The organism is Gracilibacillus suaedae (assembly GCF_017599345.1).
GTDB lineage: Bacteria > Bacillota > Bacilli > Bacillales > Amphibacillaceae > Gracilibacillus > Gracilibacillus suaedae.
In genome coordinates, this window is the sequence record NZ_JAGFVL010000032.1 from 115,343 (window position 1) to 279,641 (window position 164,299).

A 164,299-nucleotide genomic window follows, 5' to 3' on the forward strand; every position below is an offset into this window, starting at 1 on the left:
ATGTCGGTGCTGTATCAGGATTATGAATGGTTTGATAAATATCTAAATAACTATTGGGATGTTTGTCATCATAACGAATATCATTGATGTAGATACTCCCATCGTCTAATACAGTTTCTGTTGATTCTTCAGCGTTATATGAGTTTGCTATACCCTTACTTGCTTGTAAGATTGATACAAGTGGACGTGGGCTTATTTGATTAATGACCAGAACCACCATTAATACTGTTGCTAAAGTAGTAATTAGTGTAACTAGAATCATCTTCCATTTGCTAAGTGTAGGTCGGAATTTATAAGGTTTTTGATGGAATGAAGATTTCAAACTAAAAGTATATATAAATATAAATGTTATTACGTGTATTAAATTACTAAGGATAGCAAAGCTATAAACTTGATCTCTCATCCAAATTAATTCGCTAATAATGGCAAAAATAGCAAGTATCAACAAAAACTTCGTATAAGGATTCACTTTAAAACGGTGCTTTTTATAATGAACTCCAAGACTGACAAGCACTGACAGATAGAATAGGATTAAAGTAATTCCTATATATATTTGGGAGTTTATTAAAAATAAATTCAATATGGTTAATATACAAAGAACAAAAGCCCCGGTGTATGATAACCAGATCTGACTTTTCAACAATAGTTAACCTCCTGACTCCAGAAATCCAGCTTTTAAGTGTCCATTAGATTTTTACGTAATGTTTTCCCCATACCGTAATCATTTTTCCCTTCCTATTTAAATTCATAACTTAAATATATTCTGAATAAAGATGTATCTTACAAAGAAAATATCAATATACTTCTTATACTTGAGAAGACAGGGGCTGTAGAGATAAGTAAGACGCCATTCTCTAATAAAAATATTATAAAAAGAATAGATGGAAATATGATATAAGTGCTTCATTATCTAAGAAAAACTGAGAAAAAAGTATAAAATCAGCGCAATGACCGTGTTAAACGAAGTAGTTATTTTGAAATGTTTGATGTAGCTCCCGACTAATTACTTCGCTTTCCGCGGGCACGGCCTCCACTAACTTTGCAAAGTGGATTTTCGGCTCGCGCTATTCCCGCAGGAGTCTACGTAATTAGTCTCGGCTATGAGCAGGTCCAACAATTCTTGTCACAAGTGATATGTAATGGACCGCTATCCGTGAGTATAAAAGCAGACGTGTTACTTCATGCTAGTGTTGTAGAGCAGACCATAGCGAAGGCCGCCCACTTCCACTCCTGTGGGAATTGTTTGACCTGAAGATCCACTTTTTCGAGCGGTTTTGGCTCGAAAAAGTTAGCTAAAGGGCAAACCCCACGGAAAGGGAAGTGGGCAGCCGGAGCGGTGGTCAAGTTGTTCAAGTATTTCATAATGGATGCTAGAGAAATGGTAAATCTTTAGCTTTTAGTCATAAGGACTGAGCGTTTTATACTTCTTTCCATAATAGAAAAGCGTAGTATCCTGATTGGACACTACGCCTTTCGATAGTTACTAAATGATCAACATGAGTCAAATGCAACATCATTTATCACTTGGAAACCATCTGTATCAGAATAATCTATCGTTGGAGGATTTCCTTCCAGATAGCTTTTAGTAAAATGATCGACGCGAATGGAAACACCATGAGAATGATAGATAGTATCGTTTTTTCTAGCTTGATCAAAAATAAATAGATAATTAATCGTGAGTCCACAACCACCAGTGACATTAGCATCAAGCCGAGGTAATTCTCCATCTTGCCATTCGATGGAGGATAATTTCTGTTGTGCTTCTTTGGTAATATGGATCATCCTTACATTGTCCTCCTTCAACAACTTCATTAAAGTGATTTTGTATAGCGTAAGACAGGTTTCCTTGCTGCTTTTGTCTCATCTAATCTGCCAACCACAGTTGTATGGGGAGCATCTAATACGATATCGGGATCTTCTTCCACCTCATGAGCAATTTGAATCATTGAATCTGCAAAAGCATCTAATGTTTCTTTTGTTTCCGTTTCGGTCGGTTCGATCATTATACATTCCTCCACATTAAGTGGAAAATAGATAGTAGGTGGATGGTAGCCAAAATCAAGCAACCGCTTGGCAATATTCATTGTTCTGATGCCAAGCTTTTTCTGTTTTGCGCCTGATAAAACAAACTCATGCTTGCAAAATTGGGCATATGGTGACTCGTAGTGTGTCTCTAATCGTTTTTTTAGATAATTAGCATGAAGAACAGCAGATTCTGATACTTGCCGCAGTCCTTCAGGTCCCATTGTCCGAATATACGTGTATGCACGAGCAAGAATTCCGAAGTTACCATAATACCCTTTTACTCTTCCAATGGATAATGGTTCATCAACATTCCATATATAGTTGTCTCCATCTCTTTCGATACGAGGAACAGGTAAAAAAGGGATCAGTTCTTTTGTTACGCCGACTGGACCTGCTCCTGGGCCACCGCCTCCATGTGGGGTAGTAAAGGTTTTATGCAGATTTAGATGGACGATATCAAAGCCCATCTTCCCTGGTGTCGTCTTACCTAAAATCGCATTGGCGTTTGCTCCATCATAGTAGAGGAGGCCACCTGCTTCATGAACGACTTCGGCGATTTCTACTATATCTTTTTCAAAAAGACCTAGTGTATTAGGGTTGGTTAACATTAATGCTGCTGTGTCCTGATCGACGCGTTTCTTTAATGCTTCCAAATCGACTAATCCATTTTTATTAGAAGGGATCGTTACCGTATCAAAGCCTGCGACTGCAGCGCTTGCTGGGTTGGTACCGTGAGCAGAGTCTGGTACAAGTACTTTGGATCTGTTTTCACCATTTTGTTGATGATAATTTTTTGCTATCATTAAGCCGGTCCATTCTCCTTGGGCACCAGCAGAGGGTTGTAAGGTGACAGCATCCATTCCCGAAATAGTGGCTAAATCTTCTTGTAACTCATACAATAACTGAAGTGCTCCTTGTACAGTTTCTGCTGGTTGATAAGGGTGAATACGGCTAAATCCTTCCAATCGTGCGACATCTTCATTGATTTTTGGATTGTATTTCATCGTACAGGAGCCGAGCGGATAGAAACCGTTATCGACACCATAATTTTTGTGAGAAAGTGCTGTATAGTGACGGACAAGCTGAAGCTCGGATACTTCTGGAAGTTCTGCTGGTGTATCCCGAAGTAAATGCTTCGGAAACTTTTCATCTAACTCGATTGGATCCACATCACTTTCGGGAAGATCAGCTCCTGTTCGACCAGATTGACTAATCTCAAAGATCAATTGATGATATTCCACCATTTATAATCCCTCCAATATCGCTACGAATTGATCAATTTCTTCCTTTGATCGTTGCTCTGTCACAGCGATAAGCATCTGATTATTCATCCGGTAGTCCTTGTTTAAATCGAACCCTCCAATGATGCCAGCATCAAATAACTTGTGATTGGCTTCGCTAACAGAAACAGGTAATGTCACAACGAATTCATTAAAGAAAGGAGACCGATTGTTTACGCTGAATCCTTTTTCAGTAAGTTGCCTTGCCATATAATCTGCTTTTTCTATATTTAATGTTGCCATCTGGCGAATGCCTTGTTTACCAAGGGCAGACATAAAGACAGCCGAAGCTAGTGCATTTAATGCTTGATTGGAACAAATGTTAGAGGATGCTTTTTCCCGGCGAATGTGTTGCTCACGTGTTTGTAAAGTTAAGGTGAAGCCACGGTTCCCCTGAGCATCTGTCGTTTGCCCAACGATACGGCCAGGAATTTTACGCATCAATTTTTTCGTTACAGCAAAATAGCCACAATGGGGGCCACCGAATGAGATCGGAATACCGAATGGTTGCATATCACCAACGACAATATCGGCACCAAGCTTGCCAGGAGATTGCAATAGCGCTAAAGCTAAAGGGTTTGCACTAACGATCAGCAGTGCACCGTGTTCTTGGGCGATTTTCTTTATTTCGCGTAGATCCTCAACAGAACCAAAAAAGTTTGGATACTGAACAATAATCGCAGCGGTTTGATCATCTGTTTTCTCCTGCATGTCTCGGATATTGGTGATGTCAGTGGTTAAATGGATTTCTTCAACTTGATATCCTGGTCCAGTAGCAGCCGTTTTTAGAATAGCTCGAGATTCTGGATGAACTGCTTGAGAGACAATCACTTTGGAACGTTTGGTTGTAGATACAGCAAGCGCAGCTGCTTCGGCAACAGAAGTAAAGCCATCGTACATAGAGGAATTGGCGATATCCATTCCAGTTAGTTCACAAACCATGGTTTGAAATTCAAAGATGGCTTGAAGTTCGCCTTGACTAATTTCAGGTTGATAGGGGGTATAGGCGGTATAAAATTCTGACCTGCTAATGATATGGCTGACTACGCTCGGAATAAAGTGATCATAGGTGCCTGCTCCAAGAAACAAAGGGTATTGATTGGCATGGATGTTTTGGGAGGATAGTTGTTGCATTTTCTTGATTAGATCAGGTTCAGGCATTGCTTTTGGAATAGCTAACGCTTCAGTTAACTTAATGCTGGAAGGGAGATCGGCAAATAAGTCATCGATCGACTGGATGTTTAAAAAATCTAACATATCCTGTTGATCTTGCTTTGTATCAGGAAGATATCGAAAGCTGGATGTCATGTTAATCCTCTCCTTCGTTGATAAAATGGCGTATGGACTACAACGGCATCGATCAGTTTGTTACGAACCTTCACTTTCAACTTTGTACCTATTTCGGCATATGGTTGTTGAACTAATGCAAGGCCAAGAGCTTTCTTTAAAGTAGGAGAATGAGTACCTGATGTAATAAATCCGATTTCTTTGTCTGTTGGTGTAAACACTTGATAGCCATGACGTGGGATTCCTTTCCCGATTATTTCCAACCCTACAAGCTTCCTTATAGGACCATTTTCTTTCTCTTTCGTAAGTGGTACTTTTCCGATAAAGTCACTATATTTTTGTGTCTTCACCGTAAAATCAATACCAGCTTCAATTGGAGTGATAGAGGAAGTTAGTTCTTGACCATATAAGGCTAATGCTGCTTCAAAACGAAGCGTATCCCTTGACCCAAGACCACATGGCTGTGGAGCTTCTTCGAGAGATAACAGTTCCCGCCACAGTTTTGTTGCCTCGTTACTAGCTAGATAGATTTCGAAACCATCTTCACCGGTATAGCCAGTACGTGAGACTAAACAATTGGTTACGCCGGCAACCTTCACATTTTGGATAAACCGGAATGTGCCTATTTTGTTTAAATCTATATCCGTTAGTTGTTGCAGAATCTGCAAAGCGTCAGGACCTTGGATGGCAAGTTGTACGATTTGATCAGAAATATTGGTAACCAAAACATCCTCTGTTGCATACTTGTTGATCCACTCAAAGTCTTTATCCGTGTTAGCTGCATTGACAACGAGGAAGAATTTCTGATGATCTAACTTATAAACTAGCAAATCATCGACAGTACCTCCGTCTTCATAACACATTGCCGTATATTTAGCTTGATTTATTGCCATGTTCGTAATGTCATTTGTCATCAGGTAGTTAACAAAACTTTCCGCATTTTTTCCTTCAATCAGTATTTCTCCCATATGCGAAACATCAAAGAGTCCTGCCTTAGTTCGTACAGCATGATGTTCATCAATTATACTGGAGAAGTGTACGGGTAAAGCCCAGCCTCCAAAATCAATCACTTTAGCACCATAGCTCTTGTATAACGCAAAGAGCGGAGTGCGTTTTAAAGCAGTTGGATCACTCATACGCTACCACCTCCGATAGTATTTGGGTGTCAAAGTATTCCTTTCTTCAAGTGGACATAAAAAAACAGAGAAGGGCAGTATGAACTGTTAACCCTTCTCTGTCCGGTTACCTGAGAGTTTTGCCTTCTTAGAAAGCTTCCCCTTTGGTGGCGTATGGATACGCGCTCTCCAGAGATTCGTCCTATTATGGTACTTTAACCTGAGAGATTGGTTCATAAGGATTTTTTATGAACTTGCTCCTTCGGTGGTAATAAATACGCTCTCCCATAATATTCATCCGATTCATATTTAGTTATATCATTATGTTATGGTGTTTTGCTTTTTTAGTCAATAGGCATGTAAAATTTTATTACAAAGGTGCTTCTTCTGTTACATGGTTATGCAGGAAAAAATTAATCTATACATCATTCTATCTCCAATACTATTATATTTAGTCCAACTACATCTGCTTTATTTGTTTTTAAAAAAGTACATCGTTAAAGGGCCAAATATCACAATTAATGCAATCGATATATAGATGACGATCATGACATCTCCATTTGCCTCAGTACCATGGATAAGTGTACGAACCGCATCAACTACAAACGTTATTGGGTTAATATCTACAAACCTCTGTAACCAGTTTGGCATTGTCGAAGGGTCTACAAATACACTACTTAAAAAGGTGAGTGGAAATAAAAACATCATACTAATTCCCATTAATGCTTTTTCAGAACGAACGATAATCCCGAGCATTGTCCAGATCCATGATAAACTAAAGGAGAACAAGAGAAGAATAGCAACTCCCATGATGACACCACTAAAACCAGCTTCTGGCCTAAATCCTAGTATATATCCTAGTGTTACCATGATAGTCGAGGCAATTAAGTATCTTAGTGTGTCAACAAGTAAAGCACCAACTAATACAGAGGGTTGCCATATAGGTAGAGAACGGAAACGATCAAATACGCCTTTTTCGATATCCTTATTCAAATCTAGGCCAGTATACATCGTGATCATAGAAACCGTCATTACTAAAATACCTGGCAAAACGAAATTTAAATATTCCCCTGTAGAACCGGAAATCGCTCCGCCAAACAAATAAGTAAACATTAATAAAAAGATAATTGGAAAGATCGTCACGTCAAAAAGCTGTTCAGGAACATAACGAATCCGTAATAAGGCTCGCCATGCGAAAGTAGCAGACGCTTGGATCGCTGTTGGACTTTTTGGCCGGGTTCGATTTGTTAATACTTCTTCAATTGTAGATGGTTTATTCATTTGAGGAGTCACCTCCTTCATGATCTGGCACATTACCGGTTAAAGTTAGAAACACTTCATCAAGACTTGGCTGACTCATCGAAAAGTCTTTGATTTGTACATTAGTATTCGCTAATTCACCAATTGCTTTTGCGGCTTTTGCATGCTCCTTGATCATAATGGTTAAGGATATATCTTGTTCGTTAATGTCAGGTTGCTGTTCAAATCGCGAAACAAAAATGTTCTGTGCTTTTTTCAATTCATCGAGATCATCAAAGTGAACGGTGAGGCTACCGGCACCAATGGAGGCTTTTAATTCTTTACTTGTACCCTCTGCAATCAGCTTTCCACGATCGATTACTCCGATTAAATCAGCTAATTGATCCGCTTCTTCTAAATACTGTGTGGTTAAAAACACGGTGGTTCCATTTTTAACGAGTGCTCTGACGATATCCCATACTTGATTTCTGCTTCGTGGGTCTAGTCCTGTGGTAGGTTCATCAAGGAAAAGTAGTTCTGGGGAGGTAACTATACTTGCAGCAATGTCGATACGTCTGCGCATTCCGCCTGAGTATTTTTTTACTTGGCGCTTTGCTGCATCTTCTAACTGAAAGGCTTGCAATAATTCATCTGCTCTTTGTTTTGCTTGTTTTCTGCTATAACCTACTAATCTACCGATAAAGATAAGATTTTCTCTACCTGACAGTTCCTCATCAACCGAAGCAAATTGTCCGGTTAGACTGATAGAATGTCTGACTTTATCCGCTTCTTGTGTAAGATCATATCCCATCACTTTGGCATGCCCTTCATTTGGTTTCAACAAGGTTGCCAGCATTCGAATGGTAGTTGTCTTTCCAGCGCCATTCGGGCCAAGAAATCCATAGACAATACCTTTTGGCACTTGAAGACTAATGCCATCGACAGCACGCTCCTTACCAAAAATTTTCACTAAATCGGTTGCTTCTACCGCATATGTACTCATTCACCACATCACACCTTTCTTTTATTATTATATTTATAAAAGTATAGCACATTAGTGTTTGTTTATTGTAAAGAAAACAAGTGTAAGAGGAAAGTTTTTTAGCAGGACTTCATTGATCTTTATTGAATTTTATGGAAAAATAGATAATAATACAAAAGCTTAATTAAATTTTGTACGGAATTATAATATAAAGGAATTATCGTGTTTGATATGAAACCTCCTAATGCTTGTTAAGAGGTTTCTTTTTACTTGTGAGGAAAACATATAACGATTGATATCACAACGTTTATAAGCAAATATGATAGGAAAAGGTGATTCAAAACATATATTTTAAAAAGCAAGGGTAGCTATACAGATGGAGTTGCCATTTCAAAATAAAATAGAATACTTCGAGAGAAATAATAAACTGTCTAGTGAGAGTGCGTGTTACTTTTACTAGACAATTTTATTTTTGGATTATTTCTCTATGAAAACTGCAGATTAAAGTCGAAAAAAGTAATTAATACAAAAAATATGTATTAATACATAATATCATTTTCTATCAAAGATACCCTAAGATCCTAAGTGAATCAGGCTGTATATGCTTCGAGAATAGTGAGATTAGTCGTTTCTTGCAATTAACATAACAAATTAATTCGGTTAAACCAATTCTATTATCTAAATGACTAAAAGAAAAATATAAAAAAGTTAACCAATTGAACAGAAATAGTATTGACTTTTATAAAATGTAAGCGTATTCTATATTTAAAGTTACAAAAAAATTGTAATTAAACATTTTATTTGTATCTAAAAGGAGGAGTCAATATGAAGAAGGGGTTTAGTGCATTTATTGGTGTTGTTTTTGTTGCTTTGATATTGGCCGCATGTTCCGATGATTCTGGGTCAGCTGGAAATGGCGTAGAAATTCCGAAAGGCGCTACTGAAGTGGTTATGTGGAACTTGTTTGGTGGTGGTGATGCAGAGTACATGGATGAAATCGTTACGGAATTTAATGAAAGTCAGGAAGCATATTTTGTTAATAATGTGCAGCAAGAGTATGACGAATACTATACAAAATTACTGACAAGTGTTGGATCGGGAAAAGGACCGGATCTAGGTATCGCTCACAGTCATGTATTACCTGAATTAGTTAGCCAAGGACTTGTAACCAATATTGATGATTATGCTGCAGATGTAGGACTTAACTGGGATGAGTTTAACCAAAATGTATTAGATGTCACTATCTATGACGGAAATAATTATGCGGTTCCAATTGATACTCATCCAGAAATTATGTTTATTAACAATGATCTTGTTGATGATGCTGGTCTTCTCAATGATGACGGTACACCAAACTTCGAAGAAACACCAGAAGGATTTGTTGAGTTCTTAACTTCTCTTAAAGAAACATTACCAGAAGATAAAATGGCCTTTGCGTTTTCATCAACTGGTGAAGATCCATACCGAATCTGGTGGGCGTTATATAACCAGATGGGAGGAGAACACTTAGTTTCTGGTGATTTGGATAACCCAACGTATGCGTTAGATCACGAGAAAGCAATTGCAGCAGCGGAGTATCTCTATGACTTATACCATACACATGAAGTGACACCTCTAGATTTAGCTGATTTCTACAGTGATTTCCAATCCGGGAATGCTGCTGTAATGTCTACTGGCGTTTGGGCAACAGGGATTTGGGAAACAACCGATGACCTTAACTTTACACCAATGCCTTTCCCGAATATGTTTGGCCAAGAGGCGGCTTGGGCAAGTTCTCATACATTCGTATTACCATATTATGATGATGCAGATGAAGAAGCGCAAAAAGGTGCCGTTGAATTCATGAAATTTGCTACGGATAATGGCGCTGATTGGGCTAGAGCTGGGCATATTCCGTCTAAAGATACCGTTCTAGAATCAGATGAATTTAAGGAAATGCCGTATCGCAGCGAGTACGCTGAAGTTGCCGATTATGTAAAATATGTGGACCGTACTGTTCATGCACGTGGAATTCAGGATATTGTTGTACGTAATTTAGACACGTACTGGGCAGGAGATGCTACTGCAGAAGAAGTATTCGCTATGATAGAGCAGGAAGTAACAGACCTAATAGCAGAATAATTATTAAAGTTAACAGATAGCTTAGCGGCCTGGTCCTAGAAATTTATAATCGAATGACTAGGATCAGACTCTATTCTTTTTCCATCCTTATCACAGGAGGTCTAATTATGATAAAGAAACAATGGCTCCAAGATTTAAAAGCGATTCCTTTTTTATTACCATTCTTTGTTGCTTATATGATCTTTACGATATTTCCAATTTTTAAAGGTTTAGAGATGAGCCTGTATGATTGGACTTTAGTTCGAAAAATAGAGTTTGTCGGGTTAGAAAATTATGTAAACATGTTTACAGATCAACATTTTTGGCGAACGTTATGGAACACCACTTTCTTTGTAATATTGACAACACCGACGATGGTTTTATTGGCTTTAGGTCTAGCACTATTATCTAACCTAAACACGAAATTGAAAATATTTTTCCGTGGTTCCTTTTTTATACCAAGTATTTTATCTGTTTCTGTTATTTCTTTTCTGATGATTTTTATGCTTCAGCCCTATAATGGATTGGTAAACAATGTCATTCAAATGATTGGCATTGATGCAGAGCCAAAGTGGATGGCAGATCAAGGACTAGCATGGGTGACCATTGTTGTCGTTACCTTATGGTGGACGGTTGGTTTCAATATGATTTTATTCCTTGCCGCATTACAGGATATACCTGAGTCATTATATGAAGCTAGTGAAATAGATGGTGCTTCTCGCTGGGATATGTTTAGGTATATTACATTACCACAGCTAATTCCAATTGGGCGCGTAGTTCTTCTGTTACAAATACTGGCGTCATATAAGGTGTTTGCGCAGATTCTATTAATTACTGGTGGTGGACCTGGCGGGGCAACAAGACCATTAATTCAATATATTTATGAAGTCGGGTTTAATCAAAATAACCTAGGTTATGCTGCAACGATGTCTTATGCTTTATTCTTTATTTTATTAATTCTCTCTATTATTCAATTAAAGAATCAAAGATCGGGGGAGAACTAAATGAGTGATCCACAATTTAGTAATGAGGCTGCTGTCCGAGTGAAGAAAAATAAAAGTACGGTATTACAACGAAATCGTGATCCTAAATTAGGACTAAAGGTAACGTTAGGATTTATCGTAGCGTTAATCTTTATTTCCCCTATCATTTGGATGTTGTTTGTTTCGATTAAGCCGAATGGTTTTTCAACAACACAACCATTAGAATGGTTTTTGCCACCGTATACACTCTATAACTATGTAGATATTATGTTTGGTAGTTTAATCTTTCGTTGGTTATTTAATAGTTTAATTGTAGCAGTAATTACGACCGTTTTAACATTGATTATAACATCACTAGCAGCATTTGCTATTTCACAAATGAAGTTTCGCTTCAAAAATTTTATCTTTATTTTCTTTCTATTGGGGTTAATGATTCCTGGAGAGGCAACCATTATCCCGCTTTATGAGGTTGCAAAAAGTTTTGGATTAATAGATACGTATGCGGGTTTAATCTTACCGATGATAGCATCACCACTAGGTGTAATTATATTGAAAAGTTTTTTTGACAATGTACCAAAAGAAGTAATAGAGAGTGCCATTATCGATGGATGTTCCTATTTTAAACTATTTTACAAGATAGTTTTACCATTAGCGAAACCAGCCTTATCGGCGATAGGTATCTTTACTTTTATCGGTTCATGGAATAACTTTTTATGGCCCTATTTATCGATACTGTCTGAGACCTTATACACTTTACCAGTAGGTTTACCAGTATTTAATTCTACCTATTCACAAGCATATGTACAACCAATGACAGCAAATGCAATTGCATCTATACCAGTAATAATTGCATTCTTACTTTTTGAAAAACAAATTGTAAAAGGAATAAGTTTTACAGGAATTAAAGGATAACAAAGGAGAATTCACATGACAGAAAATATAATGACTTATCAAAGAACAGAATACCCACGCCCACAATTTCAACGTGATAGTTGGCTCAACCTAAATGGAACATGGAAGTTCACATTTGATGACCAAAATACAGGGGAAAAGGATCAATGGCATCAGAATTTGATTGAAACAACTGATATACAAGTTCCATTTACGTATGAAACAAAAGCAAGTGGTATAGGAGAAGAAAAATTTCACCCTTATGTATGGTACCAAAGGTCATTTGAGGTACCAGTTGATCAAATTGGTAAAAATGTGATGCTACGATTCCAAGCATCAGATTATCTAACAAAAGTATGGGTAAATGGGGAATATATTGGCAGTCATACAGGTGGAAATGCTGGATTTTCATTCGATATTACTAATGCTGTAACAGCAAACGCAAAGAATGTACTCATTGTGAAAGTGGAGGATAGCAACAGCTGTTATCAACCGAGAGGGAAACAAAGATGGAGAGAGGATAATTTCGGTTGTTGGTATGTACAGACAACAGGGATTTGGCAAACGGTTTGGTTGGAATTTCTTGAAAATAGAAATATCGAACATGTAAAGATTACACCGAATATCGATACGAATTCAGTAGCCTTTGATTACTCGATAGCAGGAAGTGTTGATGAACAGCTTAGTGTGGAAACAACGATTCGTTTTGAAGGGAATAAAGTGAAACAATTTTCGTTCACACCAAACCGTTCTACGATGCACTTTGAAGTAGATCTATTAGCTGAAATACATGAATGGAAGATTATGCACTGGGCACCTGAACATCCCCATTTATATGACGTGACCTATTGTTTATATGAAAATGATCGGTTACTAGATGAGGTTAACTCTTATTTTGGTATGCGAAAAGTATCGATAAAAGATGGTAAAGTACTGCTAAACAACCGTCCAATCTATCAGAAGCTTTTATTAGACCAAGGGTATTGGCTAGACACGATGCTAACACCACCTTCTGATGAAGCGATGATTGAAGACATCGAGAAAACACTGGAAATGGGTTTTAACGGTGTGCGGAAACACCAAAAATTAGAAGATGAACGTTTTTTGTATTGGTGTGATCGTAAAGGGTTATTGGTTTGGTCTGAGATGGCTGCAACGTATGAGTATTCAGATCAAGCTGTGGAGAACTTTACCCAAGAATGGTTAGACATTATGCAACAACATTATAATCATCCATCGATCATCACATGGGTGCCGTTTAATGAATCCTGGGGAGTACCAAATATCGCAACTAATAAAAAAGAACAAGCTTTCACAGAGTCGATATACTATTTAACAAAATCAATTGATCCTGAACGACCTGTTATTGTCAATGATGGTTGGGAACATACGATATCAGATATTATTACTCTGCATGATTATGAGGAGTTTGGCGAAAGATTTTTAAATCGCTATCAAGATAAAGAAGCCATAGTAAATAATGAAATACCTCATAATAATCATAAGTATGCTTTTGCTAATGGTTATGAGTACAAAGGGCAACCAATTATCATTTCCGAATACGGTGGCATTGCTTTTAATGAAGGAAGCGGCTGGGGATATGGTAATCAAGTGGAAACAGAGGAACAATTTCTAAATCGCTACCGGAGTATTACGGATGCTATCAAAGAAATTCCATATATATCGGGTTACTGTTATACACAAATAACAGATGTTCAACAAGAAATTAATGGTTTATTAAAAGAAGACCGAACACCCAAAATTGCACTGGGAAAAATCAAAGAAATTAATGATTAAGACTTCTGAGGGATTGTTCTTAGCAACAGAGCAATCCCTGTTTATCACGGTGTTAAACGTCTGTAAGCCCCCACTGATTATAGTCTCAATTTATCAATTGGTTTTAAATCTAACATAAGCCTGTCTCAAAAGTAACAAGTGTTTAAATAACAATATAAAGCCGAGAATTTTTACGCCTCAATAAAAGGTGATGATGAATTTTTTAAATTACAATATGAAAATAACTAAATTACTTAACACAACGAAAAGGAGTGGCTTTATTGAAAAAAATCGTAGTCTTACTGTTTCTTGCTGTGTTAGTACTATCTTTTCATGTTTTAAGTAAAGATTCTAGTGTTCAAGCTTCATCAGTTCCTATCCAAATAGCTGGGAATGACAGACTTGGAAATGAGCAATTACCAGAGGAATTAAAGCAATTCAAGTTAGAATTAAATGAGGGCTCATATGAAAGTGAGCTATTTCATGATGGAAGCATTAAGATCAACTTTCATGACAGTAAAACATTTGATTGGCAGTCTGATATTGGCATCAAGTATGTATTTGTTAAGGGTGGTAACGCAGGTAATCTATATAGCTATAATCGGGAGGATACTATGGATAATGAATTAAATGCTCCGAAAAATAAAGGTGGGCAACAACCAGACATAGGTCATATCACCTTTTATTATGAAGAAGAACCTGCACAGCTATTTGAAAATCCAGTGATAGGTGATGGGGCAGACCCTTGGATTGTTAGACATACAGATGGCTATTATTATTATACAAATACAACCGGGAACAACGTAACCATTTGGAAATCTAAGACTATTACAGGCTTACAGGATGCAGAAAGTCAAGTTGTTTGGACACCAGAACAAGATGCTCCTAATAGCGCACACATTTGGGCTCCTGAAATTCATTTTATTGATGGAAAATGGTACATCTACTTTGCCGCATCTGGTGGTGACATGGAAAAACAACGCATGTATGTATTGGAGTCAGAAACGTCTGATCCATTTAGTGACTATTCATATCCAGACGGGACTACTTACGGTAAGATAACAACACCTTCTGACAAATGGGCAATTGATGGAACAATTCTAGAATTAGATGAAAAGTATTACTTTGCTTGGTCTGGTTGGGAAGGTGATATTAATGTACGTCAGAATATTTATATGGCGCCAATGGAAAATCCATGGACGATAAGCGGAGAGAGAGTAGAGTTATCCAGACCAGAATATGATTGGGAAAAGATAGGCGAACCGCACGTGAATGAAGGCCCGCAATTTTTACGAAATGATAATGACCAGCTGTTTCTTATTTATTCTGCCAGTGGAAGCTGGACAGACGATTATAAATTAGGAATGTTAACCTTTACTGGATCCGATCCACTTGATCCTGATGCATGGGAAAAGAGTCCGAAACCAGTATTTGAAAAGAACCCTGACGTTGGAGTGTATGGTCCTGGACATAATGGTTTCTTTAAGTCACCAGATGGAACAGAGGACTGGATCATTTACCATGCAGCCAAATTCCAGGGATCAGGTTGGAATCGAAATGTTAGAATGCAAAAGTTCACCTGGAATGAAGACGGTACACCGAACTTTGGTAAGCCTGTAGCAACTGGAACATTATTAGAAGTTCCTTCAGGTGAACAGGCTGGAACGCTAACCCCTAAACTTCCAGTAGGTCATCAATTCGAAGCAGAGGATGCCTTGGTGAATCGTGCACAAATAGTATCCAACACATCTGCTTCCCATGGAGCAAAGGTTGGCTACATTGATTTTGAAGATAGTTTTGTAGAATTTGATGTGGATCTTCCAGCGGGAGATTATACATTGAAGATCAGGTATGCGAATGGCATGGGCGAACCATCCTCCCATCATATTTCCGTTAATGCTAATTCAGTTGGTGAAGTTACTTATAATAATTATGGCTGGGACAGCTGGTATTTTGCTGAAAAAGAAATCAGCTTAGGCAGTCCGGAAAATAAAATTAGACTGACAAAAGGAACCTTATTTGCAGAACTTGATTTCATTGAATTAGTTCCAAGTCAGCCAGAATTTAGATATGAAGCTGAACATGCAAATTTAAGTAACGAAACGCTTATCAGCACGTATTCTGCATCCAATAAACAGAAAGTTAATGTTACTAGCGATGAAAGTCTGGAGTATCGGATAAACGTGAAAGAATCAGAAAGCTATAACTTAAATCTAATCTATAGCAACGAGACAAATGAGATTGGCAGACAGGAATTAATAATAAACAATCATAGAATTGGTGAACTAGAATTTCCTCCAACAGGTAATAAGCAGGACACTGTTTCTATTCCGGTAGAGTTAGAAGCGGGAGTGCAGACGATTCAATTAGCACATAACTCGGGAGAATTAGCTTTAGATTATATGCAATTAAATCAATAAATTATTAGCCATCTAAGCTATTACTTTTGTTAAGGTAATGGGTTAGATGGTATTTGAATAAAGAACTTAGAAGGCATAAACTCTCTGAATATATCTCCTTATCTTCATCTCTTCTTACTTTATTGCATCCTTATTTGAAAAGTAAAACAATAAATCAGTAATTAGAGCTAAAGAAAAAATAATATTAGGATGATTTAGCATTTAATCCAAAAAAATTGTAATATTATAAGGTTTTCATTTATAATATAAGAATGAAAGTAAGGAGGTAGCTGATTTTGCTCGAGTTATCACTTGAAGATCAGAAGAAATTAAGGAAGGTTGCGCGTGCGCTATCTTCAGAAGTCAGGTTACAAATCATCAGTCTTTTAAGTAAACAAAATATGAATATAAATCAATTGGCAGATAGTATTGGTATTCCGATGTCAACTGCAGCCTCCCACATTAAAGTTTTAGAAGAAGCAGGACTAATATTGACAGAACTTCGACCAGCCAGCAGGGGAGCAATGAAGGTTTGCACGAGAAATTTTGATGATGTACATATAAAATTAAATACTTCTAAAAATTATGCAGGTGAATATGAAAACTACGAAATAGAAATGCCAATTGGACAATATACGGACTTTAGTGTTTCGCCCACATGCGGTATGGCTAATCACGATGGGCTGATTATACAAGAGGATGACCCCGTTAATTTTTATAATCCTGTCAGATCAAAAGCACAACTTATTTGGACGAGAAAAGGTTATTTAGAGTATAAATTTCCACTTGCCATTCCGCCGAGTGCAAAAGTGAAAGAGCTTCAAATATCATTTGAGGTCTGTTCAGAGGCGCCAAACCACGATCATCACTGGCCTTCAGATATCACCGTGTGGCTAAATAATGTAGATGTTGGTACCTGGACAAGTCCAGGGGATTTTGGTGACAGACCAGGTAAGTTAAATCCTAAATATTGGGCAGAAAGTACAAGTACTCAATATGGAACATTGAAAACCTGGAAGGTTACCGAAGATAAATCGATGATCGATGATATACCATTTAGCAATGTTACGGTCGATGATTTAAATTTATATGAAAACAACTTTTTGACCTTTCGGGTAGGTATTAAAGAAAATGCCTTGCACAAAGGTGGATTTAACATATTTGGTAAGGAGTTTGGAGATTATCCGCAAGATATTAAGTTGAAAGTGGTTTTTCAATAAGATTTAAACTTTTTTATGCGACGAATTGTAATATTAAGTGCAACACCTAAAAAAGTGGCTAAAATAAGACAGCCCATAACGACTTCGTGTAAAATGTAAGTAACCACACAAACACATACACGGAGGTCTGTTATGAGCTACAATCATCTTACCACATTTGAAAGAGCACGTATAGAAACACTATATGGACAAGGAAAACCTATTCGTGCCATCGCTGAAAAACTTCAGCGTTCACCGTCTACCATTTCAAGAGAGTTAAAGCGTAATTCACAAAAAGAATCCTATCAATCTGAATATGCTCAAGAGAAATATAACGAACGTCGGTTGAATTGTGGCCGTGTCGGTAAATGGTCCTCAGAACTAGCGGGAATCATTCAGGAAAAGTTGCATTTTACCTGGTCTCCTGAACAAATTGTAGGACGATTATTTCAAGGTTCCATTAGTTTCAAAACGATCTATCGTTGGATTTATCAAGGGCTTTTAGTAAATCAAGATTTACATGTTCTCCGTCACAAAGGAAAGCGTCAGAAACCTCAAGAAACAAGGGGACGTTTCAATGTGGGGACACCTATTAGAAAAAGACCCAAAGAAATTAGAAAACGGAACACCTTTGGCCATTGGGAACTAGATAGTGTTGTCTCTAGCCGCGGAAAGAGTAAGGGATGTTTCGCCACATTTGTAGAACGAAAAACTAGATGGTACTTAGCGATAAAGACGCCAAACCGATCCGCTGCCTCTATGGAACAAGCTATTAAAACGCTAAATGAACGATTATCCTCTGGTGCCTTTCAAACAGCCACAGTAGACAGGGGCAAAGAGTTCGCTTGTTATCGTACTATTGAACAAGATACCGACATCAAAGTGTATTTTGCAGATCCTTATTCTTCTTGGCAACGTGGCAGCAACGAGAATGCAAATGGACTTTTAAGAGAGTTCTTCCCTAAGAAAACGGATTTAGCCAACGTTTCCAATGACGGGTTAGAAGAAGCTCTATCTTTCATTAACAATAGACCAAGAAAATGCTTGAATTGGAAAACTACACACGAAGCGTTTCAGGAAGAATTGTTGCACTTAATTTGACAAAAGGTCATGCGAAAAAGATTCAGGATGATAATCCTACAGAAAAGCTTTTTATTTTCAAACTGCACCCCAATCGGTAGAGAATAGTCTTACCATTGTTGTGCAGTTATAATTTTTATTGCCTCATGTTATATTAAACGCTTGAAGATTACTTATCGGAATTTTTATCTTCTGGTGGTTGTTCTCCTAACTCATCCGATATCTCAGTTTGGTATTGTAACGGTCTGCCCATTGCCTCTTTGTCATTATCGGGTAAAATTTGATTAGCTAAATAGCGATGGAAGAATATTTCAAATACACCAACAGCTAATGCTGCAATCGTAGTAGCTGTAAAAATGTTATCAGTTACTGCCATACCATCGACAAACATAAAGATAATCAACCATGCAATGAAAAAGTCTGCTACAGTTGCTAGTGTATTATTTGTTCTAGGCAATATCAATATGTCCCCGATTACATATGCAGCTACTCCTAACACGGCAGTTAAAAGAAAAACCTCACCGAAAGTCATTCCATACATTAATCCAAGGATAAGATATAGTAGGACTAGAGAAGCTATAAACTTAATCAACAAAGCACTTATATGTTTCATGGTAATTCCTCCTTTCGTTTATATTGTTTATTTCTTCAAAAAAAATATTCATTACATTATCACGGTCCTCCATAATTGATGTCATGAACAACAAATGATATGCTTTGGATAAATTTTGCATATGTTTGTCAAGGAGGACTAATAATGCCAGAAAAGTTTCAAGCATTAGTTGTAAATAAACAAGACGAAGAATTTTCGGTTAATATGAAAGAGCTAACCTTTCAGGATTTGCCGGAAGGAGAAGTGCTAATCCGTGTTCATTATTCCGGAATAAACTATAAAGACAGCCTCGCTACGATTTCTAACGGCAATGTTGTCAGCGATTATCCGATGGTACCTGGTATTGATTTAGCAGGAGTTGTTGTTTCATCAGATGATCCACAGTTTAACGAGGGAGACGAGGTAATCGCGACTAGCTATGAGATCGGTGTTTCCCATTATGGAGGATACAGTGAGTATGCACGTATCCCATCCAAGTGGATTGTGCCACTTCCAGAAGGTCTTTCTTTGAAAGATGCCATGGTTATCGGGACAGCAGGTTTTACTGCGGCATTATCTGTTGAACGTTTGGAAGAAAATAAGCTATCACCAGAAAAAGGAAAGGTGCTTGTTACAGGTGCAACTGGTGGTGTTGGCAGTTTTGCGATAGCCATTCTTTCTTTACTCGGTTATCAAGTAGAAGCTAGCACCGGAAAGGAATCTGAGCGTGATTATTTGCGTCAACTTGGAGCGGATATAATCGTTTCTCGTAAAGAAGTATATGACGGTAAAATAAGAGCTTTAGGAAAACAAAAATGGGCTGCAGCAGTTGATCCGGTAGGTGGTGAGCCATTAGCATCTCTTTTAAGTCAGGTTCAATATGGTGGTTCGGTTGCTGTTAGTGGGTTAACCGCTGGGACAAAGCTGCCAGCTACTGTTTTTCCATTTATCTTAAGAGGTGTCAATTTGCTTGGGATTGATTCTGTTTATTGTCCGATGGAAACACGGGTAAAAATATGGGAACGTTTAGCGAGTGATGTAAAACCAGCTAATCTGGATGAGTTTGTGTCGCAAGAAGTTAGCTTAAAAGAACTTCCAGACGCTCTGCCGACTTTATTGAAGGGACAGGTGAGAGGGAGAATGCTTGTGAAATTAATATAATGTCGATAGAAGGTTACCAGATAAGTGGACCGGTACCCTTCTTTTTACAAGTAATCGAGCCGCCTAAAAGTAAGAAAATATAGGATGTGATAAAGTCTATATAATTGAAATGGCGGTTAACTAAAGAAATATTGTGAGCAAACACCATTTCCAAATTGTGCTTGATAAAAGCATTTTCCTATATCGGTACCGTCTAATATCCTTCTATTAGTATAATTATCATTGAGAATTGAAAATAATCATTAAGTAACAAAAAGCCGAACTAGTGATCATTAGTTCATCAAATTAGTTTTCAAACGTTGTCATACAATATTTTAAAGTTGTGGAATAATGATTATATACAATGATCGCAATTATTCTTAATATAAAGTTATATAAAGCAATAGCTAGCGATTATTTTGGAGGGTGCCGATATCTGATATCAGTTTGGTATTGCAAGAAGGAAAAGCATTTTTATTTAGCTAGTTAGAAATCTCCTAAAATGAAAGCGTTATCTTGAGGGGTTGTTACATTATTAGAATTTATCAAGAGATTAGTAAAGCAGGAGGGATTACTTTTGATGAAATCAAGTAAATTTTTATTTGTTTTAGTTGCTCTTTTCATGTTTGTATTATTAGTAGGATGTACTGAAAATGACTCAACAAGTGGTGAAGGAAACAATGACGTAAATAATAACGACAGTAATACAGGAAACGAAAATATCAAACAAAATGATGAAGTGGAAGAAGAGAAGCGTTATACAATTGAAGCAATGTTTAATCTTCACACTCCTGAAACTCCTAGTGAATATTTATTAGAACTAATTCAAGATGCAACCAACACAAACTTAAATATCCAGTGGGTTCCAGACTCAAGCTACGAAGAAAGATTAAATGCGGCTTTTGCGACTAACACATTACCTCAAGTTTTGCCGATGGGTTTTAATATGTTTAATCAATATAAGGAGGCCATTCGAGAAGGGCAATTCTGGGAAATTGGACCTTATCTCGAGGAATATGAGAACTTGAGCAAATTAAATCCAGATATACTTAATAATACAAAAGTCGATGGAAAGATATATTCACTATATCAGGGTAGACCATTATCTCGACAGGGACTTATTTATCGTAAAGATTGGGCAGACAACTTAGGCCTTGAAGCACCAACAACTACCGATGAGTTTTTTGAAATGGCAAGAGCGTTTACAGAGGATGATCCAAACGGAAGTGGAGAAAATGATACATTTGGGTTAACGGACCGTAATGACTTAATTTATGGAGCATTTAAAACAATATCCTCATGGTTTGGAACTCCTAACAATTGGGGAGAAAAAGATGGCCAATTGCTACCAGAATTCATGTTTGATGAATATATTAAAACTATGGATTTTATTAAAGAACTGCACTCAAATGGTTATATGAACCAAGATTTTGCCGTAACAAGTAAGACGGATCAATCAGCCTTATTTAAAAATGGCACTGCAGGTATGTACGTAGGTTCTATGGGAGATGTAATGGGAACGTATAATGATGCAAAAGATATTATTCCGGATATAGAGTACGATGTCCATAATCATATTGAAGGGCCACATGGTGAATTTGGTGTATGGGCAATTCCAGGGTACGGAAGTGTTATATTATTTCCTAAAGCTGCAGTTGAAACGGAAGAGGATTTAAGAAACATTCTATCATTCTATGATAAGTTAATGACACCAGAAGTGGCTAACCTTCTTATATGGGGAGTAGAAGGAGAGCATTATGAAGTGGTTGATGGTGGCGCTCTTCCTATAGAAGAAAACCGTCACAAAATCGATTCAGAAGTACATCCTTACCTTTCTTTAGAAATCGGGGAACCTGAAACAAATGGACGTCACGAATTGGTTGCAAATTATGAACCGAAAGTCAAGGCAGATCGTTTAATTCGTGAGAATAATGATTATTTAATCCATGATCCAACAATTGTTCTAGATTCTGAGACTTTTGTTAAAGATGGGGATAGATTGCAACAAATAATTGATGATGCAACCTACCAATATATGCAAGGTCAAATTGATTTAAACGGTTTTAATGATGCAGTGGAACGATGGAAGAACGAAGGTGGGAATGATATTATTGCAGAATTCAATGAATCAAGGGATGTAATTAACGGAAGAACGCCAAAGTGAAGCTTGGAAACTGGTGAATAATCTTTATAACTAAGCAAATGGGACCTATAGATATTAGTAATTGAAAAAACTCTTAGCCTGTTAATGGGCTAGTAGAAGTTTAGAATCGATAGTGACATGAATGGTATCCAAAATGTGTTAATACCTTCACTAGTCCGCTTAGGTCAATGTATAAAGGTATTTTGAAAAAGGGGATATATGCCTATGAGTAAAATTTTCAATAATCATTATTATAAACTGATTGCTCTTCTCATTATTTTAAGCACAGTACCAGTTATTATTACTGGTACTCTTTCTTATTGGCAATCATCTAAAGCTATTATCAATTATTCTAATGATGAAAAAAAGCAAAATATTTATCAGGTGAAAACAAATATTGAACAAGCCCTACAGTATATTGATTTATCTACCAGTTATTTTGTGCGTCCATCCCAAACATCAAGTATTCTAAGGACTAATATGGATGCAACATCTTATAATGATTTACGTAATTTAAAGCGTGACTTAAGCCATATCCAAACATTAGAAAAAAGTATTGAAGATGTTGTGTTTATTAATTTTAACAAAAAATGGTTAATCAATAATAGCGGGTTAACCCATTTAAATGACAGTACCTATGGAAATATAAGAACAAGTTACATGCAAATTCCTGGAAAAACAAATTGGATACTAGAGGAAGCAGATGAAATAAAGATTCCAAATGCCTCCCAAAAAAGTTGCTCTCATTATATTAACCTTGTAAAGAAATTACCTATATTAACAAGTAAACCTTCTGGAATTATAGGAGTACTTATTCCTACTTGTGAGTTAACAAAAATAATTGATCAGCGAAGTGAAACTGATTCATACTTAATACTAGATGAAAATAATCAAATTATCGCTCAGAATACTTCGAATACGCAAATTAACGAGAGTGAACGTATTCCAAATTCTTTACTGGATGAGATCAATCATAATGATTCTGATGGACAATTTGAGTACCAATTAAATGGAGTTACTTACCAAATAAATTATGAAAAATCTAATTATAATGGTTGGACATATTTATCTTTTGTCAAATTAAGTGAAATACACAAAAAATCTAGTTCTATTGCTATTATTACGATACTTGTTTTGTCGATATTACTTAGTATTTCGATCTTCTTTGCTATTTTAGGAAGTAAACATCTATACAAACCGGTGAAAAAGTTGAAAAGAATAGTTCACTCTAATCAAGGAGAACAATCACTAGAAGAAATAGACGACGAATTTGATCTTATTGAAACGCATTTGGAGCAATTATTAAATAAAAATAATCAATTGGAACAACGCGTACAAAATTTTGTGCCCCAATTAAAGCAATTGTTTATGATAAGGTTAATACAAGGAAAGGTAAAAGAGGATGAAATCCCTGCAAAACTACGATCATTGCAATATAAAAAAGAGTGGACATGGTTAATGATATTTTCATTGAAAATTGATTTTGCAGAAATGGGAGATAAAAAATTTAATAAAATGGACCAAGAGTTAATTTTATTTGCTATAAATAATTTGATGGAAGATATTATTTCGCCGCATGAAAGATTTACTCCTATTGTCATGAATGATACGCAATCAACCATCCTTTTAACAGATCATTTAAATGATGCAGAATATACAAGGTTTATCAATCAAAAAGCAGAGTTAATACAAAAAAAGGTGAACGAGCTCTTTCAATTAACTATTAGCATAGGTATTAGCAGGCGCTACAAGTATCTTCATGAAACGAAAAAAGCCTATAGAGAAAGTGATGAAGCACTAAAATATCGATTAAAAATGGGGCCAGGTTCCATTATATTCTATGATAATTTGAATCGAGAACCTATTAATCTAGTGCCATTCCCTGCTGCTATCAATCATCAAATTCTTGATGCTATAAAAATGACTGATAAAGAAAAGACCATCAAATTGGTTATAGATTTCTTTGGATATATAGATCAAAATGATGTTTACGATTTCCAATTTGATGTGATTCTTTCTAGATTTTTGTATGATTTGTTTGAATTAAAAGAACTCCTTGGAGTTCAGATAGAACACTTTGATTCCACAAGGGAAATTACACATTATCAACATTTAAGCTCCTTAAGGGAAATAAGGGATTGGGTGCTATATGATATCACGCTTCCTTTAATTGAAGAGTTGAAACATAAAAATGATAGTAAAGATAGAAAAATTTCAGATACAATTATGAGAATGATACGTGAAAATTACAATAAAGAGATCTATCTTGATGCTGTTGCTGCAGAATTACATTATAATGCAAAATATTTAAGTAGCATTTTTCAAAAAGAATCCGGATATACCTTTAGTGAATACCTATTACATTATCGTTTGGAAAAAGCAAAAGAGTGGCTGATAACAACATGTAAGCCTGTCAAGCATATTGCGGAAGAACTAAAGTATAATAATCCCCAGAACTTTATCCGTTCTTTCAAAAAGATGGAAGGTGTAACACCTGGGAGGTATAGAGCCATATATAGAAAAGAAACGAAGAAAAATAATACGGCCAATACTTAGCTAGTAAAACTAATTCTGTGTTTTTTTATCACGGTGCTAAACGTCTGTAAGAGCCCCACTGATCATAGTCTCACTTGATAATAAAGTCAATACTTCTATTTGTAACTATCATCAGATATAAAATATAATCATTTTGTTATATAGTGCTGACTCATGATCATTCCCCTCCATAACTATTGTGTAAACGCTTTATTAAACGTGTTTTAAAGTCGTAGACAAATGATTATATACATTGATATCAATCATTCTTAACATGAAAGTTGTACAAAGCAATATTATAAAATAATTTTTGGAGGGTGATAGACTTGAAAGGATGGAAGAGATATTTAGGAGGAGTATTTTTGATACCTCTCCTGTTAATTATTTCAGCATGTAGTGATAACACTTCTGACAGCAGCGGAGATGACGAAGCATTTTCATTTTCTATAATTGCGGGGCTTCACACCCCGGAAGTACCAAAGGAAAAGGTGTTAAAGGAGATTGAAGCAAAAACGAATGTGGAAATAGATGTTCAATGGATTCCAGCTTCTAACTATTATGATCGTTTGAATTCATCTTTTGCAACTAATTCATTGCCAGATGTCATTAACGTTGGTTCTCAAGAACTTACCCAATATCGTGATGCCATTGAAGATGGTCAGTTTTGGGAAATTGGTCCATACCTTGATGAATATGAAAACTTACAGAAATTAAAAGATGATATTATAGAAAACACAAAAATTAATGGGAAAGTGTATGGTCTGTACAATGGAATTTCTTTATCTAGACAAGGATTAATTTATCGTAAAGATTGGGCAGATAACCTTGGGTTAGATAAACCAACAACTACCGATGAAATAATGGAAATGGCTCGAGCCTTTACAGAGGAGGACCCAGATGGAAATGGAAAAGATGACACGTTTGGTTTAGCTGACAGAGGAGACTTAATATATGGTGCATTTAAAACGGTCTCTTCTTGGTTTGGTACACCAAACTACTGGGGAGAAAAAGACGGGGAGTTATTACCAGAATTTATGTTTGATGAATATATGCAAACAATGGACTTTTTTAAAGAACTTCGTGTAAACGGATATATCAATCAAGACTTTCCGGTAACTAGTAAAACTGATCAGAGAGAATTCATAACAAATGGATCAGCAGGTATGTATATAGGTGCAATGGGTGATGTAGGAAATCTATACAATGATGCGGTCGCTAATGATCCTAATGTGGAATTTGATGTGCATAACTATGTAGAAGGGCCGGATGGAGAGTATGGTGTGTGGTCTTTACCTGGATATGGAAGCTTAATGCTTTTTCCTAAGAGCTCAGTAGAAACAGAAGATGAGTTGAAAAAAATTCTTTCCTTTTTTGATAAGGTGATGACACCTGAAGTATCCAATTTGGCTAATTGGGGAATAGAGGGGGAACATTATGAAGTTGTAGACGGTTTAGCAAAAACGATAGTAGATTCGGGTGTGTTTGATCGAGAAGTCAAACCATATGCAGCATTGTTAATCGGTGAGCCAGAAACCAGAGGTAGTCATGAAGCCTTAATCGACTATGATGTGAAAGCAAAGTCAGAAGAATTGATAAAGGAAAATGAAGATTATTTAATTAATAATCCTACCGAGCCATTGTATTCTGAAACATTTGTACAGGATAATTCTATGCTACAGGAGATTATAACAGATGCAACCTATCAATATATGTTAGACCAAATAGATAAAGATGACTTTGATAGTGTCGTAGAGGATTGGAGATCTCAAGGTGGTGATGACATTATTGAAGAATTTAATGGATCAGAGTAAGTAACTAAGCTCTCCACTTAGCTTTAACCATTCAAGAATCATTAGGGTTCTTAAGACAATGATTTTAAGAACCCTAATTCTATTTAAAAATATTTCAATAGAAATTAAACGAGGTGTTAAGTATGACTGATCAGAATAAATTATTGTGGTATAAAGAACCGGCAAAGAACTGGAATGAGGCGTTACCTATTGGTAATGGCAGGCTTGGTGGCATGGTTTTCGGGCAAGTTACAAAAGAGAAGGTACAGTTAAACGAAGATACGGTTTGGTATGGAGGACCGCGTGATCGAATTAATCCAGATGCGCTTCCTAATCTATCTAAAGTAAGAGAATTGCTTTCTCAAGGGAAATTAACGGAAGCAGAAGAATTAGCAAAGCTTTGTTTTTCCGGAATTCCAAAATCTCAACGTCATTATGAACCATTAGGTGAGCTAATCATCCAATTTAATAATGCAGATACCACTGATTATTATAGAGAATTAGATTTGAATAATGGAATAGTAAAAACAAAGTACCGATCAGAAGGCATAGAGTTTCAAAGGGAAGTGTTTACGAGTTATCCAGATCAAGTAATGATCATGAGGATTACTGCTTCGGAGGAAAATGCCATTTCATTACAAGCAAATATAGATAGGGGAAATACAAGGAACTTAGATTCTACCAAACCTCTTTTCTCTAATAGTATAGTAATGAATGGAGAAACAGGTGGAAGGGATGGCATTGCTTTTTCAGCCGCTATGAGGGTGAGTGCTGATGATGGAATTGTTCAAACGCTTGGTAATCGTATTTGTGTGAATAATGCTAGTGCAGTGACTATTTTGTTATCGGCTGCGACGACTTATCGATTCCCTGATCCAGAAAAGCGGTGCCTAAATATAATTGCATCAGCTGAGAATAAAAGCTATCAAGACTTAAAGTCAGCTCATATAAGGGATTATCAAAGCCTGTTTCATCGAGTGGAGTTGGAATTAGAGGATCAACTGCGGATAACATCATTGCCAATAAATGAGCGATTAGAACGGATGAAACAAGGAGAAACAGATATCGATTTGATCAATATATATTTTCATTTTGGGCGCTACTTAATGATTGCATCAAGTCGTCCAAATTCACTGCCTGCGACATTACAAGGAATCTGGAATGATAACATGCTTCCGCCTTGGGATAGTAAGTATACGATAAATATAAATGCCCAAATGAATTATTGGCCGGCAGAAGTTTGCAATTTGTCAGAATGTCATGAGCCGTTATTTCACCAAATTGAAAAAATGCGGGAGTCCGGGAGATTAACAGCTCAGAAGATGTATGACTGTCGTGGATTTACCGCTCATCATAATACCGATATTTGGGGAGATACTGCACCGCAAGATATCTACCCGCCAGCAAGTTATTGGCCAATGGGAGCCGCATGGCTTTGCCTTCATTTATGGGAGCATTATGAATATAACGTTGACAAAGAATTTTTAGCTAAAGCTTATGAAGCGATGAAAGAAGCAGCTATATTTTTCGTCGATTTCCTAGTTGAAAATCAAGACGGATACATGATCACAACCCCTTCGGTATCACCAGAAAATTCATATAAGTTACCAAGTGGAGAAATAGGGAAAATGTGTGAAGCACCGGCAATGGACAGTCAAATTCTCCATGCACTTTTTTCTAATTGTATCGCAGCAAGTGAGGTTTTAGAAACTGACAAAGAATTTCGTGATCAGCTACTGTATCTAAGGTCAAAGCTTCCTGAAATTCAAATCGGAAAGTATGGCCAAATTCAAGAGTGGTTGGAAGATTATGAGGAAGCGGAACCAGGTCACCGACATATTTCTCACTTATTTGCTGTACATCCCAGTAATCAAATATCGCCAATTACGACACCGAAATTGGCGAAGGCAGCAGAAGTAACATTAAATCGTAGATTAGAGCATGGCGGTGGGCATACCGGTTGGAGTCGAGCGTGGATTATCAACATGTGGGCACGTTTATTTAAAGGAGAGGATGCCTACGAAAATATTAAGGAGTTGTTAAAAACATCTACTCTACCGAATTTATTTGACAACCACCCTCCGTTTCAAATTGATGGGAACTTTGGCGGTACAGCAGCAATCGTGGAGATGATCGTCCAAAGTCATCAAAACGAAATTCATCTATTACCAGCTTTGCCTAAAGATTGGAGAACTGGTTATGTGAAAGGGCTAAAAGTCAGAGGTGGATTTACGCTAGAGATCAAATGGCAGGATCATCAATTAATGTATGTCCATATAAAAGCGTCACAATCAAGGATCTGCCGTCTTAGGATGAGTCATCCATTTAAGGTCAGCATTGATAAAGGAGAAATCTCTCAACTGGAAACAGGTTTGTTAGAGTTTGATGTAAAAAAGGATCATTTGTATCAATTAACTTTCAACACTAAATAAGATAGGTAGAAAAAGAATGAATAATAAAATAAAAACTATAAAACAGCGTTATTGTCTGCAAATCGACTATATCATAGATCAACATTATTCAGGGAAAGAAGAGGAAAAGTATCAGGAAAAAAAGTATATTCCTCTATACAAAAGGCTTAGACAGTGTTAAAGAAGATTCTGCAACCATATTTATTTCCGAGGGGGGTTTATGGAAAAATAGAAATAGAAAAGCCTTCGATTACATTAATAGGTGAGGGTAGAGACAAAACCGTTGTAACGTATGATGTGGCAAGTGGTACAGAAAAAATGATGGTACGACATATGGCACATTTGGCAGTGCTAGTGTCACCGTTAGAGAACCGAATTTTACTGCGATTAATATGAACTTTGAGAATAGTTTTGATTACATAAATGAATATCGAAAGAGAGATGATGATCCAACAAAAGTTTTCTCATATCCAAGCGGTTGCCTTTCGTACCACAGATGAAAGTGATAATGTGATGTTTGAACATTGCCGCTTTCGAGGTTACCAAGATACGTTGCTTGTAGATGCCGGTACACATTACTTTACTAATTGTGTAATTGAAGGTGCGGTTGATTTTATTTTTGGTAGTTGCCAGACTGTATTTGAAGCGTGTGATATTGTGTCATTAGATCGAGGTGAAACGGAAAATAATGGTTTTATTACCGCTGCGAGTACCTCCATTGATGTTCCGTATGGTTACTTATTTGAATCATGTAAGCTATTAAAAGATTCAACGGATATGGCAGATGACACAGTATATCTAGGAAGACCATGGCATCCTGGTGGAGATCCAGATGCACAGGCTAGTGTATTGTTTTATCACTGTGACGTGGATGCTCATATCAAAGCTCAGGGATGGACAGAGATGGGGGGATTTTCTCCAATGGAAGAGCGGCTGTATGAATATAGTAGTCAAGGTGCCGGAGCCATTTTGAATGATAAGAGGAGACTCTTAACTAAACAAGAAGCAGAGCGGTTTCGTGACTATTTGCGATATTGCTGTGTAGGGAACAGAAAAATTCGTTATTCTCCGCTATGAGAAGGTGCAACAATTCTTGTTAGAAGTAATAGGTTGACTTTTAACAATGGACCGGCGGTGTTTGCCGGTTTTTCTTATTTTCCTATTCTATAGAGCTTATTTTAACCTTGATGTAGCCAAATGATACTCATAAATTCTGGTTAAATACAAAACATAATATTAAAGAGTGGATTACAATATGATAATGAGTACATGAATACAATGAAGAATAGTGAAAAGTAGCGAATAAATGTAAGAAATGCAGGATTCTGATGATAGAAAATACGATTGATGGAAAAATAAAAATGATAAACTAACAAGTCATGCTGGTGAAACTATTCCAAGGAAAGGATATGAATAAAATGGCGAAAAGGAATAAAATACTTGTTCCAGAAGCTCGAGAAGGATTGGACCAATTAAAAGCAAAAATAGCTAATACAAATGATCCACAAAAAGCAAAGTATGAAGTGGCAGCAGAACAACATGTATCACTTGAGCAAGGCTATAATGGGAATATTAAGGCTAAAGATGCTGGAAAAATAGGTGGACACATAGGTGGTAATATGGTCCAAGAATTAGTCAAGATGGGGCAACAACAGCTTCAACAAAATCAGGAAGATTCCAAGTAAGAGGGTCAGTTTTGGCATTCATGGAAGATGTTTAATCAAAGGAAGCTAAAGCGGTTGATCCTACATTTAATAGTAGATGGATGAACCGCTTATTGAAAAAAGTTCCCATAAAGGGAATAATTGAGAATATATTATCTGGTTCACTTTAAAAGTATTCTATTTTTCATTTATACTTTGGTATTGTGATTTAATTTTATAAATTTCTTCGTCATGCTTAAAAACCATCTCTTTAAGATAATTAAAATCATCTTTAGTGGCTTTACTGTTTAACTTTTGCATCGTTTCCATATGATACTCACTTATTTTGGCTGTTTGTTCTTGAATGGCATTTGTTTTATTTTCTAATCGATCAAAACGTTCATTGAATTGACGGTCCATTTCATCAAGCCGTTGATTCACTTTTGTTTGTTCGTCTTTGATGCCACCGATTGTACCATTAATACCAGAAATAGTACCGTTAACGCCGTTAATCTCAGCTTTCATCCCTTTTATCTCATCTAAAATCTCCAATAAAAGTTTTTCTGCCATATAACAGCACTCCTTCATATTATATGTTTGATTATAGCGTACTTGACGGATGTTTTGACATAGGATTCAAGGAAAGTAAATCGTATTTGCAGTTCTGGAATCTAAAGTGTGTCGGGGTTAACTTAGGGTGGACTAATTTATACTTATGGATTTTGGCATCACCTGCTTTAAGGGGAGTGTGATGACTTTTCACGAATGTATGTTTTATATGCAATCAAGGAATATGGACGCTTCCTTGATCTACAGAAGTTAAACTGTGTAACTGAGGAGATATATGTTCTCAAATTACACAATTTCTTTTTTGAAGTTATCTGTCCCTCTTAATAAAGCGTAATGATTCCTATTTACAAGAAAGATGGAAGAGAGTTATAATAACTGTAAAACGTAATCATTACGAACTAACTATACAACAGTAGGATGTACAGGTAGTAAAAGCAAGAAGGGGATGGAAAACGGATGTATAAATGGATTATTATTGGTGGGGGGATTCATGGATGCACAATTGCGATTCATTTATTAAAGAGTGGGAAGGTAGAACCCAACGAACTATTAATTGTTGATCGTTATGAAAAACCTCTACACAAGTGGTCAATGATCACAAGTAAAATAGGTATGGATTTTCTTCGCTCGCCATCTGTGCACCACATTGACCAAGATCCATTCAGTTTGCAGAATTATGCAAAAGATATGAGTGAGGTTAACGCTTTTCTTGGACGATATAAAAGACCAAGATTAGATTTATTTAATGAGCATTGTTTTGAATTATTAGATTCATTAGCAATTGATAAAATGTGGTATCAAGCGGAAGTAGAAGATATTCGTTCCTTAAAGGGGAAATGGCGTATATATACACGTCAAGCAGATTTCTTGGAAACGCATAATGTTGTATTGGCATTAGGTGTAAATGAGCAGCCTGCATTTCCTGAGTGGGCACTTCCACTACGAGAAAAAGTTCCAGACAAGGTAAAACATATTTTCGAGGAAGAAGCAGACGTCAAGGAAGAAGTAGGCAATGTCTGTCTTATCGGTGGCGGAATATCAGCAGCACACTTGGCAGTAAAGTTATGTGAATGGACAAAGGGAAAAGTGACAATCGTAAAGCGACACCCATTTAGAGTACATGATTTTGACAGTGATCCAGGTTGGTTAGGTCCCAAACGTTTAACTAAGTACAACAAAGTAACAGATTTTAGTAAACGTCGTTTAATAATTAATAAAGCACGAAACAGAGGTTCTGTTCCACGAAATATGTTTTTAAAATTAAAAAAATGCCAAACGGATCATCGCTTAGAAGTTATCGATGATGAAGTGAAAACAGCTTCATATGTTGACGGTAGAATTCGATTGTCCTTTAACCAAAATAATGCAAGGGAGTTCTCATCTATTTGGTTAGCCACTGGTTCACAAGCTAGAATACCCGAAAATCAATTAATGGATAAAATCATTTTAAATGAAAATTTACCTTGCGCCTCATGTGGATTTCCAATAGTAAATAAGCGATTAGAATGGAAGCAAGGTTTGTACGTTTCTGGGGCATTAGCAGAATTAGAGATTGGTCCAGTTGCCCGTAATATCTCTGGAGCTAGGAAAGTGGCTGTTAAATTAGCGGATTTAGCTTAGTGAATATAAAAAAACAACCAGTACTATTCCATGCTGGTTGTTTTTTACTGTAAAATTTTATAGGTTTGCAAGTAAAAAAATTTTCACTTTTTTATCGATAGGAGATAAGCCATTCAATTGAAATAAATCAGTCAAGTCAATAAATTGAAGTGCATTTATATGATATTGCACACGGTTCTCAAGATAGATTTCTATTCGTTTAATCGATTCATAAACTATTTTTGGTGCTATGTTAAATGCATCTGCTGCTTCTAGAATGGGGGATTTTTCCTGAAAAAGAGCTAATAAGTGTTGTTCGGTTATAGCTTGTTCTATAAGCGTGTCTTCTCTTGACTCAATATATTGATAGAGTTTTTGATCCTCTAATGGTAATTCTTTAAGAGCCTTATCACGTGCATATTTATATAGTTGTCCGTTCATATAATAATCCCCCAACTGTTATCAAAACGAAACCATTACGATTTGTGAGTATATTAAATCATACTATTGAGTAATATGTAAAGGAGAACAGTTGAAAAATTGAATTAATTTATGTAAAGATTCTTTAAAATAACAGTTATTAAAAAAATTATAATAACATCATTTATTGTAACCAAGCTAAAAGCCCTTGGACTATATACTCGTCATCCGTAATAATATTTGACATCTGCAGTACTTATTCCGGTATTTGTACTTACTTGATATAATAGCCAATAGAGAATTATAGATAACTCAATGAGGAGAATTAGATGAAGGAAAAAATTTCTTATGGAAGAAGCACAAGAGAAAAGGAAGCAATTGAAAATGAAAAGAAATGACTCGGTTATACGCACGGCTATCTTATGAATGGTGGGCGTTGGGTTACGGACGGGGAATGGATCTATTATTCGATATTTAGTGACAGATTTTTTCGAATGCATCTGCTCAACATGTAATTGCAACGAAAGAGTGGTTATATTTCATTGAATTGGATGAGTATTATCATTACCCGGTATGGCGAGAAAAACATGATGATTCTTATGGTTGTAAATGAAGCAGTGATAACTTGATATTCTATGTCAGTGACAATGATGATTTCAGCCTATACCGATATGACCTTTCATCTCAAGAAGAAAAAAAGCTAGTAGATGAAGAAGTACATTATATTCATATTATAGAGGATGAACTATTTTTTGCCCACATGCTGGGACCTAATGCAATAGCTTGGAACCGAATGTTATTTGACGGACAACTACAAGAAAAAATACAATAAAAAGATATATGAACTAGAAAAAAAGAGGTGTTAATCATGCAATATGATTCGATTATAGTTGGAGCAGGCTCGATGGGAATGGCAGCAGGTTATTATCTAGCCAAACAAGGAAAGAACATTTTATTAATAGATGCAGGAGATCCACCACATACAGAAGGTTCCCATCACGGAGAAACGAGAATAATCCGGCATGCATACGGTGAAGGGGAAAGTTACGTCGAAATGGCTTTGCGTGCCCAATCGTTATGGGAGCAATTACAGGAAGAAACCGATCGGAATATTTTTGTGCCAACAGGTGTGCTCAATATAGGTAAGGAAGATTCTGATTTTATTCAAAATGTACGAAACAGTGCCTTGAATTATCAATTAGATGTTGAAACACTAACAGCAGCAGATATTAATTCAAAATGGCCAGGATTTGCTATTCCAGCAGGATTAATGGGCTGTTATGAAGTAAACACTGGTGTGTTAATGAGTGAAAATATCATCAAGACTTACAGAGAGCTAGCAATTAAGCATGGCGCTGTGCTAAAAGTAAATGAACCAGTAACAGATATTTTGATGGAGGAAAATAAGGTAACCATATCGACAGAAAATCAAAACTACACTGGAGCAACATTAATTTTAACACCTGGAGCATATGCAAAGGAGACCCTTGCTAATATTGGTTTAGATTTACCGCTAGAAACAGTGCGTAAGACTTTTTCATGGTTTGCAGCAAATGAAGAATGGTATGCAGACGACCATTTTCCTGCTTTTAGTTTTGCTTTAGATCATGCGACCTATTATGGTTTTCCGAGTGTAGAAGGAGCCGGTGTTAAAATCGGCAGGCATGATGGTGGTATGAAACGGGATATCCATCAACCAATTGAGCCGTTTGGAACATATACCGAAGACAAACAGGATGTCTCGATGGTGGCAGATCATTATTTCTCCAATATTGGTGATCACCAGGTGGGAAAAGTTTGTACCTATACGAATACACCAGATGGTGATTTTATCATTGATCGTCATCCTGATTATCAGCATATCGTATTTGCTTGTGGCTTCTCCGGGCATGGGTACAAATTTAGTAGTGTCATCGGAGAGACTTTAGCCAAACTAATAGCTGAGGAACAACCGTTAGTGGATATTTCGCCATTTGCAAGTGAACGATTTTTTACTGAGTGACAGATGCTAATCTATCGTTATATGGAAATAGGAAACAAGAGGTGGATTGGATGGAATTCATAATAACTGTAATTGGTTTGCTCATTTTGTTGTTCGTGGTTGAAAAAATAACAAATAAGATACTTTCGGTCGAACAGAGAAAAATTTCGGAAACATCTGGTAAAAGTATAGATCGTTGGGGTCAAACTATTTTATTTATAGTTTTTTTAATCATGCTATGGTTTGCGATAGATAGTTCAGACTTTCTTCTGCTTTTTTATGTTATGATCTATTTGGCATTATATTTTGGATTTCAGGCAATTATCGAATTTATCTATATAAAGGAATCGAGGCAGTATATCAGCACCATTGTAGTATTAATACTAATTCTTGGTGTTATGTACAATTTAGATCATGATCCTTTTTGGTAAGTGGTTAGCATACCTATAAAACAGTGATTGTTGGTGAGCTCCTTTGATGTAGTGTTAGTCATATATTTTACAAGGTGTTAAAAAATACCGATAGCGGGTGAGGGCTATCGGTACTATATTTACTTCAATATTACGTTTGGTGGTTATTAAGTTAAATGTAATGCATAATGATAAAATTGTGAGTCCTGTACATAGCCATTCTTTTCATATAGTCTTTGAGCAGAGTAATTATCTGGTGCGGTACTTAAGGTAATACTATTAGCACCTGTTTCAATAGCGTAATCTTTCGCTTTATGTAAAAGCATTTCTCCTATCCCTAATTTTCTACTTTCTGTTTCGACGTATAAATCATTTAATATCCATTGTTTTTTCATAGATATTGATGAAAATGTAGGATATAGTTGAGTAAACCCTACATACTTTTCTTTGTCTTTAGCAATAAATATTATAGAATCTTTGTTTTGTAAACGTTTTTTTATGTATGATTTAGCACTTTCTATATCTGATGTTTGCTGGTAAAACACGCGGTACAAATTAAATAAATACGACACACCCTCTAAATCTTTCATCTTAGCTTGATATATTTCCACTAATTTTTCTCCTTCCTATATTTTAGTTTGTAAAAGAACATTAGTATAGACTAATAATCAATCCATTGGCTACAGTAGTTTTTCAATAATATTTTTTGGCCTTCATTTTATTTTAACATATTTTTGCCAGACACCATCTAGATGAACCTCCAACAATATCCTCCCATTTACTAAGTATATAAGAATGTATCGTTTATCACGGTGCTAGCCGTCTGTAATAATCTCACTTTATGCTACTTCAACGAATAATATATACAAACCACTTTTTCCAATTGCATATCTTAAGAGCTAGCGAAGCTAATAGCTTGAAAGATTAAGTAAAATTCAATAAAGTGACACCGCTATTAATTTATGTTTTCATATCATTATAAGATTATAAATTGCACGCAATATAATGAAGTACTTTCCATAATTTCTTGATAAAGGATGATATAAGATGGGACATGTATGCGGAAAAACATATAATTGCGAAAAAGAATTAACACTTGCAGTTATCGGTGGTAAATGGAAAATATTGATCTTGTGGCATTTAGGTAAAGAAGGAACCAAACGTTTTAGCGAACTTAAATCGCTAATGCCGGGTATCACACAAAGAATGTTAGTCAATCAATTAAGGGAGTTAGAAGAAGATCGGATTATTCACAGGGAAGTTTACCCAGTAGTCCCACCTAAAGTGGAATATTCTTTAACCAACCACGGCCAAACTTTGATGCCTATACTTGATTCATTATACGAGTGGGGTAAAAATTATATGGAGGTTGCCTTACAGGATCGAGACGATATAAAGATACTAGAAAATTCCTGATGAAAACATCTGTCATGATTATGGTGACAGGTGTTTTTTTATAAGGGCAGAATGTATATAACCCTTGGTATTACAACTTGAAAGATAGCTACTGCAAGTCAACCACTAAGGCTGACCGTTTCGTTCTCTGACACTTTTGGGGATGGATATAGCTTAAATTTAAGTACCAAAAAGAACCTTCCTAAACACTAAATTGGTACTAAATCATAAAACTCTCATCCATGTGTATCTGTAAGAAGTTTCAGTATTTGTTCTAGCGGTGCTAACTGTCTGTAATAACCCCCACCTCAAGCTTCAAGTAACACAAAGATAAGTTTAGATATAACAGAGACGATTACACTCTGATAAGTTTCGTTAATGATCAGTGGGAGTCAAAACCTCGAGTATCATAGCCTCACTTTATAGATACTAAGTGAATTTTTTGTAACTATATGAGATTAAAGTGCGTACTTCCGCTTTTTTATATGCCATTTTACAATAGAGGTGTAACAGAAATTATAAATAGTAGGAGTGAAGAAAATGGAACTTCAATTAGCATTAGATCTAGTTAACATTCCAGAAGGTAAAGAAGTTGTAAATGAGGTACAAGACCATATTGATATTGTAGAAATTGGTACACCTGTTGTGATAAACGAAGGATTAAAAGCTGTGAAGGAAATGAAAGATGCATTCCCTCATTTAAAAGTATTAGCTGATTTAAAAATCATGGATGCTGGTGCCTATGAAGTTATGAAAGCTTCTGAGGCAGGAGCTGATATTGTAACGGTACTTGGTGCAACAGATGATGCAACCATTAAGGGTGCGGTTGAAGAAGCGAGAAAGCATGGCTCCAAAATTCTTGTCGATATGATTAATGTAAAAGATTTAGAGCAACGTGCTAAAGAAGTAGATAATCTAGGTGTGGATTATATTTGTGTCCATACAGGATATGACTTACAAGCTGAGGGAGAAAATCCCTTTAAACAGCTCGAAGCGATTAAGGCTATAGTGAGAAATGCGAAAACTGCCGTTGCAGGAGGCATTAAATTAGCAACGATTCCAGAAGTTGTTCAATCACAGCCTGATCTTGTCATTGTAGGTGGTGGCATCACAGGTCAAGATAATAAAAAAGCTGTAGCATCTGAGATAAAAGAAGTAATGGATAAAGAGAAAATCAGTTAAAAGGACGGAGTCTATGATGCAGACTACTCAATTTATGTTAACAGTTCTTGAGGAATTGAAGCGTACAGCAAATCTTACAAAAGATGAAGAAGCGGAACGACTATTGGATGCAATAATGCAATCTCAAAAAATATTTGTTGCTGGTACAGGAAGATCGGGGTTTATGGGAAAATCATTTGCCATGAGATTAATGCACATGGATCTAGAGGTGTATGTTGTTGGTGAGACGGTAACACCTAGTATTGGCATGAACGATTTATTAATTATTGGCTCGGGATCAGGAGAAACGAAGAGTTTACTAGCAATGGCTGAAAAAGCGAAAAGCATTGGTGCAACTGTAGCAGTTGTTACAACATCTACTGAATCTAGTATTGGTAACTTGGCGAATATTTCTGTGAAAATTCCTGCTAAAGCAAAGGCGGATAATGAGAGTGAGCACGATACGATTCAACCAATGGGTTCGTTATTTGAACAATCTTTATTACTATTCTATGATTCATTGATATTAAAATTGATGAAGAACAAAGAATTACAGGGTAGTTCGATGTATACGCAACACGCTAACTTAGAGTAAGCTATTTGATAGGGCGAGCCAAATGATGAGTCTACCTCACTTTGGCCGTCCTTTTTGGATTCAGGATTAAACATTTTGTTCAAGTTGCGAAAATATGATAAGTATTTAAATTTTGATAGATTCTTTATATTACCTTCATCTCATCTTTATTTCCTTCTATTAATCTTACAATGAATAAACAATTAGGAGGAGAATAGATGAGGAACATTGTAAAATATTCCTTCTGGCTTTTCGTTATTATTGTAATATTTTTATCTTTCAAAGAATTAATAAATAATAAGGAAGATTTGGGAGCGAAAGGTAGTGAGGAGAGTTCTCCTCAAATGGTGGAGAAGCAAAACGATGAAACTATTAAGGTAGTGGTTGATCCTGGGCATGGTGGAGTTGACCCAGGAGCTATAGGTGCAAGTGGTTCTTATGAAAAGGATTTTACACTTGACCTCTCGAAAAAGTTAGTAGCTTTACTAGAGAATGACCCAAATTTAGAAGTCCTTATGACAAGAGAAGGGGATCAATTTCTTTCGTCAGAGGCTAGAGAAAGGCCGAACTTTGCCAATGATTTAGACGCTGATTTATTTCTCTCCATTCACGCCAACACATACTCAGATCCTAGTGTGTCAGGAACGGAGACGTTCTATTATGATCAAAATTCCAAGCCGCTGGCAGATACGATTCATAAGCATCTTGTGAACGCGACAGGTTATAATGACAGAGGTGTAAAACAGGAAAACTTTTTTGTACTAAAAGACACTAATATGCCAGCCGTATTGTTAGAAATAGGTTATTTAACAAATCCACAGGATGAGCAGAAAATGATGACGGATGTTTTTCAGCAATCTGTTGCGGAAGCTATTACAGATGGAATAAATGAGTATTTAGATGGGTGAAAAGTAATGCCAAGCTCGACCATGCGGAGTAAAAGAATCCTAAAGGTTGAAACACTCTTTTGGGATTCTTTAATTTTGGTCTTACTATCATATTGCTTTCAAATAATTCCACACCGCATTTGTAAATAGTTGTACCTGAGACACCATCGTTGTCCCCTCAAATAATTGAAGAAACGGATTCAACAGTTTCTTGACAACAATCTTACGGATACGATCACGTTCTAATTCGCTTAAGATCACATCAAAAAGATCCTGCTGTTCTTCATTAAAATAATATTGAGTTTGTAATTGCTCTGCCATTTCCATTACTTCAGCTTTCGTTACCATCTTTTTATGGACATTTCTATGAAGTAAGTCAATCGCGTCATTATGTAAAAAGCCACGATCGTTCTTTTGCATCTCTGGTATAAGCACTTCTACATAAGACAAAATGGTTTCGATTAATTCATGTAAAGTATATTGGCTGTTTGTTAAATTAAGCGTAAACAACATATATTGCAACATGCCAAAATACAATATCGTTGCCTCTGTCGCATACTCCCGAATATCTTCTCCTATAACATCAATGAGCCGATTCGCTAACCATTCCATTTCAATTACGCGATGCTGTACCACTAGTTTTTTTAACTCTGCTTGATCAGAAGACAGTATATTTTCAAATAGCGTTCGTAAATTTTTTTCCTCATTCAGCTTCATGATAATCGTAATTTGTTCGATTAAGACCTCTCGATCCTGTGGGTCCTTTCCAATTTGGATAGCAACTCGTTGCTGAGTGGCATCATAACGGATGTTTTCTAATATTTCAGCAATACAATCATTTTTGGAAGAAAAATAATTGTAAAAGGTCCCTTTAGAGATGTTCGCTTTGTCGATAATCTCTTGAATTGATGTTTGCTGAAAACCTTTTTCGATAAATAACTTCAAAGCAATATCTGTTACTTTCCTTTTGCGCTCATTCATCACTTCTCCATCCCCTTCTATATGAAGTAGTATACGTTTCTTTGGTTGGAAAAACAACATTTTTATACTATTAGTATAAAAATGTTGAAAAAATTAAACTATAGGTATAAAATAATCAAGTCAAAACAATTTAGTAAAGATAAGAGGGAAAAATTATGCATACACAATTGAATAAGACACCATATTTGATGATCAGTATTTTGTTTGTCGGTGCTTTCGTCTCATTTTTGAATAATTCACTGTTAAATGTTGCTCTGCCATCGATTATGGTGGATTTAGAGCTTAAAGACTATTCTACCGTACAATGGCTTGCGACAGGATACATGCTTGTCAGCGGAATTCTAATTCCTGCATCAGCATTTTTGATTACACGTTTTTCAAACCGTAATTTATTTATTACGGCAATGACAATCTTTGCATTAGGAACAGCACTAGCTGCTTTTGCACCTAACTTTGGAATATTGTTAATTGGACGTATGGTTCAAGCTGCTGGCTCTTCGGTAATGGGACCTTTATTAATGAACATTATGTTAGTCAGTTTCCCGCGTGAAAAGCGAGGTGCTGCTATGGGAGTTTTCGGTATGGTGATGATTGCTGCACCAGCAATTGGACCTACATTATCAGGTTATATCGTGGAATACCATAACTGGAGATTACTTTTTGAAATGATTTTACCATTAGCTATTATCAGTTTAGGACTGGCGATTTGGAAGTTCCAAAATGTGATGGAGCAAAATAAAGAAGCCACACTTGATTATTTATCTCTTGTTTTATCCAGTCTTGGTTTTGGTGGGATACTTTATGGAGTAAGTAATGCAAGCTCACAAGGTTGGGATGATACGATCGTGTTAACAACATTGATCGTTGGAGGTATTGCGTTAATTTTATTTGTGATTCGTCAATTAAACATGAAGGAACCATTGTTAGATTTACGTCCATATAAATATCCAATGTTCGCACTCGCATCAATCATTATGATTGTTAATGCAGTTGCGATGTTCTCAGGTATGATTTTAACACCTGCGTATGTACAGGATGTTCGCGGTATCTCACCACTTCACTCCGGTTTAATGTTACTTCCAGGTGCGCTTATTATGGGAATTATGTCTCCCATTACAGGAAGACTGTTTGATAAATTTGGCCCGCGTATCTTAGGAATTGTCGGACTAACTGTTACAGGGGTGTCAACTTATTTGTTAGCACATGTACAAATTGATTCAACTTATACGTATATTGTTCTAGTTTATTCTTTGCGAATGTTTGGGATGGCGATGGTAATGATGCCAATCATGACAAATGGTTTGAATCAGCTACCAACATCGTTGAATCCACATGGAACAGCAATCAATAATACAGCACAGCAAGTATCAGGATCGATCGGTACAGCTGTTATGGTAACCATTATGAACTCTGTAGCAACATCAGAAGGTGAAAAATTAATGAGTGGAGTTGATCCAACCACCTTAACAGAAGCTTCAACAGCTTCCATGACACAGCAAGCATTACTTAGTGGAATCCAGTATTCATTTTATGTGGCGCTAGGAATTAATATCGTCGCGCTCGTACTTTCCTTATTTATGAAACGAGTGGATACGAGTGACAAAGCGGTACGAGAAATTGAGAAGCAAGAAACAAACACGTTAGAACCAGCAGTAGAATAATAATAACGGAAAGGCGTAGTACCTACATTTTCCTGTGTAGGCACTGCGCCTTTTTAGATAATGGGAATTGTTAAGTTGCCAGAAAAGTAGCGGAAGTTGCCAGTAAAATCAAAAAGTTGCCAGAAAAGTAGGGGAAGTTGTCAGTAAAATCAAAAAAGTTGCCAGAAAAGTAGCGGAAGTTGCCAGTAAAATCAAAAAAGTTGCCAGAAAAGTAGCGGAAGTTGCCAGTAAAACCTAGTAAATAGCCAAGCAACTTCCCGCATTTTCAAAAGGTACTACTTCATAACAAATATAAAACCGCCAGTCATGTTGCGCCAATTCTTGGTAGCTCACTATTCCTTTAACTCGAGCGAATGCAATTTTTAGATTTTAACATATACAGGGAGGAAGAATAATGGAAAATGTAATTGAATTACGGAATGTCAATAAATCTTTTAAAGGTTTTCAATTAAAGGATTTTTCTATGACGGTTAAGAAAGGATTTGTAACCGGTTTTATCGGTGGAAATGGCGTTGGGAAATCAACAACCATTAATCTGATTATGAATTTGCTACAGCCTGATAGTGGAACGATTTCTATATTTGGATTGAACTATAAGCAACATGAGAAAGAGATTAAACAGCGAATTGGTTTTGTTTTCGATGATAATATCTTTTATGAGCATTTAACACTGACAGAAATGAGACGAATTATAAAACGTGCCTATTCCAATTGGGATGACAATCTATTTCGGTATTATGTCGAACAATTTGAACTACCATTAAATAAAAAGATTAAAACATTTTCAAAAGGAATGATGATGAAAGCTTCGTTAACAATAGCTTTATCCCATCATGCAGAGTTAATTGTTATGGATGAACCTACATCTGGCCTGGACCCAGTTTTTCGCAGAGAGTTTTTAGATGTATTGCATCGTTTAATGGAAAATGAGGATAAGACGATCTTTTTCTCCACTCATATAACAACAGACTTAGACAGTATTGCAGACTACATTATATTTATTGATAAAGGTCAACATATATTTACGAAAGAATCGACGCAAATTGAAGAAGAGTATGCGATCGTTAAAGGGGAAACGGAACTGTTAGATGCTGACACGAAAAAGGAATTTATCTCCATTCGCAAGTCAAATCACGGTTTTGAGGCGTTAACAGCAAATAAAAGTCGTATAGAAGAAATGTTTGGTCAAATGGTTTTGATTGAAAAACCATCCATTGAAGATATTATGTTCTATACGAAAAAAGGAGCGGAATGGCATGTGTAATTTGATCTGGAAGGATATAGTACTACAAAAGAAAGGCTCATTGATATTGTTACCTGCTTTATTTGGGTATATAGTATATAATCCATCATACATTTGGATAGGGTTCGTATTTAGTGTCGTTATTATTCTGGATGTTTTCGCAAAGGATGAGGATTCGGCCGTCAACAAGTTGCTTAATTCTCTTCCATATACACGGAGAGAAGTTGTCAGTTCTAAATATATAGGAGCTATTATTTTTACCTTGTTAGTAGTTTTTGCCATGTTTATAGGAGGTTTGCTGTTTCATAGAGAAGTGCCTGCTTGGAAAGAAACTATGTTAATGGTTAGTCTATCTATGATAGCTATCTCATTCATCCTTCCATTTTTATATAAATTCAAAACGCAATATATCTTTAGAGCTTTTCTATTTTTATTTGTTGTTTATATGATAGTAATTAATACTTTTATTAAAAATTTGAATGATATTTTAAGAGAATTTGTACAAACAATCTTAACTTTGCAAGATCCTTCTGTGTTTTTGATGATGATATTGTCAATTATTGTGCTATATAGCTTTTCATGGCTGCTTTCGATTCGAATTTATAGAAATAAAGTATTTTAAAATTGGAGGTATGGTAGATGAGGTGGGGCGTTCTATTATTAGCTGGATGGGCAACGATAACTGGTGGGCTGTTTCTAGGTTCTCTGACAGGAACTGTTGTTGCTGAACAGTTTGGTTTTACTAGAAATTATCGGTTATTGACGCAAGGTCTTGTCATGACCGGGGTTGTTGTCCCAATTATTTTATGTTTGTATCAATACTTCTACCGAATAACAGGTGTTAAGCCGAAGAAAGTAATTTATAATTGGAAGAAAGCTTATCACTTTTTTACTGGGATGTTGCTAGCTATTGGCTTAGCTTTTTTGGGTATTTTCCTTGCGACCTCACTTGGTTGGATCTCGATAGAAAAATGGCATACCCCCGATCAATGGCTGATTGCATTACTCGTTAATATGGGTATTGCCTTTTTATATGAGGCATTACCAGAAGAACTCGCTTTGCGTGGATTTGTGTTTGATATTTTACGTTATCGTTTTGCCACTTGGGCTGCCGTTCTATTACAAACACTGTTATTTCTTTCCGTTCCATTAACCACAACACTGTTACAAGTGCTGATTGGGCTTTCACCTGGGAATAGTATTAATGTTGGATATATTATGCTGATCCTTTTGTTCGGTATTTGTTTGCAGTTACTGCGTCTCTGGACTGGAAGTTTGTGGACAGCAATCGGTTTTCATTTAGCATACTTAGAGATCACAAGATTTGTCGTTAATAATAATTATGGTCCGTCGATTTTAAGTTATCATGAATCATTTCCTGGACTAGGTGTTTTATTTATATCGCTCGGAATGATAGTAGTTGGTGGTATTGTAGTCTCTCTTTTTATTTTAGGTATGAAGCGTTTGTTGCAAAAAAATTAGACCTATGTGTATTATCATTACAATAAAAAGGGGCCGATCATCGTTATTTTATGATCGGCCTCTTATTGGTTAGATCATATTTATAATTCTATCCGTTTTGAGCTTGTTCAAGTTGATAAGCTCACCTCATCGCTTTAATTGTCTTTCCTTTAAATGTTGCCTGATCAACAATCTCCCGCTTATCTTTTTTAGTAATTTGCTAATAAAGGTGTAGTTATTTTCGTATCGATGACCATTGTACTTAGAGTTATTGTAAGTTGAGAAAAGAGGAATAAGCGGTGAATAAAAGATTATTTGCATTATTAATTGTTATAACAACTAGTTTAATGGGATCATCATTTGCAATTGGGAAGATCGGATTGCAATATGTATCTCCTTTACTGTTAGTAGGACTTCGCTTTACATTGGCAGGTATTCTGATGGGGATAACGGTTAGCATTTTCAAGCGGAGGCACCCGGTTACTTTTCGTGAATGGTTAAGAATTATACTTATCGGGTTATTTCAGACTACAGGAGTTATGGGGCTTATTTTTATAAGTATGAGGACGATAACAGCTGGAGAAACATCCATTTTAACGTTCACAAATCCTTTACTTGTCATTATATTAGGGACATTGTTTTTAGGGACGAAATATCGTTGGAGTCAATGGCTAGGTGTTATCGTGGGTTTTTTAGGTGTTTTTATTACGTTAGGTGCTGATTTGGAGATTCAACAAATTGGTACTGTTCTAGGTTTCTTAAGTGCAGTTTGTTGGGCGATTGCGACTTTGCTGATGAATAGATGGGGAAAAAGTCTTGATGTGTGGGTAGTAACAGCCTATCAAATGTTAGCAGGTGGAGTGTTGCTTTTATTTGCAAGTGCCTTCTTTGAAAAAGTGGAACTTGTGATTACAGCAAACTCGGTTTTCATCGTACTATGGCTAGCCATTATGGCATCGATAGTGCAATTTGCTGTATGGTTTTTCTTATTGCAGAATGAGAATCCGGGAAAAGTAAGTTCATTTTTATTCCTTGCTCCATTATTTGGCGTTTTATTTGGTTGGATTTTAGTAGGTGAAAAATTACATATCTCTACATTAATTGGGGGAGCTGTTATATTAGTTGGTATTTATCTTGTGAACAGACCACAACGTATTAAGCTTTTGTATAGTAATTAAATGATAGATATCCCTGAAAAGTTTCTTCGCATTTCAAAGAACGTGATTACATTCAGTTAATAATCACTTGTTAGATAGCTATGAACACAGCTATATTAGCATTATGAAATATGTTACAATACTTTGGTGGTATATGGTAGCATCATCGTATGGACACTAAAGTTTGCAGTTAACTTTCTGGCATCACGGAACAGTATATCAACCTCTGTTTCTCTAACATTAATAACAGATACAAAAACATATTAATGGGTACGGTTGAGCTGTTTCATTTTAGCACTTATAAAAAATATAAAGGAGCGAGTACAAATGGCGAAGAAGGTTTATTTAAATCATGATGGCGGTGTGGATGATTTAGTCTCTCTTTATCTATTATTACAGATGGAGGATGTCGATTTGCTCGGGGTTAGTGTTATTCCGGCAGATTGCTTTTTAGAACCAGCTGTTTATGCAAGTCGTAAAATTATAGACCGCTTTAGTAACAAAGAAATTGAAGTAGCAGCTTCAACATCGCGAGGTAAAAATCCATTCCCGAAAGATTGGCGCATGCATGCGTTTTTTGTTGACGCCTTACCAATTTTAAATGAATTTGGAGCGCCCAAAACAAAAGTAGCAGCCCTTCCTGCCCACAGGCATATGATTGAAACTGTACGTAACAGTACAGAGCCAGTTACCCTTCTGTTTATTGGTCCTCTTACTGATTTAGCACGTGCACTTGAAGAAGCACCGGATATTGAAGATAAAATTGAAAAGCTCGTATGGATGGGCGGTACGTTTTTAGAAAATGGAAACGTCGAAGAACCAGAACATGATGGTACCGCCGAATGGAATGCTTTTTGGGATCCAGAAGCTGCGAAAACAGTGTGGGATAGTGGTATTACCATAGATTTAGTCGCACTGGAAAGTACCAACATGGTGCCATTAACGGTAGATGTACGAGATAAGTGGGCAGCAGAGCGCAAAGACATTGGTATTGACTTCCTTGGGCAATGTTATGCAATGGTACCACCACTTGTACATTTCCAAACAAATTCTACATATTTCTTATGGGATGTATTGTCCACAGCGTCGGTTGGTAAGCCTGATTTGGTGAAAAAGAAAGAAGTAAAAAGTATCGTTCATTCAGATGGGGCAAGCCAAGGAAAAACAGAATTATCTGATGCAGGACGAAGTGTCCACCTTGTTTATGAAGTGGATCGCGATGCTTTTTTTGATTATATAACAGACTTAGCTAGACAGGAGAAATGAGGTGAATAGGATGAGACGAGTCATTATTGATACAGACACAGCAGGTGATGACACGATTGCTTTGCTAACAGCATTACACCATTTTAAAGTAGAAGGTGTTACGATCACAGGAGGTAATGTTGATTTCGATCAAGAGGTAGAAAATGCTCTGTACACGATAGAAGTAGCCAAGCCTGCGTATGATGTCCCTGTTTATAAAGGCTATGAAGGACCTATCCTTGCCATAGGTAATGAAAGTCACAGAACGGTTGAGGATGTTCATGGTGAGGATGGAATGGGCGGCTCATTTTTCCCAAAAGCAAAACAACGACCAGAATATGGACATGCAGTCGATTTTATTATTGACAAAGTAAAGGAATACCCTGGGGAAGTTTCATTTCTGGCGATTGCCCCGTTAACCAATATTGCCATGGCAATCAAAAAGGATCCGTCAATCGTCCGGGATATTCCTCATATTTACATTATGGGTGGAACCAATAATACATTAGGGAACATTACACCAGCAGCTGAGTATAATTTTTATGTCGATCCTGAAGCAGCAAGACTTGTGCTTCATTCAGGTATTCCGATTACGATGGTTGGTTGGGATATGTGTACACAATATTCGATTATGGATAATGCAGATCATGAAGAGATAAAGTCACTTAACACAGCTGGTTCTCAATTCTTTATTGATATTAACCAAGTTGTAATGAAATTTAATAAAAAAGTACATCGACTTAATGGGACTACACACCCTGACACATTACTTGTAGCTGTTGCAGCTGATGAATCTATCATGACCAAGTCACATGAGTACTATGTTGATATTGAAACAAAGGGTGAATTAACTAGAGGATATAGCCTTGTTGATGTGAATAACAGACTGGAGCAGAAGCCAAATGTCCTTGTTTGTGAAGCAATAGATCGTGACAAATTTAAAGCAGATTTGTTGCAAGTATTAACAGCCATTAAATAAAGTGAGTCTATGATCAGTGCGGTACTTCCAAACCGTAAAGTTATTTTAACCGGTTTTTGCTTCTTTGTTAACATGTATAAATGATGTTAGAACAATGCTTGACTTTTCTGTTTTATTATATATTACAATACTAATGGTTAGGCTCAGGAAGCGATGATATGAAAGTTAGGTCATAATAATTAGATGATAGAGAATGTTTGAAGGATCGACTACGCAACAAAACAGTAACCTAGACGATGAATAAAGGTAAACAAAAAATAGGTAAAGTATTTATGTAAAGCAGAATTTCCTTATTAATCGTAAGGAAATTCTGCTTTTTTCTATGTAGGACAGTTTATATTCATTTATTGGTTACCCATAGCGTGCTAAAAGACTTGGCCATATGGTCATAATCATTTCTTCATTTCATAATCAACAGTTCTTATATTTAGCGAATACTATATCTTTTTTCTCATTTCTAACATATTGATTATATTTTTTTGGAACTTACATTTCTATAATGGAACTTAACCAATTAATCTAATATAAGGAATGATTAATTGAACCATAAAATGAAAAGGCTTTCAATAAAGAAAGGATATTATTTTGATAAAAATAGTTTCCAAGTAAAGATGATAGTTATTTAGTTGATTAAGACTTACTTGTTTTTGATAAGTTTAAGTGATTCCTTACTAAAGGAGGTGATAAAGGCAAAAAATAAAACTGTATTAAAAGTTCCAATTTACATCAAGAAATACATAATAAAAAAATCTTTGGAAGCATGTTACAAGGAGGAAAGACATGAAAAACGTATTTAAGGTATTATTAAGTTTCATTTTATTGCTCTCATTTATACAGCATGATGTTCTTTCAACAGTAACAGCAACAGAAACTAAAGAAAGCCCACCCTCTCAACCAATCGCATTAACGGCTGAGCCGCATGACAGTCAGCAGGTTGAGTTAAATTGGATTCCAGGAGTAGGAAAAGATATATTGTTTGTTGGTACAGGTAATCTAGCAGATGAAATGACAATGGACCATTTTGAATCACTTGGATTCTCAATCACTTTTATAGAGGATAAAGAAGTAAGTGGAGAAGATGCGGCATCCTATGATTTAGTATTTGTTGGTGAATCATCGAACTCATCTAATATAGGTAATAAATTTATCGATTCTTCTGTTCCTATTGTTTATGCAGAGCCATTTGCACTTGATGATGTTTACTTGTCTGAAACCACTTCTGGATCATTTGGAAGCTATGAAGATCAAGACTCACTAGAAATCCAAGCTAGTGATCATCCTTTAGCTGCTGGATTAAGTGGCTCCATCAAAGTGTATGATCAAGCAGGAAAAATTAATTACGGTACCCCTGGTGAAGAAGCGATCACTATTGCTACAGCTTCAGATGATGATAGCAAAGCAACCATCTTTGCCTATGAAGAAGGTGCAGAAAATGTAAATGGAGATCCTGTCCCTGCTCGCCAAGTAGCCACGTTTTTATTCGCTGGTCAAGAAGAATATATGACGGAAGAAGGCTGGCAATTACTTGATCAATCCGTTATGTGGGCGTTAGGTATGGATGATAAGGATTATAATGAAACCTATACGATAAAGCGAAGTACTGAAGACGGAGGACCATATGAAGTTGTTGCAACAGATGTAACAGAAACCAGTTATATCGACAGCGGTTTAACGAATCATACGACGTATTATTATGTGATTTCTGCTGTAAATGCTGAAGGTGAAAGTGAAAATTCAGAACAAATCAGTGTTACACCAATTGAAATTCCAGATCCACCACCAGCACCGACAGATTTGACGGCTATTGAAAGGAATAGTCAGGTTGATTTAAGTTGGAATGCCGGCGACCGCAAACGGATCTTATTTGTTGGGACAGGTATTCCAGCTGATGAGAAAACAATCCATCACTTAGAGTCACTAGGTTTTGACGTATCATTTATCAAAGATAATGAAGTTACTGGTGAAGATGCACTTTCCTATGACTTAGTGTTTGTTGGTGAATCCTCAGGGTCTGCCTATATCGGCAAAAAATTCATAGATTCACCAGTTCCTGTTGTATATGCTGAGCCTTATGCATTAGATGATGTTTATTTAAGTGAAGTAGATTCAGGGTTATTTGGAAGCTATGAGAATCAGGATTCTATTTCTATTGATGATAGTGATCATCCATTATCTGCAGGATTAAGTGATACAATTAAAGTTTATAATGAGGCAGGAAAAATTAATTATGGTACTCCTAGTGAAGAGGCAATTACCATTGCTACCACTGCAGATGATGATAGTAAAGCAACCATTTTTGCTTATGAAAAAGGAGCCAAAAACGTAATTGGAGATCCAGTCCCTGCTCGTCAAGTAGCGACATTTTTATTCGCAGGACAAGAAGATGTGATGACGGAAGAAGGTTGGAAGTTGATTGATGCCTCTGTAAAATGGGCACTCAGCATCGAGGATGAGTACAGTTACAAAGAAACCTATCATGTAAAACGTAGTACAACAAAAGAAGGTCCTTATGAAACAATCGCTAAAAACATGGAAAAAACGACATTCCGTGATACAGGCCTAGAAAACGGCACACGCTATTATTATGTTATCTCAGCGGAAAACATTGGTGGAGAAGGTAATCCTTCAGATGAAGTAAGTGCTTTACCTGTAGCACCATTACAAGTTCCAACTGGTTTGTCCGTTAGTAATGGAAATGAAGAGGTAACAATTAGTTGGGAACCAGTCAATGAGGCCACCACTTACCAGGTTCTACGTAGTAAAGAAAAGGGAATAGGCTATGAAGTGGTTGAAAGTGATGTGACAGAAACGGAATACACAGATACTGGCTTAACAAATGGTGATAGGTATTATTATGTTGTATCTGCTAAGAACGAAGCATCTCAAAGTGCTAACTCCGATCCTATAAGCGCAGTTGCTGTTCCAGAGAATGGAGCTCCCGCTATTCCAATAGGATTAGAAGCAACTGCTGGTAATGGACAGGTAGTCTTAACTTGGCCATCTGTTAGCGGAGCCGATACCTATAACATAAAGCGTGGTTCATTTGATAGTGGTGAATATGAAGTCATTGCTACGGATGTGCCGCTGACAAGTTATCAAGATGCAGAGGTAACGAATGGTGAGACCTATGATTATGTTGTTTCCGCTGTCAATGAGAATGGCGAAAGTTTCGATTCTGAACCGTTAGCTGTTACTCCTGCAAAAGTGGCAGTTGTAGCAAAAGAGGGGGGAGACTATAAAACGGTGCAAGAAGCGATTGATGCCGCACCAGATAATAGTTCTAAACGTCATGTTATCTACATTAAAGATGGCGAGTATCGCGAGAAACTGACGATACCTGAGAGTAAAACAAACCTTAGTTTTGTAGGGGAAAGTAAAGAAGGCACTGTCCTTGTGTATGATGATAATGCCAACACAATTGGACCTGATGGTAATCCATTAGGCACATCAAAGAGTTCAAGCATTTTCATTTATGCTGATGATTTTATTGCAAAAAATTTAACCATCCAAAATGATTCAGGTCAAGGTACAGGACAAGCGGTAGCTGCTTATGTTGCAGGCGATCGGGCATACTTTGAGAACGTCATGTTTTTAGGTTACCAAGATACTTTGTATACCCATTCTGGAAACCAGTATTATAAAGATTGTTATATTGAAGGTGATGTGGATTTCATCTTTGGTGGTGCGACAGCGGTTTTTGATAACTGCCAAATTCACAGTAAGCGTGATGGGAGTATGTTAACAGCTGCAAGTACACCGCAAGAGAATCCGTTTGGCTATGTCTTTTTAAATTCTAAAATTACCTCAGATGAAGGAATAGAAGACGTGCGCTTTGGTAGACCTTGGCGTCCATACGCAGCAGTTTCCTTTATCAATACAGAAATGGATGACTCGATTGCTCCTGATGGTTGGGATAACTGGGGCGACCAGGCGAACGAGGAAACAGCAAGATATTCCGAATACAATAGTACAGGTCCAGGGGCAAATCCACAAATGCGTGATTCTTGGACAAAGCAATTAACACCGGAAGAAGTAAATCAATATACGGTTCAAAATGTGTTGAAAAATTCAGATGGCTGGAATCCAACTAGAGTTGGAATTATCCCATTTTCAGCTTTATCAGCACCAGTTATATCACTTGATCAGCAAGAAGCAATTGTAAATAAGTCCAGTTTTACTATTTCGGGTAAAGTAGACAAAGAAGCTACTGTTTATGTAAATGAAAAGGAAATTGAGATAGAAGAAGACTTAAGTTTCAGTGTAACAGTTGAACTAGAGCCAGGACTCAATACCTTTACTTTGGAGGCGGTTGATTCAGATGGTAATCAGGCGGTACCTACTATCTTAAAAATTGAATACGATCACGAGAAGCCTGTTATAACAGTTGATGATATTGAAGGAGAGGAAAAAGGGAATCACTATAACGTGATCTATAATCCTTTTCCGATTTCAGTTAAGCTTAATGAAGCAGGAAGTGTAAAGATTAATGGTGAGGAAGTAACACTATCGGATGATTTTACATTTAGCTCAGAGATAGAACTTGAACCTGGATTAAATAAAGTCAATATTTCGGCTGTCGATCTTGCTGGAAATGAATCCGATCCTGTAACGCTCAAGCTTGTTCCAAAAGGGAGTTCCGTTCCGAGCGGCCCCATAAAAATCTTGCAAAGTGAAGTTATAAGCTCCAATACGGTGGAAATTACATTTAATAGTAAGCTTAAAGAATTTGATGCTAATGATATTGAATTGCAGTCAGCAACAAACGATTGGGCCGATCTTAACCCTGGTCTTCAACCAAACATAACTGTAGAAAATATATCAACAAGAGTTAATAAACAAAAACAAACAGTAGCAGTGTTTGAAACGAAGGAGTCATTTAATGAAGATGGAACGATAAATAAACCAATAAATGAAGATCCACATAACATTCCATATTTAAATGCCTCTTATTACAGCGGTGATAGAGCTAATGATATAGAGCAAGCTGATGCATTATTATCTTGGCAAATGAACCATGGTGGATGGTATAAAAACATGGAAGATAAATATAATCGTCCGTGGGATGGTAAAGAGCCTAAATCAGATATGTATCATCCTGAACATGGGGAATTAGGTGTTATCGATAATAATGCAACGACAAACGAAATTCTTTTTTTAGCTCTTATGTATAACGAAACTGGTGATGCCCGCTACAAAGAGTCTGTTTTAAAAGGAATTAACTATTTACTTGAAGCTCAATATGATACCGGTGGCTGGCCACAAGTATATCCTGCAAGGGGCAACTATTCTGATTATGCAACGTTTAATGATAATGCGATGATTCGTGTTATGAATGTGTTAACCATGGTGTCACAAAAGAAGTATCCTTTTAATACAGATATCGTTACGAAAGAACTTGCAGCACAGATAGACGTGTCTCTAAATCTTGGCGTAGATTACATTTTAAAATCTCAAATTTCAGTAGACGGTGAATTAACGGCATGGTGTGCACAACATGATCCATTAACGTATGAACCGAAAGGAGCTCGTTCCTATGAACATCCATCTATTTCAGGTTCTGAGTCAGTAGGAATTGTGCAGTACCTTATGTCTTTACCTAACCCTTCAGAAGAAGTGCAGGCCGCAATTGATGGAGCTTTATCCTGGTTTGAAGAGGCTAAAATTGAAGGAATGAAATACGTATCAGCTGATCCTGAAGGTCAATATTTCTACTCTGATCCAACAACCAATACTTGGTACCGCTTCTATGAAATTGGCACGAATCGCCCAATTTTCTCTGGAAGAGATGGTATTATCAAGCATACAATTCAAGAAATTGAACAGGAACGAAGAGATGGTTACCGTTGGGCAGGAGATTGGCCACAAAAATTACTGGACATAGCGAATTCAACAGGTTATTACGAAAACCGATCCTATGTAAAAGTAGTTGGTGAAAATTCACAAAATGCTGCAGGAGAAACATTCAAAAAAGGGAGTTTGCACAGAGTCGAAGCTACTAAGCAATAACCATAATATTACCCAGTTATTTATCTAACGCTTTATATAGCCTTAGCCCAAAACGGGCTAAGGCTATATTAAATTGTGGATGCATTCTAGACTTTAAGTCCCGAGCGATGAATAACAGTCACTTGATAGTCCAGACCTCTTATTAAAAACGAGGAGCTTTCAACAGTGTTCTTGGTTTTACTAAATATCTTTATTGTTCATAAAGAAAAGCGTCGTTAGTTTCTTCATCAGCTATTGTTTGTACAGGATTTTGTACTGTGTTTGCTGGCTGCGTATTATTTTGGTTTTGATTTGTTAGTATATTTTGTACTGGTTGCGTAAACTGCTGTACTTGTGGATTGTTTAGTGCGTTGTTAATGGTTTCAGGTAATCGCTGAAAAGTTCCGTTTTGTACACCTCTCGTTATACCATAAATGGCTGCACCAGCGGCCCCCACTGCTAATACTCTGTTCATTAAACCCATATCATCATTCCTTTAATAAGATTTGGAACAGTTTTATTTTTATTTAAATTTTAATTTTTATGCGGTAATTTAATTTCCAATTGTTAATCTTAAAGTTGCGTTATAAGTACAGATAAATAAGTTTTAGAAGATGTAATAATATTGAAGAAATAGGGGAATATAATACATAGTATATCTCTATTATTGTAAAAAGTCTTACTATCGGCCATGTTATGTGCTTTCAATTTACTTTAAATCAGTTTCATCGTACATACCTCGCTAATTATCCCCCACAGCTTTTTAGGGCGCATTTAATATTAATCAATGACCTTTTTGCGAAAATATAGTTATTCGTGAAACCTTCATGTAATAATATCCGTACATAAGATTACAAGAAAAGAATATTAAACTGTAACAAAGTGAGAAATTCACATATGAAAAAAAGGAGGAAATACATATGAACCAAAAACGCTGGATTGCTTTGGTTGTTGCTGTGGGGCTATTTTTGGCTTCGATAGGCTTTCAGTTCTTCTCAAGCATGGCAACTGCTGATTTTGAAAACATGCTTAATTTTCAAGATCCGGACGATAACTTTGGTGAAAAGGTAATTGAGAGAGGCTCAGGCAACAATAAAATAGCAGTTCTCCATTTAGATGGGGTAATTCAAGACACGACACCAAGCACGTTGATTAATACGAATTCCTATAACCATCAACGCTTTTTAGAGATGCTAGACAAAGCTGGTGAAGATAATCGTGTGAACGGGATTATCTTACGAGTGAATACACCTGGTGGTGGTGTCGTGGAAAGTGCAGAAATTCATGATAAGATCTTGGAAATTCAAGAGCAATATGAAAAACCAGTCTATGTATCAATGGGCAATACCGCTGCATCAGGTGGCTATTATATTTCAGCGCCAGCTGATAAAATTATTGCACATAATGCGACACTTACTGGTTCGATCGGTGTGATTATGGAAAGCTTTAATTTTGCTGAATTTGCTGATGAACAAGGTATTGATTTTAATACGATCAAAAGTGGTGAATATAAGGATATCATGTCAATGTCTCGTGAAATGACAGATGATGAACGCGAGCTATTACAAACGATGATCGATGATATGTATGCTGAGTTTGTTCAAGTGATCGTGGATGGCAGAGGTATGTCAGAGGACCGTGTTCGTGAATTAGGAGATGGTCGTGTATACACAGGAGCACAAGCACAAGAAGTTGAGCTAGTTGATGAACTTGGTTCGTTAGATGATACGATCGAAATCATGAAAGAAGATCATGATCTGGCAAATGCTCAAGTGATTGAATACGAACCTAGTCTTAATTTTAATCAATGGTTTGGTGGAACTGTTCAAAGCATGTTCGGATCGGAATCTGATTTAATTGGTATTAAAGATTTACTGCGAGAAAATAATGCGCCACGTGCCATGTATCTCTATTCACAATAAGGAGGTGTCGGAATGACTGAAGAACATATGAATTATCCTTCTACGCAATCAACGAAAATTCGATATGCAGGATTTTGGATGCGATTCTGGGCATACCTAGTTGATTTACTTATTGTTTTCAGTATTAACGGCATCTTACTTGTGCCATTTAAATTTATCAACGATGGTTTTACGATGGATATCGGATTTTGGACCGTTACAGGGATTATCAGCTCGATTGTTTTCTATCTCTATTTTTTGTTGATGACCAAGTTCTACAACCAGACATTAGGTAAAATGATTTTTGGTATAAGAGTCATTCGTGAGGATAGCCAATCGCTCAGGTGGAGTGATCTAATCTTTCGCGAAATAATCGGAAGATTCATTCACCGTGTGTTTTTTATCTGCGTCTTTTTGTACCTGTTTGTCGCATTCGGTACACAGAAGCAAGGAATTCATGACATGATTGGGAATACACGGGTTGTGTTTGAGGAATAATCCAGATATTAAAAGTGCCTGTTTACTTATAGCGATTTAGTCGTAATAAGTAACAGGCACTTTCTGTTAAATGATATTTAAGCTTCTTTTCTTATGAAACTTAAAATCAATCCTAGTATTCCACCGACAATTGCAGGAACAATCCATCCTAGTCCTACCGTATATAAAGGAAGTACAGCTGTAAGGAGTTCGTTCACTGTTTGTATCTTTATACCAGCTGCATTCAAGCCATCAAACAAAGCTACAATAAATGTGAAGAAAATACTAACTTGATATACTTCTCTTTTTCCTTTGAAAAGCGGGTTTAAGAATGTTAAAACCATTAAGCACATCGCCAATGGATAAAGCATGGATAATACAGGTATAGAAAATTCTATAATAGTAGTTAAACCGAAATTGGAAACAACTGCACTAAACAATGTGAAAATAATTGCCCATACTTTATAGGATATATTTGGCACAATTTCATTAAAGTAGGATGCGCAGGACGTAATTAGTCCAATACTTGTCGTTAAACATGCAGCCACAACAATAATTCCAAGAATGATCTTCCCGTATGATCCGAAATAGAATGCAGATGATCCCGCTAAAATCGCTCCACCATTATCCATATAGCCAATCTCTGTGGTACTAATTGCCCCAAGATAAGCAAGGGAAGAGTATACAATAGCTAAAAGTGCCGCAGCAATTAGCGCAGCTTTCATCGTAGAAACTAAGAGTTCCTTTTTAGATAGGGCGCCTTGGTCTTTCATGGCATTAATAATGATAATCCCAAATACGAATGCTGCTAGTACATCCATGGTTAAATAACCTTCTTGAAAGCCTTTGAAGAAACTGTTTGTCATGTAAGCATCGGTGGGTTCCTGAATCGTACCAATCGGATTAAGTAAGGCAGCTAAGATTAATACTGCGATAACAATCAACAAGAGCGGTGTTAGTACTTTACCAATAATATCTACAAGCTTTTTTGCCTGAAATGAAAAGTATAATGATAAACCAAAGAAAATAATGGTAAAGCTAGGCAACGCCCAATTATTTGATTGATTCTCTAGAAACGGCATAATCCCGATTTCATAAGCAACAGTATTAGTTCTTGGCAATGCGAACAATGGTCCAATTGTTAAATACAATGCAACGGTAAAAATAAGACCGTACAAAGGATGAATCTGACTTGCGAGTGATTGTAAATTACTTTTACCCGAAATGCCTAATGCTAATACAGCAAGTACAGGCAACCCAACTCCAGTTATGATGAATCCTATGTTGGCAGAAAGTAAATTATCACCAGCAGCTTGACCTAATTGTGCTGGAAAGATTAAATTTCCCGCGCCGAAAAATAGGGCAAACAACATAAACCCTACTGTAACGACACTTAATGAACTTCGTGATGACATATTAAACCTCCGTTATTTAAATCAATAGCTGATAAATGCTAAATATCAGATTATTTCGGCGACATGGTTCGTCAAAATATTTACAGAATATCATGGAATTATCTGAAAAGCAATTTATTTTTAATAGCTGTTCTTCAGTATAGAATAACCGTTCTCGAAATCGGCATTAGATAAGCTATACTAAGAAACAGATTTTATTTTCCAACTTCGATCTCACCCTGTGAACAACATCGATACTAGACTCCCGATTCGCTAGCTGTTGCTCGTATTTCCTTTAAAGAAATTCTAAGGAAAGTGAAGGTGAATTTTGGAATATTATGTTAAGATGATAGTGTCAATGTAAACTGTTAATGGAGGCTAAGTATGATCACGATGGTGAGTATTGTTTTATATCTGATAATTCTTTTTTGTATATCTACACTATTATTCTTTTCTTTGACTTTTGTATTAGGAACGCAAGACCCTATGATTGCATACCTTTTATCAATAATTGCGACTCATTTGGTATTAAATACTTTAGGTGGATTGAGGAAAAGTGAATTTTAGATTTTGATAGTGAGTTGCAAGTAGTTCTTATTGTAGAGGGCTCTTTTATCTATCATTCTACAAACAAGGGAGTGAAGGAAAAAATGAAATATTTAAGAAATTTATATATGGTCATGATGGCCATCGTGCTTGTTAATTTAACAAATGTATATTTGTTAAATGGGGATTATTCAGGCATTGCGAGTTGGATTATAGTCATGCTCTTTCTTTTTGGAACAATCTATTACTGTGTTGCAAGGTTTTATCTAGCTGAGAAATAAAGGTTCGATTAGTTGTATAATCCTACCCCATTTTCCTACATTGGTGATGGTTTTTTTGTTCTGCCATTGTTATTAGTACACGGACAATTTACTATCAACTCCCACCAACATTAAGTTATGAAAGTAGATATAATGATTCAGTAAATACCATATTTATGATTCCTTTTTATCAGTGTTGATAAGTGGAATTGTGCCAAAAGTAATGATAGTATAGTCATAAAAATTTAATCGATATTAAGTTGGTATCTACAGGGGGATAATTATGCAAAAGCGGTGGTTAGAAAGGTTGAGGTTTAAAAATATCAAAATTGAAAGAAAATACGGACTTATTTTAAGTATTTAGCAAAGTTAGCGGAACAATTAAATAGTCTAGTACGACAATTTAAATTATGAATTACGTATGGGAAACCCTTGATTTTCATAAAAAGTTTGATGAGTCCATGTCTAATCGTGTTTGCATATCCAATTATTTGTTAGTATACTAAAAATGGAAACTAAATAATTTAATCATTCGACTAGGGGAGCATGTAGATGCTGAGAGAGAAATTCGACCCTTTGAACCTGATCTAGTTAACACTAGCGTAGGGAAGTGGAATTGGTAGTTATATAGATTGTTTGATTAGTCCGTATATTACTAACCCATCTTCCTTCATTGGTGATGGGTTTTTATTATGCAATCACAAATTTTTCTGGCAACTTTCACGAGTTATCTGGCAACTCTGATGGATTTACTGGCAACTTTCACGAGTTATCTGGCAACTCTGGCTGATTTACTGGCAACTTTCATGACTTCTCTGGCAACTTCTATTCATTAAAAAAGGAGAGTGTAAAAATGACTACATTGTTTACCGATCGTCTATGGAAAAGAGTGGAACCGATTTGGAATTCATATCTAGAACATCCTTTTGTAAAGGGATTAGGTGAGGGCACACTGGAACAGGAAAAGTTTAAGCATTGGCTAAAGCAAGATTATGTTTATCTAATCGATTATGCAAGATTGTTTGCGATTGGGAGTTCAAAAGCAGAAGACTTGGAGAAAATGGCGACTTTTGCCAAGCTATTACATGGTGTTTTAGATGTGGAAATGGATTTACACCGTAACTATGCAGCTGACTTCGGTATTTCAAAAGAGGAGCTTGAAGCATCAGAACCGTCTGCGGTTACTACCGCATATACAAGTTATATGTTGAATTTGTCTCAGCGTGGTGGGGTGGAAAATGTTGTTGCATCGGTACTAGCGTGTGAGTGGAGTTATAATTTTATCGGGAAATCACTGGCAAAATGGCCAGGTGCATTAGACGATAATTTTTACAGCAGCTGGGTAGAAATGTATAGTTCTACTGAATTTACCGAATTAGCGGAAGAAACAAAACAGTTGATGAATCAAATTACAGAAGGAAAACCAGAGCAAGAACTAGCGCGACTCGAAGAAATTGTCGTAAAGACTAGTCAGTTTGAATATATGTTTTGGGATATGGTTGAAAAGAAAGAAGATTGGCCGGTGAAGGCTGAATGAATAGAACATTAATCGATTTAGTAGATGATAGAAAAGATGAATTAAAGCATATTTTAGCTGATCTTATACGTTTTCCTACCGTTAGCCCGCCTGCTAGAAATACATCTGATATTCAAAAGTATATCGCGGATTATCTAGAAAAATTAGGTTTTCACACTGAACGATGGGATGTCTTTCCGAATGATCCTAATCTTGTAGGTATCAAAAAAGGAACAGAGTCTGATACATATAATAGCCTGATTATTAACGGGCATATTGATGTAGCGGAGGTGGGGGATGAATCTAGTTGGACAGTGCCTCCATTCTCTCTTACTGAAAAAGGTAAATATCTGTATGGCCGTGGGGTTTCTGATATGAAGGGGGCTATCGCATGTGCCTTGTTTACGACTAAGCTATTACATGACGAAGGAATTGACTTAAAAGGCGATTTGCAGTTGCAGACGGTAATTGGTGAGGAAGTCGGTGAAGCGGGAACACTTTCTTGTATTGAAAAAGGATATGATGCTGACTTTGCGTTAGTTATTGATGGAAGTAATCGTGAAATCCATGGTCAAGGTGGGGTGATCACAGGTTGGATTACCGTTAAAAGTAAATGTGTTTATCATGATGCAATGCGTGCGGAATTAAATGAAACAGGCGAGGGTGCCAGTACGATTGAGAAAATGACAAAAGTCATCGAAAGCCTTCGTAATTTAGAAAAGAAATGGGCGGAGACAAAGGAGTACCCTGGCTTTAAAAAAGGTACAACTACTATTAATCCGGCTGTTATAGAAGGTGGACGTCATGCAGCTTTTGTTGCGGATGAATGTCGCCTTTGGATTACGGTTCATTTTTATCCTAATGAAGATTATCGCATTGTTTCGCAAGAAGTAGAGGAATATCTCCATCAAACACTTAAAGACGATTTATGGTTTGAGGAAAATCCTCTTCATTTTGAATGGGGTGGAAAGTCCATGATAGAAGATCGCGGTGAGATTTTTCCTTCTGCAGAGATTGATCCAGAGCATCCAGCAATTAAACTTCTCGAAGAGTCACATCAGGATATCGAACAGGAAAAGCCTTTTATTGGTATGTCGAAGACTGTGACAGATGCTGGGTGGTTTAGTGATGCAGGTATACCAACCGCGATTTATGGTCCTGGTACATTACATGAAGCACATTCTGTTGATGAAAAAATAGAACTAGAAGAGCTGATTCAATTCACGAAGACATTGTTAACGTTTATTCCGGTTTGGTGTAATACCAAGAAACATTTGGAATACTAAAAAAGTAGATGTCAACTTATAATGGAATATATATAAAATCCCTGCTTAACATGGAAGTTTACGAATGATAAGCAGGGATTTCTTATTCCAATTTAGTATTCTGTCAACTGGATAAATGTTTCATCATCATAGATAGGGGCAAATAAAGGATCAGAGTATGCGATATCTTTATAATCTTCATCTATTCGTATAGACTGGTCTAATTCCTCTAAACCTTGTTCAATTTCTCCTTGCTGTACAAGAGCTACACTTTTTCCGTAATATCCAATTCCGTCATTTGGGAATTGCTCGATAATACTGTTATAGAGTTCTTCCGCTTCTGTAAAATTACCCGAATATGTAAGCATCAATCCTTTATAATCTAAAGCGGCTAATGATTGCTCAGATTCTACCTGAATAATCTTGTCTAAATAAGGTAGCGTAGCATTATAATCTTCTAGTAAATCGTAAGAGTAAACAAGATACCATAACCCGTCAGTATCATCTGGATATGTTTCTATGTATTTTTCTAGATAAGGAATGGCTTCTTCATATTCGGTCAGATAGTATAATGAAACACCTTTCCCATATAAAGCATAGGGGGCACTATCATCTATTTCTAAAGCTTTATCGTAATATTCTAGAGCTCTTTGATCTCTTTCTAGTAAGGAATGAGCATTTCCCATATTGATAAACTGCTCAGGTTCTTGATCACTAAGGTCAATCGCTTTTTGTGCAGCAACAATCGCTTGTTCATACTCCCCCAATTCGTTTAGTGCTACTGATTTGTTATTGTAAGCACTATCCAATGTATCATCGTTTCCTTGTTCAATCGCTATGTTTAATGTGTTTAATGCGTCTTCAGATCGTTCCATTAAATTTAGAACATGCCCTTTTTCATTAAGTAAATATGGATCTTCGGGATATTTCTCTAATCGTTCATTAATATCAGCTAATGCTGCTTCATATTGTTCATTTTCATACCAATCATCATATTTTTGCCTAGAAAATTCAGGATCTGTACCACTTAGAAGACTGCAGCCTGAAAGAATAACAAGTAAAAACATAAATAAAGGCAAAATTATTTTATTCATTCTATCACTTCCTTGTATATTAATTTTTATTCAATTATCTAGAAATTGAAAATGCATCCTCTATATTGTAAGGGAAATTCTTTCATCGAAAAAGTAGCTGATTTTTATCGAGAGTAACCAAATAAGGGATTAAATGTCCGCCTACATCGAAAAACGGGTGTGATTCCCCCGAATAACGCACTATATGTCCGACAAATTCCAAATTGCTACATTTCTAAGTGTCCGCTCTGCGCTTTGCTCCCTAATCATAAAAATTCATATATGTTTTTTCTTGTTTGTAGTAAGCCAATCTGTCCTGTAAAGTACCTGTATGAAACTCAAACTTATGTCCGTCAGGGTCAGTGAAGTAAATAGATTTCTTATCCCGTTTATCTCTTGGACGACCTGGCAATATATTAACACTCAAATCTTGTAGTTTCTTGTACATTTTATCAAAATCTTCTTCTGCAATTGAAAAGGCAATATGTGTGTATGACTCATGTATTTCCTTGCGTGGTATATCTTTTTCTACATTTAAAGCAAGCCACATACCATTCGAATCAAAATAAGCAGTGTTTCTTCCTCGGACTAATAATTTCGCGTTAAATACTTTTTGATAGAAATCAATTGAATTCTCTAAGTCTGAAACAGAAAACAAAAAATGATTTAGTCCTTTTATCGACACGTTTATCACCTCAACTAGATTATAATAATTTTTTGTTGATATCTCCACCGTGTTTTAATATGATGTTCCCGACATACGCATAAATCTTCTCCCGTCTCATATAAATGAACTAATCATAAAAGACGGGAGGAATGTTGATGTCAAAGGCAACTGAGGTTGAAGAGTATTCTAAACTATCGGAAGAAATGTTAAAGAAATACTATGATTTAAACTTTCAGAAAAAAGAGTTAGAGAAAGAAATGAATCAGATTAAAAAACAAATCCACCACTGCTTAGATGAACAGTTTGGAAAACAACAAAAAGCTGAAGTACAACTAGGAAAATATAAGGCACAGCGCATCATTCGCTCTTCTGTTCATTACGATCAAGAAAAGACAGTACAAAAGTTGGAAGAATTAAATTTAGAAGACTTTATCTTACAAGTAAAACAACCAGATACAGACAAACTAGAAGCAGCAATGAAGATAGATTTAGTCAATGAAGAAGAATTCCGAGATTGTAAAAGGAATAAGTTGTCTCAAGCTATTACAGTGAACGAATTGAGCATATAGCTATGATAAAGTTTGGATTTCAATAATCCAAACTTTTTTATAGCTAACAATATTCACTTTTTAAGTAAATGCATGATTTTACATTGCAAGTCAGCTGGTAAAGGTTGCTTTAATCCTTCCTCGAAAACGCTCGGGTGCTTAATACCTGTCGCTTTTAAATAATTCTCTATTAAAACTGCTTTTTCCTTCTTTCCTGGTATCAACCAGTACAACATGTACCAATCTTCTAGTGCGCATAACGGAATATCGACACCATTTAATTGTTTGTATTCGACAATGGATTGTTTTGTGAAGGATAATTGATAATTCCCTTCCTGATGTTGAATGGCAAATCCAGCCATTATATCTAAGTCAATGTTATTAACATGAAATTTATTAAAATATTTTGTTCGAAATGGTTCAGTCTGAATAACTTCTTTTTCAGTACCAATTAATGATAGTATTCGATTAATTTGTGTTGTATTATCTAGGTCAACCAAAATATCTATGTCATTAGGTTTATCGATTAATTGATGGAAACGAAGCAGAAGTGATCCACCAACTCCCCAAGTAATATTCTGATTATTAAATCTGTTACCTATAAAGGATAAAGTTTCTAACATCTTCCTTCTCCTATTTTACATTTTTAATTCAACATTATCATAATATTCCAAAGGATAGTAGACATGTTTACTAATAAAGATGATCATTAGCGGGAAATTTTCTATTGTTATCTAAAGAAAAATGTGACATATTATTGACTTGACTTTATATTCCATATAAGTTATTATTACGTTATACGATATATCGCATTACGTAATAAGGAGGGTGAGTAATGAAATGAAAAAAAATAGGTTTTCAGAACCTTCGTTGCTTATTTTGATAAGCCTTGCTGAACAAAATCGCCACGGTTATGCCATTATGGAGGATATTGAACAGAATTATGCTATTAAATTAGGACCAGGTACGTTGTATGGTGCAATCTCACGTTTAGAGAAAGCTGGATATATACGTGTTCTTGAATCAGAAAACCGAAAAAAGCCTTATACAATGACGGAAGCAGGGCGGATATATTTAAGTGAACAAATTAAAGAAATGCAAAAAATAACTACACTTGGGTTAAAAAGGCTTGGTTTAGTATGAAGTGGTTCATCTATTTGTACCCAAAAAAGTGGAGAAAGCGATATGGAGATGAGTTATTTGAACTGTTAAATCAAACCGATTGCTCCATCAAAGTAGTCATTGACTTACTCTTAGGCATAATAGATGCTTGGAAAATAGAATTGCATGAAAAAGAGATCTTAGGTTTTCGACTGAGTCAGATTTTACTTCTAGTTAGTTCAATCAATGTCTATATCATTTATAGATGGATATCATTAAGGGAGGTTATTTTCTTGGAACAAGCTGCGTTAATCATTGCTATGTTAGCTTTTCTCTTATCAGTTTCGGTTTTTATCGTGAGTATTTTTCAGGAAGGAATCAAAAAAGCTTTTTCAGCTAATTCAAAATTAGCTAAAATATCAGTAGGTCTATTTGGAGTTTATGCGCTTAGTTTCACCGCATTTTTAGTGCTAGCCAATTAACCAAATGGTATAGGGGCATCCTTTTTGCTAAAATGGATGTTCCTTATGTTTTTTGTGATATCTTTTGAAAAAGTGAAGCAAAGGACTCCTATTGTATAGGTGTAATACTGCTTACAGCATTAATTACTATTAACATTAAACTTTTGCATAGCGGCAGCAAGAGATAAATAATTTTATGGACAAGCGTATCAATCAAGTAAGCATTTGTTATCCAAATAAGAAAGGAGTGATACGATGAAAGAGATAATTAATTTAATTGAGAAATTTGAACAGTTTAACAGTTCGGTGAATGCATTAGAAAAAGTAGATGAGGATCTTTTCTTTACACCAATTAATGAAGGAAAATGGACACCGGCAGAAATTATTAGTCATATTACGTACTGGGATCGTTACATATTAGAGGAATTAATGCCTCAAATGAGGAAAGGCGCTAAGCTTGAAAGTGTAGCTTTTGATGTGATTAATCAACCGGCTTCCGAGTATGCTTTATCTGGCGTTACGAAAACACAATTGATCCAAGAACAGATCGAAGCTAGAAATCATTTGGTAGAAGCGCTTAAAGAAAAATCAGAGCAAGAATTTTTTGACACATTTGTTTTAAATGGGGAAGAAATTGACCGATATTCTGGCTATCCACACTCACTTTTTAACTACATTAGTGCCTTTGTCTGGCATGATAACCATCATAAAGAACAAATAGAGACATTTTTAAATAAGAATCAGAACTCATAATAAGCTGCCTGTCACTTTAGCGACATAAATCGTTTCAAGTGACAGGCATATTCTTATTTGCTAAAAATATAAGTATTTATAAAGTCGTTACGGAATTTACCTTTTGGATCATAGTGCTCTAGCAATTGCTGAAAGTCCGGCAGTTTTTCATAGAGCGGTTGTACTTGTTCTTTCGTCATGGTAAATAATTTACCCCAATGCGGACGAGCATGATATGGTGTAAGCTTTTCTTCAATTTGTGGTAACACCTTTTGTACAGATTCCCAGTCATCTTTCCATGTTAAATGAATGCCGATCGAATCTTGTTGATAGCATGGGCTCATCCATAATTCATCTTTGGCAATGCTTCGTATTTCACAAACATGTAATAATGGTGCGATTTGTTTGCGTATTTTATTTATTTCCGTTAGTGCTTTATATGCATACTGTCTTGGAATGATATACTCTGATTGCAATTCATCTCCACTGCTAGGTGTGAAATCGATACGGAAATGTGGCAGTCTATCGTACCACGGCCCTGGAATCCCCATTTGTTCGGTACAATTAATAGCCTCGATTCCCGCGATAGGATGGCAATGGTCTGTTGCTGGCTTCGCACCATATAAATCAGTATATGATTGTGGTTCATTCACTTCGGTATGTAGCTGTTTTAACCAAACTTGATTGATCGTATCACTTTGCCAATTAGTAAATAAACTAACACTGTATGCGCTTGAGAAAATGTCATCAAAATGGTGTTCTAATTGTGCTAAAGGTAACTGTTCGAAGACATATTGGCTGATTTGAAAGGCAGGAATGATATCTAACGTCATCTTTGTTACAATCCCTATTCCCCCAAGACCAACTACAGCCCCTTTTAATTGTTCTTCATTGTCCTCTCGAGAAAATTGGGCTAATTCACCGTCAGCAGTAACAACTTCCATGGCATGAACGGAGTCAGATAAACAGCTGTTTTGGTCACCTGAACCGTGTGTAGCTGTTGCACATGCACCGACAACAGAAATGTGCGGTAAAGACGCCATATTCTCTAATGCAAAGCCATTGTCTTGAAGGAAACGGCTTAGGTCACTATAGATAATTCCACCTTCAACCGTAACCGTTTGGTTAGCTTGGTCTAAAGCTATTATTTTATTCATTTTTTGTAAGGACACCATATTTTCACTAGAATCTGCAATTCCATTAAATGAGTGGCGAGAACCAACTACTCGTAATTTATCACATTGTCTGACAAGTTGTTGAAGTTGGTTAACGCTTTCAGGTTCATGCCAATTTGCCGCGCTATATGTATAATTACCAGCCCAGTTCTTTTGTTCATTCATATGATTAACGCTCCTTTACATGGTCATTTTTTTATTTATTTTATCATACAATTCAACTTATAAGGACGAATTCGCTCATTTTGTTTGATTTCTTGTCCGTACCCTAAACCAAAAATTTTAAAATGATATTTAAAATATTCAGAAAATATTATATAATTTCTAAATATGCATCTAAGAGGGGGAGTAACATGAAAGGTTTAGAGAAAATTAGTAGTTTTGTAGGGAATACATTTGCGATTTGGGTTGTACTATTTGCGGTCTTATCATTTCTTATACCTTCAGGATTCACGTGGTTGGCAGCCTATATCACACCATTATTAGGTATTATTATGTTTGGAATGGGACTTACACTAACTGCTAATGATTTTAAAGAAGCGTTCAAACGTCCGAAAGAGGTGGCAATCGGAGTAGCTGGTCAGTTCTTGATCATGCCATTACTTGCTTTTGCGCTCGTCACTATTTTACCTGTTTCTAAAGAGGTGGCAGTCGGTGTTATCTTAGTAGGCTGTTGTCCTGGTGGTACCTCTTCAAATGTTATGACGTACTTATCAAAAGGCGATACAGCATTATCGGTCTCGATTACTGCAGTTTCTACGATTCTGGCACCATTTCTAACACCAGCACTAATTTATCTATTTGCTAGTCAGTGGTTAGAAGTATCTGCAGGGTCTTTATTCGTATCTATTGTGCAAATTGTTTTAGTGCCGATCTTGTTAGGTTTATTAGTTAAGGCGTTGCTGAAAGATAACGTGGAAGCAGGAGTAAAGGCGATTCCATTAGTATCAGTAATTGGTATTGTAGCAATTGTTACAGCAGTAGTAAGTGTTAACCAGGAACAAATTGCAGCGACTGGGTTATTCATTTTCTTAATAGTGGTGCTTCATAACGGACTAGGCTATCTGGTTGGCTACGGGCTAGGAAAAGTAATGAAGATGGAACCTAAGCAACAAAAAGCTGTTTCCATTGAAGTGGGCATGCAAAATTCAGGATTGGGTGCCACACTTGCAGCTGCACACTTTAATCCATTATCAGCTGTGCCAAGTGCGATATTTAGTGTATGGCATAATATTTCTGGACCTATTGTTGCAACTATTTATCGGAAACTACAGGAGAAAGAGGATCAAAAGAATATAGATGCTTAAAGTAGAAGGAAAGGTTAGATGCTTAGGTGGACGTTAGTTCATAAGGTCTGGCCTTTTTTCATATCATCAGATAGCGTAAATTGTTAGATACAATCTCATTATTCGTACTCAATTACATCATAGATAGAGAAAGGATGAACAGATATGGCAAAAATAGAAAACATGGCAAGTAATGGTGGTTATATAATAGATGTAAAGACCACTACTAAAACGATTTATATGAAGATAGTAGGTACTTTTACATCAGACCAAGCGGAACAATTTCATCTAGACTATCGTAAACAAATAAGCATCATTTCAACCATTGATTATATTTTAGAAGTAGATTGTAGAGATATGAAGGTTATCAATCAGGATATGATACCAAAATTAATCCGATCTTATGAACTATATAAAGAATCAAACTATAAAAAAATCGTATTCTTAGTTAATGATAATAAAGCCATCCAAGTGCAGCTAAACCAAGTTGCTCAATCTATCGATCTACCTAACTATCAAATAATTAGAGCATAATTAGCCAAATGAAAAGAGCCAAAACATAAATTTTGGCCCTTTCGCTATTGAATTTGATTAAAGTTTATCCAAAAAGGGGATTGAAAAATATTAGTTTTTCAAATTCACTCTTAGAGCATTCGCCATAATTTTAGGTAAGTCTGTATTATCATAGAACCCGACAAACTTTTCAGATTGTGGACCATATGCATAAACAGGGATATCTGCTCCAGTATGATTAGTACTTGTCCAACCAATACCTGCATGATCACTTACTACTCTATTAATAGCAAGTACTGCATCACTAGCATCTTGAATCGATTGCACTTCATCTTCTGTAATAGTTAAATTTGTATATTCTTCAACTATTTCTTTTGTGTTGGAGCGATCTTCATTTAATTGGGTAGCAATGAAGTCTCCGGTCGCTGTTACCTGATTCAAAATGTCAGCATTCAATCCTGCGTACGCACCAGATCCTGTTGTCATACCACCAGTATCATGGTCTCCAGCAACAATCACTAGTGTCTTACCATCTTGTTCAGCAAAATCAATGGCAGCTTCAACCGCGTCTTCAAATGCCGCTACATCAGACATAGCCCAGGCAGCATCGTTGGCATGTCCAGCCCAGTCAATTTGGCTTCCTTCTACCATAAGGAAAAATCCGTCCTTATCTTGCTCTAAAACTTCGATGGATACTTCTGTCATTTCTGCTAAACTTGGCTCTACTGTTTGATCACGGTGTAATTCAGGGGAAAGCGCTTCTTCAGCAAAAAGTCCAAGCAATTTTTCTCCTTCTTCAACATCGATGTCTGTACTATCTAGTAATTCATCTCTTGTTTCTGTATACGTAAAACCACTTTCTTGAGCTTCTTCAATTAAATTTAATTCCTCTTGATTGCCACCTTCAGTTTCTGGTAGGAACATATTTTGACCGCCACCTAGAAGAACATCAACTTCACCAGAGATATACTGTCTGGCAATCTCTGTTTGATTATTTCGACTTTCTACATTTGTAGCAAAAGATGCAGGTGTGGCATGTGTGATCGTGGATGTAGCTACTAATCCAGATGATTTACCAGCTTCTTCAGATGCATCTAAGATGGTTGTCAGTTCATTTCCCTCTGGATCAAGACCGATTACACCATTGTTTGTTTTTACGCCACTAGCCATTGCTGTACCAGCTGCCGCTGAATCCGTGACATCAGCGTTTGCCGAATTCGTTGTAAACATTCCTTTTAGATGTTCGTCCCAAACAGCATCTTCACCTTTGTAGACACGGTAATTGGAAGCATAATCTCCACTAAATCCGTCTGGAATCATGTAAATGATATTATCGATTTTCTTTCCACCATATCCATTACCTTTTCCTTTTCCTGGTGATTCAGGCTTGTCCGCAAAAACCGGAACACTCACAGCAGACAAAACTAGACCTGTACTAAGAGCTACAGCACCAATCTTTTTAAACATTCTCTACCAACTCCTTCATAATTTTGCTTACAGTTACAAGATACTAGATGAATATTGATAGACTATTAATGAATGGTAAACGTTAGGTGAAAAAAATACAGGCTTAACATCCATGATTATTTACCTTGATCCATAATAATTTGATGACTCTCCTTCTTCTTTACTAGTCAACTATTATGATTTCCCGTTATTCATCTGGTATGGAGAGAATGAATATCAGAAAATTCCATTATTATATGATATTCATGATGAAAGGGTTAACTATCAAGGTTATATAGAACATTTATACTAAGTAAAAAGTTGTGCATATGTTTTGCGATTAAACTTTTTATACTGTAAAATGTCTTATTGTGAGTAGAATGATGATACCTGTCAGAATAAAAAAAGGATAAGTGACGTAGGTAATAATTCCTCTTGCTATTTGAAGTGAACAAAATTTATCAATGTGAGATTCGCTTAGATTCTCCAGCTAAACATCCAAAAAGAAGGGAAGAGGCATACATGGCAACAATAGAAAACATGACAGATAATGGTGGTTATGTTATTGATGTTAAGACCACAAGTAAAACCGTTTATATGAATGTAGTGGGGACTTTTACACCAGATCAAGCGGACAAATTCCATCAAGATTATGAAAAGCAGATAGGCTCTATATCTACTATTGACTATGTGTTACAAGTAGATTGCAAGGATATGAAGGTAATCAATCAAGAAATGACACCAAAATTAACCCAATCTTTTAAATTATATAAGAAATCTGGTTTTAAAAAAGTTGAATTCTTAATCACTAATAATGTAGTGATTAAAATGCAGTTGAACCGTATTGCTAAAACGGTTGATTTACCAAACTATGAAATAATTGATGCATAAAATAAAGCGAAAAGCCTTTTAAATGGGTTTTTCGCGTTATTTTTATCATCATAAAAAAAGACTGAAAGGATAGATCATATGCATAATATATCAATAAAGGAAGTTGCTATTTATCATCCTGAGAATGTCGTTACTAATCAGCCATACATCGAACATTTCAAACGAAAAGGAAGAGATATTACTTCTTTTTTGGGGAAAATGGGAAAAGAAAATCGATATATCCTTGATAATAAAGAAGAAAACACATTAACAATGGCTATCGAAGCCGCAAAAAGTGCGCTTGAAAAATCCGATCTGAAAGGCGAAGATATCGATTATATTGTTTTTTCTTCTCAAGTTCCTGAATATACTTTTCCGAGCAATGCAATGTTTCTACATAAAGCGATTGAAGCAAATAGACATACGATTAGTCTGGACACCAATGCAAACTGTGCAGGAATGGTAGTATCTGTTGAACAGACCTGTCGTTATATGATGGCAAACCCAAACATTCATCGCGCGTTAGTTGTAGGTTCTGATCATTTATCATTGCTTGCGAATCCTGAAGAGGAAATTACTTATGCTACATATGGAGATGCTGCTAGTGCGGTGATTTTAGAAAAAACTGAGGAACAAACAGGATTTATCGATGCAATCTATACGATTGATACGCGTAATATAGATAAAATTATTTTTCCTGAAAAAGGATTGAAACACTTCCATCAACAAGGTCCAAAACAAAAATATATTCATTTTGAGCCGTTTGATGCAAGTTATGGACCGGAAATTATGATTGAACAAATGGAGCATATTTTAAAAAAGAATCAACTGGATATTTCTGATATCTCTTCCGTTTGTATATCGCAATTTGCCTTCAGTGATAAGTTTAAACTGCAAGAACACTTTAATATGGATGATGAACAAGTAATATTAGTAGGTAATAACTACGGTTATACCGGAACAAGCAGTCCATTCATTGCATTTTATGAAGGTTTAAAACAGGGGAATATAAAAAGAGGAGATTATCTGCTTTTTTGGACTGTTGGAGCAGGACATCAGTTTATAACGATGTTGTTCCAATATTGAGAAGTACATGGTCGCCTCGTAAACTACCAAGGACATAACCCTTATCGACGGAAATTGACTTTATGTAGAAGTATAATTATTAACCTTTTTTTACAAAATAAAAAAGGTTTAGTTATGGTACATAAAGTATTTATATGTGAAGGGAAGTGTTCAATATGGTTCCATCGATCAAGCCTGTAATTGGAATTACGAGTTCTATTGTCAGTCACAATAACATTCCCAGTTATAATCTGCATGAGAAGCATATTCAGTCCGTAATTCAAGCAGGCGGTGTTCCTATTATTATTCCAACTGGTCCAGAAGTGATTGCAGAAGTATGGGTCAGCATTTGCAATGGCATTATACTTAGCAGTGGAGAAGATATCGATCCCAATTCGTTTAGAGCACATCCATCTCCCAAAATCCAAAACACCAATAAAAAACGGGACCTTACCGAAATAGAATTAGTGAAATACGCACAAAAACAAAGTAAACCGATTTTAGGACTTTGCAGGGGTTTAACCATGTTAAATGTTGCATTAGGAGGCACAGTCATGCAAGATATCGAAACTAGTAATCCTAATGCAATCAACCATAACCAGCAAGCGGCAAGACCGGAGCCTACCCATTATGTTCAAATCGATAAGACGAGTAGGTTATATCAAATTCTTGGTAGTTCAAGTATCCAAGTAAACAGCATCCATCACCAGGCGATTGATCAGCTTGCAACAAATCTGAAAAAAGTAGCGATTGCTCCAGATGGTATCATTGAAGCGGTTGAAGGAGTCGATAAAACTTCCCCAATGATAATGGGCATCCAGTGGCATCCCGAGGAGATGACGAGTGAAGACGCAACAATGCAAGGGATATTTGATGCTTTTGTAAAAGCATGCAAAAATTAAGCATAATGTGAGGGGGAATCTATATTGTCTTCGTCAAAAGAAGGGTCTTATGTCTGGTATGCAAGCTATGGATCTAATTTAAGCAGGGATAGGTTTTTATGTTATATCAGAGGTGGACACCCTAAAGGTTCAGAAAAAAGAGAGGTAGGGTGTAGAGATACATCCCTTCCAATCGCTGAAGGAACACATATCATGCCATATCCGCTTTACTTTGCAAAAGAATCAAGACGCTGGCAAAAACAAGGGGTAGCTTTTATCGGATTGAGTAAAGATGAACAGTTTCATACATACAGTAGAAAATATTTAATAACAGAAGAGCAATTTATGGATGTAGTTAAACAGGAAAATAACGGAGCGGAGTTACATATCGATTTAGATGAGGTGATAGAGAGTGGATACAAGACATTACGAGATTCATGGTATGGAACGATCTTGTTTTTAGGTGAAGAAGATGGTTATCCCATCGTCACTTTCACTGCGGATTGGAATTTAGATGTCCCTTTTCATACACCATCTAAAGAATATTTAAGCATGATCATTCACGGTTTAAAAACAACATTATCGCTAGAGAATAAAGAAATTTTAGATTATTTGATTACGAAACCAGGGATAGATGGTCATTATACGACAGCAAGTCTTGAAAAGATAATGGAAGAAGTGTAAAAAATGCGATTGTCCGGGATTCCCGGACTTTTATATTGTCTTTGTCAGCCTAAAAGTTGATAGTATTTTAAAAAAGTTGAAGTAAATCCTCCAAAGTTGATAATTATTCTTAGAAGTAAATAACGCATTTACGAGAATTTTTGTTTTTTACGGAAAATTATATACATAAATGTTCCCTAAGAGGAAAATATATACTTGAATTTAAAATACAGGAGGTTACTATAGTGCAAAATCAAAACCAAAATCAGATGCAAAACAATGCGCAAATGCCACAAAATATGGCGAACCAAGGGACTAGTCATAATCATGGTGCACATGAAATGATGGATTCCCATGAATTAATTGGTGGCTTAATCGGGATGATGGAGCAGTATCAATTGTATGATCAACATATTCAAGATCAGGAATTAAAAGGTATCCTGCAGCGCCAAACTTCGTTTCTTACGCAAATGTATAACACAATCGTAGAAAGCTTCCAAACTGGTCAAGATCCACAAGTACCAACACAACAGTATAAGATGCAACAAAACAACGAGGTTACTTACGGCACTCAGGCTGGGCAACCAAAAAAACCAAAGCAGTCTGTTAATGAGTTTACGGATGAATGTTTCTCCTCTTTTATGTTAGGTCATACTAAATCAATGGCTTCTGGGCTGACCATGGCAGCAGTAGAGATGAACAATCCGGTATTGCGTCGCATTATTGCAGATAGTGTGCCGAACATGATCGAAATGAGCTATGAACTGTTCCTATATCAAAACAAACATGGTTATTATCAACTACCGAAACTAGACGCTCAAGATATGAATAATATGCTGCAAGCTTATACAAAAGCTCCTCAACAAGGTATGCACTAAGTAAAAGCTAAGCAAACCTCAAAAATGTTACGCTTTTGAGGTTTGCTTTAAATATTCTAGTCTGTTTTTAATTTGGAATACATCTGTAAGTCAATAAACTTATCCTTAGCTTTCTCACACTGTCTTAATGTCCCCTCATAAGTAAAACCTAACTTATCTAGAACTTTCACCGAGTTCACATTTTCCGGTTCCACCTTCGCTTCGATTCGATGGAAATCCAATCTATTATAGGCATAATCAATAAGAGTTGAGATGGCCTCTGGTGCAAAGCCTTTACCCCAGTGTTTTTTTGCTATTTCATAGCCTATTTCTGCCTTTTTATTTTCGAAATCAAGGGAATTATACCCGCAGGATCCGATAATGTCGTTAGAGTTTCTTTCTATGATGGTAAAACGGATTGCTTTATGATCTTGTGCCAACCGATCGAGAAAAGAGATCATTTCCTCGGCCTGCTCTCTCGTTGTAAAGTTACTAATATTCATAAACGCTGTTACATCAGAGTCAGACCAAATGGTAAACAGACTAGCTGCATCTTCAGAAGTCATTTTCCTTAAGTGTAGTCTTTTCGTATATAAGTGTTGAATCAATACTTTTACCTCCCATTTTTAAGTTTAATTGATGGATAAAAAATATTGATATCTGTGCATCGTTCAGTCCCTTCTAGCTATTATCTTGTGATGCTTAAATATAAGCATAATCTTCCAGATTCAAAACAGTTTCCTTGTCCGTTAGATAGGCTGCAACTTCTCTTCCAATTACCGGACCTGCTGTTAATCCGGAAGAACCTAACCCATTCACGGAGAGGATATGATCTGCGGTCCATCCGATATACGGCAATGAATCCCTTGTAAATGGGCGTAATCCTACAGCCATAAATTGGTCTTGGATTGTAGTTTTCGGAAAATAGCGCATTGCCTCCTGATGTAGGTATTGCTGATTTTCTTCTGATGGGGCAATGGAAAAATCTTCAGTATCCTCATGTGTTGTCCCGATCGCAAATTGATTATGATCAGTTCCGACAATATACATTGGTCCAAGTCCCATCACAACAGGAGCTTCTCTACTCTGGTATTCATCATCCAGTTTAAGGTGCAATAATTCTGCCCGTTGATGACGGACTAAAGGTGTTTGATAATACTCACCAGCCCATGCACCAGCAGCATAGATAACAGTACCTTCTGCCTTTTCAGGCTTGATAGCTTGTTGTATCCATTCACCACCATGAAGGCGTATCCCTTCTTTTAAAGCTGAAAGCAGACTTTCTCCACGGATTTGCCCCCCACCTTCTACAAATACGGCTGGATAACAATCAGTCAGATGTGGATGCATTTCTTTTACCTCTGCTTTTGTCAATTTACGAACATTTCCCATTTCTGGTGAGCCATCCTGTTTGGCAGAAATGCGTTCATATGCAAGTTGCTGAATCCGCTCATCTTTAAAAAGACATATCGCTCCATTTCGTTTGTATCCGGTAAACTGCCCGGTTGTTTCCTCGAGCTCTTTAATGAAATCCGGGTAATAACGAGCACCTTCCTGAACAATTCTGTACCATTTTTTATTTCTGCGCTGACTGACCCATGGGCAGATGATCCCTGCTGAAGCAGTAGTTGCTTGTCCTTTGTCAGAGCGATCAAAGACAGTAACAGAATTCCCGGTTTTGGCAAAATGATAGGCTATGGAAGCACCGGCAATTCCACCGCCAATGACAGTATATGTCGACATGTAACCCCTCCTGAATGATATTATAGCGCAAATCGACGTTGAAACGAAATAGCTAAGGAGTGATGCCGATATTTCCCGAGAAATAATTTTTAATACAACGTTTTCGATAAAGTGTAGCATTAAAAGAATAAAAACTAGAAATATGTTGTGTTAATTGTTACAATAATGCTATATAAAATCGAGCTCCCAACAATGGAGGTTTACGGACGATTAGCGCCGTGATAAATAACGGAGAGGGGATATTTACACATTGAATACGAAGTACTTGGACTTACTTGCCGAAAAATACGACAGTGAAGAAAAAGTGGTAACCGAAATAATTAATTTGGAAGCGATTCTTAACTTACCAAAAGGTACGGAGCACTTTGTCAGTGATTTGCACGGGGAATATCATGCATTTCAACATGTGCTGAGAAATGGATCAGGTAAAGTGAAAGAGAAAATAACAGATATCTTCAAAGATAAATTGTCACAGAATGAAATTAATGAATTCGCTACTTTAGTCTATTACCCTGAAGAAAAATTAACATTAATTAAAAATAATTTTAATCATAAACAGGAATTGAATAACTGGTACGAGAAAATCATTTGCGATATGATTCAACTGATTCCATACGCATCTTCTAAGTATACCCGCTCGAAGCTGCGTAAGGCATTACCAGAACAGTTTGTTTATGTTATCGAAGAATTGCTTTATAAATCTGATAAATATTCTAACAAAAAACCGTATTATGAAAAAATTGTCCAGCAGATCATTACGTTAGGTCAGGCGGATAAATTGATCACAGGACTTGCTTATACAATTCAACAGCTGGTAGTAGATCATCTTCATGTAGTAGGAGATATTTATGATCGTGGACCTGACCCAGATAAAATTATGGATACGCTCATCAACTATCATTCTCTTGATATCCAATGGGGGAACCATGATGTACTATGGATTGGCGCTTTTGCCGGATCAAAGGTTTGTCTTGCCAATATCATTCGTATATGTGCCCGTTATGACAACCTCGATATTATTGAAGATGTTTATGGAATTAATCTTAGACCATTATTGAATTTGGCTGAAAAGTACTATGATGACAACCCTGCTTTCAGACCGAAGGAGCATCCTGATAAACCACTATCAACGGATGAGGCATTACAAATTACTAAAATTCATCAGGCAATAGCAATGATTCAATTTAAATTAGAAAGCCCTATTATCAAGCGGCGACCGTTCTTTAATATGTCTGAAAGACTCTTACTGGAAAAAGTAGATTATGAGAATAATCAAGTAACAGTTTACGGTAGAACGTACCCACTTGAAAATACTTGCTTTGCTACAGTAGATCCAGAAAATCCGGCGAAACTGTTACCGGAAGAGCAGGAGGTAATCGATAAACTCTTACTTTCGGTACAATATTCGGAGAAATTATCGAGACATATGAAGTTTCTCATGAAAAAAGGGAATCTATATTTAAGATATAACGGCAATTTATTAATACATGGCTGTATTCCTGTTGATGAAGATGGGAACATGGAACAGATGGTGATTGAAGGTAACACCTATAAAGGTCGTGAGTTACTAGATAAGTTTGAAGAATACTTACGATATGCTTTTGCGAATTTGGAAGAGACAGATGATCTGGCAACAGACATGGTCTGGTATCTCTGGACAGGAGAATATTCATCACTGTTTGGAAAACGTGCCATGACAACTTTTGAGCGCTATTTCATTACAGATAAACAAGCACATAAAGAACAAAAAAATCCTTATTTTTATTTGAGAGAAGATGAGGAAGTATGTCGTAAAATGTTAGAAGAATTTGATCTTCATCCTGATCAAGGCCATATTATTAATGGTCATACCCCTGTTAAAGAAGTAGAAGGAGAGAATCCTATCAAAGCAAACGGTAAAATGATTGTCATTGATGGTGGGTTTTCCAAAGCGTACCAGTCAACTACTGGTATTGCAGGATATACGTTGTTATATAATTCATTTGGCATGCAGTTAGTAGCTCACCAGCATTTTAATTCTAAAGAGGATGTGCTGCTAAATGGTGCAGATGTTTTATCTGTTAGAAGAGTAGTAGACAAAGAACTCGAACGAAAAAAAGTGAGAGAAACCAATGTTGGAAAGGAATTATTAGAGGAAATTGAAATGTTGAAGCAATTGATGGAATATCGTTATATGCATTAATTCAAGAGAATCCTACTATAAAAATCCCCCTTTCCTTTTGTTTACTAAGATGAGGGGGGTTTTCATGAAAAAGATATTATCATTAGACTGCATATATCAAGTTGTTCTGGTCGACGTACGACTGCTGTCACTTCATGGTCTTCGGATAGAAATTGTTTCACTAATTGCCGCCCTGTGTTCTTTAGCTATTACCTTAGTATCATTTACGTAACGAGTCTAAGACATTATAATTGGTATAGATTTACATATATTTTACGATATTTTAATTCTAAGTTAATAGTAGATTTCTAGAATGAAAGTAGGTAGATGTTGAATAATGCTATTACTTGTTCTGTCATAACTTACGTCTAATGTTATATCATAATAGATTTAGTAGAAAACAAATAATTATTTAGGAGGTAATCATTATATGACAAGTAATAAGAGATTCGGCTTTTCGTTTAGAATGGTTGCTATTAGTGTCTTAGTATTAACGATAGTCTTACCTACGAGTACATTGGCTGTTGAGGATGACAGTGATTTTTCGTTAACGATCATGCATATGAATGATACACATGCACATGTAGAACCATTACCTCAAATGTTAACAGCTATAAAAGAAGTGCGAGCGGAAAATCCTGATGCATTGTTACTTCATGCTGGAGATGTTTTTTCTGGTACTTTGTATTTTAACCAGTTTCATGGACAAGCTGATTTGGCCTTATTAAACATGATGGATTTCGATGCAATGGTTTTTGGGAATCATGAGTTTGACCTAGGTTCAGGTGAAGACGGACATGAGTCTTTATCGAAATTTGTAGAGGAAGCACAGTTTCCATTCCTTGGAACTAATATTGATTTCTCCGGCGACCCATTTATGGCTTCTTACATAAATGAGAATATATTTACTGATTCGCCAGATAATGGATCTGTCTATGATGGTATTATTAAAGAAGTTAATGGAGAACAGGTTGGTATTTTTGGGCTGACGACAGAAGATACAGCGAATATTTCGAGCCCGGTAAATGTGCAATTTTTAAATTATATAGAAGAGGCCGAACGAGCTGTTGCGGCTTTTGAAGAACAAGGTGTGGACAAGATTATTGCACTAAACCACATCGGCTATGATAGCACACCAGATATAGGAAATGACTTGCAGCTTGCAGCAAGTGTCGACGGGATTGATGTAATAGTTGGTGGACACTCTCATACGAAATTGGATGAACCAACTATCGTGTCAACAGATAAAAATGGAACAGAAAAAGATCCAACTGTTATCGTTCAGGCACACCAATACGCACAGTTGCTTGGTAAATTAGATGTTAATTTTGATGAAAATGGTGTAGTTGTAGGCTATGATGGTCAATTAATCGATATTAACGAAAAAGAAGCCGACCCAGAAGCTGAGGAAGTACTGTCTTCCTACAAAGAAGAGGTAGATGAGCTAACCAATCAAGAAACAGGCGCAGTGGCGATGAAAGACATTCCAAATCCGCGCTTAGGTGATAGTGAAGTTAGTGTTCGGGCAAATGAAACAGAATTAGGAAACCTTATCACAGATGCAATGCTAGCAAAAGCTCGAGAAAAAAATCCAGAAGTTGTGATTGCCATGCAAAATGGTGGAGGAATTCGTGCGGCCATTGATGAAGGTCCAATTACTGTTGGAGAAGTGATTGCCGTATTACCGTTTGGAAATGATCCAGTTGTTGCAGAATTATCAGGAGCAGAAATTAAAGAAATTTTGGAGCATAGTGTCCGACAAGCGCCTGCAGAAAGCGGTGGATTTTTACAAGTAGCTGGTATGAAATTTAACTATGATAGCACGAAGGAACCTGGGTCCCGAATTGTTACAATGGAAGTAGAAATGGATGGTGAATATGAGGATATTGATTTAGACCAATCTTATTTAGTAACGACCAACAATTTTACAGGTAAAGGTGGAGACGGTTTTGAAGTCTTTGCTCAAGCATATGATGAAGGACGAGTAAGAGATATCGGGGAAATCGATTGGGAACAATTACGTGATTATATGGTAGAAGATTTAGGTGGTGAGGTTGATCCTGTTATCGAAGGTCGCATTAATGATTTATTAGGGGAAGAACCAGAAGCCCCTGAGAAACCTGAAGATGACAATGATGGTAGTTCTGATGAAGAAGGTCAAGATGATGGTGGCGACTCTGGTGAAGGAATTGACGACAACGGATCTAATGTTGGATCAGATGACGGTAAAAACACAGAAGAAGATACTGACAAAGTAGGTTCTGAAGAAAAAAATGATCAAGAAACTTCAGAGGATAGCAACAAGGAAGCAAGTTCAGCTGAAGGAAGTAATCAAGAGGAAGGAGAACGTCTTCCGGATACGGCTACTAATATATATACGTTCCTCTTATTAGGAGCAATCATCCTGATCATTGGGGTAGGTGTGCTAGTATATAAAAAAGTAAAACTTTCATAAACAAATCGAGCATTTAAACAGCAACTCATTATAGGTCTGTGCTTTGCTATATTTTAGTATACACAGACCGTATTTTTTGATAGTAACGAGCACCAGAACACTTGATGGAAGAGAATATCAAGTTCCTGTTGAATAGAATACGTTTTAATCTATAATGATTTCTCAAAATTTCCAAGTAACATATTAAAATGGATAAATATGTTATACAATAGTTCTAAGATGTTTGTAAGAAAGAGGTGTAGATAATGCTTCGTAATGAAATAACAGAACTTTTGCATATTCAATATCCGATTATACAAGCACCAATGGCAGGAGGAATAACAACGTCAAAGTTGGTAGCAGAGGTTTCAAACAATCGCGGTCTGGGCATGATTGGAGCAGGTTATATGTATCCTATTCAAATCCGCGATCAGATCAGAGAAATAAAGGGTTTAACCTCCAATTATTTTGGCATCAATCTATTTGTCCCAAGAGAATTTGATGTGACGGAGAATGAAATGAACACAGCTAATCGATTATTGCAGCCGATTCGTGAGCAATTGCATGTAGAAACTGATATGGAAATATCGACGTTTAATAGAGTAACAGAAACATTCCATCAACAAATAAAGGTTATTATAGAAGAAAGGGTTCCTGTGTGCTCTTTTACCTTTGGTATTCCTTCCAAAGAAGTAATTGAAAGGTTAAAACAACAAAACATTATTTTGATGGGAACCGCTACAACAGTTAATGAGGCAATGGAAGTGGAACAGAGTGGGATGGATATTGTTGTTGTGCAAGGCAGTGAGGCTGGTGGCCATCGAGGAACGTTCTTGGAAGGGGAGCAAGAAAGCTTGGTAGGATTAATGTCCCTAATCCCGCAGGTTGTTGACCATGTGAGCATTCCTGTTGTTTCAGCAGGGGGAATCATGGATGGAAGAGGCTTAAAGGCTTCTATTTGTTTAGGAGCTCAAGGTGTTCAAATGGGAACCGCTTTTTTAACTTGTTTGGAAAGTGGCGCTAATGCATTACATATAGAAGAAATTCTTCATGCCACGGAAGACCAGACAGTTTTAACGCGAGCCTTTTCGGGAAAATGGGCTAGAGGAGTTAACAATAAATTCATTTCCAACATGAAACAACATGAAACATATTTACCAGATTTTCCTGTTCAAAACAGTTTAACAAAAGGAATTAGAAAAAAATCTTCTTCACAAAAAAATCGTGATTATATGTCGCTTTGGTCTGGGCAAAGTCCACGATTAGCTAAAAGACAAACAGTTAAATCGTTAATTAGAAATATTATCGGAGAGGTAAATAAAAGTCATTAATAATACTTGTTCAAAGTATCCACTATTATTTATTCCAATAAAAAAGCAGGGAAATGATCCTGCTTTTTCTCTTTACTTTAATTTTCCGTGTCGAATAAAAACGTTACCCCAAATTTGTCAGTTAAGCTACCGTATCCAGGACTGAATGATTGTTCTTGAAAAGGCATTCTTACCTGACCTTCATCCTTTAAAGCTTCAAAAAAACGTCTTGATTGTTTAACGTCATTGGATGTAATACAGATGGTAACCTGATTACCTTGTAGAACAGGTAAAGTACTAGGACTATCAGAAATCCAAATAGCTGAACCTCCTATCTCTAGCTTTGCATGGGCTATAAGACCTTTCAAATCCTCTTTAGGTAGTTCAGGCATATCATCGTATGTGATAAGCATAGGTACTTCAGCACCTAATGTTTGCTGATAATATTGAATTGCTTCTTTTGCATTTCCATCCATCATTAAATAAGGTGTAATGTTAATCGTCATCATATTTTCCTCCTTAAGCTTTGGCTGAGTTAATCATATCATGTTGTTTTACTCTTTGATTTCTTATCTTTTGCTCTTTCAAGGCATTCAAGTAATAGTATGATAGAATATTACTAATAATCCGCTTGCAAAAATATGGAGGAAATATTGAAAATGCTAAATGATCTTAAATCAGATTGTAAAAACTGCTTTGCCTTATGTTGTGTAGCTTTACCATTTGGTAAGTCTCATGATTTTCCCTTTAGTAAGGAAGGAGGAATACCGTGCCGACACTTATGCTCCAATAATATGTGTGCTATTCATGACCAATTGAAAGGCAAAGGCTTTAATGGTTGTGTCACATATGAATGCTTTGGTGCAGGTCAGCATGTTTCACAAACTATTTATAGTGGGAAAGACTGGCGTAAGGATAGTCAACATGCAGAAGAAATGTTTGCTGTGTTTCCTATCGTTCAGCAACTACATGAAATGCTTTGGTACCTCAAACAAGCATTGACATTAAAGGAAACACAACCACTACATGACCATCTTCAGCAAACTTATCATGATACTGTCAAACTAACTAAGAAGCATCCAAAGGAGATTCTAGAATTGGATATTATGGGACATAGAAGTATTGTCAACGGGCTGTTAACAAAGACAAGTCAATGGTATCGGAAAGACTTCATGAATAAAAATAAAAGAATAATGGAGACAAATGATTTAATAGAGGAAAGTTTAGTAGGATCAGATCTTAAAGGAGAGGACTTTCGCGGGAAGCTATTAATAGCAGCAGATTTAAGCAATAGTGATTTAAGAAAAGCAGATTTTATTGGGGCGGACCTTCGAGATGCTAAGTTATATGGTGCTGATTTGACAGGTGCTCTTTTTCTGACCCAATCTCAAATTAATTCGGCAAAAGGAGATAGCCGTACCAAGATTCCAAGTTATATTGAAAAGCCTGGTCATTGGAGGTAATAGACAGATTAACAAATTGTATCTAGGACCTCTTTTGACTAGGTATAATAATTACCTACCCAGTTAACGAATGAAAGGAGATCAACATGAAAATCAACAATATTCTATTTGTTAGTCCTTTGAATCAAGAAATACAAAATCTGATAGAAAAATATAAACTGGACAAGCAATTCCATTACTTGACTGAAGACGAATTAAGGGATGAAGATTTAGACTGGGCTGATGCGTTTGTATCCTTCAAAACTAGAGCAAGTTATGACTATAGTAAAGTGAAATGGGTTCATTCTTTAGGTGCAGGTGTAGATAGTTTCTTATTCAAAAAGAAATGGAATGACCATGTTATCTTAACCAGAACGATATGTTCGTTTGGAGAAAGAATTAGCGAGTATTGCCTTAGCTACATACTAAAAGACTTACAGTATCATGATCAATTCTTTCATCAGAAAGCGGAGAAGGATTGGAGACCTATCACACCTAAGATGTTAAATGAATCAAAAGTAATGATTTATGGTACAGGAGAGATAGGTCAAAAAATAGCACAGGTTCTTTCTTTTTTTGGTGTAGAGGTTTACGGAGTATCTTGGAGCGGTAAACAAAAAGAGTTTCTTAAAAAGGTGTATACAGTTGATACGCATTTTGCATTATTGAATGAAATGAATTATCTGATTAATACCTTGCCGTTAACGGAAAAAACAGAGCATTTATTTAATAAAGGTATTTTTTCAGATTTATGGAGTGTTGGTTTTATCAATGTTGGCAGGGGTGAATCTGTTAATGAGTTAGATCTCTTGCAAGCATTGGATACCGGTCATGTAAGATTTGCTGTACTTGATGTATTTCAAGCGGAACCACTGCCACAAGTCAATCCATTGTGGGAACACCCAAACACGATGATGACACCACATATTTCCGCTGTGACAACTGCTAAAGAAGCAGTAGAATGTTTTGTTGATACACTTGAAAATATAGAAAAGAATAGACCTTTACCTAATAAAGTAGATGTCAGAAAAGGATTTTAATAGCGTACAAAAATAATCCCTCAACAGCTAGCTAATGAAATATACTATTCATAGAGGATAGCTAGTTTAATGTAAGAAGAAAAGGACCAGTTTGTGGAGTAATTGAAGGTATTTCACGAAAGAACTTGAATATAGTATAAAATCGTATTTTAGGAGGTTTTTGATTTGACTGTTCTTGACGAAAATCAAGTTTATAAATTATGGGTAAAAGCCTGGAACGAGGACGTTTCCATACTTGATAAGGTAACAGCTCCTGATTGCATGGTTCATCAGGCAAGAACTGACGGAACATCTTCGGGTGATAAAAAGGGAGCAGAAGCCTTAAAGGGAATCATTAGGGATGCTTGTACCTTTTTTGATGATGTTGATATGACGGTAGTAGTAGGCCCTATCTTAGATAGTCCGTATGTCTCGGCACGCTGGCAATTTACAGGGGCATACAAAGGAGGTATGCCAGGTGCTAAGGCAGAAGTGGGAAAAATCATTAGCTTTAACGGTGTGGATATTATGCAAGTCGAAGATGGGAGAATAAAAGGTTATTGGGTATCTTCTGATGGCGTGTACTTAATGGAGCAGGTAGGGGTATTTTGATTTGATTTTCACTGTCGGGTATTCTAGAAAAGGGTGCAATTGTTGAACAATATAGGTAGAAAATGGCCCCTGTTCTAAACAATTAACTCAACTTAAGAAAGATTTAGTCTGGTTAAAAATATGCTTCCTTTTAATTATGGTGAAAATTTTCTTTCGTCTGTATCAGCAGAATGTAGGATATTAAACAGACTGACTAGAGGAACATACACGTTAATCTGAGAGTATTTCGTTAATATTTCCCCTGTTTGCCGAATACAATATACCATCATTGCATAAAAAAGGGGATGTCAGGTTTGAAATCCAATTATTTAAAAAGTGCTGTGTTTGAACATCAATTTTGGCTGCAGGTGCTCGGAGATCACGCTCGGTTTATTCATGATTCCCTTTACCCATCACAAACCGAGGATATTGAAAAAGCCAAAATGTTTCGCTCACAGTATGATCAATTGCTTTCCCAATCAAGCGCTATTGATACCTCCAATGCCATTTCATTCTCGATTATGGTGGAGGATCTCACTAAGCAATTTAGAGAATTCAAGCTTTCCATTATTGAACGGCACTTGACGGGTCAAATGGGGATTCATTTGACACCCACATTTTTGAATCACATGGTCAATGAATTGGAAGAATATTTGTTGATATTAGGCTATTTGAAGCAAGGCGAGGTGCCACCTATTTTCCATGAATTACACCATCACCTGGTCTGGTTACTGGATGCATCCGGTCATGCGGGCGCGATTAATGATGAGATGGATGGTGTCGAGAAACGTTTAAAAGAGAAAAGTCATGCTTTCACAGAGCATTTTAATCAATTTTATTTGAAAGCAGTAGAACTGACCGGTTATTTACGTTCCAATGTTAATGCATTTCCCGCATTAAAAAAGTTCAATAATGACGTGGAGGTTGAAATAGGTTTATTTAAAACTTTTTTGCATGAATTAGAAGAAATGGAGCTTAGTGCAGAGGTATTAAGTACATTCACTGCCTCAATGGCTGATCACATGGCCCGTGAGGAACAATATTATTTAATGAAAGTGGCACAGTCCAAGCAGGTTACAGGAAATTGAGCTAGCAAAACATTCATATTGAACAAAAAACGAAACAATTTTAACAGAACACCTCAGTTCTATGAATACCATATGAGAGAGGTGTTTTTATTTTTTTATTAGAAGCTGAGAACTGGGGGATCATAGGCTAAGGTCTAACTAGTTAGTGTACTCTTTCTACTTTAATTATAGCATATAAAAAAAGCGAATTATAGACTATTTATTCTCATTTACTACTGCTAAAATCAATTGTACTTTAATGGTTAGGAGTGATGTAGAATGAGTTCTTCAGTTCTGGATTTTCAAGAGATAGAAAAAACTCAGCATATGCTCGTTGGTGGAAAAGGTTTGAATTTAGGGAAATTATCAAAAATTCAAGAAATACACGTACCAGAAGGGTTTTGTATAACAACAGAGGGATTTCAAAAAGCCGTCGATCAAAATGAAACGTATCGTGCTTTGTTGGACCGACTAACAAGGTTAAAGGTAGAAGACCGAGAACAAATTGCTGCAATCAGCAGGAAGATACGACAAATTATTATGGAAGTAGAAATTCCTTCTGATGTTGTGAACAGTGTTACTCACTATCTCTCCAAGTTTGGCGAGCAACATGCTTATGCAGTGCGTTCGAGTGCGACTGCTGAAGATTTATTACACGCCTCTTTTGCTGGTCAACAAGATACTTATTTAAATATCATCGGCAAAGAAGCTATCTTACAGCATATCAGCAAATGTTGGGCTTCGCTATTTACGGATAGCGCAGTAATATACCGTATGCAAACTGGATTTAATCATAGTCAAGTGTCTATATCCGTTATCGTGCAAAGGATGGTTTTTCCACTGGCTTCAGGGATATTATTTACCGCTGATCCAATTACCTCTAATCGAAAGATACTATCAATTGATGCCAGTTTTGGGCTTGGAGAAGCACTGGTCTCTGGCTTGGTATCGGCGGATTGTTATAAAGTACAGGAAGAGGAAATCATCGATAAGATGATAGCTACCAAAAAAATGGCTATCTATCCACTAAAAGAGGGCGGAACAGAGAAACGGCAGATTGATCCTGAAATCCAAAAGACTCAAACACTTACTGAACAACAAATATTACAGCTGGCGCGCATCGGAAGAAAGATTGAAGCTTATTTTGGTTGCCCACAAGATATCGAATGGTGTTTAGTGAATGGTACATTTTATATTCTCCAGAGTCGTCCAATTACAACTTTATATCCCATCCCAGAAGTGAATGATCAAAAGAATCACGTCTATGTATCAGTTGGCCATCAACAAATGATGACTGATCCGATGAAACCATTAGGATTGTCTTTTTATCTGTTAACAACTCCTGCCCCTATGCGTAAAGCTGGTGGTAGATTGTTTGTTGATATCACAGATAATCTGGCTTCACCTGTCAGTAGAAAAACGGTAATAGATACCTTGGGGAAATCCGATCCACTCATCAAAGACGCACTCCTGACCATTGTAAAGCGTGAAGGATTTATAAAATCATCATCGGGTGGTAAAAATGAACTGAATCCTAGTAAAAACAATAAAGCTGTATCGTCTTGGGGACCTGAACAAATCGAATCTGATCCGACAATCGTTTCTGATTTGATTAAGAATAGTCAGGTTTCGATTGAAGAGTTAAAACAAAATATTCGAACTAAATCAGGAGCAAATTTAATTGATTTTATTCTAGAAGATATCCAGCAATTAAAAAAGATTTTATTTGACCCACAGAGTTCAGCTGTAGTTATGAGTGCTATGAATGCTTCATTATGGATCAATGAAAACATGATGAAGTGGCTAGGTGAAAAAAACGCAGCTGATACATTATCTCAATCTGTACCAAACAATATTACATCGGAAATGGGTCTGGAGTTATTGGATGTCGCAGATGTAATACGACCTTATCCGGAAGTAATTGACTTTTTACATCATGTAAAAGCTGATAACTTTTTGGACGAACTGGTAAAGTTTGAAGGTGGACAAAAAACTCGAGACGCCATAATAGCTTATCTCAATAAATATGGAATGAGATGTGTTGGAGAAATCGATATTACTAGAAATCGTTGGAGTGAAAAACCAATTACACTTGTTCCTTTGATTCTTAATCATATCAAAAACTTTGAGCCAAATGCTAGCAGTCGAATATTTGAGCGAGGAAGACAGGAAGCTGTGAAAAAAGAACACGAGTTATTAGAACGACTGAAGCAACTGCCGGGTGGTGAACAAAAGGCCAAAGAGACAAAACGAATGATCGATCTAATCCGGAATTTAAGCGGGTTTAGAGAGTATCCAAAATACAGCATGATAAATCGCTACTTCGTTTATAAGCAGGCTCTATTGAAAGAAGCCGAACAACTCGTACAGGCTAACGTTATTCAGGAAAAAGAAGATATATATTATCTCTCTTTGGAAGAACTTGGTGAAGTTATACGGACAAACAAACTGGATTACCAGGTCATTAACATGCGAAAAGAAGAGTACAAATTATATGAAAAATTAACTCCCCCACGTGTTATCACGTCTGATGGAGAAATTTTTATTGGTGAGTACAAACGAGAAAATCTCCCAGCTGAAGCCATTGCAGGTTTACCAGTTTCTTCTGGAGTTATAGAGGGGCGAGCACGTGTCATCTTAAACATGGAAGAAGCTGATTTAGAAGATGGAGATATATTAGTCACTTCTTTCACAGATCCAAGCTGGACGCAGTTGTTTGTATCGGTAAAAGGTATAGTCACTGAAGTTGGTGGACTAATGACCCATGGAGCAGTTGTCGCACGTGAATATGGATTGCCAGCAGTTGTTGGAGTAGAGAATGCTACCAAGCTCATAAAAGATGGACAACGGATTAGAGTGCATGGTACAGAAGGGTATATCAAAATCTTATAATTAATCAGTAGCACCGCTCCAGTGGTTACTAGAGCGGTGTCTTACAAATTTTTCAGGGATCAACAAGTTGCTTTTTTCAGTATTGTGCAGCAAATTCCTCTCTCAAAATCGAATAGATCTTTACATCCCAATGCTTGCCTTTGTTATATACTGTTTTTCTTAATACTCCTTCAAACATCATACCTGCTTTCTCCATCACTCTTGCTGAACCAATGTTTTCTACTATACATTTTGCCTGAATCCGTTCTAAGTCCATACAGTTAAAGCCAAAGTCAATAACTTCTTTAACAGCTTCCGTGACAATCCCTTTTCCCCAATATTCTTGAGCAATTACATAGCCGATTTCTGCAATATGTTGGTGTGTATCCCATGAGACAAAATCAATCGTCCCTACCATTTGTTGCATTTCTTTCATTTCGATTGCCCACGGAGCAAGATAATTACTTTCATACCTACTAATAATATATTCGACAAATTCTAGAGTTTCTTTTAAAGATTGGTGGGTGTCCCATGTTACATATTTTGATACTTCCTCATTGGAACCATAGGCATAGATATCATGAATATCACCTAATGATACCTTTCTTAATAGTAGTCGCTCCGTTTCCAAGATTGGAAAATCACTAAATATATCTTCTACTTCCATCGCTTTATCGCTCGCATACCATCATATGGTTACCATCAAGATCTTTAAAATTAAAAAAATGGCCAAATTGAATATCAGAGAGTAATTCTACCCCTTTGCCTTCCATATACTGATAGGCCACTTCAATATTATCTGTATCAAAATGGAAGGCAGGTGTTTTCAGGATGGTATCTTCCCGGTAAATTTTACTGTCCAATACGAGATTTAATCTGTCTAATTCGATAACATAAAGGTGTCCTCCTGGGAAGTCATTATGAGGTTCTTTGTCCAGTAAATCACAGTACCAGTCGCGAGCTTTTTCAATATTTTTCACAGGAATAAATACAGCAGTAATTTTGTTATTTAATGGATTCATACCAACAGCTCCTCTTTTTTGTAAGATTTAGTAATATAACCATATTATGATGTAGGAAACTAGTCAATGCTAAATAATGCTTTCGTAATACTGTTGTCAGTTTTTGTGTTAAAATAGCATGCAAAAGGAGGTTGTTCCCATGAATTACGGTACACTTAGCCAGCATAATGAACGATATTCACTAACATTTGAATGTAAATTCCCATTTTCCCGAAAAAAAGTATTTGCTACCTTAATTGACCCGACTTCCTTTAGACAATGGTATCCATTCGCAACAACAGAAATGGATGTAGAAGTCGGTGGTAAGCTGAAGTTTGACGATGGGGAAGGTTCTGTTTACGAAGGAGAAGTATTGGAGTTAGAGGCACCGCACACATTTGTTTTCAAAGAAGTAGACGATTTACTTGATATGCGAATAACGGAAAAAGAAGATGGTTGTCTTTTTACATTTAAGCATTCTTTCGATGACGCATCTATGGCGATGTATATGGCTGCGGGGTGGCACCGTTGTCTTGAAGTATTTCAACAACTTGTTTACGGTGAACCAGTGGAGTGGAAAGATAATGCTGAAGAGTTGCGTCAATACTATAAAGACTCCTTTGAAGTAGGAGAGTAGTGAATCTTACTTGATAATCAAAATAAAAAAAGAGGCTAACTATTGACTTTATATAGTTAGCCTCATTTCCTATAGCAACCTATCTTTCCTAGATTTTAAATCGACTTACTTTATCCTGTAATTCTTGTGCCATTTCTGCTAACACTTTAGTAGCGGCTGATACTTCTTGAATAGAGGCTGTTTGTTCCTCTGTCGCACTAGCAACTTCCTGGGAGTGATGAGCAGTTTTTTCAGTAATGGTTGAAACGTGATTCATTGATGTAACTAGTGTTTCGTTATTGTTTTTCATTTGATCAAGAGAAGTCGTCACTTCCTCCATTCTTTCCTGAACATCTGTGACAACCTTTGTAATATTTCCGAATGCATCACTTGCTTCAGATACAAGGGAGGAACCTTGTTTAACTGCTTCATTTCCTGCTTCCATTGACTCTACTGCTTTACCAGTTGTTTGTTGCATCACCGCAATTAAGTCATTAATTTGACGAGCGGATTGACCGGATTCTTCCGCTAATTTTCTCACCTCATCAGCTACAACCGCAAAACCTTTTCCGTGTTCGCCGGCACGTGCTGCTTCGATTGCTGCATTCAGTGCAAGTAAATTGGTTTGCTCAGCGATATCGGTTATCATATCGACGATTTTATTAATTTCCTGGGAATGATTATTTAATCCTTCGATTACCTGGCCAGTGTCTTCGGTGTTTTGATTGATAATCGCCATTTGTTCGCTAACACGATTCACTGTATCCATCCCTTGCTCAGATTGTTCTGAAGCATGATTGGAAGATTCTGTTGCACGTGAAATGCGAGTTGTGATAGCTTCGATATCTTGTGAGATCTGTTCGACATTTCGATTAGATTGATCTACATTATCAAGTTGTTGTTCAGATCCATCTGATACCTCTTGAATGGAATTGGCAATTTGCTCAGTAGCTGTTGACGTTTCATCTGCATTAGCACTTAATTGTTCTGCAGAAGCAGCGACACTTTGCGCTGTTTCTAATACATTAGCAATTAACTCTTTTAAATCTTGATTCATGCGGGCAAAACTATTATGTAATTGTCCAACTTCATCTTTCCGTGTTGTTTCTACTATTGACCTGGTAAGATCACCGTTGGAGATAGCGTCAGCATGATCGGTAAGTGTATAAATTGGTTTTACGATCCGATTTGTCGTGATAAAAGAAAAGCTTCCTGTGCCTAGTAGTAACACTATACCTGAGACAATCGTGAACAAGATGACCGAATCAATCTTTGTTTCTAGTTGTTGTTGTGCTTTTTGGTAGTTTTCCTCTACGATTAATTGTAATAAATGAATATCGTTTTGAATGCCACGAGTTCGAATCGACTGTTTTTTAGCCTCTGCAGCATCTTTTTCATCTAAAGCTACAGTGATCTCATCATTTAAAGTTGCTAATTTTTCTTCAACCTTGTGTATTTGATCTTCCGCTCTTTTGGTATTTGCTAATTCCTTTAAAATATCCGAACTTTTCTGTAAGCTTATTTGAACAGACTCTGCATCTGCATCTGTTTTGTTTAGAGAAAAGCTGCTTAAGCCTTGCTCAACGGAGATTATCGCACTATTTAGTTTTTCGACATCGACAAGTTGCTCGACATTGTCATTATTGGAAGAGTGAATTTGTGTCATTTGAAATGCGATAAATCCGATAATAATACAGGCGATAGTCAAAGGTAATAGAGAGTTTAATCTTAATTTTTGTTTTAAATTCATATGTTTCACCCTTTCTCCTTATTCGTTCACCGTAATCTCATTAGACTTGATATCATCTGTCAGCTCATTCAGCTGATTCTCTTCTTCTGATGTGAGAGAAAGAACACGAATAGGAGCTAATCCAACCCCGTCATCATTTAAACCTAATTCTAATTGTTCACTTGTTAGTTCACCATTTTCCACTAGTTCGGTAGCTAAGGTGTACATCGCTACATCGATATTTTTCATCATAGATGTTACAACGGTATCTTCACCTAAATAATATTGATCAGAATCGACTCCAAATGAATAAATGCCTTTTTCTTGTGCTTGTTTGATTACGCCAACACCTGTGAAGCCAGCAGATGGATAAATATAATCTGCTCCTTCTTCGATTAGTTCGGCAGCAATTTCTTCACCAAGTTGATCATCTCCAAAGTCTCCAGCAAATTGGTCTAACACCGTTGCATCAGGATTTGTCGCAGCAACACCTTGTTTATAGCCGTTCAAAAATTTGCGGATGAGTGGAGTATCTTCACCACCAACAAATCCGACGATATCGGATTCAGTCTTCATACCGGCAATAGCACCGATCAGAAAACTTCCTTCATGTTCCTTAAAAGTTACACTTGTCACATTTGGCAAATCTATCACACTATCAACAATAACGAACTGTTGATCTGGATATTCTTCTGCAGCTTTCTTTAAATCTTCTTCAATCATATATCCGAGACCGATAATTAAGTCATTGCCTTCCTCAATTAATTGGTTTAAGCCAGTTTGATAGTCTCCGACATCTGCCAATTCACGATAATCAAAAAGTATACCTAATTCATCACGTGCATGTTCTAATCCGTAAAAAGCAGAGTCACTAAATGACTGGTCACCTAGTCCGACGTCCGACAACATAACACCTATTTTTACTTTGTCATCTATTGTAGATGAGTCAGTTTCCTCAGAGCACCCTGCCATCACGATAATAAGTGACAAAAATAAAACTAAAGTCCATTTTCTCATTTGTTAACCTCCGGGATGTTAGAATTATATAGCTTGTTTCAAAAAGGTATTTATACCTAAAACAACTATTCTAAAGTAACATACTTTTTGCTCATGATTCTATTGTTTTGAATAAAATGTAATAGAAAATTTACATGTAAACGCTTATTTGCATAAAAAAGGAAAGTGACATCACTTTCCTGAGAAGCTTATCTATATCTTATCTGGGAAAAATCTCGAACTTTCTTAAATCTCGTACAACACGAGAAATAGGTAGACCGACAACATTATAATAGTCACCAAAAATTCCTTTTACCAACATCGCACCAACACTTTGGATTCCGTAGCCACCAGCTTTATCGTATGGTTCATCTGTTTCAATATAAGATATGATCTCTTCTTCTGTTAATGGCCAAAATTCCACTTTAGTGTTTTCAACAAATACAACTTCTTGCTCCGCAGAACGCAGCATCACGCCAGTATATACTTCATGTGTTTTACCGCTCATCGCTTCGATCATTTTGTAGGCTGCTTGCTTATCTGCCGGTTTTTCAAAAATTTTTTGTTGAAAGGAAACAACCGTATCTGAAGATAGAATAACTTCGTCTTTGTCTTGAATCAGGACTTCTCTTCCTTTTAACATAGCAAGCTGTTTAACCTTTTCTGCTGGATCGGTTTCGGTAATTTGTGATTCATCAACATTAGGCTTCCGTATGGTAAAAGGGATATGTACTTGCTGTAATAATTCCTGTCTTCTAGGTGAGGAAGAAGCTAAGATTAGTTTCATGAATATACTCCTTTTTGGTTAATGATTTGTTCTTAGCACGGTGCTAAACGGCTGTAAGCGCCACTTCAAGTGATGGATAACAGACGCTAACACTCTGATCATAGTCTCACTTTATCATAATTCCTTAAAAACTGAATCGCAACTTTACATCGATATGTTACAATATTTGTTAAAAGAGTTTTGGTAGGGGAGGGAAAAGAGTGGAGAAAGAGCGATCCATCAAAGGTTTTCGGTTATTTATTCTGATAGCACTAATCATAAGCTTGGTTATAAATGTCATGGTGATTTCCAAAATAAAAAATATGAATGAAGATATTCGTTTTCTGACCGATAATCAATCAATGCTAAGTAATAATGTGAACAGTCAATCTGGTGTTATTCGGCAAGAATTAGAGCATTTTATCGAGGAGCAGAGCTGGATCAGTCCAATCACAATGGAAACAAATGAGAAACAATTAGCAAATGGTAGTACGGATGTAACTTTTTCCTGGCAGCTCAAAGAATTTTATCAAGATGCAAAAGTAATGTTTCATTATAAATATGGTGAGGCAAATGAGTTCACGGAGATACCAGCAAATGAAGAGGAAACGGGAATGTTTCAGGTACAGATTCCGGTTGAGATGGAACAAAAACCAGAATGGAAGGTGAGCATAAGTGAATCAAGTGTCAGTTCTCACTCATCTAGTCAGGTAGAGGTTAGCGGACAAACAACCGAATCTGTAAAGAAAGAACCGAAAAATCAAATAAGCTATTTTGTATCTGTTTCTCATGAAGGACTCATCAAACAAAGTGAACAACAATCGGAACATGTAGATTACATAGGAACGAATAATTATGGTTCATTGCTTACTGAAGTACATTTTAATGAAGATCAAGTGAGACTACATGTTTACTATCACGATGTAGCCAACCAGGGAAATGTCGTTGAAGAAGTAAATCTATTAAAATATCAAAATGATACACTGATGGAAGAAGAACAATTGACACTTCAAGACGAAGGGATGAGAGATAGACCATTTGATCTTGAACCATTTGAACAATATGACAATATGCGGTTAGTGATTGAAGTTGAGTACACGGATGGTACAGTATTTGACAAACAAGTTTATCCAAATGAGGTGGAATAGATGAAAGAATTACAGAGATATATGAAAAGATATCATGAGGTAATGAATTGGGAAATTAGTGGTGGCGATTATCAAACAGCAAAATCATCTTTATTACATAATTATATGCTTTTCTCTACAGAGGTAGCGGAAGTAGCGGAAGAATTAAGAAAGGCATTTAATCAAACGAATAAATGGATCAATCAAGGAAAAGGTGAAGCAGAAGCCTTCGAAATAGCGAAAGCAAACATAAAAGAAGACATCGGCAAAGAATTGGCGGATTGTCTAGCGTATATGATGAAGTTTGCTAATTATTTTGACATCGATATGGAGGAGGCTTTTTATAGGAAGATGGAAGAAGTGAAACAACGGCAAAATAAAGATGTTGGTATTTCAAGGTGAATAAGGTGGTAATCAAGCTAACTCATATACTTTGATTTTATAAAGTAAGTGTATGTTGTTAGCTTTTTAAAAAAAGCAAGAAAGCATTCTGGATCAGAAATAAGAAACTTATATCTATTTTTTTTCGTCTATAAAGATAAGAGGGGGAGGAAGATGAAGAGACTAATTAATATCATTGGATTATTTGTGCTCATTATTATGTGTTTAACCTATAGCGATACATCTACAGCATACGCCGATGAACAGGACAGATTGGAAATAAAAGTTGAGGCAGGGATAGATGGAAAAGCGAAAGAGGGTAAAGGATATCCAGTTACATTAACGATTACGAACAATAAGGAAGATTTTAACGGGGATTTGGTTATCACACTTCCGGTTGTTAACAAAGTACTACCTGTAGACATTGCATCCGGGACAACTAAAACTATTTCGTTCTCTATACAGGGTATGCAAGAAATGATGCATTATCAACCAAATGCTAACCAAAATGAACAGCTATTCCACTTATATGAAGGGGATTGGAAAGACGGGAATGAAGTAACTCTTGATTCTAATTTGGACTTAAATCCTACATACATACAACCGGATAAGTTAGTAATTGGTGTACTTTCTGATCGCCCTGACAGCTTGAATTATTTAAAGTTAACTTCTTTTTTTGGTAGTGATCCAGAGGTTATAAATTTAGACGAAAGTTTGATAACTGATGACTCGTTAGGATTGGATATATTGGATTTACTTGTTGTCAATGATTATTCAATTGCACAATTGCCCAAAGAAAAGCAAGAGTCGATTAAAGAATGGGTGCAAAATGATGGAACACTTATTACAGGCAGTAAGCCAGGGCTCAAACAACAGTTTGGATCACTTGCAGATATATTGCCATTAACCATTACAGGTCAAGAAGAGGTTGAACAGATACTAGGATTTGAGGCTATATCTCAAGAACCAATTGAAGCGGATAGTATAGAGCTATTTACGGGAGAAGTCGATGAGGAAGCTGCTGTCTTGTATCAAGAGGGGGATATCCCGTTAGTCATGGAAAAGAGGATTGGAAAGGGAACGGTTACACAAGTTGCTTTCGATTTAGGACTTTCTCAACTAGCTGATTGGCAAGGGCATGATCCATTATGGCAGTCTATTGGAACTGATAACGGTAATGTCGATGCTTATATGAATAATATAGGTATGCGCACTGTTGATCGCTTAAGGGAAATCTCTAGAACTTTTCCAACCTTAGCCAACCTTAATTTTTCGACACTGGCTATTTTATTTACAGTATATCTGTTAGCGATAATTCCAGTCCTTTATTTTGTATTAAAACGAATGGATAAGCGGGAATGGGCATGGATTATTATTCCTGTTTTTGCCATTGTGTCAAGCGTTGGATTATATACTATCGGGGCAAAAGACCGTGGTGGTGCTATCAAAACGAATGTAATGTCTGTGATTTCTTTAGATAAACAGGGAATGGGTAGCAGTGAGGGAGTTATATCAATGCTATCGAAAGGATCTGGCTCTTACACGTTATCCATGGATCCTACATTTCATCCAATACCATCTGAGGATATATATGGTCCGCAGAAAACGTATGCTGATCTACCTTTTCTCGAAACAGAAGAAAATAAGGAAAACGTACACTTTCAGCAAGTTGAGTTTTGGTCACCTCGAAGTGTAGCATTTAATCAGCCTATAAAAGAATATGGTCAAATCTCATCTAGTTTTTCGTTTGCGAATGATACTATTTCTGGTCAACTTACCAGTAATTTTGAATTTGATTTGCATGATGTTTATTTAATTAGTGGTCAGAACTATCAGGAAATTGGCAAATTAGCTGCTGGTGAGACAAAAGAAGTAAATTTTAATGTGGAAAATCAAGACTATTTCCAACAGCCAACAGAACAAGTCACATATAACTTATTTGGTCATCCTGGTCAAACAGGGCAACAAAGTGACGAACAAATAAAGTCTGAACTTCTATCTGTTGCAATTCGCAATGAAATCGATCGTAATGTGAATACTCCTATGTTAATCGGCTTTGCAGATGACTCACTTGTTCCGGTAACAATCAATGGAGATGAAACGAATCAAAACAATCATCACCTGATCATGCAACCAACTGCGATTGATTTTTCAGATGATGAAACGAGTGCTTTATCCATGGATTTGCAAGTACCAACCGTTTCCATTGAACAAGGACAAATCTATCATAATGGTATCGAACAGGGAGAGCCGTTCATTGAAGTAAGTACTGGCTCTTACTTATTAGCGTATGAGCTTCCGACAGTATTACGTGAGCGTTCTTTTCAAATGGATGAATTAGCTATCCGTTTGCCAAACAATCGTAATGGACTAACATTCTCCTTATATAACGAACAAAGTGATTCCTATGACAGTATCGATCAAAATTACGCTACTTATAATCAAAGTACTGCGGAAGATTATTTAAATCAAAGTCAAATACTCATTCAAGTAAGTGCGGCTTCAGATGGTCCAATTGATGTACCAACTGTAACGTTGGAAGGAGTGATAAACCCATGATTGAAATCCAAAATTTAACGAAACGATATGGTTCATTTACAGCACTTGATAACCTTAATCTGAGCATAGATAAAGGTACGGTATTTGGGTTTGTCGGTCCGAACGGTGCTGGTAAGTCAACAACTTTCTCTATTTTAGCTACTCTGCTAAGACCGAGTGAAGGAACAGCATATATCAATGGCTATGATGTTACCAAAGACCCGAAACAAGTTCGTAAATCGATTGGGTATGTGCCTGACTTCTTTGGAGTTTATGATCAATTTAAAGTACATGAATATTTAGATTTTTATGGTTCCAGCTACGGTATTCCAAGTGCTGAAAGAAAAGCGATCATTCCACAATTATTAGAACTAGTAAATCTAGAAGAAAAAATAGATGCCTATGTTGACTTGTTATCAAGGGGAATGAAGCAGCGCTTATGCTTAGCAAGGGCATTAATTCATGACCCAGATATTTTAATACTGGATGAACCAGCTTCTGGTCTCGATCCGCGTGCTAGAGTTGAAATGAGAGGGATATTAAGAGAACTGAAAAAAATGGATAAAACAATCATCATTTCATCACATATTCTCCCGGAATTATCAGAATTATGTGATGAATTAGGAGTTATTGAACACGGTCAATTAATTGCCCATGGTAATGTAAATCAAATTGAAAATCAATTGCAAGCACAAAAAGTGTTGCATGTTACAGTGAAAGGAAATGTAGAACAAGCAATATCTTTTTTTGAAAATGATACAAATGTACTTGAGGTTGAGCACGATGAAGAAGATAATCAACTGTTGCAGTTATCTTATCAAGGAACAGAAGATGAGCAAGTGATCTTGTTGCAACAAGCGATTGAACATGGGTTACCGATCTTAACTCTTTCACAAAAACAAACCAATTTAGAAGATATCTTTATGGAAATAACTAAGGGAGGTGAGTAAATGAGTCGATTACAATCCGTGTTAATTAACCCAGTCTTAAACAAAGAAATAAAATTAAGGTTTCGTTCGTTTAAAAATTTCCTAGGTATCTTGCTATTTCTAGCTATTTGTGGAGCGGTGTGTTTAGCTTTCATTTATATCGAAACTCAGTTTTCGCACGATGGCTTTACTGCTTCAGATAGTAGAAATTTGTTCATTCTGCTTTCGATGGGACAGCTTGGATTAATTGTCTTTATTACTCCCGGTCTGACAGCAGGTGCTATTAGTGGAGAAAGGGAAAAGCAGACGCTTAATATTATGTTAACGACACAACAATCATCGACATCAATTATCTTAAGTAAGCTGTTTTCCTCGATATTATTTTTAATTCTCATGCTAGTGGCATCTTTACCATTGTACAGTATCGTTTTTCTTTATGGTGGTGTATCCCCCAAAACGGTATTTGTCATGTTTGGTTTCTTATTGTTAACGATGCTGACTATTGGAAGCATCGGTATTATGTTTTCGACGATATTGAAAAGAACCATTATCTCTACGATTACCACTTATGGGGTTATGCTTTTTCTACTGGTAGGTACGTTGATTATTTTTTTTATTGTGCTGCGCTTAATTTTAGGGTTTCAAGGAACAACTGGCCCTGGACAAAACAATATACTTCCATATTTTGTGTTAATACTGAATCCGGCTGTTTCGATGTTTTCGTCGTTACAATCGAATATGTTTGTGTATGAATTTCAACAATTAGGGATTAATTGGCCATTATGGTTCGGTTACACAATTGCTTATATGGTGATTACATTGCTTTCTTTACTAATTGCAATTAAAAAACTAAGACCTAATATGAAAGCCAAGTCAAAAAACACGAAGAAGGGATAATATATGGACCAACACGATCAATTTTTTCGGTTGCTAAAAGAAGTGAAAAGAAAACTATGGATCCAAGCATTGATTCATAGTTTATATCTTGCACTAACAACTTGTGCGGGTATTACTTTGTTATGGATTTTGGCTAGTCGATTTTTTGTTATTCCTTTTTTAGAGAACAAAATCGTTATTACTATAGGTATTGTGATTGTCGCTTTATTCCTATATCTTGTATGGAAAAGACCGACCAATTTGGATGCAGTTAGGAAGTTGGATCAACAGGACTTGGATGACCGGGTAATGACTACTTATCACTTTATGGATGAAACATCGGCTATTGCCAAGTTGCAACGGAAAGACACGCTAAACAAAATGAAGGAAGTCTTACCAGCTATTAAGCAAAAGAAGATCGATTGGTTCCAATGGAAGAAGCTAGCCGTTACAGGCTGTCTGCTATTACTCTCATACCTTGGTATGACATATCCTAATGAGGTAATGGAAACTGCAAAAGACAAAGAAAAAGAAATCGAAATCGTGGAAGAAAACAAAGAAAATATTGAACAGTTTACAGAAACGCATAGAGAAGCAGTTGGTAAAGAAGCAGAAAAAGAGCTAGATGAACTCCTTGAAGAAGTGGATCAGGCTAAACAAGCAGAGGAAATCAATAAAGAGCTGTTAAAAGCAGAGGAACAACTGAACGAACTGAAAGAAGAAGCTGAAACGAGTCAAAATCAATTAAATCAGTTATCCGAACAATTGCGGCAAGAGGGGCTAAATAATCTTGCACAAGCTACCAGTAATCGTAATGTGGATCAAATGGAAAAGCAGATGGCTGAACTACAGGAGCAATTGGATGATTTTAGTGAGGAAGAATTACAAGCATTACAGGAAAAGTTACAGTCCATAGCGGACGCAATGGGAAAAGATAGTGAAGCATTAGCGGAAGGAACGTTATCCAAGGAACAACTAGAAGAGTTCATCTCAAACTTGGAAGGTGATCTAAAGGAATTAGTAGATTCTGCTGGAAATGAAGCCATGCTTGCAGAAGCACAACAAAATCTACAGCAGCTTGCAAGTAATATGAATAAGCAAATGACAACGGCTGGTATAACTACACCTGGTTCGCTCTCTTTTTCAAGTGGAAGTTCGTCATCGGGTAATAGTTCTGAAGCAAGTGGACAATCAGCTGAGAATGATCAACAAGAAGGTTCTCGTTCACAATCTGGAAGTGAAAGTGGATCTAATTCAGGTAGTGGCAGTGGTTCCAGATCCGGGAATGGATCAGGCTCCGGAACCGGTTCAGGGAGTGGATCAGGAGCTGGTAACGGTGCTGGTTTAGGCGATGGTAATCGTCAACTATCGGTACCTCAAAACTTAGATGGTGAACAAAATCAAGAAATAGATAATGGAGAGCTTAGTTCTGGACCTAGTGAACAACAAATTGCTCCCAGTGCACCAATACTGCCTGGTGAAGTTCGTTCATACGAAGAAGTGTATCAGCACTATGAAAATACGTACCGTCAAGCGTTAGATCGAAACGATTATCCTGACCATTTACAAGAGATCATTAAGGAATACTTTTCTGATATTAAGCCAGCGGAGGAGAACTGAACATGGAAGAAATAAATGAACAAGAATTGATAGAAGTAAAGGAAAAGATAGAATTAGTCAAAAAGGAGATTCGTCGCTTTATCGTAGGGCAAGATGATGTGATCGAACAGCTCTTATGGGGGATCTTTGCTGAAGGGCATGTGTTATTAGAAGGGCTACCTGGTCTTGGGAAAACAATGCTCGTTCATAAATTATCAGAAGTAATGGACTTAAGATTTTCGCGGGTACAATTTACTCCTGATTTAATGCCATCAGATATTACGGGAACTAACATGATTCAACCTAACGAGAATGGTGGGCAGTTTTTTGTATTTCATCAGGGACCAATTTTTTCGAATATTGTATTAGCGGATGAAATTAACCGTGCTACACCGAAAACACAGAGTGCATTGCTTGAAGCGATGGGGGAGAAAACGGTGACCGTGATGGGAGAAATGCACCGATTACCAAAACCATTTTTTGTCCTTGCTACGCAAAACCCGATTGAGTTGGAAGGAACCTACCCATTACCAGAAGCACAGATGGATCGTTTTGTAATGAAAATTAATGTTCCTTATCCAACTCGTGAAGAATTAAAAGAAATTGCCAATCGGACAACTGGTTCATCCGTTCCCCCATTAGAAAAAATAGTCGATGACTCTTATGTTGTCCATGTTCAGCAACTAGCGAAATACATATTGGTAGCAGATAATGTATTAGATTATACAGTAAATCTAACCATGGCAACACATCCTGATCATGAACTTGCAACAGATAATGTAAGTAAATATGTGGATTACGGTTCAGGACCAAGAGGAATGCAAAGTTTAATCGGTATTGCAAAGGTTCGGGCTTTATTTGATGGACGTTACAATGTATCAATTAGTGATATCAAACAGGTAGCATACTCGGTATTAAGACATCGCCTCTTTTTGAATTTTGAAGGGGAAGCTGCACAAGTTGATAAAGATGATCTGATCAAAGAATTGCTTAAATCTGTTGAAGGGGATGCACGAAAAAAATGATATGCTTACCCCAAAAAGAAAGGTTGTGATCCGATGAGCGCACTTCTATCACCAGTTTTAACGAAGCGGCTTGCTAACTTTAAACTCACCTCCAAGCGAATAGTTCGGGGAGGTCATAAAGGTGAACGTCGGTCACAAAGGCTTGGCTCATCATTAGAGTTTTCCGATTATCGTTTGTACAGTCCAGGAGATGACTTAAGACAGATCGATTGGAATACATTCGCAAGAACACGGAAGTTTTATATTAAACGTTTTTTGGATGAGCAAGAGCTTTCCGTTTCGATTTATTTAGATTGTACGAAATCGATGGCAATAGTAAATGAAAAATGGCTTAGAGCCAAACAACTTGCAGCAACATGCAGTTTTTTAACCTTAGCGAATTCAGATCGTTTACGTGTTATCCCGATTGCTTCTGCTGCCAAATCCTATCCAGATACGAAAGGAAAAGCCATGATCAACGATGTTATTGATTTTGTCGATCAAGTATCGATTGCATCTGGTGATGAACGATTTGGACAGCAACTAATCAAAAAATCTAACACATGGAAAAAAAGGAGTCTCACTATTTTGATTAGTGATTTTTTGGATGATCCAGATGATTTGTTCTTGGTACTCAAACAAATGCAGGCGCGTCGGCAGCAAGTTTTACTTTTGCAAGTTGTGTTACCACAAGAAATGAATCCTGATTATGTAGGTGATTTACAACTGATTGATATTGAGACGACGAAACAACGAGAAATATCCATGTCCCGAAAGGTAATTGATCAATACAAGCAATTATTTGACAATCACACCAACGAAATCAAGTCGTTTTGTCAAAGGCGAGGGATGGAATTGGTTGTTTGCCCTACATCCCATAGTTTAGAAGAAACGATTTTTTCGACATTGATGCATAAAGGATGGCTCAGGAGGTGATGAGATGGGTTTTTTAGCACCAATTTCTTTCTGGTTTTTTAGTGCTATTCCGATATTACTTTTATTTTATTTTTTTAAGAAGCAATTTGATCAACAAACCATCTCATCTATTTATCTTTGGGAACGAACCTTTCAAGAGTGGGAATCAGATCATTGGTGGCACAAGTTACAGAAGAACATCCTCTTGTTGTTGCAACTTCTTATTCTATTATTTCTTATTTTTGCGCTCACGCGTCCTTATCTGGAAAGTGAAAGGGTAAGTGGTGACCATTTGGTGATTGTCTTTGATACATCTGCGACAATGATGATGGAAAAAAACGGAATGACAAGGTTAGCGGAAGCGAAAGAGCAAGCAGAGAAATTAATTGATCAGTTAGGGATTGGGCATCAGGTGAGTGTGATACATGCTCAGAAAGATCCGGTCATACTTACAGCTAATCAGACAGATCATCATGTTGTTCGTGATTACATCAGAGAGTTAGAGGTATCCTATCAGACTGAAAATCTTCAAGATAGTTTGCAACTAGCACAATCTTTGATTCAACAGGGAACAGGTGAGATACATATTTATACGGATAGCTTAGATAAAGAAAGTATAGCTGATCAACATCTGACTCAACCTGTTACCGTTCATAATAGTGATGAAGTCGCTAAAAATATCTCTCTGCAAACGTTTGGGGTAAAGCAAAGAGATGATTACGTATCTGCGATTATAAACGTTGCAAATCAATCAACACAATCTTCCGAGGTTATGCTAACAATAAGTCATGAAGACAATGTGTTAAAACAAGTAACCGAGGATATCTCAGCAAATGGACAACAAACGATTCGAGTCGATCAGTTACCTGAACATGATTATTACCAAGTGGAAATAGAAGAAGATGCTTATCCGCTTGATAATCTTATGTATGCTTTATTACCTAAACAAGAGTCCCCATCTATTTATGTAGCAGGGGAGGCCAATCCGTTTATCGAACAAGCAATACTATCAGCTGGACACAATGTTACGACGATAACAAAGGCTGAAAATGGAGAGTATGCATTTCCAGAACATCAAGCAGAGAATATTTACCTTTTAGCTGGTGTTGAAGCAGATCAATGGCCTGTTGGTCCTAAGCTAGTTATTTCTCCTGTAACTGGAGGACCTTTTGCAGTAAAAGATAAACAGGAATTAGACTTTGGCTTAAAGCAAGCTGGTGATACACCGTTGTTATCTTTTACCGATATGCGTAACGTATATTTAGGACAGGCTTTTCCCGTTGAGAATTGGCACGATTTACAACCACTTGTACAAAGTGGGGACCAGACTATCATCGCGCAAGGATTCTATGAAGACGATCCGATGATTTTTTTTGCCTTTGATTTTCAAGATTCGGACTGGCCTTTGCAACCAGATTTTCCTATTTTGATAGCTAATAGTATTACCGAATTAATAGGAAGTGGATCAACTTTAGGATATTATACACCACAAGAGACGATCGAGATCAATCTTTCCCCAACGACAAATGAAGCGACAATTGAACAGTTGGACGGTGAAATAGTGCAACAATTAGAGCTTGGTGAACGGGAAATAACAATACCTAGTAAACCAGGAATCTATCGGCTTCATGAAAACACAGATGCTGGTTCTATTCAACGTGACTTTGTTGTGCAGTTGGATCAGGAAGAAAGAACAAGCGCAACAGCTGAATCCTTTTCTATTAGTGGAGAAGGGGACGAAGAAATGACAGCGGAGCTATCCAAACAAGAAATGTGGAAAATATTTGCTGTAGTAGCTTTATTGATATTGTTTATAGAGTGGGAGGTGTATCGACGTGGCATTACAGGTCGATAATCCCATATGGCTTCTGGGATTGATTCCAATGATTGCCGTTCTTTATTTATATGGCCGCTCAAATGCATTACTTTCTGGTGGAAGGAAAATTGTCTTGCTAGTTTTGCGCACTTTAGTTTTCACCTTAATTATTTTAGCGTTAGCAGGTATGCAAATCTTATCGCCGATTCAACAAATAGCAACTGTTTTTGTTGTGGACTCCTCACATAGTATGGTTGAAAAAGAGGAAACGGTGTTAGATCAGGTCAATGTTGCGATTCAAGCTAAAGCACCAGAGGATCAAACAGGTATAGTGTCTACTGGTAGAGAAGCAGTTGTGGAAACACCTTTATCTAGTCAAGTAAATCGTATTGAGTCATTTCAAACAGCTGTCAATCGTTCTTATACGAACTTGGCCTCAGGTCTACAGCTTGCAGGAAGTCTGTTTTCACAAGATGTTAGAGGTCGAGTGGTGTTACTGACAGATGGAAATGAAAATATCAATGATGCTATCAGACAAGCAAGCTATTTGCATAGACAGGATTATATTGTCGATGTTCTACCATTTTCACCTGCTTACAAGGAGGACGTTGCAATTTCTTCCTTTGATGTACCAGAAAATATTTACTTAGGTGAACAAGCGACACTTTCGATGAAAATCGATAGCAACATCAATACGACAACTCAAGTAAGAATCATGATGGATGGGCAAACTATTATTGATCAAAACGTTGATTTGAACGAAGGAAGCAATCAATTGTCATTTAATCATCTGATTTCAACAGATGGATTTCATACATTTCGTGCGGAAATTGTCAGTGAAGAGGATCAAGTGATCGAAAACAATCAGTTGTCAGCCTTTGCTGAAACCAAAGGTGTTCCAAATGTTTTGATTGTAGAGGGAAATAGTGGCGCAGCAGCTAACATGGAAAATGCACTAGATGCTTCAGCTATACAAGTAGAAATCATTTCACCAGAGTTATTGCCTGGGCAATTAAGTAATTATTTAAAGTATGACTCTATTATATTCAGTAATGTATCTGCTCATACGATTACTGGCCAGCAAATGGAGCTAATCGAACGTGCGGTAAAAGATTTTGGAGTTGGTTTCGTGATGACAGGTGGTGATCAATCCTTTGGTGTTGGAGGCTATTTTAAAACACCAATTGAACAAATATTGCCAGTTGATATGGAGTTAAAAGGGGAAAAGGAACTTCCTTCATTAGGTCTATCTATTGTGCTTGATAAGTCAGGCAGTATGTCGGGAAATAAAATGGCGTTAGCTCGTGAAGCTGCAGCACGATCGGTAGAGTTGTTGAGAGAGGAAGATACGCTCGGTGTCACTGCTTTTGATGGAGCACCGTGGGAAGTAGTAGAACTGGGACCAATTAATGATAAGGAAGAAGTATTAAATGAAATTCGATCGATAACAGCAAGTGGCGGAACAGATATATTTACACCGTTATCACAATCTTATGATCAAATGAAGCCATTAGATGTAAAGCGGAAGCATGTGATTTTATTAACGGATGGTCAATCGGCCACAACGATCAATTATCAAAAAATGATTGAAGAAGCTTTTGGATCAGGTATTACATTATCTACAGTAGCGATAGGAACAGAAGCAGATGGACCGTTGTTACAAGAAATGGCAGAGTTAGGTGGCGGTCGTTTTTATGAAGTACAAAATAACTCTAGTATTCCAACGATTTTATCGAGGGAAACATCCTTAGTAACCCAAACATATATTGAAGACGATCCTTTTTATCCATCTTTAGTTAATGGGTATGAATGGGGAGCCCATTTTGAAGAGGCGGTCCCACAAATGAATGCCTATATTGCCACAACTCCAAAAAGCCGAGCCCAACAAGTTTTAGCAAGTGAGAAAAATGATCCAGTCCTTGCTAGGTGGCAGTATGGATTAGGTAAGACGATTGCTTGGACATCAGACTTGTCTGGTGAATGGGCAGGTAGTTGGCCGAATTGGGAGAATTGGTCTGCCCTTTGGAATGATATGGTCACTTGGACTTTTCCACAATATCAAAAAGAGTCCTATCAAGTATCAAAAGAGATCGAAGGAAATCAAGTAACGTTAAACGTAACAGCTGCTGCCAACGATGCTGCCAACCTTAATGCCAACCTAGTTAGTGAAACAGGGGAAGAAGTGGAATTCAACTTACTACCGAAAGCTCCTGGGGAGTATCAGGGTAGTTTTGAAGCAAATGAATCTGGTGTTTATTTTCTGCAAATTACAGAACAAGAAAATGGAGAAATTGTCAGTTCATTTAAAACTGGAGTAGTTGTTCCCTACTCAGAGGAATATACTTTTACCCCCACTAACGAACATGTAATCGAAGAAATAGCATCTGCAGGCGGTGGTAAAGTTGTCGAAGATTTAGACAATGTTTTTTCTTCGGAAGGTTTACCTCCTCGTTATGATGAACGGGATCTATTTTATTACTTGTTGGCAATGGCATTATTGTTATTTATGTTAGATGTAGCAGTTAGACGGTTCCGATTCAATTTTGCTTTTGTAACGAAAATAAGTTCACGTTTTCAAGACGGGCGAAATAAGGTGAATGAAGTCACGCAAAAAAGGTCGAGACAACTAAGTCAATTAAAACAAGCATCATCGAAAAAAACGACTTCTCCAACTAAACAGGTGCGACCTAAGAGAAATGAAGTACCATTAGTAAAAACTAAGCAAACACGCTCAAGCGATACATCTAATAAAGAAAGCGAAAGCAGAGAGGAAAAAATGGCTCGATTATTAAATGCTAAAAAACAAAAGTCAAAATAGGTTAGCAACACTTGAGGACATACACTTTGATAAGTTTGGCTAATGATCAGTGTGGGTAAAAACCCCGCTGATCATAGCCTCACGATATATTATGGAATAAATGTCCTATTGATATTAGTTCTTAAGAAGTATTTTTGGCACCAATAATTAACATATACTGCAAATAGTGTTATAATTCATTTTAAATAAGTGTGCGGTTAACATCGTCAAAAATGTAAGCGTATACTTAATAATAAAGTTAAGGAGTGGAGTATATGAGTTTGAAAAGTTATTGGAAAGTGTTGTTGTTTAGTGTTGTGTTTTTCGGAGTTTCAAGCGTATCCGTTTCAGCAGCGTTTTGGGAAATGGATGAACATCCGATGATTCATGATCCGTCTCTCATCAAAGAGGGAGATACATGGTGGACGTTTGGGACTGGAGAAGAAGATGGCAATGGAATAAGAGTTATATATTCTCAAGACGGATTGAATTGGAACGAAGCACCAGTGGTATTTCCTGAACCGTTAAGCTGGTGGAGCGACTATGTGCCAAATCATACAAGTGCACAATGGGCACCTGATATTCAATATTATAACGGACGTTATTGGCTATATTACTCCGTATCTTCCTTTGGTTCTAATCAATCGTTAATCGGTCTGCTTTCAACAGAAAGTATAGCTTCAGGTAACTGGCGAGATGATGGGATAGTTGTGCATTCAACAACGTCAGATAATTTTAATGCAATTGATGGTGATTTGGTAATTGATGAATATGGCAACCCTTGGCTATCCTTTGGTTCCTATTGGAGTGGTATTAAACTTACGAGATTAGATGCTAATACGATGAAACCGACAGGACAGCTATATTCGATTGCAGCAAGACCTGATCATCCAGAAGGTGCAATTGAGGCACCAAGTATTACTTATAAAGACGGTTATTATTATTTATTTGTTTCATTTGATAAATGTTGTAGTGGTTTGGACAGTACGTATAAAGTTGCCGTAGGTCGTTCTTCCAACATAACAGGTCCATATGTAGATAAATTAGGTCAGGATATGTTATATGGTGGAGGCACTATTTTTGATAGTGGTAACGACAAGTGGATTGGACCCGGACATCAAGATGTATACAATAATAATATTTTTGTACGTCATGCATATGATGCAGACAGTAACGGTTTACCACGATTATTAATAAACGATTTATATTGGGATAATCAAGGTTGGCCGACATATTAGATAACAGGTATGGTCTTTTCCATTATGTCTGTTTTAAAAATGAATATTAGGGAAAAATGTTTGTAGTAAATCAGATCCTGGAGGGCTAAAAATGTCAGATCATCAACAACTACCACAAGAAAAAGGATTAGACCATACTTTAGATCTGTTAAAAGAAGGCTATTATTTCATTATGAATCGTTCCAATAAATTTGATTCGCGAATTTTCGAAACAAGGCTGCTCGGTGAAAAGGCGATCTGTTTAGTTGGCGAACAGGAAGCAAAATTGTTTTACGATAATGAAAAATTTCAGCGTAAGAATGCAGCACCTGGTCGAATCCAGAAAACACTCTTTGGTAAAGGTGGAGTACAGGGGCTGGATGATCTAGACCATCGTTACCGCAAAGCAATGTTTATGTCGCTCATGACGGACGATACATTAGAAGAAATTCGCCAATTAACACGAGAAGAATGGAAAAATCAATTATTTGATACACAGCATGAGGTGAATGTATATGAAGCGGCTAAGCGTGTATTGACACGAATTGCTTTACGATGGACGGGAGTCCCTCTTCAAAAGGAAGAAGCAGATCAATGGGTCGATGAGTTTAGTGATTTGTTCGAACATGCAGCAGATGTGGGACCAAAGCATTGGAAGGCAAGAAGATCAAGACAAAAGGCAGAGGAATGGCTGGAAGATCTCGTTCAACAGGTTCGCAAAGCAACGATAAAAGTGGATCAAGACCGTGCCCTATATCAATTTTCTTTGCATAAAGATCCTAACGGAGAATTATTAAAACCTGCAATCGTTGCGGTGGAGTTATTGAATTTACTAAGACCAATCGTTGCCATAGCTGTTTATATAGATTTTGCGCTATTAGCGATGCATGATTATCCAGCTGAAGCCGAACGTATTCGTGAAGGGAATGGCCGCGAATTCATTCAGGAGGTACGTCGTTTTTATCCTTTCTTCCCTTTTACAGCTGCAAGGGTAAAACAAGACTTTACTTGGAATAATTACGAATTTAAAAAAGGGACGCTTACATTGCTCGATTTATATGGTACCAATCATGACCCTGTTATCTGGGAAGAGCCAAATCGGTTTAAGTCAGAGCGTTTTCAGAACTGGCAAAGCAATCCATTTTCGTTCATTCCACAAGGGGGTGGTGAATTTGATATCGGTCACCGCTGTGCAGGCGAGTGGATTACGATCGACATCTTACATGAAACGGTAAACTTTTTCAGTAAGGAGATTTCATTCGATTTTCCTGAACAGGATTTCGATTACAGTATGAATGATATCCCGGCTCTGCCACAAAGCAATATCATTATTACCAACATCCAGATCATACAATAAAAAAAGGAAGGTGCTAATGATGGGGGAGGAACGTAAAAATAAACAAGTAGAGCATAAAGAAAGGGTCGATAACAAACGAAAAAGTGTTAACGATGAGAAGCGTCCAGAACTGTATATGTTTAAGGAACAACAACTAGTCGATGATATCCCGCTAAGAGATTTGGAAATTGAAGAGAAGAACCTCAAAGATAAGAAAAATAGCCAAAACACTTCACAATCAGAGGAAAAGTATAAAGGAAAATAGTGCCGAATGAAAGAGGGTGCCCCTAAGTTTAGGTGACACCCTCTTTGTATGAACTAGTAGTATTTGATTGGTTTAAAATTCTTCATATTCCGCCGGATTCTGATCGTTAATTCTGCCATCCGGTTTGGTTAGCTTTCCGATCATTTCCATATCTTCATAGTCTAATGCAAAGTCAAAGATAGAAATATTTTCAACCTGTCTGGTCGGTGAAGTAGATTTCGGAATCGTCACAGCACCGAGCTGATAATGCCAACGCAAAATGACTTGTGCGACAGACTTGTTATATTTATGTGCAACGTATTGAAGTGTTTCATTCTCCACCGTATGTTTGGCACGATAGAGAGGACTCCACGATTCTGTGACAATACCATGCTCCTCATGCCATTTTCGTTGCTCTTCTTGGTTAAAGAATGGATGTAACTCAATTTGATTGATGCTCGGGAGGACGCCTGTTTCTTTTTCTAATCTTTCAAGATGCTTTGGTAAGAAGTTACTTACACCAATGGAGCGGATCAATCCCCATTTCTTAGCATCAATCAATGCTTGCCATGCTTCCACATAGTGATCCTGTTTCGGATTTGGCCAGTGAATTAAATATAAATCAAAGTAATCTAAATTGGCACGGAATAATGATTCTTGAATCGCTTCTACAGCCTCGTCATATTGGTGATAACGTCCTGGCAGTTTAGAGGCAACTTGTAGTTGTTCTCTTGAGATACCAGATCTGCGGATACCTTCGCCAACCGCACCTTCGTTTTCATAATTATAAGCGGTATCTATTAACCTGTAACCATTTGAAATCGCACTAGCAATAGCAGTCGATCCTTGATTTCCTTTCATGTTAGCTGTACCGAAGCCAACAACGGGGATTTCTAGACCATCATGCAATTTAACGGAAGGAACTACATTACTCATTTAACCACTCCTCATTTAAATAATTCATCCTACATAAGTATTACCACCAAAAACCAAAATCAACACATTAGAGAGACTTGATTTTTTGTATATTTTTGGTATGTTAATTATGGAGGTATTGGTATGAAAAGTAAATTAATAGGTATTATTGGCTGGATTGTTGCTATTGGATTTGCTATTGGTGTTCTTGGTTTTGCAATATTTATTCTTTTTGCTTTACTATCTGAGGATGATGTGGCAAATGACGAGAAGCCACAAGCAGAAACGACAGCAGAAGTGGATATGGAAGTTAGTGAAGAAGATATCGAGGAAGAAGTACAGGAAGTGAACGCTGACAGTATTCAAAGTGAAGCTAATTTTATGGATACTTTACATCATATGACACATCAAAAAGTGCATGCTGAAGATAAATGGGGGGCTGTAGAAATCACGGATGAACGAATAGACTTAATGCTAGAAACAGCAAAAAACTCTGATTTTACCCATCGTGATTTTTATATGGAGGCTTTAACAGCCTGGCAGAACGGTGATTTCAGTAATGCGGTAGAAGTGCATAATTATATTTGGGAACTAAAGAATGGGACTGTTGGCAGAGCATTACGATTATATACCGAAGAGGAAGAACAACAGTATATAGAAAAATATTTTCGGTAATTCGCCTAGTGCGGATTATTTTTTTGGCCTAGAATCCTCGTTTCATTTCTAGATCACAAGCAGTGGAACGGATAAACTGGATTATCCATCCTTTGTTTATTATAATCTAACAAAAGGGTAGGTTCAGCAAATGACGATTTTTTGAAATTTATTGTTGTCCAATCTAGTCATCATACCAGCGGTCGGCTTTTTAATCATCGAGATTTTGTTAGGTGACCTTTTTTTCGTGATGGGAAATCTAGAGCCTGAAGAGGTGAGAATATGTATTTAAAACGAATTACACTGCAGAAAGATAAAAATATTGATGATCGTTACCCATTTACTATCCCAGTAATAAAAAGGTTAGAGCAATTGGATATTACCAGTAATGTAACTTTTTTTGTCGGGGAGAACGGGTCAGGTAAATCAACATTACTAGAGGCTATTGCTGATAAATGTGGATTTAATACAGCTGGTGGGGGACGTAATAATTATTTTGAGGTACATGAAGCTCAGTCAGCATTAGGGGATTATATTACATTGTCATGGATGCCTAAAGTAACAAACGGTTTCTTTTTGCGAGCAGAAACGTTTCATCATTTTGCTACCCATATTGATTCTCTTGATGGAGGTGACTTGTCTTATGGCGGCAAGTCGCTGCATCATCAGTCACACGGTGAGTCCTTTCTATCATTGTTTCAACATCGCTTTCATCAACAAGCGATTTATTTATTGGATGAGCCGGAAGCTGCATTGTCCCCCCAGCGACAACTTGCTTTCTTAAGGATATTGCATGATTTATCAGCAAATGGCGATAGTCAATTTATTATTGCAACCCATTCGCCGATGCTGTTAGGGTATCCGGAGGCGACCATTTTTAGTTTTGATGATGATCGTATTCAGGAAGTTGCTTATGAGGATACGGACCATTATCAAATCACGCGTTATTTTTTAGAACATCGGGAACGGTTTTTGTATGAGATTTTGAAGGATGACTAGTATAGAAGGAGCACACTCAACAAGTAGAATAAAAGTCGAATTTTTAAATTCCTTTTTTTAGATGCAATAATGAGCAAAAGTATGCCTTTTTTAGGGATTGTTTTCTTGAGCGATTAGGTAGAAAATCGGAACAAAGGGATGGACCTTTTGTTCCGATTTAATTATGGTTTAAGCTTTTTTCTTGTAATCAAGAATGAAGATGCTCCGACTAGTAGCAATATCATACCTAATACTAACCAATTGAATGTATAAAAAGGCACTGGAAGGTTTAACTGCGCGAGAGTCAGATATTGCTGAATTAGTTGCTCAAGGTCTGTCAAACAAAGAAATAGCTCAACAACTTTTTCTAAGTGTTGGAACTGTTCGAAATATGCTCTCTATAATTTTAGATAAATTAGAAATTCGTGATCGAACACAACTGGCGATTTATTATTGGCAAAGAAAGCAGGAATAAAAGTAAGTGGAGAGCATGTAACAAGAAAAAACCGGACAAAGACCGGTTTTTTCACGCATGTGCTCGTTTAAAACTAATGGTTGCAATCGCGACAAAGATAACAGCAAATGCTAAAATAAATAAGATTTCTTCAAACACAGATACAGTTCTGCCAAAGACGGTAATATGTAAGCCCATTGTTTCCTGTACTGTTTGAGGTAGACTATCTACGTCAATCATAATTTTCTTCATCACGTCGACACCGTATGTAACAGGATTCAATTTGACAATGACATCGAGCCAACCTGGCATATTACTGACAGGAAATAGGGCACCAGATAAGAATATCATCGGCATGACGATAATTTGCACAATCAGTTGAAATCCTTGTGTCGATTTAATCATACTAGCAAATAACAAGCCCACACCTGATAATGCCGCACCAAGTAAGAACATAAATGGAATGACTTGAATCAGTGAAATAATGCTGTAGGATAACCCTAAAAAAGGGATAAGCAAAAACAAAATAACACCTTGAATGGTTGAAACAGTTGCTGCTCCTAACATTTTCCCAACAGCAATACTTACACGTGAAATCGGTGAAACCAAAATTTCTTTCATATATCCATAGTTTTTATCCTCGATCACAGACATGGCGGAAAATATCGCTGTCATCAATAAAGTCATAGCGACAATGCCAGGGAATACAAATTCGACATAATTAAATCCACTAGATTCTTCTCCAAAACCGCCAGACATCATGGTTTCCATTGTTCCACTTAAGCCACCACCGAATATAAGCAGAAATAATATCGGCATCGAGAATGACCCGAAAAGTCGTGCTCGATCACGAAAAAATTTCGTTAAGTCACGCTGCCAAATTGCTAAGATACCTTCCATCAGATTTACCCCCTTATTCCTTAATTTTTCTTCCTGTAAAAGCTAAAAACACATCGTTTAATGTTGGTTTGCGAATATTTAATTTTGTAATCGGAATTTCTAAGGTTTTGATGAAAGAAGAAATAAAGGCGTCACTACTTTCGACCTTGAGATGAATCGTATCATCTTCCACTTTCACTTCGACCGTTTCCATTTTGTCCTCAATTTCTCTTAAAGCAGCCTCATTATCTTCCGTGGACAATTCAATAATGTCACCACCAAGCTGGTCCTTAAGCGAAGCCGGGGAGTCGATCGCAATAATTTCACCCTGGTCCATAATCGCCACTCGATCACTAATCTCAGCTTCATCTAAATAGTGTGTGGTGAGAAACATTGTAATACCTTCTTTTTCTTTGAGCTTTAAAATATATTCCCATAGGTGTGCTCTTGTGTTGGGATCTAGTCCAACAGTCGGTTCATCTAAAAAAAGCACTTTCGGATAATGCAGAAGCCCACGTGCGATCTCAAGGCGACGTTTCATCCCACCCGAATATTCCTCTACACGCTGGTTTTGCTCATCGACCAAATCGACAATTTCTAGTACTTCTTGAATGCGTTTCTCTCGTTTATTTTTAGGTACATTATAAAAACGACAATGTAATTTCAAGTTTTCGTTAGCTGTTAATTTTCCATCTAGTGTATTTTCTTGAAAAATAATACCGATGCTTGCTCGAACTTCATCTTTTTGTTTTTTGGCATCGTAGTTATTGATGATAATCTCTCCGGAAGTTGGCTTCAGCATCGTACAAATCATATTGATTGTCGTACTTTTGCCTGCACCATTAGGCCCGAGAAAGCCAAAAATCTCGCCCTCTTTAACATCAAAATTAATTCCTTTAACCGCATCTACTTTTTTATAGGTCTTTGTTAAACCTTTCACGGTAATGATAGAATTCAATATGTAACCTCCTTATCAACTAATATAGTTATGATATAATAACTATTATCCACTGTATATCTGATGAAGTCAATCTATATGAAGGAGCGAACTAGATGAAAGAACAAGATACATTAACAAATGAATTGGTAGAACAGGCATTAACTGTATTACCAATATTGACGAAAAAGATGTTTGGTACATCTCCGATAACGAAAAAAGAAGGACTTCACCCATCCCACTTCCATGTGTTACACCTTGTGGAACACATGGGGCCAATTCAAATGGCGGAGATTGCTAAAAAATTGGATATTAACAAGTCAAACTTAACTCCATTGATTCGAAAACTAATGGAGAAGGAGTTTATTATTAAAACGAAGGATGAAACAGATCGCCGGATAACATATATTCAAATGACGGAAAAAGGAAAACAGTTTTTAGCTGAGAAAAAACAGATTCTTTACCAAGTAGTGCGAGAACGTTTTGCAACATTAGCGAATCAAGATAAAGGAGCCTTAAAAGAAGCATTTATAACCATTAATGAAGTCCTGTCATCATTAGAAGAGTAAATAATTTGTCGAAATTTTCCGGTTGTTCCAATAAAAAATCCCCTTTTTGAAGCAAATGCTTGTTATAATATGTATAAAGATGTCGAAAGGGGATTTTTTGTGAAGATTGGTAAAGGTTTAAAAATAATGATAGCGCTTATCGCCATTTTATTATGCATAGATTTATTTGCTGGAAACTATTTTTATAACCTCGCCATCAAACGTGAACAAAAGACTTTTTTACAAGGAAATGAAGACTTGGAAGTATCTGCATCAGCGATGAACGTCTTTACCAAAGGCGGATGGCGAGACTGGGTGGCTAGTCAGAGTTTTGAAGGTTGGCAGCTGCAAACTTTTGATGATTTAACTTTAAAAGGATACTATTTACCGGCCACAACAGATACAAACAAAACGGTTATTTTTGGTCATGGCTATTTAGGAAAAGCCACAGACATGGGGTTATACGCGCAATATTATTATGAAGAGCTAGGCTATAATATCTTTCTTTTTGATATGAGAGGGCACGGAAAAAGTGAAGGAGATTATTTTGGTTTTGGCTGGCATGATCGTCTAGATGTTTTAGATTGGACAGATCGAGTAATTGAGCGTGTTGGAACAAATGCAGAAATTGTCTTACATGGCTTATCGATGGGGGCAGGTACGATGTTGATGGCTAGTGGAGAAGAACTTCCTCCACAAGTACAAGCTGTAGTTGCGGATAGTGGCTATACAAGTGTATATGACCTTTTTCAATATCAGATGAATCGGATGTACAACATACCAGCATTTCCGGTATTACCTACAACGAGTATGGTCTCCGATATACGTGCCAATTATTCCTTATATGAAGCTTCTGCTATTGATCAGGTAAAGAAGGCAGAGGTACCAATTCTCTATTTTCATGGAAAAGAAGATACCTTTGTTCCTTCTAGAATGGCAAATAAACTATACGAAGAGACTAATAGTCATGCAGAAATCTTTTTATATGATGATGCCGGGCATGGTGAAGCATATGCTCTTCATAAAGAAAAATATCAAACTATGTTGTCTGATTTTTTAACAAGATTTATAGATAAGTAGCAGATAGGTGATGAACTCACCTATCTTTTTCATTAGGTCATTGACTAACATTGGTCCATGTATTATCTGGAAAACCTCTCGTTCTATAGATTTCCCTGTAATTGCATTTTTATCGGGAAAAACTATCCTTTCACAGACGCATTTCCCGGTTAATCCACTTTGACGAGGAAATCTTACAGTTTCATTTAGCAGTTTTTCTGATTCGTTACATTAACCGTCAAAGAGTAAAATGAAGTTGCTGAAATTCTCAAGAAATATTAGTGATAAAGCCTTATAGGAGGATGATAAATAGTTTGTTATTATCTATAATAGGGTATATTATTACTAAGTAGTACTTTGATATTAGATGAAAAATGGGGGGGAATTAATATGAAAAAGAAATTATTGTTTGTCATCCTAACATTGTTGTTATCGCTAGTAGTAGTGGCATGTACGCAAGATGACACAAATAAAAATGAAACAGAAGATCCAGAGAATGAAGTAGAAGAATCAGCAGAAGACTCAGAACAAGATGAACCTTCTGAGGAAGAAACACCTACACTCGATCAAGAACAAGCAAAAGAAGTTTTAAATGAGTACCAAGATAAATTCATGTCTGTCATTGAAAATACAGAAGATGATGGTGCTTTGACAGATTATGATTCAAAAGAGTCACTGAAAGAGGAATTCACGACCATTATGTCAGAAGAATTAGCTGATTCATTTGTGGCTCATTATTTTGAAGAGGATAATGATAAGGTATATGTTGTTTCAACAGAGGCTCCTGTGTGGTTTGAAGAAGATAGTGACTTTAGTTTTGAACAAGTGAATGATGTTGAATATGAGATAACACAAGAACGATCAAATGAATTAATAGGAAATGTAAGAATGACTTATGTGATTACATCAACAGATGATTCCTGGATTGTTAATGAAGTAAGGTCTGAAGATTTAAACGGAGAAAACTATGAGAATGGAGAAGATGAAGAACAAGCATCAGATGAAAGCAATACTGATGATAACCCGGAAACGGATACGAGTGAAATTACGGACACTACAGCTGAAGATTTAGTAAGGAACCACCTTAATATTTCACAAAATAGTGATATCCATGTCGTAATGGATCACAAAAATGACGATGGCAATTTTGTTGTTCAAGTTTATGAACTAGTTTCCAACGGTGAAACAAGTCATACAGCAACTATTGGTTGGTATATTGTTGATCAAGATGATGGAACAGTTGAAGAAATGATGTAATCGAATGGGACAAGCTAGCTTGTCCCACTTTTTGTAAATAGGTATGACATCTTTCGTGTGAATAACTATGTATTTCCCAAGAGAATTCGTTTCCTTTTTAATTCGCAATCGAAGTATGCGATGCTAAAGCATTAGGTCCGAGTTACCTTTAGCTTGTCTCTATTTTAAGCTTTAAGAGAACCATATTTTGCAGGGGAGTAATTCGATATAGTGATAATTTACATGTACATAAAGACCTTCGTCAGTACTTGATGATAAGCTAGTTTTTTCCACTTTTAAAGAAAATCATTCTTCTTTATATCCGAAAAAACTGTTTCAAGCGAACGGTGAAAAGAGATTGCTTCCTGAATTTTATGCTCAAACAGTTCTCTTTGTTCTGCAGGATAGTGATCCAAGTCCTCTTGAATATCCTCTAAGTTGTTAATTTGCAGGTTAAGTGATTGGAGCCACCGGTTAACATAGGTTTTCATAAATTTCTTATATAGATCCTCACGAGCTTCATATAAGTCTTTTCGTACACCTTTTTGAAAAACGCGTTCGACTAAATTAAATTCTTGCAATCTACGAACGGCATAACTCATTGCCGTTTTACTTTTACCCAAAGCATCTTTCATTTGGTCTAAAGTCATGGGAGCTCCATTTAAATAAAGCGTAACAAATAATTGTGCTTCTGTTTTATTTAAAGAAAACATTTCAAGTGTTTTGGAAAACTCAGAAATGATTTGATTGTTTACTCTTTCTAAATTAGCATCAGTTTCCTGTGTCATAAAAGTATGATAACCCCTTTCAACTCTCTTACTAATATCATTACACTACATAATTAAAAAATCAATGTAAATACTAAGTATAGGGTAAAAGTAAGGATTTCCATTTGTAAAGTTTAAACTTTACAAACGTAACAAACGGAAAAATAAGTGTATAACGCTTGAAATTCATAAGTAAAACCTTTAGCATAGTATAAGTGATGCATAAAATGACGGGAAAAGTCGAATATAAATTGAGGTGATATAGATTCATGTCTGTCATTAGTGTTAAGAATTTGTCGAAAATTTTCGGCAAAAAAACCAAAGAAGCTCTCTCATTGTTAGATGAGGGATATAAAAAGGAAGAAATTTTAGAAAAAACAGGATGTACAGTCGGTGTAAACCGTGCAACGTTTGAAGTCGAAGAAGGCGAAGTATTCGTTATTATGGGGCTTTCTGGAAGTGGAAAGTCAACCCTTGTACGTTTATTGAATCGCTTGATTGACCCTACAGAAGGTGATGTTGAAGTGAGTGGTGAAAATCTTGCGAGGGTTGGTAAAGAAACTTTACGTAAAGTCCGTCGTGAAAAAATGAGTATGGTCTTTCAAAAATTTGGATTATTTCCTTTCCGTACCGTGTTAGAAAATACGGAGTTTGGACTGGAAATTCAAGGAATCAATAAGGAAGAGCGTGCTGAAAAAGCTAAAGAAGCTTTAGAATTAGTAGGATTAGGAAGTTTTATTCACCAGTATCCAGATCAGTTATCAGGCGGTATGCAACAACGTGTTGGTTTAGCTAGAGCCTTGGCAAATGATCCGGAAGTTCTGCTTATGGATGAAGCTTTTTCTGCGTTGGATCCATTAATTAGAAAAGACATGCAAGATGAGTTATTGGACCTTCAGCAAAAAATGAAGAAAACCATTATCTTTATTACGCATGATTTGGACGAAGCATTACGGATCGGTGACCGCATTGCACTGATGAAGGATGGTTCCATTGTTCAAATCGGTACGCCGGAAGAAATTTTAGTAAATCCGGCCAATGACTATGTGGAACGATTCGTTGAAGACGTTGATCGCTCCAAAGTGTTAACAGCAAGTCATATTATGAAGCGACCTGAAACGGTTGATATTGAAAAACATGGTCCAAGAGTTGCGCTAGAAAGAATTCGTGAGCAAGGCTTATCAAGCATTTATGTGGTTGATCGCTCCAGACAATTAAAGGGCTATGTCACAGCAGACGATGTTAAACAAGCTCGGGATAATGGAGAAAAGGGTTTACACAGTATTTTACGTACAGATATGCCTACAGTAGGATTAGAAGCACCAATTCATGAAATCTTTGAAATTATTCATGATGCGCCTGTACCTGTAGCTGTTGTGGAAGATGGCAAGATGAAAGGGATCATTGTACGAGGTGCAGTAATCGCAGCATTAGCAAATGGAAATGGGGTGACAGAAGATGCTTAATTTTATCCCCGAAATTCCAGTAGCAGATTGGATTAATACAGCAGTTGAAAAGATGAAAAATACATTTGAATTTATTTTTGATCCAATCAAAGACGATTTTGGTGAATTTGTTGAAACGACTGCAGAATGGTTAAGTCAAGTTCCAGCACTGATTGTAATATTAATCGTTGCTCTTATTGCTTTCTTTGTTTCCGGTAAGAAATTTGGTTTGGTTACTTTTTCTATTATTGGCCTATGGTTTGTCTATAATCAAGGTCTATGGGAAGAGTTAATGTACACATTTACACTAGTACTTTTTGCCAGTATAATATCTATCATTATTGGTATTCCTGCTGGTATATGGATGTCGAAGAGTAAATGGGCACAAGCAATTATTACGCCAATATTGGACTTTATGCAGACGATGCCTGCTTTCGTTTATTTAATTCCTGCCGTTGTATTCTTCGGAATTGGGATGGTACCAGGTATTTTTGCATCTGTTGTATTCGCAACACCACCTGTTGTCCGATTTACCAATTTAGGTATTCGTCAAGTGTCCAATGAGTTAGTAGAAGCGGCTGATGCATTCGGTACAACAGGATCACAAAAGCTGTTTAAAGTAGAATTACCAATGGCCAGAAAAACGATTATGGCAGGTGTAAACCAAACGGTAATGCTTGCGTTGTCTATGGTTGTAATTGCATCAATGATCGGTGCACCAGGGCTTGGTGATAAAGTATTAACAGCACTGCAACGTTCACAAGAAGGACCAGGTTTTGTAGCAGGCTTCGGTATTGTTATTTTAGCAATTATTATTGACAGGGTTTCTCAAAACTTAAATAAAGGCTAAGTTTAATAAATTTTGCCAGATTAAGTGGTCGCAAATCTGGTTAGAAAAAATATGTTAAGACACTGTGAAGTTTTTTAGGTTAAGGTGATAAACATATCCAGGTTAGCCTGGATATGTTTAAATATAAATTTTAAAAAAGGGGAGGTCTATTCATGTTAAAAACATGGAAGTCTTTTGGATTAATGGCAGTATTAGCTTTAGTATTTGTACTTGCAGCTTGTGGTGCCAACGATGAAGGTGACGACGCTACAGGTGATGAAGGCAATGATGAAACAGCTGCTGTAGGTGAAGGTAAGGAAATAGAATTAGTGTACGTAAATTGGGACACTGAAATTGCCTCTACACATGTGGTTGGAAAAGTCTTAGAAGATTTAGGGTATGATGTAACGCGTACATCTATTGAAAATGCAGCAATGTGGGAAGCAGTTGCAAATGGAGAAGCAGATGGTATGGTTGCAGCATGGTTACCAGCTACACATGAATCACAATATGCAGAATTTGGGGATCAAGTAGTAGAATTGGGACCAAACCTTGAAGGAGCTAAAATTGGTCTTGTAGTACCATCTTACATGGATGTTGATTCTATTGCAGATCTTACAGATGAAGCAGGTCAAACGATTACTGGTATTGAGCCAGGTGCCGGTGTGGTAAGTGCTGCTGAAAAGGCTCTCGAAGATTATGAGAACTTAAGTGATTGGCAAGTGCAAACATCTTCAAGTGGTGCAATGACCACACAACTTGGGGAAGCAATTGAAAATGAAGAACCTATCATTGTTACTGGTTGGTCTCCACACTGGAAATTCTCTGAATATGATTTGAAATATTTAGAAGATCCAGAAGGCTCATTTGGTGAAGCAGAAACAATTGAAACAATGGTTCGTGAAGGACTAGAAGAAGATTTACCAAACGCATATAAAGTGTTAGATCAATTCGAATGGACAGAAGAAGACAGTAACTCTGTTATGCTTGAAATTAACAATGGTACAGATCCGGAAGACGCTGCAGCAGAGTGGGTAGAAGCTAACCCAGAAAAAGTTGCTGAGTGGACTGAAGGTGTAGAATAATTCATAGTTGAATTTGAAATCCTCCTCGCAGAAAGAAGCGAGGGGGATTTTTGTTTATATAACTATAAGGAAGGGCCCAGTACCACATTAGACAAATATGTTAAGATATACCTTAATACATATGAGAGGGAGTTGACTTCGTGAAGACAGTACTTGTGACAGGGGCAGGTAGTGGTTTTGGCTTCATAACGACACTGAAATTCTTGAAAAAAGGTTACAGAGTGATAGCGACAATGAGAACATTGCAGTCACGTGATGAATTAATCGAGACAGCCGAGAATAACCAGTTAGCATCCCAATTAGATATTATGGAAATGGATGTAACCGATGAGCATCAGATTCAACATGTCAAAGAATACATACAAGCAAATTATCAAAAACTCGACGTGTTAGTTAATAATGCTGGCTTTTGCCAAGCAGGATTTATTGCAGATTTAACCACAGACGCCTTTCAAAAACAGCTAGATGTAAATTTGAACGGAGTTTTTCGTGTCACCAAAGTAATGTTGCCATTATTAGAACAGGCCAATAAGGCAAATATCATTAATATAGGCAGTGTTAGCGGATATGCAGGTTTTCCAGGAATGTCTGCTTATTGTGCATCAAAGTTTGCTTTAGCAGGGTTCAGCGAAAGTTTACGAATCGAATTACTCCCGAAACAGATATTTGTCTCCGTAGTGGACCCAGCATCCTACCAAACGGGTATTTGGGATAAGAGCTTGTCCAATATTGACCGAATGGAGTTGAAAAAAGATCCGATGAAAAGCTCTGTTCTGTCTTTCGCACAACAATCGTCACAATCCAGTGCAGACCCGAGCGAAGTAGCTTCTTTGATAGCCGCGATATGTAGCAAGAAACAACCAAAACTTCGCTATCCAATTGGCAAAGGAGCGAGAATGTTAGCTTTTGCTAAACGTATTTTGCCTTGGTTCTGGTTGGAGAAGATTATTTTAAAAAAATTAAAACAGTAAAAGGAAAAATATGTTAGCATAGTGATGGAGGTGAATAAATTTGTCAGAAGATATTATTCTATCATTAAGAAATGTAGCAAAATCCTATGGAAGTACACGCGTTTTAGAATCTATTAATCTTGATATCTATCAAGGTCAGATTATTGGTTATATCGGGCCGAATGGGGCTGGTAAAAGTACAACCGTCAAGATGATGTTAGGTCTAATAACAGAGTTTGAAGGTGACATTGAAATATTCGGTAAGAATATTAAAACAAGTGGTGTGGCATATAAGAAACGTATCGGTTATGTACCGGAAAACGGAGATATTTATGATAGCCTAACGCCTATGGAATATCTATCCTTTGTCGGTGGCTTATATAGGATGGAAGATCAGATGATTATCCGTAAAGCAACAGAATTGATGCGTTTATTTGAATTAGAACATGTATTACATACAAGGATTTCATCTTTTTCCAAAGGGATGAGACAGAAAGTTCTTTTTATCGCTAGTGTTATACATAATCCGGATTTACTCTTTTTAGATGAACCATTGAGTGGTCTGGATGCCAACAGTATGATGATTGTCAAAGAGATCTTAGATCAGTTAGCAAATCAAGGGAAAACGATTTTTTACTCTTCACATATTATGGACGTCGTTGAAAAAATCAGTAATCGTATCGTGTTGCTTGCGGATGGTCAAATTGTTGCTGATGGAACGTTTGAACAGTTACAGCAGCAAAATAAAGAGGGTTCTCTTGAAGAGATTTTCAATCAACTGACAGGATTTCATCAGCATCAAGAAATAGCCAGTTCTTTTGTTTCTATAGTGGAAAATGGTGATAAAGATGGATGATTTCAGATCGCTGAGAATACTAGATAAGTTTCAGTCGCTTTTTCAAAAAGCTAAGGTAGATTACCCGATGATGCGAGAGATTCTGCAATTGAAATTAACGATGGACACGAGAAGAGTACCGACGATCTTTCATGAATCAAAGTCAGATTCCGGTAATCAGTTTCTGAAATCTCTTGGTATCTATGCTTTGATGGGATTAATACTGATTGCTTTCTTATTTGGTGATCAGTATATCTTTCAAGTCAGCATCATGTATGCTATTGTCATGTTTATTATTATGACATCGACCATTTCTGATTTTTCTAGTGTATTACTAGATGTTCGCGATAAAATGATTATAGGCACTAAACCTGTAGACTCGAGAACGATTAATGCGACTAAGGTTGTCCATATTACCATCTACTTATGTCAACTAACGATGGCGTTTACTGCTATTCCAATGATCATTGGTTTGTTTAACCAAGGGATTGTATTCTTTTTATTAAGTTTGATTGTCCTGTTATTTGTTAATTTATTGATTCTGATTATGACGGCATTGGTGTATATCATTATCCTTCGTTTTTTTGATGGAGAAAAATTAAAGGATATTATTAATTATATTCAAATTCTTCTAAGTATTTCCATGATTATCGGCTATCAATTAGTAGCTCGGTCCTTTGAGTTTGTAGATTTGAATGTTAACTTCAGTTTTGAATGGTGGCATGTATTGATGCCGCCGGTCTGGTATGGAGCGATATATGAAATCGTTTTAAATGGTGTAACAGATCTGTCGTATATCATACTCGCGATATTGGGTGTAATTTTACCACTTGTAGCTATTTTTCTTTATATCAAACTGATTCCATCTTTTGAGCGCAACTTGGAAAAGCTTTTATCCAACAGCGGTAAACATAAACAAGCAAAAGAATGGTGGAGTCGTTTTTGGTCCAAGGTATTGGTTAGGAACAAGGAAGAACAAGTTTTCTTTGATTTCGCAACTAGAATGTTAAAAAATGAGCGAGATTATAAGCTAAAGGTCTATCCGACAATTGGAATGGCTTTAGTATTCCCTTGTATTTTTCTCCTTACGGATTATACAAGTCGCTCGATCGACGAACTACGTGATGGTAGCATGTATTTCTCAATGTATTTTAGCTTGGTTGTGATTCCGGCTGGTGTACAAATGCTTCAATTTTCAACCAATCCAAAAGCAGCCTGGATATATCGCGCAGTACCGCTGAAAAATGAAAATGTGTGTCACCGCGCAGTATTAAAAGCTTTTCTCGTTCGCTTATTTATTCCGGTTTATCTGATATTAAGTGTGCTTTTTTTAGTAATTTTCACAGAAAGAATTTGGTCTTTTTTAATCATACTTGTTTTAGTTGCTGCTATCTATAGCAGGATTTGTTATCAAGTATTTCTTAAAAATGTGCTGCCTTTTTCTGAATCATATCAAATCGGTCAAAGTAAACAAAGCGGGCAAGCACTAGCTCTATTAGCCTTAACTGTCGCTTTTGCTCTATTTCACTATGTAATGACGCTTGCTTCATTTGGGTCCTATATTTTAATTAGTGTATTAGTGTTTATCAATGCTTTTCTGTGGAGGAAATAGTTATCAAATACAAAAAATCATCCCCAGCTATGGGGATGATTTTTATATTAACTCTTCAATTTCAGCATTTTCTCGAAGTTCATCGATTTTGGCTTGAATTTCTTCTTGTTTTTCTTGTTGTTTTTGTGACGTAAGTGTTTGTTTAATTTGATCTTCAACATCTTCCAATGGTGGAAGGTCTTCTTCATTTTCCTCTGCTGCTGACTGATAATATTCTTTAATTTCTTCATCTGTTACTTTGATACCAAGAACAGACTCCATATATTTTTCAGAAAGTAAATCATTCTCGATTTGTTCCTTTAATGTTTCTTCGGTATATCCACTCGATTCTAGAGCACTAGCGTACTCTTCTCCAAATTGTTCTTCATAAGCAGCTAGTTCATTGTCAATTTCTTCTTGTTCAACGGTCAGTCCTTCAGCTTTAGCATCTTGACGAATCAATTCTTGAGTAATTAATTCATTTAAGGTTTGCTGTTTTATAGCTTCTGTATCTTCTACATCTTGTCCGGCTTGTTCTAATGTGCTTTTTACAAGTGGATAAATTTGATTGTAGGAAGAACCAATGATTTCTTCACCATTTATAGTCGCTACAGCTTGGTCTTCTTCTACCAATTCCTCATCACTTACTCCTTGTTGTCCTGTCGCTGCAGCTGAATCAGCTTCCTCCTCTTGTGCTTCCTGTTCACCCTCGGCTTCACCTTCACTCTCTGGTGTTTCTTCTGCTGCAGGTTCTTCTGTATTGTTTTCATCAGCTGGCTCCTCGTCATCATTACTACATGCAACAGTGATAACAGCCAAACTAATCATCATTAATAGCATTAATAGCTTCTTCATTAATAAACAACCTCCATATAACTCATTGTCTGTCCATTCAAACATACATGATAGAATAATTGCAACCCATATCATCTCAAGTTTAGCAACATTATTCCTATCATACCAGTAATCTGATTGTTTTATTACATTTAAACAACAAAAAAAGGACTCATTTCACACTTTTTCCATAGTGTTGTTTCTCTTAATTGGGAATAATAATAAAAGGAGTGAAAATAGATGAAAGATATGCCGAAGATAGCTATATTTACTTTAATAGTTGGATTTATCTTCATTGCTGTAACGGTTTCTCTTTTTATCGAATTAGCAGGTGATGTACTAGAAGAAGAAAAGTTTTTCGTAGATCGTGTTTTTCAGGAGTTTATTGTTTTTGCAAAGGAGGATTGGCTTTATCAGATGATGGGGCTGGTTACAGAAGCGGGATCAATTCTTTTTTTAACTATAACTTCTGTTATACTAGCTGTCTATCTTTTCTTTGCGAAAAAAAGTAAATGGTATAGTTTGTTCTTCAGTATCAATATGATTGGGATCAGTCTGTTAACTCAAGTGTTAAAACTTGTGTTTGAGCGGGAACGACCGGAGTTAATTGCACAATATGGGGGAACAGGTTTTAGCTTTCCTAGTGGACATTCGACTGGCTCGGTTGCATTTTATGGTTTTGTTATCTACTTACTGTGGAAAAAGGTCTCAACAAGATGGCTAAGAGTTTCTTATGTTCTGTTCTTTTCGTTTCTTGCAGTGACGATTGCCTTTAGCCGTGTCGTATTAGGGGTACACTTTTTTACTGATATTGTAGCAGGGATGTCACTGGGGTTGGCGTGGCTGATCACTTGTATGATTGCTTTAGAATTATTGCTTTGGAGAGGAAGAAAAAAGCGTAATTCTTGAGAATTAATTACGCTTTTTTTATCTAACATAAAGAAGGTGGGATATGGAAGTTAGTATTAAATGTATAATGTGGTGCCGGCTTCAGGGATGGAATGCCACCATATGCAGGGGGATTGTGTACGTAACGGAAATGGGAGCAACCATCCATTGAACGACCATGGGCCCATCTTCCCTCTGCACTTTCATCCCCTTGTGAGAAGTTATAAAAATCATAGGCAACTTGCTGTTTTTCTAGATTCCTTGGGAATGTTGATGGTACAACAACACCTTCTTTCTCTTCTAATTCTTCGATGGCTGCTAACCACATGTTTTGGTGCATCGTATCACGAGCAATTAAGAAGGAAAGCATATCCTTTACTCCTCGATCTGATGTCATTTCGTACAGTCTGGATACTTGCAAACGTCCTTGAGATTCTGCGTTTAAATTAGCACGAAAGTCTGCTAGTAGATTTCCGCTGGCGATAATATAATCAGCAGTCCAGCGATTACCAACACTGTCACCAGGCATTGCACCTAATCCGGATACAATGGCATGCTGCGGATTCATCCCGCCAATAATCGCACCCAGAACAGGATCTTTAGCCGCTTCCTCTAAGTCACCCACAGGCGCATTATCCAAAAGACGCGCAATCATTGTCGCTAACATCTCTACATGTGCTATTTCTTCTGTACCAACATCCATTAACAAATCCTTATATTTACCATCCATTCGAACATTCCAGCCTTGAAATAAGTATTGCATGGTTACGGAGATTTCTCCGAATTGTCCACCTAACACTTCTTGTAGCTGTTTCGCAAAAAGCGGATCAGGTCGATCAGGTTTAGCTGGATATTGCAGTTCTTTTACATGATAAAACATTTACTCACATCCTAAAAAGTAGGTTTCTGTCCATAATCTATGCAAGGGCATTTATCTTTGTTACAAAATTCATGTTTTGTTTTCTCAAGTTCAATCGTGTGACCTTGTTATCAATTCTTGCTATACTTTATTAGGTAACAAAAAGTAAGTAAGGAGGAACTTAAAAGTGGATCAATTATTCAGTTCTTTTCAAATAAAAAATCTAGAATTAAAAAATCGTGTGGTAATGCCACCAATGTGTCAATATTCGGTAACGAAAGAAGACGGTACACCTAACGATTGGCACTATACACACTATGTAAGCCGTGCAGTTGGAGGTACCGGACTTGTGATTGTTGAGATGACAAATGTCGAGCCAGATGGCAGAATCTCTAATAACTGTTTAGGTTTATGGTCCGATGAGCAAATTCCAGCATACAAGAAAATTGTAGATGCTGTACATGCGCAAGGTTCTAAAATCGCAATCCAAATCGCACATGCTGGACGCAAAGCGGAAGATGCAAAAACACCGGTGGCTCCATCTGCGATAAGATTTAATGAACAATATAAAGAACCACGCGCACTTTCAACAGACGAAGTAAAAGAAATGGTGGAAAAATTCCGTCAATCTGTTCGACGTGCTGTAGAAGCAGGGTTTGACGCGATTGAATTGCATGGTGCTCATGGATACTTAATTCATCAATTCCATTCCAGCTATACCAATAAACGTGATGATGAGTATGGTGAATTGACACGCTTTGGTACAGAAGTAGTAAAAGCTGTCAAAAGAGAAATGCCGGATGGTATGCCATTAATTATGAGAATATCTGCAACTGAATTTGTCGAAGAAGGTTATCAGCTACAAGATGGTATTGCATTAGCAAAAGCCTATAAAGAGGCTGGTGTAGATATGTTCCATATTAGTGCTGGCGGAGAAGGTGCTATTGCCCCATCTCGAAATCCAGGCGGGCATGCAGGGTACATGGTTCCTTTCGCAAGAGCGATGCGTGAAGCTCTAGAGGTGCCAGTCATTGCAGTAGGTCGTTTAGAAGATGCCCATCTAGCAGATTCAATTGTTGGTAATCAGGATGCAGATCTCATTGCGATCGGAAGAGGTATGCTACGTGATCCGTATTGGACAATTCATGCTGCTCACGAGTTAGGACAGGAAACCGAAGTACCTGTTCAATATGAACGCGGGTTTGTTTAAAAACGAGAGGGACGTCACACATTAGTGGCGTCTTTTCTTTTTAGTAGGAATGTTCTAGAATAGGTGTAACTGCATTTTACAGAAGGATGTGAATATTTTGCAATTCAGACCATGTATCGATTTGCATCAAGGAAAAGTAAAGCAAATTGTTGGTGCGACGCTTAATAGTGAAAACAAAAATGTAATTGAAAATTATGTTTCTACATATGACAGCAGCTATTATGCAGAAATGTTTCAGAGAGATAACTTAATTGGTGGTCATGTGATTATGCTAGGAGATGGTAATAAAGAAGCAGCAATACAAGCATTAAAAACGTACCCAGGTGGATTACAAATCGGTGGTGGAATTAATGCCGATAATGCGGAAGAATTCCTTGAAGCAGGAGCTTCTCATGTGATTGTGACATCTTATATTTTTCATGATGGCGAGTTAAAAATGGATCGACTAGAGAAATTAATTGAGAAAATTGGCAAGGAAAGACTTGTGATTGACTTAAGCTGTAAACAAAAAGATGGCAAATGGTTTGTAGTCACAGACAAATGGACGAAATTCAGTAATATTGAAATAACACCATCAACGATTAAAGATTTGGAACATTATTGTGATGAGTTTTTAATCCATGCCGCTGATGTGGAAGGAAAACGAGCTGGTATTGCAGAAAACTTAGTAGCCAAGCTCGCTGACTATGTATCGATTCCAACGACTTATGCTGGTGGCGTCCGGTCGATGGAGGATCTCCAGCTTTTTGAGCAATTAGCAAAAGGGAAACTACACGTGACTATAGGCAGTGCACTTGATATTTTTGGTGGAGATTTGTCTTATCAAAAAGTTGTAGAGTATTGTAAATCTAATAAATAACAAAACGTAGCGTGTTCTTAAAAGATTTGTTGGATAAATCGAGATAAACAACAAAAGGCAGTGTGCTCCCGAAAGATTTGTTGGATAAATCAAGATAAACAACAAAACGTAGCGTGCTCCCGAAAGATTTGTTGGATAAATCAAGATAAACAACAAAACCCAGCGTGCCCTCAAAAGATTTGTTGAATAAATCGGAAGAAGCATCAAAAATCCTAGGAATGACACTCCTAGGATTTTTAATTTCATTTAATATGGATCTGATGGATGCCCCATTGCTCCTGCTTCTTGTACAGCGTCTTCCATCATTTCTTTATTACTTTTCATGGCCATTTTTAAGCCATCCTCTACTCGTTTTCCATAATCATTGTCACATTGATAGAAATGTTGGATCATTTGATCTTGAATCTCTTTTCGACAACCTGATAAAGCAGAAACAAGATTTTTGATCAGATCGTCTTTTTCCCAATCGCTTAAGCGACGGTATGTTTCACCGGCTTGACCATAATTGTTTTCCCGGGAAATAGCTTTACGCTGTAAATTCCCTTCTACATATGGCTCGTGCTCAACACCAGGGTTTTTATCTTCTTTTAATCCACCGATGATCGATGGTTCATAATCGACATGCGGGTTTTTGAAATCACCATAATCTTGCCTGAAGTCCATTTGCCCACCAGTTTGATTGGTTGCTACTCTATGGTGAGGACGGTTAATTGGTAACTGTAAATAGTTAGCTCCCACACGGTAGCGCTGCGTATCAGAATAGGAGTAGGTTCTACCTTGTAATAGCTTATCGTCAGAGAAATCTAAGCCATCAACTAATACACCAGTTCCAAAAGCAGACTGTTCTACCTCGGCATGGAAGTTCTCTGGATTTCGATTTAATACCATTTTCCCAACTTTGTGCCAAGGATAATCTTCCTTATACCAAAGCTTCGTTGCATCTAATGGATCGTAATCCAGTTCAGGATGCTCACCATCTTCCATGATTTGAACATATAGCTCCCATTCCGGATAGTCTCCTTTTTCAATGGCTTCATAAAGATCTTGAGTTGCATGGTTAAAGTTTTTACCTTGAATTTCCGTTGCTTCATCCTGTGTTAAGTTCTTAATCCCTTGGACTGGCTCCCAATGATATTTTACTAAGACTGCTTTTCCTTCTTCATTGACCCACTTATAGGTGTGAACCCCTGATCCTTGCATGTGGCGATATGTTGCCGGAATTCCCCAGGGGGAAAAGACAAATGTAACCATGTGCAATGCTTCCGGTGATTGACTGACAAAGTCAAACATGCGCTCAAGGTTTTGATAATTGGTTACTGGGTCAGGGCGAAATGCGTGAATCATATCAGGGAATTTCAGCGGATCACGAATAAAGAATATTTTTAAGTTGTTACCAACCAGATCCCAGTTCCCGTCTTCTGTATAAAATTTTATAGCGAATCCGCGTGGATCTCTTAATGTTTCAGGAGAATGTTTACCATGAACTACCGTAGAAAATCGGACAAAAACAGGAGTTTGCACTTCTGTATTGGTAAACACTTTTGCTCTAGTATACTTAGAAATTGGTTCACCATTTACGGTTCCATATGACTGGAAATAGCCATGTGCCCCTGTTCCGCGAGCGTGAACAATTCGTTCCGGAATTTTTTCTCGGTCAAAGTGGCTTATTTTTTCCAAGAAGTCATAATTCTCTAATGTTGTCGGACCACGATCTCCGACAGTACGAACGTTCTGATTGTCGGTAACCGCATGACCTTGCTGATTGGTCATCTTTTCTTCACCGTGATTCGGGTTCTGTTTGTTCTCCATTCTCTTAACCTCCTTGAGATTTGTCATCTCCAGTATTCCCCAGTTTTTGGAGGTTATGCGAGACTGAGTAAGTGTTTCTCTAGAAAAACGATTGGCTAGGCATAACTTAAGTGATTTGGTGTAGTTTTTGATATAATGTTAATACATTAAAATTTCTATATATTGACTATTGTTCGCTGAATGGAGAGATTATTTTGAAAATAATAGTAGATGATTTAACCCATCCGAAAGTTAGAGGATTGATAACGGAACATCTTGAACAGATGTCTAAAATTTCTCCCCCGGAAAGTATCCATGCTTTCAATCTTGACGGTTTGAAACAACCAGATGTTACTTTCTGGAGTGCATGGGAAAACGATACATTACTCGGTTGTGGGGCGCTTAAAGAGTTAGACGATCAACATGGAGAGATAAAATCAATGCGAACTGCTACCTCGCATATAAGAAAAGGTGTTGCAAAGCGAATCCTTCAACACATATTGGAAGAAGCTAAAAGGCGTGACTATCAGAGACTAAGTTTGGAAACAGGTTCAATGAAGGCTTTTGAACCAGCCAAACGATTATATACCAGCTTTGGATTTCAATATTGTAAGCCGTTTTCAGATTACATAGAAGACCCGAACAGTGTATATATGACAAAAGAATTATAGTTTCAATTGATCAAGCAATACTCCATTTTCTTGTAAATACCAAAACATCATGTAACTAAAAACAGAATGAAATAAGGTCATATAAGAAAATGTAGGAGGACACAGAACATTGATGAAAGTAACCATTATCATAATAGTGATTGTTGTGGTTATGCTAGGAGCTTATTTTTGGGTAGGGAACTATTTTTACAATTTCGCATTGAATGCACAGAAAGAAAAAATATTTATTAAAGATAATCCTCATTTAGCAAGAAGTGAAGCGGTACTGCCCGAGGTTGCTGAAAAAGAAAAACTCACCGATAATACATTTAAAGAACGTGTTCCATCATCAAGTATCTCGATGATTTCCAAGGATAAACTGCGGCTTAAGTTACATGCGGACCTTTATGAACAAGCCGAGCAAAATCATAAATGGGCGATTGTTGTCCATGGCTATGGAGCAAAAGCTGCTGTGATGGTGAGATGGATTCGTGGCTTCTATGATAAAGGATTTAATGTGCTTGCACCTGATCTTCGCGGACATGGTGAAAGTGAAGGAAACTATATCGGTATGGGCTGGCATGATCGCTTGGATATCTTATCATGGGTTGATCACATATTAGCTATTAATCCTGACGCTGAGATTGTTTTATATGGGGTTTCAATGGGTGGAGCCACAGTTATGATGGCATCAGGAGAGTGTTTACCGGCAAATGTGAGGGTCATCGTAGAAGATTGTGGCTATACAGCTGTTGACGATATTTTTGCTTATCAACTAGCTGATTTATTTAAACTACCGAAGTTTCCATTTATTAATGCCGCCAATACCGTCAGCAAACTGCGAGCGGGATTTGATCTATATGAAGCTTCAGCGGTGAACAAGGTTCGTGCAAGTAAGATACCGATGTTATTTATTCATGGGGAAAGGGATAGTTTTGTGCCATTTGAAATGATCGATAAAGTGTTTGAGGTAGCGAATGACGATAAAGAGAAACTAGTCATTCCAAAGGCAGGACATGGTGAAGCGGTACAGGTTGATTCAGAATTATACTGGACAACGATTTTTAATTTTGTTCATAAATATATAAGGTGACTTTTTATCAGGGGGAATGTTACATGTTTGACTTTTTTGCTATCGATTATTCATTGTTACCGGCATTTATGCTAGCCGCCTTTATTATTTGTATTGCACCAGGACCAGATATGGCTTTTGTCATCAGCAGAAGTATTTCTCAGGGAAGAAGATATGGAATCGCAACAGCATTTGGTATTCAAATGGGCGTACTTGTTCATATTGTACTAGCAGTATTAGGATTATCCGCTATTCTTATGACTTCTACATGGGCTTTTCTCATCTTGAAATATGTGGGAGCAGCGTATCTAGTTTATTTGGGGATACAAACCTTACGTGATCGAAAAAATGTACAAATTTTTACCGATAAGAAAAAAGTGAGTGTTCGTAAAGCTTTTATGGAAGGTGCGTTAACAGATATTTTTAATCCGAAAGTTGCGTTATTCTTCTTAACATTTATTCCGCAATTTATTAATCCGAGTTTATCCAGTACAGCTAGTCAGTTTATTATTTTAGGTTTAATTTTAGGTATTATCGGTTTATTGGTAGATATTTCGACTGCTTTTATTGCTAGCTTGTTTGGTAATTTCTTAGCGAAAAATAAAACAGCGCTATGGTGGCAACAGACCGTAAGTGGGATTACTTTGCTTGGGCTTGGTGCATGGTTGGCACTGGATGGGAAGTTGAAAAGCTGAAACTAGCGGAAGAGCGAACGGTCCGTTGTAACAACGGACTGATACGCTTACTACAATTTAAAATGTATTATTAGTCAATCTCTATTTTCAGGGAATTAATTGTATCAATTCTGGGTGAGAGGAGAGGTGTTTTTTTATGAAAACAATTGGGCTAATAGGCGGGATGAGCTGGGAATCCTCTGTTGAGTATTATCGTATAATCAATGAAGAGGTGAAATATAGATTAGGCGGTTTACATTCAGCTAAATGTTTATTGTATAGCGTTGATTTTGACAAAATTGAACGTTATCAATCTGAGGGGAACTGGGAGAAATCTGGTAACTATTTAGCTGAAGTGGCAGCATCGTTGGAAAAAGCAGGTGCTGAGCTTATTGTGCTCTGTACGAATACGATGCATAAAGTAATAGGTTATATTGAAGAAAAGATAGATATTCCGATTTTACATATTGGTGATGCAACGGCAACGAAGATAAAAGAATCCATGATTAAGAGAGTAGGTCTACTTGGTACGAAATATACAATGGAACAGGATTTTTATAAGTCAAAGATAGAAGCAAACGGACTGGATGTCATTGTTCCAAAAGAAACAGAAAGGGATCAAGTGAACAAAGTCATTTTTGAAGAATTGTGTCTAGGAATAATTAACAACACTTCTAGAGAATATTATTTAGAGGTTATTAGAAATTTAATTGATGATGGGGCAGAGGGCATTATTTTGGGTTGTACAGAGATTGGTTTATTGATCAAGCCTGAAGATGCAGAGGTTCCGTTATTTGATACTGCTATTATTCATGCAAAAGAAGCGGTAAATCAAGCTTTTACAAAAGATGGGAAACACCTGTAACTGGATTCAAATGATATGGATATGATGGACTCGTAAATGTTAGAAACCAAACTATCACAAACTAGTCTGATCAATCAAGCTTCACTAAACTCTATATAATGGTGAAAGTAAGCACAGACTAGCCCTTCAACATCAAATGCAAAGAAAAAGCTCCTAAGTTAACGTGTATAACTTAGGAGCTTTTTTTGGAGTAATAAAAACAAACATTTTCTTGTTTGCAGGAAGTGATGAAATTGCTAGTGCAAATGAAAAAGTTGTTTGTAAACGACTAGTCGATTATGAGGGAAGAAAGCTTGTCATGCAAGCTCCGAGAAATTAGGTGACTTTACGAATTGCTCAATCATCGTTTTACTGCGGTCACTTTATGATAACGAAAACTTTTTATTCTACTTATTAGATTTCCTTGTAATCTTTTTTTACCGGGAAAACCTCTAATTTTAATAGGTTCATTTCCCGGTTAATGCAACTTTACCGGGAATTCTTACAGTTACATACATTGACGCATCCAGGTTAGTCCAGCTCCGTCGTCAAAGCTGACCGTATCATCCCAGAAGTTTTGCAGTGCTTCTAATGTTTGTTGGGTCAGGATATCAGCAGTTAATGGCGTACCAGCTTCGGCTAGATCATAGACACGGCATTGGTATTCACCCTCTAACAGGTGAGTAACAAAATTTTTTTGGCACCATATAACGAATGAGAGCCGTCAAACTTGACAGCTCCCTTTTAATGATGATCTGAATGGTCATGTCCATCATGATCGGTATGATCGCTTTCCTGTTCTAATAGTTCTTGTTCTTCTTTACTTAAATCACCAACGATTAAACGTTTGGTTGGCATAATTTTTGACTCGCTTGTTTCTGCCCTTATCTGTAAGTAATAAATTCCATCTTCTCGAAAAGTATGCTTCATTAGATAAGTTTCATTTTCCATTTTCGTTATATCTAGATTAACAGAGTCATTTTCTTCTCCTTGTTTCCAGAGTGATGCACTAATTTCTGCTACAGCTTGATGAACATCTATTTCTATGTGTGTTTCTTCTTTAGAGGTCAATTCATCAGGTAAATCCAAGCTGATTTGCGCAGGATCTTCCGTTTTATAGAGACTTGCAGCATCTCCGTTCACTTGATTAGGAGAGCATGCAACTAACAGGATCAATAGCGTGGTGATCAGTAGTATCTTTTTCATTGTTTCAACTCTCCTCGATCTGAAAGATTTGCTTTAATGTTGGTATACGTCGAATGATCAACCATTCTAGTAAAAATACAACGATGATCGAAATACCTACGAGTGGGAATAGTAAACCAAACACGATTAATAGAATGATAAGTCGTCTAGAAGTCCTTACACTAGGAGCAACCGGTGCGCCGAGATGCTTGTCTGGTTTTCGTTTCCACCACATGATAATGCCGCTGAAAACGATGGTGATAATACCAATACAGACTATTAAGCCACCAATTTGGTTTGCAAGCCCATACTCCAGTCCTTTATGGACAGTGATTCCCCAGGCCATTAATTTGCCAAGCGGTTGATAGTGATCATAGCGGTAATCAGCTAAAATCGCCCCTGTATATTGATCAATATGCATCGTAGCTTCATCCTGGGCTTTCGGTGGGAACACAGAAAGCGTATAAACACCTTCAGGACTACTTGGATAAATTACTTCATATGTTGGATAAATATTCTCTTCATCAGCAATACGTACAACCTCATTCATACTGAGTGGGATAAAACCTTGCTGCTGATCAGATTCGGGAACAGGCATGGTTTGAGCAGACCAAGGTACATCAGCAATATCTTTCGTTTGCACCGTTGATTCTGGTGTGTCACCTACCCAAATGGATGGAGGATAACCGATTCCGAGATTGGTTGCCAATGTTTGTACCTTTGTTCCCCAAAAGCCGGACCATAATAAGCCTGTCAGCACTAGAAAGATAATTGCAAGGGATAGCCAGAAGCCTGTGACTGCATGCATATCACGAAAGAAAATGCGTTTTTTCTTGTTAAGACGTGGAAGTATTGTGCCAAAGAGTTTCCTTTTTCCACGTGGAAACCAAATAAACAACCCTGTAATGACGAGGATAAGTGTCCAACAGGCAGCTAATTCGACGATACGGTCACCAAACGTACCAAGCATCAATTCACCATGAAATTCTTCGACCCGATCGATGAATCGGTTTTTATCATTTAACTGACCGATCATATCATTTGTGTAAGGATCGACAAAAATCGTATATGACTCTCCGTCAAGATTGACTCTTACTTCTGCTGATCTGTCATCCGTTTCTCCTGGCCGGTAGCGTGTGACTGTTGCATCAGGGTATTCATCCTGAACAGCATTGATTTGTTGCTCAGGTGCTGTTTTCTCATCTCGTACTTCCACCTCGTAATAATTCTGATAGAGGAATGCCTCGATTTGTGGCTTAAAGAGGTAAATACCTCCTGAAATAGCTAAAATGATAAGGAATGGGGCAATCAGAATTCCAGCGTAAAAGTGCCAACGCCAGATGGTTTTATATAAAGATTTCTTTTTCATTTGTCATACTCCATATTTCTAATAGTCTAGTTACTATTATTGTAATAGACAGAGGGATAAAGCACCAATGACAATTATGTGAATTACTGAACTACAAATTAGGTGAAGAATGTATTTATTGACACTGGAAGGAGAATGTTAAGATGTGTACCTTTACCTTATGGACAAAAGAAGAGGAAATGGCAAAAAAGTGTCTATAAGAAAGGATCTTAAGGATACTAAATAGTTTTTCGCTGGAAAATTGTCCATAAGAACCAATCCTACAGACAAAAAAATCGATATGCAAGAAGAATGCCCGTAAGATTGGCTCTAGCAGACAACCTATTTTTTATATGTTCTGTTATTCTAATCTAATATCATCGCTGCAAATCTGAATGACAAACTTCACTCCAGCTTTGTGGATTATCTATTTTGCATTGCATTGTGTCTACATCAGTATATCCAAATTTTTGATAAAGCGTATGGGCATCTTTCGTATATAACCCTAAGGTCTTGACTTGATTGTCTGGATGTTCCATTACACATTGGAATAACCATTTCCCTAACCCTTTACCACGATAATCACTGTGAATAATGACATCACAAACCCATGAAAACACGAAATTGTCCGTAATTACTCGTGCAAACCCGACTTGCTTTTCACCATCAAATACACCAAAACAAATAGAATTTTTCATACTTTGGATAATTACTTCTTTTGGTCGATTTGCAGCCCAATAGCTAGATTGCAACATCTCATAGATGGCATCTGTATCCATTCTATTTGTATTGTCGCTTACTGTATAACTATCTTTGTTCCACTCCATTAGTTAACCTCCTAATCATGATATAATAGGATTATAGAACCTTTTCGTATTCTATCAAATCCTTTTTTAGACATTCTGTATGGGTACAGAAATGCAGGAGGCGTTGCAATGAGTACAAAATACAATAAGATTGTGAATGATATCAAGAAGCAAATCATCGAGGGTACATTAAAGTCTGGAGCCAAACTACCTTCGATCAGAATTTTATCGGAACAGTATTCTTGTAGTAGAAACACAATCATTAAAGCTTATCATGAACTAGAAAAACAACACATTATTTATTCCATTCCGAAGAGTGGCTATTATGTGGTAAATAATGTTGACCCATTAAAGAAGGAGTCTAATACACCTAAAATTGATTTTCTTTCAGCAGGACCAGATAACACAGCAATGCCTTATAAAGATTTTCAACATTGTATTAACCAGGCAATAGATTTTTATAAAGAGGAATTATTTTCATATTCTCACCAACAAGGATTGCTGGGTTTAAGACGGGAATTAATCAAGCATCTACAAGATCGGCAGGTGTTTACTACTGCTGAAAGAATGTTTGTTTTATCTGGATCACAGCAGGCAATTAACTTGCTTACACCTATGCCTTTTCCGAATGGTAAATCAAATATTCTTATCGAACAGCCAACCTATTTCGGGGCGGTCGAAGCAGTACAGCTTCATCATGTCAAAACATTCGGGATAGAGCTTACAATGGAAGGAATTGACCTAGAACGGTTAGAAAATATGTTTCGTTATAACGATATTAAATTCTTTTATATTATTCCGAGGTTTCACAATCCACTTGGTCATAGCTACTCTAACGAAGAAAAAAAGAAAATCGTGGAACTTGCTAATAAGTATGATGTTTATATTGTGGAGGATGATATATTTGGCGATCTTGACATGAACGCAAAGTCAGATCCGATGTTTAGCTATGATCCACGAGGAAAGGTGATATATATCAAGAGTTTTTCCAAAATCATGCTCCCTGGCTTACGAATTGCTGTAGCTGTATTACCTGAATTATTAATCAACACATTTGCTCGTTATAAATTTAGTAATGATTTGTTCAGTACGACAATCTCCCAGGGTGCATTAGAAATTTACTTGAAAAGTGGTATGTTTATTAGCCATTTAGAAAATATTAGAGAAGTATACAAAACAAAAATGGAGATCGTTAAGTCTGCGTGTGAACACTATTTATCACCATATTATAACTTCACAAAGCCTGAAACAGGATTCTATTTGTCTATTTATTTACCAAGAACATTGTCGGCGAAACGAGTAGTCGATGCGTTACAACAAACAAATATTTTTGTTGATGATGCAGAGCGAATGTACTTACCAGCATTTCCAAAAGATAACCTAATTAGATTGTGTATAGCTCAAGTAGATAAAAAACAAATAGCTCAAGGAATAGAGACAATTGCGAAATATTTAGATACTTTGAAGCATCAACAAGTCAGTTTTATTGAAGGAATAAACCAGCGACTTTAGTTTTGGCTATTCAAATCTCTGGCTAACCATCAGTGAGGTAAGAACCTCCCACTGATGGAATCATACTTCAAATTTCTTCATTATTAGCTTTCGTCTTTAGAACTAATTGATAAAGGCGATAAATGCTACTAATTGCAATGACGCTACCAATTATGACATAAGCTACTTGAAATTGGTTCATTGCATAAGAAAAAATAATGCCTGAAGCAATCAGTAATATCAATATATGAAATGCAAATTGAAATTTCGTATATCTGTCTAGTTTGTTCATGATATGCACTCCTTACTTAGTTTTCTCACTAGTTATTTTAGCCGAAAATAACTAGTAAAGGAGCTAGATAACGTAGTCGATCATTATGTAGCTAAATTTTTTCATCGTCTAGCTTCAGCAAACCACTTTCGCAATTGGTTAATATGTGCTTGATGATAGCGGTTGTGGTCTGCAATATGCCAAATTCCCCATTGAATGGTTGCTTGCTTTCCATTACCATAGTTAACTATTTGCTTGAGGTGTTTGTCTGATAGCTGCAAGCATTCAGACTTTAACATACTCATGATGTCATCATAGTCTTTGACCAGCACATCCAAACTAATTCCCTTAATTTTTGGTATTTGACCATTATCGTCCCACATCGGACCATGTTTCTCCAAGAGTTCCACAGGAATTGTTTCGTCTTTTATTCTGAATATCCAGTTTAAATCGACGAATGCCAAGTGTCTTAAGAGCTGGGCTGTACTATTATATTTCTGTCCAGGACCTTTAAAATCTACTTCTTCTTGTGACATATCAGTAACTATCATTTTTAGACGTTGATAATTTTCGTCTACCATTGCATAAAGGATACCTACTAAAGAATCCATATTCTGATCCACTTCAAAATCTGAAAACACCATTAAATCACTCCTTTTACATTATTTTACCATAATCCAATATTAAAGGGCTATTTTTTCTGAGTACTATCAAGTTATTGGAAGCTAAACATAGCATAAATTTCGCTTCTCTCAGTGATATGCTTTACAATAAAATTAAAGCAAAAAAGTAGAGGTGTTTGACATGAAATATGCCATTTATCAAATGGATGTAGTCGTTGCAGATCCGGAAGCGAACCGAGAGAAAATTACAAATTGGATAGAAAAACAAGTTAACGATCATAAACCAGATACTGTTGTTGTACCAGAAATGTGGAATGCGGGTTACGCATTGGACAGACTAGATGGTTTAGCAGACGACAATGGAGAAAAGACGATTCCGTTTTTTAGTGAATTAGCCAAAAAACATCAAATTAATATTATTGGTGGTTCGATAGCTAACAAAAAGGAAAACGGGATTTATAATACGAGTTATGTATTTGATCGCAACGGGGAACTTGTTCATCAATATGACAAAATGCATCTTGTTCCGATGTTAGATGAACCAAAATATTTAAGTGGTGGAGAAGCGAAAGGTGTAGTATTCAAATTAGATGGAGTGAAAATGGGTGTTGTGATTTGCTATGATCTTCGTTTTCCTGAGTTAATGAGATCAATAGCATTGCAGGGAGCAGAAGTGATCCATGTTGTAGCGCAGTGGCCGACTTCCCGAAAAGATCATTGGAAATTCCTCCAACATGCACGGGCGATCGAAAATCAATGTTATATTATTTCAGCTAATAGTGGTGGTACATGTAATGGTACCGATTTTGCTGGAGAATCATTGGTGATTAATCCGTCTGGTGAGCTTGTCGCTTCAGGACTTCCTGAAGCGGAAACCACTATTCGTGCAAGTATCGACCTAACCAAAGTAGCAGAAATACGCAAAAATATTCCCGTATTTGAAAGTCGTGTACCACATTTATATGGTGAGTGATCAATATGTCGTATTTTGAATATCTGATTGACTAAAGTGAGGGTGCGACACAACTAAATAGGTGGAACGAGAATCCGAACAATCTGAACTAAGCGTAGACTAAATACGCAGACTCCTGTGGGACCTCAGCTAACTGTGTGAAGTGTTTTTCTTCACGCAGTTAGCTAAAGATCGCCCACGGAAAGCGAAGTATTTTGCCGAAACGGTATGTGTACTCAGACTTTATTGTTCGGATTTTTCATATCTAAATACTCTTTTGTCACAGTCTTGTTATTTTTTCCTCATGTCTTAACATCTTTTCTAAATCTCATCAAAAACGTGGCACTTTTGAAAGTTCTTCACACAACTTCGCTATCAAACTGCTAAAATCTTACAACATTCTAATTATTAATATGTCAGAATATTTCAAAAACAATGTAAGGAAATCTAACACATTGTTAGATTAGATTTTTTTAATTTGCTAGCCTTATCTTTGTAAATCAATTAAAAATCGGATGGGGGTAGACAAATGAGAAAGCGGAACTTTTTTTATTTATTAATTTTAGGATTACTTGCAATCTTCATGGTGGCGTGCTCGGCGGCGGATAATGCAGCAAATGCGACAGATCCAGAAGAAGCAGCTGCAACAGAGGAAAGCGACAGCAATGAAGAAAGTGAGGAAGATACGATTAAAGTAGGAATCTTACATTCATTAAGTGGAACAATGGCAATTAGTGAAACATCTGTACAACAGGCAGAGCTTCTTGCTATTGAAGAAATTAATGAAGATGGCGGTGTACTCGGTAAACAGTTAGAGCCTGTAATCGAAGATGGCGCATCAGATTGGCCTACATTCGCGGAAAAGGCGAATAAATTACTACAACAAGATGAAGTTGCCACTATTTTTGGCGGCTGGACATCTGCGAGTCGTAAAGCGATGTTACCGGTTGTAGAAGAACATAATGGCTTATTATTCTATCCCGTTCAATATGAAGGAATGGAAGCTTCACCGAATATCTTCTATACAGGGGCAGCACCAAATCAGCAAATCGTACCAGCAGTCGACTGGTTGTTAGAAAATCGAGGAGATTCTTTCTTCTTGTTGGGATCTGATTATGTATTCCCAAGAACGGCAAATGCAGCTATTAGAGCACAATTAGATAATGAAGGTGCAGAGTTAGTCGGTGAAGAGTATACACCATTAGGTCATACAGATTACAATACCGTGATTGCTAAAATTAAAAATGAAAATCCGGATGTTATTTTCAATACATTAAATGGTGACAGCAATGTTGCTTTCTTTAAACAGTTAAAAGATGCAGGTATTACATCAGATGATATTACGGTGTTATCTGTAAGTGTTGCAGAAGAAGAAATTAAAGGTATTGGTGCAGATGTTATTGAGGGACATTTAACAAGCTGGAACTACTATCAAACAACAGATACACCTGAAAACGAAGAATTTGTTGCTAACTATCAGGAGGAATATGGGGAAGATGCTGTAACAGCAGATCCGATCGAAGCAGGTTATTTCGGTGTTTATCTTTGGGCACAAGCAGTGGAAGAAGCAGGAACAACGGATGTTGATGAAGTAAGGGAAGCAGCAAAAGGAATATCGTATGAAGCACCAAATGGAACGGTAACCATTGACGGAGACAATCAGCACGTTTATAAAACCGTAAGAATTGGTGAAGTGCAGAGTGATGGCATGATCTCAGAGCTATGGCAGACAGAAGAACCTGTTAAGCCGGATCCTTATTTAGATGAATATGATTGGGCATCAGATTTAAGTGAATCATTAGCAGAATAGAGAAATGAAAAAATAAAAAAAGCTATTTTTTTTACGGTGAAGTTTACATCTAATGTCACAAAAAAATACATGAATTGGCAATTGAACACTTATAAAAGAAGGATGATGGGCTAAGTCCTGCATCCTTCTTCAAAAAGAAAGGATTGTTTGGATTGAATGAAATCATTTTAACCTTATTTAATGGTGTAAGCCTGGGTTCGATCCTGCTTTTAATTGCATTAGGACTTGCGATTACTTTTGGCTTGATGAATGTTATTAATATGGCGCACGGTGAATTAATCATGATCGGTGCTTATATCACTTACGTAATACAAAATATTTTTATCAACTATGCTCCACCAGAATATTTTGATCTATATTTTATTATTTCGATTCCAGTTGCACTTGTTGTGGCAGCAGGGATAGGGATGTTGCTAGAAGTCTCTTTAATTCGTCATCTTTATAAACGACCATTAGATAGTTTATTAGCAACATGGGGGGTTGGACTAATTTTACAACAAACAGCAAGATCGATTTTCGGTGCACCTAACGTAGGGGTGACAAGTCCGTCTTTTTTATCAGGTGGACTGGAAGTTGGTTCGTTAATCCTGCCATATTCCAGGTTGTTTATTTTAGGATTATCAATCGTTTGTCTTTTCAGCATTTTTTATTATTTTTACCGAACCGCAAGTGGCAGAAGAGTACGAGCGGTTATGCAAAATCGGCAAATGGCTGAATGTTTAGGAGTTTCTACTAGAAAAGTAGATATGCTGACATTTGCCATTGGCTCTGGCTTTGCTGGTGTTGCTGGCTGCGCATTGACGTTATTAGGTGCAATAGGTCCAACAATAGGAACAAGCTATATTATTGATGCTTTCATGGTCGTTGTTGTAGGTGGAGTTGGTGCACTATTCGGAGCAGTTTCAGGAGCTTTCGGTATTGGTATTTTAAATACGGTGTTTGAATATGTGACAAATGCAACATTAGGTAAAGTACTAATCTTCATTGTGATTATCGCCTTCTTACAATGGCGTCCATCAGGTCTTGTCATGTCACGTTCAAGATCACTAGATTAATTAATTAGGAGCGTTGAATCATGCAAAATACGATTTATCAAAAAATATGGAGTCAGAGAGTCATTTTAAATTTGATTTTTCTGTTGTTATTAGCAGCTCCCCTTTTTCTATCAGACTTTCGCTTGAATTTGCTTGGTAAGTTTTTAGCATTTGCTATTTTGGCAATTGGTTTAGATTTATTGTGGGGTTACACAGGTGTTTTAAGCTTGGGCCACGGGATTTTCTTTGGTTTAGGTGCCTACTGTATGGCGATGTATTTAAAGCTGGAAGCAACAGGAGGAGGATTACCGGATTTTATGGCTTGGAGCGGTATGAGTGAATTGCCACTGATATGGATTCCGTTTCAATATCCGATCGTCGCTATTATACTCGGTATTTTATTACCAGCCATCATTGCCTTTATGCTCGGTTACTTAACATTCCGAAATCGGATTAGTGGTGTTTATTTTACGATATTATCTCAAGCGCTTGTCTTAGTGGTAGTTACGTTATTCGTCGGGAGTCAAAATTTGACTGGTGGTTCTAGCGGATTGACCAATTTCAATACGTTTTTTGGTTTCTCTGTTAATTCAGCTACTACTCAGACAGCTTTTTATATAATTACTGTAATCGTATTAGGTCTTGTCTTTTTTCTTTCACGTAAGCTTGTGAAAGGACGATTTGGGAAAATACTAGTCGGAATCCGTGATGGTGAGAACCGGATGAGATTTCTAGGTTATAGTCCATCTGCATATAAAACGTTTATTTACACTTTGTCAGCAGCAATAGCAGGTCTTGCCGGTATGTTATTCGTACTACAAGTTGGGATTATTTCACCGACGATGATCGGTATTATCCCATCTATTGAGATGGTGCTTTGGGTTGCCTTAGGTGGACGTGGGACATTAATAGGTCCAGTGATTGGTGCAGTACTTGTCAATGCAGCCAAAACAGGCTTCAGTGAATCTTACCCAGATATTTGGACATATTTTCTAGGTTTATTATTCGTACTTGTTGTTGTGTTCTTACCGAAAGGCATAACCGGTTTATTTGAAAAATGGAACGATCGGAGGAAAAAACAAGATGTCTCAAGCAGTGTTGAAGTTGAAAAAAGTTATAGTTGACTTTAGTGGGTTTAAAGCTATTAATCAATTAGATTTTACTGTAAAACCTAATTCGGTTCATTTTGTAATTGGACCGAATGGTGCTGGAAAAACAACGTTGCTTGATGTGGTTTGTGGTAAAACAAAAGCAACGAATGGTGAAATAAAATTACAAGGTACAACGGAAATATCCAAGTTATCGGAGGATCAGATTGTTCATCAGGGGATCTCAAGAAAATTCCAAGCTCCTTCGATTTTTCAAAATTTATCCGTGATAGATAACTTGGAAATTGCGATGAAGCAGAAAAAAAAATTATTTTCGATGATCACGGCAAAATGGACAAATGAACAAAAAAAGAAGGTCAGTGAAATGCTTGAGTTAGTCGGTTTAAAAGAAGTGCAGGATCAGTCAGCTGGCTCTCTTGCACATGGGCAGAAGCAATGGCTGGAAATTGCCATGGTCTTAATGCAGGAACCTGATATTGTTTTATTAGATGAACCAATTGCAGGCATGTCGAAGAAAGAGCGTAACAAAACAGGTGAATTAATAACTAAAATAGCGAAAGATCGAGCGGTACTAATTGTCGAACATGATATGGACTTTGTGAAGGAATATGCAGATATTGTCTCCGTGATGCATGAAGGTCAATTACTTTTTGAAGGAAGTATGGAGGAAGTACAAAATGACCCGACAGTAAGAGAAGTATATTTAGGTAGAAAGGTTGAGGAGCATGTTGTCAGTTAAGGAACTGGAAGCTGGTTATGAGGAAAGTATGGTCATTCGTGAGATTGATATGGAAGTGAAGGAAAACCAGGTGATCTGTGTGATGGGCAGAAATGGAGTAGGGAAATCCACACTATTGAAGACGATCATTGGTATATTACATCCGAAGAAAGGATCGATCCATTATCAATTTGAAGACATTACTAAAGCTCGTTCTTCCTCACGGGCCCAGAAAGGAATTAGCTATGTCCCGCAAGGAAGAGAAATTTTCCCGAAGCTGACAGTCTATGAAAATCTGCAAATCGGACTGGAAGCAGGTAAGCAAAAAACAATAGATGAGAAAATCTATGATTATTTTCCGATTCTAAAAGATTTTGCTAAGCGAAATGGTGGTGATTTAAGTGGTGGTCAGCAGCAGCAATTGGCTATCGCACGTGCATTAGTATCGCATCCATCGTTTTTGTTACTGGATGAGCCGACAGAAGGGATTCAACCGAATATTGTTCAGGAGATTCAAGATGTAATTGTCGATATAAAAAATACATCTGCTACATCAATGATTTTGGTAGAGCAAAATTTAGATTTTGTTAAAAGTGTTGCCGATTATTTATATGTGATTGATCACGGTTCGGTAGTCTATGAGAATCCAATAGATCAAGTAGAAGATGACGAGGTATATCGTTATTTAAGTGTTTAAATGGAGGGGTTGGCATGAAGTTATCACCTGTTGAGCAGGAGAAATTGCTACTTTTTTTAGCTGGTCAACTGGCAGAAAAAAGAAGGAAGAAAGGCTTGAAATTAAATTATCCAGAAGCAACTGCATTGATCAGCAGTTACTTATTAGAAGGTGCTCGTGAAGGGAAAACCGTTGCCCAGCTGATGCAGGAAGGTAAGAAAATACTTACTGCAGATGATGTGATGGAAGGTGTGCCGGAAATGATTGAAAGTGTGCAAATCGAAGCGACTTTTCCAGATGGAACGAAGCTTGTTACGGTCCATCAGCCGATTACGTAAGGAGGATTCCCGATGATTCCTGGTGAGATCAAACTAGCTAAACAAGAGATTGAAATTAATAAAGGTAGAAAGACGAAAACGATAAAAGTTGCCAATAAAGGTGACAGGCCCATTCAAGTTGGATCACACTACCATTTTCCCGAAGTAAACCGTGAGCTTGATTTCGATCGTTCCACTGCCATTGGGATGCGCTTGAATGTTCCAGCAGGTACGGCAGTCCGCTTTGAACCAGGCGAAGAAAAAGAAGTCGAGCTAGTGGAAATAGCAGGTAATAAACATGTTTACGGTCTTAATAACCTGACAAACGGTAGTGTATCAGCAATGGAAGAAATCATCGAAACAATGAAGCAAAAAGGGTTTTAGAAAGGAGAATATTGATGAAACTTTCACGACAGCAATACGCTGCTCTATACGGACCGACAACAGGTGATCAAATTCGTTTGGCTGATACCGATTTATGGATTGAAATCGAGAAAGATTACACGACATATGGAGATGAGAGTGTATTTGGTGGCGGCAAGGTACTGCGTGATGGCATGGGACAAAGCAGTACTAGAACACGTGCTGACAATGTCCTTGACTTAATTTTAACCAATGCATTGATTCTTGATTATACCGGTATTGTGAAAGCAGATATTGGAATTAAGGACGGAAGAATTGTGGCGATTGGCAAAGGTGGAAATCCAGATGTAATGGAGGGGGTTACCGAAAATATGATTGTCGGTGCCTCAACAGAAGTGATTGCCTGTGAAGGAAAAATCGTGACTGCTGGTGCAATTGATGCACATATCCATTTTATAAGTCCACAGCAGATTGAAGTGGCTTTAGCAGCAGGTTTCACAACGATGCTAGGTGGTGGGACCGGACCTGCAACAGGTACTAATGCAACAACTTGTACACCAGGTGAGTGGAATATCCACCGCATGTTGGAGGCTGCAGAAGAGTATCCAATTAACTTAGGCTTTTTAGGAAAAGGAAATGCTTCTTCACCAGACCCACAACGAGAGCAAATAATAGCTGGTGCCATCGGTCTGAAATTACATGAGGACTGGGGAACAACACCGGCAGTGATCAGTCAATGTCTCAGTGTGGCAGATGAATTGGATGTGCAAGTTGCTATCCACACAGATACGTTGAATGAAGCAGGTTTTCTAGAAGATACTGTTAAAGCAATTGGTGACCGTGTGATTCATACTTATCACACAGAAGGTGCTGGTGGTGGACATGCACCAGATATTATGAAGATAGCTTCGTTACCGAATGTACTGCCGTCATCGACCAATCCGACGAGACCGTATACGGTTAATACCATAGATGAGCATCTCGATATGCTAATGGTTTGTCATCATTTAGATCATAACGTACCAGAAGATGTTGCATTTGCTGATTCACGAATACGACCAGAAACGATTGCAGCGGAAGATATTTTACACGATCTAGGTGTGATTAGTATGATTTCTTCTGATTCGCAGGCGATGGGACGTGTCGGTGAAAGTATTACTCGGACATGGCAGACAGCAGATAAAATGAAAAAGCAGCAAGGCTTTTTACAGGAAGATCTACAAGCAGAAAATGATAACACGCGTGCTAAACGTTATGTGGCCAAGTATACGATTAATCCGGCGATCACCCATGGAATGAGTGATGAGATAGGTTCAATTGAAGTTGGCAAGCTCGCAGATATCTCGATTTGGGATCCGAAATTTTTCGGGACCAAACCGGAAACTGTTGTAAAAGGTGGTATGATCGCGTATGCACAAATGGGTGATCCGAATGCATCAATTCCAACACCACAACCGGTAATGATGCGCCCGATGTTCGGGGCACTAGGAAAAGCAAAATATCAAACCGCTATTACTTTTGTTTCTCAAGGAGCATTTGAGGCAAAGGTTCATGAAAAACTAGGTTTACAGAAACTTGTTCGTGCTGTGAAAAACTGCCGAAATATTGGGAAAAAGGATCTGCCATTGAATGAGGCAACGCCAGAAATTGATGTAGATCCAGAAACATATGAAGTAAAACTTGATGGTGAAATAATTACATGTGAACCTTTTGAAGAGGTAGCAATGGCCCAACGTTATTATTTATTCTAGGAGGATGGAAGATGTTAACGAAAGAAGTAATCACGAATATTGAGGAAAAGCCAAAAGAGCATCCAAATCGTGAGTGGATTGAATTGGATTGGGATGAATTAAATAAACGAATTATTAGAAAAACGACAGATAAAGGTACAGATGTTGCTATCGCTTTAGAAGAGAAAGAACCACTAAAAGTAGGAGATGTCGTATATGAAGATGAGCAAAAACAGATTGTGATCCGTACCAAGAAAGAAAATGTCTATGTTGTTTACCCCAAAAATATCGTGCAAATGGGGAAAGCTGCATTTGAACTAGGGAACCGTCATACACCTTGTCTTATTTCAGAATCAGAAATTGTTGTACGCTATGATGAGACGCTGGAACGTTTATTTGATGAAGTAGGTGTGAAGTATGAAAAGACAGAAAGAAGATTCACAGAACCATTTAAGTACAGAGGGCATCAACACTAAATTCCTCTATCTAATGCATATTCATGATTCTGCATTTCCGATTGGTACCTATACACATTCTTTTGGTATGGAAACCTTTATTCAAGAAGAGTTAATCAGAACCAAAGATGATTTATTTCACTTTTTACAAGTCTATCTTCGTGAAAATGTTGCTTATACGGATGGTATTTTTGTCAAGGAATCTTATCAAGAAGAGGATCTGGCAGCATTAATTCGATTAGAGAAAATATGTGATGCAAGCAAAAATGCAGAAGAGACTCGAGAAGCAAGTAGTATGATTGGTAAACAATTTGTTAAAGCAGTATTACCTGTTAGTGACACACCTTCATTGGAGAAGTGGAACAAGCTGGTACAGGATAAAAAGGTGATCGCTCACTTTCCAATTGTATACAGTCTTTACGCGAAAGATTTAGTATTTGATCTATATACAACAGTGCTTACCTTTTTATATTCGTCAACGGTCGGACTTGTCCATAATGCAGTCCGCGCGATTCCGCTCGGTCAAAAGGCAGGGATCGAAGTGATTCACCGCTTAATTCCTGAGATGGAAAAAGCAACGTTGAACGTGTTGGATCGTGACTTGTCTGATCTGTCCAATCATGCTGTCGGCTTGGAACTGGCATCGATGCAGCATAAATATTTAAGATCGCGATTGTTTATTTCATAAGAAAGGAGAATGTTCGATGAAACCAGTAATAGTAGGGGTAGGAGGCCCGGTTGGTTCAGGGAAAACATCACTCGTAGAAAAATTAACGAAAGAAATGGTCAATCAATATAGTGTCGCAGTTATTACCAATGACATCTATACGAAAGAAGATGCTCAGTTTTTGATCAAACAAGGGATTTTATCTGAAGATCGCATAATTGGTGTTGAAACGGGAGGGTGCCCACATACCGCCATTCGTGAGGATGCATCAATGAATTTTGAAGCAATCGATGAATTAAAACATCGCTTTGCTGATCTAGATATTATCTTACTAGAAAGTGGCGGCGATAATTTATCTGCAACATTCAGCCCTGAACTAGTAGACGGCTATATTTACGTAATCGATGTGGCAGAAGGTGGCGATATTCCGAGAAAAGGTGGCCCAGGTGTAACTAGATCAGATCTTTTACTTGTTAATAAAATTGATCTAGCGCCATATGTGGAAGTAGATCTCGAAAAAATGAAAGTTGATGCAAAGGAAGCACGTAAAGAGCGTCCGTTTGTTTTTACTAATGTCAAAAAAGGTGAAGGTATTCCTGAGGTAATTCAATGGATTCAACATGCTATGTTATTAGAAGGAAGCGAAGTATCATAAATGGATGGGAAACTCGATCTTCATTTTGCGTTACGCAACCAAAAAACGATCATGAAGGACGTATATTATCAACCGCCACTAAAAGCAAGCAGAGGCTTATATGTCGATAATCCAGATGATATCACGGTTTATTTAATGGAATCATCTGGAGGACTTGTGGCAGGAGATACGAATGCATATCGTATCCGGTTAGATGAAGGTACGAATGTAACACTGCATCCTCAGGCTGCAACAAAAGTATACCCGGCCTATAATGGTAAAGCGAGCAAACAAGAAGTGCACATCGAGCTCGCGGAACAAGCGTGCTTGACTTGGAAGAGAGAAGAGGTTATTCCTTTTGCTGAAAGTGAATTCCACAGTCATACAACAGTAAAGATGAAAAATGGAAGTAGCTTTTACTGGGAAGAAATTTTATATCCAGGACGGGAAAAACGTGGGGAACGGTTCACGTTTGATACTTGCCACACGCAACTGGAAGTGTGGATGGAGGAAGATTGTCTTGTGTATGATGGTTTGCGTTTTAAGCCTAGCGTTCAGGATGTGAAGCAATTTGGGGTAATGGGAGATTATCATTATATAGCAAGTGTATGGATAATTGATAGAGAAATAGAATTAAATGAAGAAAAATGGAATCACTCTTCAACGGATCATCAGGTAAGCATTAGCAGGTTGCGTGATTACGGCTATTTAGTACGTTTTTTATCGAATGACTTACCACGAGTAAAAAAAGAAATGGATCAATTGGGAAACAAAGAGGCTGGAACAAAAGAGTAATTAGATAGGAAAAATCCGAACATTAAAGTCTGAGTACACGTATCGCTTCGGCAAAATACTTCGCTTTCCGTGGGCGATCTTTAGCTAACGGTGTGGATCTTCGGCTCGTGCTCATCATGAGGAGTCTACGTATTTTACCTGCGCTTTGTTCAGGTTGTTCGGATTCTTGTTCTACCTATTTAGTTATGTCCCCGCCTTTTGCTTTTGGTACTGTAATAATCAACAAATCTGAGTAGATCGTAGGAAGATTTGTTGATTAAACTAAGATAATAGACAAATCTCCATAGGTCAAGGAAAGATTTGTTGAACAAACCGAGATAAACAACAAATCTTCACAAGATGGGTAAAGATTTGTCATAAAAGCTTGGAAAAATATGATTTACAAGTGCTCAAAGGTCATTGAAGGAGAACTTGCGACTTTCTTTCTAGAAAGGTTTTGTTATCATCAATAAGATAATGATTAAAAGCAAAGTATTTTCTATGTATTCCACGCGCAACAGTTTCTGGAGATTCTCATGATAGGCTGAAGGAACGTTTTCAAGGTTTGGGTCCGCAATTAGTTCTTTAATTGGAGTCGAAAACTTTTTGAGCAATGTTGGTCCCAATGAAAGTGCTGCAAAGTAGAGAATCATACTGGCAAGGTACCAGCCTTGTTGAAAAAGTACAGGCTTCAACACGCCCATCAACAGCCCGGTTATTAATACAAGTATGCCACCAATCATCACAAAAATATGCACCTTCGCTTTTAATGCAAATGCATGTCTGATTTCGATTAGGCTGTTAGCAGACTTTACGATCGTTGTCAGCACAAAGCCAGGCCCAATTCCCACAATTGCAGAAAAAATATGGATTACAACAAGTATTGTATAAATGGAGTTCATGAAATCACCTACTTTCCTTCATTATAAAACAATCATAACGAAAAGTAATTGACAAAATGATGAATTATAAGAAAAACTGGCAACCCCCGCCGTCCTTTATTAAATGCTAATTGGATTTCGATTACTTTGATATTAATGATGAAATACGTGAACAGCTTGACTACCGCTTCGGCTGCCCACTTCCCTTTCCGTGGGGTTTGCCCATCAGCTAACTTTTTCGAGCAAAAACCGCTCGAAAAAGTGGATCTTCAGGTCAAACAATTCCCACAGGAGTGAAAGTGGGCGGCCTTTGCTAAGGTCTGCTCTACAATTCTAGCATGAAGTAACATAGCTGCTTTTATACTTTCTTGTCTGATAAAAAAGACTTGGCAATTATTCATGCCAAGCCTTTCAACTGTTGCTATCTCGCCGACCTTCTCGCGAACTATTAATTATTTAGGTGGTTCTGTTAACTCTTCGCCATTTTTACCTTGATAACGTAATCCCCATCCTGTTAATGCTGCTACTAGCATAACAATCACTAAGAACCAGCCTTGAAAAACAAATGGGAAAACTGCAGTCGGTGAAACAATTGGTAGCCATTCGTACGTTTCTTGCATCATAGTGATCGTGGACCAACCGAGCAATACTGGTGCTCCCCAAGGGAAAATATAACCTAAGGCAGAAGTGATAGCATCCAGCATATTCGCCCGGCGGTAGCTGTGAATCTGATATTTTTCACCGATTTCACGAACAAAAGGTGCCGCTGCAATCTCGGCTGCAGTATTAATTGTAATTGCGCTGTTTAACAAAGCAACGATCGCCCACATAGAAATCTCCGCACGTCGAACAGAATTCTTAATCCATTTAACAAGTGTAGAGGTAATCACCTGCATGGTACCTCCTAATCGTAATAAATGTGCGGCAGCTACAATTAATAAAATCAAGATTGCCATATTGATATAACCGGTAATCCCGTTAATAAGTGCACCTTCTACGATATTATCTGAATCAGGATTGAAGCTAATTACATCACTGAACGAGCCTACAGGAAATACTACCAGCATAATGACTGCAACTAAAATCCCCCATGTTAAAGAGGTAATAATATGATGTCCTGATATAGCTAAAAATAATACAACAGCAAATGGTATTAGCATTAGTAATCCTTTAGGATTTGTGGTACCCTCAATGCTAGCCTGGTTTTCAATTGAGCCACCACCTCCAAAAATAATAAAGATGATCAATGTAGGAATAGCGGCAGCAATTGCGTATTTAAAACGACTTTTGACAACACCTGGTACATCGGCATCTTGTGTTGTAGCCGATACAATCGTTGTATCTGACACAGGTGCAAGGTTATCCCCGAATACCGCTCCAGCAAGAATCGCTGCAAATAAAATGGTCGGATCTGCCCCTGTTGCAACACCGGCAGGGAACATTAACGTACAAAAAGCAACCGTCGTACCATAACCTGTACCAACAGCTGTCGAGAATGTGGCAGCCAATATAAAGGTCAATCCAACGAAAAGACCTCCCGTAAACCCGGTAATCATACCGATCCAGACGAGACCTTCGACCAATCCTCCCACTTGTAATACTTGCGCAAACATTCCGGCATAGAACCATGCAACCATTGCTACTACACCAATTGGTTGAGCGAGACCATCAAACAATCCTTGCGCATAATCCGCCCATTTACTTTTACAGAAAAATAATCCTAAGGTAATTCCGATAATTGCCCCTAGTACAAGGCCAATTTCAGAAGATAACTGTAATACACTAGTGGTGATCGCCCATATTACGAAAAATAATAGCGGAACAGCTGCGCCAAATGCACCTAAGCGAAAATTTAATTGGTTAATAGTTGAATTCCCTGTCGCACGTGATAATTCACTATCTTGCTCCATAGAGATTTCCTCCTTTTCTTTTATAGTGAGCCATCTTACAGGGGGACTATTCTTCCCTGGCTAGGCCCGTGGAAACTTATCATGATATTAACGTCCGTTTAACCCCGTTGTTCTTCTTTGAAATAGGTTTTACGACAGTTAGCAGTGTGTGATAAAAAACCTTTTAACATTGTATCATATTTATATGGCGAATAAGTAAGATTTTTTCCTAGGTTATCGCAGTCGTTGTGGCACCTTTGTGTGATCGAAATGATTACGATTTATTTTAACGAATTGATTCTAGAATTCTATTTTTTACATAGATATAAAATAGTAGATGAAGACAAAAAAAGGAGAATATTATGAAAAAAAGTATACCTTCCATGATTATTGATTCTGCTATTTTATTGTTATTTATGATGGTCATATATGTATCTGGCTTTAGTGATACCCTCTCGTTTATGGAGTTACCAGATTCTTTTTATCATCTGAATACCATTTTTTTAAGTATTTTAATAGAAGCATTACCGTTTGTTTTAATAGGTGTGACTATCGCAGGAATTATTCAAATATTTATTACAGAAGATCAGTTAAAAAAATGGATTCCTAAAAATAAATATGCCGCTGTCTTTATGAGTTGCGTTGTTGGTGGTCTTTTTCCTGCTTGTGAATGTGGGATTGTTCCGATTGTTAGAAGACTGATTACAAAGGGTGTACCGATTTATGCAGGGATAGGATTTTTATTAACAGGACCTTTAATTAATCCAATCGTGATCTTCTCTACATATATGGCGTTCGGAAATGATTGGCAAATCGCGCTCTTACGGATGGGATTAGGTTTCCTTATTGCACTCGTTATTGGTACTATCATTAGCTTTCTATTTCAAAGTAATCAGTTGAAAACACGTGCAACCACAGTATCCAGTTGTCAAGCAGACGCTGATAGTGGTAGCCAATCCTTCCTAGAAAAGGTGGGCAAAACGTTAATACATGCGGTGGACGAATTCTTTGATATGGGGAAATATTTAATTATTGGTGCTTTTTTAGCTTCATTTGTACAAGTATATGTTTCTACTAATTTGTTAGTCAGTATAGGGGAGGGCCATGTTGCATCACTTGTCGTCATGATGGGATTAGCTTATTTACTGTCATTATGCTCTGAGGCAGATGCTTTTATCGGTGCATCGTTCACCAATATATTCCCGCAAGCATCTATTTTAGGTTTTCTCATATATGGACCGATGATAGATTTAAAAAATACATTTATGATGCTAAGTGTGTTTAAGACTAGGTTTGTGTTGATTTTTGTTGCTATTGTAACAGTCACGGTTTTCATTATGATCAGCCTGTTGCAAGGATTTATGTAAGGAGGCAGCACCATGAAATTAAATGGACAACAACTATTACGCGCTACGATTCTTTTATTTTTCACCATTTTTATTTTTCGATTACACGTTACCGGTGATATCTTAAAGTTGATTAATCCGAAATATGAAACCTTCAGTCAAATTGGGGCATCACTATTTCTCTTGTTATTTCTAGTTCAAATGCATCGAGTGTTTACATTCGGAGCAAAAGCAGAACATCCTCCTCATGATCATGAAGAATGTCATGGCCACCATCATGATCATGGAGATCAGCCAATGAATCTAAAAAAAGTTGTTAGTTATCTAGTTATTGCTTTTCCGATTGTAACAGGTATGTTATTACCACTATCGAGCTTAGATGCATCGATTGCAAAAAATAAAGGTTCAACACTGTCGATTACAAGTCAATCACAACAAGAGGAATCATCACGAGATGAACTCGCTGATACACCTCCTCCAGGTGAAGTTCCTCCTGGGACAGGCCAACCGGCAGGTGATGATAATCCGATAGATCCGAATATCTATAAAAATAAGATTTCAAAGACCGAATATGATCAGTTGCGTGCTGATATTTTGCAACAGACACATATAGAAATGGGTGAAACGCTCTTTTCAACGTATTATCAAGAAATAATGTCGAATCCCGATCAATTGCAAGGGACAAAGGTGAGCTTATCAGGATTTGTGTATCGAGAAGAAGGTTTTTCAGCACAGCAATTAGTAATCGGTCGCTTTTTGATTACACATTGTGTGGCAGATGCTGGATTAATAGGTTTCTTAACCGAATATGATCAGGCAGTAAACTTCGAAGATAATACGTGGTTAAACGTAACGGGGACGATTCAATTAACAAATTATCAAGGTTCCCAAATACCGATTATCGAAGTAACTGAGGTAGAAACAATTGGTGAACCTGACCAGCCTTATGTATATCCTGTAAATATTGAGGTTGTTGAGTAGAGAAGAAAAAAGTGCGGTCAGTGATGGTAGGACACTGACCACATTCTTTATTAGAAGTAACCTTTCATTTGTTTTAATTGGTGAAAAAGTCAAATCCTAAAGCGGTTAATACTCCAATTGCTAATGACCATGCTCCAATGCTGAAGGAAGACCATACGAAGGTTGAACGTTTGGTTGCACCAAGTGTCATGCCGATAAAGGCAGCAATATGAGAGCCAATTAAGATAGGTCCAAGCAACACCATGCCAGGCAGGCCGTATCTATTCCAAAGAGTGCGTGCTCTATCCTGCCGCTTGGATTCTTTCTTTTTATTCCTTTTTGCCAGCCACAGTTTGAATTTATCGTATCCGATAATTAAGGCTAATATCGTTGCCATATTTCCGATGAATGCAGCTAATATAACGAGAATGGGGTTTAACCCTGATAAAATCCCAAGAGGAATAACAATTGCTATCTCAAACCAGGGAACTGCAGCGCCTAAAAAGATTAGTAGATATTCCAACACTATGCCATTCTCCTTTCATTAAAAAAGTTGATGTCTCTTACAACATCAACCTTTCAAGCTATGAAACTACAGCTAATTCACTTGCTAATCGATCACAAAATTTCTCGCATTTATGAAGATCTTCGTCTTGCGGCGTTAATTCTACCTTTAAAGTAACGGCAAGATTAGTGTGAACGTAAAGCATATCTCTAAACATGTCAACCGCTCCACAATAATAAGGATAGAAACTATCTCCTGTTCCAAATACACCAGTAGTAAGATGGTTTACCTCTTCCTCTTCAAATGCTTCAAAAACTTCTTCCATTTCGATCGGCAGATCGCCATTATCCCATGAGTAGGTTCCAACTGTGACGATATCATAGTTGTGTAGTAGTTGTGGATGAAATTCATCAACAGGGATTAAGTCTGCTTCGATATGATGGTTGTTCAGTTTTTCGCAAATGATTTCTGCTAGGGTAGAAGTATTACCAGTTACAGAAGTATAAATAATCGCAGCTTTCATCTTGAAAAGCCTCCTTATTAAAGTTCGTCAAAGCCGTTAGATGATGATACTTTCGTATAGGTACGAGATTTTTGCTCGAAAAAGTCTGATTTGGTTTCGTTCATCATTTCATCACTGAAGACATGAATCCATTCCATAGGATTGTCACGTTCCGGATAATAGTTGTCCAAGCCGATTTGACGGAAACGTTTGTTAGCTAAATACTCGACGTAGCCATGGAATTCATCAAGGTCAATACCTTCAATATCTTTCAAAATGTAATCCGCCCATTCTTTTTCTAGTTGTACGGCCTTATCAACTGTTTGATAGACATATTGAATATTCTCTTCGGTATTAAGCTCTGGATTTTCCGTAAGCAGAATCCGGACGAATTGTGAAACGAAATAGGCGTGTTGCATTTCATCACGTTGGATATAGCTGATCATCGTACTTGTTTTTAACATTTTTTGCTGACGTGCCAAATGATAGAAGAAGGCGAACCCTGCATAAAAGTAGATACCTTCTAAATTAATAGAGTTAATCGCTAATTCAAATAAACGTTGTGGTGTCGGATTTTCACGGAACGCTTCATAGCTATCAAGAATTAACTGGTTTCGTTTACGGACAATTGGATCTTCTTTAGCCTGATCAAAGCGCTCATTTTGTTCACGTAAAGGTACAAGAGAACTTAGAATGTAAGAATAGGACTCATTGTGTACGGCTTCCTGCTGTGAAATAACAGCGAAAATTGCTTTGAAGCTAGAATCTGTTACGTAGTCCATCACATGTGTCATTGTTGGTGTTTGTAAGCTATCTAAGGATGCAAGCTGTGTATTAATACGTAAGAAAACATCTTTTTCCGTTTCGGATAAGTTATCCCATTGTTTGATGTCGTCTTGCATATTGATTTCTTGGGCTTTCCAAAAATTAGCTAATAATGTTTGATATAAATCATACATTTGAGGATAAGCGATGTCGTTCCAGTTTAATAGTCCGGAAGACTCGCCGTTAATAATACCAGTTGCTTTATTCGGATAAGTAGGATTTAAAAGTTTGATTTTAGTTAATGATTGATCGATTTGTGTCATTTCCGGTCCTCCCACATAGGATAAAAATATGGATAGTGAATGCCGTTACCGCACTTCTGCGGTCGGCATTCAATATATTATGAAGTATAAAATTTCCGCATTGGTTGTCTAGCACCGAGAGCCCTAAGCTTTTCTTATTTAACTATGGCATGCTTCACATTCTTCGATTTCTGTTTGGGAAGTACTGCGAACATAATAGGTTGTTTTCAGACGGTTTTCCCATGCTGCCATGTGTAAATTTAACAATTCTTTTGCTTTAATGTCATGACGTACATAGAAATTAAAGCTGATTGCTTGATCAATGTGACGTTGTCTTTTTGCGTTTTGCTTGATACTCCAAACTTGATCCAACTCGTGACGTGCACGACGGTAATAATTGTATGTGACATGATCTAAGTCTGGTGCTGTCACTTTAAATTTGAAGTTTTTCTTTTCTTCGGCAAATTCTACCGCATATAATGGGTCAATTCCATCTGTAGAGCCACCGATTTTTGCGGTAGAAGAGTTTGGTGCTACAGCCATTAACCAACCATTGCGAATACCGTTCGTTGCCACTTCTTCGCGTAAGCTGTTCCAGCGGTCTGAATGATAATCTCTTCTGTCAAAATAGACACCTGTTTCCCACTCGGATCCTTCAAATTCAGAGTAAGCACCTTTTTCCTTTGCTAACTCCATAGATGCTTTAATCGTGTAATAAGCAATATCTTCGTAAACTTTATCAGCAAACTCGACAGCTTCTTCTGATTCCCAATGGATGCTCTCTAATGCAAGCAAGTGGTGCCAGCCGAAAGTACCTAGACCGACAGCACGATATTTTTTGTTGGTAACTTGTGCTTGGCCGACTGTGATCGTATTAAGATCAATAACATTGTCTAACATACGAACTTGGATAGCAATTAAGCGATCTAAGACTTCTTCGCGAACCGCATTTGGTAAATTAATCGATGATAAGTTACATACTACAAAATCACCTGGTTTACGAACAATCACGATATTACCTTCTTCATCTTGATATTCTTTTGAGATTGTTGTTGGTGACATATTTTGAGCAATCTCCGTACATAAGTTACTGCAATAGATAGATGTTTTACCAACACCACGTTTATGTTTATTTGGATTTTGACGATTAACTTCATCACGGTAGAACATATACGGTGTACCAGTTTCTAACTGAGCGATCATAATACGTGCCATTACGTCCATCGCACGGTATGTTTTTCTAGGAAGTAAAGGATGATTCACGGCTTCCCAATATTTTTCGGTAAAGTATTTGTTGTCTTTTTCATCATAGAAATCCTCAAGACCAAGTGGATTACCATTTTTGTCCTTCCAGCCCATGATTTGTTTTACTTGATGTGGGCAGAATGTATGCCATTCGCCGATACTTTTACCTTGTGCATCTGTTTCTCTTAATTGTTCCATAAATAAATCCGGGATAGCTACACCTGTAAAGATATCGTGGGCTTTACGACGTTCATCACCATTATTTGTTTTTAAGTCTAAGAAACCGTTCATAATGTCTTTATGGAAAACATCCAGATAGATTGCCACAGCACCTTGTCGTTGACCTAATTGATCGACACTAACTGCTGTATCGTTCACTAAACGAATCCATGGCACAACACCAGATGAGTTTCCTTTAAATCTCTTAATATCTGAACCTAGTGCACGAACTTTACCGTAATAGATGCCGATTCCACCGCCATCTTTACTAAGACGGGCGATATCCCAGTTATTTAAATAAATGCCGTCTAATGAATCGTCTACAGTATCTATAAAACAAGAAGACAACTGGCCATAGCTTTTACCTGCATTGGATAAGGTAGGTGTTGCGACTGTCATATATAGGTTGCTTAATGCCCAATAAGCTTCCTTCACTAATTCAACACGTTTTTCAGGTGCTTCATTTTGCATTAATGTCATGGCAATAATCATAAATCGTTCTTGTGGCAGTTCATATAGATTACGATCATGATCTCTTGCTAAATAACGATCTGCTAATAGAAAAAGTCCAATGTAGTTGAAGAGTGAATCCTTTTCTGGATCAATTGCTTGTTGTAGCTGATTTATTTCATCTTTGCTATAATGAGTAAGGATGTCGGTACTATATATTCCTTTATCTGTTAGTAGTTGAATTAATTGATATAAATCTCCGTATTTTTGAGCAGGATCATACTCACGATTTTGTGCTGCTTCTTCATATAATTGTGTTAAATGGAAATGAGCCGCGACAAAAGTCCAATTAGGCTGATCCATCGAGATACGGTTTAATGAATAGAATAAAGCTTCTTGGGTTGAGCCTTTGTCGGATTTTGCAGATTCTTCGATACGTTTCTGTATATCTTTCGTATCTAATCCATACTTTTCTTCCGCTTCTTGTAGAGCTTTGGTGACTGATTGTTTGATAGATTTAACTTCTGTTGTCATGAAAAAAACCTCCAATTACATAATAAAAGCGCTCATGATGGAGCGATTAAAGACTGAATAATGTATGTAGTTTACTAAACTGAGAAAAATTAGGTTTTCACAGTATTGATGTCGCGAATACAATATATAGATGTTTTTGTCTTGTGAATCATCTATATATTGTATTTTATCTTAAAAGCGGATTTTTGACAACAATAAAATTTGTGTAAAAATCATTAAAATCTATTAAAACTATGATAAAAAAGTTGATATAGAGACTTCTACTATATCCGATTGGGACCTAAGTATCAAATTTTTAAACTACTGCTTTTGTCAAAAATAGTAAGAAAATGGTATGATAAAAATAATATCGAAAAATGACATAAAAAAGGACAATAATAACAGAGGTGATAACGATAGCTTCATTTGATGATTTTACAAAGTTAGATTTGCGAATTGGAACTGTAATCGAAGCAGAAGATTTTAAAGAAGCGAGAAAACCAGCGATTAAGTTAAAAATTGATTTTGGTGAGCTAGGTGTAAAACAGTCCTCAGCACAAATTACGAAAAGGTATAATCCGGACCAGTTAGTCGGGCGCCAAGTAGCGGCAGTAGTTAATTTTCCACCTTTACGAATTGCCGGCTTTAAATCAGAGGTGTTGGTATTAGGCGGAATACCAGGAACAGACGATGTGGTGTTGCTCAGACCTGATGAAACCGTGGAAAATGGTACGAAAATATCTTAATAAGGAAGGGGAGTAGGTGGAAATCAATAAGAAATTAAACTCTTATCAAACCCTATTTATGATATTTTTTGTGATAATCGTACTAGCAATATTCGAATTTGTAGTTCCCGATTTTCAGTTTAAGTCAGTTGTCTTCATTTTACTAAGTGGATTCTCAGCATGGCTAGGGGCCATGTTATCTCTTGTACTCTTTAAGGAACAGGTTAAGTGAACATAGAAAGGACTTCCAACACAATGAAATGTACCCTTTGTCAAGGACATTTTAGGTTTGCCGGTTTTTCTTATATGGAAAGAAAGTATATAATCCTTGGTATCAACGCATTTGTTATCAAAGTAGCCATTTTGAAATAAACCGTATAGGAAACCATCGCTGCGGCTGTCCACTTCCCTTTCCACGGGATTTTCGACTAAGCTAACTTTTCCAAGCAAAACCCGCTTGAAAAAGTGGATCTTAGTCGAAAATCATCCCGTAGGAGTGGAAGCGGACGGCCTTCGCTATGGAGCTATTCTACAATGTTAGTGACAGCTAACTTTTCGAGCTTTCTAAACATGTGTAATAAAACAAGTATGTTAGCGAATACATTCATTGTAAAGCATTACTTAGCGTAGGCGCCCACTTCGACTCCGGGGGG

General features: G+C 37.0%; 149 protein-coding genes, 2 pseudogenes and 3 riboswitches (1 of these 154 only partly in view). Of the genes and pseudogenes, 105 read left to right on the top strand and 46 right to left on the bottom strand.

Annotated features, from left to right (window positions below):
* The 7 genes from J5J03_RS08520 to J5J03_RS08550 form a co-directional block, all read right to left on the bottom strand.
* Positions 1–643, bottom strand: partial view of an alpha/beta hydrolase fold domain-containing protein gene (locus J5J03_RS08520; protein WP_208588625.1) — the 5' end (the start) only. Its footprint begins 755 nt before the window's first position; 643 of the gene's 1,398 nt are visible here — the first part of the coding sequence; its start codon is at positions 641–643; its stop codon lies off the left edge, out of view.
* 848 nt (positions 644–1,491) lie between these two features.
* Positions 1,492–1,782 carry an iron-sulfur cluster biosynthesis family protein gene (locus J5J03_RS08525; protein ID WP_208588626.1) on the bottom strand — a complete coding sequence of 97 codons (291 nt, stop codon included), beginning with the start codon at positions 1,780–1,782 and terminating at the stop codon, positions 1,492–1,494.
* A gap of 29 nt (positions 1,783–1,811) precedes the next feature.
* Positions 1,812–3,269: an aminomethyl-transferring glycine dehydrogenase subunit GcvPB gene (gcvPB, locus tag J5J03_RS08530; RefSeq protein ID WP_208588629.1), complete on the bottom strand. Its 1,458-nt coding sequence runs from the start codon at positions 3,267–3,269 to the stop codon at positions 1,812–1,814.
* Complete coding sequence (gene gcvPA, locus J5J03_RS08535) at positions 3,270–4,613, bottom strand: aminomethyl-transferring glycine dehydrogenase subunit GcvPA (protein ID WP_208588631.1); 1,344 nt, start codon at positions 4,611–4,613, stop codon at positions 3,270–3,272. It abuts the gene before it with no gap.
* Positions 4,610–5,728, bottom strand: a complete 1,119-nt coding sequence (gene gcvT / locus J5J03_RS08540) for a glycine cleavage system aminomethyltransferase GcvT (RefSeq protein ID WP_208588632.1) — start codon at positions 5,726–5,728, stop codon at positions 4,610–4,612. The genes gcvPA and gcvT overlap by 4 nt, the downstream gene beginning before the upstream one ends.
* Before the next feature lie 95 nt (positions 5,729–5,823).
* Positions 5,824–5,903, bottom strand: a riboswitch (glycine riboswitch).
* Between the two features lie 2 nt (positions 5,904–5,905).
* A riboswitch (glycine riboswitch) is annotated at positions 5,906–6,005 on the bottom strand.
* Positions 6,006–6,178: 173 nt separating this feature from the next.
* Positions 6,179–6,988, bottom strand: a complete 810-nt coding sequence (locus J5J03_RS08545) for an ABC transporter permease (protein ID WP_208588633.1) — start codon at positions 6,986–6,988, stop codon at positions 6,179–6,181.
* Complete coding sequence (locus tag J5J03_RS08550) at positions 6,981–7,949, bottom strand: ATP-binding cassette domain-containing protein (RefSeq protein WP_208588638.1); 969 nt, start codon at positions 7,947–7,949, stop codon at positions 6,981–6,983. The genes J5J03_RS08545 and J5J03_RS08550 overlap by 8 nt, the downstream gene beginning before the upstream one ends.
* Before the next feature lie 804 nt (positions 7,950–8,753).
* Here J5J03_RS08550 and J5J03_RS08555 point away from each other — a divergent pair.
* From J5J03_RS08555 to J5J03_RS08585, 7 genes are all read left to right on the top strand, one after another.
* Positions 8,754–10,049, top strand: a complete 1,296-nt coding sequence (locus J5J03_RS08555) for an extracellular solute-binding protein (RefSeq protein ID WP_208588640.1) — start codon at positions 8,754–8,756, stop codon at positions 10,047–10,049.
* Positions 10,050–10,156: 107 nt separating this feature from the next.
* Complete coding sequence (locus J5J03_RS08560; protein ID WP_208588642.1) at positions 10,157–11,032, top strand: carbohydrate ABC transporter permease; 876 nt, start codon at positions 10,157–10,159, stop codon at positions 11,030–11,032.
* Entirely contained in the window at positions 11,033–11,923 is an 891-nt protein-coding gene (locus J5J03_RS08565; RefSeq protein WP_208588644.1) for a carbohydrate ABC transporter permease, read from the top strand.
* Positions 11,924–11,938: 15 nt separating this feature from the next.
* Positions 11,939–13,699 (top strand): glycoside hydrolase family 2 protein, encoded by a 1,761-nt coding sequence (locus J5J03_RS08570; protein WP_208588653.1) that lies wholly within the window; start codon positions 11,939–11,941, stop codon positions 13,697–13,699.
* 260 nt (positions 13,700–13,959) lie between these two features.
* On the top strand, positions 13,960–16,098 hold the full coding sequence (locus J5J03_RS08575; protein WP_208588656.1) for a family 43 glycosylhydrolase: 2,139 nt from the start codon (positions 13,960–13,962) through the stop codon (positions 16,096–16,098).
* A gap of 275 nt (positions 16,099–16,373) precedes the next feature.
* Positions 16,374–17,297 carry an ArsR/SmtB family transcription factor gene (locus J5J03_RS08580; RefSeq protein ID WP_208588657.1) on the top strand — a complete coding sequence of 308 codons (924 nt, stop codon included), beginning with the start codon at positions 16,374–16,376 and terminating at the stop codon, positions 17,295–17,297.
* Between the two features lie 132 nt (positions 17,298–17,429).
* The gene (locus J5J03_RS08585; protein WP_208588658.1) at positions 17,430–18,377 is read left to right on the top strand and encodes an IS30 family transposase; all 948 of its coding nucleotides are present in this window, start codon (positions 17,430–17,432) and stop codon (positions 18,375–18,377) included.
* A 148-nt stretch (positions 18,378–18,525) separates the two neighbouring features.
* Here J5J03_RS08585 and J5J03_RS08590 read toward each other — a convergent pair whose 3' ends face one another.
* Positions 18,526–18,969, bottom strand: coding sequence for a YndM family protein (locus J5J03_RS08590; protein ID WP_208588659.1), 444 nt, complete (start codon positions 18,967–18,969; stop codon positions 18,526–18,528).
* Between the two features lie 144 nt (positions 18,970–19,113).
* On the opposite strand from J5J03_RS08590, the gene J5J03_RS08595 reads away from it, so the two are divergent.
* The 8 genes from J5J03_RS08595 to J5J03_RS08630 all read left to right on the top strand — a co-directional run bounded on the left by J5J03_RS08595 (position 19,114) and on the right by J5J03_RS08630 (position 30,652).
* Positions 19,114–20,109, top strand: coding sequence for an NADPH:quinone oxidoreductase family protein (locus J5J03_RS08595; RefSeq protein ID WP_208588662.1), 996 nt, complete (start codon positions 19,114–19,116; stop codon positions 20,107–20,109).
* Between the two features lie 559 nt (positions 20,110–20,668).
* Positions 20,669–22,252 (top strand): extracellular solute-binding protein, encoded by a 1,584-nt coding sequence (locus J5J03_RS08600; protein ID WP_208588663.1) that lies wholly within the window; start codon positions 20,669–20,671, stop codon positions 22,250–22,252.
* A gap of 204 nt (positions 22,253–22,456) precedes the next feature.
* A complete protein-coding gene (locus J5J03_RS08605; protein WP_208588665.1) occupies positions 22,457–24,787 on the top strand; it encodes a helix-turn-helix domain-containing protein in 2,331 nt (776 codons plus the stop codon).
* Between the two features lie 305 nt (positions 24,788–25,092).
* Positions 25,093–26,577 carry an extracellular solute-binding protein gene (locus J5J03_RS08610; protein WP_208588667.1) on the top strand — a complete coding sequence of 495 codons (1,485 nt, stop codon included), beginning with the start codon at positions 25,093–25,095 and terminating at the stop codon, positions 26,575–26,577.
* Positions 26,578–26,699: 122 nt separating this feature from the next.
* On the top strand, positions 26,700–28,988 hold the full coding sequence (locus tag J5J03_RS08615) for a glycoside hydrolase family 95 protein (RefSeq protein WP_208588669.1): 2,289 nt from the start codon (positions 26,700–26,702) through the stop codon (positions 28,986–28,988).
* A 153-nt stretch (positions 28,989–29,141) separates the two neighbouring features.
* Positions 29,142–29,363, top strand: coding sequence for a hypothetical protein (locus tag J5J03_RS08620; RefSeq protein WP_208588671.1), 222 nt, complete (start codon positions 29,142–29,144; stop codon positions 29,361–29,363).
* A 27-nt stretch (positions 29,364–29,390) separates the two neighbouring features.
* Complete coding sequence (locus J5J03_RS08625) at positions 29,391–30,044, top strand: pectinesterase family protein (RefSeq protein ID WP_208588672.1); 654 nt, start codon at positions 29,391–29,393, stop codon at positions 30,042–30,044.
* A gap of 341 nt (positions 30,045–30,385) precedes the next feature.
* On the top strand, positions 30,386–30,652 hold the full coding sequence (locus tag J5J03_RS08630; protein WP_018933005.1) for an alpha/beta-type small acid-soluble spore protein: 267 nt from the start codon (positions 30,386–30,388) through the stop codon (positions 30,650–30,652).
* Positions 30,653–30,808: 156 nt separating this feature from the next.
* Here the strand turns inward: J5J03_RS08630 and J5J03_RS08635 are convergent, their stop codons facing one another.
* A complete protein-coding gene (locus tag J5J03_RS08635) occupies positions 30,809–31,180 on the bottom strand; it encodes a hypothetical protein (RefSeq protein WP_208588675.1) in 372 nt (123 codons plus the stop codon).
* Between the two features lie 456 nt (positions 31,181–31,636).
* Between J5J03_RS08635 and J5J03_RS08640 the strand changes: the two genes are divergently transcribed.
* Positions 31,637–32,800, top strand: coding sequence for an FAD/NAD(P)-binding protein (locus J5J03_RS08640; protein WP_208588678.1), 1,164 nt, complete (start codon positions 31,637–31,639; stop codon positions 32,798–32,800).
* 57 nt (positions 32,801–32,857) lie between these two features.
* Here J5J03_RS08640 and J5J03_RS08645 read toward each other — a convergent pair whose 3' ends face one another.
* Entirely contained in the window at positions 32,858–33,220 is a 363-nt protein-coding gene (locus J5J03_RS08645) for a hypothetical protein (RefSeq protein WP_208588681.1), read from the bottom strand.
* Between the two features lie 604 nt (positions 33,221–33,824).
* Between J5J03_RS08645 and J5J03_RS08650 the strand changes: the two genes are divergently transcribed.
* From J5J03_RS08650 to J5J03_RS08660, 3 genes are read left to right on the top strand one after another with little or no spacing between them, the layout of a single operon-like run.
* Positions 33,825–34,031: a DUF5050 domain-containing protein gene (locus tag J5J03_RS08650; protein ID WP_208588683.1), complete on the top strand. Its 207-nt coding sequence runs from the start codon at positions 33,825–33,827 to the stop codon at positions 34,029–34,031.
* A gap of 36 nt (positions 34,032–34,067) precedes the next feature.
* The gene (solA, locus tag J5J03_RS08655; RefSeq protein WP_208588685.1) at positions 34,068–35,201 is read left to right on the top strand and encodes an N-methyl-L-tryptophan oxidase; all 1,134 of its coding nucleotides are present in this window, start codon (positions 34,068–34,070) and stop codon (positions 35,199–35,201) included.
* A gap of 50 nt (positions 35,202–35,251) precedes the next feature.
* Complete coding sequence (locus tag J5J03_RS08660) at positions 35,252–35,611, top strand: DUF4181 domain-containing protein (protein WP_208588687.1); 360 nt, start codon at positions 35,252–35,254, stop codon at positions 35,609–35,611.
* Positions 35,612–35,757: 146 nt separating this feature from the next.
* On the opposite strand, the gene J5J03_RS08665 is transcribed toward J5J03_RS08660, so the two are convergent.
* A complete protein-coding gene (locus tag J5J03_RS08665; protein WP_208588689.1) occupies positions 35,758–36,201 on the bottom strand; it encodes a GNAT family N-acetyltransferase in 444 nt (147 codons plus the stop codon).
* Positions 36,202–36,637: 436 nt separating this feature from the next.
* On the opposite strand from J5J03_RS08665, the gene J5J03_RS08670 reads away from it, so the two are divergent.
* The 4 genes from J5J03_RS08670 to J5J03_RS08685 all read left to right on the top strand — a co-directional run bounded on the left by J5J03_RS08670 (position 36,638) and on the right by J5J03_RS08685 (position 39,628).
* Positions 36,638–37,006, top strand: a complete 369-nt coding sequence (locus J5J03_RS08670) for a winged helix-turn-helix transcriptional regulator (protein ID WP_208588690.1) — start codon at positions 36,638–36,640, stop codon at positions 37,004–37,006.
* A gap of 519 nt (positions 37,007–37,525) precedes the next feature.
* Complete coding sequence (gene hxlA, locus J5J03_RS08675; RefSeq protein WP_208588698.1) at positions 37,526–38,167, top strand: 3-hexulose-6-phosphate synthase; 642 nt, start codon at positions 37,526–37,528, stop codon at positions 38,165–38,167.
* Between the two features lie 16 nt (positions 38,168–38,183).
* Complete coding sequence (hxlB, locus tag J5J03_RS08680) at positions 38,184–38,741, top strand: 6-phospho-3-hexuloisomerase (RefSeq protein ID WP_208588931.1); 558 nt, start codon at positions 38,184–38,186, stop codon at positions 38,739–38,741.
* Between the two features lie 197 nt (positions 38,742–38,938).
* Complete coding sequence (locus J5J03_RS08685) at positions 38,939–39,628, top strand: N-acetylmuramoyl-L-alanine amidase family protein (RefSeq protein ID WP_208588701.1); 690 nt, start codon at positions 38,939–38,941, stop codon at positions 39,626–39,628.
* A gap of 87 nt (positions 39,629–39,715) precedes the next feature.
* On the opposite strand, the gene J5J03_RS08690 is transcribed toward J5J03_RS08685, so the two are convergent.
* Entirely contained in the window at positions 39,716–40,588 is an 873-nt protein-coding gene (locus J5J03_RS08690) for a TetR/AcrR family transcriptional regulator (RefSeq protein WP_208588703.1), read from the bottom strand.
* Between the two features lie 155 nt (positions 40,589–40,743).
* Here J5J03_RS08690 and J5J03_RS08695 point away from each other — a divergent pair, with 155 nt between their 5' ends.
* The 8 genes from J5J03_RS08695 to pelA all read left to right on the top strand — a co-directional run bounded on the left by J5J03_RS08695 (position 40,744) and on the right by pelA (position 54,340).
* Positions 40,744–42,249: a DHA2 family efflux MFS transporter permease subunit gene (locus J5J03_RS08695; RefSeq protein WP_208588711.1), complete on the top strand. Its 1,506-nt coding sequence runs from the start codon at positions 40,744–40,746 to the stop codon at positions 42,247–42,249.
* Positions 42,250–42,643: 394 nt separating this feature from the next.
* Positions 42,644–43,513 carry an ABC transporter ATP-binding protein gene (locus J5J03_RS08700; protein ID WP_208588713.1) on the top strand — a complete coding sequence of 290 codons (870 nt, stop codon included), beginning with the start codon at positions 42,644–42,646 and terminating at the stop codon, positions 43,511–43,513.
* Positions 43,506–44,114, top strand: a complete 609-nt coding sequence (locus J5J03_RS08705) for an ABC-2 transporter permease (RefSeq protein WP_208588714.1) — start codon at positions 43,506–43,508, stop codon at positions 44,112–44,114. The genes J5J03_RS08700 and J5J03_RS08705 overlap by 8 nt, the downstream gene beginning before the upstream one ends.
* Positions 44,115–44,131: 17 nt before the next feature.
* On the top strand, positions 44,132–44,974 hold the full coding sequence (locus J5J03_RS08710) for a CPBP family intramembrane glutamic endopeptidase (RefSeq protein WP_208588715.1): 843 nt from the start codon (positions 44,132–44,134) through the stop codon (positions 44,972–44,974).
* Positions 44,975–45,252: 278 nt separating this feature from the next.
* Positions 45,253–46,131, top strand: a complete 879-nt coding sequence (locus tag J5J03_RS08715; RefSeq protein WP_208588716.1) for a DMT family transporter — start codon at positions 45,253–45,255, stop codon at positions 46,129–46,131.
* A gap of 306 nt (positions 46,132–46,437) precedes the next feature.
* Entirely contained in the window at positions 46,438–47,376 is a 939-nt protein-coding gene (locus tag J5J03_RS08720; protein ID WP_208588717.1) for a nucleoside hydrolase, read from the top strand.
* 10 nt (positions 47,377–47,386) lie between these two features.
* The gene (locus tag J5J03_RS08725; RefSeq protein WP_208588719.1) at positions 47,387–48,334 is read left to right on the top strand and encodes a nucleoside hydrolase; all 948 of its coding nucleotides are present in this window, start codon (positions 47,387–47,389) and stop codon (positions 48,332–48,334) included.
* A gap of 780 nt (positions 48,335–49,114) precedes the next feature.
* A complete protein-coding gene (gene pelA / locus J5J03_RS08730; RefSeq protein WP_208588726.1) occupies positions 49,115–54,340 on the top strand; it encodes a pectate lyase in 5,226 nt (1,741 codons plus the stop codon).
* A 190-nt stretch (positions 54,341–54,530) separates the two neighbouring features.
* Here the strand turns inward: pelA and J5J03_RS08735 are convergent, their stop codons facing one another.
* Positions 54,531–54,803: a hypothetical protein gene (locus tag J5J03_RS08735; RefSeq protein WP_208588727.1), complete on the bottom strand. Its 273-nt coding sequence runs from the start codon at positions 54,801–54,803 to the stop codon at positions 54,531–54,533.
* Between the two features lie 436 nt (positions 54,804–55,239).
* Between J5J03_RS08735 and sppA the strand changes: the two genes are divergently transcribed.
* Together sppA and J5J03_RS08745 are read left to right on the top strand one after the other, a co-directional pair.
* Positions 55,240–56,241 carry a signal peptide peptidase SppA gene (gene sppA / locus J5J03_RS08740; RefSeq protein ID WP_208588733.1) on the top strand — a complete coding sequence of 334 codons (1,002 nt, stop codon included), beginning with the start codon at positions 55,240–55,242 and terminating at the stop codon, positions 56,239–56,241.
* 12 nt (positions 56,242–56,253) lie between these two features.
* Positions 56,254–56,718 carry an RDD family protein gene (locus J5J03_RS08745; RefSeq protein ID WP_208588735.1) on the top strand — a complete coding sequence of 155 codons (465 nt, stop codon included), beginning with the start codon at positions 56,254–56,256 and terminating at the stop codon, positions 56,716–56,718.
* A 77-nt stretch (positions 56,719–56,795) separates the two neighbouring features.
* On the opposite strand, the gene brnQ is transcribed toward J5J03_RS08745, so the two are convergent.
* Positions 56,796–58,112, bottom strand: a complete 1,317-nt coding sequence (gene brnQ / locus J5J03_RS08750) for a branched-chain amino acid transport system II carrier protein (protein WP_208588738.1) — start codon at positions 58,110–58,112, stop codon at positions 56,796–56,798.
* A gap of 629 nt (positions 58,113–58,741) precedes the next feature.
* Between brnQ and J5J03_RS08755 the strand changes: the two genes are divergently transcribed.
* The 3 genes from J5J03_RS08755 (at position 58,742) to J5J03_RS08765 (ending at position 61,699) form a co-directional block, all read left to right on the top strand.
* Complete coding sequence (locus J5J03_RS08755) at positions 58,742–58,918, top strand: hypothetical protein (RefSeq protein ID WP_208588739.1); 177 nt, start codon at positions 58,742–58,744, stop codon at positions 58,916–58,918.
* 507 nt (positions 58,919–59,425) lie between these two features.
* A riboswitch (TPP riboswitch) is annotated at positions 59,426–59,523 on the top strand.
* 227 nt (positions 59,524–59,750) lie between these two features.
* Positions 59,751–60,434, top strand: a complete 684-nt coding sequence (tenA, locus tag J5J03_RS08760) for a thiaminase II (protein ID WP_208588742.1) — start codon at positions 59,751–59,753, stop codon at positions 60,432–60,434.
* A complete protein-coding gene (locus J5J03_RS08765; protein WP_208588743.1) occupies positions 60,431–61,699 on the top strand; it encodes an acetylornithine deacetylase in 1,269 nt (422 codons plus the stop codon). The genes tenA and J5J03_RS08765 overlap by 4 nt, the downstream gene beginning before the upstream one ends.
* Positions 61,700–61,791: 92 nt before the next feature.
* Here the strand turns inward: J5J03_RS08765 and J5J03_RS08770 are convergent, their stop codons facing one another.
* Complete coding sequence (locus tag J5J03_RS08770; protein ID WP_208588752.1) at positions 61,792–62,772, bottom strand: tetratricopeptide repeat protein; 981 nt, start codon at positions 62,770–62,772, stop codon at positions 61,792–61,794.
* A 241-nt stretch (positions 62,773–63,013) separates the two neighbouring features.
* Positions 63,014–63,436, bottom strand: coding sequence for a FosM family fosfomycin resistance protein (fosM, locus tag J5J03_RS08775; RefSeq protein WP_208588754.1), 423 nt, complete (start codon positions 63,434–63,436; stop codon positions 63,014–63,016).
* A 137-nt stretch (positions 63,437–63,573) separates the two neighbouring features.
* On the opposite strand from fosM, the gene J5J03_RS08780 reads away from it, so the two are divergent.
* Positions 63,574–63,987 (top strand): hypothetical protein, encoded by a 414-nt coding sequence (locus J5J03_RS08780; RefSeq protein ID WP_208588755.1) that lies wholly within the window; start codon positions 63,574–63,576, stop codon positions 63,985–63,987.
* 53 nt (positions 63,988–64,040) lie between these two features.
* Here the strand turns inward: J5J03_RS08780 and J5J03_RS08785 are convergent, their stop codons facing one another.
* A complete protein-coding gene (locus tag J5J03_RS08785) occupies positions 64,041–64,589 on the bottom strand; it encodes a nucleotidyltransferase domain-containing protein (RefSeq protein WP_208588756.1) in 549 nt (182 codons plus the stop codon).
* Between the two features lie 217 nt (positions 64,590–64,806).
* On the opposite strand from J5J03_RS08785, the gene J5J03_RS08790 reads away from it, so the two are divergent.
* The 3 genes from J5J03_RS08790 (at position 64,807) to J5J03_RS08800 (ending at position 66,281) form a co-directional block, all read left to right on the top strand.
* A complete protein-coding gene (locus J5J03_RS08790) occupies positions 64,807–65,109 on the top strand; it encodes a PadR family transcriptional regulator (RefSeq protein ID WP_208588757.1) in 303 nt (100 codons plus the stop codon).
* Positions 65,106–65,549 carry a hypothetical protein gene (locus J5J03_RS08795; protein WP_208588758.1) on the top strand — a complete coding sequence of 148 codons (444 nt, stop codon included), beginning with the start codon at positions 65,106–65,108 and terminating at the stop codon, positions 65,547–65,549. The genes J5J03_RS08790 and J5J03_RS08795 overlap by 4 nt, the downstream gene beginning before the upstream one ends.
* 234 nt (positions 65,550–65,783) lie before the next feature.
* A complete protein-coding gene (locus tag J5J03_RS08800; RefSeq protein WP_208588759.1) occupies positions 65,784–66,281 on the top strand; it encodes a DinB family protein in 498 nt (165 codons plus the stop codon).
* A 53-nt stretch (positions 66,282–66,334) separates the two neighbouring features.
* Here the strand turns inward: J5J03_RS08800 and J5J03_RS08805 are convergent, their stop codons facing one another.
* A complete protein-coding gene (locus tag J5J03_RS08805) occupies positions 66,335–67,600 on the bottom strand; it encodes an FAD-binding protein (RefSeq protein WP_208588765.1) in 1,266 nt (421 codons plus the stop codon).
* Between the two features lie 188 nt (positions 67,601–67,788).
* On the opposite strand from J5J03_RS08805, the gene J5J03_RS08810 reads away from it, so the two are divergent.
* Positions 67,789–68,742 carry a bile acid:sodium symporter family protein gene (locus J5J03_RS08810; protein WP_208588767.1) on the top strand — a complete coding sequence of 318 codons (954 nt, stop codon included), beginning with the start codon at positions 67,789–67,791 and terminating at the stop codon, positions 68,740–68,742.
* Between the two features lie 144 nt (positions 68,743–68,886).
* Positions 68,887–69,255 (top strand): hypothetical protein, encoded by a 369-nt coding sequence (locus J5J03_RS08815; protein ID WP_208588769.1) that lies wholly within the window; start codon positions 68,887–68,889, stop codon positions 69,253–69,255.
* Between the two features lie 90 nt (positions 69,256–69,345).
* On the opposite strand, the gene J5J03_RS08820 is transcribed toward J5J03_RS08815, so the two are convergent.
* Positions 69,346–70,701, bottom strand: coding sequence for an alkaline phosphatase (locus J5J03_RS08820; RefSeq protein WP_208588771.1), 1,356 nt, complete (start codon positions 70,699–70,701; stop codon positions 69,346–69,348).
* Positions 70,702–71,202: 501 nt separating this feature from the next.
* Between J5J03_RS08820 and J5J03_RS08825 the strand changes: the two genes are divergently transcribed.
* The 5 genes from J5J03_RS08825 to J5J03_RS08845 all read left to right on the top strand — a co-directional run bounded on the left by J5J03_RS08825 (position 71,203) and on the right by J5J03_RS08845 (position 75,037).
* A complete protein-coding gene (locus J5J03_RS08825; RefSeq protein ID WP_208588773.1) occupies positions 71,203–71,571 on the top strand; it encodes a hypothetical protein in 369 nt (122 codons plus the stop codon).
* Between the two features lie 78 nt (positions 71,572–71,649).
* On the top strand, positions 71,650–72,636 hold the full coding sequence (locus J5J03_RS08830) for a 3-oxoacyl-ACP synthase III family protein (protein WP_208588774.1): 987 nt from the start codon (positions 71,650–71,652) through the stop codon (positions 72,634–72,636).
* Between the two features lie 155 nt (positions 72,637–72,791).
* Positions 72,792–73,517, top strand: a complete 726-nt coding sequence (locus tag J5J03_RS08835) for a gamma-glutamyl-gamma-aminobutyrate hydrolase family protein (protein ID WP_208588775.1) — start codon at positions 72,792–72,794, stop codon at positions 73,515–73,517.
* Between the two features lie 24 nt (positions 73,518–73,541).
* A complete protein-coding gene (locus J5J03_RS08840; protein ID WP_208588776.1) occupies positions 73,542–74,180 on the top strand; it encodes a hypothetical protein in 639 nt (212 codons plus the stop codon).
* A gap of 224 nt (positions 74,181–74,404) precedes the next feature.
* Positions 74,405–75,037, top strand: a complete 633-nt coding sequence (locus J5J03_RS08845) for a spore coat protein (protein WP_407927827.1) — start codon at positions 74,405–74,407, stop codon at positions 75,035–75,037.
* 56 nt (positions 75,038–75,093) lie between these two features.
* On the opposite strand, the gene J5J03_RS08850 is transcribed toward J5J03_RS08845, so the two are convergent.
* Both J5J03_RS08850 and J5J03_RS08855 read right to left on the bottom strand, forming a co-directional pair.
* Positions 75,094–75,624 carry a GNAT family N-acetyltransferase gene (locus tag J5J03_RS08850; protein ID WP_208588777.1) on the bottom strand — a complete coding sequence of 177 codons (531 nt, stop codon included), beginning with the start codon at positions 75,622–75,624 and terminating at the stop codon, positions 75,094–75,096.
* Positions 75,625–75,718: 94 nt separating this feature from the next.
* Positions 75,719–76,759, bottom strand: coding sequence for an NAD(P)/FAD-dependent oxidoreductase (locus J5J03_RS08855; protein WP_208588778.1), 1,041 nt, complete (start codon positions 76,757–76,759; stop codon positions 75,719–75,721).
* Positions 76,760–77,009: 250 nt separating this feature from the next.
* Here J5J03_RS08855 and J5J03_RS08860 point away from each other — a divergent pair, with 250 nt between their 5' ends.
* Positions 77,010–78,941: a fructose-1,6-bisphosphatase gene (locus tag J5J03_RS08860; protein ID WP_208588779.1), complete on the top strand. Its 1,932-nt coding sequence runs from the start codon at positions 77,010–77,012 to the stop codon at positions 78,939–78,941.
* Between the two features lie 62 nt (positions 78,942–79,003).
* Here J5J03_RS08860 and J5J03_RS22355 read toward each other — a convergent pair.
* Positions 79,004–79,108 (bottom strand): annotated as a pseudogene (locus J5J03_RS22355) (hypothetical protein); the annotation flags it as partial.
* Between the two features lie 242 nt (positions 79,109–79,350).
* Here J5J03_RS22355 and J5J03_RS08870 point away from each other — a divergent pair.
* Both J5J03_RS08870 and J5J03_RS08875 read left to right on the top strand, forming a co-directional pair.
* Positions 79,351–81,375 carry a bifunctional metallophosphatase/5'-nucleotidase gene (locus J5J03_RS08870; RefSeq protein WP_208588783.1) on the top strand — a complete coding sequence of 675 codons (2,025 nt, stop codon included), beginning with the start codon at positions 79,351–79,353 and terminating at the stop codon, positions 81,373–81,375.
* Between the two features lie 245 nt (positions 81,376–81,620).
* Entirely contained in the window at positions 81,621–82,685 is a 1,065-nt protein-coding gene (locus tag J5J03_RS08875; RefSeq protein ID WP_208588788.1) for an NAD(P)H-dependent flavin oxidoreductase, read from the top strand.
* Positions 82,686–82,762: 77 nt separating this feature from the next.
* Here the strand turns inward: J5J03_RS08875 and J5J03_RS08880 are convergent, their stop codons facing one another.
* The gene (locus J5J03_RS08880) at positions 82,763–83,170 is read right to left on the bottom strand and encodes a VOC family protein (RefSeq protein ID WP_208588789.1); all 408 of its coding nucleotides are present in this window, start codon (positions 83,168–83,170) and stop codon (positions 82,763–82,765) included.
* Positions 83,171–83,323: 153 nt separating this feature from the next.
* Between J5J03_RS08880 and J5J03_RS08885 the strand changes: the two genes are divergently transcribed.
* The 5 genes from J5J03_RS08885 (at position 83,324) to ppsA (ending at position 89,675) form a co-directional block, all read left to right on the top strand.
* Positions 83,324–84,127: a pentapeptide repeat-containing protein gene (locus J5J03_RS08885; RefSeq protein WP_208588791.1), complete on the top strand. Its 804-nt coding sequence runs from the start codon at positions 83,324–83,326 to the stop codon at positions 84,125–84,127.
* Between the two features lie 86 nt (positions 84,128–84,213).
* On the top strand, positions 84,214–85,146 hold the full coding sequence (locus J5J03_RS08890) for a D-2-hydroxyacid dehydrogenase (protein WP_208588792.1): 933 nt from the start codon (positions 84,214–84,216) through the stop codon (positions 85,144–85,146).
* Between the two features lie 165 nt (positions 85,147–85,311).
* Positions 85,312–85,737, top strand: coding sequence for an ester cyclase (locus tag J5J03_RS08895; RefSeq protein WP_208588794.1), 426 nt, complete (start codon positions 85,312–85,314; stop codon positions 85,735–85,737).
* A 284-nt stretch (positions 85,738–86,021) separates the two neighbouring features.
* The gene (locus J5J03_RS08900) at positions 86,022–86,804 is read left to right on the top strand and encodes a DUF2935 domain-containing protein (RefSeq protein ID WP_208588795.1); all 783 of its coding nucleotides are present in this window, start codon (positions 86,022–86,024) and stop codon (positions 86,802–86,804) included.
* Positions 86,805–87,062: 258 nt separating this feature from the next.
* Positions 87,063–89,675: a phosphoenolpyruvate synthase gene (ppsA, locus tag J5J03_RS08905; protein ID WP_208588798.1), complete on the top strand. Its 2,613-nt coding sequence runs from the start codon at positions 87,063–87,065 to the stop codon at positions 89,673–89,675.
* A 76-nt stretch (positions 89,676–89,751) separates the two neighbouring features.
* Here the strand turns inward: ppsA and J5J03_RS08910 are convergent, their stop codons facing one another.
* Positions 89,752–90,321 (bottom strand): GNAT family N-acetyltransferase, encoded by a 570-nt coding sequence (locus J5J03_RS08910; RefSeq protein ID WP_208588799.1) that lies wholly within the window; start codon positions 90,319–90,321, stop codon positions 89,752–89,754.
* A 4-nt stretch (positions 90,322–90,325) separates the two neighbouring features.
* Positions 90,326–90,676, bottom strand: coding sequence for a VOC family protein (locus J5J03_RS08915; RefSeq protein ID WP_208588800.1), 351 nt, complete (start codon positions 90,674–90,676; stop codon positions 90,326–90,328).
* 139 nt (positions 90,677–90,815) lie between these two features.
* Here J5J03_RS08915 and J5J03_RS08920 point away from each other — a divergent pair, with 139 nt between their 5' ends.
* Entirely contained in the window at positions 90,816–91,292 is a 477-nt protein-coding gene (locus J5J03_RS08920) for an SRPBCC domain-containing protein (protein WP_208588804.1), read from the top strand.
* A gap of 88 nt (positions 91,293–91,380) precedes the next feature.
* On the opposite strand, the gene J5J03_RS08925 is transcribed toward J5J03_RS08920, so the two are convergent.
* The 3 genes from J5J03_RS08925 to J5J03_RS08935 form a co-directional block, all read right to left on the bottom strand.
* Positions 91,381–93,021 (bottom strand): methyl-accepting chemotaxis protein, encoded by a 1,641-nt coding sequence (locus J5J03_RS08925; protein WP_208588809.1) that lies wholly within the window; start codon positions 93,019–93,021, stop codon positions 91,381–91,383.
* An 18-nt stretch (positions 93,022–93,039) separates the two neighbouring features.
* Positions 93,040–94,017: a BMP family lipoprotein gene (locus J5J03_RS08930; protein ID WP_208588810.1), complete on the bottom strand. Its 978-nt coding sequence runs from the start codon at positions 94,015–94,017 to the stop codon at positions 93,040–93,042.
* Positions 94,018–94,216: 199 nt separating this feature from the next.
* Positions 94,217–94,783 carry a Maf family protein gene (locus tag J5J03_RS08935; RefSeq protein ID WP_208588811.1) on the bottom strand — a complete coding sequence of 189 codons (567 nt, stop codon included), beginning with the start codon at positions 94,781–94,783 and terminating at the stop codon, positions 94,217–94,219.
* A 200-nt stretch (positions 94,784–94,983) separates the two neighbouring features.
* Here J5J03_RS08935 and J5J03_RS08940 point away from each other — a divergent pair, with 200 nt between their 5' ends.
* The 13 genes from J5J03_RS08940 to J5J03_RS09000 all read left to right on the top strand — a co-directional run bounded on the left by J5J03_RS08940 (position 94,984) and on the right by J5J03_RS09000 (position 111,562).
* The gene (locus J5J03_RS08940) at positions 94,984–95,910 is read left to right on the top strand and encodes a hypothetical protein (RefSeq protein ID WP_208588812.1); all 927 of its coding nucleotides are present in this window, start codon (positions 94,984–94,986) and stop codon (positions 95,908–95,910) included.
* Complete coding sequence (locus tag J5J03_RS08945) at positions 95,911–96,291, top strand: MazG nucleotide pyrophosphohydrolase domain-containing protein (RefSeq protein ID WP_208588813.1); 381 nt, start codon at positions 95,911–95,913, stop codon at positions 96,289–96,291.
* A 153-nt stretch (positions 96,292–96,444) separates the two neighbouring features.
* Complete coding sequence (locus J5J03_RS08950) at positions 96,445–98,829, top strand: hypothetical protein (protein WP_208588815.1); 2,385 nt, start codon at positions 96,445–96,447, stop codon at positions 98,827–98,829.
* On the top strand, positions 98,826–99,758 hold the full coding sequence (locus J5J03_RS08955; protein ID WP_208588816.1) for an ABC transporter ATP-binding protein: 933 nt from the start codon (positions 98,826–98,828) through the stop codon (positions 99,756–99,758). The genes J5J03_RS08950 and J5J03_RS08955 overlap by 4 nt, the downstream gene beginning before the upstream one ends.
* The gene (locus tag J5J03_RS08960) at positions 99,759–100,634 is read left to right on the top strand and encodes an ABC transporter permease (RefSeq protein ID WP_208588817.1); all 876 of its coding nucleotides are present in this window, start codon (positions 99,759–99,761) and stop codon (positions 100,632–100,634) included.
* 3 nt (positions 100,635–100,637) lie between these two features.
* A complete protein-coding gene (locus J5J03_RS08965) occupies positions 100,638–102,233 on the top strand; it encodes a hypothetical protein (protein ID WP_208588819.1) in 1,596 nt (531 codons plus the stop codon).
* Between the two features lie 2 nt (positions 102,234–102,235).
* A complete protein-coding gene (locus tag J5J03_RS08970; RefSeq protein WP_208588821.1) occupies positions 102,236–103,237 on the top strand; it encodes an AAA family ATPase in 1,002 nt (333 codons plus the stop codon).
* A 33-nt stretch (positions 103,238–103,270) separates the two neighbouring features.
* The gene (locus J5J03_RS08975; protein ID WP_208588824.1) at positions 103,271–104,152 is read left to right on the top strand and encodes a DUF58 domain-containing protein; all 882 of its coding nucleotides are present in this window, start codon (positions 103,271–103,273) and stop codon (positions 104,150–104,152) included.
* A gap of 4 nt (positions 104,153–104,156) precedes the next feature.
* Positions 104,157–105,986 (top strand): BatA domain-containing protein, encoded by a 1,830-nt coding sequence (locus tag J5J03_RS08980; RefSeq protein WP_208588825.1) that lies wholly within the window; start codon positions 104,157–104,159, stop codon positions 105,984–105,986.
* Positions 105,967–108,765 (top strand): VWA domain-containing protein, encoded by a 2,799-nt coding sequence (locus tag J5J03_RS08985; protein ID WP_208588826.1) that lies wholly within the window; start codon positions 105,967–105,969, stop codon positions 108,763–108,765. The genes J5J03_RS08980 and J5J03_RS08985 overlap by 20 nt, the downstream gene beginning before the upstream one ends.
* Before the next feature lie 254 nt (positions 108,766–109,019).
* Entirely contained in the window at positions 109,020–109,982 is a 963-nt protein-coding gene (locus J5J03_RS08990) for a glycoside hydrolase family 43 protein (protein WP_208588828.1), read from the top strand.
* A gap of 91 nt (positions 109,983–110,073) precedes the next feature.
* Positions 110,074–111,318: a cytochrome P450 gene (locus J5J03_RS08995; protein ID WP_208588830.1), complete on the top strand. Its 1,245-nt coding sequence runs from the start codon at positions 110,074–110,076 to the stop codon at positions 111,316–111,318.
* A 19-nt stretch (positions 111,319–111,337) separates the two neighbouring features.
* Positions 111,338–111,562: a hypothetical protein gene (locus J5J03_RS09000; protein ID WP_208588833.1), complete on the top strand. Its 225-nt coding sequence runs from the start codon at positions 111,338–111,340 to the stop codon at positions 111,560–111,562.
* Between the two features lie 72 nt (positions 111,563–111,634).
* Here J5J03_RS09000 and J5J03_RS09005 read toward each other — a convergent pair whose 3' ends face one another.
* Complete coding sequence (locus J5J03_RS09005; RefSeq protein WP_208588834.1) at positions 111,635–112,477, bottom strand: aldo/keto reductase; 843 nt, start codon at positions 112,475–112,477, stop codon at positions 111,635–111,637.
* A 123-nt stretch (positions 112,478–112,600) separates the two neighbouring features.
* On the opposite strand from J5J03_RS09005, the gene J5J03_RS09010 reads away from it, so the two are divergent.
* From J5J03_RS09010 to J5J03_RS09020, 3 genes and pseudogenes are all read left to right on the top strand, one after another.
* Complete coding sequence (locus tag J5J03_RS09010; protein WP_208588836.1) at positions 112,601–113,131, top strand: DUF6241 domain-containing protein; 531 nt, start codon at positions 112,601–112,603, stop codon at positions 113,129–113,131.
* Positions 113,132–113,392: 261 nt separating this feature from the next.
* Positions 113,393–114,109 (top strand): AAA family ATPase, encoded by a 717-nt coding sequence (locus J5J03_RS09015; protein ID WP_208588838.1) that lies wholly within the window; start codon positions 113,393–113,395, stop codon positions 114,107–114,109.
* A 265-nt stretch (positions 114,110–114,374) separates the two neighbouring features.
* Positions 114,375–114,563: pseudogene (locus J5J03_RS09020) on the top strand (response regulator transcription factor); the annotation flags it as partial.
* A 51-nt stretch (positions 114,564–114,614) separates the two neighbouring features.
* On the opposite strand, the gene J5J03_RS09025 reads toward J5J03_RS09020, so the two are convergent.
* Positions 114,615–115,442, bottom strand: coding sequence for an ABC transporter permease (locus tag J5J03_RS09025; protein WP_208588840.1), 828 nt, complete (start codon positions 115,440–115,442; stop codon positions 114,615–114,617).
* A 13-nt stretch (positions 115,443–115,455) separates the two neighbouring features.
* On the bottom strand, positions 115,456–116,379 hold the full coding sequence (locus J5J03_RS09030) for an ATP-binding cassette domain-containing protein (protein WP_208588856.1): 924 nt from the start codon (positions 116,377–116,379) through the stop codon (positions 115,456–115,458).
* 95 nt (positions 116,380–116,474) lie between these two features.
* Between J5J03_RS09030 and J5J03_RS09035 the strand changes: the two genes are divergently transcribed.
* The 3 genes from J5J03_RS09035 to J5J03_RS09045 all read left to right on the top strand — a co-directional run bounded on the left by J5J03_RS09035 (position 116,475) and on the right by J5J03_RS09045 (position 119,222).
* The gene (locus tag J5J03_RS09035) at positions 116,475–116,927 is read left to right on the top strand and encodes a MarR family winged helix-turn-helix transcriptional regulator (protein ID WP_208588858.1); all 453 of its coding nucleotides are present in this window, start codon (positions 116,475–116,477) and stop codon (positions 116,925–116,927) included.
* A 99-nt stretch (positions 116,928–117,026) separates the two neighbouring features.
* A complete protein-coding gene (locus tag J5J03_RS09040) occupies positions 117,027–117,986 on the top strand; it encodes an alpha/beta hydrolase (protein ID WP_331460462.1) in 960 nt (319 codons plus the stop codon).
* Positions 117,987–118,355: 369 nt separating this feature from the next.
* Positions 118,356–119,222: a hypothetical protein gene (locus tag J5J03_RS09045; protein WP_208588860.1), complete on the top strand. Its 867-nt coding sequence runs from the start codon at positions 118,356–118,358 to the stop codon at positions 119,220–119,222.
* A 275-nt stretch (positions 119,223–119,497) separates the two neighbouring features.
* Here the strand turns inward: J5J03_RS09045 and J5J03_RS09050 are convergent, their stop codons facing one another.
* A complete protein-coding gene (locus J5J03_RS09050; protein WP_208588862.1) occupies positions 119,498–119,989 on the bottom strand; it encodes a GbsR/MarR family transcriptional regulator in 492 nt (163 codons plus the stop codon).
* A 248-nt stretch (positions 119,990–120,237) separates the two neighbouring features.
* Between J5J03_RS09050 and J5J03_RS09055 the strand changes: the two genes are divergently transcribed.
* The 6 genes from J5J03_RS09055 to J5J03_RS09080 all read left to right on the top strand — a co-directional run bounded on the left by J5J03_RS09055 (position 120,238) and on the right by J5J03_RS09080 (position 126,724).
* Positions 120,238–121,434 carry a quaternary amine ABC transporter ATP-binding protein gene (locus J5J03_RS09055; protein WP_208588863.1) on the top strand — a complete coding sequence of 399 codons (1,197 nt, stop codon included), beginning with the start codon at positions 120,238–120,240 and terminating at the stop codon, positions 121,432–121,434.
* A complete protein-coding gene (locus J5J03_RS09060) occupies positions 121,427–122,263 on the top strand; it encodes an ABC transporter permease (RefSeq protein WP_208588864.1) in 837 nt (278 codons plus the stop codon). The genes J5J03_RS09055 and J5J03_RS09060 overlap by 8 nt, the downstream gene beginning before the upstream one ends.
* A 152-nt stretch (positions 122,264–122,415) precedes the next feature.
* Positions 122,416–123,327 carry a glycine betaine ABC transporter substrate-binding protein gene (locus tag J5J03_RS09065; protein ID WP_208588865.1) on the top strand — a complete coding sequence of 304 codons (912 nt, stop codon included), beginning with the start codon at positions 122,416–122,418 and terminating at the stop codon, positions 123,325–123,327.
* A gap of 140 nt (positions 123,328–123,467) precedes the next feature.
* Positions 123,468–124,298 carry an SDR family NAD(P)-dependent oxidoreductase gene (locus J5J03_RS09070; protein WP_208588866.1) on the top strand — a complete coding sequence of 277 codons (831 nt, stop codon included), beginning with the start codon at positions 123,468–123,470 and terminating at the stop codon, positions 124,296–124,298.
* Positions 124,299–124,338: 40 nt separating this feature from the next.
* Positions 124,339–125,133, top strand: coding sequence for an ABC transporter ATP-binding protein (locus tag J5J03_RS09075; RefSeq protein ID WP_208588867.1), 795 nt, complete (start codon positions 124,339–124,341; stop codon positions 125,131–125,133).
* Between the two features lie 67 nt (positions 125,134–125,200).
* Positions 125,201–126,724, top strand: a complete 1,524-nt coding sequence (locus J5J03_RS09080) for a hypothetical protein (RefSeq protein WP_231710653.1) — start codon at positions 125,201–125,203, stop codon at positions 126,722–126,724.
* A 42-nt stretch (positions 126,725–126,766) separates the two neighbouring features.
* Here J5J03_RS09080 and J5J03_RS09085 read toward each other — a convergent pair whose 3' ends face one another.
* On the bottom strand, positions 126,767–127,558 hold the full coding sequence (locus J5J03_RS09085) for a SurA N-terminal domain-containing protein (RefSeq protein WP_208588869.1): 792 nt from the start codon (positions 127,556–127,558) through the stop codon (positions 126,767–126,769).
* Between the two features lie 219 nt (positions 127,559–127,777).
* On the opposite strand from J5J03_RS09085, the gene J5J03_RS09090 reads away from it, so the two are divergent.
* Positions 127,778–128,446, top strand: a complete 669-nt coding sequence (locus J5J03_RS09090) for a phosphatase PAP2 family protein (RefSeq protein ID WP_208588871.1) — start codon at positions 127,778–127,780, stop codon at positions 128,444–128,446.
* A gap of 22 nt (positions 128,447–128,468) precedes the next feature.
* Here the strand turns inward: J5J03_RS09090 and J5J03_RS09095 are convergent, their stop codons facing one another.
* Entirely contained in the window at positions 128,469–129,305 is an 837-nt protein-coding gene (locus J5J03_RS09095; protein WP_208588873.1) for a manganese catalase family protein, read from the bottom strand.
* A gap of 166 nt (positions 129,306–129,471) precedes the next feature.
* On the opposite strand from J5J03_RS09095, the gene J5J03_RS09100 reads away from it, so the two are divergent.
* Both J5J03_RS09100 and hisA read left to right on the top strand, forming a co-directional pair.
* Positions 129,472–130,494: an NADH:flavin oxidoreductase/NADH oxidase gene (locus J5J03_RS09100; protein WP_208588874.1), complete on the top strand. Its 1,023-nt coding sequence runs from the start codon at positions 129,472–129,474 to the stop codon at positions 130,492–130,494.
* Positions 130,495–130,591: 97 nt separating this feature from the next.
* Entirely contained in the window at positions 130,592–131,353 is a 762-nt protein-coding gene (hisA, locus tag J5J03_RS09105) for a phosphoribosylformimino-5-aminoimidazole carboxamide ribotide isomerase (protein ID WP_208588876.1), read from the top strand.
* Positions 131,354–131,599: 246 nt separating this feature from the next.
* Here hisA and J5J03_RS09110 read toward each other — a convergent pair whose 3' ends face one another.
* The gene (locus tag J5J03_RS09110) at positions 131,600–133,162 is read right to left on the bottom strand and encodes a catalase (RefSeq protein ID WP_231710654.1); all 1,563 of its coding nucleotides are present in this window, start codon (positions 133,160–133,162) and stop codon (positions 131,600–131,602) included.
* Positions 133,163–133,356: 194 nt separating this feature from the next.
* Here J5J03_RS09110 and J5J03_RS09115 point away from each other — a divergent pair, with 194 nt between their 5' ends.
* The 4 genes from J5J03_RS09115 to J5J03_RS09130 all read left to right on the top strand — a co-directional run bounded on the left by J5J03_RS09115 (position 133,357) and on the right by J5J03_RS09130 (position 136,402).
* On the top strand, positions 133,357–133,812 hold the full coding sequence (locus J5J03_RS09115; protein WP_208588877.1) for a GNAT family N-acetyltransferase: 456 nt from the start codon (positions 133,357–133,359) through the stop codon (positions 133,810–133,812).
* 109 nt (positions 133,813–133,921) lie between these two features.
* Entirely contained in the window at positions 133,922–134,884 is a 963-nt protein-coding gene (locus tag J5J03_RS09120; protein ID WP_208588878.1) for an alpha/beta hydrolase, read from the top strand.
* A gap of 23 nt (positions 134,885–134,907) precedes the next feature.
* Positions 134,908–135,558, top strand: coding sequence for a LysE family translocator (locus tag J5J03_RS09125; RefSeq protein WP_208588879.1), 651 nt, complete (start codon positions 134,908–134,910; stop codon positions 135,556–135,558).
* A 136-nt stretch (positions 135,559–135,694) separates the two neighbouring features.
* Complete coding sequence (locus J5J03_RS09130; RefSeq protein ID WP_208588880.1) at positions 135,695–136,402, top strand: aspartate/glutamate racemase family protein; 708 nt, start codon at positions 135,695–135,697, stop codon at positions 136,400–136,402.
* 723 nt (positions 136,403–137,125) lie between these two features.
* Here the strand turns inward: J5J03_RS09130 and J5J03_RS09135 are convergent.
* The 3 genes from J5J03_RS09135 to J5J03_RS09145 form a co-directional block, all read right to left on the bottom strand.
* Entirely contained in the window at positions 137,126–137,587 is a 462-nt protein-coding gene (locus J5J03_RS09135) for a hypothetical protein (protein ID WP_208588881.1), read from the bottom strand.
* 4 nt (positions 137,588–137,591) lie between these two features.
* Positions 137,592–138,935, bottom strand: a complete 1,344-nt coding sequence (locus J5J03_RS09140; protein ID WP_208588883.1) for a PepSY-associated TM helix domain-containing protein — start codon at positions 138,933–138,935, stop codon at positions 137,592–137,594.
* Between the two features lie 356 nt (positions 138,936–139,291).
* The gene (locus tag J5J03_RS09145) at positions 139,292–139,741 is read right to left on the bottom strand and encodes a GNAT family N-acetyltransferase (RefSeq protein WP_208588885.1); all 450 of its coding nucleotides are present in this window, start codon (positions 139,739–139,741) and stop codon (positions 139,292–139,294) included.
* A 108-nt stretch (positions 139,742–139,849) separates the two neighbouring features.
* Between J5J03_RS09145 and J5J03_RS09150 the strand changes: the two genes are divergently transcribed.
* Entirely contained in the window at positions 139,850–141,232 is a 1,383-nt protein-coding gene (locus tag J5J03_RS09150; RefSeq protein ID WP_208588887.1) for an aminotransferase-like domain-containing protein, read from the top strand.
* A gap of 67 nt (positions 141,233–141,299) precedes the next feature.
* On the opposite strand, the gene J5J03_RS09155 is transcribed toward J5J03_RS09150, so the two are convergent.
* Together J5J03_RS09155 and J5J03_RS09160 are read right to left on the bottom strand one after the other, a co-directional pair.
* A complete protein-coding gene (locus J5J03_RS09155) occupies positions 141,300–141,503 on the bottom strand; it encodes a hypothetical protein (RefSeq protein ID WP_208588889.1) in 204 nt (67 codons plus the stop codon).
* Positions 141,504–141,604: 101 nt separating this feature from the next.
* A complete protein-coding gene (locus J5J03_RS09160) occupies positions 141,605–142,126 on the bottom strand; it encodes a DinB family protein (protein ID WP_231710655.1) in 522 nt (173 codons plus the stop codon).
* A 160-nt stretch (positions 142,127–142,286) separates the two neighbouring features.
* Between J5J03_RS09160 and J5J03_RS09165 the strand changes: the two genes are divergently transcribed.
* From J5J03_RS09165 to J5J03_RS09225, 13 genes are all read left to right on the top strand, one after another.
* Positions 142,287–143,078, top strand: coding sequence for a carbon-nitrogen family hydrolase (locus tag J5J03_RS09165; RefSeq protein ID WP_208588890.1), 792 nt, complete (start codon positions 142,287–142,289; stop codon positions 143,076–143,078).
* Positions 143,079–143,586: 508 nt separating this feature from the next.
* Positions 143,587–144,867 carry an urea ABC transporter substrate-binding protein gene (gene urtA, locus J5J03_RS09170; RefSeq protein ID WP_208588891.1) on the top strand — a complete coding sequence of 427 codons (1,281 nt, stop codon included), beginning with the start codon at positions 143,587–143,589 and terminating at the stop codon, positions 144,865–144,867.
* A gap of 152 nt (positions 144,868–145,019) precedes the next feature.
* Entirely contained in the window at positions 145,020–145,922 is a 903-nt protein-coding gene (gene urtB / locus J5J03_RS09175) for an urea ABC transporter permease subunit UrtB (protein WP_208588893.1), read from the top strand.
* 20 nt (positions 145,923–145,942) lie between these two features.
* A complete protein-coding gene (gene urtC / locus J5J03_RS09180; protein WP_018932876.1) occupies positions 145,943–147,025 on the top strand; it encodes an urea ABC transporter permease subunit UrtC in 1,083 nt (360 codons plus the stop codon).
* Positions 146,985–147,749 (top strand): urea ABC transporter ATP-binding protein UrtD, encoded by a 765-nt coding sequence (gene urtD / locus J5J03_RS09185; protein ID WP_208588894.1) that lies wholly within the window; start codon positions 146,985–146,987, stop codon positions 147,747–147,749. Before urtC ends, urtD begins: the two co-directional genes overlap by 41 nt.
* Positions 147,736–148,425 (top strand): urea ABC transporter ATP-binding subunit UrtE, encoded by a 690-nt coding sequence (gene urtE, locus J5J03_RS09190; protein ID WP_208588898.1) that lies wholly within the window; start codon positions 147,736–147,738, stop codon positions 148,423–148,425. Before urtD ends, urtE begins: the two co-directional genes overlap by 14 nt.
* Positions 148,426–148,439: 14 nt before the next feature.
* Positions 148,440–148,742 carry an urease subunit gamma gene (gene ureA, locus J5J03_RS09195; RefSeq protein ID WP_208588900.1) on the top strand — a complete coding sequence of 101 codons (303 nt, stop codon included), beginning with the start codon at positions 148,440–148,442 and terminating at the stop codon, positions 148,740–148,742.
* 12 nt (positions 148,743–148,754) lie between these two features.
* Complete coding sequence (locus tag J5J03_RS09200; protein ID WP_208588902.1) at positions 148,755–149,105, top strand: urease subunit beta; 351 nt, start codon at positions 148,755–148,757, stop codon at positions 149,103–149,105.
* 14 nt (positions 149,106–149,119) lie between these two features.
* Positions 149,120–150,835, top strand: a complete 1,716-nt coding sequence (gene ureC / locus J5J03_RS09205; RefSeq protein WP_231710656.1) for an urease subunit alpha — start codon at positions 149,120–149,122, stop codon at positions 150,833–150,835.
* An 11-nt stretch (positions 150,836–150,846) separates the two neighbouring features.
* Positions 150,847–151,290, top strand: a complete 444-nt coding sequence (locus J5J03_RS09210) for an urease accessory protein UreE (RefSeq protein WP_208588903.1) — start codon at positions 150,847–150,849, stop codon at positions 151,288–151,290.
* A complete protein-coding gene (locus tag J5J03_RS09215; RefSeq protein ID WP_208588904.1) occupies positions 151,232–151,957 on the top strand; it encodes an urease accessory protein UreF in 726 nt (241 codons plus the stop codon). Before J5J03_RS09210 ends, J5J03_RS09215 begins: the two co-directional genes overlap by 59 nt.
* Before the next feature lie 16 nt (positions 151,958–151,973).
* Positions 151,974–152,591: an urease accessory protein UreG gene (gene ureG / locus J5J03_RS09220; protein WP_208588906.1), complete on the top strand. Its 618-nt coding sequence runs from the start codon at positions 151,974–151,976 to the stop codon at positions 152,589–152,591.
* Positions 152,592–153,365 (top strand): urease accessory protein UreD, encoded by a 774-nt coding sequence (locus J5J03_RS09225; protein WP_208588908.1) that lies wholly within the window; start codon positions 152,592–152,594, stop codon positions 153,363–153,365.
* 425 nt (positions 153,366–153,790) lie between these two features.
* Here the strand turns inward: J5J03_RS09225 and J5J03_RS09230 are convergent, their stop codons facing one another.
* Together J5J03_RS09230 and J5J03_RS09235 are read right to left on the bottom strand one after the other, a co-directional pair.
* Positions 153,791–154,246: a DUF2269 family protein gene (locus tag J5J03_RS09230; RefSeq protein WP_208588909.1), complete on the bottom strand. Its 456-nt coding sequence runs from the start codon at positions 154,244–154,246 to the stop codon at positions 153,791–153,793.
* A 431-nt stretch (positions 154,247–154,677) separates the two neighbouring features.
* Complete coding sequence (locus J5J03_RS09235; RefSeq protein WP_208588910.1) at positions 154,678–156,135, bottom strand: Na+/H+ antiporter NhaC family protein; 1,458 nt, start codon at positions 156,133–156,135, stop codon at positions 154,678–154,680.
* Positions 156,136–156,476: 341 nt separating this feature from the next.
* Here J5J03_RS09235 and J5J03_RS09240 point away from each other — a divergent pair, with 341 nt between their 5' ends.
* Positions 156,477–157,481 (top strand): permease, encoded by a 1,005-nt coding sequence (locus tag J5J03_RS09240; RefSeq protein ID WP_208588911.1) that lies wholly within the window; start codon positions 156,477–156,479, stop codon positions 157,479–157,481.
* A gap of 12 nt (positions 157,482–157,493) precedes the next feature.
* Positions 157,494–158,441 carry a TIGR03943 family putative permease subunit gene (locus tag J5J03_RS09245; RefSeq protein WP_208588912.1) on the top strand — a complete coding sequence of 316 codons (948 nt, stop codon included), beginning with the start codon at positions 157,494–157,496 and terminating at the stop codon, positions 158,439–158,441.
* A gap of 73 nt (positions 158,442–158,514) precedes the next feature.
* Here the strand turns inward: J5J03_RS09245 and J5J03_RS09250 are convergent, their stop codons facing one another.
* From J5J03_RS09250 to J5J03_RS09265, 4 genes are all read right to left on the bottom strand, one after another.
* Entirely contained in the window at positions 158,515–158,946 is a 432-nt protein-coding gene (locus J5J03_RS09250) for a small multi-drug export protein (protein ID WP_208588914.1), read from the bottom strand.
* A gap of 58 nt (positions 158,947–159,004) precedes the next feature.
* Positions 159,005–159,448 (bottom strand): flavodoxin domain-containing protein, encoded by a 444-nt coding sequence (locus tag J5J03_RS09255; protein WP_208588916.1) that lies wholly within the window; start codon positions 159,446–159,448, stop codon positions 159,005–159,007.
* A 17-nt stretch (positions 159,449–159,465) separates the two neighbouring features.
* The gene (locus J5J03_RS09260) at positions 159,466–160,515 is read right to left on the bottom strand and encodes a ribonucleotide-diphosphate reductase subunit beta (RefSeq protein ID WP_208588918.1); all 1,050 of its coding nucleotides are present in this window, start codon (positions 160,513–160,515) and stop codon (positions 159,466–159,468) included.
* 138 nt (positions 160,516–160,653) lie between these two features.
* A complete protein-coding gene (locus tag J5J03_RS09265) occupies positions 160,654–162,942 on the bottom strand; it encodes a ribonucleoside-diphosphate reductase subunit alpha (protein ID WP_208588920.1) in 2,289 nt (762 codons plus the stop codon).
* Between the two features lie 395 nt (positions 162,943–163,337).
* Here J5J03_RS09265 and csaA point away from each other — a divergent pair, with 395 nt between their 5' ends.
* Complete coding sequence (gene csaA / locus J5J03_RS09270; protein WP_208588938.1) at positions 163,338–163,667, top strand: chaperone CsaA; 330 nt, start codon at positions 163,338–163,340, stop codon at positions 163,665–163,667.
* Positions 163,668–164,299: the final 632 nt, after the last annotated feature.

Coding starts and splice junctions, on each gene's coding strand:
- J5J03_RS09000 (WP_208588833.1), top strand. CDS start 111,338: ATGGGGGAGGAACGTAAAAATAAACAAGTAGAGCATAAAGAAAGGGTC.
- brnQ (WP_208588738.1), bottom strand. CDS start 58,112: ATGTCATCACGAAGTTCATTAAGTGTCGTTACAGTAGGGTTTATGTTG.
- J5J03_RS08550 (WP_208588638.1), bottom strand. CDS start 7,949: ATGAGTACATATGCGGTAGAAGCAACCGATTTAGTGAAAATTTTTGGT.
- J5J03_RS09245 (WP_208588912.1), top strand. CDS start 157,494: ATGAAATTAAATGGACAACAACTATTACGCGCTACGATTCTTTTATTT.
- gcvT (WP_208588632.1), bottom strand. CDS start 5,728: ATGAGTGATCCAACTGCTTTAAAACGCACTCCGCTCTTTGCGTTATAC.
- J5J03_RS09260 (WP_208588918.1), bottom strand. CDS start 160,515: ATGACACAAATCGATCAATCATTAACTAAAATCAAACTTTTAAATCCT.
- J5J03_RS09255 (WP_208588916.1), bottom strand. CDS start 159,448: ATGAAAGCTGCGATTATTTATACTTCTGTAACTGGTAATACTTCTACC.
- J5J03_RS09145 (WP_208588885.1), bottom strand. CDS start 139,741: ATGGAGTGGAACAAAGATAGTTATACAGTAAGCGACAATACAAATAGA.
- gcvPB (WP_208588629.1), bottom strand. CDS start 3,269: ATGGTGGAATATCATCAATTGATCTTTGAGATTAGTCAATCTGGTCGA.
- J5J03_RS08725 (WP_208588719.1), top strand. CDS start 47,387: ATGAGACGAGTCATTATTGATACAGACACAGCAGGTGATGACACGATT.
- J5J03_RS08910 (WP_208588799.1), bottom strand. CDS start 90,321: ATGGAAGTAGAAGATATATTTAGTGATTTTCCAATCTTGGAAACGGAG.
- J5J03_RS08970 (WP_208588821.1), top strand. CDS start 102,236: ATGGAAGAAATAAATGAACAAGAATTGATAGAAGTAAAGGAAAAGATA.
- J5J03_RS08870 (WP_208588783.1), top strand. CDS start 79,351: ATGACAAGTAATAAGAGATTCGGCTTTTCGTTTAGAATGGTTGCTATT.
- J5J03_RS08890 (WP_208588792.1), top strand. CDS start 84,214: ATGAAAATCAACAATATTCTATTTGTTAGTCCTTTGAATCAAGAAATA.
- J5J03_RS08800 (WP_208588759.1), top strand. CDS start 65,784: ATGAAAGAGATAATTAATTTAATTGAGAAATTTGAACAGTTTAACAGT.
- J5J03_RS09080 (WP_231710653.1), top strand. CDS start 125,201: ATGATGCGAGAGATTCTGCAATTGAAATTAACGATGGACACGAGAAGA.
- J5J03_RS08835 (WP_208588775.1), top strand. CDS start 72,792: ATGGTTCCATCGATCAAGCCTGTAATTGGAATTACGAGTTCTATTGTC.
- solA (WP_208588685.1), top strand. CDS start 34,068: ATGCAATATGATTCGATTATAGTTGGAGCAGGCTCGATGGGAATGGCA.
- J5J03_RS08645 (WP_208588681.1), bottom strand. CDS start 33,220: ATGAACGGACAACTATATAAATATGCACGTGATAAGGCTCTTAAAGAA.
- J5J03_RS09265 (WP_208588920.1), bottom strand. CDS start 162,942: ATGACAACAGAAGTTAAATCTATCAAACAATCAGTCACCAAAGCTCTA.
- urtD (WP_208588894.1), top strand. CDS start 146,985: ATGTCTCAAGCAGTGTTGAAGTTGAAAAAAGTTATAGTTGACTTTAGT.
- J5J03_RS08935 (WP_208588811.1), bottom strand. CDS start 94,783: ATGAAACTAATCTTAGCTTCTTCCTCACCTAGAAGACAGGAATTATTA.
- J5J03_RS08625 (WP_208588672.1), top strand. CDS start 29,391: ATGAATATCGAAAGAGAGATGATGATCCAACAAAAGTTTTCTCATATC.
- tenA (WP_208588742.1), top strand. CDS start 59,751: ATGACTACATTGTTTACCGATCGTCTATGGAAAAGAGTGGAACCGATT.
- J5J03_RS08745 (WP_208588735.1), top strand. CDS start 56,254: ATGACTGAAGAACATATGAATTATCCTTCTACGCAATCAACGAAAATT.
- J5J03_RS08635 (WP_208588675.1), bottom strand. CDS start 31,180: ATGGCAGAAAAACTTTTATTGGAGATTTTAGATGAGATAAAAGGGATG.
- urtA (WP_208588891.1), top strand. CDS start 143,587: ATGAGAAAGCGGAACTTTTTTTATTTATTAATTTTAGGATTACTTGCA.
- J5J03_RS09055 (WP_208588863.1), top strand. CDS start 120,238: ATGTCTGTCATTAGTGTTAAGAATTTGTCGAAAATTTTCGGCAAAAAA.
- J5J03_RS08570 (WP_208588653.1), top strand. CDS start 11,939: ATGACAGAAAATATAATGACTTATCAAAGAACAGAATACCCACGCCCA.
- J5J03_RS09095 (WP_208588873.1), bottom strand. CDS start 129,305: ATGTTTTATCATGTAAAAGAACTGCAATATCCAGCTAAACCTGATCGA.
- J5J03_RS08885 (WP_208588791.1), top strand. CDS start 83,324: ATGCTAAATGATCTTAAATCAGATTGTAAAAACTGCTTTGCCTTATGT.
- J5J03_RS08795 (WP_208588758.1), top strand. CDS start 65,106: ATGAAGTGGTTCATCTATTTGTACCCAAAAAAGTGGAGAAAGCGATAT.
- J5J03_RS08945 (WP_208588813.1), top strand. CDS start 95,911: ATGAAAGAATTACAGAGATATATGAAAAGATATCATGAGGTAATGAAT.
- J5J03_RS08695 (WP_208588711.1), top strand. CDS start 40,744: ATGCATACACAATTGAATAAGACACCATATTTGATGATCAGTATTTTG.
- J5J03_RS08685 (WP_208588701.1), top strand. CDS start 38,939: ATGAGGAACATTGTAAAATATTCCTTCTGGCTTTTCGTTATTATTGTA.
- J5J03_RS08615 (WP_208588669.1), top strand. CDS start 26,700: ATGACTGATCAGAATAAATTATTGTGGTATAAAGAACCGGCAAAGAAC.
- J5J03_RS08820 (WP_208588771.1), bottom strand. CDS start 70,701: ATGTTTAAAAAGATTGGTGCTGTAGCTCTTAGTACAGGTCTAGTTTTG.
- J5J03_RS09165 (WP_208588890.1), top strand. CDS start 142,287: ATGAAATATGCCATTTATCAAATGGATGTAGTCGTTGCAGATCCGGAA.
- ureG (WP_208588906.1), top strand. CDS start 151,974: ATGAAACCAGTAATAGTAGGGGTAGGAGGCCCGGTTGGTTCAGGGAAA.
- J5J03_RS09050 (WP_208588862.1), bottom strand. CDS start 119,989: ATGACACAGGAAACTGATGCTAATTTAGAAAGAGTAAACAATCAAATC.
- J5J03_RS09210 (WP_208588903.1), top strand. CDS start 150,847: ATGTTAACGAAAGAAGTAATCACGAATATTGAGGAAAAGCCAAAAGAG.
- J5J03_RS08770 (WP_208588752.1), bottom strand. CDS start 62,772: ATGAATAAAATAATTTTGCCTTTATTTATGTTTTTACTTGTTATTCTT.
- J5J03_RS08705 (WP_208588714.1), top strand. CDS start 43,506: ATGTGTAATTTGATCTGGAAGGATATAGTACTACAAAAGAAAGGCTCA.
- J5J03_RS08555 (WP_208588640.1), top strand. CDS start 8,754: ATGAAGAAGGGGTTTAGTGCATTTATTGGTGTTGTTTTTGTTGCTTTG.
- urtC (WP_018932876.1), top strand. CDS start 145,943: ATGCAAAATACGATTTATCAAAAAATATGGAGTCAGAGAGTCATTTTA.
- J5J03_RS08950 (WP_208588815.1), top strand. CDS start 96,445: ATGAAGAGACTAATTAATATCATTGGATTATTTGTGCTCATTATTATG.
- J5J03_RS08960 (WP_208588817.1), top strand. CDS start 99,759: ATGAGTCGATTACAATCCGTGTTAATTAACCCAGTCTTAAACAAAGAA.
- J5J03_RS08955 (WP_208588816.1), top strand. CDS start 98,826: ATGATTGAAATCCAAAATTTAACGAAACGATATGGTTCATTTACAGCA.
- J5J03_RS08595 (WP_208588662.1), top strand. CDS start 19,114: ATGCCAGAAAAGTTTCAAGCATTAGTTGTAAATAAACAAGACGAAGAA.
- hxlB (WP_208588931.1), top strand. CDS start 38,184: ATGCAGACTACTCAATTTATGTTAACAGTTCTTGAGGAATTGAAGCGT.
- J5J03_RS08980 (WP_208588825.1), top strand. CDS start 104,157: ATGGGTTTTTTAGCACCAATTTCTTTCTGGTTTTTTAGTGCTATTCCG.
- urtE (WP_208588898.1), top strand. CDS start 147,736: ATGTTGTCAGTTAAGGAACTGGAAGCTGGTTATGAGGAAAGTATGGTC.
- J5J03_RS09160 (WP_231710655.1), bottom strand. CDS start 142,126: ATGGTGTTTTCAGATTTTGAAGTGGATCAGAATATGGATTCTTTAGTA.
- J5J03_RS09150 (WP_208588887.1), top strand. CDS start 139,850: ATGAGTACAAAATACAATAAGATTGTGAATGATATCAAGAAGCAAATC.
- J5J03_RS08585 (WP_208588658.1), top strand. CDS start 17,430: ATGAGCTACAATCATCTTACCACATTTGAAAGAGCACGTATAGAAACA.
- J5J03_RS09200 (WP_208588902.1), top strand. CDS start 148,755: ATGATTCCTGGTGAGATCAAACTAGCTAAACAAGAGATTGAAATTAAT.
- J5J03_RS08875 (WP_208588788.1), top strand. CDS start 81,621: ATGCTTCGTAATGAAATAACAGAACTTTTGCATATTCAATATCCGATT.
- J5J03_RS09225 (WP_208588908.1), top strand. CDS start 152,592: ATGGATGGGAAACTCGATCTTCATTTTGCGTTACGCAACCAAAAAACG.
- J5J03_RS09235 (WP_208588910.1), bottom strand. CDS start 156,135: ATGGAGCAAGATAGTGAATTATCACGTGCGACAGGGAATTCAACTATT.
- J5J03_RS08700 (WP_208588713.1), top strand. CDS start 42,644: ATGGAAAATGTAATTGAATTACGGAATGTCAATAAATCTTTTAAAGGT.
- J5J03_RS08915 (WP_208588800.1), bottom strand. CDS start 90,676: ATGAATCCATTAAATAACAAAATTACTGCTGTATTTATTCCTGTGAAA.
- J5J03_RS09110 (WP_231710654.1), bottom strand. CDS start 133,162: ATGGAGAACAAACAGAACCCGAATCACGGTGAAGAAAAGATGACCAAT.
- J5J03_RS08690 (WP_208588703.1), bottom strand. CDS start 40,588: ATGAATGAGCGCAAAAGGAAAGTAACAGATATTGCTTTGAAGTTATTT.
- J5J03_RS08930 (WP_208588810.1), bottom strand. CDS start 94,017: ATGAGAAAATGGACTTTAGTTTTATTTTTGTCACTTATTATCGTGATG.
- J5J03_RS09230 (WP_208588909.1), bottom strand. CDS start 154,246: ATGAACTCCATTTATACAATACTTGTTGTAATCCATATTTTTTCTGCA.
- J5J03_RS08630 (WP_018933005.1), top strand. CDS start 30,386: ATGGCGAAAAGGAATAAAATACTTGTTCCAGAAGCTCGAGAAGGATTG.
- J5J03_RS08900 (WP_208588795.1), top strand. CDS start 86,022: ATGTCAGGTTTGAAATCCAATTATTTAAAAAGTGCTGTGTTTGAACAT.
- J5J03_RS09130 (WP_208588880.1), top strand. CDS start 135,695: ATGAAAACAATTGGGCTAATAGGCGGGATGAGCTGGGAATCCTCTGTT.
- J5J03_RS08805 (WP_208588765.1), bottom strand. CDS start 67,600: ATGAATGAACAAAAGAACTGGGCTGGTAATTATACATATAGCGCGGCA.
- J5J03_RS08965 (WP_208588819.1), top strand. CDS start 100,638: ATGGACCAACACGATCAATTTTTTCGGTTGCTAAAAGAAGTGAAAAGA.
- J5J03_RS09035 (WP_208588858.1), top strand. CDS start 116,475: ATGAAAGAACAAGATACATTAACAAATGAATTGGTAGAACAGGCATTA.
- hxlA (WP_208588698.1), top strand. CDS start 37,526: ATGGAACTTCAATTAGCATTAGATCTAGTTAACATTCCAGAAGGTAAA.
- J5J03_RS08670 (WP_208588690.1), top strand. CDS start 36,638: ATGGGACATGTATGCGGAAAAACATATAATTGCGAAAAAGAATTAACA.
- sppA (WP_208588733.1), top strand. CDS start 55,240: ATGAACCAAAAACGCTGGATTGCTTTGGTTGTTGCTGTGGGGCTATTT.
- J5J03_RS08995 (WP_208588830.1), top strand. CDS start 110,074: ATGTCAGATCATCAACAACTACCACAAGAAAAAGGATTAGACCATACT.
- gcvPA (WP_208588631.1), bottom strand. CDS start 4,613: ATGACATCCAGCTTTCGATATCTTCCTGATACAAAGCAAGATCAACAG.
- J5J03_RS08880 (WP_208588789.1), bottom strand. CDS start 83,170: ATGACGATTAACATTACACCTTATTTAATGATGGATGGAAATGCAAAA.
- J5J03_RS09005 (WP_208588834.1), bottom strand. CDS start 112,477: ATGAGTAATGTAGTTCCTTCCGTTAAATTGCATGATGGTCTAGAAATC.
- J5J03_RS09065 (WP_208588865.1), top strand. CDS start 122,416: ATGTTAAAAACATGGAAGTCTTTTGGATTAATGGCAGTATTAGCTTTA.
- J5J03_RS08605 (WP_208588665.1), top strand. CDS start 22,457: ATGAGTAAAATTTTCAATAATCATTATTATAAACTGATTGCTCTTCTC.
- J5J03_RS08810 (WP_208588767.1), top strand. CDS start 67,789: ATGAAAGGTTTAGAGAAAATTAGTAGTTTTGTAGGGAATACATTTGCG.
- J5J03_RS08735 (WP_208588727.1), bottom strand. CDS start 54,803: ATGGGTTTAATGAACAGAGTATTAGCAGTGGGGGCCGCTGGTGCAGCC.
- ppsA (WP_208588798.1), top strand. CDS start 87,063: ATGAGTTCTTCAGTTCTGGATTTTCAAGAGATAGAAAAAACTCAGCAT.
- J5J03_RS09135 (WP_208588881.1), bottom strand. CDS start 137,587: ATGAAAAAGATACTACTGATCACCACGCTATTGATCCTGTTAGTTGCA.
- J5J03_RS08825 (WP_208588773.1), top strand. CDS start 71,203: ATGGCAACAATAGAAAACATGACAGATAATGGTGGTTATGTTATTGAT.
- J5J03_RS08925 (WP_208588809.1), bottom strand. CDS start 93,021: ATGAATTTAAAACAAAAATTAAGATTAAACTCTCTATTACCTTTGACT.
- J5J03_RS08660 (WP_208588687.1), top strand. CDS start 35,252: ATGGAATTCATAATAACTGTAATTGGTTTGCTCATTTTGTTGTTCGTG.
- ureC (WP_231710656.1), top strand. CDS start 149,120: ATGAAACTTTCACGACAGCAATACGCTGCTCTATACGGACCGACAACA.
- J5J03_RS08720 (WP_208588717.1), top strand. CDS start 46,438: ATGGCGAAGAAGGTTTATTTAAATCATGATGGCGGTGTGGATGATTTA.
- J5J03_RS08780 (WP_208588755.1), top strand. CDS start 63,574: ATGTCAAAGGCAACTGAGGTTGAAGAGTATTCTAAACTATCGGAAGAA.
- J5J03_RS08785 (WP_208588756.1), bottom strand. CDS start 64,589: ATGTTAGAAACTTTATCCTTTATAGGTAACAGATTTAATAATCAGAAT.
- J5J03_RS08565 (WP_208588644.1), top strand. CDS start 11,033: ATGAGTGATCCACAATTTAGTAATGAGGCTGCTGTCCGAGTGAAGAAA.
- J5J03_RS08990 (WP_208588828.1), top strand. CDS start 109,020: ATGAGTTTGAAAAGTTATTGGAAAGTGTTGTTGTTTAGTGTTGTGTTT.
- J5J03_RS08590 (WP_208588659.1), bottom strand. CDS start 18,969: ATGAAACATATAAGTGCTTTGTTGATTAAGTTTATAGCTTCTCTAGTC.
- J5J03_RS08525 (WP_208588626.1), bottom strand. CDS start 1,782: ATGATCCATATTACCAAAGAAGCACAACAGAAATTATCCTCCATCGAA.
- pelA (WP_208588726.1), top strand. CDS start 49,115: ATGAAAAACGTATTTAAGGTATTATTAAGTTTCATTTTATTGCTCTCA.
- J5J03_RS08560 (WP_208588642.1), top strand. CDS start 10,157: ATGATAAAGAAACAATGGCTCCAAGATTTAAAAGCGATTCCTTTTTTA.
- J5J03_RS09240 (WP_208588911.1), top strand. CDS start 156,477: ATGAAAAAAAGTATACCTTCCATGATTATTGATTCTGCTATTTTATTG.
- J5J03_RS08545 (WP_208588633.1), bottom strand. CDS start 6,988: ATGAATAAACCATCTACAATTGAAGAAGTATTAACAAATCGAACCCGG.
- J5J03_RS09085 (WP_208588869.1), bottom strand. CDS start 127,558: ATGAAGAAGCTATTAATGCTATTAATGATGATTAGTTTGGCTGTTATC.
- J5J03_RS08855 (WP_208588778.1), bottom strand. CDS start 76,759: ATGTCGACATATACTGTCATTGGCGGTGGAATTGCCGGTGCTTCCATA.
- ureA (WP_208588900.1), top strand. CDS start 148,440: ATGAAGTTATCACCTGTTGAGCAGGAGAAATTGCTACTTTTTTTAGCT.
- J5J03_RS08765 (WP_208588743.1), top strand. CDS start 60,431: ATGAATAGAACATTAATCGATTTAGTAGATGATAGAAAAGATGAATTA.
- J5J03_RS08815 (WP_208588769.1), top strand. CDS start 68,887: ATGGCAAAAATAGAAAACATGGCAAGTAATGGTGGTTATATAATAGAT.
- J5J03_RS09155 (WP_208588889.1), bottom strand. CDS start 141,503: ATGAACAAACTAGACAGATATACGAAATTTCAATTTGCATTTCATATA.
- J5J03_RS08920 (WP_208588804.1), top strand. CDS start 90,816: ATGAATTACGGTACACTTAGCCAGCATAATGAACGATATTCACTAACA.
- J5J03_RS09215 (WP_208588904.1), top strand. CDS start 151,232: ATGAAAAGACAGAAAGAAGATTCACAGAACCATTTAAGTACAGAGGGC.
- J5J03_RS09015 (WP_208588838.1), top strand. CDS start 113,393: ATGTATTTAAAACGAATTACACTGCAGAAAGATAAAAATATTGATGAT.
- J5J03_RS08975 (WP_208588824.1), top strand. CDS start 103,271: ATGAGCGCACTTCTATCACCAGTTTTAACGAAGCGGCTTGCTAACTTT.
- J5J03_RS09010 (WP_208588836.1), top strand. CDS start 112,601: ATGAAAAGTAAATTAATAGGTATTATTGGCTGGATTGTTGCTATTGGA.
- J5J03_RS09060 (WP_208588864.1), top strand. CDS start 121,427: ATGCTTAATTTTATCCCCGAAATTCCAGTAGCAGATTGGATTAATACA.
- J5J03_RS08755 (WP_208588739.1), top strand. CDS start 58,742: ATGAAATATTTAAGAAATTTATATATGGTCATGATGGCCATCGTGCTT.
- J5J03_RS09025 (WP_208588840.1), bottom strand. CDS start 115,442: ATGGAAGGTATCTTAGCAATTTGGCAGCGTGACTTAACGAAATTTTTT.
- J5J03_RS09140 (WP_208588883.1), bottom strand. CDS start 138,935: ATGAAAAAGAAATCTTTATATAAAACCATCTGGCGTTGGCACTTTTAC.
- J5J03_RS08830 (WP_208588774.1), top strand. CDS start 71,650: ATGCATAATATATCAATAAAGGAAGTTGCTATTTATCATCCTGAGAAT.
- J5J03_RS09045 (WP_208588860.1), top strand. CDS start 118,356: ATGAAAAAGAAATTATTGTTTGTCATCCTAACATTGTTGTTATCGCTA.
- J5J03_RS08640 (WP_208588678.1), top strand. CDS start 31,637: ATGTATAAATGGATTATTATTGGTGGGGGGATTCATGGATGCACAATT.
- J5J03_RS09090 (WP_208588871.1), top strand. CDS start 127,778: ATGAAAGATATGCCGAAGATAGCTATATTTACTTTAATAGTTGGATTT.
- J5J03_RS08600 (WP_208588663.1), top strand. CDS start 20,669: ATGAAATCAAGTAAATTTTTATTTGTTTTAGTTGCTCTTTTCATGTTT.
- J5J03_RS08790 (WP_208588757.1), top strand. CDS start 64,807: ATGAAAAAAAATAGGTTTTCAGAACCTTCGTTGCTTATTTTGATAAGC.
- J5J03_RS09125 (WP_208588879.1), top strand. CDS start 134,908: ATGTTTGACTTTTTTGCTATCGATTATTCATTGTTACCGGCATTTATG.
- J5J03_RS08710 (WP_208588715.1), top strand. CDS start 44,132: ATGAGGTGGGGCGTTCTATTATTAGCTGGATGGGCAACGATAACTGGT.